At 71.5% G+C, this 224848-nt stretch carries 217 protein-coding genes and 1 pseudogene (2 of these 218 cut by a window edge); 126 read left to right on the top strand and 92 right to left on the bottom strand.

Features of this window, described 5'->3' with window-relative positions; genetic code table 11:
* The 4 genes in view from ACQPZX_RS27455 to ACQPZX_RS27440 are tightly spaced (at most 56 nt apart) and all read left to right on the top strand, a layout consistent with a single transcriptional unit that may run on beyond the window.
* A protein-coding gene (locus ACQPZX_RS27455; RefSeq protein WP_433360863.1) for a hypothetical protein crosses the window boundary here: on the top strand, positions 1-284 show its end. 898 nt of this gene lie to the left of the window's left edge; only the last 284 of its 1182 coding nucleotides appear in the window; its start codon lies off the left edge, out of view; its stop codon occupies positions 282-284.
* On the top strand, positions 268-1995 hold the full coding sequence (locus ACQPZX_RS27450) for a VWA domain-containing protein (protein WP_433360860.1): 1728 nt from the start codon (positions 268-270) through the stop codon (positions 1993-1995). The genes ACQPZX_RS27455 and ACQPZX_RS27450 overlap by 17 nt, the downstream gene beginning before the upstream one ends.
* Positions 1982-2476, top strand: coding sequence for a hypothetical protein (locus ACQPZX_RS27445; protein ID WP_433360858.1), 495 nt, complete (start codon positions 1982-1984; stop codon positions 2474-2476). The genes ACQPZX_RS27450 and ACQPZX_RS27445 overlap by 14 nt, the downstream gene beginning before the upstream one ends.
* A gap of 56 nt (positions 2477-2532) precedes the next feature.
* Positions 2533-3786 carry an endonuclease/exonuclease/phosphatase family protein gene (locus ACQPZX_RS27440; RefSeq protein ID WP_433360855.1) on the top strand — a complete coding sequence of 418 codons (1254 nt, stop codon included), beginning with the start codon at positions 2533-2535 and terminating at the stop codon, positions 3784-3786.
* 239 nt (positions 3787-4025) lie between these two features.
* Here the strand turns inward: ACQPZX_RS27440 and ACQPZX_RS27435 are convergent, their stop codons facing one another.
* Positions 4026-4358, bottom strand: a complete 333-nt coding sequence (locus ACQPZX_RS27435) for an ester cyclase (RefSeq protein ID WP_433360852.1) — start codon at positions 4356-4358, stop codon at positions 4026-4028.
* 76 nt (positions 4359-4434) lie between these two features.
* On the opposite strand from ACQPZX_RS27435, the gene ACQPZX_RS27430 reads away from it, so the two are divergent.
* Positions 4435-4956 carry a TetR/AcrR family transcriptional regulator gene (locus ACQPZX_RS27430; protein ID WP_433360849.1) on the top strand — a complete coding sequence of 174 codons (522 nt, stop codon included), beginning with the start codon at positions 4435-4437 and terminating at the stop codon, positions 4954-4956.
* Positions 4957-5083: 127 nt separating this feature from the next.
* On the opposite strand, the gene ACQPZX_RS27425 is transcribed toward ACQPZX_RS27430, so the two are convergent.
* Together ACQPZX_RS27425 and ACQPZX_RS27420 are read right to left on the bottom strand one after the other, a co-directional pair.
* The gene (locus ACQPZX_RS27425; protein WP_433360846.1) at positions 5084-6823 is read right to left on the bottom strand and encodes a serine/threonine-protein kinase; all 1740 of its coding nucleotides are present in this window, start codon (positions 6821-6823) and stop codon (positions 5084-5086) included.
* A 73-nt stretch (positions 6824-6896) separates the two neighbouring features.
* Positions 6897-7598, bottom strand: coding sequence for a laminin G domain-containing protein (locus ACQPZX_RS27420; protein ID WP_433360844.1), 702 nt, complete (start codon positions 7596-7598; stop codon positions 6897-6899).
* 173 nt (positions 7599-7771) lie between these two features.
* Between ACQPZX_RS27420 and ACQPZX_RS27415 the strand changes: the two genes are divergently transcribed.
* The gene (locus ACQPZX_RS27415; protein WP_433360841.1) at positions 7772-8191 is read left to right on the top strand and encodes an STAS domain-containing protein; all 420 of its coding nucleotides are present in this window, start codon (positions 7772-7774) and stop codon (positions 8189-8191) included.
* Between the two features lie 3 nt (positions 8192-8194).
* Positions 8195-8581 carry an ATP-binding protein gene (locus ACQPZX_RS27410; protein ID WP_433360838.1) on the top strand — a complete coding sequence of 129 codons (387 nt, stop codon included), beginning with the start codon at positions 8195-8197 and terminating at the stop codon, positions 8579-8581.
* On the opposite strand, the gene ACQPZX_RS27405 is transcribed toward ACQPZX_RS27410, so the two are convergent.
* On the bottom strand, positions 8578-10086 hold the full coding sequence (locus ACQPZX_RS27405) for a PP2C family protein-serine/threonine phosphatase (protein WP_433360835.1): 1509 nt from the start codon (positions 10084-10086) through the stop codon (positions 8578-8580). The two genes, ACQPZX_RS27410 and ACQPZX_RS27405, sit on opposite strands and share 4 nt — an antisense overlap.
* A 283-nt stretch (positions 10087-10369) precedes the next feature.
* Between ACQPZX_RS27405 and ACQPZX_RS27400 the strand changes: the two genes are divergently transcribed.
* Positions 10370-11098 carry a hypothetical protein gene (locus tag ACQPZX_RS27400; protein ID WP_433360832.1) on the top strand — a complete coding sequence of 243 codons (729 nt, stop codon included), beginning with the start codon at positions 10370-10372 and terminating at the stop codon, positions 11096-11098.
* Positions 11099-11119: 21 nt separating this feature from the next.
* Here ACQPZX_RS27400 and ACQPZX_RS27395 read toward each other — a convergent pair whose 3' ends face one another.
* Both ACQPZX_RS27395 and ACQPZX_RS27390 read right to left on the bottom strand, forming a co-directional pair.
* Positions 11120-11776: an aspartate/glutamate racemase family protein gene (locus ACQPZX_RS27395; protein WP_433360829.1), complete on the bottom strand. Its 657-nt coding sequence runs from the start codon at positions 11774-11776 to the stop codon at positions 11120-11122.
* A gap of 23 nt (positions 11777-11799) precedes the next feature.
* Positions 11800-13677 (bottom strand): hybrid sensor histidine kinase/response regulator, encoded by a 1878-nt coding sequence (locus ACQPZX_RS27390; protein ID WP_433360826.1) that lies wholly within the window; start codon positions 13675-13677, stop codon positions 11800-11802.
* Between the two features lie 166 nt (positions 13678-13843).
* On the opposite strand from ACQPZX_RS27390, the gene ACQPZX_RS27385 reads away from it, so the two are divergent.
* The 5 genes from ACQPZX_RS27385 (at position 13844) to ACQPZX_RS27365 (ending at position 16885) form a co-directional block, all read left to right on the top strand.
* The gene (locus tag ACQPZX_RS27385; RefSeq protein WP_433360823.1) at positions 13844-14644 is read left to right on the top strand and encodes an SAM-dependent methyltransferase; all 801 of its coding nucleotides are present in this window, start codon (positions 13844-13846) and stop codon (positions 14642-14644) included.
* 78 nt (positions 14645-14722) lie between these two features.
* Positions 14723-15145 carry a response regulator gene (locus ACQPZX_RS27380; RefSeq protein ID WP_433360820.1) on the top strand — a complete coding sequence of 141 codons (423 nt, stop codon included), beginning with the start codon at positions 14723-14725 and terminating at the stop codon, positions 15143-15145.
* Positions 15146-15189: 44 nt separating this feature from the next.
* Positions 15190-15615 carry an Rrf2 family transcriptional regulator gene (locus tag ACQPZX_RS27375; RefSeq protein ID WP_433360817.1) on the top strand — a complete coding sequence of 142 codons (426 nt, stop codon included), beginning with the start codon at positions 15190-15192 and terminating at the stop codon, positions 15613-15615.
* Complete coding sequence (locus ACQPZX_RS27370) at positions 15612-16214, top strand: NIPSNAP family protein (protein WP_433360814.1); 603 nt, start codon at positions 15612-15614, stop codon at positions 16212-16214. Before ACQPZX_RS27375 ends, ACQPZX_RS27370 begins: the two co-directional genes overlap by 4 nt.
* 20 nt (positions 16215-16234) lie before the next feature.
* Positions 16235-16885 carry a pyridoxamine 5'-phosphate oxidase family protein gene (locus ACQPZX_RS27365; RefSeq protein WP_433360811.1) on the top strand — a complete coding sequence of 217 codons (651 nt, stop codon included), beginning with the start codon at positions 16235-16237 and terminating at the stop codon, positions 16883-16885.
* Here ACQPZX_RS27365 and ACQPZX_RS27360 read toward each other — a convergent pair.
* Positions 16882-17259, bottom strand: coding sequence for an Hpt domain-containing protein (locus ACQPZX_RS27360; RefSeq protein ID WP_433360808.1), 378 nt, complete (start codon positions 17257-17259; stop codon positions 16882-16884). The two genes, ACQPZX_RS27365 and ACQPZX_RS27360, sit on opposite strands and share 4 nt — an antisense overlap.
* A gap of 97 nt (positions 17260-17356) precedes the next feature.
* Here ACQPZX_RS27360 and ACQPZX_RS27355 point away from each other — a divergent pair, with 97 nt between their 5' ends.
* The 4 genes from ACQPZX_RS27355 (at position 17357) to ACQPZX_RS27340 (ending at position 23385) form a co-directional block, all read left to right on the top strand.
* The gene (locus ACQPZX_RS27355) at positions 17357-19642 is read left to right on the top strand and encodes a putative bifunctional diguanylate cyclase/phosphodiesterase (RefSeq protein WP_433360805.1); all 2286 of its coding nucleotides are present in this window, start codon (positions 17357-17359) and stop codon (positions 19640-19642) included.
* A 41-nt stretch (positions 19643-19683) separates the two neighbouring features.
* Entirely contained in the window at positions 19684-21972 is a 2289-nt protein-coding gene (locus ACQPZX_RS27350; protein ID WP_433360802.1) for a putative bifunctional diguanylate cyclase/phosphodiesterase, read from the top strand.
* Positions 21973-21992: 20 nt separating this feature from the next.
* A complete protein-coding gene (locus ACQPZX_RS27345) occupies positions 21993-22484 on the top strand; it encodes a hypothetical protein (RefSeq protein ID WP_433360799.1) in 492 nt (163 codons plus the stop codon).
* Between the two features lie 121 nt (positions 22485-22605).
* Positions 22606-23385: a hypothetical protein gene (locus tag ACQPZX_RS27340; RefSeq protein ID WP_433360796.1), complete on the top strand. Its 780-nt coding sequence runs from the start codon at positions 22606-22608 to the stop codon at positions 23383-23385.
* A 34-nt stretch (positions 23386-23419) separates the two neighbouring features.
* On the opposite strand, the gene ACQPZX_RS27335 is transcribed toward ACQPZX_RS27340, so the two are convergent.
* The 7 genes from ACQPZX_RS27335 to ACQPZX_RS27305 are packed head-to-tail and all read right to left on the bottom strand — an operon-like array spanning position 23420 to position 30189.
* Complete coding sequence (locus ACQPZX_RS27335; RefSeq protein ID WP_433360793.1) at positions 23420-24556, bottom strand: ABC transporter substrate-binding protein; 1137 nt, start codon at positions 24554-24556, stop codon at positions 23420-23422.
* Between the two features lie 30 nt (positions 24557-24586).
* A complete protein-coding gene (locus ACQPZX_RS27330; protein ID WP_433360790.1) occupies positions 24587-25321 on the bottom strand; it encodes an ABC transporter permease in 735 nt (244 codons plus the stop codon).
* Positions 25322-25338: 17 nt separating this feature from the next.
* Positions 25339-26112, bottom strand: coding sequence for an ABC transporter ATP-binding protein (locus ACQPZX_RS27325; protein ID WP_433360787.1), 774 nt, complete (start codon positions 26110-26112; stop codon positions 25339-25341).
* Positions 26109-26951 (bottom strand): ABC transporter permease, encoded by an 843-nt coding sequence (locus ACQPZX_RS27320; RefSeq protein WP_433360784.1) that lies wholly within the window; start codon positions 26949-26951, stop codon positions 26109-26111. The genes ACQPZX_RS27325 and ACQPZX_RS27320 overlap by 4 nt, the downstream gene beginning before the upstream one ends.
* Positions 26948-27943, bottom strand: a complete 996-nt coding sequence (locus tag ACQPZX_RS27315) for a TIGR03842 family LLM class F420-dependent oxidoreductase (protein WP_433360781.1) — start codon at positions 27941-27943, stop codon at positions 26948-26950. Before ACQPZX_RS27315 ends, ACQPZX_RS27320 begins: the two co-directional genes overlap by 4 nt.
* 3 nt (positions 27944-27946) lie before the next feature.
* Positions 27947-29353, bottom strand: coding sequence for a dihydropyrimidinase (gene hydA / locus ACQPZX_RS27310; RefSeq protein WP_433360778.1), 1407 nt, complete (start codon positions 29351-29353; stop codon positions 27947-27949).
* Positions 29350-30189, bottom strand: coding sequence for a nitrilase-related carbon-nitrogen hydrolase (locus ACQPZX_RS27305; RefSeq protein ID WP_433360775.1), 840 nt, complete (start codon positions 30187-30189; stop codon positions 29350-29352). The genes hydA and ACQPZX_RS27305 overlap by 4 nt, the downstream gene beginning before the upstream one ends.
* Before the next feature lie 212 nt (positions 30190-30401).
* On the opposite strand from ACQPZX_RS27305, the gene ACQPZX_RS27300 reads away from it, so the two are divergent.
* Together ACQPZX_RS27300 and ACQPZX_RS27295 are read left to right on the top strand one after the other, a co-directional pair.
* Positions 30402-31751: a PLP-dependent aminotransferase family protein gene (locus ACQPZX_RS27300; protein ID WP_433360772.1), complete on the top strand. Its 1350-nt coding sequence runs from the start codon at positions 30402-30404 to the stop codon at positions 31749-31751.
* Between the two features lie 35 nt (positions 31752-31786).
* The gene (locus ACQPZX_RS27295; protein WP_433360769.1) at positions 31787-33088 is read left to right on the top strand and encodes an aspartate aminotransferase family protein; all 1302 of its coding nucleotides are present in this window, start codon (positions 31787-31789) and stop codon (positions 33086-33088) included.
* A 719-nt stretch (positions 33089-33807) separates the two neighbouring features.
* Here the strand turns inward: ACQPZX_RS27295 and ACQPZX_RS27290 are convergent.
* Positions 33808-34683, bottom strand: a complete 876-nt coding sequence (locus tag ACQPZX_RS27290; RefSeq protein WP_433360766.1) for a phytanoyl-CoA dioxygenase family protein — start codon at positions 34681-34683, stop codon at positions 33808-33810.
* 247 nt (positions 34684-34930) lie between these two features.
* Between ACQPZX_RS27290 and ACQPZX_RS27285 the strand changes: the two genes are divergently transcribed.
* The 3 genes from ACQPZX_RS27285 to ACQPZX_RS27275 are packed head-to-tail and all read left to right on the top strand — an operon-like array spanning position 34931 to position 38547.
* The gene (locus ACQPZX_RS27285; protein WP_433360763.1) at positions 34931-35836 is read left to right on the top strand and encodes a sugar phosphate isomerase/epimerase family protein; all 906 of its coding nucleotides are present in this window, start codon (positions 34931-34933) and stop codon (positions 35834-35836) included.
* Complete coding sequence (locus ACQPZX_RS27280) at positions 35836-37902, top strand: PQQ-dependent sugar dehydrogenase (RefSeq protein WP_433360760.1); 2067 nt, start codon at positions 35836-35838, stop codon at positions 37900-37902. Before ACQPZX_RS27285 ends, ACQPZX_RS27280 begins: the two co-directional genes overlap by 1 nt.
* Positions 37903-37959: 57 nt before the next feature.
* Positions 37960-38547 carry a VOC family protein gene (locus ACQPZX_RS27275; RefSeq protein WP_433360757.1) on the top strand — a complete coding sequence of 196 codons (588 nt, stop codon included), beginning with the start codon at positions 37960-37962 and terminating at the stop codon, positions 38545-38547.
* Here ACQPZX_RS27275 and ACQPZX_RS27270 read toward each other — a convergent pair.
* The gene (locus tag ACQPZX_RS27270) at positions 38544-40826 is read right to left on the bottom strand and encodes a putative bifunctional diguanylate cyclase/phosphodiesterase (RefSeq protein WP_433360754.1); all 2283 of its coding nucleotides are present in this window, start codon (positions 40824-40826) and stop codon (positions 38544-38546) included. The two genes, ACQPZX_RS27275 and ACQPZX_RS27270, sit on opposite strands and share 4 nt — an antisense overlap.
* A gap of 80 nt (positions 40827-40906) precedes the next feature.
* On the opposite strand from ACQPZX_RS27270, the gene ACQPZX_RS27265 reads away from it, so the two are divergent.
* The 4 genes from ACQPZX_RS27265 (at position 40907) to ACQPZX_RS27250 (ending at position 47038) form a co-directional block, all read left to right on the top strand.
* Positions 40907-44077 carry an NACHT domain-containing protein gene (locus ACQPZX_RS27265; RefSeq protein ID WP_433360751.1) on the top strand — a complete coding sequence of 1057 codons (3171 nt, stop codon included), beginning with the start codon at positions 40907-40909 and terminating at the stop codon, positions 44075-44077.
* Positions 44078-44102: 25 nt separating this feature from the next.
* Entirely contained in the window at positions 44103-45473 is a 1371-nt protein-coding gene (locus tag ACQPZX_RS27260; protein ID WP_433360748.1) for an FAD-binding oxidoreductase, read from the top strand.
* Positions 45474-45542: 69 nt separating this feature from the next.
* Positions 45543-45980, top strand: coding sequence for a phosphoglycerate mutase family protein (locus tag ACQPZX_RS27255; RefSeq protein WP_433360745.1), 438 nt, complete (start codon positions 45543-45545; stop codon positions 45978-45980).
* Positions 45959-47038, top strand: a complete 1080-nt coding sequence (locus tag ACQPZX_RS27250) for a M4 family metallopeptidase (protein WP_433360742.1) — start codon at positions 45959-45961, stop codon at positions 47036-47038. The genes ACQPZX_RS27255 and ACQPZX_RS27250 overlap by 22 nt, the downstream gene beginning before the upstream one ends.
* 21 nt (positions 47039-47059) lie before the next feature.
* Here the strand turns inward: ACQPZX_RS27250 and ACQPZX_RS27245 are convergent, their stop codons facing one another.
* The gene (locus tag ACQPZX_RS27245; RefSeq protein ID WP_433360739.1) at positions 47060-50416 is read right to left on the bottom strand and encodes a S8 family serine peptidase; all 3357 of its coding nucleotides are present in this window, start codon (positions 50414-50416) and stop codon (positions 47060-47062) included.
* Positions 50417-50545: 129 nt separating this feature from the next.
* Here ACQPZX_RS27245 and ACQPZX_RS27240 point away from each other — a divergent pair, with 129 nt between their 5' ends.
* Positions 50546-51121 carry an alpha/beta hydrolase gene (locus tag ACQPZX_RS27240; RefSeq protein ID WP_433360736.1) on the top strand — a complete coding sequence of 192 codons (576 nt, stop codon included), beginning with the start codon at positions 50546-50548 and terminating at the stop codon, positions 51119-51121.
* On the opposite strand, the gene ACQPZX_RS27235 is transcribed toward ACQPZX_RS27240, so the two are convergent.
* A complete protein-coding gene (locus ACQPZX_RS27235) occupies positions 51105-51581 on the bottom strand; it encodes a hypothetical protein (RefSeq protein ID WP_433360733.1) in 477 nt (158 codons plus the stop codon). The two genes, ACQPZX_RS27240 and ACQPZX_RS27235, sit on opposite strands and share 17 nt — an antisense overlap.
* Positions 51582-51838: 257 nt before the next feature.
* Here ACQPZX_RS27235 and ACQPZX_RS27230 point away from each other — a divergent pair, with 257 nt between their 5' ends.
* Complete coding sequence (locus ACQPZX_RS27230) at positions 51839-52168, top strand: hypothetical protein (RefSeq protein WP_433360730.1); 330 nt, start codon at positions 51839-51841, stop codon at positions 52166-52168.
* Between the two features lie 47 nt (positions 52169-52215).
* On the opposite strand, the gene ACQPZX_RS27225 is transcribed toward ACQPZX_RS27230, so the two are convergent.
* The 3 genes from ACQPZX_RS27225 to ACQPZX_RS27215 are packed head-to-tail and all read right to left on the bottom strand — an operon-like array spanning position 52216 to position 54596.
* Complete coding sequence (locus tag ACQPZX_RS27225) at positions 52216-52839, bottom strand: response regulator (RefSeq protein ID WP_433360727.1); 624 nt, start codon at positions 52837-52839, stop codon at positions 52216-52218.
* Positions 52836-54005: a sensor histidine kinase gene (locus tag ACQPZX_RS27220; protein WP_433360724.1), complete on the bottom strand. Its 1170-nt coding sequence runs from the start codon at positions 54003-54005 to the stop codon at positions 52836-52838. Before ACQPZX_RS27220 ends, ACQPZX_RS27225 begins: the two co-directional genes overlap by 4 nt.
* Positions 54006-54596: a hypothetical protein gene (locus ACQPZX_RS27215; RefSeq protein WP_433360721.1), complete on the bottom strand. Its 591-nt coding sequence runs from the start codon at positions 54594-54596 to the stop codon at positions 54006-54008.
* Between the two features lie 160 nt (positions 54597-54756).
* On the opposite strand from ACQPZX_RS27215, the gene ACQPZX_RS27210 reads away from it, so the two are divergent.
* The gene (locus ACQPZX_RS27210) at positions 54757-55845 is read left to right on the top strand and encodes a glycerophosphodiester phosphodiesterase (RefSeq protein ID WP_433360718.1); all 1089 of its coding nucleotides are present in this window, start codon (positions 54757-54759) and stop codon (positions 55843-55845) included.
* A 25-nt stretch (positions 55846-55870) separates the two neighbouring features.
* Here ACQPZX_RS27210 and ACQPZX_RS27205 read toward each other — a convergent pair whose 3' ends face one another.
* The 6 genes from ACQPZX_RS27205 to ACQPZX_RS27180 all read right to left on the bottom strand — a co-directional run bounded on the left by ACQPZX_RS27205 (position 55871) and on the right by ACQPZX_RS27180 (position 60192).
* On the bottom strand, positions 55871-56548 hold the full coding sequence (locus ACQPZX_RS27205) for a hypothetical protein (RefSeq protein ID WP_433360715.1): 678 nt from the start codon (positions 56546-56548) through the stop codon (positions 55871-55873).
* 56 nt (positions 56549-56604) lie between these two features.
* Positions 56605-56886, bottom strand: coding sequence for a hypothetical protein (locus tag ACQPZX_RS27200; protein WP_433360712.1), 282 nt, complete (start codon positions 56884-56886; stop codon positions 56605-56607).
* Positions 56887-56899: 13 nt separating this feature from the next.
* A complete protein-coding gene (locus ACQPZX_RS27195) occupies positions 56900-58135 on the bottom strand; it encodes an anion permease (protein WP_433360709.1) in 1236 nt (411 codons plus the stop codon).
* Positions 58136-58305: 170 nt separating this feature from the next.
* Positions 58306-58620, bottom strand: coding sequence for a DUF3349 domain-containing protein (locus ACQPZX_RS27190; protein ID WP_433360706.1), 315 nt, complete (start codon positions 58618-58620; stop codon positions 58306-58308).
* A gap of 13 nt (positions 58621-58633) precedes the next feature.
* The gene (locus ACQPZX_RS27185) at positions 58634-58951 is read right to left on the bottom strand and encodes a hypothetical protein (RefSeq protein ID WP_433360703.1); all 318 of its coding nucleotides are present in this window, start codon (positions 58949-58951) and stop codon (positions 58634-58636) included.
* Between the two features lie 14 nt (positions 58952-58965).
* On the bottom strand, positions 58966-60192 hold the full coding sequence (locus ACQPZX_RS27180; protein ID WP_433360700.1) for an anion permease: 1227 nt from the start codon (positions 60190-60192) through the stop codon (positions 58966-58968).
* 180 nt (positions 60193-60372) lie between these two features.
* Here ACQPZX_RS27180 and ACQPZX_RS27175 point away from each other — a divergent pair, with 180 nt between their 5' ends.
* The 8 genes from ACQPZX_RS27175 (at position 60373) to ACQPZX_RS27140 (ending at position 67768) form a co-directional block, all read left to right on the top strand.
* Positions 60373-60954 carry an RNA polymerase sigma factor gene (locus ACQPZX_RS27175; protein WP_433360697.1) on the top strand — a complete coding sequence of 194 codons (582 nt, stop codon included), beginning with the start codon at positions 60373-60375 and terminating at the stop codon, positions 60952-60954.
* A gap of 34 nt (positions 60955-60988) precedes the next feature.
* Positions 60989-61738, top strand: a complete 750-nt coding sequence (locus tag ACQPZX_RS27170; RefSeq protein WP_433360694.1) for a hypothetical protein — start codon at positions 60989-60991, stop codon at positions 61736-61738.
* Positions 61735-62118, top strand: a complete 384-nt coding sequence (locus ACQPZX_RS27165) for a hypothetical protein (RefSeq protein WP_433360691.1) — start codon at positions 61735-61737, stop codon at positions 62116-62118. Before ACQPZX_RS27170 ends, ACQPZX_RS27165 begins: the two co-directional genes overlap by 4 nt.
* 1 nt (position 62119) lies before the next feature.
* Positions 62120-64210: a bifunctional polysaccharide deacetylase/glycosyltransferase family 2 protein gene (locus tag ACQPZX_RS27160; RefSeq protein WP_433360688.1), complete on the top strand. Its 2091-nt coding sequence runs from the start codon at positions 62120-62122 to the stop codon at positions 64208-64210.
* Between the two features lie 48 nt (positions 64211-64258).
* Positions 64259-64552 (top strand): STAS domain-containing protein, encoded by a 294-nt coding sequence (locus tag ACQPZX_RS27155; RefSeq protein WP_433360685.1) that lies wholly within the window; start codon positions 64259-64261, stop codon positions 64550-64552.
* Positions 64553-64569: 17 nt separating this feature from the next.
* Positions 64570-65046, top strand: coding sequence for a DUF1877 family protein (locus ACQPZX_RS27150; RefSeq protein WP_433360682.1), 477 nt, complete (start codon positions 64570-64572; stop codon positions 65044-65046).
* A gap of 62 nt (positions 65047-65108) precedes the next feature.
* A complete protein-coding gene (gene fabV / locus ACQPZX_RS27145; protein WP_433360679.1) occupies positions 65109-66311 on the top strand; it encodes an enoyl-[acyl-carrier-protein] reductase FabV in 1203 nt (400 codons plus the stop codon).
* 395 nt (positions 66312-66706) lie between these two features.
* Complete coding sequence (locus ACQPZX_RS27140; RefSeq protein ID WP_433360676.1) at positions 66707-67768, top strand: hypothetical protein; 1062 nt, start codon at positions 66707-66709, stop codon at positions 67766-67768.
* Here ACQPZX_RS27140 and ACQPZX_RS27135 read toward each other — a convergent pair.
* The gene (locus ACQPZX_RS27135; RefSeq protein WP_433360673.1) at positions 67746-68510 is read right to left on the bottom strand and encodes an LLM class flavin-dependent oxidoreductase; all 765 of its coding nucleotides are present in this window, start codon (positions 68508-68510) and stop codon (positions 67746-67748) included. The two genes, ACQPZX_RS27140 and ACQPZX_RS27135, sit on opposite strands and share 23 nt — an antisense overlap.
* Positions 68511-68632: 122 nt before the next feature.
* Between ACQPZX_RS27135 and ACQPZX_RS27130 the strand changes: the two genes are divergently transcribed.
* Together ACQPZX_RS27130 and ACQPZX_RS27125 are read left to right on the top strand one after the other, a co-directional pair.
* Positions 68633-69298 (top strand): DUF2306 domain-containing protein, encoded by a 666-nt coding sequence (locus ACQPZX_RS27130; RefSeq protein ID WP_433360670.1) that lies wholly within the window; start codon positions 68633-68635, stop codon positions 69296-69298.
* Between the two features lie 30 nt (positions 69299-69328).
* Positions 69329-69688, top strand: a complete 360-nt coding sequence (locus ACQPZX_RS27125; protein WP_433360667.1) for an MmcQ/YjbR family DNA-binding protein — start codon at positions 69329-69331, stop codon at positions 69686-69688.
* On the opposite strand, the gene ACQPZX_RS27120 is transcribed toward ACQPZX_RS27125, so the two are convergent.
* On the bottom strand, positions 69685-72660 hold the full coding sequence (locus ACQPZX_RS27120) for a glycine--tRNA ligase (RefSeq protein ID WP_433360664.1): 2976 nt from the start codon (positions 72658-72660) through the stop codon (positions 69685-69687). The two genes, ACQPZX_RS27125 and ACQPZX_RS27120, sit on opposite strands and share 4 nt — an antisense overlap.
* A gap of 141 nt (positions 72661-72801) precedes the next feature.
* Here ACQPZX_RS27120 and ACQPZX_RS27115 point away from each other — a divergent pair, with 141 nt between their 5' ends.
* Positions 72802-73197, top strand: a complete 396-nt coding sequence (locus ACQPZX_RS27115; RefSeq protein WP_433360661.1) for an STAS domain-containing protein — start codon at positions 72802-72804, stop codon at positions 73195-73197.
* Positions 73172-74626, top strand: a complete 1455-nt coding sequence (locus tag ACQPZX_RS27110; RefSeq protein ID WP_433360658.1) for an ANTAR domain-containing protein — start codon at positions 73172-73174, stop codon at positions 74624-74626. Before ACQPZX_RS27115 ends, ACQPZX_RS27110 begins: the two co-directional genes overlap by 26 nt.
* On the opposite strand, the gene ACQPZX_RS27105 is transcribed toward ACQPZX_RS27110, so the two are convergent.
* Together ACQPZX_RS27105 and ACQPZX_RS27100 are read right to left on the bottom strand one after the other, a co-directional pair.
* Positions 74616-75479: an SGNH/GDSL hydrolase family protein gene (locus ACQPZX_RS27105; RefSeq protein ID WP_433360655.1), complete on the bottom strand. Its 864-nt coding sequence runs from the start codon at positions 75477-75479 to the stop codon at positions 74616-74618. The two genes, ACQPZX_RS27110 and ACQPZX_RS27105, sit on opposite strands and share 11 nt — an antisense overlap.
* A gap of 10 nt (positions 75480-75489) precedes the next feature.
* Positions 75490-76434, bottom strand: a complete 945-nt coding sequence (locus tag ACQPZX_RS27100; RefSeq protein WP_433360652.1) for a helix-turn-helix domain-containing protein — start codon at positions 76432-76434, stop codon at positions 75490-75492.
* Positions 76435-76489: 55 nt separating this feature from the next.
* On the opposite strand from ACQPZX_RS27100, the gene ACQPZX_RS27095 reads away from it, so the two are divergent.
* From ACQPZX_RS27095 to ACQPZX_RS27070, 6 genes are all read left to right on the top strand, one after another.
* Entirely contained in the window at positions 76490-77689 is a 1200-nt protein-coding gene (locus ACQPZX_RS27095; RefSeq protein ID WP_433360650.1) for an MFS transporter, read from the top strand.
* The gene (locus ACQPZX_RS27090) at positions 77686-79323 is read left to right on the top strand and encodes an FUSC family protein (RefSeq protein ID WP_433360647.1); all 1638 of its coding nucleotides are present in this window, start codon (positions 77686-77688) and stop codon (positions 79321-79323) included. The genes ACQPZX_RS27095 and ACQPZX_RS27090 overlap by 4 nt, the downstream gene beginning before the upstream one ends.
* A complete protein-coding gene (locus ACQPZX_RS27085; RefSeq protein WP_433360644.1) occupies positions 79227-79841 on the top strand; it encodes a hypothetical protein in 615 nt (204 codons plus the stop codon). Before ACQPZX_RS27090 ends, ACQPZX_RS27085 begins: the two co-directional genes overlap by 97 nt.
* A gap of 69 nt (positions 79842-79910) precedes the next feature.
* The gene (locus ACQPZX_RS27080; RefSeq protein ID WP_433360641.1) at positions 79911-80507 is read left to right on the top strand and encodes a hypothetical protein; all 597 of its coding nucleotides are present in this window, start codon (positions 79911-79913) and stop codon (positions 80505-80507) included.
* Between the two features lie 73 nt (positions 80508-80580).
* On the top strand, positions 80581-81381 hold the full coding sequence (locus ACQPZX_RS27075; protein ID WP_433360638.1) for an endonuclease/exonuclease/phosphatase family protein: 801 nt from the start codon (positions 80581-80583) through the stop codon (positions 81379-81381).
* 11 nt (positions 81382-81392) lie between these two features.
* On the top strand, positions 81393-82436 hold the full coding sequence (locus ACQPZX_RS27070; RefSeq protein ID WP_433360635.1) for a phosphotransferase family protein: 1044 nt from the start codon (positions 81393-81395) through the stop codon (positions 82434-82436).
* A gap of 1284 nt (positions 82437-83720) precedes the next feature.
* Here the strand turns inward: ACQPZX_RS27070 and ACQPZX_RS27065 are convergent.
* From ACQPZX_RS27065 to ACQPZX_RS27045, 5 genes are all read right to left on the bottom strand, one after another.
* Complete coding sequence (locus ACQPZX_RS27065; protein ID WP_433360632.1) at positions 83721-84845, bottom strand: branched-chain amino acid ABC transporter permease; 1125 nt, start codon at positions 84843-84845, stop codon at positions 83721-83723.
* Positions 84842-85699: a branched-chain amino acid ABC transporter permease gene (locus tag ACQPZX_RS27060; protein WP_433360629.1), complete on the bottom strand. Its 858-nt coding sequence runs from the start codon at positions 85697-85699 to the stop codon at positions 84842-84844. Before ACQPZX_RS27060 ends, ACQPZX_RS27065 begins: the two co-directional genes overlap by 4 nt.
* Before the next feature lie 67 nt (positions 85700-85766).
* Positions 85767-86423 (bottom strand): ABC transporter ATP-binding protein, encoded by a 657-nt coding sequence (locus ACQPZX_RS27055; protein ID WP_433360626.1) that lies wholly within the window; start codon positions 86421-86423, stop codon positions 85767-85769.
* A complete protein-coding gene (locus ACQPZX_RS27050) occupies positions 86420-87184 on the bottom strand; it encodes an ABC transporter ATP-binding protein (protein ID WP_433360623.1) in 765 nt (254 codons plus the stop codon). The genes ACQPZX_RS27055 and ACQPZX_RS27050 overlap by 4 nt, the downstream gene beginning before the upstream one ends.
* A complete protein-coding gene (locus ACQPZX_RS27045; protein WP_433360620.1) occupies positions 87181-88356 on the bottom strand; it encodes an ABC transporter substrate-binding protein in 1176 nt (391 codons plus the stop codon). Before ACQPZX_RS27045 ends, ACQPZX_RS27050 begins: the two co-directional genes overlap by 4 nt.
* A gap of 118 nt (positions 88357-88474) precedes the next feature.
* Here ACQPZX_RS27045 and ACQPZX_RS27040 point away from each other — a divergent pair, with 118 nt between their 5' ends.
* From ACQPZX_RS27040 to ACQPZX_RS27030, 3 genes are all read left to right on the top strand, one after another.
* Positions 88475-89263, top strand: coding sequence for a PaaX family transcriptional regulator (locus ACQPZX_RS27040; protein ID WP_433360617.1), 789 nt, complete (start codon positions 88475-88477; stop codon positions 89261-89263).
* Between the two features lie 48 nt (positions 89264-89311).
* On the top strand, positions 89312-90292 hold the full coding sequence (locus ACQPZX_RS27035) for an SEC-C domain-containing protein (RefSeq protein ID WP_433360614.1): 981 nt from the start codon (positions 89312-89314) through the stop codon (positions 90290-90292).
* Between the two features lie 101 nt (positions 90293-90393).
* The gene (locus tag ACQPZX_RS27030; protein ID WP_433360611.1) at positions 90394-91197 is read left to right on the top strand and encodes an alpha/beta fold hydrolase; all 804 of its coding nucleotides are present in this window, start codon (positions 90394-90396) and stop codon (positions 91195-91197) included.
* Here ACQPZX_RS27030 and ACQPZX_RS27025 read toward each other — a convergent pair.
* Together ACQPZX_RS27025 and ACQPZX_RS27020 are read right to left on the bottom strand one after the other, a co-directional pair.
* Positions 91151-92461: an MFS transporter gene (locus ACQPZX_RS27025; RefSeq protein ID WP_433360608.1), complete on the bottom strand. Its 1311-nt coding sequence runs from the start codon at positions 92459-92461 to the stop codon at positions 91151-91153. The genes ACQPZX_RS27030 and ACQPZX_RS27025 overlap by 47 nt on opposite strands.
* Positions 92462-92502: 41 nt before the next feature.
* A complete protein-coding gene (locus ACQPZX_RS27020) occupies positions 92503-94995 on the bottom strand; it encodes a LamG-like jellyroll fold domain-containing protein (RefSeq protein WP_433360605.1) in 2493 nt (830 codons plus the stop codon).
* Between the two features lie 214 nt (positions 94996-95209).
* On the opposite strand from ACQPZX_RS27020, the gene ACQPZX_RS27015 reads away from it, so the two are divergent.
* Both ACQPZX_RS27015 and ACQPZX_RS27010 read left to right on the top strand, forming a co-directional pair.
* Positions 95210-96766, top strand: a complete 1557-nt coding sequence (locus ACQPZX_RS27015; protein WP_433360602.1) for a diguanylate cyclase domain-containing protein — start codon at positions 95210-95212, stop codon at positions 96764-96766.
* A gap of 132 nt (positions 96767-96898) precedes the next feature.
* Positions 96899-97630, top strand: a complete 732-nt coding sequence (locus ACQPZX_RS27010; protein ID WP_433360599.1) for an AAA family ATPase — start codon at positions 96899-96901, stop codon at positions 97628-97630.
* 57 nt (positions 97631-97687) lie between these two features.
* Here the strand turns inward: ACQPZX_RS27010 and ACQPZX_RS27005 are convergent, their stop codons facing one another.
* Positions 97688-98596 carry an SDR family NAD(P)-dependent oxidoreductase gene (locus ACQPZX_RS27005; protein WP_433360596.1) on the bottom strand — a complete coding sequence of 303 codons (909 nt, stop codon included), beginning with the start codon at positions 98594-98596 and terminating at the stop codon, positions 97688-97690.
* A 126-nt stretch (positions 98597-98722) separates the two neighbouring features.
* Here ACQPZX_RS27005 and ACQPZX_RS27000 point away from each other — a divergent pair, with 126 nt between their 5' ends.
* The gene (locus tag ACQPZX_RS27000) at positions 98723-99541 is read left to right on the top strand and encodes a helix-turn-helix transcriptional regulator (protein ID WP_433385452.1); all 819 of its coding nucleotides are present in this window, start codon (positions 98723-98725) and stop codon (positions 99539-99541) included.
* Here the strand turns inward: ACQPZX_RS27000 and ACQPZX_RS26995 are convergent.
* Positions 99538-100035, bottom strand: a complete 498-nt coding sequence (locus tag ACQPZX_RS26995) for an LURP-one-related/scramblase family protein (RefSeq protein WP_433360593.1) — start codon at positions 100033-100035, stop codon at positions 99538-99540. The genes ACQPZX_RS27000 and ACQPZX_RS26995 overlap by 4 nt on opposite strands.
* A 98-nt stretch (positions 100036-100133) precedes the next feature.
* The gene (locus ACQPZX_RS26990; protein WP_433360590.1) at positions 100134-100736 is read right to left on the bottom strand and encodes a hypothetical protein; all 603 of its coding nucleotides are present in this window, start codon (positions 100734-100736) and stop codon (positions 100134-100136) included.
* Between the two features lie 199 nt (positions 100737-100935).
* On the opposite strand from ACQPZX_RS26990, the gene ACQPZX_RS26985 reads away from it, so the two are divergent.
* The 4 genes from ACQPZX_RS26985 to ACQPZX_RS26970 all read left to right on the top strand — a co-directional run bounded on the left by ACQPZX_RS26985 (position 100936) and on the right by ACQPZX_RS26970 (position 104639).
* Complete coding sequence (locus ACQPZX_RS26985; RefSeq protein ID WP_433360587.1) at positions 100936-102714, top strand: glycoside hydrolase family 6 protein; 1779 nt, start codon at positions 100936-100938, stop codon at positions 102712-102714.
* 96 nt (positions 102715-102810) lie between these two features.
* The gene (locus ACQPZX_RS26980; protein WP_433360584.1) at positions 102811-103281 is read left to right on the top strand and encodes a MarR family winged helix-turn-helix transcriptional regulator; all 471 of its coding nucleotides are present in this window, start codon (positions 102811-102813) and stop codon (positions 103279-103281) included.
* Complete coding sequence (locus ACQPZX_RS26975) at positions 103281-103880, top strand: PH domain-containing protein (protein ID WP_433360581.1); 600 nt, start codon at positions 103281-103283, stop codon at positions 103878-103880. Before ACQPZX_RS26980 ends, ACQPZX_RS26975 begins: the two co-directional genes overlap by 1 nt.
* A gap of 9 nt (positions 103881-103889) precedes the next feature.
* Entirely contained in the window at positions 103890-104639 is a 750-nt protein-coding gene (locus ACQPZX_RS26970; RefSeq protein ID WP_433360578.1) for a PP2C family protein-serine/threonine phosphatase, read from the top strand.
* On the opposite strand, the gene ACQPZX_RS26965 is transcribed toward ACQPZX_RS26970, so the two are convergent.
* The 5 genes from ACQPZX_RS26965 to ACQPZX_RS26945 all read right to left on the bottom strand — a co-directional run bounded on the left by ACQPZX_RS26965 (position 104617) and on the right by ACQPZX_RS26945 (position 108560).
* Complete coding sequence (locus tag ACQPZX_RS26965) at positions 104617-105333, bottom strand: sugar phosphate isomerase/epimerase family protein (RefSeq protein WP_433360575.1); 717 nt, start codon at positions 105331-105333, stop codon at positions 104617-104619. The two genes, ACQPZX_RS26970 and ACQPZX_RS26965, sit on opposite strands and share 23 nt — an antisense overlap.
* 48 nt (positions 105334-105381) lie before the next feature.
* Complete coding sequence (locus ACQPZX_RS26960) at positions 105382-106326, bottom strand: carboxypeptidase-like regulatory domain-containing protein (protein ID WP_433360572.1); 945 nt, start codon at positions 106324-106326, stop codon at positions 105382-105384.
* A gap of 104 nt (positions 106327-106430) precedes the next feature.
* The gene (locus ACQPZX_RS26955) at positions 106431-107240 is read right to left on the bottom strand and encodes a hypothetical protein (RefSeq protein WP_433360569.1); all 810 of its coding nucleotides are present in this window, start codon (positions 107238-107240) and stop codon (positions 106431-106433) included.
* Entirely contained in the window at positions 107237-107734 is a 498-nt protein-coding gene (locus tag ACQPZX_RS26950; RefSeq protein WP_433360566.1) for a SigE family RNA polymerase sigma factor, read from the bottom strand. Before ACQPZX_RS26950 ends, ACQPZX_RS26955 begins: the two co-directional genes overlap by 4 nt.
* 28 nt (positions 107735-107762) lie before the next feature.
* A complete protein-coding gene (locus ACQPZX_RS26945) occupies positions 107763-108560 on the bottom strand; it encodes a PaaX family transcriptional regulator (RefSeq protein WP_433360563.1) in 798 nt (265 codons plus the stop codon).
* Positions 108561-108617: 57 nt separating this feature from the next.
* On the opposite strand from ACQPZX_RS26945, the gene ACQPZX_RS26940 reads away from it, so the two are divergent.
* The 4 genes from ACQPZX_RS26940 to ACQPZX_RS26925 are packed head-to-tail and all read left to right on the top strand — an operon-like array spanning position 108618 to position 112360.
* Positions 108618-109529, top strand: coding sequence for an SDR family NAD(P)-dependent oxidoreductase (locus ACQPZX_RS26940; protein ID WP_433360560.1), 912 nt, complete (start codon positions 108618-108620; stop codon positions 109527-109529).
* A 1-nt stretch (position 109530) separates the two neighbouring features.
* Positions 109531-110397: an amidohydrolase family protein gene (locus tag ACQPZX_RS26935; RefSeq protein WP_433360557.1), complete on the top strand. Its 867-nt coding sequence runs from the start codon at positions 109531-109533 to the stop codon at positions 110395-110397.
* Between the two features lie 10 nt (positions 110398-110407).
* On the top strand, positions 110408-110860 hold the full coding sequence (locus ACQPZX_RS26930; RefSeq protein ID WP_433360554.1) for a MaoC family dehydratase: 453 nt from the start codon (positions 110408-110410) through the stop codon (positions 110858-110860).
* A 3-nt stretch (positions 110861-110863) separates the two neighbouring features.
* Complete coding sequence (locus ACQPZX_RS26925; RefSeq protein WP_433360551.1) at positions 110864-112360, top strand: acyl-CoA synthetase; 1497 nt, start codon at positions 110864-110866, stop codon at positions 112358-112360.
* A 41-nt stretch (positions 112361-112401) separates the two neighbouring features.
* Here ACQPZX_RS26925 and ACQPZX_RS26920 read toward each other — a convergent pair whose 3' ends face one another.
* Positions 112402-113166 carry an enoyl-CoA hydratase/isomerase family protein gene (locus ACQPZX_RS26920; protein WP_433360548.1) on the bottom strand — a complete coding sequence of 255 codons (765 nt, stop codon included), beginning with the start codon at positions 113164-113166 and terminating at the stop codon, positions 112402-112404.
* Positions 113167-113281: 115 nt separating this feature from the next.
* On the opposite strand from ACQPZX_RS26920, the gene ACQPZX_RS26915 reads away from it, so the two are divergent.
* Both ACQPZX_RS26915 and ACQPZX_RS26910 read left to right on the top strand, forming a co-directional pair.
* On the top strand, positions 113282-114160 hold the full coding sequence (locus ACQPZX_RS26915) for a fumarylacetoacetate hydrolase family protein (RefSeq protein WP_433360545.1): 879 nt from the start codon (positions 113282-113284) through the stop codon (positions 114158-114160).
* Positions 114161-114164: 4 nt separating this feature from the next.
* Positions 114165-114977, top strand: a complete 813-nt coding sequence (locus tag ACQPZX_RS26910) for a fumarylacetoacetate hydrolase family protein (RefSeq protein WP_433360542.1) — start codon at positions 114165-114167, stop codon at positions 114975-114977.
* A gap of 34 nt (positions 114978-115011) precedes the next feature.
* On the opposite strand, the gene ACQPZX_RS26905 is transcribed toward ACQPZX_RS26910, so the two are convergent.
* A complete protein-coding gene (locus tag ACQPZX_RS26905; protein ID WP_433360539.1) occupies positions 115012-115956 on the bottom strand; it encodes an RNA polymerase sigma-70 factor in 945 nt (314 codons plus the stop codon).
* Positions 115953-116855 (bottom strand): NAD-dependent epimerase/dehydratase family protein, encoded by a 903-nt coding sequence (locus ACQPZX_RS26900; RefSeq protein ID WP_433360537.1) that lies wholly within the window; start codon positions 116853-116855, stop codon positions 115953-115955. The genes ACQPZX_RS26905 and ACQPZX_RS26900 overlap by 4 nt, the downstream gene beginning before the upstream one ends.
* A 161-nt stretch (positions 116856-117016) precedes the next feature.
* Between ACQPZX_RS26900 and ACQPZX_RS26895 the strand changes: the two genes are divergently transcribed.
* Positions 117017-118180, top strand: coding sequence for a serine hydrolase domain-containing protein (locus ACQPZX_RS26895; protein ID WP_433360534.1), 1164 nt, complete (start codon positions 117017-117019; stop codon positions 118178-118180).
* A 40-nt stretch (positions 118181-118220) separates the two neighbouring features.
* On the opposite strand, the gene ACQPZX_RS26890 is transcribed toward ACQPZX_RS26895, so the two are convergent.
* Positions 118221-119615 carry a hypothetical protein gene (locus tag ACQPZX_RS26890; RefSeq protein ID WP_433360531.1) on the bottom strand — a complete coding sequence of 465 codons (1395 nt, stop codon included), beginning with the start codon at positions 119613-119615 and terminating at the stop codon, positions 118221-118223.
* Between the two features lie 158 nt (positions 119616-119773).
* Between ACQPZX_RS26890 and ACQPZX_RS26885 the strand changes: the two genes are divergently transcribed.
* Positions 119774-120031, top strand: a complete 258-nt coding sequence (locus ACQPZX_RS26885; protein ID WP_433360528.1) for a hypothetical protein — start codon at positions 119774-119776, stop codon at positions 120029-120031.
* A gap of 4 nt (positions 120032-120035) precedes the next feature.
* Entirely contained in the window at positions 120036-120653 is a 618-nt protein-coding gene (locus ACQPZX_RS26880; protein WP_433360525.1) for a class I SAM-dependent methyltransferase, read from the top strand.
* On the opposite strand, the gene ACQPZX_RS26875 is transcribed toward ACQPZX_RS26880, so the two are convergent.
* Entirely contained in the window at positions 120650-121507 is an 858-nt protein-coding gene (locus ACQPZX_RS26875; protein WP_433360522.1) for an oxidoreductase, read from the bottom strand. The two genes, ACQPZX_RS26880 and ACQPZX_RS26875, sit on opposite strands and share 4 nt — an antisense overlap.
* Positions 121508-121608: 101 nt before the next feature.
* Here ACQPZX_RS26875 and ACQPZX_RS26870 point away from each other — a divergent pair, with 101 nt between their 5' ends.
* A complete protein-coding gene (locus ACQPZX_RS26870) occupies positions 121609-122448 on the top strand; it encodes a helix-turn-helix domain-containing protein (protein WP_433360519.1) in 840 nt (279 codons plus the stop codon).
* 109 nt (positions 122449-122557) lie between these two features.
* Here the strand turns inward: ACQPZX_RS26870 and ACQPZX_RS26865 are convergent, their stop codons facing one another.
* Positions 122558-123136 (bottom strand): carboxymuconolactone decarboxylase family protein, encoded by a 579-nt coding sequence (locus tag ACQPZX_RS26865; protein ID WP_433360515.1) that lies wholly within the window; start codon positions 123134-123136, stop codon positions 122558-122560.
* The gene (locus ACQPZX_RS26860; protein WP_433360512.1) at positions 123133-123891 is read right to left on the bottom strand and encodes an IclR family transcriptional regulator; all 759 of its coding nucleotides are present in this window, start codon (positions 123889-123891) and stop codon (positions 123133-123135) included. The genes ACQPZX_RS26865 and ACQPZX_RS26860 overlap by 4 nt, the downstream gene beginning before the upstream one ends.
* A 115-nt stretch (positions 123892-124006) precedes the next feature.
* On the opposite strand from ACQPZX_RS26860, the gene ACQPZX_RS26855 reads away from it, so the two are divergent.
* Both ACQPZX_RS26855 and ACQPZX_RS26850 read left to right on the top strand, forming a co-directional pair.
* A complete protein-coding gene (locus ACQPZX_RS26855; RefSeq protein ID WP_433360509.1) occupies positions 124007-125284 on the top strand; it encodes an amidohydrolase family protein in 1278 nt (425 codons plus the stop codon).
* Positions 125281-126033, top strand: a complete 753-nt coding sequence (locus ACQPZX_RS26850; RefSeq protein WP_433360506.1) for an alpha/beta fold hydrolase — start codon at positions 125281-125283, stop codon at positions 126031-126033. Before ACQPZX_RS26855 ends, ACQPZX_RS26850 begins: the two co-directional genes overlap by 4 nt.
* On the opposite strand, the gene ACQPZX_RS26845 is transcribed toward ACQPZX_RS26850, so the two are convergent.
* Positions 126023-126925 carry a LacI family DNA-binding transcriptional regulator gene (locus ACQPZX_RS26845; protein ID WP_433360503.1) on the bottom strand — a complete coding sequence of 301 codons (903 nt, stop codon included), beginning with the start codon at positions 126923-126925 and terminating at the stop codon, positions 126023-126025. The genes ACQPZX_RS26850 and ACQPZX_RS26845 overlap by 11 nt on opposite strands.
* Before the next feature lie 62 nt (positions 126926-126987).
* Between ACQPZX_RS26845 and ACQPZX_RS26840 the strand changes: the two genes are divergently transcribed.
* Entirely contained in the window at positions 126988-128001 is a 1014-nt protein-coding gene (locus ACQPZX_RS26840; RefSeq protein ID WP_433360501.1) for a zinc-dependent alcohol dehydrogenase, read from the top strand.
* 63 nt (positions 128002-128064) lie between these two features.
* On the opposite strand, the gene ACQPZX_RS26835 is transcribed toward ACQPZX_RS26840, so the two are convergent.
* Both ACQPZX_RS26835 and ACQPZX_RS26830 read right to left on the bottom strand, forming a co-directional pair.
* On the bottom strand, positions 128065-129561 hold the full coding sequence (locus tag ACQPZX_RS26835; RefSeq protein ID WP_433360498.1) for a DHA2 family efflux MFS transporter permease subunit: 1497 nt from the start codon (positions 129559-129561) through the stop codon (positions 128065-128067).
* Between the two features lie 103 nt (positions 129562-129664).
* On the bottom strand, positions 129665-130495 hold the full coding sequence (locus tag ACQPZX_RS26830; protein ID WP_433360495.1) for a glycoside hydrolase family 3 C-terminal domain-containing protein: 831 nt from the start codon (positions 130493-130495) through the stop codon (positions 129665-129667).
* 57 nt (positions 130496-130552) lie between these two features.
* Between ACQPZX_RS26830 and ACQPZX_RS26825 the strand changes: the two genes are divergently transcribed.
* Positions 130553-131473 (top strand): ROK family protein, encoded by a 921-nt coding sequence (locus ACQPZX_RS26825; protein ID WP_433360492.1) that lies wholly within the window; start codon positions 130553-130555, stop codon positions 131471-131473.
* A 4-nt stretch (positions 131474-131477) separates the two neighbouring features.
* A complete protein-coding gene (locus tag ACQPZX_RS26820) occupies positions 131478-132269 on the top strand; it encodes a class I SAM-dependent methyltransferase (protein ID WP_433360489.1) in 792 nt (263 codons plus the stop codon).
* Here the strand turns inward: ACQPZX_RS26820 and ACQPZX_RS26815 are convergent.
* Positions 132232-133428: a hypothetical protein gene (locus ACQPZX_RS26815; protein ID WP_433360486.1), complete on the bottom strand. Its 1197-nt coding sequence runs from the start codon at positions 133426-133428 to the stop codon at positions 132232-132234. The two genes, ACQPZX_RS26820 and ACQPZX_RS26815, sit on opposite strands and share 38 nt — an antisense overlap.
* 21 nt (positions 133429-133449) lie before the next feature.
* The gene (locus tag ACQPZX_RS26810) at positions 133450-133998 is read right to left on the bottom strand and encodes a TetR/AcrR family transcriptional regulator (protein ID WP_433360483.1); all 549 of its coding nucleotides are present in this window, start codon (positions 133996-133998) and stop codon (positions 133450-133452) included.
* 103 nt (positions 133999-134101) lie between these two features.
* Here ACQPZX_RS26810 and ACQPZX_RS26805 point away from each other — a divergent pair, with 103 nt between their 5' ends.
* On the top strand, positions 134102-135739 hold the full coding sequence (locus ACQPZX_RS26805; protein WP_433360480.1) for an FAD-dependent oxidoreductase: 1638 nt from the start codon (positions 134102-134104) through the stop codon (positions 135737-135739).
* A 370-nt stretch (positions 135740-136109) separates the two neighbouring features.
* On the top strand, positions 136110-137120 hold the full coding sequence (locus ACQPZX_RS26800; protein ID WP_433360477.1) for an aldo/keto reductase: 1011 nt from the start codon (positions 136110-136112) through the stop codon (positions 137118-137120).
* Between the two features lie 172 nt (positions 137121-137292).
* On the opposite strand, the gene ACQPZX_RS26795 is transcribed toward ACQPZX_RS26800, so the two are convergent.
* A complete protein-coding gene (locus ACQPZX_RS26795) occupies positions 137293-137742 on the bottom strand; it encodes an AbfB domain-containing protein (protein WP_433360475.1) in 450 nt (149 codons plus the stop codon).
* Between ACQPZX_RS26795 and ACQPZX_RS26790 the strand changes: the two genes are divergently transcribed.
* Together ACQPZX_RS26790 and ACQPZX_RS26785 are read left to right on the top strand one after the other, a co-directional pair.
* Positions 137726-137953, top strand: coding sequence for a hypothetical protein (locus ACQPZX_RS26790; RefSeq protein ID WP_433360473.1), 228 nt, complete (start codon positions 137726-137728; stop codon positions 137951-137953). The genes ACQPZX_RS26795 and ACQPZX_RS26790 overlap by 17 nt on opposite strands.
* Before the next feature lie 392 nt (positions 137954-138345).
* Positions 138346-139464 (top strand): hypothetical protein, encoded by a 1119-nt coding sequence (locus tag ACQPZX_RS26785; protein ID WP_433360471.1) that lies wholly within the window; start codon positions 138346-138348, stop codon positions 139462-139464.
* Here the strand turns inward: ACQPZX_RS26785 and erm are convergent.
* Positions 139433-140212, bottom strand: coding sequence for a 23S ribosomal RNA methyltransferase Erm (gene erm / locus ACQPZX_RS26780; RefSeq protein WP_433360468.1), 780 nt, complete (start codon positions 140210-140212; stop codon positions 139433-139435). The genes ACQPZX_RS26785 and erm overlap by 32 nt on opposite strands.
* 350 nt (positions 140213-140562) lie before the next feature.
* On the opposite strand from erm, the gene ACQPZX_RS26775 reads away from it, so the two are divergent.
* Genes ACQPZX_RS26775 through ACQPZX_RS26750 form a run of 6 tightly spaced genes read left to right on the top strand, consistent with a single transcriptional unit; the run spans position 140563 to position 146027 of the window.
* Positions 140563-141489, top strand: a complete 927-nt coding sequence (locus ACQPZX_RS26775; RefSeq protein WP_433360465.1) for a DUF5995 family protein — start codon at positions 140563-140565, stop codon at positions 141487-141489.
* Entirely contained in the window at positions 141486-141980 is a 495-nt protein-coding gene (locus ACQPZX_RS26770) for a polyketide cyclase (protein WP_433360463.1), read from the top strand. The genes ACQPZX_RS26775 and ACQPZX_RS26770 overlap by 4 nt, the downstream gene beginning before the upstream one ends.
* Positions 141981-142035: 55 nt before the next feature.
* Positions 142036-143409, top strand: a complete 1374-nt coding sequence (locus ACQPZX_RS26765) for a ferredoxin reductase family protein (RefSeq protein WP_433360460.1) — start codon at positions 142036-142038, stop codon at positions 143407-143409.
* A 17-nt stretch (positions 143410-143426) separates the two neighbouring features.
* Positions 143427-143834, top strand: a complete 408-nt coding sequence (locus ACQPZX_RS26760) for an FMN-binding protein (protein ID WP_433360457.1) — start codon at positions 143427-143429, stop codon at positions 143832-143834.
* Positions 143835-143841: 7 nt separating this feature from the next.
* Positions 143842-144528 carry a response regulator transcription factor gene (locus ACQPZX_RS26755; RefSeq protein ID WP_433360454.1) on the top strand — a complete coding sequence of 229 codons (687 nt, stop codon included), beginning with the start codon at positions 143842-143844 and terminating at the stop codon, positions 144526-144528.
* A complete protein-coding gene (locus tag ACQPZX_RS26750; protein WP_433360451.1) occupies positions 144525-146027 on the top strand; it encodes a HAMP domain-containing sensor histidine kinase in 1503 nt (500 codons plus the stop codon). Before ACQPZX_RS26755 ends, ACQPZX_RS26750 begins: the two co-directional genes overlap by 4 nt.
* A 12-nt stretch (positions 146028-146039) precedes the next feature.
* On the opposite strand, the gene ACQPZX_RS26745 is transcribed toward ACQPZX_RS26750, so the two are convergent.
* Positions 146040-146699, bottom strand: coding sequence for a GntR family transcriptional regulator (locus tag ACQPZX_RS26745; protein WP_433360448.1), 660 nt, complete (start codon positions 146697-146699; stop codon positions 146040-146042).
* A gap of 336 nt (positions 146700-147035) precedes the next feature.
* On the opposite strand from ACQPZX_RS26745, the gene ACQPZX_RS26740 reads away from it, so the two are divergent.
* From ACQPZX_RS26740 to ACQPZX_RS26730, 3 genes are all read left to right on the top strand, one after another.
* Entirely contained in the window at positions 147036-147635 is a 600-nt protein-coding gene (locus ACQPZX_RS26740) for a GNAT family N-acetyltransferase (protein ID WP_433360445.1), read from the top strand.
* On the top strand, positions 147632-148261 hold the full coding sequence (locus ACQPZX_RS26735) for a 4'-phosphopantetheinyl transferase family protein (RefSeq protein WP_433360442.1): 630 nt from the start codon (positions 147632-147634) through the stop codon (positions 148259-148261). Before ACQPZX_RS26740 ends, ACQPZX_RS26735 begins: the two co-directional genes overlap by 4 nt.
* A gap of 1027 nt (positions 148262-149288) precedes the next feature.
* Positions 149289-151283 (top strand): ATP-binding protein, encoded by a 1995-nt coding sequence (locus ACQPZX_RS26730; RefSeq protein ID WP_433360439.1) that lies wholly within the window; start codon positions 149289-149291, stop codon positions 151281-151283.
* On the opposite strand, the gene ACQPZX_RS26725 is transcribed toward ACQPZX_RS26730, so the two are convergent.
* On the bottom strand, positions 151237-151647 hold the full coding sequence (locus tag ACQPZX_RS26725) for a cupin domain-containing protein (RefSeq protein WP_433360436.1): 411 nt from the start codon (positions 151645-151647) through the stop codon (positions 151237-151239). The two genes, ACQPZX_RS26730 and ACQPZX_RS26725, sit on opposite strands and share 47 nt — an antisense overlap.
* Positions 151648-151745: 98 nt before the next feature.
* Here ACQPZX_RS26725 and ACQPZX_RS26720 point away from each other — a divergent pair, with 98 nt between their 5' ends.
* From ACQPZX_RS26720 to ACQPZX_RS26685, 8 genes are all read left to right on the top strand, one after another.
* A complete protein-coding gene (locus tag ACQPZX_RS26720; protein WP_433360433.1) occupies positions 151746-152318 on the top strand; it encodes a carboxymuconolactone decarboxylase family protein in 573 nt (190 codons plus the stop codon).
* Between the two features lie 61 nt (positions 152319-152379).
* The gene (locus ACQPZX_RS26715; RefSeq protein WP_433360430.1) at positions 152380-153297 is read left to right on the top strand and encodes a LysR family transcriptional regulator; all 918 of its coding nucleotides are present in this window, start codon (positions 152380-152382) and stop codon (positions 153295-153297) included.
* Between the two features lie 84 nt (positions 153298-153381).
* Positions 153382-154302 carry a VOC family protein gene (locus ACQPZX_RS26710; protein WP_433360427.1) on the top strand — a complete coding sequence of 307 codons (921 nt, stop codon included), beginning with the start codon at positions 153382-153384 and terminating at the stop codon, positions 154300-154302.
* Positions 154303-154310: 8 nt separating this feature from the next.
* Entirely contained in the window at positions 154311-155744 is a 1434-nt protein-coding gene (locus ACQPZX_RS26705; protein WP_433360424.1) for an NAD-dependent succinate-semialdehyde dehydrogenase, read from the top strand.
* Positions 155744-156523 carry a fumarylacetoacetate hydrolase family protein gene (locus ACQPZX_RS26700; protein ID WP_433360421.1) on the top strand — a complete coding sequence of 260 codons (780 nt, stop codon included), beginning with the start codon at positions 155744-155746 and terminating at the stop codon, positions 156521-156523. Before ACQPZX_RS26705 ends, ACQPZX_RS26700 begins: the two co-directional genes overlap by 1 nt.
* A gap of 1 nt (position 156524) precedes the next feature.
* Positions 156525-156911 carry a VOC family protein gene (locus ACQPZX_RS26695; protein ID WP_433360418.1) on the top strand — a complete coding sequence of 129 codons (387 nt, stop codon included), beginning with the start codon at positions 156525-156527 and terminating at the stop codon, positions 156909-156911.
* 35 nt (positions 156912-156946) lie between these two features.
* Positions 156947-157714, top strand: coding sequence for an alpha/beta fold hydrolase (locus ACQPZX_RS26690; RefSeq protein ID WP_433360416.1), 768 nt, complete (start codon positions 156947-156949; stop codon positions 157712-157714).
* Positions 157711-158172: a GlcG/HbpS family heme-binding protein gene (locus ACQPZX_RS26685; RefSeq protein ID WP_433360414.1), complete on the top strand. Its 462-nt coding sequence runs from the start codon at positions 157711-157713 to the stop codon at positions 158170-158172. The genes ACQPZX_RS26690 and ACQPZX_RS26685 overlap by 4 nt, the downstream gene beginning before the upstream one ends.
* On the opposite strand, the gene ACQPZX_RS26680 is transcribed toward ACQPZX_RS26685, so the two are convergent.
* Entirely contained in the window at positions 158157-158441 is a 285-nt protein-coding gene (locus ACQPZX_RS26680) for a putative quinol monooxygenase (RefSeq protein WP_433360411.1), read from the bottom strand. The two genes, ACQPZX_RS26685 and ACQPZX_RS26680, sit on opposite strands and share 16 nt — an antisense overlap.
* A 168-nt stretch (positions 158442-158609) precedes the next feature.
* On the opposite strand from ACQPZX_RS26680, the gene ACQPZX_RS26675 reads away from it, so the two are divergent.
* From ACQPZX_RS26675 to ACQPZX_RS26625, 11 genes are all read left to right on the top strand, one after another.
* A complete protein-coding gene (locus tag ACQPZX_RS26675) occupies positions 158610-160061 on the top strand; it encodes an aldehyde dehydrogenase family protein (protein WP_433360408.1) in 1452 nt (483 codons plus the stop codon).
* Between the two features lie 5 nt (positions 160062-160066).
* Positions 160067-161272 (top strand): L-2-hydroxyglutarate oxidase, encoded by a 1206-nt coding sequence (lhgO, locus tag ACQPZX_RS26670; RefSeq protein ID WP_433360405.1) that lies wholly within the window; start codon positions 160067-160069, stop codon positions 161270-161272.
* A gap of 118 nt (positions 161273-161390) precedes the next feature.
* Positions 161391-162260 carry an amidohydrolase family protein gene (locus tag ACQPZX_RS26665; protein ID WP_433360402.1) on the top strand — a complete coding sequence of 290 codons (870 nt, stop codon included), beginning with the start codon at positions 161391-161393 and terminating at the stop codon, positions 162258-162260.
* Positions 162257-163900, top strand: coding sequence for a thiamine pyrophosphate-dependent enzyme (locus ACQPZX_RS26660; protein WP_433360399.1), 1644 nt, complete (start codon positions 162257-162259; stop codon positions 163898-163900). The genes ACQPZX_RS26665 and ACQPZX_RS26660 overlap by 4 nt, the downstream gene beginning before the upstream one ends.
* A gap of 17 nt (positions 163901-163917) precedes the next feature.
* Positions 163918-164958, top strand: a complete 1041-nt coding sequence (locus ACQPZX_RS26655; protein ID WP_433360396.1) for an Ldh family oxidoreductase — start codon at positions 163918-163920, stop codon at positions 164956-164958.
* A 34-nt stretch (positions 164959-164992) separates the two neighbouring features.
* The gene (locus ACQPZX_RS26650) at positions 164993-165523 is read left to right on the top strand and encodes a hypothetical protein (RefSeq protein ID WP_433360393.1); all 531 of its coding nucleotides are present in this window, start codon (positions 164993-164995) and stop codon (positions 165521-165523) included.
* Positions 165524-166570, top strand: coding sequence for a DUF4331 family protein (locus ACQPZX_RS26645; protein WP_433360390.1), 1047 nt, complete (start codon positions 165524-165526; stop codon positions 166568-166570).
* A gap of 8 nt (positions 166571-166578) precedes the next feature.
* A complete protein-coding gene (locus tag ACQPZX_RS26640) occupies positions 166579-167895 on the top strand; it encodes a Dyp-type peroxidase (protein WP_433360387.1) in 1317 nt (438 codons plus the stop codon).
* A 13-nt stretch (positions 167896-167908) separates the two neighbouring features.
* The gene (locus ACQPZX_RS26635; protein ID WP_433360384.1) at positions 167909-168757 is read left to right on the top strand and encodes an enoyl-CoA hydratase/isomerase family protein; all 849 of its coding nucleotides are present in this window, start codon (positions 167909-167911) and stop codon (positions 168755-168757) included.
* 14 nt (positions 168758-168771) lie between these two features.
* On the top strand, positions 168772-169845 hold the full coding sequence (locus ACQPZX_RS26630) for a sulfite oxidase (protein WP_433360381.1): 1074 nt from the start codon (positions 168772-168774) through the stop codon (positions 169843-169845).
* An 83-nt stretch (positions 169846-169928) separates the two neighbouring features.
* Positions 169929-170072, top strand: a complete 144-nt coding sequence (locus tag ACQPZX_RS26625; protein WP_433385449.1) for a VOC family protein — start codon at positions 169929-169931, stop codon at positions 170070-170072.
* On the opposite strand, the gene ACQPZX_RS26620 is transcribed toward ACQPZX_RS26625, so the two are convergent.
* Genes ACQPZX_RS26620 through ACQPZX_RS26610 form a run of 3 tightly spaced genes read right to left on the bottom strand, consistent with a single transcriptional unit; the run spans position 170069 to position 173342 of the window.
* Positions 170069-171133 carry a hypothetical protein gene (locus ACQPZX_RS26620; RefSeq protein ID WP_433360378.1) on the bottom strand — a complete coding sequence of 355 codons (1065 nt, stop codon included), beginning with the start codon at positions 171131-171133 and terminating at the stop codon, positions 170069-170071. The genes ACQPZX_RS26625 and ACQPZX_RS26620 overlap by 4 nt on opposite strands.
* A complete protein-coding gene (locus ACQPZX_RS26615; RefSeq protein ID WP_433360375.1) occupies positions 171130-171522 on the bottom strand; it encodes a PadR family transcriptional regulator in 393 nt (130 codons plus the stop codon). The genes ACQPZX_RS26620 and ACQPZX_RS26615 overlap by 4 nt, the downstream gene beginning before the upstream one ends.
* Positions 171523-171554: 32 nt before the next feature.
* Positions 171555-173342 carry a phosphatase PAP2 family protein gene (locus ACQPZX_RS26610; protein ID WP_433360372.1) on the bottom strand — a complete coding sequence of 596 codons (1788 nt, stop codon included), beginning with the start codon at positions 173340-173342 and terminating at the stop codon, positions 171555-171557.
* A gap of 147 nt (positions 173343-173489) precedes the next feature.
* Between ACQPZX_RS26610 and ACQPZX_RS26605 the strand changes: the two genes are divergently transcribed.
* Positions 173490-174434, top strand: a complete 945-nt coding sequence (locus tag ACQPZX_RS26605) for a neprosin family prolyl endopeptidase (RefSeq protein ID WP_433360369.1) — start codon at positions 173490-173492, stop codon at positions 174432-174434.
* Positions 174435-174444: 10 nt separating this feature from the next.
* Here ACQPZX_RS26605 and ACQPZX_RS26600 read toward each other — a convergent pair whose 3' ends face one another.
* Together ACQPZX_RS26600 and ACQPZX_RS26595 are read right to left on the bottom strand one after the other, a co-directional pair.
* The gene (locus tag ACQPZX_RS26600) at positions 174445-175317 is read right to left on the bottom strand and encodes a helix-turn-helix transcriptional regulator (protein ID WP_433360366.1); all 873 of its coding nucleotides are present in this window, start codon (positions 175315-175317) and stop codon (positions 174445-174447) included.
* A 53-nt stretch (positions 175318-175370) separates the two neighbouring features.
* Positions 175371-175901, bottom strand: coding sequence for an aldo/keto reductase (locus ACQPZX_RS26595; protein WP_433360363.1), 531 nt, complete (start codon positions 175899-175901; stop codon positions 175371-175373).
* A gap of 208 nt (positions 175902-176109) precedes the next feature.
* Here ACQPZX_RS26595 and ACQPZX_RS26590 point away from each other — a divergent pair, with 208 nt between their 5' ends.
* Positions 176110-177384 carry an MFS transporter gene (locus ACQPZX_RS26590; protein WP_433360360.1) on the top strand — a complete coding sequence of 425 codons (1275 nt, stop codon included), beginning with the start codon at positions 176110-176112 and terminating at the stop codon, positions 177382-177384.
* Here ACQPZX_RS26590 and ACQPZX_RS26585 read toward each other — a convergent pair.
* Positions 177350-178144, bottom strand: coding sequence for an alpha/beta fold hydrolase (locus ACQPZX_RS26585; RefSeq protein ID WP_433360358.1), 795 nt, complete (start codon positions 178142-178144; stop codon positions 177350-177352). The two genes, ACQPZX_RS26590 and ACQPZX_RS26585, sit on opposite strands and share 35 nt — an antisense overlap.
* 242 nt (positions 178145-178386) lie before the next feature.
* Positions 178387-179139 carry a TetR/AcrR family transcriptional regulator gene (locus tag ACQPZX_RS26580; protein ID WP_433360355.1) on the bottom strand — a complete coding sequence of 251 codons (753 nt, stop codon included), beginning with the start codon at positions 179137-179139 and terminating at the stop codon, positions 178387-178389.
* Positions 179140-179239: 100 nt separating this feature from the next.
* Here ACQPZX_RS26580 and ACQPZX_RS26575 point away from each other — a divergent pair, with 100 nt between their 5' ends.
* The 5 genes from ACQPZX_RS26575 to ACQPZX_RS26555 all read left to right on the top strand — a co-directional run bounded on the left by ACQPZX_RS26575 (position 179240) and on the right by ACQPZX_RS26555 (position 182017).
* The gene (locus tag ACQPZX_RS26575; protein ID WP_433360352.1) at positions 179240-180160 is read left to right on the top strand and encodes an NADP-dependent oxidoreductase; all 921 of its coding nucleotides are present in this window, start codon (positions 179240-179242) and stop codon (positions 180158-180160) included.
* 34 nt (positions 180161-180194) lie between these two features.
* Entirely contained in the window at positions 180195-180566 is a 372-nt protein-coding gene (locus tag ACQPZX_RS26570) for a DoxX family protein (protein ID WP_433360349.1), read from the top strand.
* Positions 180567-180669: 103 nt separating this feature from the next.
* Entirely contained in the window at positions 180670-181050 is a 381-nt protein-coding gene (locus ACQPZX_RS26565) for an NAD(P)H-binding protein (protein ID WP_433360346.1), read from the top strand.
* 41 nt (positions 181051-181091) lie between these two features.
* The gene (locus tag ACQPZX_RS26560) at positions 181092-181316 is read left to right on the top strand and encodes a hypothetical protein (RefSeq protein ID WP_433360344.1); all 225 of its coding nucleotides are present in this window, start codon (positions 181092-181094) and stop codon (positions 181314-181316) included.
* Between the two features lie 59 nt (positions 181317-181375).
* Positions 181376-182017 (top strand): NAD(P)-dependent oxidoreductase, encoded by a 642-nt coding sequence (locus tag ACQPZX_RS26555; protein ID WP_433360341.1) that lies wholly within the window; start codon positions 181376-181378, stop codon positions 182015-182017.
* Between the two features lie 23 nt (positions 182018-182040).
* Here the strand turns inward: ACQPZX_RS26555 and ACQPZX_RS26550 are convergent, their stop codons facing one another.
* Together ACQPZX_RS26550 and ACQPZX_RS26545 are read right to left on the bottom strand one after the other, a co-directional pair.
* The gene (locus ACQPZX_RS26550; RefSeq protein ID WP_433360338.1) at positions 182041-182178 is read right to left on the bottom strand and encodes a hypothetical protein; all 138 of its coding nucleotides are present in this window, start codon (positions 182176-182178) and stop codon (positions 182041-182043) included.
* Between the two features lie 199 nt (positions 182179-182377).
* Entirely contained in the window at positions 182378-182905 is a 528-nt protein-coding gene (locus ACQPZX_RS26545; protein WP_433360335.1) for a ricin-type beta-trefoil lectin domain protein, read from the bottom strand.
* 311 nt (positions 182906-183216) lie between these two features.
* On the opposite strand from ACQPZX_RS26545, the gene ACQPZX_RS26540 reads away from it, so the two are divergent.
* Both ACQPZX_RS26540 and ACQPZX_RS26535 read left to right on the top strand, forming a co-directional pair.
* Positions 183217-184545 carry a jacalin-like lectin gene (locus tag ACQPZX_RS26540; protein WP_433360332.1) on the top strand — a complete coding sequence of 443 codons (1329 nt, stop codon included), beginning with the start codon at positions 183217-183219 and terminating at the stop codon, positions 184543-184545.
* A gap of 35 nt (positions 184546-184580) precedes the next feature.
* On the top strand, positions 184581-188972 hold the full coding sequence (locus ACQPZX_RS26535) for a PAS domain S-box protein (RefSeq protein ID WP_433360329.1): 4392 nt from the start codon (positions 184581-184583) through the stop codon (positions 188970-188972).
* 14 nt (positions 188973-188986) lie between these two features.
* Here ACQPZX_RS26535 and ACQPZX_RS26530 read toward each other — a convergent pair whose 3' ends face one another.
* Positions 188987-189451 (bottom strand): sortase domain-containing protein, encoded by a 465-nt coding sequence (locus tag ACQPZX_RS26530; RefSeq protein WP_433360326.1) that lies wholly within the window; start codon positions 189449-189451, stop codon positions 188987-188989.
* A 124-nt stretch (positions 189452-189575) separates the two neighbouring features.
* Positions 189576-190310, bottom strand: coding sequence for a GNAT family N-acetyltransferase (locus ACQPZX_RS26525; protein WP_433360323.1), 735 nt, complete (start codon positions 190308-190310; stop codon positions 189576-189578).
* 91 nt (positions 190311-190401) lie between these two features.
* Here ACQPZX_RS26525 and ACQPZX_RS26520 point away from each other — a divergent pair, with 91 nt between their 5' ends.
* Positions 190402-191397: a serine hydrolase gene (locus tag ACQPZX_RS26520; protein ID WP_433360320.1), complete on the top strand. Its 996-nt coding sequence runs from the start codon at positions 190402-190404 to the stop codon at positions 191395-191397.
* Positions 191398-191530: 133 nt separating this feature from the next.
* On the opposite strand, the gene ACQPZX_RS26515 is transcribed toward ACQPZX_RS26520, so the two are convergent.
* Genes ACQPZX_RS26515 through ACQPZX_RS26495 form a run of 5 tightly spaced genes read right to left on the bottom strand, consistent with a single transcriptional unit; the run spans position 191531 to position 198140 of the window.
* A complete protein-coding gene (locus tag ACQPZX_RS26515) occupies positions 191531-193147 on the bottom strand; it encodes a diguanylate cyclase domain-containing protein (protein ID WP_433360317.1) in 1617 nt (538 codons plus the stop codon).
* A gap of 26 nt (positions 193148-193173) precedes the next feature.
* The gene (locus ACQPZX_RS26510) at positions 193174-194700 is read right to left on the bottom strand and encodes an AMP-binding protein (RefSeq protein ID WP_433360314.1); all 1527 of its coding nucleotides are present in this window, start codon (positions 194698-194700) and stop codon (positions 193174-193176) included.
* Positions 194701-194716: 16 nt separating this feature from the next.
* Positions 194717-195928, bottom strand: coding sequence for an acyl-CoA dehydrogenase family protein (locus tag ACQPZX_RS26505; protein WP_433360311.1), 1212 nt, complete (start codon positions 195926-195928; stop codon positions 194717-194719).
* A 48-nt stretch (positions 195929-195976) separates the two neighbouring features.
* Positions 195977-196813 (bottom strand): MaoC/PaaZ C-terminal domain-containing protein, encoded by an 837-nt coding sequence (locus ACQPZX_RS26500; RefSeq protein ID WP_433360308.1) that lies wholly within the window; start codon positions 196811-196813, stop codon positions 195977-195979.
* A gap of 1 nt (position 196814) precedes the next feature.
* Complete coding sequence (locus ACQPZX_RS26495) at positions 196815-198140, bottom strand: 3-oxoacyl-ACP reductase (protein ID WP_433360305.1); 1326 nt, start codon at positions 198138-198140, stop codon at positions 196815-196817.
* A gap of 47 nt (positions 198141-198187) precedes the next feature.
* Here ACQPZX_RS26495 and ACQPZX_RS26490 point away from each other — a divergent pair, with 47 nt between their 5' ends.
* Entirely contained in the window at positions 198188-199465 is a 1278-nt protein-coding gene (locus tag ACQPZX_RS26490; protein WP_433385446.1) for an acetyl-CoA C-acetyltransferase, read from the top strand.
* Here ACQPZX_RS26490 and ACQPZX_RS26485 read toward each other — a convergent pair.
* A complete protein-coding gene (locus ACQPZX_RS26485) occupies positions 199435-201657 on the bottom strand; it encodes a putative bifunctional diguanylate cyclase/phosphodiesterase (RefSeq protein ID WP_433360302.1) in 2223 nt (740 codons plus the stop codon). The genes ACQPZX_RS26490 and ACQPZX_RS26485 overlap by 31 nt on opposite strands.
* Before the next feature lie 177 nt (positions 201658-201834).
* On the opposite strand from ACQPZX_RS26485, the gene ACQPZX_RS26480 reads away from it, so the two are divergent.
* Together ACQPZX_RS26480 and ACQPZX_RS26475 are read left to right on the top strand one after the other, a co-directional pair.
* Positions 201835-203424, top strand: coding sequence for an MFS transporter (locus ACQPZX_RS26480; protein ID WP_433360299.1), 1590 nt, complete (start codon positions 201835-201837; stop codon positions 203422-203424).
* Positions 203425-203446: 22 nt separating this feature from the next.
* Positions 203447-204055, top strand: coding sequence for a TetR/AcrR family transcriptional regulator (locus ACQPZX_RS26475; RefSeq protein ID WP_433360296.1), 609 nt, complete (start codon positions 203447-203449; stop codon positions 204053-204055).
* A gap of 13 nt (positions 204056-204068) precedes the next feature.
* Here ACQPZX_RS26475 and ACQPZX_RS26470 read toward each other — a convergent pair whose 3' ends face one another.
* Positions 204069-205196 (bottom strand): FAD-dependent monooxygenase, encoded by a 1128-nt coding sequence (locus tag ACQPZX_RS26470; protein ID WP_433360293.1) that lies wholly within the window; start codon positions 205194-205196, stop codon positions 204069-204071.
* Between the two features lie 75 nt (positions 205197-205271).
* Between ACQPZX_RS26470 and ACQPZX_RS26465 the strand changes: the two genes are divergently transcribed.
* The 3 genes from ACQPZX_RS26465 (at position 205272) to ACQPZX_RS26455 (ending at position 207689) form a co-directional block, all read left to right on the top strand.
* Positions 205272-205886 (top strand): TetR/AcrR family transcriptional regulator, encoded by a 615-nt coding sequence (locus tag ACQPZX_RS26465; RefSeq protein ID WP_433360291.1) that lies wholly within the window; start codon positions 205272-205274, stop codon positions 205884-205886.
* Positions 205870-206277, top strand: coding sequence for a cupin domain-containing protein (locus tag ACQPZX_RS26460; protein WP_433360288.1), 408 nt, complete (start codon positions 205870-205872; stop codon positions 206275-206277). The genes ACQPZX_RS26465 and ACQPZX_RS26460 overlap by 17 nt, the downstream gene beginning before the upstream one ends.
* Positions 206278-206354: 77 nt before the next feature.
* Positions 206355-207689 (top strand): cellulose binding domain-containing protein, encoded by a 1335-nt coding sequence (locus ACQPZX_RS26455; RefSeq protein WP_433360285.1) that lies wholly within the window; start codon positions 206355-206357, stop codon positions 207687-207689.
* 176 nt (positions 207690-207865) lie between these two features.
* On the opposite strand, the gene ACQPZX_RS26450 is transcribed toward ACQPZX_RS26455, so the two are convergent.
* The 5 genes from ACQPZX_RS26450 to ACQPZX_RS26430 all read right to left on the bottom strand — a co-directional run bounded on the left by ACQPZX_RS26450 (position 207866) and on the right by ACQPZX_RS26430 (position 211238).
* Entirely contained in the window at positions 207866-208183 is a 318-nt protein-coding gene (locus ACQPZX_RS26450) for a DUF1048 domain-containing protein (RefSeq protein WP_433360282.1), read from the bottom strand.
* 1 nt (position 208184) lies between these two features.
* A complete protein-coding gene (locus tag ACQPZX_RS26445; protein ID WP_433360279.1) occupies positions 208185-208541 on the bottom strand; it encodes a DUF1048 domain-containing protein in 357 nt (118 codons plus the stop codon).
* Positions 208538-208864, bottom strand: a complete 327-nt coding sequence (locus ACQPZX_RS26440) for a PadR family transcriptional regulator (protein ID WP_433360276.1) — start codon at positions 208862-208864, stop codon at positions 208538-208540. Before ACQPZX_RS26440 ends, ACQPZX_RS26445 begins: the two co-directional genes overlap by 4 nt.
* 518 nt (positions 208865-209382) lie before the next feature.
* Positions 209383-210060, bottom strand: coding sequence for a response regulator (locus tag ACQPZX_RS26435; protein WP_433360273.1), 678 nt, complete (start codon positions 210058-210060; stop codon positions 209383-209385).
* Positions 210057-211238: a sensor histidine kinase gene (locus ACQPZX_RS26430; protein ID WP_433360270.1), complete on the bottom strand. Its 1182-nt coding sequence runs from the start codon at positions 211236-211238 to the stop codon at positions 210057-210059. The genes ACQPZX_RS26435 and ACQPZX_RS26430 overlap by 4 nt, the downstream gene beginning before the upstream one ends.
* 64 nt (positions 211239-211302) lie before the next feature.
* On the opposite strand from ACQPZX_RS26430, the pseudogene ACQPZX_RS26425 reads away from it, so the two are divergent.
* Positions 211303-211980: pseudogene (locus ACQPZX_RS26425) on the top strand (ABC transporter ATP-binding protein); the annotation flags it as partial.
* A gap of 89 nt (positions 211981-212069) precedes the next feature.
* Positions 212070-212852, top strand: a complete 783-nt coding sequence (locus ACQPZX_RS26420; RefSeq protein ID WP_433360268.1) for an ABC transporter permease subunit — start codon at positions 212070-212072, stop codon at positions 212850-212852.
* 320 nt (positions 212853-213172) lie between these two features.
* On the opposite strand, the gene ACQPZX_RS26415 is transcribed toward ACQPZX_RS26420, so the two are convergent.
* From ACQPZX_RS26415 to ACQPZX_RS26405, 3 genes are read right to left on the bottom strand one after another with little or no spacing between them, the layout of a single operon-like run.
* Positions 213173-215602, bottom strand: a complete 2430-nt coding sequence (locus ACQPZX_RS26415; RefSeq protein ID WP_433360265.1) for a glycogen/starch/alpha-glucan phosphorylase — start codon at positions 215600-215602, stop codon at positions 213173-213175.
* Positions 215603-215638: 36 nt separating this feature from the next.
* On the bottom strand, positions 215639-217027 hold the full coding sequence (locus ACQPZX_RS26410) for a diguanylate cyclase domain-containing protein (RefSeq protein WP_433360262.1): 1389 nt from the start codon (positions 217025-217027) through the stop codon (positions 215639-215641).
* Positions 217028-217075: 48 nt separating this feature from the next.
* Positions 217076-218620: a diguanylate cyclase gene (locus ACQPZX_RS26405; RefSeq protein WP_433360259.1), complete on the bottom strand. Its 1545-nt coding sequence runs from the start codon at positions 218618-218620 to the stop codon at positions 217076-217078.
* Between the two features lie 55 nt (positions 218621-218675).
* Between ACQPZX_RS26405 and ACQPZX_RS26400 the strand changes: the two genes are divergently transcribed.
* From ACQPZX_RS26400 to ACQPZX_RS26385, 4 genes are all read left to right on the top strand, one after another.
* Positions 218676-219431: an ABC transporter ATP-binding protein gene (locus ACQPZX_RS26400; RefSeq protein ID WP_433360256.1), complete on the top strand. Its 756-nt coding sequence runs from the start codon at positions 218676-218678 to the stop codon at positions 219429-219431.
* Positions 219432-220181 (top strand): ABC transporter permease, encoded by a 750-nt coding sequence (locus ACQPZX_RS26395; RefSeq protein WP_433360253.1) that lies wholly within the window; start codon positions 219432-219434, stop codon positions 220179-220181.
* Between the two features lie 116 nt (positions 220182-220297).
* The gene (locus tag ACQPZX_RS26390) at positions 220298-221116 is read left to right on the top strand and encodes an ABC transporter substrate-binding protein (RefSeq protein WP_433360250.1); all 819 of its coding nucleotides are present in this window, start codon (positions 220298-220300) and stop codon (positions 221114-221116) included.
* A 20-nt stretch (positions 221117-221136) separates the two neighbouring features.
* Positions 221137-221859, top strand: a complete 723-nt coding sequence (locus tag ACQPZX_RS26385) for an ABC transporter permease (RefSeq protein ID WP_433360247.1) — start codon at positions 221137-221139, stop codon at positions 221857-221859.
* Here ACQPZX_RS26385 and ACQPZX_RS26380 read toward each other — a convergent pair.
* From ACQPZX_RS26380 to ACQPZX_RS26370, 3 genes are all read right to left on the bottom strand, one after another.
* Positions 221825-222658 (bottom strand): alpha/beta fold hydrolase, encoded by an 834-nt coding sequence (locus ACQPZX_RS26380; RefSeq protein ID WP_433360245.1) that lies wholly within the window; start codon positions 222656-222658, stop codon positions 221825-221827. The two genes, ACQPZX_RS26385 and ACQPZX_RS26380, sit on opposite strands and share 35 nt — an antisense overlap.
* A 628-nt stretch (positions 222659-223286) precedes the next feature.
* Positions 223287-223916 (bottom strand): class I SAM-dependent methyltransferase, encoded by a 630-nt coding sequence (locus ACQPZX_RS26375; protein WP_433360242.1) that lies wholly within the window; start codon positions 223914-223916, stop codon positions 223287-223289.
* A 48-nt stretch (positions 223917-223964) separates the two neighbouring features.
* Positions 223965-224848, bottom strand: partial view of a helix-turn-helix domain-containing protein gene (locus tag ACQPZX_RS26370; RefSeq protein ID WP_433360239.1) — the final stretch only. It continues 1012 nt past the right edge of the window; the window shows 884 of its 1896 coding nt (coding positions 1013-1896); its start codon lies beyond the right edge, outside the window; it ends in the stop codon at positions 223965-223967.

Below are 224848 nucleotides of genomic sequence, written 5' to 3'. Positions count from 1 at the left end.
TCTCCAGCACACACGCGATCGCCCCGCTCGACAAGCGCGGCGCCGAGGTCGCGACGGCGCTGACCACCGATCCCGAGCTGCAGCGGCTGGCCGCCGTGCACGGTTTCCGCCCGGTGAACGCCCCGAAGTCCTTCGCCGCCGAGAACGGGGATCGTGGCTTGGCCGCGCTGAACCCGCCCGGGGAGAAAGTTTCGTTGCCGCCGTCGCAGTTGTGGGGCTCGTTCATGAACACGGTCATCACGGGCGTCTACGGAAAGGACCGGGCCGGTGCGACGTGCGCTTAGGGTGCTGCTCGCGGCCACATTGACGCTCGGCGCCGCCTCGTGCGGTTCCTCCGGCGAAACGAAGGAACCGCCGGTCCTGCGCATTCTCGGCGGCAGCGAGCTCGAGGACATGGCCCCGATCCTCCGGGACGCGGAAAACGACCTCGAAATCAAAATCGAGCTTTCGCGTACGGGTTCGGTGGAGGGCGCGAAACAACTGGCCGACCCGGCGACCGCGGCGAAATACGACGCCGTCTGGTTCGGCGCGGATCAGTTCTTCGGGATGTGGCCGGACAGCCGCCGGGCCTTGCTGCGCCAGTCCCCGCCGTTGATGCGCTCGCCCGTGGTCTTCGGGGTGCGCGCCTCCCTCGCCGATCAGCTCGGATGGAGCGGCGGGGCCTCGGCCAGCTGGTCGGCGATCGTCAACACGATCATCAAGGGCCGGTTCCGGTACGGCATGACCCGCCCCGACCACTCCAACTCCGGGCTCGCCGGGCTGGTCGCCGTGGCCACGGTGGCCGCCGACACCGGCCTGCCGGTCACCGCGGACGACATCCCGCGGGTCCAGCCCCAGCTGCGGCGCTTCTTCAACGGCCACCGGCTGGCCGCCGACACGTCCCGGGTGCTCTCCGACGCGTACGTGAAACAGGTCGACAGCGGCGGGAGCGAATGCGGACGCAAAGACAGCCCGGAGGGTGTCGACGGCCTGATCATCTACGAGTCCGAGGTGCGGCGGATGTCCGCGACACTGCCCGAGGACTGCCGCCTGACCGCCGTGTATCCGACCGAGGGGACGATCATCGCGGAGTACCGGCTGAGCCTGCTGCGCAACGCGACCGCCGAGAAGCAGCAGATCTTCGACCGGCTGTGGCGATGGATGTTCACCCCCGACACACAGCGGCGGATCGCGGAAGTGACCGGCCGCCGCCCCGGCAATCCGTCGGCCACCACCGACGTCGGCGCGCTCCCGGTGCCGCAGCTGCGCTATCCCACCGACCCGGAAGTCTTGCGAAAGCTCGTCGACGGTTATCGCGAGGAAGTGCGCCCGCCGTCGCGCATGGTTTTCGTGCTGGACGTCTCCGGCTCGATGGACACGAACATGCCGCTGCTGCGCCAGGCCCTCGTCGGGCTGACCGGCAGCAACCCCGACGACCCGACGACGTACTTCAGTTTCCTGCCCGGCGAGCGCGTGGATTTCGTGCCGTTCAACAGCCGCGCCCTGCCCGCGAAACAGTTCGTCCTGCCGGCCGACGAGAACATCACCCCGATGCTGCAGTCCATCCAGACCTACGCGCGGACCGGGCTGCGGGCGCAGGGCAACACCGCCATGTACGACGCGCTCGAACGTGCCCACGCGCTGGTGCGGCCGTGGGTCGCCCCGGTGACGGGCGACGAGGTGCAACCGAGCACCTCGATCGTGCTGTTCTCCGACGGGCAGAACAACTGCGGCGCCAACTACTCGGATTACGTGAAGTTTCGTACCGCGCTTTCGCCCGCCGAGCGCGCGGTGCCGATCTACACGATCGCCTTCAACTCGGGCGAGCAGGGCTCCAGCAACTGCGCCGGCTACGTCGCGGACGCCGGCCCGGCGCCGGACGGCAAGAACCACAACGACTCGCAATGGGAGCGCGAGCTGCGGTCGATCGCCGACCAGAGCCACGGCCAGCTCTTCGTCCCTGGCAAGGACACGCCCCTCTACCGCATCTTCTGGAGCATTCGTGGTTACCAGTGACCGCCCGGTCGTGAGCGCGCTCTGGCTGCGCTGGTTCGGGTCCCGCCCGCACCTGGTCGGCGCCGCCGTGGCCCTGCTGCTGGTCGTCGCCGCGCTGCTCGGCGTGCTCGAGACCCTGCTGCGCCCGCACTTCGGCGTCTGGTGGCTGGTCGTGATCGCCGGCTATGTCGTCGGCTGGTGGCTGACCAGCATCGCGATGTGGCTGCCCGGCCGCGTCCGCAAGAACGTGCCCCGCCGCTCGTGGGGCTCCACCGTCCTGCCCGTGCTCGACTCGTCCGCCACCGCGCGAAACTCGGTCGTGCGGGAGCGGAAAGTGGAGTTCACGATCGGCATGGTCGTTTTCGTGACCGGCGCGTCGTTCCTTTCGCTGTTGCTGCTCAGCGCCGAGCAGGCCGAGGCGGTCGGCGCCATCATGAGCGGCCTCGCGACCCTCATCGGCGCGTTGCTCGTCTGGTTCTCCAACACCCGCAACAACCCCTGAACTGTTGGTGACGGGCATTGCGTGTCCCGGCCGCGGACCGGTATCGAGGGGAGGTGATGAAGCGACTCCTCACCGCCGCCGTGCTCAGCACGGCGATCATCGGCGCCTCACCGGCGAGCGCCACGGGCCGGCACGACGACTCCGTGCGCTTCGCGACCTACAACCTTTCGCTCAACCGGCCCGCCCAGGGCCTCCTCCGTGAGCACCTCGCCAACCCCGGCGTCGACGACGTCTACCGGCGGCAGGCGCACAACGTCGCCGAGGTCATCCAGCGGGCCCACCCCGACGTCGTGCTCATCAACGAGTTCGACTACGACCCGGTGGCCGCGAAACTCTTCGCCGACAATTTCCTGGCGGTCTCGCAGAACGGCGCTCCCGCGCAGCGATACCCCTACCGGTTCGTCGCCCCGTCCAACACCGGCATCGCCTCCGGCTTCGACCTCAACAACAACGGCGTCGTCGACACGACGCCGGGAGACCAGGCTTACGGCGACGACTCGTACGGTTTCGGAATCTTCCCCGGCCAGTACGGCATGGTCGTCTACTCGAAGTACCCGATCGACTTCCGTGACGCCCGTACGTTCCAGCTCTTCAAGTGGAAGGACATGCCCGGCAACGCGATGCCGACGGACTTCTACTCGCCCGAGGAGCAGGCGGTCCTGCGGCTGTCCTCCAAGAGCCACTGGGACGTGCCGATCAAGGTGCGCGGCAAGGCGGTCCACTTCCTCGTCTCGCATCCCACGCCGCCCACTTTCGACGGCCCCGAGGACCGCAACGGCAGACGCAACCACGACGAGATCCGCTTCTGGGCCGACTACATCAACCCGGCCAAGTCCCGCTACATCTACGACGACAAGGGCCACCGCGGCGGCCTGGCCCGCGGAGAAACTTTCGTGATCGCCGGCGACCAGAACGCCGACCCGTACGACGGCGACTCCTACCAGAACGCCGTACGGCAGCTCACCGACAACCCGCTGATCAATGCCCGCACCTTCCCGGCCAGCGCCGGCGCCGTCGAGGCCGCGACCTTGCAGGGCGGCGCCAACCTGACCCACCAGGGCGACCCGCGCTACGACACAGCCGACTTCGCCGACACGGCCCCCGGCAACCTGCACGCCGACTACGTCCTGCCCCGCTACGACACGAGGATCGTCCGCTCCGGCGTCTTCTGGCCGCTGCAGAGCGACCCGCTGTTCCGCCTGACAGGCGTTTTCGACCCACAGTGGTCCGCGGTCAACGGCTTCCCGACTTCCGACCACCGCCTCGTCTGGGCCGACTTGTCCCTGCCCCGCAACGGCCACCACCACTAACACCCCGGCTGGGTGCGGGGCGACTTCGCCCCGCGCCCACCCGGGCCCGCGTCCACCCGGGCCCGCGTCCACCCGGGCCCGCGTCCACCCGGGCCCGCGTCCACCCGGGCCCGCGTCCACCCGGGCCCGCGTCCACCCGCGCCCGCGTCCACCCGGGCCCGCGCCCACTCGCGCCGACGCCCGCGCTTGTCCCGCAACATCTCTCGGCCGGCGCCGGCGAGTCCTTGGCCGCGAGCCGTTTACGGCCGCAAGCTCAGGCTGCTCAGCCCCCACAGCTCGGCGACTCGCCCGTCGGCGACGCGGATCAGCTCCATCAGCTCGGGCTCTCCCGGCACGTTCTCGATCGCCGACCAGACCGCGACCCGGTCGGCCGAGGCGATCATCCGGCGGGGCGTGACGCGTATGTCGGGGAAAGTTTCGAAGATGGCTTTCCACGCCGCACGGATCGGCTCCACACCCCGCTGTTGGAGCGGGTGGCTGTAGAAATCCGCCGCGAAAATTTCCGGCAACGCGTCGAGATCCCGCGCGTTGGCCGCCCTGTAGATCCGCTCCACCGTGTCCGTCGCATCCATGCCACGCCTCCTTACCGATCGGTCGGTAAGTAGCATGCGCGGCTTACCGAACGGTCGTCAAGTAGGATCTCCGTCCATGGCCGACACCCGCGAGCGCATCCTCGAGGTAGCGCTGGACCTCTTCGGCGACCGCGGCTACGCCGGCACCTCGATCGCCGACATCAGCGCGCAGCTGGGCATCAGCAAGGCCGCGCTCTACTACCACTTCGCCTCGAAGGGCGAAATTCTCCAGGCGCTGCTCTCCGCCCCGCTGGAGCGTTACCGCCACCTCGCCGACACCGCCGCCGACCGCGCCGCCCCCGACCTCCTGGGCGCGATCCTCGACGCCACTACCGAGATGCACGCCGTGAGCCGCCTTTTAGGGGACGACCCCTCGGTGCGGCGCGCCATGCGCGAGACGATCCGCCCGCAGTCCCACGAGATCAACGAAGCTCTCACCGCGGCCCTGGCCGGCGGCGACCCGACTCCCCGGGCGCGAGCCGCCTACGCCGCCATCAAGAACGGCGCCCTTGCCCACATCGAGGCCACCGGCGAACCGCCGTCCCCGGCCGTCCGAGCCGAGCTGATCGCCGCCGCCCGAGCCGCCCTCGGCCCGTGACGGCCCGGCGCCGCCACCCGCCGACCCCCGGCCTTTGACGGCCGGCGTTGCTACCCGCCGCCCCTTTGCTCTGCTTACCTGTGCGACTCATCGGGGCGTAGAGGTGAGCAAAGCAAAGCGCGGCGGGTCACATGCCGGCGGCGCGATCCAAATCGGACAGGCGGGCCTTGAGGATCGCTGCCTGCGCGGTGCTCAGGCTGCCTTCTCTGGTGCGGCCGGCGATCTTCTGGCGCAGCCGCGCCACCTGGCCGTCTATGTCGTTGGCGTCGGCGCCCTGGAGGGGGCGGATCAGGTTCAGGAGGTCGAGCGCGACGTCGTCGCGGATCTTGCCGTCCGCGGCGGCGTCCTCGACTGCCGACTGGAGGTTGCTCACGGCGTCGTCGAAGCTCAGCTTCGGCGACGGGGGAACCGAGGGCGACGCCGGCGCGGTGGCGGTGGGCGTCGTGGGCAGGCCGGTGCTCGGCTTCGGCGAGAAGAACCGGGTGGCCGGGTTGGACGGGGCGGGGGGAGTGGCGTCGGGCCGCTCCTTCGGGCGGTTGATCACCACGTAGATGCCGCCGGCGGTGACCAGCAGGGCCAGCAGGGCCAGGGCGAGTGCCAGGCGGCGCTTGGGCTGGGGTTCGGCCATCGGCACGGTGGCGGCCGAGACCCGGCCGGCGGTGAAGCCGTTGGGCGACGTCGGCCGGGCCGGTGACTGCGGTTGCGAGGGCCACAGCTCGGCCACGCGCGGCCGCCGGACCGGGGGCTGCTCCGCGCCGGGCCGGTAGGCAGCGGGCGCAGGGGAGGCAGCGGGCGCAGGGGAGGCAGCGGGCGCAGCGGGCGTTGGAGAGGTGGCTGGCCCCGACGCGGAGGCTGAGGCAGGCGAGGCCGGCCCCGAGATGGGCGCTGCGGCAGGCCCCGACGCGGAGGCTGAGGCAGGCGCCGAGGCCGGCCCTGAGATGGGCGCTGCGGCAGGCCCCGACGCGGAGGCTGCGGCAGGCGCCGCGGTGGGCGCGGCGGTGGCTGCCGGGGACGCGAGCGTCGGCTTCGACGCGGCCGGCTCGTCCTGCGGCTCGGGCTGGTCGGCCAGCCACAACGCGGTCAGGTCGAAGCGGATGGCGTCCGCCTTGGGGCGGTCGGCCGGATCCTCCGAGAGGCAGTGCTCGACCACCGCCCGGAAGTCGGCCGGCAGGGAGAGCGGCAGCGTGTCGGCGCCCTTCTCCCGGGCCTCGTCGAGTTCCTCCCACGTCTCCACGGGATACGGCGGCTGGCCGGTCACCATCTCGAACAGCAGCACCCCCAGGCCGTACACGTCGGTGGCCGGCTCGGCCGGCATGCCGTCGAGGCGCTCGGGGGCCACATAGGCCGGCGTTCCGAAGGTCGCCCCGGTGTCGTCGTCGTCGGGCTCGCCGGGGGCGGCGCTGATGCCGAAGTCCAGGATCTTCACGCCGGTCGGGGTGAGCATGACGTTTCCCGGCTTGATGTCGCGGTGCACCACCCCGCCCTTGTGCGCGGCGGCCAGCGCGTCCGCCACCGCCGCGCCGACCCGGGCGGCCTCCTGCCAGGTGAACGTCTCGCGGACCAGGCGGGCGGCGACGGTCTCGCCGGCCAGCAGCTCCATGACGACGAACGGCTGGACCGTGCCGTCGGCGCGGACGGCCTCGCGGAAGTCGTGCACCGCGGCGATGCCGGGATGCGACAGCTTCGCCGCCATGCGGGCCTCGCGCCAGGCCACCTGCGGGCCGGTGGGCAGCTTGATGGCGACCGGGCGGCCCAGCAGCTCGTCGCTGGCGTGCCAGATCTGCGCCATGCCGCCGGTCTCGAGGAGGGCGACCAGGCGGTAGCGCGTCGCCAGCAGGGTTCCCTCGCTGGGCCACTCATCGGTCATTGACGAACATTCACCCGGCTCGGGTCCGAGTGTCAACCGCGCGCGGCGCAACAATCGGAGCGTGGTGCGGGCGCTACCTGGCGTCGATGCGTACGTAGTCGAGGTCGCCCGCGAAGTAGTCGCAGCCTACCGTCTCCTGGTCGCACGTGGTCTTCCCGCCGATCGACAGCGGCCACGAGTTGTCGATCCGGCCGGTGGGGCCCCAGCGGCCGGCGACCTTGTTCCCGTCGATCACCAGGCCGACGCCGTCGGAGTAGCGGGTGCAGGTCACCACGTGCCAGCGACCGTCGTTGATCGGCCTGGGCGCGGTGACCAGGACCTGGCCGGCGGAGCCGCGGAACCAGCACTGCACCTTGCCGCTCGGGATCTGCAGCTTGTAGCTGCCGCCCGCGACGGTGGCCTGTCCCTTCTGGACGATGTTGCCGAAGTGGTGGAGCGTGCGCAGCCGCAGGGTGATCTCGAAGTCGCGGGTGCCGGGGTCGAGCGCGTTGTAGTCGGGCACGACGGCGAGGTGGCCGGGGTGGGCCGGCGGGGTGTCGGGCTCGAGGCGGCTGAAGCGGTAGAAGCCGCCGCCGGTGCCGACCTCCCGCCCGATCGACCCGTCGAAGCCGTTGCCGCTGCTGTCGTACATGACCCGGCTGCCGGCGCGCTCCTGCATGCCCCAGGCCGCCACGGTGTAGACCCCGAAAGCGGGGGCGGCCTGAGCGGGCATGACCCCGGCCGCCACCGCGGTCGACGCGGCCACCGTGACGATCCACCAACGTCGCAAACCCATGGCCGTCCCCCGATGCCGCGTCACTGTTGATAAGACAGACTGATCCTATTCGGTAAATAAGCCCCATATGCGAGGAAGTCGCCGAAGAGGGTCGCTCCGAGGTTGGAACCCGTTGGAACAGTTTGCGGTGGATGACATGATGGCTCCGACCGGGACGGGGGAGGGAGGCGCCGATGGCACGCTTCGCGGCCACGACGTCCGACGAGGGGACCGGGCTCCGCGTCTCGCTCGCGGGCGACTGCGACCTGGCCGTACGCGATGAGCTCGTCACCACGCTGCTGGCCGCCGTCGGCCGATCGGCGTGCGTGGTGGTCGATCTCGCCGACGTGGACTTCCTCGACTCGAGCGGCATCCACGGGCTGGTCGCCGCGCACCGCGCCGCCGTCGAGCGGGGCGGCCGCGTGGTGCTGGAGAACCCGAGCGGCTCGGTGGCCGCGGTGCTCGAGGTGACCGGCGTCCGCGACCTGCTGAGCGCCGCCGGCGGCCAGAACGGGCGCGACGGTGGCCAGAACGGCCGCGACGGCGGCGACGGTGGCGACAACGGCCGCGATGGCGGCCACGACGGCGCCGCCGGCCGCGACGGCGGGGAGTGATCGATGTCCACACGCGCCACCCGGCCCGCCGAGGCCGCCTACGCCGAGCCCACCGACCTGGCCTTCGTCCGTGACTTCGTCCGCGACGAGGCCATCGCGCTGGGCCTGTCCCGGCTGCGCGCCGACCTGCTCACCGTCGCGGTCAGCGAGCTGGCCACCAACACCCTGCAGCACACAGCGGGCGGCGGCATCGTGCGCATCTGGGCCGAGGCCGACAAGGTCCGCTGCGACGTCGTCGACGGCGGCGTCTCCCCGGGCTTCGGCCGCGCCATGCCGGCCGCCGATCAGCCTCGCGGCCGCGGCCTGGCGATCGTCGAGCGCATCTGCGACGAGGTCGGCATCCACCCCGACGGCGTCGGCACCACCGTCAGCCTGGGCATGCTCTTCTAAAGCACCCGCACCGCCACCGTGCAGGTGTCGTCGTCGGGACTCGGCCGGTTCAGGTACCCCGCCAGCGAGGCGAGCGCCGCGTCACCGGGCACGGCCGAGGCGTCGCCGAGCGACGCCATCAGGTCGGTGAGCAGGCTCGGCGTCCCCGGCACCCGCCGCTCGACCAGCCCGTCGGTGTAGAGCAGCAGCAGGTCGCCGGACGACAGGCACGGCGTCAGCACCTGATAGGACGAATCGTCGTCGGCGCCGAGCAGCAGCCCGGCCGGCGGCTCGAGCGGCATCGCGGTGCCGCCCCGCGCGAGCAGCGGCGGCGCGTGCCCGGCCCGCGCCCAGGTCAGGCCCCGCGTCCCCGGGTCGTACACGGCGATGACCGCGGTCCCGGTGACCTTCAGCCGCCCGCTCAGCCGGTTGAGGTGTTTCAGCAGCAGGGCCGGGTCGTCGATGCCGATCGCCAGCCACGCGATCAGAGCGAACCGCAGGTGCGCCATGCTGTTGGCCGCCGCGATGCCGTGCCCGGCCACGTCGCCCACCGCCAGGACCGTGCGCCCGTCGGCGAGCTCCTGAGCGTGGTACCAGTCGCCGCCGACCCGCACCGCGCTCTCGGCCGGCAGGTAGCCGACCATCACCTCCAGTCCCGGCAGGGTGAGCGGCGCCGCCGGCACCGGCTGGATCATGTGCTGCAGGCGCGCGGCGAGGCGATGCTCGGCGAGGGCCGTGAGCTCCCTCGTACGCAATTGGTCGCTGAGCCTTTCGATCGCCCCGCGGGTCTGCTCGCGGACCGTGACGTCCTGGACCACCGCGTTCACCTTGAGGGGCCGGCCGTCGGCGTCGGTGACCACGTCGGAGAGGATGCGGGTGTGCTTGACCGTCGAGCCGGCCCGGAAACGGACGGTCACGTCGGAGACGCCGCCGCTCTCCATCGCCTGCCACGCGGCCTCGGCCAGCCCCCGGTCGTCGGGGTCGATCGCGGCGGCCTGCTCGAGGCGGCTCATCGGCCCGAGGTCGGGGTCGCGCTCGAAGAGCCGGTACATCCCCGGTGACCACGTGCTCTCGCCGGTCATCAGGTCGTACTCGGCCCAGCCCAGGTTGCCGAGCTGCTCGGTGCGCTCGATGCGTCGGCGGTCCTCGTCGAGGCGCTGCCACCAGACCAGCAGGCCGCCGAGCACGGGGTGGACGGTCACGTCGAACACCGAGCGGGGCACGATCCCGGCGCGCTTCTCCTCGTACCGGAAATCGTTGATCTCGGCGGGCTCGCCGGTGCGCAGCACCGTGAGGTAGAGCAGCCAGAGCTGCCCGCCCACGATGCTCGGATAGATCTCGCTGAGCCGGGAGGCGACCCGGTCGGTGCCGCGCCGGTAGACGTCGTGCCCGCTGCCGCTGGCCGCGGCGATCTCGAAGTCGGCGACCTCGCCGTCGTGGTCCCTGATCGGAAGCAGCCACGAGCACCCCGCCGGAATCACGGAGAGCACCTCGCGTATGGCGTAGGTCACCGCATCGTCTGCCACGGTTTTCAGCGTAATGGCGGGGGCGCTGCCGATCCGACTACGACAGACGGGTGAACCCGATGGCGGCGACCCGGGCCTCTCAGGCAGACCCGGACAACTGTCGCTAGCTGGGCTCTATCCACAAAACGCCGCCGCAAAGATAACGGCCATATCACGCCCCTTCGGCCCTCGCGAAATCCCTGCTCACGTTGGTAACATCCCCGCCGGATCACGCCAGCGCCCAGGCATGGGGCTCACGGAGGTCAAACTCTTGTCCGACAACCGTATGAAGGATCGAGTCAAAGTGCTTCTCAATGGGACGTCAGCGGACAGCCAGACCTCCGAGCAGGCGGTGGTTCCGCCGCCGCAGGCTCACCCCAACCAGGCTCTTCAGGTGCTGACGCTCGCGCAGCGCACCGCCGAGGAGCACGTCGCCCGGGCCCACCACCAGGCTGACAAGATCCGCACCGACGCCCTCGCGGCCGCCGAGCAGATCGCCCGCGACGCCCAGGTGCACGCGCACAACGTCCGCCGCGAGGCGGAGAAGATCCTCACCGACGCCCGCGCCGCCGCCGAGCAGATCGCCCGCGACTCGCACGCCCGCACCGAGGAGGCGCGCCGCACCGCGGAGAAGATCGTCAACGACGCCCGCTCGGCCTCCGAGCAGATCGGCGTGGACGCGCAGGCCAACGCCGACCACCTCAACCTGCAGGCGCGCCAGCGCTACGACGACGTGGTGGGCAGCCTGGCCACCAAGCGCGAGGGCCTGCAGAACCAGATCGAGGCGCTCGAGCAATTCGACCGCGAGTACCGCCAGCGCCTGACCGCGTTCATGCAGGGTCAGCTGCGCGCGCTCTGGGTGGACCAGCCGCAGGTCGCCGGCGAGCTCCCGGAGCAGCAGCTGGTCGAGTCCCCGGTGTCGGGCGGCCCGCGGCACGGCGCCGAGGAGTCCGAGGACGCGGTTCCCGCGCAGCGCCAGTCCGCCGAGGACGCGGTCGTCGAGGGCGAAGAGGAAGAGGTCGGCGACCGCTGACTTGTCAGGCCGGCCCGGTGCTCAGAGCGTCGGGCCGGCTTCCGCTATCGCCCGGGTGACCGCGGTGCGCGGGCTGGCGAGGACCGGGATCGGCAGGTCGGCCAGCAGGGACGCCGCCGGCGCGGCGCTGGGCTGGGCGAGCACGATGACATCCACACCCGGTGCGGCCTCTCGCGCTTTCCGGGCGATCATTTCCGCGTACGCGTCGAGCTCGCCGGCCTCGAACAGCGCGAACGCCTCCGGGCAGCGCACCTCGACGATCGCGATCTCCCGCCCGGCCCGTGCCGCCGCGTCGCGCAGCAGGTTGCCGGTCGGCCCCAGCGTCGAGTCGACGGTCGCCACCACCGCGATCCTGCGGCCGGCCGCCACCGCCGCCTCGGCCATCGGGCGGTCCGCGCGCAGCACCGGCACCCCGATGTCGGCGGTGCGGCCCTCGGCGTGGTCGCCCAGCGACGAGCACGTGCAAACGATGATGTCGGCGCCGCCGTCGGCGAGCTCGTGCAGCCGAGCGTCGACCCGGGCCGCCACCGCCGGGGTGACGCCCTCGCGGCGGGCGTCGGCGAGCAGGCTCTCATCGACGATGTGCAGGTCCTGCCAGCCGGGGGCGAGCTCTTCGCGGAGGCGGCGGAACGTGGAGACGTGGACGTCGCCGGTGTGCAGGAAGCCGATCGTTGTCACGGCTCAAGATTGACACAGGGGCTTCAGTTGCGTTCGAGGCCCTGCTGGACGGCGGCCAGCAGCTGGGTCTTCGAGAACGGCTTCTCGACCAGCGTGACCTCGGGGTCGAGGGTGCCCTGGGAGGCCAGCGCGGGGCGGGCGTAGCCGGACATGAACAGCACGCTCGCGCCCGGTGAGATGATCAGGAAGCGCTCGGCCAGGTCGCGGCCGAGCATGTGCGGCATGACCACGTCGGTGAGCAGCACGTCGATGCGGCCCGGATGCTCGTGCGCCAGCGCGAGCGCGGCCGGGCCGTCCGCGGCGATCAGCACCTCGTGCCCGGCGCCGGCCAGGATGCGCACCAGCACGTCGCGCAGGGCCGGCTCGTCCTCGACCGCCAGCACGGTGCCGCGGCGGCCGTCGGTCCGGGGCGGTTCGGCGGGCTCTTCCCGCTCGGCGGGCTGCGCGTCGGTGGTGGGCAGCAGGAGCGTGAACGTGGTGCCCAGGCCCGGCTCGGAGTAGATGCTCAGGTCGCCGCCGGCCGCGGTGATGATGCCGTACACGGTGGCCAGGCCCAGGCCGGTGCCCTTGCCGGCCGGCTTGGTGGTGTAGAACGGCTCGAACGCCCGCTCGATCACCTCGGGCGGCATGCCGGTGCCGGTGTCGCTGACCCGCAGCCGCACGTAGCTGCCGATGCGCAGGTGGGGCCGGCCGGCCGCGTAGTCGCGATCCACGTCCAGGTCGCAGGTCTCGATGGTGAGCGTCCCGCCGCGCGGCATGGCGTCGCGGGCGTTCACCGCCAGGTTGACCAGCACCTGGTCGAGCTGGCCGGGGTCGGCGGTGATCGAGGAGATGCCGGGCTCCAGCCGTACGTCGAGGGTGATGTGCTCGCCGATCGAGCGGCGCAGCATCTGCTCGATGTCGGTGACCACCTCGTTGAGGTTGAGCGGCCGGGGGCGCACCACCTCGCGCCGGGCGAACGCGAGCAGCTGGTGGGTGAGGTCGGCGCCGCGCTGGGCGGCCTTGGTGATCTGGGCGGCGTCGCCGGCGATCTCGGTGAGCCCGTCCTCGGCGGCCGATTCGGCGATGAACGTGGCGTAGTTGCTGATCACCGCGATCAGGTTGTTGAAGTCGTGGGCGACGCCGCCGGCCAGCTGGCCCAGGCCCTCCAGGCGCTGGGTGCGTTGCAGCTGGGCCTCGACGTGTGCGCGCTCCGCCTCGGCCTGCAACTGCATGAACCTTTCCTGAGCGCGTACGCGTTCGGTGATGTCCCGGATGACGGCGCAGCTGATCCGCCCGTCGTCGGTCGGCAGGATGCTCACCGAGACCTCGACCGGCACCGTCGTCCCGTCGGCCCGGTGGGCCGACGCGGTGGGGCCGTGCGGGTCGTCCTCGGCCACGCCGACCGCCTCGCCGGACAGCGGCGGCGCGAGCAGCTTGTCGATCTCCTTGCCGATCAGCCCGTGCCGGGTGAGCCCGAACAGCGTCTCGGCCTGCGTGTTGGCCAGCACGACCCGGCCGTCCTCGCCGACGCCGAGGAACGCGTCGGGCGCCGCCTCGAGCAGCGCCTGGAAGCTGGACTCCAGGCGTTCCCGGGTGCTCACGGCGCGGGCGATCACCGTGTAGCCGATCAGGTCGTCCGCCGGGTCGCACAGCGGTGACATGGTGAGCGTGACCTGCAGCCAGTGGCCGTCGCGGTGCCGGCGGCGGCTGCGGAACCGCTCGAGCCGGGCGCCCGACTCCATCAGCAGCAGCATCTCGCGGTGGTCGGCGCGGCGGTCGGCGGGGGTGAGGATGTCGACGCTGTGCCCGACGATCTCCTCGGCGGGGTAGCCGAACAGGGCCTCGGCGGCGGGGTTCCAGGTCAGCACGGTGAAGGCACGGTCGACCGCGAAGATCGCGTCGTGGGAGGAATGGATCATCGCCCGCAGCAGGTCATCGGGCCGCGGCGACCCCGAGCGCCGCGGTGGCCCCGATGACGGTGGCCCAGATGAACCGCGCGTTTCCCCCATAACCGGACCTACACTATCGATTCCGCACGGCCGCGGCGGGGGTTTCCGTACGCTCGCAGCGGGGGAGGCGATGAGGTTGTCAGCCGAGACTGTGCCGGAGGTCGATCCGCAGCGGCCCAGCGGCGCCCGGGTGTACGACTACTACCTGGGCGGCACGCACAACTTCGCGGCCGACCGGCAGGCCGCCGCGGTCGCGCTCGCGGCCATGCCGGAACTGCCGGCCGTGCTCAGGATGGGTCGCGCCTTCATGCGCCGGGCGGTCGCGGCCGCGGCCGGGGCGGGCATCGAGCAGTTCCTCGACCTGGGGGCCGGGATCCCCGCGCCCGGCTCGGTGCCCGAGGTGGCCCGGGCGATACAACCGACGGCACGGATCGTGTCGGTCGATCTGGACCCCGTCGCCGTGGTGCACACGCGGCGGGTCGCGGCCGGTGAGCCCGGGTCGGCGGCGTTGCTGGCGGACCTGACCGACGCCGAAGCCGTGCTCGGTGCGGAGCCCGTACGCGAAATCCTGGATCTTGATCGTCCGGTCTGCCTGCTGGCGGTGGCGGTCGCGCATTTCATCCCGGACACCGAGCGGCTCGGCCGGGCCCTGGAGCGGTACCGGGAGGCGCTGGCGCCCGGCAGCCACCTCGTGCTGTCGCACGCGTGCGCGGAGGGCAGCCCGCCGCACGCCAAGCAGATCCTGCGCATCTACAACCACACGACGTCGCCGATGATCCTGCGGGAGAAAGAGGAGTTCCGGGCCTTCTTCGGCGACTGGCGGCTGCTGCCGCCGGGCGTGGTGGCCGCGGCGGACTGGCGGCCGGCCGGCGGCGATCCGGAGCCGGGACCGTCCGTCCGCGGCGAGATCATCGCGGGTGTCGCCGTGAAGGCATAACCCGCGAAATCAATGCATTACGGGCGTATCGAGCGCATGCTGAGGGGAACTGTCAGCCACCAGCGTGCCGGAGCGGACATGGCCGTAGTACTCGTCGCCGAGGACGACCAGGACATCGCGGCGATCCTCACCAGGTTGCTCACCCGGGCCGGTCACACCGTGCTGCACACGCCGGACGGCATGGCCGCCTTCGAGCGGGCGGTGGCGGATCGCCCCGACGTCGTGCTCACCGACCTCGGCATGCCCCGGATGGACGGGCTCGAGCTCACCCGCGCGATCCGCAGCCACCCCGAGCTCGCGGACACCCCGATCGTCATGCTCAGCGGGCACCTGCACCCCGGCGACGGCCAGCCGACCGCGGCCGGGGTGTGCGCGGTGCTGCTCAAGCCCTGCCCGAACGACAAGCTGCGCGCGGTCGTCCAGGACCTGCTCGACCGCGGCCCGCACGCCCACGACGAGGCGTCCAGCGGCTGCCCGGCGCACTGGCCGGTCACCGCCTGACGCGGGGTTGCGCCACGCCGGTAATTGTAATAAAAACAGTTACGATGGCTTCCAACAGCAGGGTGACGATCGCCGCGCACGCGCTGGCGTGGCTGGAGCTCGCCCGCCGCCGCGGGCGAGCGTCGCTGACCTCCGACGAGGTGGCCGCCAGCGTCAACACCAACCCGGTGATCCTGCGCCGCAGCCTCGGCGACCTGCGCCGGGCCGGGCTGGTCACCGCGCGGCGCGGCGCCGGGGCGGGCTTCGCGCTGGCCCGGCCGGCCGCCGAGATCACCATGTTCGACGTGTGGGCGGCCGTCGCCGACGAGCCGCTGCTCGCGCTGCACCACTCGCCGCCGAACCAGGAATGCCCGGTGGGCCGGGGCATCCGGCCGGTGCTGACCGACGTGTACGACGAGGCGACCGCCGCGTTCGGGGCGGCGCTCGCCCGGCGCAGCATCGCCGACGTGCTGGAAAGGATCCTCGCGTGATCGTGGAGTTGCGCCGGTACACGCTGCGGCCGGGCCGCCGCGACGAGCTGATCGAGCTGTTCGACCGGGAGTTCGTCGAGTCGCAGGAGGAGCTGGGCATGGCCGTGCTGGGCCAGTTCCGCGACCTCGACCGGCCCGACGCGTTCGTGTGGCTGCGCGGCTTCCCCGACATGGCGGTGCGCGGCCGGGGCCTGCGGGAGTTCTACGGCGGCCCGGTGTGGAAGGAGCACGGGCCGGCGGCGAACGCCACGATGATCGACTCCGATGACGTGCTGCTGCTGCGGGCGATCGTCCCGCCGCCGTCGGCGCCCCGCGACGATTCCGCCGCGGCATCCGGGGTGACCGCGACGATCTGGTACCGCGACCGGCCGTTCGACGACGCCTTCACACGTTGGTTCCGGAGCCCTGATTGCTTGGCGGTCTTTTCGACGGAGTACGCCGAGAACAACTTCCCGGCACTGCCGGTACGCGAGGGCGAGCACGCGTTCGTGTGGTTCACCCGAGCGACCGGGCCCGAGATCGAGGTGCCGGGGGAGTTCGGCGTGACCCGGACCGAACGGCTGCGCCTGACGCCGACCGCCCGATCCGCTTTCCGGTGACGGCCTCCTAGGCTGAGCGCGTGCTCTCCTCGACGCCCCGCACCCGCCACCGCCGCATCAAAGAGAACGGCCGCACCGACCCCGCCGACCTTCGGGCGGTGCTGGCCGCGGGCCTGGTCGCGCACCTGGGCGTGGTGATCGACGGCCATCCCATGGTGATCCCGACCGTCTTCGGCCACGACGACGAGCGGATCTTCCTGCACGGCTCGGTCGCCAGCCGCAGCCTGCTCGGCGCCGGAGAGGTCTGCGTGACCGTGACCGTTCTCGACGGGCTGGTCCTGGCCCGCTCGGTCTTCGAGCACGGCGTCAACTACCGCAGCGCCATGATCTACGGCGTGCCGCAGGCGGTCACCGACCCCGACGATCTTCTGTACGGCCTGCGCCTGCTGAGCGAGCACGCCGCCCCCGGCCAGTGGGATTACGCCCGCCGCCCCTCGAAGAAGGAGCTGGCCGCCACCCGCCTGCTCGCCCTGCCGCTCACCGAGGCGTCGGTGAAGATCAGCGACGGCTTCCCGGAGGACGGCGACGGCCCCGACGCCGCGCTCGGACTCTGGGCCGGGCGGCTGCCCGTGGTCGCCACCTGGGGCACGCCCGTGCCCGACCCGCTGCTGCCGGCCGGGATCGAGCCGCCGCCGCACATCGCCGGCCGCGCCGGGGAAACGCTCGGCTAGTCCTCGAACTCCTTCGCCAGATCGCCGAGCAGGCCCAGCACCAGGGCCTGCTCGGCGCATATCCGGCCCAGGGTGAGATCCGCGTCCGGGATGACGCCGCTTCCCGCCGAGTGCTCGATCTCGGCGAAGATCCCCGACAGCGTGTCCGCCCCGATGTTGGCGGCCGACCCCTTCAGGCCGTGCGCGTGATCGCGTACCGCCAGCGGGTCGCCGCCGCGCAGCAGCTCGCCCAGCTGGTCCACCCCGGCCGGCGTCTTGCCGGCGAACGACCTGATCAGCCGGGCCAGCAGGGCTCTCTCGCCCGGCCCGGGCTCGTTCCCGCCGATGTCGGCGAGCCGCGCCCGGATCGCCTCCCCGCGGGTTCTGGTATCCATGCGCCCATCCTGCGCCCCGTCCGGAGACCGTGCCGGAGGAACGCACGCGTTCCCGGCCAACTCCTACAGTGGCCGTGGTCACGGCCGATTTCCAGGCATGACCGAACCTCGGGTGTCCACGCCGCGCCGGTATGTGCTGGCCACGGCCGCTGTGGCGGGACTGTCGGCGCTCTGGTACCTGGGCTACCTGACATTCGGGGGACCATCGGTCCTCGCGTACGTGGGCGGGCCGCTCGCCTCGGCGCTCGGCGCCGTCGCGATCTTCGCGCTGCTGCGCACGGTGCCGATGGCGCCGGCGGCACGCCGCTTCTGGTGGCTGATCCTCGTCCTCGAGGTCAGCGTCGCCGTCGGCCGCGCCATCCAGGCCGGGTACGCGTTCGCCGCCTACCCGGCGGCGCCAGCCCCGCCCGCCTGGGTCGCGCTGTTCAGCACCGGTGGCCTCATCGCCGCGATAATCGCCATCTGCTTCGTGCCGCTGGGCGAGACCGCCCGCACCGAGCGCTGGAAGCGCACCCTCGACCGTACGATCGCCTTCTACGGCTGCTTCACGCTGCTCTGGTTCACCGCGCTGCAGCCGCTCATCGAGTCGGGCGACGCCTGGCCGGTGCGCAGCAAGGTCACCATCGCCCTCGCGGTCGTCATGATCGCGATCGGGATCGCCCGGGTCGCGTTCGTGCCGGGCGGGCCGGTCGACCGGGTCGCGGTGCGGCTGGTCGCCTGCAGCGGGCTCGCCGCCGCCGGGTACGCGATGATCGCCGGCCACGCCGGGCGCAGCGCCACCACCCCCGGCCAGGCCCTGCTGCTGCCCCTCGGCCCGCTGCTGGTCACGATGGCCGTCAGCCGCCAGTGGCGCTACCTGGGCGCCCGCCCGCAGCGCGAGGCCTGGCTGCCGTACCTGGCCGTGGTCGCCGTCGACGTACCGCTGGTCGCCACCGTCTTCGGCCCGATGACCTGGGCCGGCCGCGTGGTCGTGCTGCTCGCCGTCGGCGTCACCCTGCTCGCCTCGCTGCGCCAGTTCCTCGCCTACCGCGAGAACCAGCGCCTGATCCGGGCCCAGCGTGCCGCCCAGGCGCAGCTGAGCTACGACGCCACCCACGACGGGCTCACCGGCCTGGCCAACCGCTCGCTGTTCCGCGACCGCCTCGCCGCGGCGCTGGAGACGGGCCCGGCCACCGTGATCATCGTCGACCTCGACGACTTCAAGACCGTCAACGACTCGCTCGGCCACAACATCGGCGACGACCTGCTGGTCGCGGTGGCCGAGGCGCTGCGCGACGCGGTCGGCGACGACGGCCTGCCGGCCCGGCTCGGCGGCGACGAGTTCGCCGTCGTGGTCAGCGACCCCCGGGTCGACATCGACGACCTGATCCACCGGATCGGGACCGTGCTGGACGGCCCGCTCAGCGAGCACCGGCTGCTCATGCACGCCAGCGCCGGTCTCGCCACCGCCCCGGCCGGCACGCCGCTGGACAACGTCATGCGCGACGCCGACACCGCCCTGTACGCGGCCAAGCAGCGTGGCAAGGCCAACTGGGTGCGCTTCGCCCCCGGCATGGAACGCCCGGTGGTCGCCGACGCCCAGCTCGGCGCCGACCTGCGCCGTGGGCTCGAGGCCGGCGAGTTCCGCGTCGTCTACCAGCCCCTGGTCGACCTGCACCTCAACCGGGTGATCGGGGTGGAGGCCCTGGTCCGCTGGCAGCACCCGACCCGCGGCGTGATCTCCCCGGCCGAGTTCATCCCGGTCGCCGAGCGCACCGGCCTGATCGTGCCGCTGGGCCGGTTCGTGCTGCGCGAGACCTGCCGGCAGGCCGCCGCCTGGCTGAACGAGTTCGGCCCCGACGTGCTGCAGAAGGCCGGCCCGAACGTCTCGGCCCGCCAGCTGCACGACCCCGACTTCGTCGACGACGTCCGGGCCGCGCTGGCCGACAGCGGCCTGCCCGGCGAGCTGCTCGTCCTCGAGCTGACCGAGTCGGCGGTCCTGCGCGGCCAGCAGGTGTCGCGCACCCTGCACGAGCTGCACGGCATGGGCGTACGCCTGGCCCTCGACGACTTCGGCACCGGCGAGTCATCGCTGTCGCTGCTGCGCGCCTTCCCCGCCTCGATCGTGAAGCTGGACAAGTCGTTCGTCGACGGCATCGAGCTCGACGAGCCGGACACCCCGGAGGCGGCGGCCCGCCAGGCCGTGGCCCGCGCGGTGATCCAGATGGCCGGCGCGCTCGACCTCGACACGGTGGCCGAGGGCATCGAGAACGAGGAGCAGGCGGAGCGGCTGCGCCGGCTCGGCTACTCGCTCGGGCAGGGCTTCCACCTGGCCGAGCCGATGCACCCCGAGCAGGTCACCCTGATGCTGGCCGGCCAGCAGGACGACACGTCGGCGGCGTGAAAAGTCCTACGATCGTGGCCCGGCCCGCCGAAACCAGAGGGGTGACAACCGCACCCCGCCGCCACCTCGCGCTCATCACCGCGATCTGGGTGGCCTGGTCGGCCTGGTACGTCGCCTGGGTGGCCGGCGCGCCGGTCGGCCCGGCCGCGATCGCCTACCTGGCGCTGCCGCTGGGCGCCGCGGTCGGCGCGCACGGCGTGCTGACCATGATCCGGGCGGTGGCGCTGGACCCGGTCGCCCGCCGATTCTGGCGGCAGATGACGGTCTCGTTCGCGCTGCTCGCGGTCGGGTACGCGATGCTCGCCGTCGCCGCCTTCGCCGACACCGGCGTCCTGCCGACCATGCCGATCCCGGCCGCGGTCGCCGCGGCCGGCGCGTTCGGCGTGGCGATGTGGGCGGTCGGCCGGGTGCCGCTAGGCATCACCAACCGCGGCGAGCGCCTCAAGCAGTGGCTCGACCGGTCGATCGCGTTCCTCGGCTGCAGCACCGTGCTGTTCACCTTCGGCCTCGCCCCGATGATCGGCGCCCCCGACCCGTGGAGCACCCAGGCGCTCGTGCTGATCAGCCTGTCGATCCTGCTCGCGGTCGGCGGCATCACCAAGGTCTCCTACATCGGCAACGGCCCGGTCGACCGGGTCGCGATCCGGCTGATCGGCGTGACCAGCCTGGTCGGCGCGGCCGTGGCGGTGCTGTCGGTGGCCGGCGGCTACAACAGCGCCGTCCCGGCCCAGGCCGTCGTCATGCCGATCGCCCCGCTGCTCGCCGTGCTCGCCGCCCGCCGGCAGTGGGTCTCGACCGGGGTGCGGTCCCGCCGGGCCAACACCTGGCTGCCGTACCTGGCGATCGCCGCCGTCGACGGCCCGCTGCTCGCCCAGCTGGCCGGCCACGCCATGACGAACACGGGCCGGCTGGTGATCGTGGCGGCCGTGCTGGTCAACGCGCTGGTCGCGGTCCGCCAGTTCTTCGCCATGCGGGAGAACTCCCGGCTGCTGCGCGAGAAGCGCGCCTCCGAGGACCGGCTGCGCCACGAGGTCACCCACGACGGGCTCACCGGCCTGGCCAACCGCGGCCTGTTCCGGGAGCGCCTGGCCGGGGTCCTCGCCGACCGGGACGCCACGGTGCTGCTCGTCGACCTCGACGACTTCAAGACCGTCAACGACTCGCTCGGCCACGAGGTCGGCGACGACCTGCTGGTCGCGGTGGCCGGCACGCTGCGCGCGGCGACCGGGCCGGACGGCCTGGCGGTCCGGCTGGGCGGCGACGAGTTCGCCGTGCTCGTCGACGACCCGGCGGTCGACGGCGAGGCCCTCGCCCAGCGCGTCATCGACGCGTTCAGCGGCCCGATGAGCGGGCACCAGCTGCTCGTGCACGCCAGCATCGGGGTCGCCACCGCCGTCGCCGGCACCGCGCTCGACAGCGTGCTGCGCGACGCCGACATCGCCATGTACGCCGCCAAGCAGCGCGGCAAGGCCAACTGGGTGCGCTACCAGGGCGGCATGGAGTTGCCGCAGGCCGGCCACGCCCGCCTCGGCGGCGAGCTGCGCCGGGCTCTCGACAACGACGAGTTCTTCCTCGTGTACCAGCCGATCATCGCGTTGCGGACCGGCACCGTGGTCGGCGTGGAGGCCCTCGTCCGCTGGCAGCACCCGACCCGCGGCCTGGTCTCGCCGGCCGAGTTCATCCCGGCCGCCGAGGGCACCGGCCTGATCGTGCCGCTGGGCCGGTTCGTGCTGCGCGAGGCATGCCGGCAGGCCGCCGCCTGGCTGGCCGAGTTCGGCCCGGACGCGCTGCAGAAGATCGCGCCGAACGTGTCGGTGCGCCAGCTGCACGACCCGGACTTCCTCGCCGACGTGCGGCAGGCGCTCGCCGAGACCGGGCTGCCCAGCGAGCGGGTGGTCCTCGAGCTGACCGAGTCGGCGGTGCTGCGCGGGCCGCAGGTACTCGACACCCTGCGCCGGCTGCACGACATGGGCATCCGGCTCGCGCTCGACGACTTCGGCACCGGCGAGTCGTCGTTGTCGCTGCTGCAGGCCTTCCCGGCCTCGATCGTGAAGCTGGACAAGTCGTTCGTCGACGGCATCGAGGTCGGCGAGGATGGCACCGCGGAGGCGGCGGCCCGGCAGGCGGTCGCCCGCGCGGTCGTCCAGCTCGCCCTGGCGCTCGGCCTGGACACGGTCGCCGAGGGCATCGAGAACCAGGAGCAGGCCGACCGCCTGCTCGCCCTCGGCTACACGCTGGGCCAGGGCTACCACCTCGCCCGGCCGATGCCGGCCGAGGACTTCCGGCGGCTGCTCGCGGCCCAGCAGAGGGACCTGGCAGCCGCGGCATAAGGGCGGTTTATCGTACGGCGATGGACGACGGCACCCGCACGGCCGAGTCGCTCGCGGCCTGGCTCGGCGACCTGCACTTCAGCGATCTGACCGAGGATCGGGCGACCGCGCGCATCGTCGACGCCGTCGCCGGATGGGGTGAGTCGCGGGGCTGGCGCGTGTACCGGCGGGCGCCCAGCGTCTTCCCGCTGCCCCCGCCGCTGAAGGGCCACTCGGTCCTCGACGTGGCCTGCGCGCGCCCGTCCCCGGAACAGCCGATCGCGATCGAGGTCGACCGCCTCGACCGGCAGCGCACCGTCGACAAGCTCCTCGCCGAGGCCGCGGCCGGCCGCCTGGCCATCTGGGTGCGCTGGGGGATCGGCCCGTTCCGCCCGCCGCCGCTGCCCGTGCACCTGGTGACCCGGGAGGCGGCCCGCGCCAAGGGCCACTGGCACACCGTCGCCGACCTGCCCGCACCCCGGCATTCCTCTTTCGAGCAGGGGGAAGCAGCCGAGCTGCCCTGGGAGGGGTGACCGCCGTCTCCCTCATCTCTGCGATACGTCGGACGATATGACTCCTCGAATGCAACTGAGATGAGGAGTCACGATCGTGAATCCGGGCGCGACCGGCAGCAGGGTACGACAGGCTGTAGGGGTGGAGACGAAGCACGGGCGGCACCCCGCCTCCTGGTGGGCGCAGTTCCCCGAGGTCTCCGACCGGTTCGACGCGGCGGTGGTGACCGAGGGCCTCGCCGACTGCATCACGCCCAAGATCGCATCGCCGCTGCTGCGCCGCGAGGCCGAGATCGCCGCCGAGGTGGTGGTCCGGCACCTCAACAAGCTGTCCAGCCCCGAGCTGGCCGAGCGGGCCGAGAAGTCGATCGAGCGGCTGGTCGCCACCGTCGAGCGGCTCGCCGAGCGGCACACCGGCGAGGACTCGGGCACCACCGAGGTGTACGCCCTCTGCCACGCCCTGCAGGGCCGCTGGGCCGACGCCGCCGCCGAGGCCGAGCCGTTCGTCGGCACCCAGCCGCTGCTGAAGGTCTTCGTCGGCGCCCTGCACCTCGAGCGCTTCGACACCGGCCTGACCGTACGGCTGCTGCGCGCCGGACAGGACCCGGGCGCCGCCGTCCAGGCCGGCCTGGTGGTCGGCAAGTACGGCTGGTGGCCACAGTGGCTCCTGAAGATCGTCAGCGAGCGGGCCATCGCCGGCACGCTCGACAACGAGACCGTCGAGGCCCTCGACCGCTGCGCCTACGCCGAGCTGACGCCGGCCCAGTCGAAGGTGGCCCGGCGCCTGCTCAACGGCGAGGAGGCGCTGATCGACGCCTCCGCCTCCCGCCTGGAGACCCTGGGCGAACAGGAGGCCGCCGCGAAGCTGCGCGAGGGCGACCTCAACGCGGTCGCCCTCGCCGCCCGGCTGATCCCGGTCTGACGAAACCTGGTCTGGCGAACCTGGTCTGGCGAAACTAGGCGCCGCCCTCGGTGAGGGTGACGGTCTGCGGCTGGAACGACGCGCCGTTCACGTCGACGCCGGCCGCCTTGGCCTGGGTGATCGCCTGGTTGATGTAGTCGTTGGTGAAGGCCTCGCCCTCCGGGGCCTTCTTCAGCACGGTGTCGCCGGTCTGGTTCTTCGTGGTCTGCGAGATCTCGACGGTCTGCTTCCAGGCCGCGTCGTCGACCACGCCGATGCCGCCGGTGGACGGCCAGATCAGCTTGTTGACCTCGTTCATCTGCCACAGCTGGTGGCTCTTGCCGAGCTTCGAGCCCTTGGCCACCACCATGTCCCGGCACTTCTCCGGGTTGTCCCGGCAGAACGCCCAGCCCTTGATCGTGCCGACCAGGAACTTCACGGTCTGCGCCTGATAGTTCGCGTCACCCAGCTTGGACGTGTTGGCCCAGACCGCGTCCTGCAGCATGGCCGACTCGTTCTGCTTCCAATCGATGATCGAGAAGTCGTCGGCGGTGTAGAGCTGGCCGGTCTTCGGGTTCTTGGCCTCGAGCAGCTGGGCGTACTCGTTGTAGCTCATCGCCTGGGCCGCGTCGATCTCGTGCTTGAGCAGCGCCTGCATGTCGAACTGCTGCTGCACCAGCGTGACGTCCTTGCCGGGGTCGAGCCCGGCCTTGGTCATGCCGGCGAACAGCTCGAACTCGTTGCCGAAGCCCCAGTTGCCGATCTTCTTGCCCTTGAACTGGGCGGGCGAGGTGATCCCGGAGTCCTTCCAGGCGACCTGGTAGGTGCCGGAGCGGGCGAAGATCTGCCCGACGTCGGTGATGCCGGCGCCCTGCTCGCGGGAGGCGAGCGCCTTGGGCACCCAGGCGACGGCGTAGTCGGCCTTGCCCTGGGCGAGCACGGTCTGCGGGACGATGTCGATGCCACCTTCGAGCAGCTGCACGTCGAGGCCCTGCTCCTTGTAGAAGCCCTGGTCCACCGCGGCGATGTAGCCGGCGAACTGGGCCTGGTAGAACCACTGGAGCTGCAGCTTGATCGGGGTCAGCCCGCCGCTGGCGGCCGGCGTGGCGGAATCCTGGTCGGCCGTGCCGCAGCCGGCGATCAGCAGCGTGGATGCAGCGGCAATAGTAGTAAATATCCGGAATCGGCGCATCAAGAACCTCCTCGGGGGTTGTTCCATACGTCAGGCGATGAGCCGTGTCCGCCACGGCATCGCCAAGCGCTCCAGCAGGAGCGTGGTGAGGTAGAAGACGAGTCCCAGCAGGCAGGCCCCGACCACGAAGGCCCAGGCCCGGGGGTAGGCGGTGAACGCGGCCGCGGAGGTGATCCGCGAGCCTAGCCCGGTCTGCAGGCCGCCGAAGTACTCGGCGACGACCGCGGCGATCACGGCGAGCGACGACGCCTGCCGCAGTCCGGTGAAGACGTAGGGGAGCGCCCCGGGCAGCCGCACCTTCCGGGCGAAGGTCCAGCCACTGGCCGCGTACGTGTGCATCAGCTCCTGGTGGATCGGATCGACCTCGCGCAGGCCGCGCAGCGTGTTGAGGAAGACCGGGAAGAACACGATGATCGCGGCGACCAGCCGGCGCGGGATGCTGCTGGTCGACTCGAACATGTTGTTGAGGATCGGGGCGAGGGCGATGATCGGCAGCGCGCTGATCACCGCCGCGAACGGGATGGAGATCTCGGCGACCGGCCGGAACCGGCTGGCCACCATGGCCAGCAGCACCCCGGCGATCGCGCCGCCGATCAGCCCGATCAGCGCGTTCGCGCCGCTCGCGAGGGCCGCCTCCCAGACGTTGCGGCGCTGCTCGACCAGCTCGTCCCAGATCGCGCTGGGCGCCGGCAGGATGAACGGCGCGATCCGCCCGAGGGTGACGGTGAGCTGCCAGGCGACGATCGCGGCGATGCCGACGATCACCGGGGGAAGGATGCGCCTCATATCGAGGCCGGTATGCCACGCAGCGCCTGGCGCACCGCGGTGACGTGCTCGAAGTACTTGTCGGACTGGCGGGCCGCCTCGTCGCGGGCCGGCAGGTCCACCGTGACCGACGCGGTGATCCGACCCGGCCGGGCCGACATCACCACGACCCGGTGGGACAGGAACACCGCCTCGGAGATCGAGTGGGTCACGAAGACCGTGCTGGTGCCGGTCTTGGCGCAGATGCCGAGCAGCTCGGCCTGCAGGCGCTCGCGGGTCATCTCGTCGAGCGCGCCGAACGGCTCGTCCATGAGCAGCAGCGGCGGCTGCACCGCGAGGGCCCGGGCGATCGCGACCCGCTGCTGCATGCCGCCGGAGAGCTGGGCCGGGTAGTGCCCGGCGAAGTCGGCCAGCCCGACCAGCGCGAGCATCTCCTCGGCGCGGGCCTTGCGCTCGGCCTTGCCCATGCCGCGCAGTTCGAGCGGGAGCTCCACGTTGCGCCGCACCGTACGCCACTCGAAGAGCCCGGCCTGCTGGAAGGCGATGCCGTAGTCCTGGTCGCGGCGGGCCTTGCCGGCGTCCTTGCCGGCCACGCTCACCGTGCCCCGGGTGGGCTCGATCAGGTCGGCGACCAGGCGCAGCAGCGTGCTCTTGCCGCAGCCGGAGGGGCCGATCAGCGACACGAACTCGCCGTCGCCGACCGTAAGGGAGACCTCGGAGAGGGCCGTGACCTCGTCACCGCGCCCCTGGTTGAAGACCTTCGTCACGTTGTCCACGACGACAGCGCTCACAGCGTCACCACCTCCACGTGGCGCCGGTGCCGCATCAGCGGCACCTCCAACAGGCTGACGGCGCCCGCGACGAACAGCCCCAGCAGGGCGGCGCCGAGCATCGCGGTGTAGACCTTCGCGGGGTCGCTGGTCGCCTCGCGGGAGTACTCGATGATCAGGCGGCCGATGCCGCCCCGGGTTCCGGTGGAGATCTCGCCGACCACCGCGCCCACCACCGCCGCCGCGCCGGCCAGGCGCAGCGCCGGGAACAGGTAGGGGAGCGAGGCCGGGAACCGGAGCTTGACCAGCGTGCGCCACCAGCCGGCGGCGTAGCTGCGCATCAGCTCCACCCCGCTCGCCGACGGCGACTGCAGACCGCGCAGCATGCCCACGGCGACGGGGAAGAACGCCAGGTAGGACGCGATCACCGCGACCGTCGCCCAGGGCGGCATGATCGTGCCGCCCCAGCCGGCCACCAGCGGCGCGAGGGCCACCAGCGGCACGGTCTGACTGAGGATCACGTACGGGAGGAGCCCGCGCTCGACGATCCGGAACCTTTGCATGACCACCGCGAGGACCAGGCCGACCGTGGCGCCGATGAGGAACCCGACCGCCGTGATGCCGAACGTGAACGCGCACGCCTGCAACACCACGATCCACACCGGCCGGCCGCCCGTGAGCTCCGGGCGGCCGAGTCGCTGCAGCACCGTCCACAGGTGCGGCATGGACAGGTCGTCGGCGCGCGGCAGGACGCGCACCCCGAACAGCACCGTGCCGTCCGGGCTCCCGACGACCTTGTAGCCCTCCCAGAGCAGCACGAAGGCGGCGACCCCGGCGAGGACGAAAAACGCTCTCCTCACGTCATCGCCGGGATGATCTGCGTCCCGTACGCGTCAAGGGTCTGCTCCTTGGCATCGTGCTGCAGGTAGACGGCGAACTGGTCGACGCCCAGATCCCGCAGCTCGCCGAGGCGCTTGAGATGATGCTCGACCGGCCCGAGGATGCAGAACCGGTCGACCACTTCGTCGGGCACGAACGTGGTGTGCGTGTTGCCGGCCCGGCCGTGCTCGGCGTAGTCGTACCCCTCACGGCCCTTGATGTAGTCGGTCAGCACCTGAGGCACCGCGCCCTCGGAGCCGTAGCGCGCCACGATGTCGGCGACGTGGTTGCCGACCATGCCGCCGAACCAGCGCGTCTGCTCCCGCTGATGGTCCAGGTTGTCGCCGACGTAGGCGGGCGCCGCCACACAGAACTTGATCGCCATCGGGTCGCGGCCGGCCTTCACCGCCGCGCGGCGCACCGCCCCGATCATCCAGGCCGCGATGTCCGGGTCGGCGAGCTGCAGGATGTACCCGTCGCCCACCTCACCGGTCAGCGCGAGGGCCTTAGGCCCGTACGCCGCCACCCACACCTCGAGGCTGCTCTGCGGCGCCCATGCGAACTGCAGCTCCTTGCCGCGCAGCGTCACCTTCTCGCCGTTCGCCAACCCCTTGATCACCTGCACCGACTCGCGGAGCTGGCCGAGGGTCTGCGGCTGCGCGCCGAGCACCCGCAGCGCCGAGTCGCCCCGGCCGATGCCGCAGATCGTGCGGTTGCCGTACATCTCGTTGAGCGTGGCGAACAGCGACGCCGTGACCGTCCAGTCCCGCGTGCCCGGGTTGGTGACCATCGGCCCGACGATCACCCGTTCCGTCTCGTCGAGGATCTTCGAGTAGATGACGAACGGCTCCTGCCACAGCACGTGCGAATCGAACGTCCACACGTGGCTGAAGCCCGCCGCCTCGGCCTTCTTCGCGAGCTCGACCACCGTGCTCGCCGGCGGGTCGTTCTGGAGGACAACACCGATGTCCATGGGCTACACCAGATACTCGGAGAGCGCGCGCGGCACGTACTTGCCGCGGCCCTTCCGGCCCGTGTACTCGCCGCCCGACGCGATGACCTCGCCGCGGGACATGACCGTGTCGACCTTGCCGGCGATCTCCCAGCCCTCCCAGGCCGAGTGGTCCATGTTCATGTGGTGGGTCTCGACGCTGATCCGGGTGCGGCCGTTCGGGTCGTACAGGACGATGTCGGCGTCCGAGCCGGGCGCGATGATGCCCTTCTTCGGATACAGGCCGAACATCCGGGCCGGGGTGGTGGCGATCGTCTCGACCCAGCGCGCGAGCGACAGCTTCCCGTCGACCACGCCCTGGTACAGCAGGTCCACCCGGTGCTCGACGCTGCCGATCCCGTTCGGGATCTTGGAGAAGTCGCCGAGGCCCAGCTCCTTCTGGTCCTTCATGCAGAACGGGCAGTGGTCGGTCGAGACCACCGACAGGTCGTTGGTGCGCAGGCCCTGCCACAGGTCGGCGCGGTGGCTCTCGTGCTTGCTGCGCAGCGGCGTCGAGCAGACCCACTTGGCGCCCTCGAAACCGGGCGCGCCCAGCTGGTCCTCCAGCGTCAGGTAGAGGTACTGCGGGCAGGTCTCGGCGAACACGTTGCGCCCCAGGTCGCGGGCGGCCTTGACCTGCTCCAGGGCCTTGGAGGCGCTCAGGTGCACGATGTACAGCGGGCAGTCGGCGGCCACGCTGGCCAGCCAGATCGCCCGGCTGGTCGCCTCCGCCTCCAGCTCCTGCGGCCGGGTGAGGCCGTGGTAGATCGGGTCGGTCTCGCCGCGCTCCAGGGCCTGCTTGACCAGCACGTCGATCGCCGGGCCGTTCTCGGCGTGCATCATGATCATGGCGCCGTTCTCACGCGCCTTCTGCATGGCCCGCAGGATCTGGCCGTCGTCGGAGTAGAAGACCCCCGGGTACGCCATGAACAGCTTGAAACTCGTGATGCCCTCGCTCGCGACGAGCTGGTCCATCGCCTTGAGCGCGTCGTCGTCCACGCCGCCGAGGATCATGTGGAAGGCGTAGTCGATGTGGCAGTTGCCGCCCGCCTTGCCGTGCCACGCGGCCAGCCCGTCCTGCACCACCTCGCCGGTGCGCTGCACCGCGAAGTCGATGATCGTGGTGGTGCCGCCGATCGCCGCGGCCCGGGTGCCGGTGTCGAAGGTGTCGCTGGCGTGCGTGCCGCCGAACGGCAGCTCCATGTGCGTGTGCGCGTCGACCGCACCCGGGATCACGTACTTCCCGGTCGCGTCGATGACTTCGGGCCCGGGCCCTTCCGGGCCTTTCCCGGGCGCGAAGATCGCGACGATGGTCTCGCCGTCCACGAGGACGTCGGCGGGTTGCGCGCCGGTGGGGCCGATGACCGTCCCACCCTTGATCAAGATGCTCACAGCTCCACCGTCCGGGTGTAGGACTCCGGCCGGCGGTCGCGGTAGAACTGCCAGCGCTCGCGCACCGTCTTGATCAGGCTCAGGTCGAGGTCGCGGACGATCAGCTCGGGGTCGTGGGCGTCGCCGACCTCCCCGACGAACTTGCCCTCCGGGTCGACGAAGTAGGACGTGCCGTAGAAGTCGTTGTCGCCCAGCGGCTCGATGCCGACCCGGTTGATCGCGCCGATGAAGTACTCGTTGGCGACCGCGCTGGCCGGCTGCTCCAGCTTCCACAGGTAGCTGGACAGGCCCCGGTGGGTGGCCGACGGGTTGAACACGATCTGCGCCCCGCCCAGTCCCAGCTCCCGCCAGCCCTCCGGGAAGTGCCGGTCGTAGCAGATGTACACGCCGACCTTGCCGACCGCGGTGTCGAAGACCGGGTAGCCGAGGTTGCCGGGCCGGAAGTAGAACTTCTCCCAGAAGCCCTTCACCTGCGGGATGTGGTGCTTGCGGTACTTGCCGAGGTACCGGCCGTCGGCGTCCACCACCGCGGCAGTGTTGTACAGGACGCCCTCCTGCTCCTTCTCGTACATCGGCAGGACCATGACCATGCCGAGCTCGGCCGCGAGGGCCTGGAAGCGCTCGGTCGTCGGGCCGGGGATCGACTCGGCGTACTCGTAGTACTCCGCCTCCTGCACCTGGCAGAAGTACGGCCCGTAGAAGAGCTCCTGGAAGCAGATCACCTTCGCGCCCTGCGCGGCGGCGTCGCGGGCATAGTCCTCGTGCGCCTTGATCATCGATTCCTTGTCGCCCGTCCAGGTGGTCTGGACGAGGGCGGCGCGAACGACGTCGGTCATGACTGCTGCCCCTCTCTAGATCAGTGCTGCGTCCCGGGCACGGTGGCGCGCCCGTGATCGTGTGTCTACTCCGAGTTATACGGCCAGCGCTAGAGCTTGCGTGTGAGGTTCAGATGCCGTAGGACACTAACGACACACATTCAGGCGGACAATTGCTTGAACGTAACTAGTTGTTTCGGAGAGGTAATTTGCTCGCGCTCATCACCGGAGCTGTGGACGACCGCAGCGCCCGGGGGATAGCCGCGGCCGTCGGCCGTCTGGTCAGCGCCGGCGACCTGCCGGCCGGAGCCCGGCTGCCCACCGTGCGCGACGTCGCCCGGTCGCTGGGCGTCAGCCCCACCACGGTCAGCGAGGCCTGGCGCAGCCTCACCCGGGCCGGCGCCATCCAGACCCGGGGACGCTCCGGCTCGTTCGTCACCACCCCGGTCGCTCCCCGCCAGACCTGGCGGTTCACGCAGATGGGCGCCTCCCCGCCGGCCCGCCTCGACCTCTCCACCGGCATCCCCGACCACGACCTGCTGCCCGACCTCAGCGACGCGCTCAAACGCATCGGCGACGGCCGGCTCACCACCTCGTACCTCGACGAGCCGGTCCTGCCGATGCTCGAGACCGTGCTGCGCAACCGGTGGCCCTACCCCGCCGAGGGCCTCACCGTCGTCGACGGCGCGCTCGACGCCCTCGACCGGATCATCGGCGTCACGGTCCGCTTCGGCGACCACGTCATCGTCGAGAACCCGGCCTTCCCGCCCCTGCTCGACCTGCTGCAGACCGTCGGCGCCACCGTGATCGGCGTGCCCATGGACGACGCCGGCATGCTCCCCGACAAGCTCCACGGCGTGCTCGCCGAATACCCCGCCGTTGCCGTCTTCCTCCAGCCCCGCGCCCACAACCCCGCCGGGGTGAGCATGACGCCGGGCCGGGCCGCCGCGCTCGCCACCATCCTCGCCGAGTTCCCCGGCGTGGCCGTCGTCGAGGACGACCACGCCGGCGACATCGCCACCGCCGCGCCCGTCAGCCTCGGCCGGCACCTGCCCGGCCGCACCCTGCACGTCGCCAGCTTCTCCAAGAGCCACGGCCCCGACCTGCGCCTCGCCGCGATCGGCGGGCCCGCGCCCGTCGTCACCGCCGTCGCCGACCGGCGCCTGCTCGGCCCCGGCTGGTCCAGCCGCCTCCTGCAAGGCGTGCTGCTCGACCTGCTCACCGACCCCGCCGCCGTCGCGCAGGTGGCGGTCGCCCGCGAGGCGTACGCGTCAAGGCGCTCTGCTCTGCTCACCAAGCTGCACGACCGCGGCGTGACCGCCACCGCCGCCGACGGCATCAACCTGTGGATGGCCGTCGACGACCAGCAGATCGCCATGGTTTCCCTCGCCGCCCACGGCATCGCGGTCGCCCCCGGCACGCCGTTCTGTGTCACCCCGCTCGCCGGCGACCACGTCCGTGTCACAGCCGGACTCGTCGCCGGCGGCTACGACGACCTCGCCGACGCGCTCGCGTCGGCCGCCATCCTGGACAGCCGCGGCAGCGGCGCCCGGGCCCGGCCGCATCCGCGCGGCTTCCGCTGATTTTTCGCCGCTTTTCGCTGCAAGGAGAACCCGAGATGACCGATGACCTGCTCGCCCGCCACCGCGCCGTGCTGCCGGACTGGATGCCGATCTACTACGGCGACGACGCCATCGAGATCGTCTCCGGCGCCGGCCGCCGCGTCACCGACGGCGCCGGCCGCACCTACCTCGACTTCTTCGGCGGCGTCCTGACCAACATGATCGGGTATGACATCGCCGAGATCAACGAGGCGGTCCAGCGGCAACTCGCCACCGGCGTGGTCCACACCTCGACCCTGTACCTGATCCGCGAGCAGGTCACGCTGGCCGAGAAGATCGCCCGCCTCTCCGGCATCCCCGACGCCCGCGTCTTCCTCACCAACTCGGGCACCGAGGCCAACGAGACCGCACTGCTCATGGCCACCAACGTGCGCCGCTCCAACCAGATCCTCGCGATCAAGAACAGCTACCACGGCCGCACCTTCGCCACCATGGCGATCACCGGTCACCGCTCGTGGTCGTCCAGCTCGCTGAGCCCGCTCAACGTGTCGTGGCTCGCCTCCGGGGACCGGCTGCGCGGACGCATGGCGGGCATGTCGGCCGGCGACATCGCCGACGCGGCCGTCGACGATCTGCGGGAGGTGCTCGCCACCGTGACCGCGGGGGATGTGGCCGCGCTGATCGCCGAGCCCATCCAGGGCGTCGGCGGGTTCGTGGCCGCCCCGGACGGCGTGCTCGGCGCGTACCAGAAAGTCCTGAATGAATTCGGCATTCTGCTGATCGCGGACGAGGTCCAGACCGGGTGGGGGCGCACCGGCACGCACTTCTGGGGCTATGAGGCGCACGGGGTCACGCCCGACCTGATCACGTTCGCCAAAGGCATCGGGAACGGGTTCGCCCTCGGCGGCGTCGTCGGACGCGCGTCGGTGATGAACGCGGTGCCGGCCATCAGCTTCTCGACATTCGGCGGGAACCCGCTGTCGGCGGCGGCCGGGAACGCGGTGCTCGACTACGTGCTGTCGCACGACCTGCAGGCCAACGCGGCTCGGACGGGGGCGATCCTGCTCGACGGGCTGCGCGCGCTGGACGTGCCGATCCTGGCCGAGGTGCGCGGGAAGGGGCTGATGGTCGGCCTCGAATTCGTGCGGCCCGGGACGTCGGAGCCGGACGCGGCGGCGACCGTGCGCGTGTTCGACGAGTGCAAGGCCGGGGGATTGCTGGTGGGTAAGGGCGGGCTCTACGGCAACGTGATCCGGATCGGGCCGGCGCTGACGCTGACCGAGGAGGAGGCGCGCGAGGGCCTGGCCATCCTGGTCGACGCCATCACCCGGGTCGACGCCGAGTCGCGGATCGCGTAGCACGCGCAGCAGCCCACCCGCCGCTTGTCCACAACCAGCCGGTATCCACAGGCCACGGCCATACGCGCTTCTTCCCGGCACCGTCCTCCGCGATAATGGCTTCGGGGGCTTCCCCCTGGGAGGGTGGGGTTTTGCGTGGCTTGGGTGATTCGGGTGGTTCGCGACTCCCGGGCCACGCCCTCGCTCCTGGGCGTGGCCCGGCGTCGCGCCGGCCGCCTGTTCGTTCGGCCGGCCCCCGATGGGACCTTGGCGAGTTGATGCGCGCTGCGAACACCAACTCTTCAACGCTGAGCGGCAGCGAGCCCGCGCCGAGCTAGCGATGCCGAGTTCGCGTTCGGAGCGCGCGCCAACTCATCAAGATCGCAGCGCGGCGACCGCGGGGGCGACCCGCAGCTGCCTGACGCCGGCCTGCCGGGTGCCCACGGCGCGCAAGCGATGATGAGTCGGCGTCGGCAGCGTGCGCCAACTCATCAAGGCCGCCTTGCCACCCCGCTGACTCGTTGACGCCGGGCTTCCCGCGGCGGCCCCGACGATAATGAGCCGGCATGCGGAGCGCGTCCCAACTCATCAAGATCACGGCGGCGGTGGCAACTGATCAACATCGATCTGTGCCGGGTCGGAGCGGGCTTCGGGCGCCCGCCGGTCCCGCGGATCCGGGTGCTCTGGGGGAGGGCTGCCGGAGCCGGACGGGACCGGCGGTGACTACGCTCCGTGGATGATCAGCGGAGCCACGGAATGGATCTGTCGAGCAGGCCGCGGGTCGCCAATTCGTGGCGCAGCGGAATTTTCTCGTCGATGTAGCCGTCCCAGTTGACGCCCCAGTAATTGGCGGTGTGGGTTGCTTCACCGAGCAATTGTCGCTGCACCGGCGTGCGATTCCGCCACCATTCGCCATCGTGGTCGACGGGCATGTCGTCGAGCGGGCGGATCCACCGGTAGGTGTAGCCGACGAACAGCATCTTGCGGGTGACCGTGCTGCGGTTGACCGACCGGGAGTGCCACAGCCGCCGGTCGAAGACGAACGCGTCGCCCGCGTTGGCGGTGATCTCCATGGTGCCGCGCGGGTCGCGGCCGGCCTCGGTGCGCGCCAGCGTGTTGCTCAGGTGGCTGCCCGGGATGACCTTGGTGGCGCCGCGCCCGGTCCGGGACAGATCGGACAAAACGTACGCGACCTTGAGCGACAGCATCGGCCGGGTGTCGCCGCCGAGCGGCTCGGGGTCCGAGTTCTGCCGGTATCCGTCCTGGTGCCAGCCCCAGCCGGGCGGCTCCTCGAACGGCGACGGCGGCGTCACGTCGAGGTGGTTGTGGTGGCTGTAGATGTTCCAGCCGGCCAGGCCCCACACGTACGGGAACGTCGCGGGATGCGTCAGCAGCTCGCCGAACTGCTCGTCGCGGTCCAGGAACCCGAGCAGGTGCAGGGCGCCGTCGGGCTTGAGCCGGCCGGCCTCGCGCTCCTGCGCGTAGACGCGGTCGACGGCGTCCTCGAGGCGGGCGCGATGCTCCTCGGTGAGCGCGTTGCGAATGAGCAGAATGCCCTCCCGCTGGAACTCGTCACGTTGCTCCGGCGTGATCGCCTCGAAACCGGTCAATACCATTTGACGGTCCCCCTCAAATGTCCACTATTCGCTTTTCCCCCGGGGGATCCGGTGCTTCATGAGTAGAGACGCCACTGGGCCGCTATTTCGTTGCAAGGTTTTCTCCCGGGTTCGTGCCAACACTCTGTGTGACCATCCAGTTTCGTTCAAGAGCAGCGAACTTTTGCTTGATCTGAAGAAACTTGTCTTCACGGCGATCGAAACTTCTGGATAACCTGCCCGAGGACGCCGTTCAAAGGAGACCGCAATGCCGCCGTCACTGAACCGCCGCCAACTGCTCGGGGCCGCCGCCGCAGCCGGCGCCGCCACCACCCTCGCCGTTCCCGGAGCCGCCGCCGCGCACGGGGGCGGCCACCTGCACCGGGTCCCGCGCGATCAGATCAGCGTGCAGCTCTACACCCTGCGCGACCAGCTGAACATCGACCTCGAGGCGAGCTTCGCCGAGCTGGTGGAGATCGGTTACACCCGGGTCGAGCACGCCGGCTTCGTCGGCCGCACCGCCGCCCAGTTCCGCGCCGCGCTCGACAACGCCGGGCTGCGCGCCACCTCGGGCCACGTCGGCATCCCGCAGCCCTTCGACGCGACCGCGTGGCAGAAGGCTCTCGAGGACGCCAACATCGTCGGCAACAAGTACATCGTCCACCCGTTCTTCGGGCAGGGCCCGAGCGGCCCGATCCGCGACGCCGCCGTGTACCGGGCGTTCGCCGCCGACCTCAACAAGGCCGGCGCCCTCGCGCGAAGGGCCGGCCTCGACTTCGGCTACCACAACCACCAGGCCGAGTTCCTGCGTCAGAACGGCACGTCGAAGACCGGGTACGACATCCTCACCGGCGAGACCGACCCGCGCCTCGTGCACCTGGAAGTCGATCTGTTCTGGGCCTTCCGCGGGGCCCGCGACCCGGTCGACCTGATCGAGAAGCTGCGCGGACGCATCAAGCAGGTCCACGTCAAGGACCTGGATGTCAGCGGCAGCTTCGCCGACCCGGGCGCCGGGCTCATCGACTTCGGCCGCATCTTCGCGCGCTCGAAGGAGGCCGGGCTGATCGAGTACATCGTCGAGCGCGACGACGCCGGCACCCCGCCGCGCACCCCCGCCGACGCGCTCAAGACGGCCGAGGTCGGCTACGACTTCCTGGCCGGGATCAGGTTCTGATGAGGGGCCGCATCGTCGTCAGCGTCGTCGGGGCGCTCGTTCTTGCCGTCCCGACCGCGGCAGTGGCTCATCCCGGCCACGACCTGCCGCCCAGCAGCGACTTCCAGAAAGTGACCCTCGACGACTTCCCCGGCGAGCCGATCGCGCTGGCCGTCCTGCCCGACCGGCGCGTGCTGCACACGGCCCGCACCGGCGAGGTACGCATCCACGAGCCGGCGACCGGACGCAACGTGCTCGCCGCGAAGATCCCCGTCTATCAGCACGACGAGGAAGGCGTACAGGGAATCGCCCTTGACCCTGATTTTTCGCGAAACAAGTGGGTGTACGTCTACTATTCGCCGCCGCTGAACACGCCCTCGGACGACCCGGCGACGCCGACGGTCAACGAGGGTGACGCGCCCGCCGAGGGCACGGCCGCCGACTTCGCGCCGTTCAAGGGCGTCATGCGGCTGTCGCGCTTCAAGCTGACCGGCAACACGCTGCAGTTGGGCACCGAGCAGAAGATCCTCGAGGTCGGCACCGACCGCGGCCAGTGCTGCCACGTCGGCGGCAAGATCGACTTCGACAGCAGGGGCAACCTGTACCTGTCGACCGGCGACGACTCCAACCCGTTCTTCTCCGACGGGTACGCGCCGATCGACGAGCGGCCGAACCGCAACCCGGTCTTCGACGCGCAGCGCTCGGCCGGCAACACCAACGACTTGCGCGGAAAGTTGCTGCGCATCAAGCCCGGCCGAAGCGGCGGCTACACGATCCCGCGCGGCAACCTCTTCAAGCCCGGGACGCCGAAAACCCGTCCGGAAATTTTCGCGATGGGACTGCGAAACCCGTTCCGCTTCACCGTCGACCCGACGAACGACCTCGTCTACCTGGCCGACTACTCGCCGGACGCGCAGGCGGCGAACCCGGCGCGCGGTCCCGCCGGTCAGGGCCGCTGGATGGCGATCGACAAGCCCGCCAACTACGGGTGGCCCTACTGCGTCGCCCCCGACCAGCCGTACGTCGACTACGACTTCGCCACCGGCGTGGCCGGCGCGCCGTTCAACTGCGCCGCCCCCGTCAACGACTCGCCGCACAACACCGGTCTGCGCAACCTTCCGCCGGTGCAAAAGGCCGAGGTCATTTATTCGTACGCCCAGAGCACCGCGTTCCCGGAGCTGGGCACGGGCGGGATCGGACCCATGGGCGGACCGGCATACGACTACGACCCGCGCCTTCGGTCGGCCACGAAATGGCCGGCGTCCTACGACGGCCTGCCGCTGTTCGCCGAGTGGACCCGCGACTACGTCAAGGCGTTCCACCTCGACCGCCGCCACCAGGTGACCCAGATCGACGACGTCCTGCCGGAGCTGGTCTTCGACAACCCGATGGACCTCGAGTTCGGCCCCGACGGCGCGCTCTACGTCCTCGAGTACGGCGACGGCTACTTCGCCGAGAACCCGGACGCCCAGCTGTCCCGGTTCGACTTCGTCCGCGGCAACCGCACCCCGATCCCGGTCGCGAGCGCCACACCCACCTCGGGCCAGGCCCCGCTGACGGTGTCGTTCTCCAGCGCCGGCACCGCCGATCCCGACGGTGACGCCCTGCGCTACGCGTGGGACTTCAACGCCGACGGCAAGGTCGACTCGACCGCGCCCAACGCGTCGTACGCGTTCACCGCCAACGGCAACTACCGCCCGGTCCTCAAGGTGACCGACTCGACCGGCCGCTCGGCCGCCGCCGAGGTCATCCTGCCGGTCGGCACGCTCGCGCCCGAGGTGTCGTTCGTGACCCCGACCGAGGACCAGCCGTTCAGCTTCGGCGACACCGTCACCTACGAGGTCGCGGTGACCGACGACGCCCCCGTCGACTGCGCCCGGGTCACGGTCACCTACATCCTCGGCCACGACCAGCACGGCCACCCGCTGTCCACGTCGTCCGGCTGCACCGGCCAGATCACCACGTTCGTCGACGCCGGGCACGCGGGCGCCGACAACCTCACGGCGGTGTTCGTCGCCTCGTACACGGACACCGGCACCCCGCCCCAGACCGGAAGCGCGACGGTGGTCCTGACCCCCGCCGCCTGACCCCTTTGCAGTGGCCGGCCGGGCCGATCACGGCCCGGCCGGCCCGTTCATGCGACCATGCCCCGCGTGACCACACGCCGCGAGGCCTCCGAGGCAGTGTCCGACGCCGGCTGGCGCTTCCTGCTCGGCATGTTGCGCACGTCGATCCCGGTCGCGACCATGGCCGAGGCGGTGGCAACAGCCGGCCGCGCCGTGGCCGCCTGCGGCCCCGACGCCGATGCCCACCTGCGGGCCGAGCTGCGCCCCGACCGCGTCATCCTCACCCTGACCTCGGCCCGATCCCTCGGCATCGCCCTGGCGCACCGCATCACCGCCGCCGGCCTGCCCACGACCCCGCACGGCCTCGATGTCGTCGAGCTCGCCATCGACGCCCTCGACATCGAGGCGGTCCGCCCCTTCTGGGAGGCGGTTCTGCCGGGCGAGGAGCCGCCGATCTGGTTCCAGCAAATGGATTCGCCGCGCCCACAACGAAACCGCATCCACCTCGACATCTGCGTCCCGCACGACGAGGCCGCCGCCCGCATCGAGGCCGCGCTCGCCGCCGGCGGCCATCTGGTCTCCGACGCCCACGCGCCGGCCTTCTGGGTGCTGGCCGACCCCGAGGGCAACGAAGCCTGCGTCACCACCTGGCAGGGCCGCGACTAGACGGGCGCCCGCACCGCTTCGTAGGTCGCGACTTCCGCGGCCGGCAGCGGGCGCGCGAAATGGTAGCCCTGCGCGTACCGGTAGCCCAGCCGGTAAAGCTCCTCCGCCTGCGCCGCCGTCTCCACGCCCTCGGCGACCGCCCGCAGCCCCATACCGCGGCAGATGCCGATCAGCGCCGCCACCACCACGGCCGCGTGGCCGTTGTCGGTGACGTCGTCGACGAAGGACTTGTCGACCTTCAGGACGTCGGCGGGGCAGGTGCGCAGCAGGCCCAGCGACGAATGGCCGGTGCCGAAGTCGTCGAGCGCGATGTTCACGCCCAGCGCGGCGATCGCCTTCAGCTCGGCCAGGGCGGTGCCGCCGTCGAACACCGCCGTCTCGGTGACCTCGACGGTCAGCGCTTCCGGCGGCAGGCCCGTGCGGCGCAGCACCTGGCCGACCTCGCTGGCGAAGCCGGCCTCGCGCAGCTGCCGGGCCGACACGTTGACGCTGACGGTCCGGGGCGCGCGGTCGCCGAGTTGGATGCGCCAGGCCGCCGCCTGCCGGCAGGCCTCCTCGAGGATCCACGCGCCGAGCGGGACGATCAGTCCGGTGCGCTCGGCGGCGGGGATGAACTCGACGGGACTGGTCTTTCCCCAGCGGACCAGCGCCTCGACCCCGTACAGGGAACCGGACGGCAGCGTGACGATCGGCTGGTAGAGCAGGTGCAGCTCGCCCGCGTCCATGGCGGTGCGCAGGTCGGCGGCCAGCCGGGACTGCTCGGCGCTGCGCTGGTCCATCGACGGCTCGTACCGCACCACCCGGCCCTTGCCCTGGCCCTTCGCCTCGTACATGGCGACGTCGGCGCGGCGCAGGAGCTCGTCGGCGGTGTCGCCGGGTACGGCCGGCGCGAGGCCGATGCTCGACTCGACGACCAGGTCGTGGCCGCCGGCGCGCACGGGCAGCCGCAGCTCGGCGGCGACCGCCGTCAGCGGCGCGGTGTCGTGGCCGCACAGCAGCAGGGCGTACTCGTCGCCGCCGAGCCGGGCGACCATGCCGTCGCCGGGCAGCTGGGCGGCGATGCGCTCGCCGACCGCGATGATCAGGGCGTCGCCGACCGCGTGGCCGAGGTCGTCGTTGATCGCCTTGAAGTCGTCGAGGTCGATCAGCGCGACCGTGACCGGCTCGCCGGCGTCGAGGGCCGCGTTGATCTCGCGGGTGAGCACGTTGCGGTTGGGCAGGCCGGTGAGCACGTCGTGGGTGGCCTGGTGGGCCAGCTCGCGGCCGCGGGCGTCGAGGTCGTCGAGCAGCCGTACGTTGTCGCGCAGGGCGACCAGCTGCCGCACGGCGACCAGCACCGTGACCGTGACCGAGCCGATCGCCACGGCCACCAGGTCGCGGGCGTGGGTGATCGCCCCGGACAGCAGGAGACCGCCGGTGGCGAGCACCGCGGCGTACGGCATGACGCTCAGCCGCCGGGAGGCGGGCCGCGGCGCCGGGTGCCCGGCCCGGGTGGCGCGGGCCTGCCGGTCGGCCGCGAGGCAGACCAGCAGGCAGGTGGTGGGCAGCACGACGGCGCCCGAGCTCAGGTACGGGCGGGACTCGAGCAGCGGCGCCAGCGCCCCGCCGATCGCGCCGGCCCCGCCGGTCAGCGCCAGGAGGTGCAGGGAGCGCCGGTCGATCGGCCCGGTGCCGGTGAAGGCGACCTTGACGAAGGCGAAGACGCACACGCACCCGGCGCCCATCACGACCAGGAACGCCGAAGCGCCGGAGGCGCTGTCGCCCACCCACTCGTGCCAGCGCGGATAGACCAGGTACGCGCAGAAGGTGAGCACCGTGACGATCACCGCGGCGATGTCCAGCCCGAAACGGATCCACTCGATCCGCGCCCGCTCGGCGCCGGGGATCCGCAGCAGCCCCAGCAGCATCGCCAGCAGGCCGGCGACGTAGATGGCCGCGGTGAGCGCGCCGATCTGCTGGCCGGGCTCGTCGCCGGTGAAGTAGTCGCGGGCGTTGCCGGCCGCGCCCAGCCCCATCAGCACCATGCCGGCCGACATGTACCGCCAGAAGGCGCGACCCTGCCCGCCGGCGTGCCAGGTGCCGATCACGGCGGCCGGCACCGAGCCGAGCAGCGGGAGCCAGCTGACCACCGCGGGCACCGGCCGGGTCAGCCCGATCGCGAGCCACGCGTACGCCGCGGCGACGAGAAGACCGGCGACGGCGACCGGGCGGGTCAGCCGCCAGGGCGGAACGGTCTCCACGTGGTTCCCATCGGCCGGGACCTGCCGAGGTCTGAGCATTCCGAAGACGGTTGTCCGAAAACGTGCATCCGAGGGCTACCGTGAGGCGATCGCCCGGTTCCCTTCTCCTAGGAGATCAAGTGGACGCGATCATCCCGGCGGTTCTGAAGGCGGCGCTCACCCACGTCGTGAAGCGCGCGGTCGAGCAGCCGCAGGGCGCCGCGCTGGTGCGCGACCCGATGCGGGTCGAGACCGTCGTGCTGCCCGGGCAGCGCCCGTCGTCCGACCTCGGCGAGAATCTGGCCGACAAGATCGTGGAGAAGACCGAAGCCCGCCTGCGCCACCTGCGCGACGGCGAGTTCCGCAAGGTCCCCGACGGCGAGTGGGCCGCCGCGGTCGAGGCGGCGAGCTGCACGGTCCGCGCGGTCGCGCCGATCACGATCGCCGACGCCATCGGGATGGACCTGCTGCCGGACGCCATCGCCGGCAAGGCGATCGCGGCCGACCCGTACCGGGTGCAGGCGGCCGGGCTGGGCGAGAACGGCGCGGCGGTCTACCGCCGGGTCGTGGCCGAGTCGTGCGCGCACATCGTCGAGTTCCTCACCACCCGGCCCGGGTTCGAGAAACAACTTCAGATCGACCTGGTCCGCAGCACCCGGGCCGTGCACACCAAGCTCGACGCCTTGGCGGAGCAGCCGTCGCGGGAGGACGCCGCGTTCGAGCGGCGGTACGCCGATGCCGTGCGCCGGCGGCTCGACAGCATCCAGATGTTCGGGGTGACCCTGCGCCACGACCGGCCGTACTCGCTCGCCACCGCATACCTTGGCCTGGGGGTGATGGCGGAGTCCGCCGACGTCACCGGTGTCCGATTACGCGTCGAGGAGGCCCTCGCCGGGCAGCGGCGCGTCCTGATCCGCGGCGAGGCGGGCTGCGGCAAGACGACCCTCCTGCAGTGGCTGGCCGTCACCTCGCTGGGCGAGGACGCGACGGTTCCGTTCCTGATTCCCCTCCGCCGGTTCGCCGGCCCCGACCTGCCGCTGCCCGACCAGTTCTGCGACGAGATCAGCCCGGCGCTCGCGCGGGAGGCCCCGCCCGGCTGGGTGCGGCGGGTCCTCGACGACGGCCGGGCCCTGGTCCTGATCGACGGGGTGGACGAGCTTCCGGCGCGGCGCCGCCAGGAGGTCTGGCGGTGGCTGCGCGACCTGGTCGGGGTCTACGACAAGGCGCGATTCGTGATCACATCGCGGCCGCCCGCGGCGGACTGCGCCTTCCTCGCTCCCGAGGGATTTCAGGCGCTGATGATGCTGCCGATGAACCAGGCGGACGTGCATGCGTTCGTCCGGCAATGGCACGCGGCCATGAGCGAGGCGGTGGCCGGCGACGAGCACCGCGCCGCCCTGGTGGCGCTCGAGGACGACCTGCTGGCGAAACTCGCGCAGCGCCGCGACCTGCGCCGGCTCGCGACGAACCCGCTGCTGTGCGCGGTGATCTGCGCGCTGCATCTCGACCGGTACCGTCAGCTGCCCCGGGACCGGATGGGCCTCTACCACGCCGCGCTGGAGATGCTCCTGGTGCGGCGGGACGAGGCGCGCGCCATCGTCGCGGACGAGCCGCAACTGTCGCAGTCCGACCAGGAGGCGCTGCTGGCCCAGCTGGCGTACTGGCTGGTCCGCAACGACCGGTCGGAGGCGCCGCAGGAGGAGGCGCAGAAGAGGCTGGAGAAGTATCTCGCCTCGCTGCCGCACATCCAGTCGGCGCCCGAGGAGGTCCTGGATCAGCTGGCGCTGCGCTCCGGCGTCCTGCGGCGGCCGGTGTCCGACCGGGTGGATTTCCTGCACAAGACCTTCCAGGAGTACCTCGCGGCCAAGGCGCTGCTGGACGAGGGCGATCTCGACGCGCTGATCCAGAACGCTCACCAGGACCAGTGGCGCGAGGTGACCGTCATGGCGGTGGGGCACGCCCGGCGCAAGGAGCGCGAGTACATCCTGCGCGGGCTTCTGCACCGTGCCGACAGCACGCCCGAGGTCGCCCGCGTCCTGTACCTGCTGGCCGCCTCCTGCCTCACCCACGCGGTGACGGTCGACCGCGACCTCGTCGAGCTCGTGAAGGCGCGGGTCGCCGCCCTGATCCCGCCGCAGTCGCTGGCCGAGGTCGATCAGCTTGCGTCGGCGGGCGAGATGGTCCTGGACCTGATCCCCGACCCCGGCGAGCTGTCCGAGACCGAGGGCATCCACGTTCTCCAGGTCCTGCACCGGTTCCCGATCGAGGACACCGTCGCCGTCTTCGCCCGCCTCGCCACCAGCGGCGAGCGCGGCGTCCGCGCCTACATCTCGACGCAGTGGCCCACCGGCGCCTGCGACGAGTACGCCGACGTCGTGCTCTCCGGCATGCCGCTGGACGACCTCGTGGTGAAGGTGTCGTCGGACCGGCAGCTCCGGGCCGCCGCGCGGCTGCCGGGGATGACCCGGCTGATCGCGCACGAGTGCGCCGGCGGCGTGGACAGCCTCGCCGGCCACCAGGAGCTGGCCGAGCTGGTCCTGTCGCACGGGCGGGCGGACGGCCTCGCCGGCCTCGGCGGGTGCCCGAAGCTCGAACGCCTGCTGCTGCACGAGTGCCGGCTCGACGCCCCGCTCGACGGGCTCGCCGATTCGGCCCTGCGGGAGCTGGCGCTGTTCGGTCCGGCCGCGACCGCCGGCCTTCCCGCGCTGGACCGGCTCACCCTCGGACCCAAGGCCGCCACCGTGCTCGACGGCGGCGACGGCGCGGTCCGCCATCTCAGCCTCGTCTCCTCGCCGTGGATGCTGGCGGCCTCGTCCGCGGGCGCCGAGTGGCTGCCGCACCTCGTGCAGCCCTCGACCGCGCTGGTCAGCTGGCGCCGCCCCGCCCTGCTGCCGCTGCGGAACTGGACGTGGTGCCGGGAGCTGACGATCGCCGGCTGGCCCACCCCCGAGGAGCTCGCGGCGCTGGCCGGTCTGACCGAGCTCGCGACGCTGCGGGTGATCATCGCGACCGATCCGATGCGCCGCAGCCTGATCGCCGAGGGCGCGAAGTACCCGTATCCGCCGTTTCGCGCCGGCTACCGGCAGACCGCGAGGGCGCTGCCCCAGCTGCGGCGCATCGAGATCCTCGCCTTCGACCGCGACCGCCTGGCCGGGCTCTTCGCCGGTCAGGACCCCTCGCCCGGATCGGGGCCGGACGGCGCCGGTCTGGTCCTGGACCCGCGCAAGACACACTTCTGGGCCGATCCCGCGTCGTCGGCGACGGTGGTTGTGAACGGCGCACCGGTCGCCAAGCCGGCCGTGCGCAGGTGAGCCGAGCACGCGTAGGGTCGCTGAGGTGAGGGATCTGCTCAACGGCTTCGACCTGATCGACGACGCCGACGTTCTCGCGAGTCTGAGCCACGACGAGGCGGAGTGGGCGCCCTTCGGGAAGGCGGTCGCGGCCGTCCGGCCGAGAACAACCGATGACGTACGGCGAATCGTCGCCGCCTGCGCGCGGCAGCACACGCCGATCGTCCCCCGTGGCGCCGGGACCGGCCTGTCCGGCGGCGCGAACGCGGTCGACGGCGCGCTGATCCTCGACCTGTCCCGGATGAACGAGATCGTCGAGATCGACGCCGAGAACATGACCGCCACCGTGCAGCCGGGCGTGGTCAACGACGATCTGAAGGCGGCGGTCGCCGAGCACGGCCTGTGGTACCCGCCCGACCCGGCCAGCGCGCCCTGGTCGACGATCGGCGGCAACGTCGCCACCAACGCCGGCGGGCTGTGCTGTCTCAAGTACGGCGTCACCCGCGACTACGTGCTGGGCCTGGAGGCCGTGGTCGGCGGGCCGGCCGGCGACTACGGCACGGTCGTGCGGCTGGGCCGGCGCACCACCAAGGGCGTCAGCGGCTACGACCTGGCCGGCCTGTTCACCGGGTCGGAGGGCACCTTCGGCGTGATCACCGAGATCACCGTACGGCTGCGCCCGGCCCGCCGCGAGGCGCCGCGCACGGTCGTCGGCGCGTTCCCGAGCGTCGTCGCGGCGGGGGAGGCGGTCGCCGCGACCACCCGGGCGGGCCTGCTCCCGGCCGCGCTCGAGTTGCTCGACCGCGCCTGCCTGCGCGCCGTCGAGGAGTGGAAGCACCTGGGGCTGGAGTCCGACGCGGCCGCGCTGTTGCTGGCCCAGCTGGACACGCCCGGCCTCGCCGGCGACGAGGAAGCGGCCGCCGTCGCCGGGGTGTTCCGCGCGGCCGGGGCGCTGTGGGCCGAGCAGTCCACCGACGAGGTCGAGGCCGAGGCCCTGTTCGCGGCGCGCCGGCTGGCGTACCCGGCGTTCGAGCGGCTCGGTCCGGTGCTCACCGAGGATGTCTGTGTGCCGCGCTCACGCGTACCCGAGATGTTGTCCTTGATCGAAGCGATCGCCGCCCGCCATGGCGCGACCATCGCGACGATCGCGCACGCCGGAGACGGCAACCTGCACCCCATGATCCTCGCCCCCGCGGGTGACGACGAGGCGCGCCGCTCGGCCCAGGCGGCCTTCGAGGACATGCTGACCGCGGCGATCGGGATGGGCGGCACGGTGACCGGCGAGCACGGCGTCGGCCTGCTGAAACGCGGCGGCATGCGGCAAGAGCTGTCGCCCGCGGTGCTCGCCATGCAGGTGGCCGTGAAGCAGACGCTGGACCCGCTGAACCTCTTCAACCCCGGCAAAGTTGTCGGCTGACCGACCGACCTCTCGACCCCGCATCTGATCACTGAGAGTATCGACGGCCTCACCACTGCTGGGGGCCTCGTGATCACGGTTCTCTTGGTGCGGCACGCGGACATCGACCTGCCGCCCACCTCTGCCGACCCGCCGCTGAACGCGACGGGGCGCGCGCGGGCCGAGGCGCTGGCGCGCATGGTCGGCCCGGCCGGCGTGACCGCGGTGTTCACCTCCACGCTGACGCGTACGAAGCAGACCGTGGCATCGGTGGGCGTCGCGTCGCGGGTCATGCCCGGCGACGTCGCGCCCCGCATCATCGCCGGTGAGTTCGGCGACGTCGTGCTGATCGCCGGTCACAGCAACACCGTTCCCGAGATCATCGCCGAGCTGGGCGTGGCGACGCCACCGGTCATCGGCGAGACCGAGTTCGACAATCTCTTCCTGGTGATTCCCGGCGCCGCCTACCTGCCGTTGAAATACGCGACCGAGATCCGAGGTGCGCCATGTCCGCCAGTCGCCGACTGAACTGCATCACCCCGCCCTACATCCTGAACAGGCTTCTCGACAGCGACAACGCCGAGATCCGCGACGCCGCGCTCGGCACCCTGCTCGCCACGGCGCGGCTGCGTGGCCAGCGCGAGGTGCGCGGGCTGATCGCCGGCGCCTTAGCCTCGCCCGGCGACGGCCGCCGCACCATCTTCGACTGCGAGCACGGCACCTTCCTGCCGCTCGCCACGCTCGCCCGCTCCGAGGACGACGGGCCGGTCGCCGACGAGTCGGTCAACCGGGCCTTCGACGGCTTCGGCGTGACCCGCGACTTCTACCGCCAGATCTTCGAGCGCAACTCGATCGACGGCCGTGGCATGCGGCTGCAGGGCTACGTGCACCGCGGCGACCGCTACAACAACGCGTTCTGGGACGGGCAGGAGATGGTGTTCGGGGACGGCGACGGCCAGATCTTCTCGGACTTCACCGGCTCGCTCGACGTGATCGCGCACGAGCTCGCGCACGGCGTCACCGAGCACACCGCCAACCTCGAGTACCGCACCCAGTCCGGCGCGCTCAACGAGTCGTGCTCCGACGTGGCCGGCTCGATCGTGAAGCAGTGGCACCTGGGGCAGAGCGCCGACCAGGCCGACTGGCTGATCGGGCCGGAGGTGTTCACGCCCACCATCGACGCCGACGCGCTGCGGTCGATGAAGGCGCCGGGCACCGCGTTCGACAACAAGCTCTTCGGCAAGGACCCGCAGCCCGACCACATGGACCGCTACATGGACCTGCCCGACACCGAGGACGGCGACTACGGCGGCGTGCACATCAACTCGGGCATCCCCAACAAGGCGTTCTACCTGGTGGCCAGCGGCATCGGCGGCAACTCGTGGGAGGCGCCGGGGAAGATCTGGTACGAGTCGCTGAAGGCGTCCACGTCGACCACCCAGTTCCAGGAGTTCGCCGACACGACACACGCCAAGGCCGGCGAGCTGTACGGCGCGGGCAGCGCCGAGCAGCAGGCGGTCGCCACGGCATGGGACGAGGTCGGCCTCGGGATCACGCCGCCGCCGTCGGGCCCGAGGCGCCGCTGAGGACACCCCGGGCCGACCGTCCTAGTACTTGTAGGCGCGGATGATCGTCTGCCGCACGGTGTTGCCGCCGGTGTCGGCCGCCGCGGCGCGCAGCGAGACGAAACCGCTGCCGCGCGGGTGCTGCACCAGCGCGACGGCCTTCTCGCCGAACCGCACGACGACCAGGCGCTTGAACGTCTTGCCGTCGTCGAACGAAGCCTCGACGCTCAGGCTCCGGGTTGCCGCCCGGGTGGCCCCGGCCTGCCGGTCCAAGGAGATCGGCAGGGTCAGGGGCCGCCCGGCCCGGGCCGTGCCGGTGAGGTCGAGCTCCGGCGAGAACCGGATCGCGGTCATCGGCAGATGCACCAGCTTGCCGTCCGGCACGTGCGCCGAGCGGAACGTCCACTCCGCGTCGACGACGGTGGAGAGCGTGAACGCGGGATCGCTGGTGAAGACCGCGTGCACCCGATAGTCGCCGGCCGCGGCCGGGACCTGCGCGGCCTGCGGTGTCTCCGACGACCGCGCGACCTGGGCGCCGTCGCGATAGATCCGGACGTCGGCGTTGCCGCCGCGCACGAACCGGAAACCCTCGTGGCCGCTGCCGTCGCCGTGCAGCGGTCCCGGCCCGCCCATCGTGTCGCCCCAGTAGCGGGCGGCGTACTGCTGGGCGAACTCGGGCTCCGGGAAGACCGGGCCCTCCACGCCGTTCGCCCACTTCACCGTGTAGGCGCGGCCCGGCCGCCAGGAGGTCCAGTCGGACTCGTAGTGGGTGTAGCCCGGCTGTCCGCTGCTGATCAGCCACTCGGCCTGCTGATCACGGTTGAAGTACTCGGTGACCGTGCCGGGCACGTCGTACTGGAAACTCAGCGGGCTCTGGCGTGCGTCGGAGCTGCGATAGACGGCCGAGTTCCCGGGCGCGCGCGGCACGGCAAGGCGATTGACGCGTACGCCCGGCACGTCCGCCCCGATCGGCGACCGCACCTGGGCGAAGTCGCCGTCGCGTAGCGCCTTCGTCTTGCCGGCCATCATCCGGCCGCGCTCGTAGAAGTAGACCCGGTAGACGGCTGGGCTGTTGACTGGCGAGCCGTCGACGAGGCGCGCCCACGAGCCGGACAGGTAGGACACGAAACTTTCCGTCTTGGCGCTTCCCCGGGCCGGGCCGGTGCTCAGCCGGGCAAAATTCAAGTTCATCAGCACGCCGTACGGGTCGTTGCTGCCCCAAATTTCCGGCGCTCGGGTGCGGATCGTCCAGCCCGCCTCGTGATACGCAGGGACGGCCTGCCTGTCGGCCACCGTGATCGCCACCGGCTTGGCGGCCCGGGCGTCCATGGTGATCGTGCGGTCCCGGTCGAGCACCAGACCCGGGTCGACCAGCGAGGTGATCGCCGGGTCTTCCTCGCTGCCGGTGAGCAGGTAGGACTGCGCGACGTAGCGGCCCGGATTCATCGGCACCTGGAGGCGGTCGCCGGTGTGCGCGAACGCGGAGACCGACTGCTCGTCGAGGTCGGTGAGCATGGTGACCCAGCGGGGGTTGTCGCCGGTCACGCCCGGAGTGTCGATGGTGAGGAGGCGACGCTCGAGATACATGGCGATCGGCGTCTGCACGCGCAAGTTTCCGGCGGTTGCCGTCAGCTCGCCGCCGTAGGGCTGGTTCGGCAGGTCGGCGGCCGGCTGCGCGGTCACGGTCACCGTCGCGGTTCCGTTCGCCGGCACCGTCACGGATTTCGCGCTCAGCCGGAAGGTTTCCGCCGGCGCGTTCGTGCGCAGCTCCAGGGTCAGTGTCACGGGTGTCGCGCTGCCGTTCGCGTACGTGATGGTCTGCCCTTGAATCTGGGTGTTGCGCACGAAGCCGACGCTGACCGGGTCGGCCGTGACCGGCTGGTCGAGGGCGCGCGCCACGTCGACCAGGCCCGCGCCCTGCTCGTAGGGGCCGAGATCGGCGCTCGGGTCGGCGGCGGCGGTCAGGGTCGCCTTGAGCCGCTCGGCACGCCATTCCGGGTGCTGCTGCGCGAGCAGAGCGGCGGCGCCGGCCACGTGCGGCGTGGCCATCGACGTGCCGGAGAGCGACGCGTAGGCGTCATTTTCGTCGATCGGCGGAAACTCTCCGTCCGCGGATCGCGCCGCCACGATCGAGACGCCCGGCCCGGTGATGTCCGGCTTGACGCCGGCGTCCTCGGCCCGCGGCCCCTTGCTGGAAAACGCGGCGAGAAGTTTCGTCTTCGTCACCGCGCCCACGGTCAGCGCGTCGTCGGCGCTGCCCGGCGACCCGATCGTGCTGTCGCCGTACTCGCCGTCGTTGCCGGCCGCGATCACGAAAAGCGTGCCGTATCTCGTGGAAAGCTCGTTGACCGCCGCCTCGAGCGGGTCGATCTCCGGGGTGTCCGGGCCGCCCAGGCTCAGGTTGGCGACCGCCGCGCCCTGCTCGGCCGCCCACGCCATGCCGGCCAGGATCGCCGACTCCGGACAGCCCTCGAGCCCGCAGACCTTGGCGCTGAGAAGTTTCGCGCCGGGCGCGACGCCCTTGTACTTGCCACCCGACGCCGCACCGGTTCCGGCGATCGTCGACGCGACGTGCGTGCCGTGGCCGACGTGGTCCAGCAGATCGCCCGAGCCGGTGAAGTCGACCGCCTGCGACACCTGGCCGGCCAGATCGGGGTGGTGGGGGTCGACGCCGCTGTCGATGACCGCGACCTTCACGCCGGCGCCGGTCAGGCCCGCCTGCCACGCGGCCGGCGCCCCGATCAGCGGAACGCTCACATCGAGCGTGGGCTTGCGCAGACCGTCCAGCCAGACTTTCGTTCCGGCTCTCTGCCGGGCGTTCTGGCCGAGCAGGCTCTTCCACAGATCGGCCGGCCTGCCGCGATCCTGCTCGTAGGCGGTCACGCCGACCTCGGGCAGATCCTTGGTCTTGCGGGCGCCGGCCGGAGTGGCCGCGCCCTCGATGAGCAGCGGAAGCGTGCGGCGCCTGTCGTCATAGCCGAATCTCAGCAACGCCGACACGTCGAAGAGCCGCTCGTCGAGGCGTCCGCCCGCCAGCAGCCCCGCCGCGTCGGCCGGGACGACCCGCACGTCGTCACCCGCGCTCGACGTCAGGAACGCGACGTTCTCCCGCCCCGGCCCCGGATCGACGTCGACGGCGCTCTGCCCGCCGACGCTGCGCACCCGCACGGTGTCCCCGGTGATGAGGGTGACATTCCGTTCTGTCGCGCCGAACGCCGGCCCGCCGGCCTCGGCTGCGGTGTTGTTCCCGCCGGTCGCGGTCGTGGCGCCGGTTGCGGCGGCCGCGGTCGCGACGCCGTTCCTGGCGGTCTGCGCGGCGGCGAGCCCTCCGCCGGGCAGCGCGGACCAGGCCGCGACGCCCGCCAGGGCCAGCACCGCCGTGGTGCGGACCAATCGCATGTTTCACCTCTGTTTCCCCGCGCCGATCGGCGCTTGGCGTGGAAACCTACGTCAGCGGATCCACAGAGGAGAATGTCGTCTCGCCGCCGTGACGCTTACTGGACGGCGTTCGTGGGTAGGGTCGGCAGCATGCCCGACGCCGTGGTGATCCCGGGCGGACAGCTCGGCCCCGCCGCCGGGCTGCTGATGTATGCCGCGGCCGTCCCCGAGCGCCGCGGCGCCACGGTGCACCGGCATTCGTGGTCGCGGCAGCCGGTGGATCTGCTCGAGCGGCAGATCGAAAGCTGGGTCGGCAACGAGATCGCCCCGCTGCTCGGTTCCCTGGGCGGCAAGCCGCTGCTGATCGGCAAGTCGCTCGGGACGAACGCCGCCGCCCTGGCCGCCGAGCAGTCCCTGCCCGCGGTCTGGCTGACGCCGGTCCTCACCGTGCCGTGGATCGTCGACGCCCTGCGGCGCGCCACCGCCCCGTTCCTGCTCGTCGGCGGCACCGCCGACCCACTGTGGGACGGCCCGCTGGCCCGCCGGTTGTCGCCGCACGTGTTCGAGATCGAAGAAGCCGACCACGGCATGCAGGTGCCCGGCCCACTGCTCGACTCGATCGCGGCACTAGGACGGACCGTGACCGCGATCGATCAGTTCCTCGACACGATCCACTGGCCGCCCCGTCAGCCGTGCACGCCTCGGCGGCTCACGCCTGGACGGTAGTGGTCCTGACGACCTGCATCCGGTCACGCCGGGCGAAACCCCGCGCGACCCGAGCGGTCACGGCCCGCGACCGGGTGGTTTCCTCGCCGGTCGCGGAGCCCGGCCTGGTGCGGTTCACCGTGCGGCGCAGGCTCGGATGCCTGGTCTCCCACGCCTCGCGCACCCGGGAGGGCAGGTGGAGGTCCCGCCAGACCCGGCGCAACATCGCCGGGTTGATCAGGTCGTTCACCTCGCCGCAGCCGGCCGCCTCGCACAGCACCTGCTCGTAGGCGTGCCGCAACTGCACCGGATCCTCGAGGTCGTACCGGCGGCGGCTGGCGTGCCCGCAGGCCATGTGGTGCGGCACCTCGAGGACGCCGAGGCTGTTTCCGTGCAGGTCGTCGATCCGGTCGGGAACGGCTGGCGCCCGACTTCCGGCGCTGCGGTTCCGGCGACCGTCACGGGTGGCGACGTACGACATGCTCCCAGGTTAGGACGACCGGGGGCCGCCGTTGCCGGTCTCGCGGGCACCGGTGACGCGGGTCCGCCGGAGTGTTCAATGGGAAGGAAGATGCCTGCGATCGCCGGTTGGGGCGAGGGCACGATCCCGCAGCGCGTCGTGGCCGGGCTGCAACCCGGAGTCGGCGAGCCTTGGAAGCCGCGGGGCCGGACGGGACAGTACCTGATCTCCAGGTTTGTTACCGTCCGACGAAACGTCGTTGAAACGGGGGTTCCACGATGTCCACATTGGTCAAGAATGCCCTGGCCGGCTCCGTCATCGCCGCGGCGGTGGCGCTCGTTCCCGCCGTGCCGGCCGCAGCCGCGCCGACCGTGCCCTGCTTGAAGGGGTACGTCTGCGTGCAGGATCCCAAGGGAGTCATCACCGCGGTGCCGGAGGGGCAGTCCTACGCCTTCCCGACCGGCACGGAGATGAGCGGCATCAGCAACCAGACCGCGATCTCGTACTGCGTCGGCGGCAGCCCGAACTTCCAGCTGCGCTCCGGCGAAGAGGTCGTCCGCTCGCAGCCGATCACCGGGTTCCAGCCGGGCCGGATCTGCCTGACCTGACCGCCTGACGGCCCCGGTGGACACCCGTGCGCGAGTGGCCGCCGGGGTCAGGCGAAGCCGTTGTCATAGGCCCACATGGCGATCTCCACCCGGTTCCGGGCGGGTAGCTTCATCATCAGGCTCGCGATGTGGGTCTTGACGGTGCTGAGGCTGATGAACAGCTCGTCGGCGATCTCGTTGTTGGTACGCCCTCGCGCCACCACCCGCAGCACCTCCTCCTCGCGGTCGGTCAGAGGCTCGAGGGGCTTGCTTCGGGCGCGCCCGGTGGCGAAGGTGCCGAGCAGCCGGGCGGTGACACTGGGCGCGATCAGCGCGTCGCCCGACGCGGCCGCGTGGACCGCCTGGTCGAGCAGGGCGGCGCCGGACTCCTTGAGGAGGAAGCCACGGGCGCCGGCGCGCAGGGCGGCGTAGACGTGCTCGTCGAGGTCGAAGGTGGTGATGACGACTACCGGGATGGGGTGGAGCTGGCGCGTCGCCTCGATGCCGTCGAGGACCGGCATGCGGATGTCCAGCAGGCACACGTCGGGCTGGAGGGCGCGGGCCATGGTCACGGCCTCGCGACCGTCGGAGGCCACGCCGACGACCTCGATGCCGGGGCGGGAGTTCAGCAGCATGGCCAGGCCGGTGCGGACGATCTCCTGGTCGTCGGCGACCAGCACCCGCAGGGTCACGACGCCGTCCCGGTGCGGGGCAGGGTGGCGGTGACGCTCCAGCCGCGGCCCGGAATGGGCCCGGCCGAGCAGACCCCGCCGAGGAGAGCGGCACGCTCCCGCATGCCGGCCAAACCGAAGCCACCCGAAGCTGCAACGGCCGGCCCACCTGAAGCCGCATCGGCCGGCCCACCCGAAGCCGCAACGGCCGGGGCTTGGCCGGAGACGTGCGGGGCGGCGGAGGCCGAGGGGAGACCGTCGTCCGTCACTCGCAAGTGGACGGACGTGTCATCGGCGGCGACGCGCACCGAGATCTGAGTGGCGTGGCGGGCGTGGCGCCGCGCGTTGGTGACGGCTTCCTGCGCCAGGCGGAAGATGGCGGCGCCGACGGCGGGGGCGATGGCGCCGAGATCGCCGGAGACATCCAGCTTCACCCGATCGTCCGAGGCCGAGAGAGTCTCGAGGTCCGCAAGGGTGGGGGAGGCGCGCAACGCCTTCACGACCGTGCGCATCTCGGCCAGGGCCGCGGTGGCCTCGGCCTCGATCACCCGCAGGGCGTCGAGGGCCGCCTCCGGCGACGAAGGGCCCAGCGCGAGCCCGGCCTGGGCGCGGATGGCCATCGCGCTGACGTGGTGGGCGACGGTGTCGTGCAGGTCGCGGGCCAGCCGTTCCCGCTCGACGAGGCGCACCTGCTCGAACTCGCGCAGCCGCACGACGGCCCGGAAGCGCATGGCCAGGCCGAGGGTGGCGACGGCGAAGGTAACGGCCGCGGCGGCCAGGGCGTTGGGGACCGTCATCTGGTCGGCGACGATGGCGACGACGATCCGGGCGGCGATGACAGCGACGCCGATCACTATGTCGCGGCCCGAGGCCCAGCGCAGCAGCGAGTAGGGCAGCAGCGCCACGAAGACCAGCGAGGCCGCCTCGGGCGGGACGCCGTGGGTGAAGGCGGGCGCGACGGCGGTGGCGGTGAAGGCGATCGTCACCATCAGCAGCGGATGGCTGCGCCGCCACAGCAGCGTGGGTGCGAGCAGGAAGACCAGGACGACGGCGACGAAGCCGCCGGGCAGCGCCGGGCGTGCCAGGCCCTCGATGACGGCGAGCAGGCAGAAGGCGGCGGCCAGCGCCCAGTCGCGCCACCCGCGGGGAGGCGCGCCGGGCGCGGCCGGCTCCGCCCACAAGCTCATTCAGTGCCTCAGTGTCAGCCTCAGCAGGTTCTCGTTGTCGCGAGCGTACAGCGCGTGCATGGTGAAGGTCGGGAACCGCCACTGGTCGGACGGGCCGTACTCGTCGACGCCGGCACGGTCGCGGTTGGGGTCGGTGCTCTGGTCGGGGCGGCCGAGCGCCACCCACAGGCTGCTGCGCTTGGGAATGGTCCCGCCGCGGCCGGGGATCGTGCCGGCGTACGGCTCGAAGCCGGCGTCGCCGTGGAAGTGCAGGAAGATCATGGCGACCGTGCCCTGGTCGTCGGCGAGCAGCGAGACGCCCATGCCGGTCGACTGGTAGGAGCGGGCCGGACCGGCGCCCAGCGCGGGCAGCAGGGCGTACTCGCGGCAGACTTCCTGCACGAAAGTTTCCACGATGTTGCGCCCGAGCAGCTGCGTCAGGTCGGTGCGCGCGGCCGGTCGCAGCGGCGGTGGCGGCATCGGGGGAAGGCGGACCTCGATCGGGTCCTGCCTCTCCAGATGGGAGCTGCGGGGCTGTTCGTCGACGGGAAGGGCGTGGCGGGGTGCGGGCGAGGCGCGCCGTCCCGGAATCACTCGCTCCAGAAAACCCACGAAAGTACGGTACGGAATCGCGAATGCCTTCGATAGATGCTTCCCACGCCGTTTCCTTGATCGCCATGTCGCGGTCGCCACCAGGTCGATCAGGTCGCCTGGACTTCTCGGCGGGACCCCGCGGCGAGAGACGCCGCCGGCGAGTCCCGTGGAGGATCTCGTGGCAGACCGACGTCAGGTGCTGCGCATGGGCGCCGTCGCCGCCGCAGCACCCGCCCTGACCGCGGCCGTCGCGACCCCGGCGCTCGCGCACGGGCACGACCGCGCGACCTCGGAGGTGTTCGGCCACCGCGGCGCCTCGGGCTACCGTCCCGAGCACACGCTCGCCTCGTACGAGCTCGCCGCCCGCCTGGGCGCCGACTACCTGGAGCCCGACCTGGTCTCCACCAAGGACCACGTGCTGGTCTGCCGGCACGAGCCCGAGATCGGCGGCACCACCGACGTGGCGAGCCGGCCCGAGTTCGCGGGCCGCCGCAAGACCGTGCTGCTCGACGGCGTCAGCGTGACCGGCTGGTGGACCGAGGACTTCACGCTGGCCGAGCTCAAGACGCTGCGCGCGGTCGAGCGCCTCCCCGCCGTCCGGCAGCGCAACACGCTGTACAACGGCCTGTTCCAGGTGCCGACTTTCGCGGAAATGCTGGAGCTGCGCGCGAGACTTTCCAAGGAACTCGGCCGCGATCTGGGCGTCATCCCGGAGACCAAGCACCCCACCTACCACCGCCGGCTCGGCCTGGAGCTGGAGACGCCGCTGCTGCGCACGCTGGAGCGCTTCGGCCTCAACAAGCGCGGCGCGAAGGTCTGGATCCAGTCGTTCGAAGCGGCCAACCTCAAGGACATCCGCCCCAAGGCCAAGGTCAACCTGGTGTTCCTGACCAGCGCGGCGGGCAGCCCGTTCAACGACACCAAGACCTACGCGCAGTACCTCACGCCGGCCGGCCTGAAGGAGCTCTCGCGCTACGTCGACGGCATCGGACCGGACAAGGCGCAGGTCATCCCGCGCAAGGCCGATAACACCCTGGGCACGCCGACCACGCTGGTGAAGGACGCGCACGCGGCCGGGCTCAAGGTCATCCCGTACACCTTCCGCGCGGAGAACCAGTTCCTGCCGGCCGACTACCAGGTGGGCACCGACCCCAACGCCTACGGCAAGGCGCTCGACGAGCAGATCACCTTCCTCAACACCGGGATCGACGGCCTGTTCACCGACCAGGCCGACATCGGCGTCCTCGCCCGCAAGTTGCGCGGCTGACTTTCGCGACGACCGCGCCACGCCGTCACGAAAGGCGTGGCGCGGTTTCGAGAATCTTTCGGGCCTCCCCGGCCACCGCGAGCTGCCACCCGTCGGGATTTTCCAGAGCATCAAGCCGATTTCGTACGGCCAGAGCAAGGCCGGCCGCCTCGGTGGCGGGAGTCGCGTACCCATCGAGACGAACGCGCTCCCGCGCCGCCAGCAGGAGCAGCTCCGCGGCCCGTACACCGTGGTCGCAGTTGGCGAGCGGCGCGGCCAGATAGGTGCTGCGGTACCAGCGGATCGCCTCGGCCAGGTCCGCCGGCCGCCGGGCGGCGAGGTAACGCGCGTGATGCACCCGCGCCATCGCGCCGCGCGCCAGGGCGTCGTCACGCACGAACGCCGACGGGAGGCGCAGCAGCACCGCCTCGGCCGCCGCGATCAGACCCCCGTCGAGGAGCGCCAGCGCATACCGGCAGCGCACCCGGGGGTGGTCGAGCCCGTGCTGGAGCAACGTCTCGGCGAGGCGGCGCGCGGTCTCCCCGTACCCGTGGAAATGAATTCGATGGAGAAGCTCGAGGCCCTGAGCCAGCAGCACCGGGCCGCCCGCGCCGCCGGCGACCACCCGCGCGAACCGGTCGGCCGACGCGGTCACCCGCCGCCGGTCGCCGCGCGCGAGGGCCTCGTCGAGCCGCGCCTGATCCGTCCCCGTCCAGATCCCCATCGGTCGACCAGCGTCGTGCCGGGGGACCGGCCGGGTCAATCGCCCCGCCGGGTGACTCAGTGCTTGGCGACGATCGTGGGGTAGACGTGCTCGAAGCTCAGCGCCTTGCCGAAGCCGGTCGCCACGATGAACGTGATGCCGAGGACTACCCCGAGGATCACGACGGCGAACAACCCGTACCCGATGGCCTTGCCCGCCGGGCGCGGCGCCGGGCCCGCAGCCGCCCAGGACAGCGAACGGATGCCAAGGGTGAACAGGATCGGCAGGCCGGCGCCGAGGACCAGGCCGGCGAGCAGGACGCGCCAGGCGCCGTCGAGGGCGAAACCCAGATTGTGCATCGGTGTCTGCCTCTCAGCTCGCGGCCGTGGCGGGAAGACGGTCGGCGGTCTCGGCCGACGGCGGGACCACCGCGTCCCAGTCGTCGTTGACGTTGCTGTGGTCGACCCGGATGCGGCGCGAGCGCAGCCACATCGCGGTCGCGGACGCGATCAGCAGCCCGACCACGACCAGGGCGCCGGCCAGGCCGCCCACCAGGTCGCCGATCCACCACATCAGCGCGCCGACCAGGCCGGCCGCCGGCAGCGTGATCAGCCAGGCGAGCACCATGCGCCCGGCCACCCGCCAGCGGACCTCGGCGCCGGGGCGGCCGACGCCGGAGCCGAGCACCGAGCCGGTCGCGACGTGCGTGGTGGACAGCGCGAAGCCCAGGTGGCTCGAGGCGAGGATGACCGCGGCCGACGAGGACTGCGCGGCCATGCCCTGCGCGGGGGCGATGTCCACCAGGCCCTTGCCGAGCGTGCGGATGATCCGCCAGCCGCCGAGGTAGGTGCCCAGCGCGATGGCCACGGCGCAGGCGACCTTCACCCAGAACGGGATGCTCTTGGTGTCGGTCCAGTCGCCGGAGGCGATGAGCGCGAGCGTGATGACGCCCATGGTCTTCTGCGCGTCGTTGGTGCCGTGGGCCAGCGAGACCAGCGAGGCGCTGCCGATCTGGCCCCACTTGAAGCCGCGCTCGGCGTAGCGCAGCGCGATCCCGGCGGTCATCTTGAAGATGATCCAGGTGCCGGCGGCGGCGACCAGGCCGGCGATGACCGGCGACATGACGGCGGGCAGCAGCACCTTGCCGACGACGCCGTCGAGCTTCGAGCCGTCGCCGTTCCAGTTGACCCCGGCCCAGCCGAGGCCCGCGACGGTGGCGCCGATCAGCCCGCCGAACAGGGCGTGCGACGAGCTCGACGGCAGGCCCAGCAGCCAGGTCGCCAGGTTCCAGATGATGCCGCCGACCAGGCCCGCGAGAACGATCATCAGCAGGGCCTCGCCGCCGTGCGCGGTGAGCGACTCCTTGGGCGTGCCGTTGGAGTTCTGGATCTTCACGACCGCGTTCGTGACCGTCAGCGCCACCTGGACCGACAGGAACGCCCCGACCAGGTTGAGCAGACCGGACAGCGCCACGGCGGTCTTCGGCTTGAGCGCCTTGGTCGCGATGGACGTGGCCATCGCGTTCGCCGTGTCGTGGAATCCGTTGGTGAAATCGAAGGCCAGCGCCGTCACGACAACCAGGGCGAGGATCACCGAAGCTTGGGTCACGAAGGGATGGTCACCCGGATGACGTATCCCTTGCCAGAGGATGAACGTCACCTTTTCGATGTTCGATCCGTGTTAACCGGATGTTTTCCAAACCTGCACGGAAAGTAGTCAATGCAATACAAAAAGTGAACGGCCGAGGTCACCGACCCCGGCCGTTCATGTGAGGTTCATCATTCGGTGGGCGGATCGACCAGCGGCCAGCCGCCCGCCGCGAGGTGCGCCGAGACCCGCGCGACGTCGGCCGGCGTGGCCTCCTGCAGCATCGAGTCGCTGATCATCTGCTCGATGTCGTCGCCGCTGATCGGGTCGTCGGAGAGCAGCGACTGATCGGCGAGGTCCTTGGCGATCTGCCGGATCTCGTCCTCGGTGAGCTTGCGGCGCAGCACCCCGAGCAGCGCGATGTAGTCCTGCCGGGGCACGCCCGTCGGGTATCCGGCGCGCAGCCACTCCACGCTGCGCGTCAGGAAGTTGGAACGTTCGCTCAAGGCGGGCTCCCTGTCAGTGCTTGTCCACGATCGTCGGGAAGATGTGCTCGAAGCTCAGCTGCTTGCCGAAGCCGCTGGCCACGATGAACGTTATGCCGAGCGCGATGCCCGCCAGCACCACCGCGAACAGGATCCAGCCGATCACCGTGCCGATCGGCTGCGCCTTGGGCCCGGCGGCACCCTCCGCGTGCGTCTCGGCGTCGCCGCCGGCGCCCCATGCCAGCGAGCGGATTCCGAGGGCGAACAGTATCGGAAGGCCGGCGCCGAGCACCAGGCCGGCGAGCAGGACCTTCCAGGCCCCCTCGAGGGCGAAACCCAGATTGTCTCCCATTGGTCCTCCCCCTCTCAGCCGGCCGCGGTGCCGGCCGGAACCTTCTCGTCGGTGGTGGTGGTCTCGTCCCACTCGTCGTTGACGTTGTGGTGGCCGACCGGCGTGCGGCGCGAGCGCAGGTACATGTAGACGGCCGCGGCCAGCAGCAGGACGAAGATGACGATCGCGCCGGCGGTGCCGCCGATCGTGTCGCCGATGTACCACATCAGCGCGCCCACGATGCCCGCCGCCGGGAGCGTGATCAGCCACGCCGAGACCATGCGGCCGGCGACCCGCCAGCGCACCTGCGCGCCCGGCTTGCCGACGCCCGAGCCGAGGATCGAGCCGGTCGCCACGTGCGTGGTGGACAGCGCGAACCCGAGATGGCTGGAGGCCAGGATGACCGCGGCCGATGCCGACTCGGCGGCCATGCCCTGCGGCGACGTGATCTCGACCAGGCCCTTGCCGAGCGTACGGATGATCCGCCACCCGCCGAGGTAGGTGCCGGCCGCGATCGCGACCGCGCAACACACCTTGACCCAGAAAGGGATGTTCGAGGTGTCGGTCCAATGCCCGGAAGCGATCAGCGCCAGCGTGATCACGCCCATGGTCTTCTGCGCGTCGTTGGTGCCGTGCGCCAGCGAGACCAGCGAGGCGCTGCCGATCTGGCCCCAGCGGAACCCGTTCTCGGTGAACCGCGTCGCCACCCCGACGACCACCCGGTAGATCAGCCAGGTGCCGACCGCGGCGACGACGCCGGCGATCACGGGTGACAGCACCGCGGGCAGGATCACCTTGCCGACCACGCCGTCGAGCTTGGTGCCGTTGCCGTTCCAATTGACGCCGGCCCAGCCCAGGCCCGCGATGGTCGCCCCGATCAGCCCGCCGAACAGCGCGTGCGACGAGGACGACGGGAGGCCGAGCAGCCAGGTCAGCAGGTTCCAGATGATCCCGCCGACCAGGCCGGCCAGGATGATCAGCAGAAGTGCCACGCCGCCGTCCGCGGTGAGCGACTCCTTGGGCGTGCCGTTGGACTCCTGGAGCTTGACGACGGCGTTGGTGACGGTCAGCGCGACCTCGACGGAGAGGAACGCGCCGATGAGATTGAGCAGCCCCGAGAGGGCGACGGCCACCTTTGGCCGCAGCGCGCCCGTGGCGATGGACGTGGCCATCGCGTTGGCCGTGTCGTGGAAGCCGTTGGTGAAATCGAAACCGAGAGCGGTGACGATCACCAGAACGAGAATGACCGTTGACTCTGTCACGACGCCAGCCTCGCGCCGCAAAGGTCAGACCAGAAGACCTTGGCGGCGGGGTACTGAATGTTCCGCCCACGTTGGGCAGATCCATCCGCATCGTTTGCCGAATCGTCAGCCGCGCCGATGTTTGCCGCGCGCTCGTGATAGAACACGTGGTCGATCGATGTGCTGTCCCGGGGAGCGTACTTGCCGACGGATGACGAGCTCGCCGCGGCCCTGAGCGCCGCGCGGGCCGGCCACGAGCACGGCTTCGCCGTCCTCTGGCGCGAGCTGCACCCCGCGGTGCTGCGGTACCTGCGGGTGGTGGCCGGCGACGCCGCCGAGGACGCGGCCTCCGAGACGTGGCTGCAGGTCGCGCGCGACCTCGACCGGTTCACCGGCGACCCGGCGGCGTTCCGCGGCTGGCTGTTCCGCATCGCCCGGCACCGCGGCATCGACGAGCTGCGCCGGGCCCGGCGCCGGCGGGAGGAGCCGGCCGAGACCCTGGAGAACGGCACGCCCGCCCCCGACGCCGCCACCGAGGCGATCGTGGGCGTGGAGACCGCGTGGGCCCTCGATCGGGTGATGGCGCTGCCCGCCGACCAGGCCGAGGCCGTGATGCTGCGGATCGTGGCCGGGCTCGACGTCGCCGCGACGGCCCGGGTGCTGGGCAAGCGGCGCGGCGCGGTGCGGATCGCCACCATGCGCGGCCTGCGCCGGCTGGGCGCCGACCCGGAGGTCCGCGACCGCGCCGCCGGAAATTTCCACGAGACCCACGAGGAGGTGTAACGGGATGCGGCCACTGAGCGCTCTCCTGCGTGCGATGCGTACATGGCGAGCTGACCGGCACGGCCTCGACGAGGCCGACCGGCTGGCTGCGGGCGGTCGGGCCGGACCGGGAAGCCCTGGCCTCGATCACCTGCTCGCCGCTCTGCGCGCCCCCGCCGCCTCGGGGGAGCGCGGCGGCGAGCAGGCCGCGGCCGCGGCACTCGCCGCGGAGCGTCGCCGTGCTGCGGAGACCACGCGACGGAGGGAACGGATGCCGGCGTCCACGAGGACGATCGTCGTGAGCATCGCGACGGCCCTCGCCGTTCTCGGCCTCGCCGGCACCGCTGTGGCGGCAGGTACCGGGCACCTCCCCGCCGGTGTCCAGCAGCGCGCGCACCGCCTGTTCTCGGCGCTGGGCGTACCAGCGCCGAGAACAGTTCCGGCGTCGCCGTCGCCGTCGGCGGGCAAGGCCACGACGGCCCCGGTCAAGCCCACCTCCAGGCCGTCGCCGTCGCCGGCGGCCACCGCCACCATCGCCGTGCCGGCGGAGCAACTGGCCTGGTGCGCGGACTGGCAGGAGGCCGCCGCCGGCGGCCACCCGATGAACGGCCGGGACCGGCGCGACCTGACAGCGGCCGCCGGCGGGGAGGACAACGTCGAGCAGTACTGCGCCGGCTTGACCTCCGCCGCGCCGTCGCCCACGCCGACCGCCACGACGACCGCGCCCGGAAAGTCCGGCTCGCACCGCGCGACGCCCTCCCATCCGAACCCGCACGCCACCAGTCACCCCGGCGGAAAGAAATGATCGTCGATCCCGTTTTCGTCGACCGTTCCGGCCGGCGACGCCGTCTCCTGGTCGGCGCCGGCCTCGCCGGCGGCGTCCTGCTGGTGACGGCCGTCGTCGCGTTGCTGGCCGGCTTCACCGGGCCGGGAGAGGCGGGCCTGCCGGGCTGGCCGGCGGCGACCGGCCGTGCCGCGGTGCCGAAGAGCCGTGCCGCGGTGCCCGCGACCACCAGGGCACGACCGGCGGCCACGGTCACCAGGCCCGCCGCGCCTCCGCCGACCAGCGCCTCGCCGAGCACATCCGCCACGCCGAGCGTGTCGGCAACGCCGAGCGCGTCCGCCTCCGCCCATCCCCGCAACCACGCCCACTCCCCGGGCGCGCGTCCGTCGAAGAAGAAGTGACGTGGGCAAACGGGTCCTCCGGCGCGAGCCGCGTGCGCACTGGGCGCTGCTCGCGCTGGCGATGCTCGTCCTGCTGGCTGAGCTGAGCCTCGACGGATACGTCACGCACGCCGGCGCCGAGAGCGGCGACCAGCCGGCGGCGGACACCTCGCCGGCGCCCGCCGCCACCGCGGGCGCCGCCGTCCAGCGGTTGGAGAGCGACGGGAAGGTGAGCAGCCGCGCGCTGCCCGCCCGGACCATCGCGCTCACCTTCGACGACGGCCCCGACCCGGTGTGGACCCCGCGCATCCTCGCGGTCCTCGCCAAGCACCGGGCCCGGGCCACGTTCTTCGAGGTGGGCTCCCGGGTCAACGAGCACCCGGAGATCGCCCGCCAGGTCCTGGCCGGCGGCAACGAGATCGGCTCGCACACGTTCACCCACGTCCCGGCCGGGACACCGGCCTGGCGGATGCGCCTCGAGCTCACGCTCACCGGCAACGCCGTCGCCGCCGCGGTCGGACGCCGGCCGGTTCTGCTGCGCCTGCCGTACTCGTCGTCACCCGAGGCGCTCACCGGAGCCGAGTACGACGCCTGGCGCGAGTCGGCGCCCGGCTACCTGCTCGTCATGACCGACCACGACACCGAGGACTGGCGGCGGCCCGGCGCCGACGCGATCGCGCGGGCCGTCCGGCCGGGAATCGTCATGCTGCACGACAGCGGCGGCGACCGCGCGCAGACCGTCGCCGCCCTCGATCGCGCCATACCCCGGCTGCAGGCCCAGGGCTACCGGTTCGTCACGGTCTCGGAGGCGCTCGGACTGCCGCCGGCGCCGGCCGCGCTCGGCGCCCAGCGGTGGCGCGGCCAGGCCCTGCGCGCAGCTCAGCGCACCGCGTCCTGGCTCGCGCGGGTCCTGACCGCGCTGATGATCGTCGCGGTGGCGCTCGGCCTGCTGCGCCTCGCCGTCCAGCTCGTCACCGCGGCCGTGCACGCCCGGCGGGTGCGCCGACGGCACCGCCGGCCGCTCGAGTACCTCGGGCCGGTCAGCGTCATCGTGCCGGCGTACAACGAGGCCGCCAATATCGCCGCGACGGTCCGCTCGCTGATCGGCAACGACTACCCGGCGATCGAGGTCATCGTCGTCGACGACGGCTCGACCGACGACACCGCGGGCATCGTGGAGCGCCTCGGCCTGCCCGGTGTGCACGTCGTCCGGCAGGACAACGCGGGCAAACCCGCCGCCCTCAACACCGGCATCCGGCACGCCCGCGGCGACCTCCTGGTGCTGGTGGACGGCGACACGGTCTTCGAGCCCGGCGCCGTCGGCCGCCTCGTGCAGCCGCTGGCCGACGTCCGCGTCGGCGCGGTGTCCGGCAACACCAAGGTCGCCAACCGCGGCGGCCTGCTCGGCCGGTGGCAGCACCTCGAGTACATCATCGGCTTCAACCTGGACCGCCGGATGTTCGAGATCGCCCGCTGCATGCCGACCGTGCCGGGCGCGATCGGCGCGTTCCGCCGGGCCGCCGTCCGGGACGCGGGCGGGGTGCCGGCCGACACCCTCGCGGAGGACACCGACTTCACCATGGCCGTCCTGCGCGCCGGGTGGCTGGTCGTCTACGAGCCCCGCGCCGTCGCCTGGACCGAGGCGCCCGCCACCGTCCGTCAGCTCTGGCGGCAGCGGCACCGCTGGTGCTACGGCACCATGCAGGCGATGTGGAAGCACCGCGGCACCGTGCTCCAGCGCGGCGCGCCGGGCCGCCTCGGCCGGCGCGGGCTGGGCTACCTGCTGCTGTTCCAGGTCCTGTTGCCGCTGACCGCACCCATGATCGACATCTACGGGCTCTACAGCGTGCTCTTCCTGCCGTGGGGCAGGGCCGCCGCGGTCTGGGCCGGCTTCACCGCCGTCCAGGTCGCCACCGCCGCGGTGGCCCTGCGGCTGGACGGGGAGCGGTACGGCCCGCTGTGGAGCCTGCCCCTGCAACAGGTCGTCTACCGCCAACTGATGTACCTGGTGGTCATCCAGTCCACCGTGGCGGCGCTGCTCGGCGGCCGGCTGCGCTGGCACCGCATGGTCCGTACCGGCGCGGCCGCGGTGCACGCCGGCCGGCCCGGATGATTCCCGGCGCGGTGTAACGAAGCGACCACCCCGCGCGCTCTTCTCGCCATGACGACGGCGCGACTGCGAGAGGCCGGCATGGCGACGGTGCGGCTCAGGGGAGAGGTCGACATGGCGACGGCGGCCGCCCTGGAGTGGGCGCTGATGCGCACCATCGATCCGTCCTCCGACCTGGTCGTCGACGTCGGCGAGCTGACCTTCATCGACGCCGCCGGGCTGCGCGCGCTCGGCCGGGTCGACGAGCGGATGCGCGAGCACGGCCGCCGGCTGCGCCTGGCCCGGGCAAGCCCGCCGCTGCGCCGGATGCTCGGCGTGCTCGGCCTGGACCATCTGGCGCAGTAGTGGCCATCGGACTGGTCATGAGACGGGTCTGGCCGGAGGAGGTCACCCGCGGCGCGGAGCACCTGGAGACCGGGTTCGCGGCGACCATGGACGACGAGGTGTTCGCGGCCGAGGCCGCGGCGGGCACGCTGTGCAGCCTCGGCCGGGAGTGGGCCTTCGTACAGCTCGCGCTCACCGGGCGCCGGCACGGGCCGGGCGACGCGGCGGGCCTGGTGGTGCTGGGCGGCAAGCCCCTGGGCGTGATCGGCCCGTCCGGCCGCGACATGATCATCGTGCTGCCGCCGGACCAGGTGGCGCGGGCCGCCGAGTACTTGCGGGGCGTCGACCCGGCGACCCTGGTCGGCCGCCACCGCGCCGCGCTGGCCGAACGCGCCGGCGGCGAGCTGCCGGCGGCCTTCGCCGCCGAGATCGAGCGGCACGCGGCGAACCTGCGCCACTTCTACGCCGCCGCGGCCGGCGTCGGGCAGGCGGTAGCGAAACGCACCTACCGGTAACGGCCGCCAAAATGACGGCGCGGACAACGCCATCGGGGTGATCCACCGCTACGCTACGGACCATGTCCGAGCGCATCGTGAGTCCGACCGGCCGCGGGTTTCTCCTGCTCGACTCGCACCCGGCCGGGTGCGTGGAGAGCGTCGCGCGGATGCGCGCCGAGGCCGGGGCGCCGCGCGACGCGGCCACGCCCGGGCCGACGGCGCTGGTGATCGGCTCCAGCGCCGGGTACGGCCTGGCCGCGACCATCGCCGGGCTGGTCCGCCACGGGATCCGGGGGCTCGGCATCGGCTTCGAGCGGCCGGCCGGGCGCCGCAGCGCCACCGCCGGGTGGTACCGCACCATCGCCACCGATGCGATCGCGCGCGAGCTGGGCTGCGACTTCTCGTTCCTCAACGCCGACGCGTTCGCCGACACCACCAAGGCGGAGGCGCTCGACCTGATCGCCGAGCGGTTCGGCGGCGTGGACTATCTGATCTACAGCGTGGCGGCGCCGCGGCGCACCGATCCGCGCAACGGCGAGACCTACCAGTCGGTGATCAAGCCGCTCGGCCGCACCTACGTCACCAAGACGCTCGAGTTCGACATCGAGGGGACGCCGTCGCTGCGCGAGGTCACCCTGGAGCCGGCGGGCGAGGCCGAGGCCGACGCGACCGTACGGGTGATGGGCGGCGAGGACTGGTCGCGCTGGGTCGACGCGCTGGCCGAGCGGGGTCTGCTGCGCGACGGGTTCCGCACGGTCGCCCTGACGTACATCGGCTCGGAGCTGAACGCGCCGATCTACCGCAACGGCACCATCGGCGCGGCGAAGGCCAACCTGGAGGCGACCGCCCGGGAGCTCGACGCGCGGCTCGCCCCGCACGGCGGCAAGGCCCTGACGGTGGTGAACGGCGCCGCGGTCACCCAGGCGTCGACGGCGATCCCGAGCATCGCGCTCTACGTCAGCATGCTGCGCGGCGAGCTGGGCGACCGGCTGCAGTCCCCGATCGAGCAGTCGGTGCAGTTGTGGGAGCAGTTGACCGGGGCGCGGCCGTTCGATGTGGACGAGGAGGGCCGCGCGCGGCTCGACCGGTGGGAGCTCGACCCGGCGGTGCAGGCCGGGGTCACCAAGCGGTGGCAGGCGATCGCCCCGGAGACGGTGGTCGAGCTCGCCGACATCGACTGGTTCCGCACCCAGTTCCGGGCGCTGTACGGCTTCGACGTCCCGGGCGTCGACTACACCCAGCCGGTCGAGACCGACCAGCCCTGGCCCGCCCGACACGAGTGACGTGTGGCGTAATTCACAGGTGTTACCTGTTGTAGTGCGACCGTAGCCGCGCCGCTAACCGACCTAGCGGTCGGGCGGTGGTTGCTGGAATTGTCCGCCTTTTGGTCACGCGGCGTATCGACCGGTGTGATCAGGCCAAAGGGTCGAGACGTGAAGATCACTCACGTTCACGTCCAAAGTGCCACGTGCATCTTGCACGGTCGCCCGTGGGCCGACGCCTGCGCTGGACGGCGACGCCGGGCGACACGCTACGCACAGCTACCCGCGAATCTGGCACGGCGTGAGTAGCATGCGCCTAGCACTTGACGATGCAACGCCATCTGCACGTGCATCTGCATGATCGGACCCGCCGCCCCTGGGTGCCGCCCGCAGCTCCGGAAGAGAGGAATCCGACCGTGTCGAGCGGTGAACTCGCATGGGTGGGCCACCGGTCGCCCGCTGCTTCCTATGCGACTACCTTACATGCGACTAGGGGCGGTCTGTCAAGCACCGGGGTCGACGTCCTGATCGTCACGGCCCTGCAGGGGGAGTTCGAGGCGGCCCGGGAGGCCGGGCTGGCCCAGGGGGTGGCGAGCTGGCAGGGGTGTGACCTGGCCACCTCGGCGCCGTATCTCCTGGGGCGGTGCACGACGGCGGACGGCGCCTGCTTCGTGGTCGCGCTCGCGCGCCCGACGAGGATGGGCAGCATCGGGACCGCGCCGCTCGTCTCGATGCTCGTGGAACGGCTCAAGCCGCAGTGCGTGGCCATGTCGGGGGTGTGCGCCGGCAACCCGGAGAACGTCGCGCTCGGGGACGTGATCGTCGCCGAGCTGACCTACGCCTACGACCAGGAACGGGACCATCGCCAGTTCCCGCTGGCCGACCGGTGGGTGCGGGAGGCGCAGGAGCTGTCCGCTTCCGATCTGGCGAGCTACGGCGAGGTCAGCCCGGCCGACGCCCGGCTCTGGCTGCTCGAACGACTCCTCGCGCGCGAGGATCCGACGAAGCACCCGGCCCGGCGGCGGTACTTTCCCGGCGAGACCTGGGCCGACTGCGTCCGGTCCCTGGTGGACGATGGCCTGGTGGTGCGGGACGGGGCGCGGCTGTCGCTGACCGGGCACGGCCGGCAGCACATCGAGCAGGTCGTCTGCGACGACGTGCACGGGCCGAGCCGGCTGCCGTTCCAGATCGCCGTCGGCCCGATGGCCAGCGGCAACGTCGTGGTGAAGGATGGCGTCACCTGGGAGCAGCTGAAGCAGCGGGGCGTACGTACCGTGCTCGGGCTCGAGATGGAGGCGGCGACCGTCGCGTGTGCCGCGTTCTGCGCCGAGGTGCCGTACTGGGTGGTGGTGAAGGGCGTCATGGACCACGCGGATCCCCGCAAGGACGACCGGTACAAGTCGTTCGCGGCCCGGGCCTCCGCCGAGGTCCTCTTCAAGCTCCTCGAGCGGGGGCTCAGGCGACCGGTCCCCGCGTGACGCGAGCGGCCGCGTCGGCGCGGTCGCCCCGCCACCAGCCGAGGGCCTCCACCCACCAGGTGAGGCCGGCCGCGGCGTACGGCTCGACCTGCGCGGCCGCCGTCGCGGCGTCGGTCGCGCCCTCCAGGACCAGGTCGGGCTCGCCGGTGGCCCGCTCCCGCACGAAGGACGCCGCCGCGGCGAAGTCGTCGACGCTGACGTTGCGCAGCCGCTGATCCTCGAAGATGGGCATCGCGCCGTCGTAGCGCGCCGCCCGGCGCAGGCCGGCCCGGTTGGGCCACAGCCCGCCGCACCAGATCGGCGGGCGGGGGACGTTCCACTGCGACCAGAGCTCGCCCATCCGCTCGAGGCGCTCGTCGAGGGCCCGGCCCCGCGAGCGCATCGAGGGGTCGAGGCCGAACTCCGAATACTCCTCGTCCATCGACCCGAGGATGGTCAGCAGGGTCAGCCGCCCGCCGGAGAGCTCATTGACCGCGGCGGCGTCCTGCGCCACGTCCTGCGCCTGCCGGCGGGGGAGCGTCACGGTCTGGATGATGCGCACCCGGCTGGTCCGCGCCGCGATCGCCGCGGCCGCCACGGTGGCGCTGGTGACCGGCCAGTCGCGATCGTGGAACAGCACGTGGTCCCACAGGTGGACCGCGTCCCAGCCCTGCCGCTCGGCCTCCACGGCGAGGTCGGTGAGGAAGCGGACGTCGCCGAACTGACCGACCGTGGGCAGGCCGACGGCATAGCGGATGACCATGGGAGGACCCTACCGGCCGGCGCATCGGCCGGAAGTACGGTCTTGCCGCCGTCATAAAGACCGGCGCGATCCCGGCCCGCGTGCCGATGATCCGCGGCGCCGGTCCCGGGAGCATCAAGGCCATGAATTCGCGCAGGAGCTGGCTCATCCCGACCGGCCTGATCGCCCTCACCCTCATCCCGGCCGCGGGCGGCGCCATCCGCCTCGGCAGCCTCGCGTCCGGCGGGCCGGTGACCTCCGACAACGAGCGCTTCTTCGCCATGCCGGTGCCGGTCGTGCTGCACATCGTCGCGGCCCTGGTCTACTGCGTGCTCGGCGCGTTCCAGTTCGCGCCGCGGTTCCGGCGCCGCCACCTGCGGTGGCATCGCGTCGCCGGCTGGGTGCTGATCCCGGCCGGCCTGATGGTCGCGCTCACCGGCGTGTGGATGACTTTGGCGTACGAGTTCCCGGCGGTCGACGGCGTGGTGGTGAAGGTCGAGCGCTTGATCGTCGGCGGAGTCATGACGCTGGCGATCGTGCTGGCGGTCCTCGCCGTGCGCAAACGCGACATCGCGCACCACCGGGCCTGGATGATCCGCGCCTACGCCCTCGCCCAGGGCGCCGGCACCCAGGCGTTCACCCAGCTCCCGTGGATCCTGGCGGTCGGCGAGCTGAACGCGACCGGCCGGGCGGTCGCGCTCGGCGCCGGCTGGCTGATCAACGCCGTGATCGCCGAATGGATCATCCGCCGGAACCGGCGCGCCACCCGGGTCCCGGCCCGTCCCCGCTTCGAGGTGTCGACGCCGTAATCTCACCCCGGAGGGCGAAGGGGGACGACGGTGGCTGACGCGGACGACGTGCGCCGGCTGGCGCTGTCGCTGCCGCACGTGGTGGAGATCGACAGCGACGGCTTCGACTTCCGGGTCGGCAACAAGGGCTTCGTCTGGTCCTATCCGGAGCGCCTGCCGGGCAAGCCCCGCGTCCTCCGCACCGACATCGCCGTCCTCTACGTGGGGGACGAGGCCGAGAAGCAGGCGCTGCTTCTCGGCGAACCCGTCCTGTTCTTCACCACGCTCGGCTACGACGGCCTGCCGCTGGTGATGCTGCGCCTGGGCGAGGTGACCGTCGACCGCCTCACCGAGCTGGTCACCGACGCCTGGCGGATGCGCGCCCCGGAGGACATCGCCGGCGCCGTCTAGCGCAGCTGCAGCTCCGGCCAGTCGAGGACCCCGGCGCCGAGGTCCCGCACGGTGGCGAGCAGCCCCAGCCGGGCGGCCCGGACGTCGGCGTCCTCGGCCATCACGAAGACCTCGTCGAAGAACGTGGCGAGGGGCGCGGCCAGCCGGGACACGATGCCGGTGAAGTGGAACAGATCCGGCTCCGGCGAGGGGCCGAGCTCGGCGGCGACCGCGACGACGGCGGAGTGCAGCGCGACCTCGGCCGGCTCCTTGAGGATCCCGGAGTCGTACCCGGCCGGCGTGCCCGGCGGGACGATCCGGCGGGCCCGCTGCACGGCCTCCGCCACCGCCACGAAATCGGGGTTGGCCGTCACGGACGCGAGCTGGGTCAGCAGGTTCGAGGCGACCGACGGGCGGTCGGCGTGGGGCAGCACCGCCCGTACGCGATCGACGGGGTTGCCCTCCTCGGTGAGGGTCTGCTCGAGCCGCTTGGCCAGGAAGTCGGCGCACGCCGCGACGACCTCGCCGGAGACCGGGACCGGCTGCTGCGCGGCCGCCCGCCGGAGACCGTCGGTGAGGCTGAGCGCCGCCAGCGCCGGATGCGCCCGGTGCACCGCCAGCAGGCCCAGCACGGCCCGCCGCACCGCGAACGGGTCGCTGCTGCCGGTGGGCAGCCCGACGGTCGCGGCCAGGCCGGCCACCAGGTCGAGCCGGTCGGCCAGCGACAGCAACGCGCCCGGCACCGAGGACGGCAGGCTGTCACCGGTGTTGCGGGGCAGCTCCGCCTCGTAGATCGCCTGCGCGACGTCGCGCGGCTCGCCGGCGTGCAGCGCGTAGTCGCGGGCCATCACGCCGGCCAGGCTGGTCATCTCGGTGACCAGCTGCGAGCCCTGGTCGAACTTCACCAGCGCCGCCGCCCGCTTCAGGGTGGCCGACGAGAGCTCCAGATCGGCGGCGAGGGCGAGCGCGAGCGACGAGATCCGCGCGGCCCGGTCGGCCATCGAGCCCAGCTTGTCGGTGAAGGTGAGCCGCTCCAAACGACTCCGCAGCTCGGCCAGATCAGATGAACGGTCGGCCCGGTAGAAGAACGCCGCGTCCTCGTAGCGGGCGCGCAGCACCGCCTCGTTGCCGGCCCGCACCAGCTCGACGTCGACCGGGCCGTTCGCCACGGTCACGAACATCGGCAGCAGCGCGCCGTCCGCGTCGCGGACCGGGAGGTACCGCTGGTGCTTGCGCATGACCGTGGTCAGCACCGCGTCGGGCAGCGTCAGGTAGCTCTCGTCGAACGTGCCGAGCAGGGGAGTGGGCGCCTCGACGAGGTAGGTGATCTGGTCGATCAGCGCCGCCTCGCCGGGCACGTCGACGCGGCCCTCCGGGTACACGTGGTCCTGCGCGCCGGTCACGATCAGCTCGCGCCGGTCCTCGGGGTCGGCCACGATCCCGTTGAACGCGAGGGTCTCCATGAACGTCTCGGCCGACGCGATCTCCAGCACCGGCTCGGCGGCCGTGCGCAGCACGCGGGTCGTGCGGCCGGCCGCGAGCAGGCCCACCGCCACCGGCACCACGTCGTCGCCCCACAGCGCGGTCAGCCAGCGGATCGGCCGGCTGTAGGAGAGCTGCGGGTCGCGCCACCGCATGTTCTTGGCCGCCCGCAGGCCGGTCACGACCTTCGCGAGCACGGGGGCGAGGACCTCGGCTGCCGCGCCGCCGGCTTCCGGCCGGTTCAGCACCACATGACGTACGCCGTTGAAGTCCTGCTCGGTCGCTTCGGCGGGAGTGGCGCCCTGCCCGCGCAGGAACCCCTCGAGGGCCTTCGTCGGCGCGCCGTCCGCCCCGTACGCCTGGGCGAGCTTGGGACCGCGCACCGTCCGTACGAAATCGTCCTCACGGGCGGCGACGTCGGTGACCACCGCGACCACCCGCCGGGGTGTCGCGAACACGCGCACCTCGCCGTGGACGAGCCGGGTGCCGGCCAGGCCGGCGGTGATCTCCCGCTCGACCGCTTCCTTGGCGGCGCGGCACTCCGACGGCGGCAGCTCCTCGGTGCCGATCTCGAAGACGAGCAGCCTGCTGCCATCGCGGGAAGCCGGCGCGGCGACGGGGTGAGCGAGCGCGGGAGGCTCCACCCGGCCGAGCGGGTGGCCCAGCTCCTCGCGGCGCGCCACCCACAGCCTGGCGACCTCGCCCGCGAGCCGCCGCATCCGGCCGAACTCCGCCGCCCGGTCGGCGGTCGACACCGCGCCGCGCGCGTCGAGCACGTTGAACGCCTGCGAGCACTTGAGCACGTAGGTGTGCGCCGGCACCGGCAGTCCGGCGTCGATCAGCCGCTGCGCCTCCGCCGCGTAGAGCTCCAGCAGCTGCCGGTTGGCCGCCACGTCGGCATCGTCCAGGTAGTACCGCGACATCTCGTACTCGGGCTGGCCGAAGACCTCGCCGTAGGAGATTCCCGGCCCGTACTCGATGTCCTTGAAGTGATTTTTGTCCTGCAGCGCCATGATGATGCGCTCGATGCCGTAGGTGATCTCCACCGAGACCGGGTCGAGGTTGAGGCCGCCGGCCTGCTGGAAGTACGTGAACTGGGTGATCTCCAGGCCGTCGAGCCAGACCTCCCAGCCCAGCCCCCACGCGCCCAGCGCCGGCGAGGCCCAGTTGTCCTCGACGAACCGCACGTCGTGCGCCGCCACGTCGATGCCGAGCGCGGCGAGACTGCCCAGGTAGAGCTCCTGCGGGTTGCCCGGGTCGGGCTTGAGGATCACCTGGAGCTGGGTGTGCGTCTGCAGGCGGTTCGGGTTCTCCCCGTAGCGCGAGTCGTCGGGCCGCACCGAGGGCTCGACGTAGACGACCCGCCAGGGCTCCGGCCCCAGCACCCGCAGGAACGTCGCGGGGTTGAGCGTCCCCGCCCCGACCTCGGTGTTCATCGGCTGCACGACCAGGCATCCCTGATCGGTCCAGTAGGAGGTCAGCCGGGCGAGCGCGTCCTGCATGGTGAGCATGGCCGACAAGTCTAGGGTGGTCACCGGTACGTCACGCACCGGATATCCGATCGTGGCGTGTTCCGGTTGCGGACGATCTTCGGCAGGACCAGAATGAGGCGAGGTTGATGACCCAGCCGACGCTCCGTGAGGAGATGGCTGGTGTCCAGGTTTGCTGATGACAGCGTGCATTCCGCTGTGCAATGGTCGAGGCGGCACGTCGACGGCGCCGAGGTGATCTTCGTGTCCGGCGAGCTCGATCTGGTGGCCGCCGCCGAGTTGCGCTCCCACCTGATGACCGTCGCCGAGTCGACCGCGGCCCCCCTCATCGTGCTGGACTTCTCGGGCGTTACCTTCATCGATGCCAAGTGCGCCGGCGTGATCATGGGCGCGTGGGAAGCCGCGGCGGGCCGCGGCCGGCGATTGCGCGTCGACGGGCTGCGCGGCCTGCCCAAGACGGTCTTCGACCTGCTGGGGCTGACGCCGATGCTGACCGCCCGGGAGGCGGCGAGCGTCGGCGGGAGGGATCGCGATGACCGGGAACAGCGTCTCGCCTGAGGAACGCCGGCGGCGGGCCGACCTGTGGGAGGCCGGGTCCGATGAGCGGGAGCGGCTGGCCGATGAGCGGGAGCGGCTGGCCGACGAGCGGGAGTCGCTCGCCGACGAGCGGGAGCGGCTGGCCGATCGCCAGGAGCACGCGCAGGACGCGCGGGACGCCGACCGGGCGAGCGGCGACGACGACGCGGCGGAGGCGGCCGCGACCCAGGCGGCGGTGCACCGGGCCGAGGCCGCGGTGCGGCGGGCCGAAGCGGAACTGGAGCGGACGCGGCAGGCCGCCGCCCGGATCCGGGCCCGCGCGGAGCTTCGCACCGCCCGCGGCGAGCGGCTCGCGACCGCCCGGCTGGCGCAGCAGGCCGTGGACGCCGAGGAGTCCGCCTGGCTGGCCGAACGGCGCGACTTCGTCGCCGCGGAACGTGACGGTCAGGCCGGCGAGCGCGACGCGCTCGCGGACCGGCGCGACGAGGTCGCCGGGCGGCGCGAGCGGCAGGCCGACGAGCGCGAGCGGGAGTTGCTCGACCGGGAACGGCGCTTCGAGCAGGCAACGCCGGCCCGCCGCCGGGACCGGGCGGCGCGGCTGACCGCCGGAGCGGACCCGGCGGCGGACGCCGAGGCGCGCGCGGACGGCGAACGCCAGCGGGAGCGGGCCGCGGCCGGCCGGCACGCGGCGGCGCGCGATCGGGCGCTCGCCGCCGAGGCGTGGGGTCCGCAGCCGTACGGCCCGATGCTGCTGGCCGCCTTCGCCCCGCTGGCGCGGCAGCTGTTCGGCAGCGACGAGCTGAACGACGTCCTCGCCCGGGTGCTGAAGTTCACCGTCGGCGCCGTGGCCGGATGCGATCACGCCGGCCTCACGCTGTACCAGCACGGGCGCGTCGTCGGCACGGTGACCAGCGACGCGGTCGCCGCCGAACTCGACGACCTCCAGTTCGCCACCGGCATCGGGCCGGCGCCGGCGGCGCTGAACGGCGACCAGCCGGTCCATGCCGCCGACCTGACCGCGGCGCCGGGCTGGCCGGTCCTGGCCGCCACCGCCGGCGAGCTGGGCGTCGCCAGTGCCCTGTGTTTCGGCCTGTCCGTGCAACGGCCGGCGCAATGGTCGGCACTCGGCACCCTGACCCTCTACAGTGCGACGCCCGACGCGTTCAGCGACGACGACCAGGAGTTCGGCTCGATCCTGGCCGCGTACGTGGGGATCGCGGTGGCCATGGCGCAGCGCCACGACGAGGTGGACCGGCGGGAGGCGGCCCTGCACCGGGGACTGAGCACCCGCGACGTCATCGGGCAGGCGAAAGGCATCCTGATGGAACGGCAGCGCCTGTCGGCGGGGGAGGCCTTCGACGTGCTGCGCCGCGTGTCGCAGCGGCTGAACCGCAAGCTCTCCGATGTCGCCGAGCAGCTGGCCGAGACGGGCGAGCTGCCTACCACGTGAAGCGGCCGGGGTAGGTCGCCGCGGCGATCTCGTGCTGGCCCTCGGCGTTGGGGTGGAAGTAGTCGACCTGGTTGACCAGGTCGAGGGTGACCCGGGACTCGTGGACGCTGCCGTTGTCCCAGCGGCAGCGCTTCCCGTACGCCTTGCAGGACTGTCGCAACTGGTCGTTGTAGTCGTCGATGCGGGCGCGTACCGCGCGGCGACGTTCCTCGTCGGGTTTCGCCTTCGACGTCGGGTCGGCCAGCATCGTGGGGCAGATGTGGGCGCGCGACCACACCCGTACGGCGTCGGGATTTGCCTGTCCTGCCTGCCACAACCGGTAGATGTCGGGAATGCTGGCCACCAGCACCCGGGACTTGGGAAGGCCCTTCTTCAGACGCCCGAGGGCCTGGTCGACGTCGGCGCGGAAGCCTTTCACCGAGGTCATCCCGGCCGGGGTCGAGGCGCACGCGTCGTTGGCGCCGATCAGGACCGTCACGTACTCGGCCTTCATGTCGACCGCGCGGGACGCCTGGCCGGGCAGGTCCTCCGCCTGGGCGCCGGGCTGGGCGAAGCTGCGGGCGTGGTCCTCGATCCGCGGGTTCTTGGCGAGGATGCGGAGGTAGTGGCTGTCGACGGCGTCGGCGGTGCCGGTCGACCAGGAGTTGCGGCCGCAGATCAGGAACGTGCCGCAGCTGCCGAAGCCGGCGGTGATCGAGTCGCCGAGGGCGGCCATCGAGGACGGGTAGCCCTTCACGCTGCCGGTCGGCCGCGGCTCCGCACCGCCCGCGCCCTGTTCGCAGGCGAGTGCCATGGCACCGAGCAGGACGAAGGCGACAAGGTGCCAGCGACGTAACAGAACGCGACGATCCACGCACGGTATGTTATCCGGCGTGCGCGAGGAGCCGGTCGGCCACCTCGGAGCGGCGGTACAGAACCGAGCGGCCGTGCCGGGCGCTGACCAGCAGGCCGCCGGCGCGCAGGGCGCGCAGATGCTGGTTGACGGCGGTCGTGGTGACGCCGAGGCGGGCGGCCAGCTCGGTCGAGGACGCGGGCGTGTCGAGCGTGGCGAGCAAGCCGGCGCGGTGGGCGCCGAGCAGGGCCGCGAGCGCGCCGGGCGCCGGGAGCGGCTGGGCCTCCCACAACGTGCCGACACCCCGGGTCAGGTAGATGATCATCGGTGGCTCGTCGGGCGAGATCGGCACCGAGGCGCTGCTGGTCCACATCGACGGGACGAGGGTGAGGCCGCCCGTGGTGGGCCGTTCGTAGTCGATGTTCGCGGAGGTCAGCTTCACCTCGACGACGTCGTCCAGCATGCGTACGCGTCCGGCCAGCCCGGCGAACATGGCGGCCAGCCCCCGCTGGACGATCTCCAGCCCGCGGTAGGTCACGTCGCCCTCCAGGAGAGCGCGCATCCGCGGCCAATGCGGCGCGAAACAGAGCTCCCAGTAGCCGGCGAGCGCGTCGATGATCCGGGCGAGCGGCGGCGGATCGTAGTCAGGCCCGTGCAGCATCCGCAGGTCGCGCGCGACGACCTCGGCCGGGGTGGCGGCCACCTGCGCGAACTCGTCCTCGAGGCGGGTCAGCGGGGTGCGCGGCCGCGGGTTGAGGAAGTCGGGCGTCCACAACGCGTCGTTGACCAGCGAAAACAGCATCTCGGCGTCGAGCCGGTCGCGAAGTCGCTCGAGCTCGCGGATCCACGGCAGGTGCAGCGGATAGCGGCCCGGATCGCGCCAGGCGTGCAGCGACAGGACCAGCTCGTTGAGCGGCGAGATGGCGAACCGCACATCCGCCAGGTCCTGGCCGACGAGACGGTAGCGCACGGGCATGAAGCAATATGCTACATCGTTCGCCCGCCGGCGGCCCGCCTGCGAGAAAGACCGGGTGACTCTCGAACGAGCCCTGCTCTGGGGCACCACCACCTCCTCGCTGGCCAAGGGCCTGCTGTTCGGCATCAGCGCGCTGTTCTTCACCCGGGTGATCGGGCTGAGCGCGGCGACCGTCGGGCTCGGCCTCACCATCGCCGGGGCGGTGGGGCTGGCGGCGTCGTTCGGGGCCGGCCACCTCTCCGATCGGCTCGGCGCGGGGCGGGTGCTGGTGACGATGACGCTGTGTCAGGGTGTGGCGCTCGGGGCGTACTGCATGGCCCGCACCGCCGTCGCCTTCGTCCTCACCGCCTGTGTCGCGGTGGGCGCCGAGGCCGCGCAGCGCACGGCCCGCACCACCCTGCTGGCCCGCGAGTTCACCGGCCCCGACCGGGTTGCGGTCCGGGCCCGCCTGCGGGTGGCGACCAATGTGTTCATCGGCGTGGGATCGGTCGCGGCAGCCGGTGCGCTCACGCTCAATTCGAGTTCCGGGTACGCGCTGACGATGGTCGTCGCCGCGCTGCTCGTGTTGTCGTCGGCGATTCCGCTGCGTCACCTGCCCGCGGCGCCGGCCCGGCCGGTCGCCGCGCACGAGGGCCGGGTCTCGCCGCTGCGCGACCGTCGGTACGTCGCGATCGCCGGGCTCAACGGCCTGCTCACCATTCAGTTCGGCGTGCTGACCGTCGGCATGCCGCTGTGGGTCACCGGCCACACCCACGCCCCCGCCGCGACCGTCGCGCTCCTCCTGGTGATCAACACGGCCTTCGTGGCCCTGTTCCAGGTGCGTGCGGCACGGCTCGCGCGCGACATCCGCACGGCGGGACGGGTGGTTCTCGTGGCGGCGGCCTTCCTGACCGTCGCCTGCGCGCTCTATGCGTCGGCCGCCCACGGGCCGTCGCTGATCGCCGCCCTGCTGCTGGTGGTGGGATTGGTGGCGCACAGCGCGGGCGAGGTCCTGGCCGAGTCGGGCGGGTGGGAGCTGGCGTTCGAGCTGGCCGACCCCCGGTTCGCCGGCGCCTACCAGGGGATCAGCCAGACCGGGCCGGCGATCGGGACGATGCTCGCCCCGGCCGTCGTCACCACCACCGCGATCGACCACGGCGGGCCGGGCTGGCTGTCGCTGGGCGTGCTGTTCCTGGCCGCCGGCGCCGGGACGTGCGCGATCGCGGCGCGCGCCCGTGCCCGCGTCCCCGCCGAGGTGGCAAGATCTGGCACGTGAGCTGGCTGCGGCGGCACGACCCGCAACTGCTGGCGGTCCGCCGGGCCGTCCGGGTCACGCTGGTCGCCTGCCTGGGGTTCTACTTCTGCCGCTACGTCCTGGGCGCGCCCGCCATGGCGCCGTACGCGTTGTTCGGCGCGGTCGCGCTCGGCGCCCTCTCCCAGATCCCCGGAAGCCCGCGCCGCCGCGCCCGTACGCTGATCATGGTCTTGCCCGTCGCCTGGGCCCTGATCTCGGTGGGCACGCTGCTGTCGTTCAGCACGGTCGCGGCCACCGCCGGGATGTTCCTGCTCGGCTTCGCCGTCAGCTACGTCGGCGTCGGCGGCCCCCGGCTGGCCGGCCTGGCCGCGGGCATGCAGCTGCTCTACATCCTGCCGTGCTTCCCGCCCTTCGACCCCGGGTCGCTGCCGGCCCGGCTGATCGGTGTGACCATGGCGATCGTGCTGCTCGCGATCGCCGAGGTGACGCTCTGGCCCGACCCGTCGCCGGTGTCGTACCGGGAGAAGCTGGGCGCGGCGATCGGCGCGCTGGCCGGCTGCCTGGAGGCGGTCGCCGACACGTGGAGCGGCGACCCCAAGGGCCGCGACCGGCTGGCCGCGCTGCTGCCCGAGGCCACCGACGCGGCCGACGGGCTGCGGCCGTCCCGGCTACCGCCGCTGCAGCGGCCCGCGTCGGCCGGCCGGCACGACCGCGCGCTGAGCTCGGCGGCCGGCACCGCGCGGCTGCTGCTGGGCCGGGCGGTCGACCTGTTCTTCACCGACGAGCGCGACTCGGTCACGCTGCCGGCGGCCACCCATCTCGTACGGCAGACGGCCGGCTGCACCGCGGCGGCGGCCTCGTGGCTGCGCGGCGACGGGCCGCTGCCCGACACGAGCCGGGTCGTTTCGGCGCTCACCGAGTTCCGGGTCGCCCGGATGAACACCGATCCCGACGGGATCACCCCCGAGCGGCTGCGGCTGGGCGCGCTGGCGCTGGCCCTGGGGGAGTGGACCAAGTCGCTGATCTTCGCGGTCCGGATCGCCGCCGGGGAACGCCCGTCGCACCCCGACCCCACGCCGCCGTCGGCCCGGCCGGGGCCGTTCTGGTACGCGTATCGGCGAACGCCGGCTCTCTACTGGCATCGCTTGCGGGAAAATCTGACGCCTCGATCGGTCGCCTTCCAAGGTGCCCTGCGGCTGGCGGCGGCGCTCGCGGTGGCTCGGCTCCTGGCGGGCGAGTTCGACCTGTCGCACGGCTTCTGGGTGCTGCTGACGATCCTCACCGTGCTGCGGACGTCGGCGGCCGAGACCCGCTCGGCGCTGCGCCCGGCGCTGGTGGGGACCGTCGCGGGGTCGCTGGTGGCGGCGCTGCTGCTGATCGGCGGGATCCACCCCACGGCGTACGCGATCGCCCTGCCCTTTGTCATGATCGTCGGCTTCGCGGCCGGTCCGCTGCTGGGCCTGGGGTGGTCGCAGGCGTTGTTCAGCTGGTCATCACGTTCGTGTTCGCGCAGGTCACGCCCGTCGATTGGCGGCTGGCCGAGGCTCGGGTCCTGGACGTGCTGGTGGGGGCGGCGATCGGGGTGCTGGCCGGGGTCTTTGCGTGGCCGCGCGGCGGGGGAGGCGAGCTGCACCGGGCCACCAGCACGTTCCTGACCGGGGCGGCGGGGGTGATCCGGGAGACGGTGGCGGTGATGGCGCGGGGGCAGCAGCCGGGCGCGGCGATGCCGTCGGCCCGCCTGGCCGGGCAGTTGGCGGATGCCTCGTTCGCGCTCTATCAGAGCGAGCGCCACCCGGCCGCCACCGTGGATTGGCAGGCCACGTTGCTGGCGGGGCATCACGCGGTACGGGGGGCGGAGGCCCTGCTGCGCTCCTGCCCGGCCGGTGGGTTGCTGCCTTGTGTCGAGCCGCTGACTGCGTTGTCCGAGGACGTTGCCGGGCGTTATGACGAGGCTGCGGAGGCGCTTGCCCGGCATGGGGGTATGCCTTCGTCTGCGGGGGCGCCGGTGGGGCTCTCCTGGCCGACGGACCTTGGGCAGGATCTCTACATCATCGCCGACCTGCGGGTGTGGCTGGACGGGCTGCGCGAGGACATCGGGGCGATCGGCGGGCGGCCCGAGGGGGTGGGCGGGTTGCGGGCTCGGGTTGCTCAGCTCGCTGATGGCGCTACCTGAGGTTCGCTCACTTCCGCCGTTCGGGCGGCGACGGCCCCACATTTGCGACATTCTGCGCAAGTGGCGCAGATGAGCAGGTCCGAGGCGACGCGCGGGGTGGAGCAGCGCCTGACCGCCACCGTGCATGCCTACCCGGGCCTGCGCGTCGAGGCTGTGCCGGCCCAGTTCCTGCGGATGCCCCTGGCGCACAGCGGAGGGCGGCGGGTGCTGCGCGGCGGGCGGCTTCCCGAGGCCGACGACGAGGTCTTCGAGGTGATCGCCGAGCTGTGGCGCGACGCCGGGTGCCAGGTCACCGACGGTCCCGGCGAGGACGGGCGGCTCCTGCAGGTGGAGGACGCCGACGGGTACGTCATCTCGCTCGCCCGGCACGGCCTGGACGACCCGATCCTGACGGTGGCGTCGCCGGCGTTCCCGGCGCCGTTCCTGGACCGGGGGCTGGCGGCGGGACTGATGGCGGGCGGCGCCGTCGGCTGTCTCGGGCCGTGCGTGGCCAAGGTCGGGCCGTCGGCGATCATTCCGGGGCTGTCGTCCTACTGGGGATGGGTGCCGATCTTCGTGCTGGTGCTGGCCGGGAGCCTGTGGTTCCCGGAGACGCGGCGCTTCGGCATCGGGCTGGCGATCACCGGCACGCTGATCGGCGTCACGATCTCCGCCGTCTTCTCCTGAAACTTTCTCGAAGCAACCATGCTGCGACCGGCATTGCCTGAGCCGGCCGCCGGGGCGCGCCGAACGTGTCGGCATGCGAATCCGGCTTGTCGTGGCCCTTGTTGCCGCCGTGTTGTCCGTGATGGTGGGCGCGCCCGCGCAAGCGGCCCGGCCCGCGGCGGTCAAGGCGGTGACCTTCAACGTGTGCGGAAACGTGTGCCGCTACGGCGAGGTCAGCAACACGGCCGGAAACATCGCGTACAAGATCCGGGCGCTGGGCGCGTCGGTGACGATGCTGCAGGAGCTCTGCTACTCGCAGTTCCTCGGGATCAAAGGGCGGCTCGCCCGCTACGGCTACACCGCGGAGTTCGCTCGCGCGTCGAGCGGCGGCCGATGCGACGACTACGACCGCAAGCACGGCAAGGGGTTCGGGATCGCGATCGTGGCGCGCGGGACGGTCACGGGCAAGGTCCTCTACAAGCTGCCCAGCCCGTACGGTACCCACCAGGAGGGGCGGGCCGTCCTCGGCGTGACCGTGCGGCTGCCCGGCCGGACCCTGTTCGCGGTCACGACGCACACCGCGCTGGGCCCCAACCTCTCGGTTCAGCTGGGCGCGCTGCGCCGGTGGCTCGTGCCGATCGCCTCGAACCGGCCGGTGCTCTTCGGCGGCGACTTCAACGTGGCGCCGGACAGCCCCGACCTGGACGCTTTCTACGCCGCCTTCGACGAGGCCAACGTCGACCGCGAGCACGCCCTGCCGACCTTCCTCCCGCGTCCCACCCGCAAGATCGACTATTTGTTCGGCAGCCGCGGATTCCTCGCGCCGGCCGGCTTGGTGGCCAGCGCGAACACCGGCTACTCGGACCACAGCATGTACCTCGGAACGTTCCGGTAGATCATGGCGGCATGGAGCCAACTCTGCGGGACTGGATCGAGGCGGATGCGCTACCGGGCCGGCGGGTGGCTCTTGAACGCACCCTGACCGGCGGCTACAGCAACCACAACGTGCTGGTCACGATGGACGACGGGCGCCGTTTCGTGCTCCGCCGCTACCTGGGCGCCAACCGGTGCGCGGTCGAGGCGGCCCTCGCGCGGCGCCTGGCCGGGGTGATCCCCGTGCCCGAGGTGGTGGCGGCCGACGAGACCGGCAAGCAGGCCGGCGAGCCGGCGATGCTGTCAACTTTCGTCGAGGGCGCCCCGGTGGGCGGCGATGATCCCGGCAGCTCGGCGGGAGCGGTGGGCGGCGATCGCGGTCGCTCGGCGGGTGCGGTGGGCGGGGATCGCGGTCGCTCGGCGGGTGCGGTGGGCGGGGATCGCGGTCGCTCGGCGGGTGCGGTGGGCGGGGATCGCGGTCGCTCGGCGGGTGCGATAGGCGACGACCTCGGGCGCGAGGTGGGCTTCGTGCTGGCGCGCCTCGGTTCGGTGACTTTCGACGCGCCCGGCTTCTTCGCGAACGGCGGTCTCACGCCCGACGGCTCCGAGCCGACCCTCGGGCTGGACGCCTTTGTGGACCGCTGCCTGCGCGAAGGCAACGCGCAAGGCCATCTCACCGCCGCCGAGCAGAATTCGCTGCGGCGCTACGCCTCGGAGGCAGCCCCGGCGGTGGCAGCGCTGGCCGGCAGCCGCCAGCTCGTGCACGCCGACTACAACCCCAAGAACATTCTCGCGGTCGGCTCGCGGGTCACGGCCGTCCTTGATTTCGAGTACGCCTTCAGCAGCTCGCCGTTGTTCGACGTGGGCAACATGTTGCGCTTCCCCCGCCGCCCCGGTTTCGAGGAAAGTTTCGTGGCCGGCTTTCGCGACGGTGGCGGCGAGCTCCCGCCGCATTGGCGGGAGCTCAGCCAGGCCCTCGACCTCTATTCGCTGGCCGACTTTCTCACCCGGCCGGTCGAGCACCGCTACTTCGGCCGCTCGCTGGAAAGAATCCGCGCGCTGCTGGCCGGCGGCTGAGTCATCGCCGCCGGCCGGGCCGCGCCGCCGGCCGGGCCGCGCCGCCGGCCGGGCCGCGCCGCCGGCCGGGCCGCGCCGCTGGATGGGTCGTGGCGGGCGCCCGGGCGTGGCGCGCTGCTCAGTGGAGCGATCGGTGGCTGACCAGCGGACCCGGGCGGAATTCGACGAAAGCCGGCGCGTCGCCGAGTCCCAGTTCGAGCGCCGCCTCCTGCAGGCCCTCTGTCGTGGCGCGGTCGTCCCAGCGGCCGGTGACCGCGCGGTGCTCGGCGGCCTGAACGGCGGCGATCAGCTCCGATGGGGTGAAGGAGCAATGTCCACGCCGGGCGACATACGACTGCCGGAGCAGCGGTCCGCGAGCCTGGCGCGCGTACAGGTTCTCGTATTCGACCGGCGCGAGCTGGTCGTAGAGGGTGTGCATGGTCAGCATCGGCACGTCCAGGCGGCCGGTCACCGTCGACGTGCGGGTCAGCGACGCCACGGCGGCCCGGTCGGCGCGCACGGAAGCGTCGCGGGTCAACGTGTGCAGGTCGGCCGGCAGCGAGAGGCCGGCGCTGCGATACAGGGACTCGACCGTGGAACGGTAGGGCGACCGCGAAAGTAGCGACGCGTAATTCACGCCGGCATTCCACGAAGCATTCCCGCCGGCGCTGAGCTCGATGTAGTAGCGCGACGGCATGATGAACGGCAACGTGGCGACGAGCCAGTCGTACTGGGCCTGCGCGATCCCCTCGGCGTCGGCGGGCGGCGCAACCTGGGCGGGCGACCAGGTCGGCATGTTGAGCAGGGCGGTGCCCAGGGCGACCCGGGCGCGCCCGGCGGCCGTGTCCCGGGCGGCGGTGGCCGCGGCGGCGAGTTGCGACGCGGCGGCTGCGCCGTCGGCGGGACTCGAGTACCGGACCAGCGCGACGGAAACCCCGAGCAGCCGGGACAGGGCATATTCGCCGTCGAGCTGATAGTTGTTCAGGTCGATACCGCCGCCGAGCAGGCCGCACGTGGAGACCGCGGCGTCCAGCCGGCGCCCGGAGCGCTCCGCCTCCTGGGTGCTGATCAGGCCGCCCATCGAGGTGCCGAGCGCGATGGTGGTCCGCGGCTTCCCGATGATCTTCTCGATGGCGGCCAGCGAGGCGAACTGGTCGCGGGTGGCGCTTTCGAGGGCCCACAGCGAGCCGTTCGGGTCGTAGGAGGAACCGACGAGCGCGTAGCCGCGGTCCAGCATGGCCTGTTTCGCGGCCGGCGAGGGCGCGTCGGCGGGGGTGAGTGTGCCGAACCCGTGGCTGTAAAGAATCAGGGTGCCGCCCCAGGAGCCGGGGACGTCGGCGATCCAGGTGGCGCCGTCGGCGAGGGTCCCGGTGTACTGCTGGACTTCGCCGACGCGCTGGGCGAGGGCGCCGGGGCGCTGGGCTGCGGTGCCGGCGCGGATGCCACTGTGCTGGGCGAGGGTGCCGGTTTGCCGGGCGACTCCGGCGTGGGCTGGGGTGGCGGCTGTGAGGGTGAGGGCGAGCGGAACGGCCGCCACGAGGGCAGCGAGTCGGGCCATGGTGTCCTCCTGCGCAGAGTGGGGACGATGCCGCCGGGCACGAAGAGCACCACGGCGATCAGCAGCAGCGCGTAGACGGCGTACGAGAGCACGCTCGGCGCGTAGCTGGGCATTCCCGGTTGCGTGGCGAGCGTCGTGAGCAGCTGCACCACGAGCGTGATGAGCGTGGCGCCGACCAGGGCGCCGGCGATGCTGCCGATGCCGCCGACGACCGCCATCACGACGTACTCGATGGAGAGCAGCACCGGGAACGAACCCGGCGCCAGATATCCCAGAAAGAACGCGTAGATGCCGCCCGCGAGGCCGGCGAAAGCCGCCGAGACGGCGAAGACCAGCAGCCGGTACGCCCCGACGGGCACCCCGCTGGCCTCGGCCGCCATCTCGCCGGTGGCGAGCGCGCGCAGGCCCCGCCCGACGCGCGAGCGCACCAGGTTCAGCGCGACGACGCTCACCAGCACGACGCCGGCCAGGACGAGAAACAGGTAGTGGAAATTCTCGTCGAGCTCGAAACCGCCGACCGACAGGTACGGAAGGCCTTGCAAGCCGATCGCGCCGCCGGCCCAGTCGGCGTCGCCGAGCACCGACAGCAGGATCAGTTGCAGCGCAAGTGTCGCGAAAGCCAGCTGATGCCCGCGCAATCGCAGGATCGGGATGCCCACGATCACGGCCGCGAAAGCGGCGGCCACGGGGGCGAGAAACAATCCGGCGAGGGTCGGGACGCCGTGCAGCGAAAGCAGACCGGCGGTGTACGCCCCGATCGCGTAGAACGACGCCTGGCCGAGCGAAACCTGCCCGGCGTAACCCATCAGCAGCGAGAGCCCGACGACCGACATGGCGGAAAGTCCGAGCAGGATCACGACAGTCTGGTTCACGCCGCCGCCTCCACCACGTCGCGGCGGCCGGCCCGCACGATCAGCACGGCCAGCATGAAGATCAGGGCGACCTCCGTCTGGTACGAGGTGCTCAGGTAACCGCCGACCAGCGCCTGCACCACGCCGAGCAGCAGCCCGCCGACGAGCGTGAGCCCCGGCCGGGTCAGGTTGCCGAGGATCGCCGCCGAGAAACCGTTGACGACGAGCGCCACGTCGCTGTCGAAGGAAACTTGCTGTACCGGCGTGACCAGCACCCCGGCCAGCCCGCCCAGCGCGCCGCCGACCGCGAAGGCGAGCAGCCCCATCCGCAGCACGCTGATCCCGACGACCCGCGCCGCGTAGGGATCGGCGGCCGTCGCGGTGAGCGCCTTGCCCAGATCGGTGCGCGCGAACAGCAGCGCCGTCGCTGCCAGCACGACCGCCGTCACCCCGATGATCAGCAGATAGTGCGTCTGGATCCGGCCGCCGAGCACGGTCACCGACCCCGGCAGACCCGCGAACGACCGCGGCTGATCACCCCAGAGCAAGATCTCGATCGCGTACGCGAAAACGCCGAGCCCCAGCGTGACGATCAACGCGGCCTGCGGTGTCGTGCCGGGTTTCCCGGTAGCGACCAGCCCCACGAACAGCCCGATGACGCCCGCGACCAGCACCGCGAGGCCCTCGGCGAGCCCGTGCGGCGGCCCGGTCGCGAGCAACGTGGTGACGGTAAGCGCCGCAAGAACCGCGAAACTTCCCTGTGCGAAGTTGACGACCCGCGTGACGCGATAGATGACCACGAGGCCGCTGCCGGTCAGCGCGTACGCGCACCCGATGCCCACTCCCGTGATGAGGTATTGCGCAAGCTCGCCCATCACGCCTCCAGCCCTCTCACGCGTCCAACCCCTTTGCGCGGCAAGGCTTCGTCGTGTGTCCGGCCCATCACGCCTCCAGGCCCAGGTAGGCGGCGGCCACCTCGGCGCTGCCGGCGAGTTCGGCGGACGGTCCTTCGGCGACGATGCGGCCGGCCTCCAGCACGTAGGCCTTGTCGCAGAGGTCGAGGGCGAGCCGCGCGTTCTGTTCGATCAGCAGCACGGCGAGGCCGTCGGCGGCGTTGCGCTCCCGCAAGTGCGCGGCGAGCCCGGCGACGACCTTCGGCGCCAGCCCCAGCGACATCTCGTCGATGACCAGGACGTCGGGCCGGCTCATCAGCGCGCGCCCGAGGGCGACCATCTGCTGCTCGCCGCCGGAAAGGTTTCCGGCCTGGCGCTTGCGAAGTTTCGCGAGCTCGGGCAACAGCGAGTAGATGTGCGCGGTGTCCCGCGAGCCGGCCCGCCACGCGCCGAGCCGCAGGTTGTCGTCGACCGTCAGCGGCGCGAAGAGATGCCGGCCTTCCGGCACCAGCGCAAGTTTCCCGTCGACCGCGAACGTCCCGGCGGCCGGTTTCCGCAGCCCGCACAGGGTGTTGACCAGCGTGGACTTTCCGGCGCCGTTCGGCCCGATCAGCGCGACCATCTCGCCGGCCGCCACGGAAAGGCTGACACCGTCGAGGGCGGTGGCCGCGCCATACCGAACCGTCAGGTTGTCGACCCGGATCATTCGGTGCCGCCCAGGTAGGCCGCTATGACTCGCTCGTCGGCGCGGATTTCCTGGAAAGTTCCCGAGGCGATGACGCGGCCCAGGTCGAGGACGGTCACCCGGTCGGCGAGGCGGGCCACGAAAGCCACGTCGTGCTCGACCAGCAGGATGGACAGGCCCTCGCCGCGCAGCTGCTCGATGAGGCCGGCGAGCGCGGACCGCTCGGGGCCGCGCAGCCCCGACGCCGGCTCATCGAGCAGCAGCAGCCGCGGGCCGCCGCACAGAGCGCGGGCCACCTGCAACGCCCGCTGCTGCCCGAGCGGAAGCCCGTCGGCGGGCCGGCGCGCCTGGTCGGCCAGGCCGACCCGCTCGAGCGCCGCGAAGGCCAGGGCCCGGATCGACCTCTCCTCGCGGCGGTGCCGGGGCAGCCGCAGCACCGCCGAAAGAGGGCCGGCCCGGGTGACGGCGTGCGCGCCGACCATCACGTTCTCGGCGACGGTCATGCCGTGGAAGACCGGCGCGTCCTGGAAAGCGATCGCGATGCCGCGCCGCGCCCGGCGGTGCGGGGCGAGCCGGTCGATGCGCTCGCCGTCGTAGCGAAAAGTGCCGGCGGTCGGCACCAGCTGGCCGCCGATCAGCTTGAACAGGGTGGACTTCCCCGCGCCGTTCGGGCCGATCACCGCGTGCGTCTCGCCGGCCCGGACCGCCAGGCCGACGTCGCGCAGCGCGAAGACCCCGCCGAAGCGCCGGGTCGCGCCCTCCACCTCGAGCAGCACGCTCACGCGGGCAGCTTTCCCTTGGCCCAGTCGGTCGGGACGAACTTCGCGTCCTTCACCTGGTTGATGGAGATGTAGTCGGAGGTCAGTCCGGCGTGGTCGGTGGCCGTGTACTTGTAGACGCCGTTCGGGGTGGTCAGCGTCAGCCCCTCGAAGGCCGCCTGGACTTTCGCGGGATCGTCGCTGTTCGCCTTGGTGACGGCCGCGGCGAGCAGTTTCATTCCGGTGTAGCCGTCGGCGGCGAACTGCGGAGGCGGGTAGCCGTACTGGGTCGTGAAGGGTTTCGAGAGCTCCTCGATGGCCTTCTTCTGCTCGCCGTCCGGCAGGGAGTCGCCGACGACCGCGATCGAGCTGGCCACGAAGACGCCCTCGGCGGCCGGGCCGGCCGGCTTGAGCCACAGCGAGCTGGCCTGCGAGCCGGTGAACATCAGCGGAATGTCGACGCCGGCACTTGCGTACTGTTTCGCGAAAGCAACGCCGGGCGCCCCGGTCGCCCACACCGTCAGCGCCTGCGCGCCGGACGACTTGACGTGGTTGATGATCGCGCCGAACTCGGTGGTGGAGGTCTGGAATTCCTCGTCGGCGACGAGGGTGACGCCGTACTGCGCGGCTTTGGCTTTCATTCCGGCGGTGCCGGCGTTCGCGTACGAGGAACGGCTGTCGTGCGCGACGGCAACTTTCGTTAATCCCTGTGCCTGGTAGTACTGCAGGATCCGGTCGGCGTAGGTGGCCGACGTCGCGGGCACCACGAAGACGTACGGATGGATGGGTTTGACCTGCTCGTCGGCGGGCGTGAGCGAGACGTACGGAATCTTCGCCCGGTCCACCTGCGGGATGGTCGCCAGCGCCGAGTTGGAGAACGGCGAACCGATCACCGCGGCGACCCCGGCGCTCTTGAGGTCGTTGAAGCTGAGCACGGACTGCTCGGGCTGGCTCTTGTCGTCGCGGACGGTCAGCTGGATCTGCCGGCCGAGCAGGCCGCCGGCGTCGTTGATCTGCTGGACGGCGAGCTTGACGGACTTCTCGTCCTCGCTGCCCAGCGGTGCGTAGTTGCCGGTGAGGGAAACGATCAGGCCGATCTTCAGCGGTTCGCTGGAACCGCCAGTGTCATCGTTGTCGCCGCAAGCGGCGGGCAGTAGCAGGAGAAACGCGGCCATCGCGGCCAGAGGGCGTCGCATGAGTACCTCCGTGTACTCAGGAACGGGTGCCGCCAAGTTAGGCGCAATTTTGACGCTGGTCAATAATCTGCCCGACGTCACCGCACATGCCGCCAACATCGCCGGTACTGTGCGCGGCGTGGCCCCACCATCCGCCTCGGCGATCATGCTGACGTTCCTCGGCGAGCACCTGTTCGACCACGGCGTCTGCGTCTACTCCGGAAGCGTCATCGAGGTGCTGGCCCGCGCGGGCGTCTCCGAGGAGGCCACCCGCTCGACCCTCACCCGGATGACCGCCCGGGGACTGTTGCGCCGGCAGCGCAACGGGCGCCGCATGTATTTCGGGCTCACCCCGCACAGCACCCGGGTCCTGCGGGACGGCTCGGTGCGGCTGTGGCAGACCGGCGCCGTCAACCGGGACTGGGACGGGACCTGGACGCTGCTGGCCTTCTCGATCCCGGGCGAGCGCCAGCGCGAACGGCACGACCTGCGCGCGGCCCTGGCCTGGGCGGGTTTCGGTCCCGTGCAGGGCGGGCTCTGGATCGCCCCCGGCGCCCCCGACGTGTCCCACCTGCTGGCCGGCCACATCCGCGTCTTCCGGGGCACGGCCGACCCCTCCACCGACGTCGCCGAGATGATCGCCGGCGCCTACGACCTGCCCGCGCTGGCCGCCCGCTACGAAGATTTCCTGGCCCGCTGGTCGCCGGTCTCCGCGGTCGACGACCCTCTTGCCACGAAACTTTTGCTGGTCACCGACTGGCTGCAGATCATCCGCCGGGACCCACGCCTGCCGGTGACGCACCTGCCGTCGTCGTGGCCCGCCGTGCGGGCGCAGGAATTGTTCTTCCGCCTCAACGAAACCTTCGCCGCCCCGGCGACGGAGATCGCCGCGACACTTCTCGAGACCATCCCCGACACCGGCGAGTGAGACTCAGATCAACAGCCATCCGCGTACGTGTGGTTGTAGCGTGGCGGCGTGTCACTCAAAGCCGATCTGACCAGCGCAGACCTTACTGAGATCCGGCAGTCCGCCCTCGGCGCCGCCGACCCGCTCGGCGTGGCCGCCGACCTGGCCGAAGCCGCCGACGCGGGGAACCTCGCGGACAAGGACGATGCCGGGTACGCCCTGGCGCTCGCCGCCGAGATCGCCGAAAGCCGGAGCAAGCTCGACGCCGCCCTGCGGTACGCGGAACGGGCCGTCGAGGCGTACGGGACGCGGGACGACCCGCAAGCCGGAGCCGCCCGCGCGCTGCGGGCCCGCATCCTGTTCCGCACCGGCCGCGGCGACGACGCCATGGCCGACCTCGAGGCGGTGCGCCCGCTGCTCACCCAGCATCCCGACGCCGCCGCGTACGTCAGCGCCGCGCTCGCCGCCGGCGGCCGCACCCGGGTCGCCGAGGAGTGGCTGACCGACGCGGTGCAGGCCGTGCTGGCCGACCGCGACCAGCCGTCCGAGCCGGCCAGCGCCGAGGACGCCGGGCTGCTGTTCTTCCTCCTGCAGCAGCGGCACCGCACCCGCCATGCGCTGGGCCTGCCGCACGACCACCACGACAACCTGGCCGACCGGCTGGAGACCCGGCTCGCCAACGCCGCCGCCCGCCCGGCCGAGGACCTGGTCTTCTTCCCGCAGGCCGAGTTCGGCAAGCTGCTGGAGAAGTGGCCGGCGCTGTCCGGGGCGTACGGCGCCGACTGGGACGAGCACCGCGCCCACCTGGAGACCGAGCTGGTCCGGCAGACGGCGGCGGGGGCCACCGGGCTCGCCCTGCTCCCGGCGACCGTCGCCGGTCTGACCAGCTTCGCCGGCGCGGATGGTGACCCGGCATCGGCGCAGACCCGCACCGGGTTCGCGCGTCAGCTGGCCGGCCGGATCCCGTGGCCGCCGGAGCGCAACGAGGCCTGCTGGTGCGGGTCCGGCCTCAAGTACAAGAAATGCTGCCTGCCGCGGTCACGGGGCTGAGGCTCGGAAACGCCGGCCGCGCGAGTGCGGCCGGCGCTCAGCGGCGCCGGGGCTGACATTCGTCCAAGACGGCGCGGTGGTGGCGCGCGGATGCTGCGTTCATGCACATCGTTCATGACGGGGCGCGTGACGCGCCGCCACTGCTGCTGATTCACGGGTCGGGGGCTTCCGGGGCGTCCTGGGAGCTGATGGTGCCGGCGCTGGCCGAGCGCCACCACGTCATCCGGGTCGACCTGCCGGGCTGCGGGAAGTCGCCGGAGGCGCCGTCGTATGCGGTGGCCGCCCAGGCATCGGCGGTTGCCGCGGTGCTCGACGAGGGCGGGCTGAGCCGGGTGGCGGTGGCGGGGCATTCCAGCGGGGGCTATGTCGCCACCGCGCTCGCCGAGCAGCGGCCCGATCTGGTGGGATCGCTGGCGCTGGTGAGCACCGGGCCCAGCCCGGCGGCCCTGCTGCCGCAGCCGCTCATCCTGAAGGTGCTGCTGGGGCCGCCGCTCGGCCGGCTGGTCTGGGCGGTGCGGTCGGACGCCCGGATCCGCAAGGGCGCCGCGGCCACGGCCGCCCGGCCGATCGAGGTGCCGGACGAGATGGTGGCCGACATCCGGGCCATCAACTATCGGACCATGCGGGCGGTGCTGCGGTGCAACCTGGAGTACCTCACCGCGCGCGACGTGCCCGCACGTCTCGGGGCGCTCGACGTTCCGGTGCTGGCGATCTGCGGCGGGGCCGACCGCCGGTGGGATCCGGCGTCGGCGCGCGAATATCTCGCGGTGCCGGGCGCGCGGGTCGAGGTGCTGCCCGGGGTGGGGCACGTGCCGTTGCTGGAGGCGCCCGAGGACACCAGCCGGTTGTTGCAGAGCTTCATCGCGCAGCCGGAGTACCGGCCAGAGTCCGGACCGCGGGCGTGAGCAGGAAACCCGTCGCGGCGGCGGAGACCAGGGCGGCGGTCACGATCACCGTTGGCGGCCCGGAGGCGGCCGCGGCCAGGCCGCCGAGGACGGCGCCGACGGTGGTCGCGCCGTAGGAGACGGTCTTGACGGTGGCGTTGACGCGGCCCAGGAGGCCGGGCGGGGTGATCGCCTGGCGTATCGCGATCGAGTGGAGGTTGAACAGGCCCGAGCCGATGCCGGAGAGCGCCGATCCGGCCAGCACGAAAGCGAGCGTGGGGCCGGCGGCGGTGGCGATCCCGGTCGCGCCGATCATCGATGCCGCGATGAGCAGGCGACCGGTCCCGAATCGCCGGGCCATCGCGGGACTCGCCAGCGCGCCGCCGAGGAAGCCGCCGCCGATCGCGGCGACGGCGAGGCCGACCGCTCCCGCGCCGAGGCCGAGCGTGCGCGTGACGAAGAGCAGCAGCGCGGTCTGGAACGCTTGCGCCGCAAGGTTGTTGGCCGCCAGGTAGAGCGTGAGAGGCCGCACATAAGGGTCGCGCCGCAGCCATTGCCAGCCGGCCGCGAGGCCGCGCGGGGGATTGGACGCCGGGCCCGCGGCGTGATGCGTCGCGGAGCCCTGCGTCTCCGCGTCGACCGGGTCAGTAGGTGGCCGGGCCGGGGCGAGGGCGGTTGAAGCCGGGGCGGGCGGCGGCGCCGGGCGTGGGCGTTCCCAGCGGTTTATCGCGGTCAGGGCGGCGCCGACGGCGAAGGACACGGCGTCCAGGGCGATGACCGCAGGCGCCGACATAGCCGCGACCAGAGCGCCGCCCGCCGCGGGGCCCAGGAGGGCGGCGGTGGCGTGCGAGGACTCCACGGCACGGTTGGCCGCCGGCAACGAGGCGGGGGAGTCGACCAGGTCGGGGAGGGCGGAAAGGTAGGCGACCTCGTACGCGACGGTGGCGATGCCGGTCACGAAGACCAGGGTGACCAATGCGCTCACCGGAAGTGACGCGCCCGTGAGGGCGATCGCCCCGACCAGCGGGACGCGGACGGCGTCGGCGGCCAGCAGCAGGCGACGGCGGGAGACGCGGTCGGCGAGCAGGCCGATGGGGACGGCCAGCAGGAGGAACGGGAGGGTCTGGGCGGCGCGGAGGACGCCTACCTGGGTGTCGGAGGCGTGCAGGGTCTCGATCGCCAGGAGGGGCAGGGCCACCGCGGAGAGGGCGCCGCCGGCGGAGCTGATGGTGTCGCCGGTCCAGAACAGGCGGAAACGGCGAAGCTGCCAGGCCCCCGCTGCCACCCGCCCAGCAAAGCAGGTGGCAGCGGAGGCCGCATCTTGGCCTACTGACCCGACGTGTAGAGCTGGCCGATCTCGTCGGCCGAGAGGGCGCGGTCGTACAGGTGGACCTGGTCGACCGTGCCGTCGAGGTAATCGACCTGGTTGCCGCCGTACTTGCCGCGGCCGATCACCGTGTTGCCGGTGGGGGCGGCCTGCGGCATGCAGGCGCTCGCGGTGCCGGCCAGGGCGCCGTCGACGTACAGCCGCAGCTCGCCCTTGACGGTGTCGCGGACGCCGACCAGATGGTACCAGCGGCCCACCTCGGGCTTGACCGACGCCAGCGCGCGCACCCCGGCGAAACTCATCGCGAAACGTTGGTCGGCGCCGGAGTACTGCAGGTAGAAGTCGCTGTTGCTGGCGCCGTCCTGGCTGACGACCGTCTGGAAGGCGCCGTCGGCCTTGTCGAGCTTGACCCAGGCGGCGGCCGAGTAGTCCGATGCCGTGTTCAGCACCGGCTTGCCGGCGTCGAGGAAGCTGCCGTTCAGGTCGACGCCCTGTCCGGTGTGTCCCTCGACGAACGGGGCGTTCCCGACCGGGGTCAGGGACCCGTAGGAGCCGTCCAGCGGCCAGAACGCTATCCCGGTCAGGCCGGGTGTCCCGGCGGGCGGCTGCGGGACGTTCGCCCCGGAACCGTCGGCCTGCTTGATGATCTTCTGGTTGATGGCGCGCACCTGCCGCAGGTCCATCTTGGCCACCTGGCGGTCATAGGTGAAGAAGCCGTTGAGCTCCGCCTCCACGTCGGTGATCTGGGTGTAGATCGCCGCGCTGATGCCGCAGTACTTGGCCGAGGTGATGACGGCCTCCTGGTTCGCGACGTATTTCGCGGTCAGGGTGGGGGAGTCGGGCTCCATCTCGTACGCCTGACCGTCGCCGAACCACATGTGGTTGGAGGTCTTGAGCCCGAATCCGCCGTGCTCGCCGTCGATCGCGACCCGGTTGCCGGACGGCGCGGGGGTGGCCGGCCCGAGGTACTGGTGGAAGTCGATCACGTCGCCCTGACCGGAGTCGCCGTGCGAGTTGCAGCAGTTGACGCCGCTGTGCGCGTTGACGAGCCGGGACGGGTCCTGGGCCTTGACCTCGCCGGCGATGCGACCGGTGTCGTCGCGGCTCCACTCGCCCCAGCCCTCGTTGAACGGGACCCAGGCGACGATCGACGTCCACGACTGGTGCTCGCGGACCATCTCGTGCAGCTCGGCCTCGAACTGGGCTCGCCAGTCGGCCGGGATCGGCCCGGTGTTGGCGGCCGGCATGTCCTGCCAGACGAGCAGGCCCAGCTTGTCGGCCCAGTAGTACCAGCGGTCGGGCTCGACCTTGATGTGCTTGCGCACCGCGTTGAAGCCGAGCGCCTTGTCCTGCTGGAGGTCCCACTTGAGCGCGTCGTCGGTGGGCGCCGTGTACAGGCCGTCCGGCCAGAAACCCTGGTCGAGGTTGGCCATGTTGAACAGAATCTTTCCGTTCAAGGTGATGCGAAGTTTCCCGTCGGCGCCCTTGGCCGTGCCGATCTCGCGCATGCCGAAGTAGGAGCCGGCCAGGTCGACTGTCTTGTTCCCGCTCAGCAGCTCGACCGACAGGTCGTACAGATACGGGTTGTCCGGCGACCAGAGTTTCGCGTGCGGCATGGGCAGCGTCAGCTCGGCGTCGGCGGCGCCGGTGACCGACCCGCCGCCCCGGGCAGCGGCGCGCACGCGCAAACCCGTACCCGCGGAAGTGTTGACCTTGATCTTGAGGTTCTGGGCCGCGACATTCGGCGTGAGCGTGAGCGACGTGATGCTCGCGGCCGGGACCGGCTCCATCCAGACCGTACGCCAGATGCCGGAGCTGCCCTGGTAGAAGATGCCGTGGTCGCTGGTGCGGCGCTGCTTGCCGATCGGCTGGCCGGTCGCGTCGGTGAGGTCCTCGGCCCAGACGATCAGCTCCTGCTCGCCGCTCGCCTTGAGCGCGTCGGTGACGTCCACGTCGAAACCGTCGTAACCGCCGCGGTGGGTGGTCACCTGCGTGCCGTTCACGAAAACTTTCGCGTCGTAGTCGACGGCTCCGAAGTGCAACTGCAGCCGGTTACCGCTGCCGACTTTCCACCCGGCCGGCACCGTGAAGGTGCGGCGGTACCACATCCGGTCCTCGTGCCGCTGGATGCCGGAAAGAGCAGATTCGATCGGGTACGGGACGAGCACGCGCTCGCCGAGCGTCTTTCCGGCCGGCACCGCCTCGCCGACGGCGGCCTTGCCGAACTCCCAGACGCCGTTGAGGTTCTGCCACTTCTGCCGGGTGAGCTGCGGGCGGGGGTATTCGGGCAGCGCGTTGTCCGGGTTGACCTTGCCGGTCCAGGGGGTGGCGATCGGCGGGATGCCGGCGTGCCAGCCGTCGGCGGCCTGGATCGCGGGGGCGGGCTGCGGAATGAAGGTCGAATCGTGGAAGCCGGAGGCGGTGGCCGAGGAGGAAACCGTGAGAACCAGGGCGGAAGCGGTGCCGGCGGCTAACAGCCAGTGTTTTTTCACGCGCGAAAATCCCTTCGGAGCGGAAGAGTGCGCTCGTGTTTCGCCATGAGCCAACACAGTTCAACAAGGTTGCTCAGGTTACGTCAAGGTTTCATAAGGATCTATGTACATGCGGGCAATCCGTGTGACGCGCTGGGTGTGACGGGTGCAACCCAACTGCGACCGTGCCTCGATAAAGCCGCCTCCCCGGTTGCCGACCTTTACAGCCGTGAGCATGAGCAGCGGACCCACCGCCGTCCTCGGCTCGCCGGCAGAGCCCGAGGGCGCCGGCGACCCCCAGGACGCGCTGCTCGCTGAGCTCGTCACGTTCATGACCAAGGACACTCCGTCGGTGCAGCACGTCCTCGACGTCTCCGCGCCGTACCTGAAGGCCGCCGCCGGGCTCACCGCCGCGACAGTTTTCGAGCTCGACTCGGAAACCGGACTGCTCAACCCGACCGCGCGCCTCGGCGAGGCGGGCGGCCGGGACATGATCACCGCGGGCAAGGTGTTCCGGATGGCCGCCGGCGCGCGACCCCTGGTCGACGGCGATCGGATGGCCGTGCGGCTGCGCATCGGCGGGCAGACCGTCGGCGTGCTGCTGCTCACCGGCGCCCACCTGGACCTGCTGCGCCTCGCCACCCTCTCCCCGCTCGCCCTGCACTTCGCCACCACCCTGCAGGGACTGGCCGCCGAGAAACAGCGACAGTTCATGGCGCATGTTTCGCACATCGTGCGGCGACTGTTCGAGCAGGGCATGGAGGCCACCAGCGTCGAGGAGGCCGGCCGGATCCTGCTCGCCTCGGCCGCCGACGCCTTCCGCACCGACTACGGCGCGTTGTGCCTGCTCGACGCGGAGAAGCGCGTCCGGTACGTGCACACCGTCGGCCTTCCGGACGGCGACGAGAAGTTCGCCCACCTGATCGGCGAGCGGCTCACCGCATCCCCGGTGTGGCGCAGCATCGCCGAGGGCAAGCCGGCCCTGGTCGGCGACAAGGCGACCGCGCACGGGCTGACCGGCGGCTTCATCGACATGATGGGCCTGACCTCGTACGTCGCGTTCCCGATGCTTTCCGCCCAGGGCGCGGTCGGCATGATCATGTGCGGGGACGCCGGCGCCACCCGCGAGTGGAGCAGCCGCGACCGGATCCTGGCCGAGCAGCTCTCCGTCGAGGGCGCGCTGATCGTCGACAGCGCCGGGATGCGCCAGGCCGCCCAGGCGCACGTCGCGCAGCTGAGCCACCAGGCGTTCCACGACTCGCTGACCGGGCTGCCCAACCGGTCGTACCTGCTCGAGCGGGCCGAGCAGGCCGTCGAGCAGGCCGCCGCGACCGGCACCCGGGTCGCGCTGATGCTGCTCGACCTCAACGGCTTCAAGGAGGTCAACGACACCGCGGGCCACCAGGCCGGCGACGCGCTGCTGCAGCAGGTCGCCAAGCGGCTGCTCGGCGCGGTCCGCGACAACGACGTGGTGTCCCGCCTCGGCGGCGACGAGTTCGCCATCCTGCTCACCCGCGACCCCGACGACCAGGTCGCCACCGCCGTGGCCGGCCGGATCGTGGACCGCCTGCGCGAGCCGTTCACCATCGAGGGCAGCGCGGTGCAGATCGGCGGCAGCGTCGGCATCGCCCTGTTCCCGGACGACGCCAACGAGTACGAGGCGCTCATGCGCGGCGCCGACGCCGCCATGTACGAGGCGAAGCGGGACACGAAGCGGTTCGGCGGCGGCGCACGCCGTTTCATCGCTGGCGAAGACTCCGGCGGCGGGTGGGACCAGCCACGCTCTGCTTGACGCGTACCCCTCAGGGCCGTCTGAAACCCGGTGCTCCCGCTCTTCTCTCGCGACTCGGCCGGAACCCTTGCCATTTCTCAGACCGCACAGCGGCTCCGTTCGTGACTGGATACCCCGGATTATCGTGGGTCAATGACCCGGGCTCGGACGATTGTGCTCAACGGTGATCTCGGCGGCGGCAAGACGACGGTGTCGGTGATGCTGGCCGAGCGGCTCGGCGTGCGCCGGGTCAGCGTCGGCGACCTCTATCGGCAGATGGCGGCCGAGCACGGCATGACCGCGCTCGAGTTCAACCTGCACGCCGAGCTCGACGACAAGATCGACCACTACATCGACCAGCTGCAGCACGACATCGCCGCCTCCGGCGAGCGGCTCGTGGTGGACAGCCGGCTGGCCTGGTTCTTCTTCACCGACGCGTTCAAGGTGCACCTGGTCACCGACCCGGTGGTGGCGGCCCGGCGGGTGCTCGGCCGCCCGGCCGACGCGGTCGAGAGCTACGACGATCTCGACGAGGCCGTGCGGCAGTTGACGGCTCGCAGCGAGAGCGAGCGGCAGAGATTCCTGTCCCGGTACGGCGCCGACAAGACCCAGCTGCGCAACTACGACCTGGTCTGCGACACCACCCGCGCGACACCGCCGGAGATAGTCGCGCGGATACTTTCCATGCTAGACGGGCCCGCCGGTGCGCGGCCGGTGTGCTGTCTGGACCCGTGCCGGGTGCTCCGGACGCCGGAGACCGAGGACGACGGCGACATTGTCGTGCGATACGCGGCGCCGCACTTTCTCGCCGTACGCGGAAACTTGCGCCTGAAAGCGGCGATGCGCGACGGCGAAACGTTGACGCCGATGTTTCTGGCCGGCTAAGGCCGGTTTCATGACTGGGGTGGGAGCCGCAGCCCCGCCTCAGTCATGAAACCGGCCTTAGCGGCGGGCCACGTCGAGCAGCTCCGCGGTGGCCTCCCACAGGCGGCGCTCGCGGGCCGGGTCGTGGGCGATCGGGTGCACCTCGGTCACCTTGCCGCGCACGACGAAGGCGCCGTCGCGCAGGGACGCCCATTTCGGGTCGAGGGCCATCGACGCCAGGATCGGGCCGGAGTTGGCGGGGGTGGCCACGCCGGGGATGCGGGAAATGCCGCGCATGATCGCCTGAAGTGGGGCGGGGGCGTCGCGGCCGAGGGCGGTGCCGGGCATCCAGCCGGGCTCGTAGACCGAGACGTTGACGCCGGCGGGAGCACGGCGCTGCAGCTCGTGGGCGTAGTAGAGGATGGCCAGCTTGGCGTTGGAGTAGGCGACGCCGGAAGCGGTCATGCCGGGGGCCTCGTCGCCGCTCGCGGGGCGGGCCAGGTCGATGGGGTCGCGCCACTGGGCCTCGGGGACGTGGAGGAGGCGGCGCCAGAAGTTGGCCTGGTAGGTGTTCGAGCCGAGCAGGACGACGCGGGCGGGGGCGGTGAGCGACGGCAGCAGGGCGGCGATGAGCTGGGCGTGGGCCAGGTAGTTGACGGCGAAGGTCAGCTCGTGGCCGTCGGCGGAGGCGCGGCGGGTGTCGGAGGACATGGCGCCGGCGTTGGCTACCAGGGCGGCGAGCGGGCCGGATTTCAGTAGCTCCCGGACGGTGGCGGCGGCGTCGCGCACGTCGGCGAGGCGGGACAGGTCGGCGGGGATGGTATGGACCCGGGCGCCGCGGGCGCGGGCCTCGCCGGCTACCTGGGTGAGGGCCTCGCCGCCGCGGCCGATCAGCAGGAGGTCGGGGTGGGTGGGGTGGGCGGCCATGGCCAGGGTGGCGGCGCGGCCGAGGCCGCGGGTCGGGCCGGTGATCAGCACGGATGTCATGGAACGAGCTTGGGCCGGTCGCGCGGGGACAGGCAGACGTCCGGTTTTCGTAGGACTGGCAGGGCCAGGACAACCGGTGCGGGGGCGCGGAGACTGGGAGCCGTGGAGACGTGGGAGTTCGGGCGGATGCTGCGGCGGTGGCGGGACCGGGTCGCGCCCGAGGCTGTCGGGGTGCCGGTCGGGCGTCGCCGCCGGGCCAGTGGGCTGCGGCGTGAGGAGCTGGCGGGGCTCGCGGGGATCTCGGCCGACTATCTGACCCGGCTCGAGCAGGGGCGGGCCACCGCGCCGTCGGCGCAGGTCGTGGAGGCGCTGGCGCGGGCGCTGCGGCTGCCGGACAGCGAGCGCGACCTGCTCTACCGGCTGGCGGGGCACGTCGCGCCGGGGCTCGACGTGGTGCCGTCGCGGGTGACGCCCAGCGTGCAGCGGCTGCTCGACCGGCTGGCCCACACGCCGGTCGTGGTCTACGACGCGTCGTGGACGCTGGTCATGGCCAACGCGCCCTACGACGCTCTGATGGGCGAGACGACCGCGTGGCGCGGGATCGAGCGGAACGCGATCTGGCGCAACCTCGCCGGGCCGGGCGGGCGGGTCGTGCACAGCACGCGGGAGCAGGCCGAGCACGAGGCGCGGCTGGTCGCGGACCTGCGGCTGACGGCCTCGCGGTACCCGGCCGACCGCGAGCTGAAGAAACTGATCGGCGAGCTGGCGGCGGCGTGCCCGCGGTTCACCGAGCTGTGGGAGGCCGACGCGCCGCCGCCGCTGCCGGAACCGTCCAAGCGGAAAGTTGTCGACCATCCGGCGACCGGGCGGATCACCCTGGACTGCGACACGCTGATCGTGGCGCTCGACGACCTGCGCATCACGGTTTACACGGCCGAGCCGGGCACCGAGGACGCCGAGCGGCTCGCGCTGGCGATCGTCCTCGGCACCCAGAGCCTCGTCTAATCGGACGGGTTGGCGTCCTTCTCGCGATCCAGGGCAAGATCAAGAGCCAGGACACCGGCGATGATGAGCAGCGGGTTGATCCCTTCGGCGATTTTGACCGCGTACGTGTCGCGCACTGTCAGCCAGCGCTTCGAGACCGCGGCCACCTCGTCGCCGTCCTGCTCGATGACGTACTCGTGGTCGAGCAGGTCGCCCTTCATCTCCAGATCGTCGGGGCCGGGAACGTCGATGGTGAACTTGTCGCGGAACGGGGTGAAAAGTTTCTTGCGGACCTCGGCCGCCTTCTCGCCCCCGATGCGGATCTCGTAGGTCGCGCGCAGGGCGATCAGCTGGCGGTGCACCGAGGCGACCTCCTCGCCGGACGGGTCCTCGATCACGACCCGGCCGCGGACGCTGAAGACCTTGCCGTCGACGCGGTAGAGCTTGTTGCCGTGCTCGTCGAGCACGTCGAAGTCGTCGCCGATCGCGAAAAAACGCTCCCTGATCAAGTACATGGGGAGGATTGTCCACCCGCCGGCCCGGCGGCCGGGTGCGGCCTCGCGCCGCGCCTGGCCGGTCCGGCACGGCGGTGAAGCCGCCTCTGCGGTGGTGATCAGGCGAAACCTCGTACGTTATCGTCCTGGTTTTGATTTCTTGCCTCGGCCACATCGGCGAGCAAGCGGTCCCACTCGGCGTCCTCGCGCAGCGGAATCCGGTGGGTGACCTGGGAGTTCGTGTATTCCCACCAGGCTGCCACGCGGACCGGCCACAGGCCCATGCGGATCGCGCCGCGCAGGAAGCAGCGGTGGGCCAGCAGCGTGGCGGCGAGCATGTCGGGCTCCAGAGCCTCGGTGTCGATCGCCTTGCCGAGGGCGCGCACGTCGCGGTGCATCTCGGAGTAGGCGATCAGCGACGGCATCGCCGGCACGACCAGGTCGGCGTCCTCGGCGATCAGGTCGTCGGCGTAGGACGGGGTGAAGACCAGGTCGTCGACGGTCACGATCAGCGGGAGAATTTCGCGGCCGCGGCGGACGTCGAGCTGCACGGCGGGCGCCTGGGTGGGCACGAAGACGTCGGCGGCGTCGACCACGTCGTCGGGATCGAGCGACGCGGTGTCGCCCAGCGCCGGAACGTGGATGTGCAGAGCACCCCGCCGTATCGTGACGTCAAGGCCGGGGACCTCGGACAACGCCTCGGTCAGTTCGTAGCTCCGCATGCAGCCGTTATACGTCACGAGCGCGAGCCGCTCGCGGGCGGTGGAAAGAATGTTTCTGCGGGGTGTCGTAATCATTGCGGTGGGAGCGCTCCCATGTAATGCTGTGCACACAGCCGGGAGCGATGCCCCTCGATACGCGAACGGCTGATCCCCCTGGCGCGAAGGGTGCGCCACTTCGCATGTCTCGAGGAGCCACCACATGAGACCTGTCCTCATCCGCGGACTGACCGCGGCTGCCGCGGCCTCACTCGTCACCGGTCTGGGCATCTTCGCCGCGACCAGCGCGAGTGCGGCCGCCGGCTGCCGGGTCGACTACACGGCGAACTCCTGGAACACCGGGTTCACCGCGAATCTGAACGTCACCAACCTGGGCGACCCGATCTCGGGCGGCTGGAACGTCACCTGGACGTTCCCGGGCAACCAGCAGGTCACCCAGGGCTGGAGCGCGACGATCACGCAGTCCGGCGCGAACGTCACGGCGACCAACCCCTCCTGGTCGTCCGGGATCGCCACCAACGCCAGCGTGAGTTTCGGCTTCAACGCCAACTACTCGGGCACCAACACCGCGCCGTCGTCCTTCAAGCTCAACGGCGTGGCCTGCACGGGCGGCACCGGGCCGACGACGGGGCCGACCACCCCGCCGACGACGCCTCCGACCACCCCACCGACCACCCCGCCGACCACGCCCCCGACGACGCCGCCGACCACCGGCAACCCGGGCACCAAGGTCGACAACCCCTACGCGGGGGCGAAGGGCTACGTCAACCCGGAGTGGAAGGCCAAGGCCGAGTCGGTCTCCGGCGGCAGCCGCGTCTCCAACAACCCGACCGCGGTGTGGCTCGACCGGATCGCCGCGATCGAGGGCACGAGCGGCTCGAGCTCCAACGGCTCGATGGGCCTGCGCGCCCACTTGGACGCCGCTGTCTCCCAGGGCGCCGGCTACATCCAGCTGGTGATCTACAACCTGCCCGGACGGGACTGCGCCGCGCTCGCCTCCAACGGTGAGCTCGGGCCGACAGACCTGCCGCGGTACAAGGCGGAGTACATCGACCCGATCGCCGCGATCGAGGCCGACGCGAAGTACAAGAACCTGCGGATCATCAACATCGTCGAGATCGACTCGCTGCCGAACCTCGTCACCAACACGTCCGGTCAGGCCGGCGCCACGGCGATGTGCGACACGATGAAGGCCAACGGCGGATACGTGCAGGGCATCGGCTACGCGCTGAACAAGCTCGGCGCGATCGGCAACGCCTACAACTACGTGGACGCCGCTCACCACGGCTGGATCGGCTGGGACTCGAACTTCGGCCCGACCGCGGACATCATGCTGCAGGCCGCGCAGGCCTCCGGCAGCGTCAACAACGTCACCGGCTTCATCACCAACACGGCGAACTACTCCGCCCTGCAGGAGCCGTACTTCACCATCGGCAGCTCGGTGAACGGCACCAGCGTCCGGCAGAGCAAGTGGGTCGACTGGAACCAGTACGTCGACGAGCTCTCGTTCGCCCAGGCGTTCCGCACCAAGCTGGTGTCGGTCGGCTTCCCGTCCAACATCGGCATGCTGATCGACACGTCCCGCAACGGCTGGGGCGGCTCGGCCCGCCCGACCAAGGCGAGCACGTCGACCAACGTGGACACCTTCGTCAACGAGTCGCGCATCGACCGCCGGATCCACGCCGGCAACTGGTGCAACCAGTCCGGCGCCGGCCTCGGTGAGCGCCCGAAGGCCGCCCCGGCCTCCGGCATCGACGCCTACGTCTGGGTCAAGCCCCCGGGCGAGTCGGACGGCTCGAGCTCCCTCATCCCCAACAACGAGGGCAAGGGCTTCGACCAGATGTGCGACCCGACCTACACCGGTAACGCCCGCAACGGCAACAGCATGAGCGGTGCGCTTCCGAACGCACCGATCTCGGGCGCGTGGTTCCCCGCTCAGTTCACGCAGCTGATGCAGAACGCGTACCCGCCGCTCTCGTAACCCGCCCCCATAACCGCCGGGCCCCGCTCTCTTCCCACGAGGAGCGGGGCCCGGTGTTTTGCGGCCCGGGGTCGTTGGTGAGCTATGCTCACTATGATGAACGCTCACTTACCCGCCGGCGAGGACGCCCGCTTCGCCGCCGCGCTCGATCGGCTCCTGTTGCTGACGGCGATGCTCAACGACGACATGCACCGCGGCCTCGCCGCCGATGGGCTGACGCCGTCGCGCACGTCGTTGCTGTGGACCCTGCGCAGGCTTGGGCCGTCGCCGCAGAAAGACATCGCCGCCGCTATGAAGGTGAGCGCCCGCACGGTCACCGGGCTGGTGGACGGGCTGGTCGCGACGGGGTTTGTCACGCGGGAGGAGCACCCTTCCGACCGCCGGGCGTTTCTGGTCTCTTTCACGGCGCTGGGGACCGCCGCCGTCGACAAGCTGGAGGCCGAGCAGCGCGACTTCTCGCGGCGGCTTTTCGCTCACATGCCGGCCTCGCGGCTCGACGGGTTGGTTGCGGGGCTGGACGACGTGCTGGCAACGCTGTACGCGCTGGGGTTGAGGAGTCCGTTCTGATGAAGCTCGTCAAGTTCGTCGTCATGTACGAGGTACGGCTGTGGATCGCCCTGTATCGGTGGCTGTTCCGGCGACCGGCGCCCGTTCCGCCCGGGAGCGAAAGTTTCCAGTACTCGGGCGCCGTCATGACGATCCTCGTCGCGTTCATCGTGGTGTCGGCGCTGGAGATCCCGATCCTGCATCTCATGCTGCCGTGGGAGCTCGTCCGCGTTCTTTCGCTGGCCGTGGGGTTCTACGGGCTGTTCTGGATGTTCGGCCTCCTCGCCACGATGCGCGTCTACCCGCACCTGGTGGGGCCGGACGGGTTGCGGATCCGGAACTCGCTGACGCTCGACCTGCCGATCCCGTGGGAAGACGTCCGGGAGATCCGGTCGAGGGGCCGTTCGCTGCCGCCCGGCGGAAAGACCCAGTTCGAAGGCGGCGTCCTGTCGTTCGGGTTGGCGAGCGGCACCACGGTCGACGTCGTTCTCGCGCGTCCGCTCGTCCTGCCCGTCAAGCAGACCCTTGGCGAGCCGGTCACCGAGATCCGGTTCCACGCCGACACGCCCGACGCCCTCGTCGCCGCGGCCCGGGCCCACATGCGCACGGAAGTGGGCTAAGAAAGGCACGTGGATATTTCCAAGGTCGCCTGGGCCGCGGCGGGCCGGCGGCTGACCGCGGCGGCCGGGTCGGTGACCGGCAATCGTTACCGGGACAACTACGACGTGCTGCATCTGGACCCGGGACGGGTGCTGGCGGTGGTGGCCGACGGGATGGGCGAGGGTCCCGGCAGCGCCGCCGCCGGCCGGACGGCCGTCGACGTCTTCGTGCGCGATGTGCCGGTGACTTGCGGTCCTGCCGCGCTGCGGGTCGCGGTCGATCAGGCCCAGCAGGAGGTACGCCGGGCGGCGCGCACCCTCGACGAGCTGACCGGCTGCACGATGACGGCTTTCGTGGCCGACGCGCACGCGGCCGCGTGGATCGTGCAGATCGGCGACTCCCGGGCGTACCGGCTGCGCGACGGCCTGCTGGAGCTGCTGACCGCCGATCACACGGTCGCCTGGGTGGGGTTGCTGCACGGCTGGTTCGCGCACGACTCGGACGACGCGCGGATGGCGCGCTACCGCCTGACCCGGTACGTCGGTCACCCGGAAGGCCCCGAGCCGGACGTCCTGAACGTCTCGCTCCGGCCGGGGGACGTCTATCTGCTCTGCTCCGACGGGGTGAGCGACCAGCTCTCCTTCGAGCGGCTGATCCAGCTGCTGGGGACCAACCCGGATCCGGCGGCCGCGGTCCACTTCATGCTGGAGGACACCCTCGAGGCCGGCGGAGCCGACAACGCCACCGCCGTGGTGATCAAAGTCGAGCCGACGATCTGAGCAGTTCGATGGCGCCGGCTATCGCCTCGTCGATGGGGGCGGCGTCTTCGTGCCAGCGGGCCTCGTGTTCCAGGACGACCGGCACGTCTCTGGCGAGCGCGAGCACCTCGGCCAGGGGGACGGCGCCCGTGCCGGGCACCAGGGGCGTGAGGTCGGTGCGTGAGGCGACGTCCTTGATCTGGATCTCCGCCAGCCAGGGGCCGAGGGCGGCGGCGGTCTCGGCCGGGGTTTCGCCGGCGCGCCAAGGGTGCAGGGCGTCCCAGATCGCGCCGACGCCGGGCACTTGCGCGAGCACTTGGGCCAGGTCGGCGCCGCGCAGGTAGGCGTCGTGGGTCTCGACCAGGAGCCGGACGCCGTTCGCCCTTGCGGCTGCCTCCGCGAGCGCGGGACTCAGGTCGCCGTTGCCGGGCATGAGCCGCAGGGCCGGCGCGCCGAGGTCGAGCGCGAGGTCGAGGTGGGCGTCCAGGCCGGCCGCGCCGTCGGAGAGGTTGACGTAGGTGGCGAGGCCGGTCAGCGTCAGCCCCTCGAGATCCCGCCGGGCCTGCCGGCGTTCCCGCCCGCTCAGCCCGACGTGCACGGGCTCGTCGTCGGCGCAGCGCAGCTGAACCGCGCCGATCCCGTGCCGGCGCAACAGGGTGCGCACCTCGGGGAGGGGCAGTCCGGGGCAGCCGAGCGTGGAAACGGCGAAGACCATGAACGCAATGATCCCCGGGCCGCCGCGGCGACCCGGGGATCCGTTGACCTACAGCGGAAGGAGCTGGTCGTCGACCGTGGTGACGGCGCCGAGGCTCAGGGTGAAGGTGGCGGCCTCGTCGTAGGAGAGGGCCTGGTGCGCCCACTGCTCCTGGCCGTCGGCGGTGCGGAACCAGACTTTGATCTCGGCCGGGCTGAGCTTCTCGAAACGGTAGCGGCCGTCCGCGTCCGTGGTGCTCACGAGCTCGTACGCGGTGGTGGTGTCGATGAAGTGGACCTGCGCCCCCGCTGCAGGTGCACCGGTCGCGTCGGTGAGACGGCCGGTCAGCGACGCGGCCGCGAGCAGCTGATCGTCGACGCGCAGCGTGCGGCCGGAACGGACGGTGTAGTGCCGGGCCTGGGTGCGGTCCAGCGTGCGCGGTGAGTACTGCCGCAGGTTGCCGTCCTGGAACCCGATGACGTACGCGTCGCCCGGCGGAACCTTCAGCGAGTAGGTGCCGTCGGCCGCCGTGGTGGTGTTCCAGGTGCGGGCCTGGTTGTCGTCGTCGGCGCTGACCGCGATACCGGCGGCGGGGCGGCCCGCCGGGGTGGTGACCCGGCCGGTGACGACGCCGGCGGCCGTCACGACGCTGGTGGCCCGGGTGGTGCGGCCGGCCGCGACGGTGTAGGTGCGGGCGTCGGCCGGGTTGCCGACGCGGCCGGGCGCCCACTCGGTCCAGCCCCCGAGGCCGATCTGGATCTGGTAGCTGCCCTCGTCGAGACCGGTGACGCGAAACTTTCCGGCGGCGTCGGTGTGCGTGACGGCGACCGGGCCGCTGGGCTGGGTGGGCGGGTAGACGGTGATCTCCGAGTTCGCCACGACGGCGCCCTTGGTGTCGCGGACCGAGCCGGAGATGCTGCCCGTGCCGGTGTCGGCCAGCGCGGGCGTAGCGACTCCGGTGGCCGCGATCGCAGCCGCGAGAGTGACGGTGGTGATCATCCTGATGGGTCGCACTTGACCTTGTTCCTTCCCCCGTAGGTGGTGTGCACAGGACGCTAATGGGGGACGGGGCGCGGTCACGCGATCGCGCGGAGTGATGGCACGGATCCGGGAGTGTCCTAATGGGAGGCGAAGTTGCCGTACACGTGGATCCGCTTGTGTTCCACCGAGGTCACATAGGACTCGTACGTGTCGTCGGCGGCGTCGCGCCGGCCGGCGCTGTACTTCGCGGCGAAGACGTAGGTGCCGGACTTGAGCGTGGCGCCTTCGCGCATGACGAAGTGGTAGAGCAGCGCGCCCGGTTCTTTCGTGACCGTGGCGGTGATGGTTTCGTCCGGAGCCACGAAGCCTGCGGACGAAGGATTCGCGGAGGTCAGGGTCACCCGGATCGTCAGGTCGAGCTCGGTGAGGTCGGCGCCGGGCTTGAGGGTCACCTCGCTGCGGCCCGGCGCGGGGATCGAGCCGTCCGACCACAGGCTGCCCTTCTCGGCCTGGGTGTCGCCGGGGTGGCCGCGCACGGGACTGGCCGACGGGGTCACCGCCGACGTTCCGGCCTTTGACCCGCCTTGCGGGCCGCCCGGCGTGCTGGGCGTCGTGGCGCCGGCCGTCACGCGCGGGCCGGTCGTGGCGGGCCTGGCGGGAGCCGAAGTGGCGGTGGCGACCTCGCTCGGGGACGCGGCGGCCAGTGGGGGCGGGGGCGCCGGGTCTCGGTCGCCGGCCAGGACCCACTTGGCGACGCCGCCGAGGCCGAGCACCAGCAGCACGCCGAGGGCCGAGCCGGCCAGGCGCAGGAGACGGCCGCGCGCGGCGGCGGGGCCGTTTGCTGCGCCGGCGCGGTTGGCGGCGACGCGGTTGAGCATCGCGGTGCGGTCCGGCGTGTGGGAGTCGCGCTCCTCGCGCAGCGCGTCGCGCAGGAAGTCGTCGCTCACCGGGCCACCTCCGTCTTGAGGTCCTTGAGCAGGTCGGCCAGCTGCTTCGCGCCGCGGGAGGTCTGCGACTTCACCGCGCCGACCGAGATGCCGAGGACGTCGGCGACCTCCCGCTCGGACAGGTCGAAGGCGTACCGCAGCACCACGCACGCGCGCCGCCGGTAGGGCAGCCGATTGAGCGCGGTGCGCACATCAAGCACGGCCGGGACGTCGGGGCTGGGGGCGCGGTCGCCGCCGAGGCCGATCAGCGTCAGGCCGCGCCGGGCGCGGCCCTGCCGCCGGATCCAGTTGCGGGTGAGGTTGGCGACGATGCCTTTCGCGTACGCGGCGGGGTCGCCGCTCGCCACGACCCGGTCCCAGTGTTTCCACACCTCGGTGAGCGCGTCGGCGGCCAGGTCGTCGGCCACGGTCCGGTCGCCGCTGAGCAGGAAGGCCAGGCCGGAAAGGGCGGCGTGGTGCTTCTCGAAGAAGGCGTGGAAGGCCTGGTCGCGCACCGCACCTCCCTGGCTCCTCCGCGAAAGATCAGCCCGGTGACGATAGCGGAAGCGGGTCGAGCAGGTCATCGGCGACCGCTCGGGCCGGTGCGCGAAAGGCCTGCTCTCTTTCGCGGAAAACTTTCTGGGCGCGGGCGGCGGGCCAGTCGCCGGGGAGATGCTCCAGCGGCAGTCTCGGATCGCGCCTGATGGCGTCGAGCCACTCCGCGATCAGGCAAAGTCGCTCGGCGAGGGGGTCGCCGCCGGGCACGGCTCTTTCCCAGCGGGCGAGAAACTCGTGATAGCGGCCGGCCAGCTCCGGCAGGTCGTAGGCGTCTCCGATCAGATCGGAGATGTCGGTCTTGGTGTCGGCCTCGGCGAAGAAGACGCGGGCGTGCCCTTTCAGGCCGAGCGACGAAACTATCCCGGCCGCGTCGACCCGGCCGGGCGCGATCCACAGGCCGCCCTGCACCGGGCCGAAGCCGGACCAGGCGAGACGCGAGCGCAGGTCGTGCCGCTCGCGCTGCATCGACTCGGGCAGCGAGAAACTCAGCAGCGTCCACCTGCCGTCCCACCGGTCGTTGACCGCGCCGTCGTGCCAGATGCGGGCGCGGCCGTCGCGCAGGATCGCCGACGACCGCCCGGTGAGGCCGAAATACATCTTCCGGCCGACCGGCCGCCGGTGCAGCAGGTCGCGCCCGACCATGCGGCTCAGCGTCGAGCGGGTGGCGTGGGTGGAGACGCCGGCCCGGCCGAGCGCGTCGATGATGCCGCCGGCGCCCAGGCAGACGTCCTGGTCGAGCGCGTAGGTGCCGAAGAGCATGAGCATCAGGTCCTGCGGTTGCATGCCGCAATGTTAGGCACATTGTTGACGGCCGTGAAGCTGGCGCCTAACTTCGGAGGCGTGGACGACATCAATCTCACCGGCAAGGTGGCCATCGTGACCGGCAGCGGCCGCGGGCTCGGTCTGGCGTACGCGAAAGCACTCTCCGCCGCGGGCGCGTCCGTGGTGGTCAACGACATGGACAAGACGGCGGTCGACGAGGCGGTCTCGGCGCTGCCGGGCGCTGCCGTCGGCGTGACCGCGGCGGTCGGCGACAGCGAAAGCGCCGACCGGCTTGTCGCGGCCGCGGTGGAAAGTTTCGGGCGGCTGGACATCCTGGTCACCAACGCCGGGATCCTGCGCGACCGGGTGCTGTGGAAGATGAGCGACGACGACTTCGACGAGGTCGTCCGCGTCCATCTGCGCGGCACGTTCACCTGCGCGCGGGCCGCCGCGGTGCGGATGCGCGAGCAGGGCGAGGGCGGCCGGATCATCCTGATCTCGTCGCCGGCCGGCCAGCGCGGCAACTTCGGGCAGACCAATTACGCCGCCGCGAAGGCCGGGATCGCCGCGATGGCCCGCACCTGGGCGATGGAGCTGGCGCGCAACGAGATCTCCGTGAACGCTGTCGTGCCGGTCGCCGCGACCGCGATGACGCGCACGATTCCCGCTTTCGCGAAACTCATCGAGGAGTCCGAGAACACGGGTGAGCCGCTGCCCGCGTGGGTGCGCCGCGACGAGGGCCTCGGCAGCGTCGACGACGTGACCGGCCTGGTGGTCTTCCTCGCCTCCGACGCGGCGAAGGGCATCACCGGGCAGGCGATCGGGGTCGGCGGGGACCGGCTCGCGCTGTGGGCCCATCCGCAGGAGAAGAGCGTCGCCTTCAGCGACGGAGGGTGGAGCGCCGCTGCCATCGCCGCCGGCTGGTCGTCGGGTGTCGGTGCTTCGCCGGAGACGTACGGGATCCCAGCCCCGAAGCCGCCGGCGGGTTGACGTGGATCTCGAGTCATTGGTCGCCATTGACGTCCACGCCCACGCCGAAGTCGGGCGGGACGGGCACACGTCGCTGAGCTCCACGCTGCTGGCGGCCTCGGAGGCTTACTTCAAGGCGCACGGGCACCGGCAGCCGACGGTCGACGAGATGGCGGCCTACTACCGCGAAAGGCGGATGGCGGCCGTGGTGTTCACGGTCGACGCGGCGTTCGCGACCGGGCATCCGCCGATCCGGAACGAGGAGGTCGCGGAAAGCTGCGCCGAGCATCCCGACGTGCTGATCCCGTTCGCGAGCATCGACCCGCACCGGGGCCGGGCCGGCGCCCGCGAGGCGCGCCGCCTGGTCGAGGAGCACGGCGTGCGCGGGTTCAAGTTCCACCCGAGCCTGCAAGGTTTCTCGCCGGACGACCGGATGGCGTACCCGCTCTACGAGACGATCGAGGACCTCGGGGTGCCGGCGCTGTTCCACACCGGACAGACCGGGATCGGGGCGGGCGTGCCTGGCGGCGGCGGGATCCGGCTGCGGTACTCGAACCCGATGCTGGTGGACGACGTGGCCGTGGACTTCCCCGAGCTGCGGATCATCCTCGCCCACCCGTCCTTTCCCTGGCAGGACGAAGCCCTTGCGGTCGCGACCCACAAGCCGTACGTGTATATCGACCTCTCCGGATGGTCGCCCAAGTACTTCCCCCCGCAGCTCGTGCGCTACGCCAATACGTTGTTGCAGGACAAGGTCCTGTTCGGCTCCGACTACCCGGTACTCACCCCCGACCGCTGGCTCGCCGACTTCGACCAGCTCGACATCAAGCCCGCGGTCCGCCCCAAGATCCTCAAGCTCAACGCCGCCCGTCTTCTGAACCTCGCCTGAAGGAGATCCCATGGTCACTGTGAACGGACTCGACGAGCTGAAGGCCCTGGCCGGCAAGGACCTCGGGCACAGCTCCTGGCTCGAGATCACCCAGGAGCGGGTGAACACGTTCGCCGACGCCACCGACGACCACCAGTGGATCCACGTCGACGTCGACCGCGCCGCGTCCGGCCCCTTCGGCGGTCCCATCGCCCACGGGTACCTCACCTTGTCGCTGGTCATCCCGCTGTTCGGCGAGATCCTCAAGGTCGAGGGCGTCAAGATGGGCGTCAACTACGGCCTCGAGAAGGTGCGCTTCCCGCACCCGGTGCCGGTCGGCTCGAAGATCCGGCTCAACGCCAAGGTCGTGTCGGTGGAGGACGTCGCCGGGGGCACCCAGAGCACGTTCGACTTCACGGTGGAGATCGACGGCGTGGCCAAGCCGGCCTGCGTGGCCCGCACGGTCTACCGGCAATACGTCTGAGCCATGCGCAACCTAGGGCTCGGCTCCTGGCCCGCGCGGCGGGCCGCGATCTCGCCGGACCGGGTGGCGCTGCTCTTCGGCGATCGGCCGACGACGTACGCGTCCCTGCACGATCGGGTGTCCCGCCTCGCCTCCCAGCTCGTGGAGGCGGGCGTCGAGGCGGGGGACCGGGTCGCTTATCTCGGGCCGAACCATCCCGCTTTCGTGGAAACCATGTTTGCCACGTACGCGATCGGCGGGATTTTCGTGCCCTTGAATTTCCGGCTGACCGCGCCGGAGATCGACTACCAGCTGGGGGACAGTGGGGCCCGCGTCCTGGTGTACGGGCCGGAGTGCGCCGCGACAGTTTCCGCCTCGGCTCGCTTTCTCGATCTCGCGGTGCCGCTCCCGGCGTACGAGAAAATGATCTCCGACGGAAAGCCGGCGGCGCACGACGTCGCGGTGACCCTCGACCAGCCCGCGTGCATTCTCTATACGTCCGGGACCACCGGGCGGCCCAAGGGGGCCGTGCTCACCCACGGGAACGTGATCTGGAACAGCTACAACGTGCTGGTCTGCGTCGACGTCGCGGGCGACACGGTGACGCTGACGAGCGCGCCGCTCTTTCACGTGGCGGCGCTCAACCAGTGCCTGCTGCCGACGTTCCTCAAGGGCGGCTGTTCGGTGCTCATGCCGTCGTGGGACGTGGACGCATGCTTCGACCTCATCGAGCGCCACCGCGTGACGTGGATGTTCGGCGTGACGACGATGTTCGCGGGGCTCGCGCAGTCGCCACGTTTCCACGAAAGCGACCTGAGCTCGGTGCGAAACATGATGGTGGGCGGGTCGGCGGTGCCGAGCGCGCTGATCCGCGCCTACCAGGAGCGCGGGCTCACCTTCTGCCAGGGCTACGGGATGACCGAGACCGCGCCGGGGGCAACTTTCCTGGAGGCGACGGAAAGTTCCGCGCATGCCGGCTCGGCCGGGGTACCGGTGATGTTCGCGGACGTGCGCTGCGTGCGGCCCGATCTCACGGACGCGGCGGTGGGTGAGCCGGGGGAGGTGCAGGTGCGCGGGCCGAACGTGTCGCCCGGGTACTGGCGGGATCCGCGGGCGACGGCGCAGGCGTTCACCGAGGACGGGTGGCTGCGGACCGGTGACATCGCGGTGGTCGACGAGGACGGGCACTACCGGATCGTCGACCGGCTCAAGGACATGTTCGTTTCCGGCGGCGAGAACGTCTACCCGGCCGAGGTGGAGGCGGCGATCTTCGAGCACCCGGCGGTGCTGGAGGCCGCGGTGGTCGGGGTGCCGGACGAGAAGTGGGGTGAGGTGGGGCGCGCTTTCGTGGTGCTGGCGCCCCGCGCGTCACTTTCGCTGGCGGAGTTGACGGAGTTTCTCGGCTCGCGGCTCGGCCGGTACAAGATCCCGAAATACCTCGACGTGATGGAGTCGCTGCCGCGCACGGGGTCGAACAAGGTGCGGAAGGCGCCGTTGCGGGAGTTGCCGCTGCCGAACTGACGCGCTCACGGTTGCCGGCCGCCGCGGCTTCTGCGCGGTGGTCAGGGCCAGTTCGGTTTGCGGCGCTCGACGAAGGCTCGTACTCCCTCGCGGCGGTCGTCGGAGAAGACTGTGGCACGCCAGGCGGAGTCCTCGATGTCGAGGCCGGCGGCGAGGTCGACGTCGAGGCCGCGGCGGATCGCGTTGCGGGCGTTGGCGACCGCGACCGGGGAGTTGGCGGCGATCTGGGTCGCCAGCTCGATGGCGGACTCGATGTCCTTGCCGGCCGGGACGAGGCGGTCGACCAGGCCCAGGCGGGCAGCCTCGGCGGCGGGGACGTGCCGGCCGGTGAGGATGAGGTCGGCGGCTACGCCGTAGCCGACCCGCCGCGGCAGCAGCTGCGTGCCGCCGCCGCCCGGGACGATGCCGACCCGCACCTCGGGCAGGCCCACGACGGCGGTCTCGTCGGCGACGATGAGGTCGCAGCAGAGGGCCAGCTCGTAGCCGCCGCCGAGCGCATGGCCGTGGACGGCCGCGACCACCGGCACGGGCATTTCGCGAAGCCTTCCGAAAGCGCGCCGGAAAACGAGACGCTGAGCCATGAAATCGGCGTCGCTGAGCCGGTCACGCTCCTTGAGATCGGCGCCCACGCAGAAGGCCGTCGGCGCCGCCGAGCTGAGCACGACGGCGCGGGCCTTCTGGGCCGCCGCTGCCGCCGCTTTCGCAAGTTCCTCGGCAAGTTGCGTGGAAAGCGCGTTGCGGGCGGCGACCCGGTTGAGCCGGATCTCGGCGACGTTCCCGTGGTGATGCAGCTCGACGTCCGTCACGGGCTTGATTCTCCATCGGCCGCGCGCTCGCGTCGTGCCTTGACACAGGGACGGGCTCGGGCGGAGGATTTCCGAGGAAGAAAGTGACTTTCGGAGAGCGAAAACAGGGGATGCCATGCGGCTGGTGACTTTTGACGCGGGGCGGGTCGGGCGGCTCGACGGGGAGACCGTCGTGGAGCTCGACTGCGGGTCTACGCGGGAGTTCTTCGAGCGTGGCGGGGCCGTGGGGGAGACGGGGGAGCGGCCGGCGCTCGGGGCGGTGACGCTGCGTGCGCCGATCCAGCCGAAGAAGTTCTTTCACACCGCGGGCAACTTTTCGGTGCATCACGAGGAGTTGCAGAAGGTCAACTGGTCGCACCCGGTGCACAAAGGGATCGTGTTCTTCCAGAACGTGGACTCGATCATCGGGCCCGACGACGCGATCGTGTATCCGGAGGGGCTGACCAAGGAGCTCGACTACGAGCTCGAGCTGGCGGTGATCATCGGCAAGACCGGCAAGTGGTTCGGGCCCGAGGAGGCCACCGATTACATCGCCGGTTACACGGTGTTCAACGACATCACGGCGCGGGACATCCAGCGGGTCGAGATGAAGTCGGGCGTGTTCTCGTTCTCGAAGGGGATCGACACGTTCTGCCCGATCGGGCCGTGGATCGTCACCGCCGACGAGGTGCCCGACGCGCAGAAGCTGGCCATGGAGCTGCGGGTCAACGGCGAGGTGCGGCAGAGCGGCAACACCGACCAGATGGTGCTGTCGATCCCGCACCTGGTGGCGCACCACTCGCCGCAGGGCTACTCGGCCGGCGACATCATCACCACCGGCACGATCTCGGGCGTGGCGGCCGTGCAGCCCAACCCGTTCGACTTCTACCTCAAGCCCGGCGACGTGGTCGAGGCCGAGATCGCGGGCATCGGAACGCTGCGTAACCACGTAGTCCCGTGGAGCGCCGCGCACGACACTCCCCCTTACTCCGGGTCGCTCTACAACGAGGGCTGAGCAGATGCGCTTCGGCACGCAGAACGGCCGCCTGGTACTCGTACGGGATGATCTTGCTCTTGATGTCGCCGAGCACAGCGATCTGCCGAGCGATGTGAACGCGGCCCTCGAGCGCTTCGACGAGCTGGCGGGCTGGACCGATTTCTCGCGGGCGAAACCCGTCGGGAGGCTCGGTCCGCCGGTTCCGCACCCGCGGCAAGTTTTCGCGGTCGCGCTCAACTATCGCCCGCACGCGGCCGAGGCCGGTTTCCAGCCGCCCGAGGAGCCGCTGATCTTCACGAAGTTCCCCTCGTGCATCGCCGGGCCGGACACCGAGGTCAAGCTGCCGCCCGGCAAGCCCGACTGGGAGATCGAGGTGGTCGCGGTGATCGGCCGCGGCGGCTACCGGATCCCGCGCGAACGGGCCTGGGACGCCGTCGCCGGGCTCACTGTCGGCCAGGATCTTTCGGAGCGCGCCTCCCAATTGCGCGGCACACCCGCGCAATTTTCGCTGGGCAAGTCGTTCCCCGGGTTCGGGCCGATCGGGCCGGTCGCGGTGACCCCCGACGAGTTCCCCGACCGCGACGACATCGGCTTCGCGTGCCACCTGGGCGATGACCTGGTCCAGCACGGCCGGACCAGCCAGATGATCTTCCCGATCGACGACCTGGTCGCCCGGATCTCGGCGGTCTGCCCCCTGCTGCCCGGCGACCTGATCTTCACGGGTACGCCGGCCGGAGTCGGCAACCGGCGGAACCCGCCGCGCTACCTCCAGCCCGGCGAGACCCTGGTCAGCCGGGTCGACGGCATCGGCGAGATCCGCCAGACCTTCGTCTGACGCCGGGCCGTCTCCGGAAGACGGCGTTGCCGCTTCAACCGGCGGCGTCCGGGCCGGACGGCTCGGCTCGGCGGGCCTGGTTGGTCTCGCGGATGACCGTCCAGGCGTCGGCGACGGGGCCCAGGTGGCGCAGCTTGTCGGGGTTGAGGACGGCGCGGATGGTCTGGACCCGGCCGCCGAGGATGTCGAGCGTCAGGGTGTTCACGATGCGGCCCTCGCGGTCGCGGAAGAGCGCGCCCGGCTGGCCGTTCAGCTCGTGCGGCTCCATCGAGCCACCGACCTGGGTGAAGGGTTCGATCAGCGCGGCCAGGATGCGGGCAACGTTCGCGGACCCGAAGACACCGTCACCCCACAGGGGCGCCTTGCCGCCGCTGTCGCCGACCAGGCTGACGTCGGCGGCCAGCAACTCCTTGAGGCCGTCGACGTCGCCGGCGCGGAAAGCGGCGAAGAAACTTTCCGCCAGCTGCGCGCGCGAGCGCCGGTCCGCGGCGAAACGGGCGCGGCCGTCGTCCATGTGGCGACGGGCGCGCACCGCGAGCTGGCGGCAGGCCGCCTCGGAACGGCCGACCGCGACCGCCACCTCGTCGAAGCCGAAACCGAACACCTCGCGCAGCACGAAAACCGCGCGTTCCAGAGGGCTGAGCCGTTCCAGCAGCAACAGCGCCGCCGTCGACACCGAGTCGGCCAGCTCGGCGGCGCGCGCCGGATCCTCGTACGGGTCGTCCAGCAGCGGCTCGGGGAACCACCGGCCGACGTACTCCTCGCGCCGGACCCGCGCCGAGCGCAGCACGTCGATCGCGATCCGGGACACCGTGGTGGAAAGAAAGTTGCGCGCCGAATCGGGCTCTGTCTCGATGCGTGAGTAGCGCAGCCAGGTCTCCTGGACGGCGTCCTCGGCCTCGCTGACGCTGCCGAGGATCCGGTACGCGATCGAGAACAGCAGCGGCCGCAACCGCTCGAACTCGTCGGCCCGCGTCATGCCAGCTCCTCCTTGAATCCCTGCCGCCATGAGGGGTAGCGCAGCTCCCAGCCGAGCTCCCGCTTCGCCTTGGCGTTCGAGAAACCACGCCCCTCGGTCATCATCGCCACCGCCGTCCTGCCGGCGAGGGGCCGGGCCAGCCAGACCGGGATCCGCATCGGTCGCTTGGCGCCCGCGCACTTGGCCAGGTATGTCAGCCACTCCCGGGCCGGCGCGGGCTCGTCGTCGACGATGTTGAACACGCCGTGCGCCTTCTGCTCCACGGCCAGCACGGTGGCGCTCGCCGCGTCGTCGAGATGCACCCACGAGCTGTACCCGCCGCCGTCGCCGACGATCGGGTACTGCCGCTTGCGGATCAGCGCGACCTGGTCGTCGGTGGCGCCGGGGCCGTAGAACGAGCCGTACCGCAGCACCGCGCCGCCGGCCCGCACCACCACCTCCTCGAGGTGGCGGATCGCCGCGGCGCCCGCACCGGTGCTGGCCGGGTCGAGCGGGTCGTCCTCGGTCTTCACCCAGCCGCCCGACCGGAGCCCGTTCCACGAGCCGTAGCTCTGCGCGACCACGTGGGCGTCGCCGGCCGCGGCCAGCAGGTTGTCGGTGCCCTCGGTGCGCAGCCGGTTGGTGGTGGCGAACCAGCGGTCGAAGTGCCGGATGTCGGGCTTGCCGGAGATCGCGGTCATCTGGTGCACGATCACCTCCGGCCCCGCCTTCCCGACGGCCTCCCGCACCGATCCGGCGTCCAGGCCGTCCATCATCGCCGCCGAGGCGCCCATCCGCTCCAGCACGCCGAGCTTGGCCGCGCTCGTCGTCGTGGCCGTCACCTCGTGTCCGCGCGCCACCAGCTGCGGCACCAGCCGCCGGCCGAGCACCCCGGCTCCACCCGCCACGAAAACCCGCATGTCGCACCTTCCTTTCGTCTTCATCACTCGGGACGAGTCAGGGGCGCCGGGTGTGACATGCCACGGGGGTTAACCCCACCGGCTTTCCGGGGGCTCGCCGGATGTCGTACGCATCGAAGGTCTTCATAGGGTCGAAATCTCCGGCCAGGAAGGCATCCGACATGCGAAGACATCATCTCGGCCGATGGGGAGTGGTCGTCGCGACGACGGCCACCCTGATCGCCGGCGTCGCGGGACCAGCCGTCGCCGCGGGGCCCGACCGGCGGCTCCAGGCCGCGGTCACGGATCTGCACGAGTTGGGCATCACCGGAGTCCAGGGACTGACCCGGGCCGGCGGGGACACCGCCCAGGCCCGCGCCGGGGTCGGCGACCTGCGACGGGGGACGCCGGTGCCGCGCGACGGCTACTTCCGGATGGGCAGCAACACGAAAACTTTCGTTTCCGTCGTCGTGCTGCAGCTGGCCGGCGAAGGAAAGTTGTCGCTGGACGACAGCGTCGACCGGTGGCTGCCGGGCGTCGTCACGGGCAACGGCAACGACGGCCGCCGGATCACCGTCCGGCAGCTTCTCCAGCACACCAGCGGAATCTGGAACTACACCAACGACATCGAGGCATTGGGATCGTACGAGGCGTATCTGGCGCATCGTTTCGACCACTACGACGCCCGCGACCTCGTCATGCTGGCGATGAAACATTCGCCGGAGTTCGCGCCCGGGACGGCGTGGGACTACTCCAACACCAACTACGTCCTCGCCGGGATGATCGTCGAACGGGTCACCGGGCGAACCTGGGCCGCCGAGGTGCGGGACCGGATCCTGCGGCCGCTCGGGCTGCGGCACACCTCGGCGCCCGGCGACCGGCCGTCTGTCCCGGATCCCCACGCCCACGGCTACCAGCAGTGGGCGCCGGGCGGCGAGTTGACCGACACCACCGTGTTCAACCCGTCGGTGGCGGACGCGGCCGGCAGCCTCATCACCACGCCGACCGACCTGGCCCGCTTCTGGCAGGCGCTACAGCGCGGGCAGTTGCTGCGCCCGCGCGAAATGGCGCAGCTGCACCAGACCGTTCTGGCCGAAACTTTCCAGGACTGGATTCCGGGCGCCCGCTACGGCCTCGGCATCATGTTCATCCCGAACCGGTGCGGCGGGTACTGGGGGCACGGCGGCGACGTGCCCGGCATGAGCACCGCCAACGCGGTGAGCGCGGACGGCGATCGGGTGGCCGTGCTCTCCCTGACCACGCAACTCGCCGGCGAGGGGGCGGCGAGCGCGGTGCAGCGGCGGACGTTCCAGCTGATGGACGACGTCATCTGCGGCCGGGCGTAAGGATCGGAAAGGGGGTGCCGGGCCCGGCACCCCCTTCCGGTCAGCGGGTCCAGACGACGGCCGAGGGGGACGCCGTGGTCAGCTCGGCGTCGCCGGACCAGTCGAGCAGGGGCGATCCGGGCAGGTAGTCCGGGCCGAGCAGGAAACCGCGAGCCAGCCGGGTCACGTGCACCGGCGCGCCGGTGTCCGTGCCGACCACGATGCGGTGGACGCTCACCTCGGCGATGTCGTCGAGGGTGGTGCCGGCCGGGAGCTCGACCGTCGTGGCCGCGGGGATGTCGCGCTGGATCGACCAGGTCGGGTCCACGTGATGTGAGAGGTACACGGTGTCGCCGCCGTCGAGGCGCACACCGAGCGCCACGCCGACCCACGAGCTGCCGGAGTTGGCGCCTTGCGTGGACTTCTGCACCATCGCGTACAGATAGTTTCGCTGATCACTTACCTCGGGCGTGCCCACGGCGCCGGGACACGGGGCCTCGATCTTGCCCTCGCGGATCATCTCCTTCGCCATGATCTGGTACGTCCAGGCGTTGGTGTCCATCAGGTATTCGCGCGGCTGGCCCGCGGGAAGGGTCGGCAACGTGGAGAGAAAGAATCGCATCGGGTTGTCGACCACGTCGCACATGTTGTTGTTCGAGGTGCACGTCTCCAGCCGCGGGTGGTCGTTCTCGTAGACGCCCGCGAAGTGCAGGGTCTCGTGGTTGGCGGCCTGGAAAGTGTCGCTGCCCGGCACCCGGTCGCCGTTCTCGTCGATCTCGACCGCGTAGGTCCACTCGATGTCGGTCGTGCGACCCCAGCGGGCCATCAGCGCCGGCGTGTTGGTCCCGCCGTCCTCATTGCTCCAGATCAGCGAGTACGTCAGCACCTTGTGCCCCGGGGTCGCGGCGGGCGTGCTCTCGTGCCACGCGATCAACGGCACGTCGGTGGTGGCGCTCTGGAACGGGCTGCCCAGCTCGGCGAGACCGCGGCCGTACATGATCGGCGCGAAGCGCAGCACCTGGTAGCGAGGGTCGCGCTTGTCGAAGGTGGTCACGCGAAGCCGGTCGATCCGGACGGTCGCGCCGGCGGCGGGGGAGCGATCGGCCGCGAAACGCAGACGCAAGATGTGGACGCCGGGCGTGACCCGGCCGAGCGCAAGTTGTCGTGGTAGTGGGGCGGCCCCGGACACGACCAGGTCGCTGGCGTACCGGCCGTCCACGAACAGGGAGACGACCGACGACTCGGCGCCGCGGGTCGCCCAGTCGGTGCCGGCGGCCGCGGCGCGCAGGTCGATCACGGCTTCGCCGCCGCGGCGGGCCACGAACGGGACGCGTACGTCGGCTCGGTGTCTGCTGACGAGGTAGGTGCCTTTCGCATGGGCTGCGGCCGGACCGCCGGCGGCCACCAGGGCGCCGGACGCTAGGACGATCGCGGCCAGGATTCGACCGATTCTCATGACTGGACCCCTCCCGTACGGAAATCGGATCGAAAGTTATCGCTACACGCTGGCCGACAGCGGTCGCGCGGGCAACGGTCCGATGAAAGTCGGGAACGCGGGGCTTGTTCTAAGGTTGATGGGGTATCCGTGATCGCGGCTGGGGAGGTGGCTGTACGTTGATCTATATCGTGGGACCGGCCGTCGCGGCGCTGCTGATGGCGATTTTCGTGGTGGTGATGCGCCGGCGCCGTGCTCGCTTGCCGGAAACTTTCGTGGTGTCCCCGGCTGTCCCGGACGCCGGTGAGAGCGAGGCGGAGCGGCGCGAACGGCTGTTGTGGGCCGCGTTCCGTTCCGGTGACATACCCGCTTGCTGGTACCGGCAGCAGATGGCGGCGATCGCGGCCGACACCGCCGATCAGGGACCGCGGGTCTAGCGGCATGACCGGACATCCGGTGGTCACGGGCGAATACGACGACGCCTACCGGGCGGGGCGGCAGCCCTGGGAGATCGGCGGGCCGCAGCCCGCGCTGGCAGCGGTGGTCGAGCACGAGGTGACGGGACCCAAGGTGCTCGACGCCGGCTGCGGAAGCGGGGATCTCGCGATCGCCCTGGCCCGCCGGGGCCACGACGTCACGGCGGTCGACGTCTCGGGCGTGGCGATCGAGGCGGCCCGGGTCAAGGCGGCCGCGGCCGGGCTGACGATTCGGTTCGAGGTGCAGGACGCTACGCGGCTGTCGCCGGCGGAGGCGCCGTTCGACTCGGTCGTCGACTCGGGGCTGCTGCACAGCCTGCCCCGGCTCGCCGACGTCGAGGTGGGTGACTACATCGCGCTGCTGCCGGGGCTGGTCGCGCCGGGCGGTCAGCTGTTCGTGCTGGCGGTGTCGGCCGCGGGTGGGCAGGGTTTCGGCGTCACCGAGGAATTCCTGCGCGAAAGTTTCCCGGCCCCGGCCTGGGCGTCGACGCGGATCGAGGAGACCACTGTCGCGGCGGAGCCGGGCGACGAGAAACTCTCGTTCCCGGCGTTCCTGCTCCGCGCCGTCCGGGCTGCTTCCTAGGCCGCGATCCCGTCGAGGTCGGCCAGGGCGTCCGGCGGGAGTTCCAGGGACGCGGCCGCGATGTTCTCGCGCAGGTGCGCGACCGAGGACGTGCCGGGGATCAGCAGGATGTTGGGGGACTGCCGCAGCAGCCAGGCCAGGGCCACGGCCTGCGGGGTCGACTCCAGGCGCTTGGCGACGTCGGTAAGTACTGCCGACTGCAGTGGGTTGAAGCCGCCGAGCGGCCAGAACGGCACGTAGGAGACGCCCTGGTCGCGCAGGCTCGCGATCAGCGACTCGTCGCCACGGTGGGCGACGTTGTACCAGTTCTGGACGGTCACCACCGGCGCGATCGCCTGGGCCTCGGCCAGCTGCCCGGCGTCCACGACGCTGAGCCCGAGGTGCTTGATCAGGCCTTCCCGGCGCATCCCGGCCAGCGCGCCGAACGGCTCGGCCAGCGAGCCCGGGACGACCGAGTGACCGTCCGGCCCGCCGCCGACCCGCAGGTTGACCACGTCGAGGGCCTCGACCCCGAGGTTTCGCAGATTTTCGTGAACTTGCGAACGCAGTTGCTCGGGCGAGCGGGCGTGCAGCCAGGCGCCGTCGTCGCCCCGGACCGAGCCGACCTTCGTGACGATCATCAGGTCCTCGGCGTACGGGTGAAGCGCCTCGCGAATGATCTCGTTGGTGACGTGCGGGCCGTAGAAATCCGCCGTGTCGATGTGGTTCACGCCCAGCTCGACGGCCGTGCGCAGGACCGCGACCGCCTCGGCGCGATCCTTGGGCGGGCCGAAGACGCGCGGGCCGGCCAGCTGCATCGCGCCGTAGCCCATCCGGGCGACGGTCGTGCCGGCGAGAGGGTAGGTGTTTGTCATGGGAACAGCGTCGCTCGCGGGCGTACGCGCAGGCAGTGCCCTGTCGATACTGGGAGTGGCAGGGACAGGATGACGACGGCGGCCGCGATTACCGTGGTCTCATGAGCGACAACCTGATCGGCGACTTCCTGCGAGCGAGGCGCGCCCTCGTGCGGCCGGAGGACGCCGGCGTACGGGTCACCGGCACCCGCCGCGTCGCCGGGCTGCGCCGCGAGGAGGTCGCCATGCTCGCGGGCATCAGCAGCGAGTACTACCTGCGGCTCGAGCAGGGACGCGACCGCAACCCGTCGGTCCAGGTGCTGGAAAGTCTCGCCCGCGTCCTGCGGCTCGACGAGGACGCCGCCGACTACCTGATCTCCATCTCCGCGCCGAAACCCAAGCGCGCCCCGCGGCCCCGGCGGGAAACCGTGCCGGCCGGGATCCGCCAGCTGCTCCAGGTGATCGGCCTGCCCGCGTTCGTCGAGGGCCGCTACTTCGACGTGCTCGCGGCGAACGATCTCGCGGCGGCGCTGTCTCCCAACTTGCGGGTGGGCGAGAACCGGATGCGCGCGGTTTTCCTCGACCCGGCCGAACACGCCCTCTACCCCGAGTGGGAGCAGGACACGATGACGCTCGTCGCCGGCTTTCGCGAATCGGTCGGCAACGACACCGACGACCCGCGCTTCGTCCAGCTGGTCGGGGAGCTTTCGCTGGCGAGCGAACGGTTCCGCCAGCTGTGGGCGCGCCACGACGTGCAGGGCCGCGAGGGCCGCCCGACGAGGATTCAGCACCCGCAGGTCGGCGAGCTCACGGTCCGCCGCGAGAAACTTGTCGTCGGCGGCGCGAAAGACCAGATCCTGGTCGTCTACCACGCCGAGCCGGGCACGAGCAGCGCCGACAAGCTGGCCCTGCTGGCGTCCCTCGACCGCCCGCCGGTCCGGCCTGCCGCACGGCGGGCGTGACGAGATCTCGCCGCTGCTTTACAGGCCGTACTGGGCCTCGCGGCACGTGTGCGATTTGGTTGCCGATCGGATCACCGTGGTGCAATGGGAGACGGGCCGGCCGCCGACGCTAGCCGCCTTCAGTGACACCGGGCACCTGGACGCGGAAGACGCGTAGCTGCAGGGCCAGCGTCGCGTAGTAGCCGACCAGCGTGGTCAGCTCGAAGACGGCCGGCTGGCCGAGGACGCCGACGGCCGCGGCGTACTCGTCGTCGGTGAGATCCTGGCGGGCGGCCAGGGCCGTGCTGAGGTCGAAGATCAGGCGCTCGCGCGGGTCGGTGAAGACTGAAGCCTCGCCGGTGCGCAGGGCGGTCACCTCGGCCTCCGACATGCCGATCGAGCGGGCCACGGCCTCGTGGGCGTGCCGCTCGAAGGCGCTGTCCCAGGCGCGGGCCACGGTCAGCGTGGCGATCTCGCGGGCGCGCGCGTCCAGCGCCGTACGGTAGCGAATCGCGCCTCCGAGAGCCTGTAGCGCCGCACCCAGCTCGGGTTGCAGAAGCATCGCGTTGAACGGGCCGTGCAGGGCGCCGTTCTCGTCGACGAGCGCGAAAGGACCGTTGGCGCGAGGGCCGCCGGCGATCGCCTCGTAGACGGAAAGTTGCGCGGGCGACAGGTCGCCGGGCCGAAGGCCGGGCAGGCGCGCGGTCATGCGGCGAAACCCAGGATCGCGGAGATGTCGGCGCAGGCCTCGGTGACCAGCGGGCGCAGCTCGCGGACTATTCGCTGGCTGGACCAGTCGCGGGACTGCACGGCCAGGTTCGCGCCGGCCACGACCGTGCCGTCCGCGTCGCGCACGGGGGCGGCGACCGACCGCAGCCCGTGCGCCAGTTCTTCGTCCTGCATCGCCCACCCGTCGTTGCGAATTTTCGTGAGCTCGTCGCGCAACTCGTCGAGGGAAAGTTTCGCGTTCGGGCCGTGGTTGAATTCAAACGACTTGTCGGAAATAACAGTCAAGTCGGTGTCGTAGGCCAGCAACAGCTTGCCGATCGACGTGTGCACGGCGGGCAGCGTGGAGCCGACCTGAATGTTCGCGGTCACCAGGTCGGAGTTGCGCAGCCGCACGAGATAGAGGACGCGATCCCCGGTCAGGACCGCGAGGTTCACGGTTTCGCCGGTGGCCGCGGCCAGCTGCTGAAGACGCGGTGTAGCCGCGGAAACCAGGTCGAGACCGCGCAGCGCGGCCGTCCCGAGGGTGAGCACGCGGACGGCCGGCCGGTAGTCGCCGTTCGGCAAGTGATCGAGATAGCCCTCGGCGGTCAGCGTCATGACCACGCGATACACGGTCGGCAGCGGCATGCCCACCGCCGGCGCGATGTCGCTGACCCGCCAGGCCGGCCGCTGCTCGGTGAAGAGCGACAGGATCCGCAGGCCCTTGGCCAGCGCCTCCACTCGATACTCGACCATAGGAATGGAAGTTACTTTCGCAGAGTGAGAAGCGCAAGCGCTGGTGTGACCATTGACACCGGCGTCCGGAGCGGAAACACTCGGGTGACACGCACTGGAAAGTCATTCTCGGCTGGTGAAAGTGAGAACCCCGATGACGCGCACGGTCTTCACCAAAGGACTGGTCTTCGACGGCAGCGGCGCCGCCCCCGCGCCGGGCGAGGTGGTCGTCGACGGTGACCGCGTGGTCGAGGTGCGTGCCGGATGGCAGGACGATCATGGCGAGGACCAGGTGTTCGACGCCAGTGGCTGCACGGTCATGCCCGGCATGATCGAGTCGCACGCGCACCTGACCTTCCCGTCGGCGGTCGGGCACATCGACCCGTCGTTCAACCCGCCGCTCGATGTTTCGTTCTTCCACCACATCGAGGGCATGGAAAGTGAGCTCGCCCGCGCGGAAAGAAACGCCGCGATCCTTCTCGACGCCGGCTTCACCTCGGCCTATTCGGCTGGCTCGCTGCTGCCCATGCCGGTCGAGATCATCCTGCGCGACAAGATCAAGGCAGGTGCGGTGCCGGGCCCGCGCATGCGCGCGGCCAGCATGGAAAGAGACAACCATCCCGTACGCCCCGACGGGCACGTCGAGCCGGACTGGCAGGGCCCCGAGGCGTGCGCGAAATGGGTGCACGCCATGGCGGCCCAGGGCTACGACAGCGTCAAGTTCCTGCTCAGCAACGACGACGTGTTCATCGAGGGCGGCTCGCAGATCACGCAGTACACCCTCGAGGAGGCGATGGCGGCCGGCGCCGCCGCCCGCGAGGCGGGAGTCTGGCTGAACTGCCACGCCCAGTCGGCCGAGTCGGTGAAGATCGCGGTGAAGGCCGGGTTCCGCTCGATCTACCACTGCACCTACGCCGACGAGGAAGCGCTCGACCTCCTCGAGTCGGTGAAGGACACGGTCTTTGTCTCGCCCGCGCCCGGCATCATTTTCGCGAATGTCTACGAGGGTGCCGACTTCGGCATCACGCGCGAGGTGGCCGAGAAGATGGGCTCGGTGGCGGCGCTCGACGGCATGCGGGCGGTCTACCCCGAGATCCGGCGGCGGGGCATCCGCGCCCTGCCCGGCGGCGACTACGGCTTCCCCAACAACCCGATCGGCCGCAACGCGCGCGACCTGCAGCTGTTCGTCGACGAGCTCGGCTACTCCCCACTGGAGGCCCTGACGGCGGTGACCCAGCTCGGCGGGCAGCTCCTGGACATGGGCGACATCGGGATGCTCAAGCCCGGATGGGTCGCCGACGTGCTCGTGGTCAAGGGCAACCCCGCCGACGACGTACGGATTCTGCAGGATTCCGGAAACTTGCGCGTCATCATGCAGGCGGGCCGGTTCCACAAGGCGCCCGCAGTCGCATGAGCGAGTTCGTCTACGCGCGGGTGCCGGGTTTCCGCCCCCTTTCGCTCGACCTTTCCGTGCCGGCGGGCGCGACCACGCTGTGCGTGTATCTGCACGGCGGCGGCTGGCGGGTCGGCAGCCGGCGGGAGGAGCCGGCGGCCGGCTTCTTCGACCTGCTGGCGTCGATGGGGATCGCGGTGGCGGCCGTCGACTACCGATTGAGCGGCGAGGCCGTGTATCCGGCGCAGTCGTCGGACGTGGCGGTGGCGCTGGAGTTTCTCGCCACCGCCGGCCACGGATGCTCGCGGACCGTCGTGTGGGGCGCCTCGGCCGGCGGTCAGCTCGCGGCCATCGCGGCGCTCACCCAGCCGGTGCCGATCGCGGCGGCGGTGTGCTGGTATCCGCCTACCGACTTCGACGCGCTCTCCAAGGACATCGCGGCCGTCGGCGGCGCGGGCGATCGCAGCGCCACCTCGCGGGAGGGGCAGCTGATCGGCGCGGCCCTCGACGAGCGGCCGGAGCTGGCGCTCGCGGCGAGCCCGGTCAGCCATGTCCGGCCCGGGGCGCCGCCGTTCCTGCTGGTGCACGGGACGGCGGACGTGGCGGTGCCGGCACGGCAGAGCGAGCGTCTCGCGGAGGCGTTGCGGGCGGCCGGCGGCTCGGTCGAGGTCGACCTGATCCCGGGTGCGAGCCACATGTTCCCGGAGCTCGACACTCAGGCGATCCGGCCGGTCGTGCGGCGCTCGGCCGAGTTCCTGCTTACGTCGTAGCGCGGCGGATCACCCGGGTCGCGGCCGGCTTCGTGTCGTCGGCGGGCAGGTCGAGGGCCTGGCGGGCCAGCCGTCGTCCGTACGCGGCGGCGTCGATCCGCACCGACGTCAACGCCGGGCGCCAGCGGGCCGCCTCGGCGCTGTCGCCCCAGCCGATCACGGCCAGGTCGCCGGGAACGGACGCTCCGACGTCGTGCAGGGCCGCCAGCACCGCCAGAGCCAGCCCGTCGGTGAGGGCGGCCACCGCCGTCGACCCGCCGAGGAGGTCGCGCACCGCTGCCAGGGTGGCCGCCTCGCCGGCTACGGGCAGCATCCGCGGCGCGGGCATGTCCAGGGCCTCGGTGGCGCGCACGACATACGACGTCATGAGGCGCATGAAGCGGTCGGGCCGGGCGGGAACCGCCACCGCGAGCTCCCGATGGCCCAGGCCGTGCAGGAACTCGATCTGCGTCAGGTAGTGCGACGCCATGCCGTCCACCCAGCCGCCGTCGGCGATGGCGCCGGGCCGGGCGTACAGGGACGGCAGGTCGATGACGGCGCGCGGGTTGACCGCCTCGATCTGGGCTCGGCGGGACCGGCGCGAATACGAGACCAGCAGCGCGTAGCCGGCGGCGGACAGCTCCGATTCCATGCCGTCGGCGAAACTTTCCAGGACCCGGTCGCGGGGCAGGCCGCCGACGTCGAGCACGACCACCCGTGACGTGCCCTCGCGCAGGGCGCGGGCGATCGGGTGGGCCCGATAGCCCAGCTCGGCAGCGGCCCGGCGCACCCGCTCGCGCGTCGCCTCGGAGATGGTCTGGTCGGGGGCGTCGTTCATCACGAAGCTCACCGTGGCGGGGGAGACGCCGCTCGCCCTCGCCACGTCGCGCATCGTTGTGCGGCGCGCACTCATCCTGGACATCCTTCCTGCTCACGAGCTAGCTTAGCCACTAATCCGAATTAGTGGGAGGACCCATGAAGAGCCTGGTGATCACGGCGCCGGGGAAGACCGAGATGCTGGACGTGCCGGCCCCCGACGCGGGTCCGCGTGACCTCGTCGTACGCGTCAAGGCTTGTGGCATTTGCGGTTCGGACGTGTTCTACACGCAGATCGGTGGCATCCCGCCACGGCAGGGCGCGACGCCGCTGGGGCACGAGCCGGCGGGCGAGGTCGCCTCGGTCGGCGCGGAGGTGACCGGGGCGGCCGTGGGCGACCACGTGGTGATCAATCCGATGGCGGCGGCCGACGGGATCATCGGCAGCGGCGGGGCGCAGGGCGGACTTTCGGAAACTGTCGTGCTCAAGGACGCGGTGGCGGGCGTGCACTTTCGCGTCATCCCGGCCGAGGTGCCGTGGGAGGTGGCCGCGCTCAACGAGCCGATGGCGGTGGCGTTCCACGGGGTCAACCGCTCGGGCGCGGGCAAGGGAACGAAAGCCGTCGTCTTCGGCGCGGGCCCGGTCGGGCTGGGCGCGGCGATCGGGCTGAAGGCGAAGGGCGCCGAGCACGTCGTGGTTATCGACATCGTGGCCAACCGGCTGGAGAAGGCGCTGCTGGTCGGGGCGGACGCGGTGATCAACTCGGCCGAGGAGGACGTGGTCGCGCGGCTGCGGGAGCTGCACGGCTCGGAGCCCGGTTTCCAGCACGGCCCGGATCGGCCGCAGACCGACGTCGCGATCGACGCCGCGGGCGCGCCGGCGGTGATCACGACGGCGCTCGACTCGCTGCGGCGCGGCGGCGTGCTGTCGGTGGTCGGCGTGCACAAGAAGCCGGTTCCGCTGGACTTCCAGGCGATGCTGGTCAACGAGCCGGACATCCGGCTGTCGATGGGGTATCCGACCGAGATCTTCGAGGTGACCGACTCGATCGTCGCGGACTGGCGGCTGTATCAGCACATCATCAGCGACCGGCTGCCGTTCGAGGAGGCCGCGCGGGCGATCGAGCTCGCGGCCACGCCGGGCGCGACCGACAAGGTAGTCGTCGTCTTCTGAGCGGCGACACGCAAAAGCCCCGGCCGTGCCGGAGGGCACGACCGGGGCGGAGCGACGGGAGACTCAGTGGGCCATCGCCTTCGGGGCGTCCGGGTCCACGTCCAGCGGGCCGCTGCGGAACAGCAGGGCCGCGACGGCGGCCGCCAGCACGAAGAAGCCGCACGACCACCAGAACACCGTGTGGTAGCTGGACAGCTGCGCCTGCGCCTGCAGCATCGCCGACGGCGCGTGGCTCTCCGCGTAGTTCGTGGCCGCCGAAGCGGCGAACGAGCTGAGCAGCGCGGTGCCGATCGAGCCGCCGATCTGCTGCACGGTGTTGATCATCGCCGAGGCGACGCCGGCGTCGCGGTGCTCGACGCCGCTGGTGGCGGCGTTCTGCGTGGGCGCGAAGACCAGGCCGAGGCCGAGGCCGATGATCAGCAGGCCGGGCAGGACGCCCGACGCGTAGTGCGAGTCGAGATCGAGGCGGGTCATGAAGGCCATGCCGCCGGCCGCGATCAGCGCGCCCACGGGCACGAGCGGGCGGGGCCCGACGCGCGGCGTGAGGATCGAGCCGGCCAGCGTCGCCGAGGTCATGATGGCGGCGAGCATCGGCAGGAACGCGAGGCCGGTCTGGATCGGCGTGAACTTCAGGAAGACGGTCAGGTAGTAGGTCAGGAACAGGAAGATGCCGAACATGCCCGCGCCGGCGATCGCGATCGAGGCGTACGAGCCGCCCCGGTTGCGGTCGAGGACGACGCGCAGCGGCAGCAGCGGGTGCGCGACCCGGGTCTCGATCACGACGAAGGCGATCAGGATGACGACGCCCGCGATCATCGGGACCAGCGCGGAGGCGGAGTGCCAGCCGTCGGTCTCGACCTTGCCGAGCCCGAAGACCAGGCCGACCAGACCGAGCACGGCGGTGATGACGCCCGGGATGTCGAGCTTGTTGCGGACACCCACCGGCTCGTCGGCCAGCTTCAGCATGGCGCCGGCCACCGCGATCGCGGCGATCAGCAGGTTGACGTAGAGGCACCAGCGCCACGACGCGTACTCGGTCAGCACGCCGCCCAGCAGCAGGCCGACCGCACCGCCGGCGCCGGAGATGGCGCCGAAGATGCCGAACGCCTTGCCGCGGTCCTTGGGGTCGGTGAAGGTGGTCGACAGCAGCGACAGCGCGGCCGGGGCCAGCACCGCGCCGAACGCACCCTGCAGGCAGCGGGCGACGATCAGCATCTCGAGGCCGTTCGCGGCGCCGCCGAGGGCGGAGGCGAGCGCGAAACCGATCAGGCCGATGATGAACATCCGCTTGCGGCCGAAGAAGTCGGAGAGCCGTCCGCCGAGCAGCAGGAGGCTGCCGAACGCGAGGGCGTACCCGGTGACGACCCACTGCCGCGAGGCGTCGGAGAAGCCGAGGTCGTGCTGCGCCGTGGGCAGGGCGATGTTCACGATCGTGGCGTCCAGGACCACCATGAGCTGGGCCATCGCCAGGACGACCAGGGCCCACCAGCGACCGGAGCCGCCGGCGCCGGCAGTGGCCGTGGGCGCGGCCTTGGTGGGCAGTTCGGTAGCGGTACTCATCAAGCGCCTTTCGCGAGCAAGCGGACGGAAGGGGTCTCCGTTGGCTTCGGTCGCGGCCGGGGCCAGCTGAAGGGGGGCGCTCTCCGCGCCCCCCAAAAACAACCTAAATGCTCAGACCATGGGCGTACGGGTAGAGCGGCGTCGCCGTGTCGTTGGGCACGTCCTCCCGTGCCGCCTCGACCTCGGCCATCGACGACGGCAGCTCGAAAGGCAGCGTCCCCGACGACGGAAACTTGCCGAAGAGAATGTCGAGCAACGCCTCGTCACCCGCGCCGAAACTTCCCGTCAGCGCCGCCACCCGCTCGGCCAGCGGCGTCAGCACGGCGGGCCGGTCGAGCAGCACGTCCACCACGGTCGGCAGCTTGCCGCTCAGCGCAAGCGGCGAAAGCTCGTCGGCCGGGAAATCCAGCCGGCCCGCGTGGAAGAACGACTCGAAGCCGTGCGTGCGCTTCTCGTAGGGCGCGGACCGCCGCACGATCGCCGCCTCCGCCTCGTCGGGTGTCGCGACAACTTTCGCGTACCGCGCGGCAACTGCCGGGTCGACGCCGTCGAGATAGACCGCGATTCCCTCGGCCAGGGGCAGGGTCGGGGTGTCGGCGCCGGACGGCCGGTCGGCGAGCACGACGATCGACTTGCGCTGCGCGGAGAGCCCGGCCGCCACGAAACTCGGTGAGCCCGCGATCGTGGCGGCGGCCGCCGGGTCGACGTAGCGCCGGGTGTCGAACAGGCCGAGCCGGAACTTGTCCCGCAAGATGCGCCGGGCCGAGACGTCGATGCGCTCCTCGCTCACCCGCCCCTCGGTGACCAGCTGCACCACCAGCTCGGGCAGAACTCGCCGCCGAGCTGGTCGGCGCCGGCCGAGGCCCTGCGGATCCGGGCCGGGGCGCTGGGCGGCCGGGCCACGCTGCTCGGCGCGGTCACTTCGGCCCTGCACGCCACCGCGATCGGGCGCGGGATCCCGCGCGACACCCGGCGCGAAACCGTCACCTCGTTGCTGCGAAACCGGGGCGTGCTCGCCCGCAGCGACATCGCCCGCCTCACCAAGCTGCCGCGGGCCGCCGTCACGGAGCTGCTCGCCGGCCTGGCCCGCGACAACGTGGTCGAGGAGTGCCCGCCGCCGGCCGGCGAGAACCGGTCGGGACGGCCCTCCCCGCACTTCCGGCTGGCCGTCGGCGACGGGCTGCTCGCCGGCCTGGCGATCGGCGCCGACGGGATCCGGGCGATCGTCACCGACCTCGCCGGGGTGGAGAAGTACCGCGCGTTCCGCCCGGTCGAGCTGACGCTGAGCGCGCGACCGGATGTGCGGGCCGGGGGCGAGCTGGTGCGCGATCTGCTCGCCGAGAACGGCCACGCCCTCTCGTCGCTGAAGGCCGCGGCGATCAGCGTGCCCGCGCCCGTGCACCCGGTGACGGGACGGTTCGGGCCGCGCGGGGTGCTCCCGATGTTCGCGGACTTCTCGCCGGCCGAAGAGGTGGCCGCCGTCCTCGGCGTACCCGTCAATGCCGGGAACAACCTCAACGTGCGCGAGGTCGGGCCGCTCTGCATCTGCGGCAGCCGCGGCTGCCTGGCGACCTACCTGTCGCCGCGCTACTTCCTGCCGCTGGGCGGCGGCCCGCCCGACGAGGAGCAGCTGCTCGATCTGGTGACCGGCGGCGACCGGCCGGCCCAGCGCGCTCTGCTCGACGCCGGGCGGCTCATCGGCCGTACGATCGCACCGCTCTGCAATGCTCTTAATCCGTCGATCGTCGTGGTGGGCGGGCGCTTCATCGAGGCCGGGTCCTATGTGGTCGATGGCATCCGCGAGTCGGTGCAGCGGCACTGCGCTCCGGCCGCGGCGGCCGCGATCACCGTGCGCCCGGCCGCCCTCGGCGCGGATGTCGAGTTACTCGGCGCGGTGGAGTCGTTACTCTGACCCGGTGGAACGATCTCAACTCGGGCTCGTGTTCAACGAGGTCCCCGAGCTCTACGACCGGGTCCGGCCCGGATATCCCGACGATCTGTTCACCGATCTGGCCGGCCTGAGCGGCATCGGCCCCGGCTCGCCGGTGCTCGAGGTGGGCGCCGGCACCGGCCAGGCGACGCGCTCGCTGGCGGCGCTCGGCTGCGAGGTGACCGCACTCGAGCCCGGGCCCGAGATGGCGGCGCTCGCCCGTGACCGCCTCGCCGCGCTCGGCAGCGTCCACATCGAACAGTCGTCCTTCGAGGCTTGGGACGACCATGGCGTACGGTTCGACGCGATCGTCGCCGCCTCGTCGTGGCACTGGGTCGACCCCGCAGTCGGGTGGCTGCGCGCGCACGAGCTGCTGCTCCCGGGAGGCTGGCTGGCGCTGCTCGGGCACATGGTGGTGCGCCGCGCCGACGAGCCGGAGATGTACGCCGAGACCGCCGACCTGCACGAGAAATTTTCGCCCGGCAACCCCGGCTGGGGTCACCCGCCCCTGGAGGAGGAGGCACGTGCCATCGAGCAGGTCTGGGACGCAAGTTTCTTCGAAGAGCCCGTCGTCCACTGGTATCCGACCGTCCAGTGGTTCGACGGCCGGGGTTTCGCCGACCATCTGAGCTCGACGTCGCTGTACCGCAAGCTCGACCCTTCGGTTCGCGAGCCGCTGCTGGACGCGATCGCTGAGCGCATCCGCACCCGCATGGGCGACCGGGCCGCCCGCCGCTACCTCACGGTGCTGCGGGCCGGGCGGCGCCGGGAGAGGTAGCGGCCAGGATCTCGGCGAAGACCGGCGGCAGCAGGTCTTCGCCGGACGCGTCCTGCGCGTTGTGGGCCCGGCGGAGCGCGTCGATCGTCCGGTCGGCCTCGGCGTGGTTGCCCAGCATGGATTCGGCGACGGCGCGCAGGATCAGGGCCCACGCGACGTCCGTCCCGGCCGACGGCGCCACCTCCGCCAGCGCGCTGCGGGCCTCGGCCGGGCGGTCTTCGAGGAGGTCGCCGATGGCCCCGACGAGCCGCCGCTGCAGGGTGACGGGGCGGGTCGAGATGGCCCGCCGCACCTGGGCGACCCGGGCCAGGGCCGCCGGATCGGGGGTCGTGCCGCCGGCCGTGACGCGGTGCAGCTCGCCCAGCCCGGGGATGAGCGCGAGCATCGGGGCGATGCCGTCGAGCATCGCGGGCGTGGCGCCGGGACCGAGGACGTGGACGCGCAGGAACTCGTAGTCGGCGGCCGCGGCCTGCCCGATCGTGAAATTGTCCACTGTGGGCGGCGGGTCGCCGGCGGTCAGGCCGAGCGTGCGCCGCAGCCGGAGGTAGACGCCGGCCACGCGGTAGGACACGTTCGGGGCGGCTTCGATGAAGGCGTCGAGGTCCGCGTCGCCGATGGTCTCGTCCTTGACGCCGGCGGTCCTTTCGTCCGGCTTGGTCGTGGGCTGGGCGATCCAGCGCCAGATCTGGGCGCCGTCGCTGTGCAGGCCGGATCTGTCGCGGTGGGGCAGCAGGTTGCCGATGCCCATCACGATGCTGAGGAACGCGACGGTCAGCGCGCAGCTCCGAGTCAGGTCGGAGATGTCGTCCCGCACGGCGTAGCGGTAGAGGCCGTACGCCAGGGCGATGTTCACCAACGGGCCGGCGAGGTGCAGGAGCACGAACCGCAACCGCGGAGCGCGCGCGGCCGGCGGAAGGCTGACCCGTACGAAAGAGGCGTCGGGGAACCGGATCCGGACGCCGGCCACCGGCATCCGCAGCAGGAGCGCGGCGAGGAGGTGGCCGCCCTCGTGCGCGACGATAAGCGGCACGATGCACAGCACCGCGGTGAGGACCGGGAGCGCCCAGCCCTGCCAGCCGTTGTCGATGTCGGCGAGCCCGAGCGGGGCCAGCAGGCCGTAGAAGGCGATGGCGATCAGCCACGGGGCTATGCGGCGCACCGCGCGAGCTTAATGCTTTCGTCAACCCCGGAGAATGCGTCGCGCCGCGGCCAGCAGGTGGTCGCGGAAGTCCTCGTCGTCGAGGCCGGCCACCGCCGGGTCGGCGCCCGCCATGATCAGCCCGCCGCTCAGCACCGCCATGCGCACCCGGCTGCCGGGGTCGGGCGCGGTGCCGCCGAGCAGCCGCCGGATCCGTTGCAGCGACCGCAGCGCGTGATGCGAGCGCACCAGGCGCACCACCACCGGGTCGAAGCTCAGCGTCGATGACACCCGCCGGTACTCCACCACCAGGTCGACGACGCCGGCCAGCACCGTGTCGCGCCGGGCCGTGTGGCCGCGCTGCGCCTCGGCGTGCTCGGCGATCGGCTCGAGCCGCTCCAGCGCCGGGTCGATGACGGCGAGCACGATCTCGTCCTTGGTCGGGAACTGGTGGTAGACGGCCGCCTTCGTCACGCCGAGCCGGTCGGCGATCATCTGCAGCGACGTGCCGCTCACCCCGTGCTCGGCGAACAGGTCGAGCGCCGCCGCGAGGAGTCGCTCGCGCGCCGTGCCGGGCCGGTTCTCGTGCATTCCGGGATGTTATCGGGTCTTGCCGGTACCTAGCCGCTCGGCTATCTTCCTTGCACCGCTGGGGGTAGCCGATCGGCTACCTTGCTCGGCTAGGAGGCGTTTCGTGGACCGTGAAGTCGACGTTCTGGTGGCCGGCTCGGGCGCGGCGGGTCTTTCCGCCGCGATCGTCGCCGCCCACGCCGGGTTGCGCGTGCTCGTCGTGGAAAGCACCGCGAAATGGGGCGGCACGACCGCGCTCAGCGGCGGGGGGCTGTGGATGCCGACGAACCCGCTGATCAGGGGCGAGGACTCGGTCGAGAAGGCGCTGACCTACATGGAGGCGGCGATCGGCGAGGCCGGGCCGGCAAGCTCACCGCAACGGCGCCGGGCTTTCGTGGAAACTATCCCCGAGGTGTACGCGTTCCTCGAGCGGCTCGGCGTGCGCTGGATCCCGGCGAAGGACTACCCCGACTACTACCCGGACCGGCCCGGCGGCATGATCGGGCGCGGCATCGAGGTGCGTGCCTTCGACACGCGCAAGCTCGGCGACTGGTTCGCCACCTTCCGCGGGCGCGAAAGCATCCCGGCGCCGTTGCGCACCGACGACGTCTGGCTGCTGGCCCGGGCCTGGTCGACGCCGTCCGGCTTCGTGCGCGGGGCACGCTTCGTCTTCCGTACGATCGGGGGGCTGGTCACCGGGAAGCGGCTCTACGGCATCGGCGGCGCCCTGTCGGCGAATTTGATGGACGTGGCGCTGCGCGCCGGGGTCGAGGTGTTGCTGTCCACGCCGCTGACCGGCCTGATCCGCGACGACTCGGGCACGGTCGTGGGGGCGACGGTTGGCGACGGCACGAAAGTTCGCGCGCTCGGCGGCGTGATCCTGGGCGCCGGCGGTTTCGCGCGCAACAGCGAATGGCGCTCCTCGCACCAGGGCGTTCCCGGCTACACGTCGGCGGCGGAAGGTGACCTCGGCGAGCCGATCCGCATCGCGCGCGACGAGGCGGGCGCGCAACTTTCCCTGATGGACGACGCGTGGTGGGGCGCGTCGGTGCCGCTCGCCGACGGGAGCAACCAGTTCGTGCTCTCCGAGCGGTCCATGCCGTTCGGCATCGTGGTCGACTCGTCCGGCGAGCGCTACGTCAACGAGTCGGTCAGCTACATCGACTTCGGCCACGCCATGCTCGAGCGCGACAAGACGGTCCCCGCGATCCCGAGCTGGCTCATCCTCGACGTCCGCCACCGGCGGCGCTACCTGTTCAACGCTTTCCTGCAGGGCACGAAGAAGTTGCGCGAATCCGGCATCGTCCGCTCCGCCGAGACGCTCGACGACCTCGCCGTCCAGTTGGGCATGGAGCCGGCCAAGCTCCGCGCCACGGTCTCGAGATTCAACGGCTTCTCCCGTACGGGTGTGGACGAGGACTTCGGCCGGGGGCGCACCGCGTACGACAACTACTACGGCGACCCCCGGGTGAAGCCGAACCCCAACCTGGGCCCGCTCGAGAAGGGACCGTTCACCGCGGTGCAGCTGGTGCCCGGCGACCTGGGCACCAAGGGCGGCTTGCTCACCGACGAGGACGGCCGGGTGCTCGACACTTCGGGCTCGGTCGTCCCGGGCCTGTACGCGGCCGGCAACACCACCGCGTCGGTGATGGGCCGCACGTACCCCGGGCCGGGCGCGACAATCGCGCCGGCGGTGGTCTTCGGCTACCGAGCCGGCCGCCACGCGGCCGAGCGGGTGAAGGCGACCGCGACCGCCTCCTGAACCCGACGAGGCCGGCCGCGGGTGGTTGCCTCCGGGCGCTGCCTCGCCCGGTCCGCGCGGCCTCGCCCGGTCCGCGCGGCCCCGCCCGGCCGTGGCTGAGCTGGAGGGCGGCAGCCATGATCCGTTGGCGGTCGCCGTGATGCCGCCGATCCGCCTCGCCGGCGGTCTGCCTGCCGCGTTCCCGGGGCATGGGCGGCGGCGTGGTCGCGACCTTGATGAGTTGGCGTGCGGAGCGGGCGCGTAGTCACCACAGCTTGGTGGGTGGGCGGAGCGCGGCGGCGAGCTTGATGAGTTGGCGTGCGGGGCGGGCGGGAAGTCTTCACAGCTTGGCGTTGACCTGGAGCGCGCTCCAGCAATTAGCGTCGGATTCATGCAGACGATCGAACTCGGCCGCACCGGCCAGCAGGTCAGCCAGCTCGCGCTCGGCGCGATGCAGATGGGAAACGCCACAAGCGAAGCCGACTCCGTCCGGATCCTCGACCGGTATCTCGAGGTGGGCGGGTCGTTCGTCGACACCGCCGACTGCTACGAGTGGTGGGCCCGCCGGGGCAGCCGCGGCGGGGAGAGCGAAGAGCTCCTCGGGCGCTGGATGCGTGACGGCAACAAGCGCGACCGGGTCTTCCTGGCCACCAAGGCCAGCGCCGTGCCGGCGTACTCGCCCGAGCTGTGGGCCGAGGACGGCACGGCGAACTGGGAGCTCGCCCGGCGCACGTTCGCGGGGGCCGGCGCCAAGACGCTGCGGGACGCGCTCGACGGCAGCCTGCGGCGGCTCGGCACCGATCACGTCGACCTCTACTACATCCATGTGGACGACCGGGCCACGCCGCTGGAGGAAACCCTCGAGGCGCTGGCCGGGATGGTCTCGTCGGGGAAGGTGCGCTACCTCGGCTGGTCCAACGTGCGGACCTGGCGGCTCGAGCGGATCCGCGGGCTGTGCGAGCGCAACGGGTGGCCGCTGCCGGTCGCGGTGCAGCAGCAGCACAGCTACCTGCGGCCGAAGGCGGGCTTCGCATCGGCGTCCATCGTGGACGTGGAGCAGCTGGACTACCTGCGCGAGAACGACGACCAGACGCGGGTGGCGTACTCGCCGATCCTGAAGGGCGTCTACGACAGCGCGCAGAAGCGTGACAGCCACTGGGCGATGGAGAGCTACACCGGCCCGGACGCGGACGCCCGGCTCGCCGCGGTGTCCGAGGTGGCCGCCGAGGTGGGTGTGACGCCGAACCAGCTGGTGCTCGCCTGGCTGATGCACCAGACGGCGCCGCGGGTGCTGCCGCTGATCGGGCCGCGCACGCCGCAGCAGTTCGAGGACGCGCTGCCCGCCCTCGACGTGAAGCTCAGCGACGACCAGCTCACCCGGCTCGACGAGGCCGGCGCCTGAAACAGCCGGCCCGCACGGCCAGGTCGACCGCATCGAGACGCGGCGTCGGCGTCGGCGTCGGGGCGACATGTTGACGGCGTCAGGTTGACATGTTGATTCCGTCAACATTGACGAGTCAATGCAGTCCACTCAATGCAGTCAACATGTGCGCGTCAACGTCGTCGAGCTGGGGTCAGAGGGGCGAGCGCACCACGAAGGCGGTCGGGTCGTTCTCGTCGAGGCCGACCACGCCGTCGTCGTGAAGGGACAGGGCGCGGTTCGGATAATTGATCGATTCCAGAATGAAGGCGGAGCCGTCGCTCGTCGGGGACGTGCAGAAGGTGGCGTCGCGCTCGAACAATTCCGAACCGCCCCGGCGGTCCCAGCGGCCGGGCTGCTCGAGCCGCAGGATGAAGTTGCGGTGACGCAGGAAATAGCCCGGATAGTTAACCGATTCCAGGGAAACGCAGCCGTCGCGGCCGAGGCCTTTTCGGACCACGAATCGGGAATCGGCGCGTTCCAGAGCGGAGCTGCCCGATCCGATTCGGTCGATCCGGCCGACGAAGTCGCGATGCCGCAAGCGGAGCTCGGCGCGGCCCGCCGGCGACAGGCCGACGGTCGCGCCGATGTCGAGGTCGACCACCGGGGCCGGGCTGACCGTGCGGCTCGTCCCGGTGGGCGCGGGCCGGTGCGTGGTCACCGGCACGGTCGGCCGCGTCGTGGCCGGCGTCGACGTAAAACTGCTGGTCGGGGCCGGTAGCAGCGAGACCGCCGGGGACGGCTCCCAGTCGAACGGCGACGGCTCGATGATGGTCTGCGCCACGGGGGCGGGACCGTCGTCACCGGACGGATAGATCAGTACCAGGATGCCGGCGACCCCGACGGTGATGATCACCGCGGAGGCCACCAATATCCGGCGCGCCCTCGCGGCCTGCGCGGCGGCCGGCCCGGGTGGCAAAGCCCGGTATGCCGGCCCGGGCGGCAAAGCCCGGCTCGGGTAAGGCGGCCAGCCTTTCCGATCATCGTCGTGGGGCATGTAACATCCGCTCCTGCGGCCGGCGGCCTAAGACACTCTTAAACTCTCGAAAAGGCATTCTTGCGGCGAAGGCCGTGAATCGCAAGAGTGAGATTTAAGCCCATCTTTGGCCGCCTTCGCGATCCGCCGCCGCGGAAATCGAACCTTCGGGCGGGTGCGCTGCGTATTGCCAGTCGAAGCCATACGTAGCCGCACCGAGGGGACTTTCGCGTGGACGGCTCTCACGACACCAACCCGGCCGCCTCCCCATCGGCCACCACGACCGGCCCGACGGGGGAGTGGCCCCGCATCGCCGACTACTGGCCCGACGCTCCACATCGGATGGGCCCCCAAGCCGACTACTACCCCGGCGACGGCCCGGCCGAGGCGACCGCCCCCGAGCCGCACGGAAACGCGCCGTACGCGAACGAGCCGTACACGACGGAAACGCAACCCTCGCGCCTGATCAGCCCACCGCCCCCGCCGGCCCGCAAGGGCCTGCGGTTCCTGCTCGGCGTCCTCGCCGTCACCGTCTTCCTGGGCGGCAGCGTGATCGTTCTCGGCCGGATGGTGCTGCGCAACGACGAGACCTCGGTCGCGGTGAACACCCCGCCCGCCGCCGGGACCACGCCACCCGCCACCGCCGGGACCAACCCGCCCGTCTCGGTCGAGCCGCAGGCGCCGCCGACGGCGAGCGCCGAGCCGAGTTCGCCGGCCACGACGAAACCCGCCACCGCCGCGGCCGATCCGCCGTTCAGCTCCGGGACGTTCGAGCTGGGCAGCGACGTCGCCGTGCTCAACGTGAGCGTCGCCGCGATCGGCGCGGACCCCGTGCGGGTCTCCGCCCCGGACGGCAGCGGGATCAAGCCGGAGCTCGATCGCGACGGCAGCACCGTGCGGCTGACCGCGACCGTCGCCGAGGGCAGCGAGGGCACCGAACCGATCACCGTACGGCTCAACAGCAAGATCACCTGGTCGGTGAGGATGACCGGTGGCGTTCGGAACGCGAAATTTTCCCTCGCGAACGGGTGGGTCCGGCGGATCGACCTGAACGGCGGCGCGGCGCGCATCGACATGTCGCTGCCCACGTCCGGCGAGACCCTGCCGATCCGGATGACCGGCGGCGTGAACACGTGGAACATCACCACCGCGAAGGAGGTCCCGGTCAAGGTGCTGCTGCGCGACGGCGGCGGCCAGGTCACCCTCAACGGCGACCGGACCCGGGGAATCGATCGCGACACGCGGTTGCGCGCGGACGGCGCCGACGACGTCGAATCGGGCGGGCTCGACATCGACGCGGTCGCCGGGCTGGGCACCCTCATCGTGGCCCCAGCAGGCGGAACAGGGTGAGCCACTGCTCCGGCCAGACCTCGCCGACCGGGGTGTCGAAGCCGATACGGGCCGCCCGCACGACCCCGGCCGCGCGACGGTTTCCGTAGCGCCGCGCGACAGTTGCGTAAAGAGAGCCGCCAGCGCCCGAGAAACCTTCCTCGACCAGCCGCTCCCAGGCCGGCAGGTGGCGCGGGCCGACCAGCGGGACCGGGCGGCGTTCGAGCTGGAGGATCCCGCCGTCCACACGCGGCACCGGCCGGAAAGCGTCGCGCGGCACCCGGCCGGCCAGCCGCCACGAGAATTCCGGCCAGGTAAGCACGGTCAGCTTGCTCCAGCGGCCGTAGTCGCCGGTGCGCTTGCGCGCGTACTCCCACTGGGTCAGCAGGGTGGCGTGGTGCAACGCCGGCGCGTCCAGGCACCAGCGCACGACGGCCGCGGTCAGCGCGTAGGGAATGTTCCCCACGACGGCGAAACTTTCCGCCGGCGGCCGCGCCGCCAGAAAATCCTCGGTGCGAACGCTGAGGCGGGAATGTCTCGGCAGGCGGCCGGCCATCTCCGGGTCGATCTCGTACGCGACGACGCGCGCCGGCAACGCGAGAAGTTCCCGGGTGATGCGGCCGCGGCCGGCGCCCACCTCGTACACGACAAGGTCTTGATCTTGAACGGCGAGTGATGCCAGGCGCCGGGCCCAGGCCGGGTCGGCGAGAAAGTTTTGTCCCAGGGTGCGACGGGCGCGGGAATGCTCGCGCCGGGTGGGTGCTGCCATGGCCTCGGAAGTCCCGTCTGCCGCGACGAAGGCGGCGAACGTGGACAGGCCTCAATGAGGGCCCGTCCGAATCTCAAGTGGACTCGTCTGGCCCTGGCGGGGAAGCAAAGCGGCTTTACGCCAGGGCGAGGCCCTGCGCGCGCAAGCGAATCGAGTGCAGCGGTCCCCGCGAGGGCGCGAAGACCAGGTAAGTCACCGACATGCGGGCTACCGTATCCGTCGTTTTCGCGGCCGTCAGCCGAATTTTCGTGCGTAACTACCCCGTCACGCTCCGGAATGTGGCGGATCTCGCCGGACAGGTACACGACAGGGTGCTGGTGGCGGGGCCCCGGGGTGAGCAGGCTATTGGCATGACGACAACGTTCGACCGGGAGCGCGTGCGCGGCAGCGCCGAGACGCTCAAGGAGAAGCGTCTCGAGCTCTCGGCGCTCGAGATCCCGCCGGGCCGCGGGTGGGATCCCTTGCGCGACCGGATGGCCGAGGTGCTGTCCACCCAGCCCGGCAGCATCGCCGCCGTGATCGCCAAACTGGACACCGTGCAGGTCATCATGGACGAGCTGCCGCCGAGCCCGACGAAGAACCGGGTTTCCGCGTTCAACTCGCTCTACAACCGGATCACCCGCCGGGTGGACACCGCGCTCGTCACCGGCGTCAACCAGCCGGAGTTCCTCGAGCTGCTCGACGTGCAGTTCGCGAAGCGCTATTTCTCGGCGCTGAGCCTGTGGAACGACGACAACGCGGACACCCCCGACGTCTGGGAAGTCCTCTTCAAGCGCGGCCACGACCTGAAGATGAGCCGCCTGACCGCCGCGATGCTCGGCGTCAACGCGCACATCAACCACGATCTTTCGCTGGCGCTCATCGGCACCTGGAACGAAACCGGCGCGCCGGTCGACGACGAGATCCACCCCGACTACCTGCTGGTCAACCAGATCTTCTACGAGGAGATCCCGCCGCTGCGCCGCGGCTTCTCGACCCGCTGGCAGATGGAGATCGACGAGTTCGTCGGCCCGCTCGACGACTGGAGCCAGCGGATGCTGGTCACGGTCACCCGCGCGCACGCCTGGGATCAGGGTCGCCGCCTGTGGGACCTGCGCAACGACGCGGAGGATTTCGAGGAGGCCCGCCAGGCGATGGACCGGGCGGCGTCGCTGGTGGCCGAGTTCGCCATCGTCGGCGACCGGCTGCTCACCACGGCCGGCTGGGGCATCACCGGCACGTGGCACGCCCTGCGCCGCGTCTTCGGCCGGCGGAAGCGGCCTACGATCAACGCGTGATCGGCGACCGGTGGGGCGTCAGAGACAGCGAGATTTCGCGCCAATACGCGTGCGACAGTTTCGTGGAATCGCCGTCGCTGGTGGCGTGGCGCGGCGTGCACGTCGACGCGCCACCGCCGGTCGTCTGGCCGTGGGTGGCGCAGGTCCGGCTGGCGCCGTACTCGTACGACTGGATCGACAACCTCGGCCGCCGCTCCCCGCGTGAGCCGGCCGGCCTGCCCGAGCCGGTGGTGGGCGAGCCCTTCACCACCGTGGGCGGCCGCCGGCGCGGCCGGATCGTCGCGGTCGACCCCGGCGAGCAGCTGACGGCCACCATCATGGGCGCCTACCTGTCGTACGCGCTGGTGCCCGAGGGCAGCGCCGCGACCCGCCTGATCCTCAAGGTGGTGATGCGGACCAACCGCGTCGCCGCGTTCTGCCTCAACCTGGGCGACCTGGTGATGGCCCGGCGGCAGCTCCTCAACTTCAAGCGCCTCGCCGAAGCTTCTTAGACAACTCTTAGCCAGCACTGCGGCGGCCTTAACCGGCGCGACCGATCGTGGGAGGGTGACCACGACCGCGGCGCCGCCCCATCTCTCTGCGCACACCCCTCGGGCGACGCCGCGGTGGTGGTCCGGCCTCGGCGGCCTGGCGGCCGGCACATCGCTGCTGGTGGTGACGGCCTTGTGGGTCGGTGACGGCGGGGTGCGTGATCTTTCCGGCGACTTCCTGACGAGTACGGGACGGCTCAGCGGACTCTGGGCGGCGGACCTGCTGCTGCTCCAAGTGCTGCTGATGGCCCGCATCCCGGTGGTCGAGCGGGCCTTCGGCCAGGACAAGCTGGCCCGCTGGCACCGCTGGGTGGGGTTCACCTCGTTCTGGCTGATGGTCGCCCACATCGTGCTCATCACCTTCGGCTACGGAAATTTCCTGCCGACTTTCTGGGACTTCACCGTCAACTATCCGGGAATGTTGCTCGCGATCGCCGGGACGGCGCTGATCCTCGCGGTGGTGGCGACCTCGTTGCGCGCCGCGCGGCGAAAGTTGCGCTACGAGTCGTGGCATCTGCTGCACCTGTACGCCTACCTCGGCGTGGGCCTGGCACTGCCGCACCAGCTGTGGACCGGCGCCGACTTTCTGTCCTCCCCGGTCGCCACCGCCTACTGGTGGACCCTGTACGCGGTATCGGCGGGTGCGGTCATCGCGTACCGGATAGGAATGCCGGCCTGGCGCACCTGGCGTCACCACCTGGTGGTCTCGCGCGTGGTCCCGGAGGGACCCGGGCTCACCTCGGTCTTCCTCGACGGGCGCCACCTCGACCGGCTGCCGGTGCGGGCCGGGCAGTTCTTCCAATGGCGCTTCCTGAACGGCCCGGGATGGACGCGGGCGCATCCTTATTCGCTGTCGGCGACGCCGCACGGGCGCGGGCTGCGCATCACGGTGAAGGACCTCGGCGACGGCAGCAGCCGCGCCGCCGGGCTGAAGCCCGGCACTCGCGCGATCATCGAGGGTCCCTACGGGCGGCTGACCGGAGACACGTACGGCGGGGGAGCGGTCACCCTGCTCGCGTGCGGGATCGGGGTGACACCGCTGCTGGCGCTGCTCGGGGAACTGCCCTACCCGCCCGGCTCGGCGACGCTGGTCTACCGGGCCCGCAACGATGCCGAGATCGCATTTCGCGGGGAGCTGGAATGGTTCGCGCGGCACCGCGGGGTGCGAGTGGTCTACCTGCTCGGGCCACGCGCGTCCCGGCCGTCGTGGCTGCCGGCGCAACATTCCCAGTACCGGGATGCGGACGCACTGCGGCTGATGGCGCCGGAGGTGGCGCGCTCGGACGTGTACGTCTGCGGTCCCGATGAATGGACGGCGGCGGCCCGGGCCGCGGCTCTCGAGGCCGGGGTGCCCGCCGAGCGGGTGCACACCGAGCAGTTCTCCTGGTGAAACCGGAAAGGAAATCGATGCGACGGATAACGCTGTGGCTGTTCTCGACGGTCGCCGCGATGGTCCTGCTGTTCAGCTATCGCACAAGCACAGGCGGGGCGACGCCGGCCGCGCCGCAAGCGCAAGCGCAAGAAGGCGCCGGCGCCGGGAAGACCTATGCCGGGTCGACCGCGCAGACCCGCTGGGGTCCCGTCCAGGTCACCATCACCGTCGACGGCGGCAAGATCACCGGCGTCGCCGTCCCGACCTATCCGAACGAGAACCGGCGAGACCAGGAGATCAACGCCCGGGCGCTGCCCACCCTGCGCCAGGAGACCCTCGACAAGCAGAGCGCCGACATCGACGCGGTCTCCGGAGCTACCGTCACCAGCGACGGCTACAAGGAGTCGCTGCAAGCGGCGCTGGACGCCGCGCACCTGAACTGAGGAGACCATGCGGATCTTGGTGGTGGAGGACGACGTCGCGGTCCGCGACTCCCTCGCGCGCACCCTCCGCTTCGAAGGACACCAGGTCGACACCGCCGCCGACGGCGCGGAGGCGCTCGACGCCGTGCGCGGCGCCGAGCCGGACGCCATGATCCTCGACGTCATGATGCCCCGCCTCGACGGCCTGCAGACCTGCCGCCGCCTGCGCGCCGAGGGCGTGGTCCTGCCCGTGCTCATGCTCACCGCCCGCGACAGCGTCGGCGACCGGGTCGCGGGCCTCGACGCCGGCGCCGACGACTACCTGGTCAAGCCGTTCGCATTGCAGGAGCTCCTGGCCCGGCTGCGGGCGCTGCTGCGGCGCTCGGCCATCACCACGGTCGCGGCGGGCGACTGGCTGACCTTCGCCGACGTACGCCTCAACCCGACCACCCGCGAGGTGTGGCGCGCCGACCGTCCCCTCCGCCTGACCCGCACCGAGTTCGCGATCCTCGAGGCGTTCCTGCGCCACCCCCGGCAGGTGCTGAGCCGGGCCGCGCTGTTCGAGCAGGTGTGGGGCTACGACTTCGGCGAGCAGTCCAACAGCATCCACGTGTACCTGGGGTATCTGCGGCGCAAGCTGGAGGCCGAAGGCGAGCCGCGGCTGCTGCACACGATCCGCGGGGTGGGTTTCGTGCTGCGCGAGGAGCCGCTGTGACCGGCGCCGAGTCGCCGCCGCCCGGCCGCGCGCGGAGCCGGTGGCATGCCGGCCGCTCCGGCTGGTGGCGCCGGCGGTCGCTGCATGCCCGGCTCTCGCTGCTGGTGGCCGGGGCCGTGGCCGTCGCGCTGGTCGCGTTCGCGGCGGTGGCCTTCATCGCGGCCCGGGAGATCCAGAAGCACCGCATCGCCGAGCAGCTCAGCGCCGACGCCGTGTCGATCGCCCAGGCGCCCGCGCAGTGGGCGGCCGGCCGGAACTACCCGCCCGGCGGCCAGGGCTACCCGGGCGGCAACCACCCCGGGCGCGGCGACCACCGCCGCGAGCTCGGCCCGCGCTGGCAGATCATCAACTCCTCCGGCCAGGTCGTCAGTGCCCCCGACAGCCCGCTGCCGGTGACCGGCACCGCCCGGAAGGTCGCGGCCGGCGCGGACCACCGCCGCCCGGCGCAGGCGCTGGAACAGGTGACGATCGGCGACGACAGCTACCAGATGCTGACCACCCCGATCGCCGGCGGCGGCGCCGTCCAGGTCGCCATCAACGAGGACGAATCCCAGCGGACGCTGACGGTCCTCGCCCTGCTCCTGGCCACCGGCTGCGTGATCGGCATCGCCGGCGCGGCCTTCGCCGGCCGGGCGGTGGCGCGGGCCGGGCTGGTCCCCGTCGAGCGGCTGACCGAGGCGGTCGAGGACGTCGCGGCCACCACCGACCTGACCCGGCCCATCGAGGTGACCGGCGACGACGAGATCGCCCGGCTGGGCCGCTCGGTCAACACGATGCTCGCGGCCATCGACACGTCCCGGCGCGCCCAGCGGGCCCTGGTCGAGGACGCCGGTCACGAGCTGCGGACGCCGCTGACGAGCATCCGCACCAATGTGGAGCTGCTGCTCACGGTGGAGCGGCACCCGGATCTCGCGCACCGGCTGCCGACCGAGGAGCGGGCCAAGCTCCTGGAGGACCTCGACGCCCAGGTGCGCGAGCTGGCCACGCTGACGACCGAGCTGGTCGAGCTGGCCCGCGAGGACACGACCCGCGAGGCCCCGGAGCCGGTCGAGCTGGGCGATGTCGTCACGGCCGCGATCAATCGCGTACGGATCAGAGCACCCGGCCTCGTCTTCACCTCCGAACTGTCCCCGATGACGGTGACCGGCCGCCCCGGCGAGCTGGAGCGCATGGTGGTCAACGTCCTGGACAACGCCGCGAAGTGGAGCCCGCCAGGTGGCGAGGTGACCACGACCCTGACCGCCGGCGGCACGCTCACGGTTTCCGACACCGGCCCGGGCATCGCCGCCGAGGACCTGCCGCACGTCTTCGACCGCTTCTACCGCGCGGCGGCGGCCCGCTCGATGCCCGGCTCCGGGCTGGGCCTGGCGATCGTCGCGCTGACCGCGGCCCAGCACGGCGGCACGGTGACCGCCGGCCCGAACACCCCGCACGGCACGACGGTGACCATCACGCTCCCACCGGCATCGTGGACGGCCGAGGACGAGCCGCACGACTGAGCGCGCCGTCGGTCAGGCCGGGCCGCCGAGCTGATCGATCGAGCGGAGCGCCTCGATGACGCTGGCGATGTGCTCGCGCATCGCGGCCTCGGCGACCTTGGCGTCCCCGTCGCGGATCGCCGTGATGATGCGCTCGTGCTGCGGCAGCGACGTCTGCGGCCGGCCCGGCAGCAGCGACAGCACGAACTGGTGTCGCACCAGCTGGCCGCGCAGCATGCCGACGATGCGGTCGGCCGTGCGGTGGCCGGCGATCTCCCGGATCAGCGCGTGCAGGCGCTGGTTGAGGTCGCTGTACCGCCGGTACTCGCCCGCCTCGACGGCCCGGCGCATCAGCAGGCCGATCTCGTCGAGCTCGGAGGCCCGCTCGGCGTCGACCCGCTCGGCGGCGCGCGCCGCGATCAGGCCCTCGACCACCATGCGTACCTCGGTGATCTCGACGGCCTCCTCGAGCGACACCTTGCGCACCTGGGCGCCGCGGTTGCGCTGCGCCTCGACCAGCCCCTCGGACGCCAGGTCTTGCAGCGCCGCGCGCACGTTGAACCGGCTCGCCCCGAACCGGGTCATCAGCTGGGCCTCCACCAGCCGCTCCCCGGGCAGGAACTCGCCCTTGAGAATCGCGTCGCGCAGGGCGTCGCTCACGTGCCGCCGGTCACCGTCGCGCTCTGCCGCCATCGATATTCGTCGTCCCTGTGCTCGCCCTCCGGCGCATGCCCCCGCGCCGGTGCGCGCAAGGATACCGCCCACCTGCGACGACACCAGCCGCAGGCGGACGGCGTGCCGGCGAGCAGCTCAGGGGCCGGTCACCGCCGTTCACGCGGACCGGGCCGCCCGCCCTCGCCGTCGGATCCGGCTCAGCGCCACAGTGGACGATCGGCCTCGGGCGTGGGGCGGCGCTGTCTCCCGTATAGAGTGTCGATTAGCTTAGGCTGACCTAACTTGCGAGCGTGGAGTTCCCGATGTCCTCAGGATGCGAAGTGCCGGCCTGGTCAGGATCACCAAGGCGTCGTGGTGTCCACGCGTGAGGTGACGGCCGGTCTCGCCACGGCCGTGCTCGCGGCGGGGCCACCGCCCGCCCCCATCCTGACGGCGCCCTGGTCGATCCGCCCGCTGTCCGCGGCCGGGGAGGACCCCGAACTGGTCAGCCGGTGGATGAACGAGCCGCACGTCGCCCAGTTCTGGGGGCAGGCCTGGCCGCCCGACCGGTGGGCCGCGACCATCGCGGACCAGCTCTCCGGCGATTGCTCACGGCCGTTTCTGGTCACGCATGAGGACAAGCCCTTCGCGTACGTCGAGGTCTACCGCACCCCGCGGGACGTGGTGGGTCTGCGGTACGACGCCGATCCGTACGATCTCGGCATCCACCTCGCGATCGGCGAGCTCGGCGACACCGGGCGCGGCCTCGGGCGCAAGATGGTGCGGGCGGTCGCTCTCGGTCTCAAGGCGGCCGATCCACGCGTACGGAAAGTGTTTGCCGACCCCGACGAGCGGCACCTGATCGCCCGGCGGATGTTCGACGGCGCCGGTTTCGAGCTGCTCGGCGTGCACGATCTTGGGCACAAGCGCGCCGCGCTAGTCTTCTACGACCTGCGCGACGAGGAGAGCCGGTGATCGGAGAGCTGCTGCCGCCCGGCGTGGCCTGGGCGGAACGGTTCGACGACGACGTGGCGGAGGAGGAGCTCTTCCCCGAGGAGCAGGCGGCGATCGCCCGCGCCGTCCCGAAACGGCGGCGCGAGTTCGCCACCGGCCGCTGGTGCGCCCGCCAAGCCCTGCGCGACCTCGGCCTGCCGCCCACCCCCATCGTCCACGGCGAGCGCGGCGCACCCGGCTGGCCACCGGGCGTCGTCGGCACGATCACGCACTGCCCCGGCTATCGAGGCGCCGCGGTCGCACACGCCGGCGAGTTCCTGACGATCGGAGTCGACGCCGAGATCGACGAGCCCCTCCCGCCCGGCGTGCTCGACGCCATCTCGCTGCCGGCCGAGCACGCCCAGCTCGACCGGCCGGGCCCGTCGTGGGACCGGCTGCTGTTCAGCGCCAAAGAGTCGATCTACAAGGCCTGGTTTCCGGTGGCGCGGCGCTGGCTCGACTTCACCGAGGCCCGGGTGACCCTGCGCGACGACGGTTCGTTCGCGGCCGACGTGCTCGTGGACGGGCCGCTGTGCTCGATCGAGGGCCGATGGATGCGGGCCGGCGGCTTGCTTCTTTCCGCCGTCGTCATCCCGGCCTCGACGTAGTTTCCGCAGCTCGGCCGTCCTCCCTCACCCGGACCCCGATTTCCACAGAAGCGGGTTATCCACAGGCTCCCCGCCCGCCCCGCACGATCACCCCTAGTCCTACACGACAATGACCAGCGGGGGAGCCCCCGGTGGAGGGCGGGCTTTTGTGTTGGTTCGTTGCGTTTTGGTGGCTGTGCTGCTGCGGGTGCCGCCGGTGGCGGTTGCGGGTGGCCGGAGGCTTCCTGCGAACCCTTCGCCGGCCGACCTTGATGAGCTGCCGTTAGGGGCGGACGGTAATTCCCCATCCTTCGTCGGCGGTTAACGGCGCTGGCAAATATAACGGGATATTTCCGGCGAGCGGGTCGCCGAGATCTCACACGATGGTCCGCGCGACCGGCTGTCAGGACACGTGGCCAGCATGCGGGACGGTGGCCGCTCTCCGGGACGTTGCTGCCACATTGCGGGATCCGCACCGGGGCGTGACGGGCCTCGCCCACCTCGGCCATGCAGCTTCCGGGCCATGGCGACCCTGCCGCGCTGACGAGAACCGCGACCGGCTGAACTTGCCGCGATCATGCGCCCGGGCACGGCGGGGCGCGGAGGTGAGGGTGCGGCGAGCGACGCGGCGGCGGGTCACGGAGGTGGGGCGGGCGCGGGGTGCGTCGGGCACGAAGCTGGGGCGGGGCACGAAGCTGGGGCGGGGCACGAAGCTGGGGCGGTCACGGAGGTGGGGCGGGGCACGAAGGTGGGGCGGGTCACGGAGGCGGGGCGGGGCACGGAGGTGGGGGGACACGGGGGTTGGGGCGCGGCGGGACGCGCAAGTTGGGGCGCGGCGGCGAATGCAGGTTGGGGCGGGGGCGCGCAGGTTGGGGCACGGCGGCGCGGGCGGAGGGGCAGGCCGGCGGCGGGGCACGGAGCTTGGGCGAAGGAGGCGGCGCGGAGCTGGGCGCCAACGGAGCGCATCGCCGGTGGCCGCGCCAACTGCGGCCTGCGGGCGGAGGGGGCGCGCCGCGCGCTGGCAGCTCAGTAACGACGCCTCGCTATCGTGCCGGAACAGCTCTTCCTGCTCGGCAACCTGGTGATCATGGTGGCCTACGCGGCGATCATGGCGGGCATCGTCGTGCCTGTTCACCGGGCCGGGCAGCTCCGGACCAACAAGCTCGCGGTCGCCACCGCTCTGATCTTCTTCAGCTGTGCGGTGGGGCATGGTTTGCACGCGGTCGCCACCTACCGCAGCATCGTCGCGGCCGATGGCAGCATCACCCACCTGCACGGGGTGGGCTGGTCGTGGCCGTCGGCGGTCTGGGATCTGATCACGGCGACGATCGGCGTCTACTACTGGACGCTGCGCCGCGGGTATGGCGTGCTGCTGGGACCGGGCTCGATCTACCAGTCGCCGGGGGAGAAGCACCGCCTCGAGGAGGCCGACGCCCGGGAGCGGGCCGCCCGCGACGTCGCCGAGGCGCAGCGGGCCACCCTCGCGGCGGTCGCCGAGCACACCGACGCCGCGATCATCGGGGTGGATTTGGAGGGGCTGGTGACGGCCTGGAACGGGGGCGCCGAGGTGATGTTCGGGTGGCACCCGGACGAGATCATCGGCCGGCCGGTATCGATGATCGCCGACGAGTCCGCGGCCGAGCAGCAGCGGGGCATCCTGGCCCGGATCAACAAGGGCGAGCGCAACATCGTGTACGAGGCGCGGCGGCTGCGCCGGGACGGGTCGTCGGTCGAGCTGGCGGTCAACCTGGCCGCGATCCGCGACACCAGCGGCGCGATCATCGGCACCTCGGTGGTGGCGCGCGACATCGGCGCGGCGAAGGAGGCCGCGGACCGGCAGCGGGCGCTCGAGGAGCGTACGCATCAGGCGCAGCGGATGGAGAGCCTCGGCAAGCTGGCCGGCGGGATCGCGCACGACTTCAACAACATCCTCGCGATCATCGTGAACTACACCGAGTTCGCGACCGAGTCGTGCGCCGGCAACGACGACGTGCGATCGGATCTCGCGCACGTGCGGACCGCCGCCGACCGGGCCATGAACCTCACCCGGCAACTGCTCACCTTCACCCGCGGCGACACCATCCAGCCGCAGGACGTCGACCTCAACGCCGGGATCGGCGAGGTGCGGGCGATGCTGGACCGCACGATCGGCGAGGACATCGCGCTGTTCGCCCGGCCCTGCGAGCGGCCGCTGGTCGTGCACGGCGATCCGGGCCAGCTCCAGCAGGTGCTGCTCAACCTGGCGATCAACGCCCGCGACGCGATGCCCGACGGCGGCACGCTGGTGATCGAGGCGGACGAGGCGGAGCTCGACGGGGAGCAGATCAACATGCAGCCCGCGGTGCCGCCCGGACGGTATGCCCGGCTCCAGGTCAGCGACACGGGGGAGGGGATGTCGCCGGAGGTCGCGGCGCACATCTTCGAGCCGTTCTACACCACCAAACCCCGCGGCAAGGGTACGGGTCTGGGCCTGGCCACCGTCTACGGGATCGTCACCGAGGCCGGCGGCAGCATCAACGTCTTCTCCGAGCTCGGTGTCGGCACCACGTTCCGGGTCTACCTGCCGCTCGCCACCACCGAGGCGGGCGCCACCGTCCCGGCCGCGCGCGCGGCCCCGCCGCCGGGCGGGAACGGCCGGACCGTCCTGGTCGTGGAGGACGAGACCGCCCTGGCCCGGGTGGTGACCCGGATCCTGACCGGGGCCGGCTACCGGGTGCTGACCGCGGGGACGGGCGCCGAGGCGTACGCGATCTTCTCGGAGAAGGGCTGCGACGCGCTGCTGACCGACGTGATCATGCCGGAGATGTCCGGCCCGCGGCTGGCCGAGCTGGTCCACGAGCGGGCGCCGGGGCTGCCGGTGCTCTACATGTCGGGCTACAGCAACGGGCTGCTCGGCACCACGCGGGTCCTCGGCGAGGAGTTCCCGCTGCTGGAGAAGCCGTTCACGGCCGGCGACCTGTTGCACAAGATGCACGAGGCGCTGGCCGCGACCACCTTCAGTCCTGCCCCATCTGGTCCGCGGGAGACAGGTGCTCCACGGTGATCCCGGTGTCGGTGAACGTCCTCGTCACCACGCCCGAGGTGTAGACCCAGAGGATCCGCAGCGGCACGTCCCCGACGTTTCTGAACAGGTGCGGGATGGGCGACGGGATGTACGTGGTGTCGTACTGCGAAAGCCGCGTCACGGTGCCCTCGACCAGCACCTCGGCGTGACCGTCCAGGATCGTCACGTGCTCGTCGCAGTTGTGCGAGTGCATCGGCGCGCCGGTGCCGGGCGGGTACACGCTGATCCCGCTGGTGATCTTGTTTTCGCCGCCGGCCGCCGTCGTGGTGACCAGCGGGGTGGTCGCGATGGCGCCGCCGCGGTCGAGCACCTTCACGTCGGCGGCCTTGATGATCACGGTCATGGCGTCGAGCCTAGGTGCGGGAGCGCTGCGCGGACTGCAGCCTTACGTTGCGCCCTCAGGCATGTGATGGCGTACCGCCGGATGGTTACGTTCTGGCGATGAGACTTCCCGTTATCAAGCCGGACGAGATGACCGAACGGCAGCAGGAGATCGCCGCCCGGATCGCGGGCCGGCGCGGCGCCGTCCGGGGCCCTTTCCAGGTCTGGCTGAACAGCCCGGAACTGTGCGAGCGGGTCGAGGCGCTCGGCGCGTTCCTGCGGTGGGAGTCCTCCCTGCCGTTGCGGCTGCGCGAGTTGTCGCTGCTCATCGCCGCCCGGCACTTCGACGCGCAGTACTCCTGGAACGCGCACGTGGCCAAGTGCGTCGAGGAGGGAATTCCCCAGGCGGCGGTCGACGCGATCGCCCGCAAGGAGACGCCGGAATTCGACAAGGACGAGGACCGGGCCTTCTATCAGTTCTGCCGGGAACTCCTCGAGGACCATTTCGTCACCGACGAGACCTTCGCCAACGCGCTGCAGCACTTCGGCCCGCAGGGATTGGTCGACACCGTCGGCTCGCTCGGCAATTTCTCGATGCTGGGAATGTGCCTGAACGCGTTCCAGGTCGACCTGCAGGCCGGCAAGGAGCCGCCGTTCCCGGACATCGAGGGGTATGCCCGCCGGAACGCCTGATCGTTGACAATCAGGTTAACGACGTAACATCCGAGCTCACGCGAGTTCGGCAGGAGGATCCATGGACCGCATTCTCGTCATGCGCAGCTTCGTCACGGTCGCCAAGGTGGGCAGCTTCTCGGGCGCCGCCAAGCAGCTGGGCACGTCGGGCTCGCTCATCTCCCGGCACGTCGCGGACCTGGAAAAGCAGTTGGGCGTACGCCTCGTGAACCGCACCGCCCGCTCGGTGAGCCTGACCGAGCCCGGGATGCGCTACAGCGAGTTCGCGAACCGGATCCTCGACGAGATCGACGACGAGGACGCCAAGATCGCGCAGCTGCACGACCGGCCCGAGGGCCCGCTGTCGATCATCTGCCCCAAATGGATCGGCAGCCTCGACCTCGGCGACGCGATCGCCGCCTTCTCGGTGGCCCACCCCAAGATCGCCGTACGGTTCGAGCTGGGCGGCATGTCCGACCGCACGTACGACTTCCTCGACTCCGGCTTCGACATCGCCTTCCATACCCGCGACCTGCGCGACTCCAGCGTGCGGCTCAAGCGGGTCGCGTCGCTGCCGTTCGTGCTCTGCGCCTCGGGCAGCTACATCGAGCGTCGCGGGCTGCTCACCGACCCCAACGACCTCTCCGAGCACGACTGCCTCGTGCACTCCAACGACCCGGTCTGGCGGATCGGCCACGGGCACGAGAGCACCCTGCACAAGATCCGGAACGTGGCGTTCAGCTCGAACTCGTACATCGCGCTGCAGAAGGCCGCCGTGCACGGGCGCGGGATAGCGCTGCTGCCCAGCCGGCCCGCCTACGACGACCTGATGAACGGGACGCTCAAGGTGCTGCTGCCCGAGCTGCCGATCCCGAGCCGCTCGCTGTACGCGATCTACGGCCCCGCCCAGCAGGCCCCGCGCAAGGTCGAGGTCTTCCTGAGCTTCCTCACCGAATGGTTCTCGGCCAACCCGATCCCCGCATTCGATCGTGCATCTTAGGTTGCGCCATCGGAACGCTTTGAGGGCCGGATGCGCCCATAGGATCGGTAAGGCTTTCGGCGGAAATAAGAGGTGGCGGCGGAAATGGGAATCCAGCGCATCGAGTCGGTGATCTACAGCGTAGATGACCTGGACACCTGCGTGCGCTTCTTCACCGACCTGGGCCTGGCCCTGGCCGGGAAGGGCGAGGACCACGCGGTCTTCGAGACGCTGATCGGCCAGACGCTGCACCTGCGCACGGGCGCGGCGACCGAGGGCCTCCCGCCGTCGGTCGAGCCCGGCAACAACACCATCCGCGAGGTGGTCTGGGGCGCCGACACCGAGCAGGACGTCGAGGCCTTCGTCGCGGCGCTGAGCAAGGACCGCGAGGTCACCCAGGACGCCGACGGGGTGTTCCACACGGTCGACGAGACCGGCTTCGGTGTCGGCCTCACCGTCGCGGGCATGTCGCGCCACGAAAACAAGGCGCCGAGGCCGGCGAACGTGAGCGGCAGCGTCAATCGCCTGAACCAGGCGCTGAGCAGCGTCGGCGACGTCAAGCCGCTGCGGATGTGCCACGTCGCGCTCAACATCCCCAAGGCCGGCCGGGAGGAGGCGGTCGCGTTCTACGTCGACCGGCTCGGCTTCATCCCGACCGACGTCGTCAAGCCGATGGGCGTGTTCATGCGCGTGCCCGGCGACGCCGATCAGCACAACTTCCTGCTCTGCCACCGGCCCGACCGGGCGAGCGTCAACCACGTCTCGTTCGAGGTCCCCGGCTTCGACGACGTGATCGAGGGCGGCAACGCCATGATCGAGAAGGGCTGGCAGGAGGCGCGCAAGCTCGGCCGGCACACGGTCGGCTCCAACGTCTTCCGCTTCGTCCACGCGCCGTCCGGCGGCCGGGTCGAGCTCGCCGCCGACATGGACCGGGTCGACGACACGTACGGCCCGAACGTGCACGAGACCGCCCCGCCCCACCACATCTGGACGCTGCGCACCTCCCGCGACGCGTCGGAAGCCTAGGAGGCATCGTGTATCCGGATCTCGGTCTCTACATCGCCGGCGAGTGGCGCCCGGGCGGCAGCGGCCTGACCGCGCCCGTGCTGAACCCCGCCACCGAGGAGATCCTCGGCCAGGTCCCCCTGGCCACGCGGGAGGACCTCGACGACGCCATCGCGGCTGCGCAGGCCGGCTTCCAGGTGTGGCGGGCCATCCCGATCGCCGAGCGGGTCGCGACCCTGCACAAGGCCGCCGACCTGCTCACGAGCCGCGCCGACCGGGTCGGCCGGATCATGACGCTCGAGCAGGGCAAGCCGTTCAAGGAGGCGCGCGGCGAGGCGCTGCGCGTCGCCGGCGCGCTGCGCTGGGACGCCGACGACGCCCGCCGTGCCTACGGCCGGATCATCCCGAGCGCCGGCGACACCGTTCTTTCCGTACGCCATGAGCCGGTCGGCGTCGTCGCCGCCTTCACCCCCTGGAACTTCCCGGCCGGCTCCCCGATGCGCAAGATCGCGGCGGCGCTGTCGGCCGGCTGCTCGATCGTCATCAAGGCCTCCGAGGAGACCCCCGGCACCGCCACCGAGCTGGTCCGGTGCTTCGCCGAGGCCGGTGTGCCGGCGGGCGTGCTCAACCTGGTCTTCGGCGAGCCCGCCGAGGTCTCCCAGCATCTGATCGCCTCCCCGGTCACTCGGCTGGTCGCGTTCACCGGCTCGATCCCGGTCGGCAAGCTCCTCGCCGCGCAGGCCGGCGCCGAGATGAAGCCCTGCCTCATGGAGCTCGGCGGCCACGCCCCCGTGATCGTCTGCGCCGACGCCGACCCGGTCGCCGCCGCCCGCAAGGCCGCGTTCGCCAAGTTCGTCAACGCCGGCCAGGTCTGCACCTCCCCCAGCCGTTTCCTGGTGCACGAGGACGTCTACGACGAGTTCGTCACCGAGTTCGTCGCCGCCGCCGACCGGGTGGTCGTGGGCGACGGCCTCGAGGACGGCGTGACGATGGGCCCGCTCGCCAACCCGCGCCGGCTCAAGGCGATGGAGGAGCTCGTCGCCGACGCGGTCGCCAAGGGCGCGACGCTGATCCGCGGCGGCGAGCGGCTGGACCGGGCCGGCTTCTTCTTCGCCCCGACGGTCCTGACCGACGTCCCCGCCGACGCCCAGGTCATGCGGGACGAGCCGTTCGGCCCGATCGCCCCGATCGTCCCGTTCGGCGACCTCGACGAGGCGCTCGCGACGGCCAATTCGCTGCCGTACGGCCTCGCGGCGTACGGCTTCACCCGGTCCTCGAAGACGGCCGAGAAGCTGATCGCGGGCTTCGAGGCCGGCATCCTCTCGATCAACCACTGCGGCGGCTCGGTGCACGAGGCGCCCTCCGGCGGCGTCAAGCAGTCCGGGTACGGCAAGGAGGGCGGCCCCGAGGGCCTCGAGGGCTACCTGATCACCAAGCGCGTCTCGCACCTGCTGGTGGACTGATGAGGTACTGCCGCGTCGAGGTCGGCGGCCGCCCCGAGTGGGGCCTGGTCGAGGGCGACATGATCCGCCTGCTCACCGGCTCGCCGCTGGAGGGCGGCGTGCCGGGCAAAACGGAAATCGGCGTGGACAAGGCGATATTTCTCCCGCCGATCGTGCCGCCGGTCTTCTATGCCGTCGGGCTCAACTACCGCGGCCACATCGAGCACGCCAAGGAGACCGGCTACCAGGCCGCCAAACTGCCCGACCGCCCCGAGGTCGGCTACCGCGCCAACAACGCGCTGACCGGCCACCGGCAGCTCATCGTCAAGCCGGCCGGGGTGACGGGACGCTTCGAGGCGGAGCCCGAGGTGGTGGCCGTCATCGGGCGCACGCTGCGCCGGGCAAGTAAGCAGGAGGCGCGGGAGTCGATCTTCGGCTGGACCATCGGCAACGATGTGAGCGCCCGCGAATGGCAGCACGCCGACCGCACCTTCTGGCGCAGCAAGAACGCCGACACCTTCAAGCCGATGGGCCCGTGGATCGAGACCGATGTCGATCCCCTCGCGCAGACCACCACCGTGCGCGTCGACGGCGAGGTCCGGGCGAAGTTCGCCACCGGCGCGATGATCTTCGACCCGTTCGACTACATCGCCGAGACCACGAAGTACATCACCATGCGCCCCGGCGACGTGCTCTGGATGGGCGCCGACGCGACCGTGCAGCTGGAGCCCGGCAACGTCGTCGACATCGAGATCAGCGGGATAGGCGTGCTGTCCAACCCGGTACGAGCAGAGGACTGACATGACGGACACCGAAGCCAGCAACAAGCCGAAGTACATCCACCACGTGAACTTCCCGACCACCGACCCGGAACGTACCAAGGAGTGGTACACGAAGGTCTTCGGTCTGAAAGCGATCACCCCGAAGAGCAACACCAAGGTCGTGCTGATGACGCGCGGCAACTTCGACCTGCACTTCACCCCGGTCGAGGAGATGGACCGGATGGCGCCCTACCACTTCGCCATCGAGGTGGAGGACTGGGACGGCTTCCTCGCCCACCTCAAGGAGCTGGGCATCCGGCACACCCGCCCGGTCGAGCGCCCCGAGAACCAGTCGAAGTTCTGCTACATCCACGACCCCGACCACACGATGATCGAGCTCGTCTACCACGGCAAGCGCCTGGCTTAGTCGTCCGTCTGTCGTCTGTCTAAGGAGAAACATTCATGGCGGTCGCCAACTCCGACGGCGTTTCCATCTACTACGAGCGGCACGGATCCGGCCCGGCCGTGCTGTTCGTGCACGGCTCCGGCGGCCATCACGCCGCGTGGTGGCAGCAGGTCGCCGAGCTGCGCGAGCGGTACACGGTGCTCACCGTCGACCTGCGCGGCTTCGGCAAGTCCGACTCGTCGATGCCGGAGTTCGACGGGCAGGACTTCCCCGGCGACATCCTCGCCGTGCTCGACCGGGAGGACGTCACCGGCGTGGTGCTGGTCGGCCAGTCGATCGGCGCGGTCGCCGCGCTGCGCGCCGGCCTGGCCCGCCCCGACCGGGTCAGCGGCGTCGTCCTCGCGCACTCGCTCGGCGGCATCGCCGACCCGGAGCTGTCCGACCTGGTCGCCGCCGACCGCGCCGAGGCCGTGAAGCTGCCGGTGCTCGACCGCCTGCTCACCAAGGGCTTCCAGGAGAACGAGCCGGCCAAGACGTTCCTGTTCCAGCAGATGGGCACCTTCAACGTCGCCAAGATGGCCGACCTGAAGAACCTGTCCAGCGGCGGGCCGAGCGTCGAGGAGGTCGTCGCCTCGGGCCTGGACATCACGTTCCTGGCCGGCGAGAACGACGCGGTGCTCAGCTCCGCCACCGTCCGCCGCGCGCACGTGCTGGTCAAGGGCTCGCGGCTGGAGCTGATCCCGGACGCGCCGCACTCCATGTACTGGGAGCGGCCGGACCTGTTCAACGCCGCCATCGTGCGGGTGCGGGAGGCGGTCAAGTGAAGCTCAAGCTGGCCGAGGCCGAGGAGATCGCCGATGCGGTCCAGAAGGCGGCCGAGAAGATCGGGAAGGCGACGAGCGTCGCGGTGGTCGACGACGGCGGCTTCCTGCTTGTCGTCAAGCGGCCCGACGGGGCGCGCCCGCTCACCCCGAACATCGCGATCGTGAAGGCGTACAGCGCGGCGGTGATGCAGCGGCCGACCAAGATGCTCAAGAACTGGGCCGAGGGCAACCCGGGCTTCTTCGCCTCGCTCTCCAGCATGGCGACCCACCCGATCGTGGCCACCGAGGGCGGCGTGACGATCAAGCGGGACGGCGAGATCCTCGGCGGCCTGGGCGTCGCCGGCGGCACCGGCGACGAGGACCAGGAGATCGCCGACGAGGTGCTCGCCGCGCTCGGCTACCAGCTCGAGTTCCAGGCGTGGGGCGTGCCCGGAAAACGGGATCAGCCGACCACCTGACCGAAGAGAACGTCACGCTGGGTCAGCCGGGGCCGGACCGTCCCGAGAATGTATTCCGCGAAGTGCTCCGACGCCGCGTGGGCGTCGAATGCGGCGCGGTCGGTGTACTGCTCGTACAGAATGAATCCGGGGTCCTCGGCGGCGTGGACCACGTAGGCGAGGGCCCCCGGTTCCTTCAGCGTGTGCTCGCGCATGGTGAGCAGGGCTTCCTGGATGAGGGCGACGTCCTCGGCGGCGCACCGGTAGTGCGCGATCACCGCATAGGCCACGAGATCCTCCGTAAGGCTGTCAGTCGTATCGGGCCCGGGAATTCCATCAGATTTCCGGCGTCCGGCGGCACGCGCGAAGCGCAACCAATGCATGCCGGGAAGCCCATGGTTCGGGCCCCTTTAGGGTTTCTACTATTCGGCCTTGAATGCGCGACCCGAGGAGTGGTGATGTTCGTACGAACCATGGAAACCCTGGCCGGAGGGGAGTGGACCGGCGCGGACACCTGGGTCGACGTGTTCGACCCGGTGGACGTGCGGCACCCGGTGGTCCGGGTTCCGGCGCTCACGGCCGCGCAGGTCACCGCCATCTACGACGCGGCCGCGAGCGGCTTCGCGGTCTGGCGGCGCACCCCGGCCCTGGAGCGCGCGAAGATCCTGGCCAAGGCCGCGTCGCTGCTGCGGGTCCGGGCCGCCGAGATCGCCCTCGGCGTGACCAGCGAGAACGGCAAGACCCTCAAGGAGGCGCGCGGCGAGGTCGAGAAGGCGGCCGACTTCCTCGACTACTACGCAGGTCAAGCCCGCGACGCGTACGGGTCGCTGGTGCACGACGTGCGCCCGGACACCCGTACGTCGTTCCACCGGGAGCCGATCGGCGTGGTCCTGGCCATCACGCCGTGGAACGACCCGCTGCTCACCCCGGCCCGCAAGCTCGCCCCGGCGCTCGCCTCGGGCAACGCCGTCGTGCTCAAGCCCGCCTCCGAGACGCCGGCGAGCGGGCTCTACCTGGCTCGCGCCCTGCATGACGCGGGCCTGCCCGCCGGCGTGCTGAGCGTCGTCACCGGCCGTACGTCGGAGATCTCCGACGCGTTGCTGGACGACCCGCGGATCGCCGCGGTCACCTTCACCGGCAGCAACGAGGTCGGCGAGACCCTGCGTGCCCGGATCGCCCCGCGCAACGTGCGCTTCCAGGCCGAGCTCGGCGGCAAGAACGCGTCGGTCGTGCTGGCCGGCGCCGACCTGGACGCCGCCGCGACCGCCGTGGTCGCCGCGTCGTTCGGGCAGGCCGGCCAGCGCTGCACCGCCACCAGCCGGGTGCTGGTCGAGCGGGCCGTGCACGACGAGTTCCTCGCGGTGCTGCGCGACAAGGTGGCCGCGCTGCGGCTCGGCCCCGGCCAGGACGCCGACACCGTGGTCGGCCCGCTGGTCAGCCGCGGGCACCAGGACAGCGTGCTCGGCGACATCGCCACCGCGGTCGAGCAGGGCGCCCGGGTCGAGCTGGGCGGCGACGCCCCGGCCGGCGACCTCGCGCACGGCTGCTACGTGAACCCGACGATCCTCGCCGGCATCACCACCGAGATGGACATCTGGCGGCACGAGGTCTTCGGCCCGGTCGTCGTGGTCCGCCCGGTCGACGGCCTCGACGACGCGATCGCCGCGGTCAACGACTCGAAGTACGGCCTGTCCGCCGCCGTGTTCAGCGACAGCCTGGCGGCCGCCTACCGCTTCGCCGAACAGGTGGAGTGCGGCCAGATCGCCGTGAACACCACGACCTCGGGCTGGGACGTGCACCACCCGTTCGGCGGCTTCCGCGACTCGGGGTCGGCGTTCAAGGAGCAGGGCGTCGAGGCGCTGCACTTCTACACCCGGGTCAAGACCGTCGCGATCCACTTCGGGCGGTGAGCGGGATGGCGGACGAGACCATCGGCATCATCGGCGCCGGCATCGTGGGGCTGGCCATCGGCCGGGAGCTCACCAAGCGCCGGCCGGGCGCGCGGGTCGTGCTGCTCGAGAAGGAGAATCGGGTCGCGGTCCACCAGACCGGCCACAACTCCGGCGTCGTGCACGCGGGCATCTACTACAAGCCGGGCAGCCTCAAGGCGCTGCTCTGCACCCGCGGCGGCGCCATGCTCCGCGAGTACTGCGCGGACCGGCATCTTCCGTACGACGAGTGCGGGAAGCTGGTCGTGGCGGTGACGCCCGACGACGTGACCCGGCTCGACGCGCTCGCCGCCCGGGCCGGGGTCAACCTCGTGCCCGGGCTTCGTCGCGTCGGGCCCGAGGAGATCCGCGAGATCGAGCCGCACGGGGCCGGCCTCGCCGCGCTGTACTCGCCGAAGACCGCGATCACCGACTACGTGCAGATCGCCGAGTCGTTCGCCGAGGACATCGTGGCGGCCGGGGGAGAGGTGCGCTTCAACTTCCCGGTCACGTCGGTGCGGCAGGACCTCGGCGGGCTGACCGTGTCCTCGCCGGCCGGGGAGCTCGCCGTCGACCAGCTGATCGTCTGCGCGGGCATCCAGAGCGACCTGGTCGCCGGGCTGGCCGGCGACACCGCCGCGCCGCGGATCATCCCGTTCCGCGGCGAGTACATGCGGGTCAAGCCGGAAAAATCCGACATGGTGCGGGGGCTCATCTATCCGGTGCCCGATCCGCGCTACCCGTTCCTGGGCGTGCACTACACGCGGCGGGTGGACGGAACCCTCGAAGTCGGACCGAACGCGGTTCTCGCGACCAAGCGGGAGGGCTATCGCCGGGGCGACTTCTCGGCAAAGGATCTCTGGGGCATCGCCACCTGGCCGGGGGCCTGGAAGATGGCCGGGCAGCATTGGCGGACGGGCATCAAGGAGATGTACGGGTCGTTCTCGAAGCGCGCGTACATGAAGGCGGCCCGGCTCTACGTGCCCGAGATCGGCGTCCACGATGTCGTCCGCGCGGGCGCCGGCGTGCGGGCGCAGGCGCTCGACCGCGACGGCAGCCTGGTCGACGACTTCCGCATCCACCGGCTCGGCGCGGTCACCGCCGTACGGAATGCGCCGTCTCCCGCCGCGACGTCCAGCATGGCCATCGCCGAGCACGTCCTGGATGTCATCGAGGGCAAGAGCGCGGAGTAGACCCCTGCGTTTCGTGCAACAACCGGTTGCGCGCCAGGGACTCCGCACAGCGCTTTCCCAGCCCTAGCGTCGTAGGCCACACCCCGGCAACTCCGGCCGGCGAAGGAAGGAAGAGCCCATGTTCGTCGTCGACTCCCAGGTGCACATCTGGAAGGAGGAGACCCCGGACCGCCCGTGGGTCCCCGGCGCCCGCGAGCGCATCCGCCTCAACGGCCACCGGGAAGACCCGTTCAGCTACGAGGAGTGCCTCGCGCTGATGGACGAGGCCGGCGTCAACCGGGCTCTCATCCTCCCGCCGTCCTGGGAGGGCGACCGCATCGACTACGCCCTGGAGGCCTGCGAGGCGTACCCGGAGCGGTTCGGGATCATGGCGCGGATCCCGCAGAACAAGCCTGAAGAGGGCAAGGCCATGCTCAAGGACTTCGCGCAGAACCCGTACGTGAAGGGCACCCGGCTCACCTTCCACCGGCCGATCGACCGCAACTGGATGATCGACGGCACCAACGACTGGTACTGGCCGATCGCCGAGGAGCTGAACATCCCGACGATGGTGCACGCCCCGATCTGGAAGGCCGAGCTCGGCCAGATCGCGGCCCGCCACCCCGGGCTGAAGATCATCATCGACCACATGGGCATCATGGCCCGGTGCGTGGACGACGCCATCGGCTACTGGGTGCAGGAGACCGCCGACCTGTACAAGCACCCGAACATCTACGTGAAGGTGTCGGCGATCCCTGGCTACTCGACGCAGCCCTTCCCGAACCTCAACATCGAGAAGTACGTCCGCGAGATGGTCGACAAGATGGGGCCGCAGCGCTGCTTCTGGGGCACCGACATCACCCGCCTGCTCGGTCACGGCCTCAGCTACGTGGAGACCATCGAGCAGTTCACCAAGCACTTCGACTTCACCCCGGAGGAGCTTGAGTGGATCATGGGCCGGGGCATCAGCGAGTGCCTGAACTGGCCCATCACGGAGCCCGCCAAATGAGTGACGGCGGCGACGCGGTCATCAGCGCCTTCCTGGCGGCGGGCGCGGACTACGTCTTCTCCTCGCCGGGCTCCGAGTGGGCCCCGGTGTGGGAGTCGATCGCCCGCCGCCACCGGGACGGCGTGCCCTGCCCGCACTACCTCGACCTCACCCACGAGACGGTCGCGGTGGGCATGGCCACCGGGTACGGCCTGGTGACCCGCCGCGGCCAGGGTGTGCTGCTGCACGCCGGGCCCGGCCTGCTGCAGGGGTCGGTCGCGATCCACGGCGCGCTGCTGGCCGGGGTGCCGATGGTGGTGGCCTCCTCGGAGTCGACCACCTACGGCGACGGGCCCGGCCCCGACCCGGGCGGCCAGTGGTACCGCAACCTGTCGGTGGTCGGCGGCCCGCACGTGATGGCGGCGCCGTTCACCAAGTGGAGCAACCAGGCGGCCAGCGTCCACACCCTGCCGACCATGATCACCCGCGCGGCGGAGCTGGCGGCGCAGGCCCCGGCCGGCCCGGTCTACCTGAACATCCCGCTCGAGGTCCTGCTCGAACCGTGGGAGGAGCAGCCGGTCCACCCCGTGGCGCCGCGCGGCACGACGGTCAGTTCCCCGGACGACGTCACGGCCGTCGCCGGCCTGCTCAGAACGGCCGCGAACCCGGTGATCGTCACCGAGACCGCCGGCCGCGAGGAAGACGGCATGGCGGCGCTCGTGGCGTTCGCCGAGGCCTGGACCATCCCGGTGGTCGAGCCCAACTCGGCGGTGTGCGCGAACTTCCCGCGCGACCACGAGCTGCACGCCGGCGGGGATCTGGAGCCGTGGGTCGACACCGCCGACCTGATCGTCCTGGTGAACTGCCGGGCGCCGTTCTATCCGCCGAGCCGTGAGCCGGCCCACGCGAAGATCGTGGTCATCGACGACGTTCCGCAGCGGCCGCACATCGTCTATCAGGTGCTGCGCGCCGACGCGTACGTGTCAGGGGGTGTCGCCGCGACGTTGCGCCAGCTGGCCGCCCAGGCCGGCCATGCACCCAGCCGGTCCTGGCAGACCGCGGAGCCTTCCGCCGTCCAGGCGGCCGAAGCGAAGGCGAACGGGCTCGACCCGATCGCCGTGACGGCCACGCTGCGTGACCTGATCGGCGAGGAGTCGATCGTGGTCGACGAGACCATCACGCACAGCCGGGTCGTTCAGCGTCACCTGCGGCGCACCCGCGCGGACTCCTACTTCTACGTGCAGGGCGGGCTCGGGCAGGGGATCGGCGTCGCGCTCGGCGTCAAGCTGGCGGCGCGGGACCGGACCGTCGTGCTCACCATCGGTGACGGCGCGTTCCTCTACAACCCGGTCATCCCGTCGCTCGAGGCGGCCAAGGCCAACGGGCTGCCGCTGCTGATCCTGGTCTACAACAACCACGAGTACCGCTCGATGAAGATGAACCACCTGCGCTTCTACCCGAAGGGCGCGGCCGTCGAGACCGGCGAGTTCCTCGGCAACGACCTGAGCGATCAGCCCTCGCTCGCGGCCTTCGCCGAACCGTTCGGCATGCACGGCGAGACCGTCACCCAGGCCGGCGAGCTGCGGCCGGCCCTCGAACGGGCGCTCAAGTCCGTGCGCAACGGCACCACCGCGATCGTCAACGTCCGCGTCTCGCGCTGAGTCTTGGAGAACCACCTATGCCCGTCGTGATCCCGGCCGCCGAGCTGGGCGAGTTCGTCACCGCACTTCTCAATACCAAAATCCCCGACCCCGACCACGCGCGTACGGTCAGCGACGTGCTGCTCTGGGCCGCCCGGCGCGGCGTCGACTCGCACGGCGTCGCCCGGGTCCCCCGCTACCTGGAGCTGCTCGACTCCGGCGAGGCCAACGCCACGCCCGAGTTGAGCTTCTCCGGCGGCCCGTCCGGCGTCACCGTCCTCGACGCCGACCGCGCGCCCGGGCCGATCGCGCTCACCGCCGCGGCCGACGAGGCGGTGCGGCGCGCGCAGGCCGTCGGCATCGGTGCGGTGGGGGTGCGCCGCACGGTCCACACCGGCGCGATCGGCTACTACACGTCCCGGATCGCCTCGCAGGGCCTGGTCGGGATCGCGTTCGTGGCCGGCATGCCGAACATGAGCTACCCCGGCGTCACCGGCGCGGCGGTCGCCACGAGCCCGCTGTCGATCGCCGTCCCCACGGCCGGTTCTTCCCCGGTGCTGCTCGACATGGCGACGGCCGGCATCGCGCTGGGAAAGATCGCGCAGTACCGAAACGCCGGCAAGACGCTGCCCGAGGGCGTCGCGGCGACCGCCGACGGCACCCCGACCACCGACCCGGCGCTCGCCAAGATGCCGCTGCCGCTGGGCGGGGCGAAGGGCGCCGGCATGTCGCTGGTCTTCGAGCTGATCACCAGCGTGCTGGTGGGCGCCCCGATCGTGTCGTCGTTCCACTCGGACGACCCGCAGGGCCGCGTGCACCGGCAGAACGCGCTGATCCTCGCCCTCGACCCGGCGGCCTTCGGCGACCCGGCGGCGTTCACCGAGCACGTGTCGGAGACCCTCGCCGCGCTGCAGGGGCTGCCGTCGACGGGCGAGATCCGCTACCCGGGCCAGAACAGCGCGGCGATCGCCTCGAAGCGGGCGGCCGAGGGCATCCCGGTCGGGCCGAAGGTGTGGGGCGAGCTCGAGGTAGCTGCGGAGAAGCTCGGGGTTGCGGTCCCGGTCACCCCTGGCGGGTGAGGCGTCGGCTTCCGCATGACCCGACGATGGGCGCATGACTGCGGAAGCCAGGCCCGGGATCCAGGTAGGCCCGACGAGCGAATTCACCCTCTTCTTCCACGTGCGGCCGGGGCACGGCCCGGCCCTGCACGAGGCGCTGCGGAACCTGCAGGAGTCGCCCGGCTACCGGCCGGGCGACTACGACCTGCCGATCGCGGTCATCCACGAGGCGCGGTTCGTGCCGTTCGACAACGACACCCGGCTGCTGTTCGCGACCAGCTTCGACGGGCCGTGGGACTCGTACATGGACGACTTCGCGTCGAAGCCGCTCAAGCTGTTCGACGCGATCTTCCAGCACGTCGAGGGCTACGAGGGCCTGCCCGACCTGGAGTCGGTCAAGAAGTTCGTGCTCAGCGCCCAGGTCTCCGCCGGCGGTTACGCCCGCAACTACGGCGGCACGGTGAAGGAGATCCGCAAGGCCGAGCGGGTCAACCGGGCGTTCCAGGAGGTCCTCGACGACCCGGCCGCGGCCGGGCTGCTGGAGGCGCCGGCGCTCGCGCCGCTGCTCGCCGAGGCTGCCGACTAGATGTCCGATCACATATCCGGGCCCCGGGCGCTGGCCGAGCCGATCGCCGACATCACCGACGTGTACGCGTTCCCGAGCCCCGAAACGCCGGGACACCTGGTCCTCGTCGTCAACACGCTGCCGTTCGCCCCGCCGGACGCCCGCCACTCCGACGGCCTGATCTACCGGTTCCGGCTGCGGCCGCTGACCCCGGAGACGATCCTGTCCGGCGCGGGCGATCAGGAGCACGTCCTCGACTGCGTGTTCGACGAGCGGGGCGTGCCCGCCGCCACGAGCGAGGGCGACGGCGTACGCGTCTTCGCCGGCCCCCGCTGGGACCCGTTCATCCTCGACGCCCCCGCGGCCCTCAAGACCATCGCGAGCGGGCAGCTGGCCTTCATCGACCCCGCCACGATCTACCTCGACGGCAAGAACGTGCTGAGCATCGTCCTCGACGTGGACAGCGCGCGGGTCCTCGGCGGCGACGGCATGTTCGCGGTGGTGGCCGAGACGCTGACCCGCGGCCGGCTCAACGTCCGCATCGAGCGCACCGGGCGGCCCGAGGTCAAGAACCTGCTGCTCGGACCCAAGCAGTTCGACCGGGTCAACCGCGACTTGGAGATCCGCGACCTCTACAACATGGAGGACGCATACCACCTCGCCGACGGTTACCTCGGCGCCTACCGGGCCCGGCTGAACGCCAACCTCGCGTTCTGGGACGGGCTCGACGGGCGCGTCGACTGGCCCGCCGACGCTGATGGCGAGCACCCGCTGACCCGGCTGATCCTCAACGACCGGCTTGTCGTCGACACCCGCAAGCCGTACGCGGAAACCGGGTCTTTCCTGGAGATCGAGAGGGCCGCGCTGGCCGGCGAGGAGCACCGCACCTGCGGCGGCCGGGCGCTCAACGACGACGCGATGGACACCCTGTTCACCTTCCTGATCAACGCGGGCCACGGCCCGGTGATCCGCGACGGCGTCGACCGTTCCAGCCGCCCGGCCTCGCGAAAGTTTCCCTACCTCGCGGAGCCCAACCCGGACCCGCCGCAGCCGCCCGCACACCTGTAGGGGACGACATGGCCCTCGACCTCGACGACATCCAGGCCGGCGCGTTGCACGAGCGGCCCTCGCCGTACGTCGGCACCTATGTGCTGTTGCACGTGCGTGACCGCAACGACGGCCGCAACCTTCTCCGGCGGCTGATCCCGCTGCTCTCGCCGGCGCGTGCGGTCGTCGACCGCACGCCCTCGGCGTGGCTGACGGTCGCCCTGAGCTACCAGGGATTAAAGGCGCTAGGCGTGCCGGAGGACTCGCTGGAAAGTTTCGCGCCGGAGTTTCGCGAGGGGATGGCGGCCCGCGCGGCGCTGCTCGGCGACGTCGGCGAGAGCGGCCCCGAGCACTGGGAGGCGCCGCTCGGCCGCCCGGAGGTGCACATCGCGCTCGCCACCCTCGCGCCCGACCGGGCCGGACTCGACGAGGCGGTGGCGAAGGCGCGCGCGGCCCAGGACGAGTTCCCCGGCGTCGAGGTGATCTGGCGGCAGGACTGCTACCAGCTGCCGACCGGGCGCACCTCGTTCGGCTTCAAGGACGGCATCGGGCAGCCGGCCGTGGAGGGCCTGCCGGGGCGGCGGCCGGGGGAGGAGCCGATCAAGGCCGGCGAGTTCATCCTCGGCTACCCCGACGAGACCGGCGGGACCGCACCGATGCCCACGCCCGACGTCCTCGGCCGCAACGGCACCTACGTCGTGTTCCGCAAGCTGCACACCAAGGTCGCGGCCTACCGGCAGTACCTGCGCGACCGGGCCGCCGACCGGCACGAGGAGGAGCTGCTCGGGGCGAAGATGGTCGGCCGCTGGCAGAGCGGCGCGCCGCTCGCCGTCACGCCGGACAAGGACGACCCGGAGCTCGGCGCGGACCCGCAGCGCAACAACGACTTCCGGTACGGCGACGACCTGCGCGGCCTGAAATGCCCGGCCGGAGCGCACGCCCGCCGGGCCAACCCGCGCGACGCCCTCGACCACGAGGGAACCGTCGACGTCCGGCTGCACCGCATGATCCGCCGGGGCACCAGCTACGGCCCGATGCTGCCCGAGGGCGTGCTCGAGGACGACGGCGCCGACCGGGGCATCATCTTCGTCTTCGCGGGCGCGCACCCCAAGCGGCAGTTCGAGTTCGTCAAGACCCAGTGGCTCAACGACGGGATCTTCATCGGGGCCCCGAGCGAGAGCGACCCCCTCGTCGGGCCGCGCGACGGCGCCGGCACCTTCACCGTCCCCCGCAAGCCGATCCGCCGCCGCCTGCGCGACCTGCCGCCGTTCGTCGTGACGCGCGGCGGCGAATACCTGTTCGCACCGGGCCTGAGCGGGCTGCGGTGGCTGGCCGAGCTGAAGTGACCCTGGAGACGCCATGACCGATCGCTGGAAGCCCCTGGACTTCGGCCCGCCCGCCCCCGACGACGCCGACCCCGGCAAGTCGGTGCTGCTCGACTACGCCGCCGGTGGGGCCGTCGCCGTCATCACGCTGAACCGGCCCCAGGCCGACAACGCGATCAGCACCGCGATGGGCGCCCGGCTCACCGAGGTCCTCGAGACCATCGCCGTCGAGCCCTCGGTCCGCGTCGCCGTCCTCACCGGCGCGGGCGTGCGCGCCTTCTCGGTCGGCAGCGACCTGCGGCAGCGCAAGAGCATGACCAAACAGCAATGGCTGCGCCAGCGCCAGGACTTCGACCGGACCCTGTACACGCTGCGGCAGCTGCGGAAGCCGATCTTCGCGGCGGTCAACGGCATCGCGTACGGCGGCGGCTCCGAGATTGCCCAGAGCACCGACTTCATCATCGCCTCCGACAACGCCACCTTCGGCCAGCCGGAGGCGATGATCGGCCTGTCGGCCGGGGGCGGCTCGCCGGTCCTGCTGCCCCGCGCCCTGCCGCCCGGCAAGGCCCTGCAGATGCTGATGACCGGCGACCCGATCACCGCCCAGGAGGCTTTCCGGCTGGGCATGGTGAACGAGATCCATCCGCCGGACGAGCTGATGCCGGCCGCGCACCGCATCGCCGAGAAGATCGCGAGCAACTCCCCTACCGCGGTGCAGGCGGTCAAGCGGGCCGTCCGCATGGGCCAGGGCCAGCCGATCGAGCAGGCCATCGCGATCATGATGGAGGCGCACTGGCGCTCGGCCGTCCACCCGGACCGCGTCGAGGGCATCGGCGCCTTCAACGACAACCGTGACCCGCACTTCCAGGACGCCGACTACTGATCGGGGGCCTTCCCATGACCATCACCGACGACATCGCCCGCAACCGTGCCGCCCTCGCGATGATCAAGGAAGAGCCGTTCAACGCCGAGGCGCCGCACTCCGCGCTGGCCCTCGACGTGACGCCGACCGAGCTGCACTACGTCCGCAGCAACTTCGCCCTGCCCGACCACGAGGGCACCCTCCAGATCGGCGGCGCGGTCGGCAACCCGCTCACGCTCACCGTCGACGACCTGCGCGCCCTGCCCGCCGTGGACCACGTCGTCACCCTGGAATGCGCCGGCAACGGCCGCCTCGACATGCGGCCGCTGCCCACCGGCGAGCCGTGGGGCGGATACGCGGTGTCCACCGCCCGCTGGCGGGGCGCCCGGCTGGCCGACGTGCTGCGCCGGGCCCAGCCCGCCCCGGACGGCGTCGAGCTCCGCTGCCAGGGCGCCGACCGCGGCAAGTACCACCTCGCCTCGGTCCTCGAACCGGCCGACGCCGACCTGACGTTCGTCCGCTCGCTGGGCCTCGCGCACGCGGCCGACCCGGCGTCCGAGATCCTCATCGCGTACGAGATGAACGGCGAGCCGCTCGTGCCCGACCACGGCGCCCCGTTCCGCCTGATCGTGCCGCACTGGTACGCGGTGGCGTCGGTCAAATGGCTGGCGCGGCTCGACGTCATCACGTCGCCGTTCGAGGGCGAGTTCCAGACCGGCCACTACATCTACCAGTGGGCCGACCGTCCCTTCGAGCCGGTCACGCTGATGCGGGTCCGGGCCCGCATCACCGACCCCGCGCCCGGCACGACGATCCCGGAGGGCCGATACACGATCCGCGGCAAGGCGTGGTCCGGCTCGGGGCCGATCACCGAGGTGGGCCTGAGCTTCACCGGCGCGAGCGAGTGGAGTCCCGCCGTGGTGTCGCCGCCGGCGGAGCCGTACGCGTGGCAGGACTGGAGCTTCGAGTGGGAGGCCACGGTCGGGCGGCACAGTCTGCGGGCGCGGGCGCGGGACGCCTCCGGCGACGTCCAGCCCGAGGTGCCGCCGTGGAACCGGCTCGGGTACGGCAACAACGCGGTCGAGCTGTCGTACGTCGACGTGCGCTGACACCTGCCTAAGATCGTCGGCATGGGGACGCGGCTCGTTCAGATCAACATGAACGCCGGCGACGACGCCGCGCTGGGCGGCTTCTGGGCGGAGGCGATCAGGCGGAGCTGGTCGCGCGCCTAGAAGGAGCCGGGCGCGACCCCCGCCGACGTGGGGCAGGGCGACGTCCCGGGGTCGTCATGGCCGACCCCGAGGGCAACGAGTTCTGCCTGCTCGCGCTGGGCTAGCCGATCGCGCCCAAGCTGTCCGAACCGGGCCGCGCGACGGCGGCCGACGCCAGGGCCACGGCGAAGAGCAGCACGCCGAGGAAGCCGCAGCCGTACCCGTAGGTCAGCGACAGGGACCAGAACGGCTGGACCGGGGGACCGGCGGCGAACGTGGCGGTGCCGAGCAGCAGCACGCCGAACAGCGCCTGCGGCAGCAACAGCACGAGGGCGACGATGGTCGAGAGGCGGGCCAGCGCGCGGATCGACGGGGCCGCGTGCTCGGTGCGGCGGCTCGCCCAGCCGGTGAGCAGCCAGCCGACGAGCGCGCCCGAGAGCAGCCCGAGCACGGCTGCGGCGGTGACGTAGCCGGGGGTGAGCCGGTCGAGCCGGGCGGTGACGTCGAACGAGCCGGCGGGGGTGTCGACGACGTCGGTGGTGGTCTCGACCTTCAGGGCGCGGCCGTCGCGGGTCGCGGTGAAGGTGCGGCCGGTGTCGTCGACCTCGCCGGTGGCGATGGACGTCGGCCCGGTGACCTCGGCGTCGCTGACCTGCCAGCCGGCCGCGACCAGGCGGTCCTGCGCGGCGGCGGTCCAGGACCGGTAGCTGCCGGAGATGAAGCGACCGGTCGGGAACAGGATCAGGGTGGAGAACTCGAAGTCCTCGCTGTGGCCGTAGAGCGCGACGCCGGCGTAGGAGCGCTCGGACGGGTCGAAGAACAGGCCGTCCCCGTTGCGCGCGGCCTCGGCGGGAAGACCGGGGAAGACGGTGGCCTTGATCTCGGCGAGGGCGGCGCCGGACGGGTGGTCGGGTGCGAACTCCCAGGCCACCCTGGCGGCGACGGAAGCGCCGAGGAAACCGGCGATCAGGGCGACGAAGGCGGCGACCACGACGATGCCGCGGCCGGCGGGACGGCCGAGGCGGGCGCGCAGGCCGTGCCGCAGCAGGTTGGCCGCCTCCCGCAACGTCGGGATGTGGCGGCTCGCGGGGGCGGCCTCCATGAGGGTGTCGAGGAGTTCGGCGCGGCGGCGGCCGGGCGGGTAGGCGCGCAGCAGCAGGCGGTAGCGCGCGTCCAGGCGGCTCACGCGGTCGCCGGGCCGAAGCCGGGGCGGGCCGGCGAAGGGCGCGCCGCCGGAGGATCGGCCGCCGATGGGCCGGTGCGGATTGCGAGCTGGGCGCCGGCCGTGCGGGCGTTGTGGCCGAGCCGCTCGACCTCGGCGCTCAGGGCGCTGACGCCGCCCTGGGTGAGCCGGTAGTAGCGGCGGTCGCGGCCGTCGACCTTCTCGACGCGGTCGACCTCGACGAGGCCTTCCGCGGCGAGCCGGTCGAGGGCCGCGTACAGCGTCCCGGCCTGCAGGGTCACCTGGCCCTCGGACAGGCGGGACACCTCCTGGATGATCCCGTAGCCGTGCCGGGCCGCCTGCGCCAGCGCGGTGAGTGTCCAGAAGGTGGGTTCCCGCATCGCCTTCGCCATGGAGGGCAATATAAAGATGATCTGAGTATGGGTCAACCGCGGTGGAGGCGGACCGTGACGGCCGTACGTGTGTAGCCGACCGTCGCCCGATAACCGGCCGGCGCGACCACCCGGGCGAACTTGCCGTGCACGCGCCGGGCGCTGAGGACGGTCCCATCGCGGGAGACGGTGAGGGTGCCGCCGAGCACCGCGTCCCCGTCGACCTCGATTTCGGCGCCGCGGGAGACCACGAGGTCGCCGAGGCGGAGAGAACCGGCGACGCGCAACGCGCGGGAAACGACGAGGGTGCCGCCCGAGACCACCACATCGCCGCAGCCCAGAGCCCGTGACGACGCCGCGACCAGGGTGCCGCCCGCGATCGTCGTGCCGCCGCGATAGGAGTTGTCGCCGGTCAGCGTCAGGGTCCCGGTGCCGGTCTTGACCAGCCCGCCGCGCCCGGAGATGTCGTTGCGCCACGAGTCGGCGGCGCCGAACCCGCCGGCCGCCGCGTCCAGCGTCACCACCACGTCGCGGTCGAACGCGCCGTACCCGTCGGCGGCGGCGAAGAGGTTGAGGCGGCCCCAGCTCTCCGGCCCGTCGAGCAGTGTCCAACCCGCGCCCAGGGCCGTCGTCCGCAGCACTTCCCGGCGCTGCGCGGCGGTCAGATACGGCTGCCGGGTCTCGAGCAGCACCTCGGCCCCGGCCGGCACGACCATCGCCGCGTTCGAGCGGGCGCGCGGCAACCCGTACGTGAGCTTGGGGTTGATTGTGTTGGCATTGGCCTTCCGGTCGCCGTAGGCGTCCGCGCCCCGGTGCGCGAAGCCGAACACATCGTCACCGACCTGAGCGGTGAAGTAAGCCAGGGCCTGCTCGCGAGCCGCCGTCTTGAGAGAAAGATTGGCCGGGTCGTTGAGGATCGCGGCGGTGAGCGCCGTCGCCAGGATCCGCCCGCCGATCACGTCGACGGGGGAGTGCATGCCCGAGACGATGCGCGTCTCGGCCAGGTCGAAGGCGGCCGTCACGAGCTCCTGGAAGCGCTCCGGCACGGCGTACGCGAAAGCCAGCGCGGCCAGGTGGAAAGCGTTGGTGTGCCCGCTCGGGAAGCCGCCGTCGCTCGACGGCGTCGCGCTGCGCTGGCGCAGCAGCTGCGGCACCACGGTGACCGGCGAGTCGTAGACCGGGAAACCGAGCGCGTCGACAGCGCCGGTGTCCACGACGACGCTGTCCGCGTTCATCCGCCACGGCCGCGGGTACTGGTAGGCGGCCTTGCTCGGGTTGCCCGACGAGAAAGATCCGCGGATGGTGTTGACCAGGCTGACCACCTGGCCGAGCGCCGAGGTGGGCGACCCCGCGCCGAGGGCCGATCCGGCGGGCGCGCCGGCCGGCACCGCGTCGTCGATGGTGGTGGCGGGCGTGCCGGCCGGGGCCGAGGTGATCGAGGTGACGGCGAGCGCGCCCGCCTTGTAGATCGGCGCGAGCGGGCCGAGGCCGGAGATGGCGGCGTAGCTCTGGTGCTGCCGGTCCTGGACGAAAGCCCGTGCCTCCATCGCCGGGGTGCGGGTGCGGGACACGTGGGCGACGTACCGCATGCTCGCCCGCAGCGCGGGGGCGTCGAGCACGGTGCCGGTGTTCCAGGCCGCGCCGGTCTGCCAGAGCCGCTGCATGCCGGAGAGGATCCGGACCGCCGCGTTGGTGTCGGCCGTCGTGTTGGCGGCGATATTCGTCCGGTAACTGTCGACAAAGGAGGCCGCCGCCGGCAGCTTTTTGAGGAAGGCCGTCCCCAGGGTGCCGGCGGCCGTGGCGCGCAGCAGCGTGCGGCGGCTGAGGAAGGATTCGATCACGATTCCGGATGCTCGGGCACCGCGGAGGCCGCCCGGAGAACCACCGATGAACGCAAACTTTTTTCACCTATGAGTTTTACGTGAGCCGTCGACAGGCGCCGATGCGGTCCCCTTTAGAATCCTCGCCAAGGCTCGATGGAGGACAACGTGGCAACCACCCTTTACGGGCGCGCCCGCACGGCGCTGCTCGCCCTGCTCGCCGCGACCGCGGTCATCACCGGCCTCTCCGCCGCCGCGCCCGCCCACGCCGACGGCGGCCTCGGCACGCCGCCCGGGGTCAGCGCGGCCGACTGGGCGCCGGTCGGGGTCGACGGCGACAAGGGCGCTCCGCCCCAGGCCACCGTGGCCACGAGGCGAGCGGCCGGGGCGGCCGCGACCGCCGCCACCTGCCCCGACAAAGCCTGCTACTTCTACAACGCGGGCCGCCAGGAGGTCGCCAACACCGGCGCCGTCGGCTACATGTCCATCGCGAAGCCGGCCGTCACGTACGGCGACCATTCGCTGGGCGAGCTTTCCGTGCAGAGCTCCCTCAACGGCATCCGGCAGATCGTCGAGGTCGGCTGGAACGTCGACCCGGTCGTCAACGGCGACTACGAGCCGCACCTGTTCGTCTACCACTGGGTCAACAGCCAGGAGTCCTGCTACAACGGCTGCGGCTTCGTCGTCGCCGCCGACACCACGGTGAAGCCGGGCGCGATCCTGCCCGTCGGCGAGAGCAAGCGGTTCGCCATCCAGTTCTTCAAGAGTTCCTGGTGGGTCTCGTACGACAACCAGTGGATCGGCTACTTCCCGTCGACGCTGTGGTCGGACGAGGACGTGACTTTCACGTCGGCGGGCGCCTACCAGGTGTTCGGCGAGGTGGCGTCGCCGGCCGACCAGCCGTGCACCGACATGGGCACCGGCGTGCAGGGCTCAGCCGGAGCGGGCGCCAAGCCACAGCCGGCGTACTTCCTCAGCTGGTCGGTCTTCGACCTCGAAGGTGTCTCGTCGTCCTCGTCGCTGCTGACCCCGAAGGCGCCGGACGTGGCGGCCTACACGATCGGCGCGCTGAACGCACGCTCGTTCCTCTACGGCGGCCCCGGCTTCTGCTGATCGCCGCCGCTTATCGCTGCTCCTTAGCTGTCGTCGGTGACGCGGCCCAGCTGGCGATCAGGTCGAGGGCGTCCTGATCCGGTGACCCGGGCTGGGCGCTGTAGGCGTTGAGCTGCAAGCCCTGGTCGGTGACGAGGGTCATGGACTCGTAGGCGAGGCTGAGGTCGCCGACCAGCGGGTGGTGCAGGCGTTTGACGCCGGAGCGGTGCAGCCGTACGTCGTGCGCGGCCCACCAGGTGCGGAACCGGTCGCTGCGGGTGGAGAGCTCGCCGACCAGGTCGGTGAGGTCCTTGTCGTACGGGTTGCGTCCGGCCTCGCCGCGCAGCAGCGCGACGACATCTTCGGCGAGTTGTTCCCAGTCGCGGTAGAAGTCCTGCGAGGCCGGGTCGAGGAAGACGAACCGGGCGAGGTTGGGCCGGCCGGTAGCTTTCTCGAAGGCGGGGGCGAAGACGGCGCGGCCAAGGTGGTTGGCGCCGAGGATGTCGAGGCGGCCGTTGCGCACGTAGGCCGGGGCGCCGGTCATCGCGTCGAGCAGTTGCTGGACGGCCGGCCGGAGGTCAGCGGTGGTGCGGCGCCGGGTGGCGCGGGCGCGCGGGCCGGCGTTGGCCTGCCGGGCGAGGTCGTAGAGGTGGTCGCGCTCGGCCTCGTTGAGTTGCAGAGCCCGGACCAGGGCGTCGAGGACGCTGTCGGAGACGCCGCTCAGGTTGCCACGTTCCAGCCGGGTGTAGTAGTCGACGCTGACCCCGGCGAGCATGGCTGTTTCCTCGCGGCGCAGCCCCGGCACGCGGCGGCTGGTGCCGTAGGCGGGCAGTCCGGCCTGTGCGGGGGTGATGCGGGCGCGGCGGGTGGTGAGGAAGTCGCGGGTCTCGGCGCGGTGGTCCATGCCGTCGACGCTACGTCCGGCTCCGTCGGCCCGGGAGGTTCTGTTGTTGCCGGTCATCGGTTGGTCATGCGTTCGGCCTGCTCGGAGTAGCGGCCGCCCTGAATGTCGACCTGCCCGACGGCGCCGTCGATCTCGGCGAGGTCGGCCGCGGTCAGCGACACGTCGGCGGCGCCGATGTTCTCCTGCAGCCGCTCGGGCCGGCGGGTGCCGGGGATCGGGACTATCCACGGCTTCTGGGCCAGCAGCCAGGCCAGCGCGATCTGCGCGAGGGTTGCGTTCTTGCGCGCGGCGATCTCGCCGAGCCGGTCGACGAGGGCCTGGTTGGCCTTGCGGGCGTCGGCCTCGAACCGCGGGATCGTGGTCCGGATGTCGCCGGGGGTGAACGCGGTGTCGGTGCTGATCGTGCCGGTGAGGAAGCCCTTGCCGAGCGGGCTGTACGGGACCAGGCCGATGCCGAGCTCCTCGCACATCGGGATGATCTCCGCCTCGGGCCGCTTCCACCACAGTGAGTACTCGTTCTGCAGCGCGGTGACCGGCTGCACGGCGTGCGCCCGGCGGACGGTCGCGGCTGCGGCTTCGGACATGCCGAAGTGCTTGACCTTGCCGGCCTCGATGAGCTCCTTCTCAGGGAGGTAACACCAGAACCTCCCGCCGCCGCCGGGGGCATGCCTACCTTCGTTCGTGGCCGGTACCCGGCGCGGCGGAACGCCCCGGGATCGCGCCGCTCACGAGAGGATTCGACATGGCGCCACGCAGGTCGCTGATCACCGGCGTGAGCAGGGCGGACAGGCGGTGCTGATCGGTGCGTCGGCCCTGTTCTGGGGGCTGCAGTTCGCCTTCCTGAACCCGGCGCTGGCGCTGTTGCTGGCCACGGTATTCCACGCGAGCGCGGGGGAGATCGGCTGGGCGCTGGCGATCTACAACACCGGCGGGTTCATCGCCTCGCTGCTGCTTCCCGCCTACGCCGACCGGGCTCGGGACTACGTGCGGCCGATGCTTGCGTGCGGGGTGCTGACACTCGCGCTGGCCGGTGTGCTCGCCGTGACCAGGTCGCTGCCGGTGGCGGTGCTCGGCCTGGTCGTGCTGGGCGGGCCGGCCGGTGTCGGCAGTTCGCTGCTGTTCGCTCACCTCAAGCACACCGGCGCGGCGCCCGGCGACGTGGTGCGCACGCGGGCCCTCGTCTCGTTTGCCTGGGTCGCCGGTCCGCCGCTGGCCACCTTCCTCATCGGCGGCCTCGGTCCGCGGGCGATTCTGGTGGCCATCGCGGCGGTGGCGGTGCTCAACCTGGCCACGACCGCGGCGATGCGCCGGGCCGCGGTCGGCCGCGACGGCGACCCGGTTGCCGAAGCAGGCCGGATGCCGCGCGGACGCGTCGTCGCGGTGCTCGTGGTGTTCGTCGCGCTGCAGGCCACCAACAGCGCCACCGTCTCGATCATGAGCCTGTTCGTCACCGAGCGGCTCGGCCTCGCAGTGGCGTGGGCGGGCATCGCCCTCGGCGTCGCCGCCGGTCTGGAGGTACCGGCGCTGCTGCTGATCGGCAAGCTGACCGGCCGCGTGTCCGGGCCGATGCTGCTGCTGTCCGGGTGCGTGGCCGGCATCGTCTACTACGCCGTCATGGCCTTCGCCCGGGGACCGGTGCTGCTACTGGGCCTGCAGGCGCTCAACGCCTGGTTCTTCGCCACCGTCGCCGGCGTAGGGCTGACGCTGTTCCAGCAGATCATCCCGCGCCCCGGCCTGGCCGCCGGGCTCTACACCAACACCCGCCGGCTGGGCGCCATCGCCGCCGGCCCGCTGATCGGCCTCGGCTCGGCCACCCGGCTCGGCTACGGCGCGGTGTTCGCGGCCGGCGCCGCCGTCACCGTCGTCGCCGTGCTCGGCCTGCGGCTCGCGACCACTGACAGCCGTCCTGCTCGCCGTCCTGCATGGCCAAGAGGTCCTCGGCGCGGGCGCCCGCTGGACCGCCCGGGTCCTGAAGCCAGTCTCCCGTCGGCTGAGTTCTCCGCCCTGGTTGCGCCCGTGGCGGTGTCGGCCGTCAAGCGTGGACCGTCCGCTCGGTGGTGGCGATGATGAGCGCGGCGACGGCGCCGGGATTGTCGGCCATCGGGACGTGTCCGCCTCCGGGTAGTTCGCCGAGGTGGGTTTCCGGTGGCAGCTCATCCAGGTGGCGGGACTGTCGGGGGAGCAGGAGGCGGTCACGCGACCCGAAGGCGACGGTGACCGGCGCGTCGATGGGTGGCCCGGCGCGGTAGCAGCGCGGCTCGGTGGCCTTCATGGTCGCGTCGAAACCGGTGGCGCCGGCCATCGCCCGGACGGCGTTGCGGGCGTACGCCGCGGAGATCCGGGACGGGTGCCCGTGGGTTTGGCCGAGGATGAGGATCCGCCCGGCGCGGTAGCGGACGAGGTGGCACGCCGATGCGGTGAGATGCTTGGCGAGCCATCGGGTGGCGCGCAGGCTGATCCGGTTGTATAGCGGGGTTCGGCCGTGCCACAGGCCGGCCGGGGAGAGCAGGGTCAGCGACCGGACCGGGCGGACGGCGGCGAGTTCGAGGGCGACCCAGCCGCCCAGTGAGTTGCCGGCCACGTGCGGTGTCGCCACGCCCTGGGAGTCGAGGAAGGCGGCCACGGCGGCCGCGATGGCGTCCGGCCGTGGTTCGACGCCCGAGGGCAGCGGCGCAGACTCGCCGTGGCCGGGCAGGTCGACGGCGATGACGTCAAATCGCTCGGCGAGCCGGTCGAGGACGGGGTCCCACGCCTGGCGAGCGGACCCGATGCCGTGCAGCAGGATCAGCGGCGCCCCGGCGCCGCGGCGGGTGTATGCGAGTGCCATGGACGGAGGACGACTGGGCCCGCCACATTGTGACGTGCGGGACTTCTTCATCGACAGCCACGCCAGGAATGTGCTCGAGGCGGCGCCCGAGCAGCGGCACGCCGTCGTCGAGTATCTGCTGTGCGACAAGGCCGGCTTGTTCGGCGACGTGCACGGCCGCGAGCACGTCGCGGATGGCTTGCGCGGTGTTGGGAGCGCCGTCGGCGCCGCGTGGGGTGTTGCCGAACGAATAGACGCCGATTTCAAGCGTCATCGGACACTCCTTGATGAGGGGTGTCGGTGCCGGTACCTGCCCCAGCCCGCCTTTTGCTGGACGAGGTGCGCAGATCCCATTGCTGGCGGGTGGCGCGCAGCATGGCCTTGTACATCTGGCGGGGCGCGGGCGGGTCGGGTAGCGGCTGCGCTGCTTGGGCGGCGCACGCTTGCAGGAGGTAGCCGACGAACCGGCGCCACGTATCGGGGGCGGCGTCCGCGGTGGCGGTCAGGACGCCGGCGTTGGCCATGAGGAACATCGGCAGGTCCTCGGTGACGAAGTCAGCGCGCAGTTTCCCCGCGTCCTTGGCTCTTTCCACCAGGGTGCTGTAGTCGGCGAAGGCGCGGGCACGGTCGGCCTCGAACTGCTTCGCTGTGGGAAACGTCATGGTCAGCACGGTCGTGAACCCACGGTCGCCAGCTTGCATGGCGCAGATCTGTTCGACGTAGCCGCAGAAGCCGGCCCACGGGTCCGGGTTCGCCAACGCTTCGCGGGCGGCCCCGGCGTACGCGGTCATCTTGGTCTCGAAGGCTGCGGCGATCAGGTCCGCCCGGGTCGGGTAGCGGCGGTAGAGGGTGCCGACGCCGACGCCGGCGCGTTTGGCGATGTCTTCCATCGGTACGTCCAGGCCGAGCTCGGCGAAGACCTCGCGGGCGGCGTCGACGATGCGCTGCCGGTTGCGCTCGGCGTCGACGCGCAAGCCGGCGCCGGCCGGGGTCCGGGGTGCTGGAGGCGAGGTCATACAGATCACCCTACCTTCAAGTGGAGGATATCGTCCACTTCCGTGTTACGCTCGGTAGGTGTAGTGGAGGAAACCTTCCACTTCTTTCGAGGAGATCATCATGAAGGCAGTTGTGACGGCCGAGCAGGGTGCGACGCCTGAGGTCACCGAGGTGCCGAAGCCGCAGCCGGGCGCCGGTGAGGTGCTGGTCAAGGTGCAGGCGTCGTCGGTCAACGGGTTCGACCTGTCGGTCGCCGGTGGGTACGTCGTCGGGATGATGGAGCACCGTTTCCCGGTCGTGCTGGGTAAGGACTTCGCCGGCACCGTGGAGGCGGTCGGTGAGGGTGTCACTCGGTTCGCCGCCGGCGACAAGGTGTTCGGCGTTGTGACCAAGGCGTTCCTCGGCGACGGCGGCTTCGGCGAGTACGTCACGGTGCCGGAGGCGATCGGCATCGCAAAGCTTCCTGAGGGTGTCGAGCCGGCGGCTGCTGGTGCGGTCGGTCTGGCCGGTACGGCGGCCGTCGACTCGCTGGACGCGGTCGCCCCGCAGGCCGGTGAGACGGTGCTGATCAGCGGCGCCACCGGTGGCGTCGGTTCGATCGCCATTCAGCTCGCCGCCGCGGCCGGCGCGACGGTCATCGCCACCGCGAAGCCTGGTGAGGAGGCCGAGTTCGTCCGCGGCCTGGGCGCGCAGAAGGTCGTCGACCACACCGGGGATGTTGCGGCGCAGGTCCGCGAGATCAGCCCGACTGGCGTCGACGTGATCGTGCACCTGGCCGGCGACCCGGCCACGCTGGCCGGCCTGCTAACCGAGAAGGGCCGCATCGCCAGCACCATGGGCTTCGGCGCCGACCAGCACCCGGCGGCCACGTTCATCGTGGCCAACCCGGCCCCGGCCACCCTCGAGAAGCTCGCCGCCGACCTCGCCGCCGGCCGCGTCACCGTGCCGGTCAAGCGCACCTACACCCTCACCGAGGTGCCGGTCGCGTTCGGTGACTTCGCCGGCGGCACCCTCGGCAAGATCGCCATCACGGTCGCCTGACCACGATCCCCCTGGTTCTGGAGACCCCTCACCCATGAACATCGCCCTCTGGATCATCCAGGCGATCCTGGCCGCCGCATTCATCCTCGCGGGCGTGATGAAAGCGACGCAGCCCAAAGAAAAGCTCCAGCCCAACCTGCCCTGGGTGGAGGACTTCTCCCTCGGCACGGTCCGGCTGATCGGCGCGTCCGAACTGCTGGGCGGCCTCGGGCTGATCCTGCCCGCGGCCACCGGCATCGCGCCGATCCTGACCCCGATCGCCGCGTCCTGCCTGGCGCTGGTCATGGTCCTGGCCGCGATCACGCACCTGCGCCGCAAGGAGCCGTCCGGGGTCATGGTCAACGCGGTGCTGCTCGTGCTCTGCCTCGTCTTGGCCTGGGGCCGGTTCGGCCCCTACAGCTTCTGAAAACGCCCCGCCGCGCCGTCCCCGTCAATGGCACGCGGACGGCGCGCAGCCACCGACCGCGCCGCGCAGCGCCACCTCTCACGACACGATCAGGAGTTCCGCCATGTCCGTCCTTGTCATCGGTGCCACCGGCGCCCTCGGCCGTCTGCTGCTGCCCGAACTGCTCAAGACCGGCCTGCCCGCCGCCGACATCACCGCCGCCGGCCGCAACCAGGACGTCCTCGACGCCCTAGCCGCCGACGGCTATCGCACCGCCCGCGTCGACCTCGACGACCCCGGCCAGATCAGCGCTGCCGTCGCCGGACACGAGCAGGTGGTGCTGATCTCCGGCCAGGACCCACACCGGTTGCAGCAGCACAAAGCCGTCGTCGACGCGGCCAAGGCCGCCGGTGCGCGGCACCTCTACTACACCAGCGGGGTACGTTGCGATGACCCGAGCTTCGCGCTCGGCGCCGACCACAAGGCCACCGCACTTACAGCCTGACCGGCGACACCGACCACACGTACGTCGACCTCGCCGACGCCATGAGCGAGGTTACCGGCAAACCGATCCTCTACCAGCTGGTCACCCCCGAGCAGTACCAGGGCATCCTGACCGGCGCCGGGCTCGACGAAGGCACCGCCGGCTTCCTCGCCGCCCTCGACCAGAACATGGGCGCAGGCATCATGTCCGTCACCGGCGACGACCTCGTCCGCCTCATCGGGCACCCCACCACACCCCTGGCCGAAGGACTCCGCCAGGACGGCTGACCCCACCCCCGCATTCAACTCCCCGCCCCGACCTTCGCAGAAAGACTCGGGAACCCCCTATGAACGTCACTGTCTTCGGCGCTACCGGCGCCATCGGCCAGTTCGTCGTCAGCGAGTTGCTCGCCGCCGGTCACACCGTCACCGCGTACGCCCGTAACCCGGCGAAAGTGCCGGCCTCGTGGCCCGACGACGTACGGGTGGTCATCGGCGCGATCACCGACCCCGGCGCGATCGACAACGCGGTCATCGACGCGGAGGCGGTCATCTCCGCGCTCGGTCCCAGCATGGACCGCAAAGAGACCGGCCTGCCCCTGATCGGCGGCACCCGCCTGATCATCGACGCGATGAAACGCCACGGCGTGACCCGCTACATCGGCAACGGCACCCCCAGCATCATCGACAAACGCGACAAGCCCAACACCCTGCAGAAGATGATCGGGTTCATGGGCCGCACCATGCTGCCCCGCGCCTATCGAGAGTTGCTGGGCATGACCGACCTCATCACCAGCAGCGGCCTCGACTGGACCATCGTGCGGTTCAGCGCCCCCAAGGACGGCCCGAAGAAGGGCGTCAACCGGTACGGCTTCTTCGGCACCGACAAGATCGGCATGGCCGTCACCCGCGCCGACATCGCCGCCTTCACCGCGGCACAGCTGACCGACGACCGGTTCCACCACGCCGCACCAGCGATCAGCAACTAACCCACGGACGGGCGCTTCCTCGCTCACATTTCAATGGCGCCGAGCAGGGCCACGCCGACCTCATCTGGCAGGGCGACGTCGCTCGCCCGCTCGCGGCCGTAGCGGTATGCGCCCGGGCCGATTTGCCTTCGGCCGGCGGGGCCGGTGAAGAGGTGACTCATCATCGCCCGGCAGGGTCCTTCGCGGACAGGTAAGCCGCCCAGTCGGTGTTTCCCAGTCGAGCCCAACGGGCCGCCGTCTGCGGGTTCATCCCGACCAGTTCGGCCAGCACCGCAGACGGCAACTCGGCCTAGTGAAACGTGGCTCGGAGGTCGCCCGACGGACTACCTGAAGCAGTGGCGGACGCGGCGACGGCTCGCGTCAGAAGAACCAGCGCCAGGCGACGATGTTCGGGACGTTGCCGTTGACGTCCAACGGGTTGGCGCTGTGATTGTTCGGGTCGCACCAGTCCACAATCAGTGGGTAGGTGGTACGCGGCTCCTCCCACGTTCGGTCAGGCCGGAGGCACTTGGCGGGGGAAGTGTTGCTGACGAACTTCACCCAGCCGTTCTTGCCCACCGCAGTCCAGCTGACTCCCTGCTCGTTGCAGAAACCCAGCGTCACCTTTCCCGTCGTCAACACGACCTGGAGGCATTGGCCGGACACCTTGTGCTTCACCTGCATTGCGCCCGAGTCCTGGACGGTCCACTGCTGGTAGTCGATGTTTCCATGGCCACATTCGTGGAGGTAGGCGGAGTTCCCGTCGCCGTCCAGGCACCAGCCCGGATTTCCCACGTTCTCGTAGTGCACGTCCCCGGCAGCAGACGCGGGCGTGGCGCCCAGCATGAGACTGGAAACCGCGATGATCATCGCGACGGCGAGTGTGCCGAACCTTCTAAGTGCCTTCATGAGATCCCCCGTGAAACGCGCCGCGCGGCGGGTGCCGCGCGATCCTGCGTCGCAATGGACCGAGACTGGCAGAGGTCAACATCGATGGAATCCGGTGAGTCCATGATTTGACTGGACGGCTTGGCCAGGCAGCCCTCAGCTCGGTAAGGCACACGACCCCTTCCTGGGGGCCGCCTCCAAGGTCCGGGAGACGACTGGGGCCGCCACATGGTGACGTGCGGGCCGAACCGCCGGTGAACGCAAACTTTCTTCACCTATGAGTTTTACGGGAACGGTTCTATCGACGCCCGTCGAAACCTACTGTCCGGTACATGTCTCGGATCACGGCCGCTCTGGCCGCAGTCGCCGTCGTCAGCGGCGCCGTCCTTGTCACCGCCACCGGGCCCGCGAGCGCCGCCAGCGGGAGCTTCACCGCGCTCACCTACAACATCGCCGGCCTTCCCGAGGGCCTGTCCAGCGCGCCGACCCCGCGCGACACGGCGACCACCGCGATCGGACAGCGGCTCGCGCCGTTCGATCTCGTGCATGTCCAGGAGGACTTCAACTACCACGCCAACCTGTACGCGTCCGACACCCACCCCTACCGGACGCCGACCAGCGGCGGGGCCGGCATCGGCAGCGGGCTCAACACGCTGAGCGACTACGCCTACGACACCGACGACTTCGAGCGGGTGCGGTGGAGCTCGTGCCAGCTCGACTCGGGCGACTGCCTCACGCCCAAGGGCTTCACCTTCATGCGGGAGCGGCTCGCCGAGGGCGTCTACGTCGACCTCTACAACATCCACACGAACGCCGGCACGAGCAGCGGCGACCTCACCTCCCGCGCCGACAACCTCAGCCAGCTGTCGAGCTTCATCGCCGCCCACTCGGCCGGCAACGCCGTGATCGTGATGGGCGATTCGAACGCCCGCTACACCCGTACGGGAGACACGATCGCCTCCTTCGCCCAGCGCAACGGCCTCACCGACGCCTGGGTGCAGCTGGAGCGCGGCGGCGTCGCGCCGCCGATCGGCACCGATGCGCTGGTCTGCGACGAGAACGCCGTCACCGACACGTGCGAAGTCGTCGACAAGATCCTCTACCGGGGCAGCCGCCTCGTCACGCTCGCCGCCACCGCTTACCACAACGAGCACGCCGGCTTCCTCACCGGCGGCCTGATGCTCAGCGACCACGACCCGATCAGCGTCAAGTTCTCCTGGTCGACCAGCGCCAACTATCAGCTGAGCGAGCAGTTCGGCGGCCCGCACGGCAACTACTTCACCGACCTCGACGCCGTGCCCGCCGCCGCCCGGGCCAGCGTGATCAGCGTGCGCGCCGGCAGCCGGGTCGACCAGGTGGGTCTCACCCTCAGCACCGGCACGGTGCTCGCGCACGGCGGGACCGGCGGCACCGCGAAGTCGCTCACGCTAGGCAGCAACGAGTACGTCACTGCGGTGAGGCTCTGCCGTGGCAAATACAGCAACACCACCCGCATCTTCTACGCCCAGTTCACCACCAGCACCGGCAACACCCTGGCCGGCGGCACCACGACGTCGGACTGCGTCACCCGGACCGCGCCCAGCGGCTGGCAGGTCGCCGGCTTCCACGGCCGCGCGGGTGACGAGGTGGACAAGCTCGGCGTCATCTACACCAGGCGCTGATTAACGAAACACGAGGCGCGGCCGAACGGACCGATGTGAGCGTCGGCTACCTGGATCGGCCGGCGGACAGTGACGCGCTGTTCGATTCGTCGCCGATCGGCATGGCCGTGTTCGACGCGGACGGCACCCTCGTCCGGGTCAACGCGGCCGTGTCGGTGCTGCTCGGCTACCCGGCGCAGGAGCTTGTGGGCCGGACCCTGCGGTCGCTGACGCCCGATTCCGCCGATCAGGGACCCCTGCGGCTGGTGCGCAAGGACGGGCGGGAGGTGCCCTGCCTGGTCGGGGTGACTCCGCTCGGCGACGACCACCGGCTCGCCCAGATCGTCGACCGCACGGGCGCGGTCGCCACCGAGGAGGCGTTGCGCCGCAGCGAGGAGCAGTTCCGCGCGGCCTTCGACGCCAGCTCGCTCGCCTCGGCCATCGCGGGCGAGGACGGCCGGATCAAGCGGGTGAACCCGGCCTTCGAGGCGCTGCTCGGCCGGTCCGCCGACGACCTGCTCGGCCGCCACTTCACCGAGCTGACCCACCCCGACGACCGGTCCGCGAGCGAGCGGGAGGACCAGGTGGTTGCCGCGGATCCGGCGGCGGCGTCGGGTTTCGACAAGCGTTACGTACGACCGGACAGCACGGTCATCTGGGCCCGGGTCGGGCTCACCACCATTCCCGGCCCGGACGGCACCCGCGACCGCTACGTGCAGTGCGAGGACATCACCGCGCGCAAGCTCGCCGAGGAGCAGGCCGACCGGGAGGCGCAGCGCCTGCGGGTGACGATCGCCGTGCAGCGCGAGGTGACCGCCGCCGCCCACGACAAGGACGCCGTCCTGCGGCTGATGGCCGACCGGGCCCTGCAGGTGCTGCCGGCCGGCGACTCGGCCAACGTGCAACTGCTCGACGAGACCGGCACGAAGCTCCAGCTGGCCGCCGGCACCGGCGCGCTCGCCGGCCGGGACATCCCGCCGAAGCCGTTCGAAGGGTCCCTGGCCGGGCTGGCGATGGCGACCGGCGCGGCCGTGCGCTCCGGCGACACCTGGCACGACCCGCGCGCCAACCACGACTTCAGCCGCGCCGTCGGGATCCGCTCGCTGGTCATGGCGCCGCTGCGCACCCCGGACGGGCCGGCCGGCGTGCTCGTGGTGGCCTCCCGGCACGCCGGCGCGTTCGGTGACGCCGACGAGCAGCAGCTCACCCTGCTCGCCGACGCCCTGTCCGGCGCGCTGCGGCACGCCGCCGACACCGCACACAAGCAGGACCTGCTGCGCCAGGCCACCGACGCCGTCGAGGCCCTCGAACAGGAGCGCACCGCCGCGCTGGCCGCGCTGGACCGGCTCGCCCGCAGCGAGCGCCGCTTCGCCGAGGTCTTCGAGCACAGCCCGGTGCCGAAGATCGTCGTCGGGCTGCGCGGCGCCGACCGCGGGCGGGTCCTGCTGGCCAACCCGGCCTTCCACGAGCTGCTCGGGAGTCCGGCCGAGATCGACGGGATCGACCTGCCGGCGCTCGCGCTCGCCGCCGGCCCGGCCCGCGAGGCGCAGCTTCGCCGGGCCGACGGCTCGCTGGTCACGGTCTCGGTGCACGTCCTGACGATCACCGACGACCTGGGCCCGCTGTCGGCGGTGGTGCAGCTGCTCGACGTCACCGCCGAGCGCTCGGCCCGCGCCGACCTGGCCCGCAGCGAGGAGCAGTTCCGGACGGCGTTCGACGGCTGCCCGATCGGCCTGCTCATCGCCGACGAGCATGGCCGCTTCCAGCGCGCCAACCCGGCGGCGGCCGCGCTCACCGGCCGTACGCGAGAGGAGCTGGCCGGTCTCACCCACCGCGACATCACCGACCCGGCCGACATCGAGGCCACCGCCCAGGCCCGGCTGGCGCTGCTGCGCGGCGCCGGCGAGGTCACCTATCCCAACCGGGTCCGGCGTCCCGACGGCGGCACCGCCTGGACCCGGGTCACCCTGTCGCTGATCCCGGGACCGTCCGGCCGCAGCTGGCGGCTGGTGCAGCTGCAGGACATCACCGCCGAGCGCGCCGCCGCCGCGGCCCGCGAGCGCGAGGTGTCCCGGCTGCGTGCCACCCTCGCCGTGCAGCGCGAGGTCACCGCCGCGGCCGGTGTGCGCGACGACGCGCTGCGGGTGGTCGCCGACCGGGCCGTGGACCTGTTCGACGAGGCCGACGGGTCGGCCGTCGAACTGGTCGACGACGACGTGCTCTACTACCAGGCCACCGCGGGCGTCCTCGCGCCGGCGGCCGGCACCCGCATCAAGATCGCCGGCTCGCTGAGCGGCCAGGTGCTGACCACCGACGCGCCCGCGCACTGCCCCGACACGAGCGCCGACCCGCGGGTCAACCGGCAGGCCTGCGAGCGCCTCGGCATCGGCTCGATGCTGATCGCCCCGCTGCACGCCGAGAACCGGGTGATCGGCTGCCTCAAGATCTCGGCGGCCCGGCCGTACGTCTTCGACGAGACCGACGAGCAGCAGCTGGCCCTGCTCGCCGACAGCCTCTCCTCGGCGCTGCGGCACGCCGACGACGCCGAGCGCAACGCCGAGCTGCTCGCCGAGCGGACCCGGGCCCTGGCGGCGCTCGAGGCCAGCGAGACCCGCTTCCGGCTGACCTTCGAGAACTCGCCGCTCGGCCTGACGCTGATCAGCATGTCGGCCGGCGACCGCGGGCGCTATCTGCAGGTGAACCCGGCGATGACGGCGATCACGGGGTATTCGGCCGACGAGCTGACCGCGATGACGTACAAGGATCTGATCGTCCCGGAGGACATCCCGAGCGACGAGGCGGTGCGGGCGGCCGTCGGCGCCGGCATGGGCGCGTACCGGACCGAGCTGCGCTACCGCCACAAGGACGGGCACGCCGTGTGGGTCTCGCTGTGCGGCGCGCCGGTGAACGACGGGCGCGGGACCCCGCTCTACCTGGTCAGCCAGGTCGAGGACATCACCGAGAAGCGGGCCGCCGACGCCGAGCTGCGCCGGCACGCCCGGCTGCTCGCGCTGATCCCGGCCGCGGTGATCGTGCGCGACCCGGACGGGACGATCCGCTGGTGGAACGCCGGCGCCGAGACCCTGTACGGCTGGCCGCAGCACGTGGTCGTCGGCAAGAACGTGCACCGGCTTCTCGGCACCTGTTTCCCGGACGGCGAGCGCGCGGCCGACGTGGAGCGGAGCCTCGAACGGGACGGACACTGGGACGGCCCGATCGAGCACCGCACCGCCGGCGGCGCCACGGTCACCGTGCTCAGCCGCCAGGTGCTGCACCGCCCGCGGGCCGGCGCCGACCCGCAGGTGCTGGAGATCAACACGGACGTGACCGCGGCCCGCGCCGCCGAGAAGGCCCTCGCCGAGAGCGAGCAGCGGTTCCGGGCCCAGTTCGCGAACTCGGCCGCCGGGCAGTACATCCGCAGCCTCGACGGCGCGGAGGTGCAGGTCAATCCCGCGTACGCGGAGATGCTCGGCTACACGCCGGAGGAGCTGGCGGCCCTCCCCGACGCGGACCTCGTGCACCCCGAGGACTTCACGTCGGCGCCGCAGAAGATCGCGGGCCTGCACGCCGGGGACGCGAGCGCCTTCACACAAGAGGGACGGCTGCGCCACCGCGACGGGCACTGGGTCGATGTGGCGGCGACGATCTCCCTCGTACGGGATGAGACCGGACGCCCGAAGAACCTGATCGCCGTTGTCACCGACATCTCGGCCCGCAGGGCCGCCGAGAAGGCCCGCGATCAGGCCGCCGCCGCGCTCGCCGACCGCAACCACGAGCTCGAGGCCGCGAACCAGCTCAAGCTCGACCTCATCGGCATGCTCGGCCACGAGATCGGCAACCCGCTGTCGTCGATCCGCGGCTACGCCGAGGTGCTGGCGGAGGGCCCAGGAGAGGGCCTTGACGGCCCGCGCCGGGACCGGGCCGTCGCGGCGATCGGGCGGCAGGCGGGACGGCTCGACGAGATCGTGCGCGAGGTGCTCGCCATGGTCAGCCTCGACGCCGGCACGATCACGGCGTCCCGGCAGGAGCTGTGGCTTCGGGCCGAGGTGTCCCGGGCCCTGGCGGCGATGGACCTCGACCACCTGCCGGTGGCCGGACCCGACGCGCGGGTGCTCTTCAACGCCGGCCACCTGCAGCAGATCATGGTGAACCTGCTGCCCAACGCCGCGAAATACGGCGGCGGCGCCACCGCGATCAAAATCGACAGCCACGGTACGGGCGCCGCGCACGTCACCGTGGAGGACCGCGGCCCAGGGGTGCCCGAGGAGTTCCAGCCCCACTTGTTCGAGCGGATGTCCCGCGCCGACCGGGACGCGGCGAGCGTGCGCGGGACGGGGCTGGGCCTGTACATCGTGCGGGGCCTGGCCCAGGCCAACCACGGCGACATCCGCCACGAGCCCAATCCGGCCGGCGGCTCGCGCTTCGTCCTCACCCTCGAGGCCAGCTGATCGGCACCGGTCCGTCACGCGGTCCGCGCGAAGACCACCAGGTTGGCGCCGTGCGGGCCGCCGATGGTGACCAGGGTCAGCACCGGGTAGTCGCGCGGGCCGTAGACCCGCTCGTTGGGGAAGGCCTTCTTCGGGTAGATGCCGACGCCGATGACCACGAACCGCGGTTCGGCGCCGTCGGCGCGGCGCACCACGATCTCGTCGCCCGGACGCAGCAGCCGCAGCCGGTGGAAGACCGACCCGCCGTCCACGTGCCCGGCGATCACCGACGAGCCCTTCTCACCCGGCGCGGGCGAATGCTGGTACCACCCGGCCGGCTCGCCCGGCCCCGGCGGTGGCACGTCGAGCGATCGATCCGGCCGCAGGCCGATCGGCACCACGTCGGCCCGGAGCTCGATGGCCGCTATCTCCAGCGCCACCGGCGCCGACGGCCCCGCCGCCCTGGTCTGCTCCGGTTTCCCTCCGGCATCAGTGAGCACGCTGTCCTCCCGCTTGTCACGTGGGATAGCGCCGGTGGGCGGATTGGGCGCAGCGGGCGACACCGCCCGCAGGCGCACCCTAACCCCGCCGGGCGGGCCCGGGAACCGACCTGTCACTGATCGGTCAGTCCCGGGCGTAGGTGACCGTGCGTCCCGCGTCACGGAAACCCAGCCGGTGATACAGCTGCCGGGGGACGGGATAGGCGTCGTCGCCGCGCGGGCAGACCACGGCCAGCCGGGCGCCGGCGTCGCGCATGGCGCGCAAGCAGGCCAGGCTGACCGCCGCGCCCAGCCCCCGCCGGGCGTGCTCGGCGTCGGTGCCGACCGGCTCGAGGAGAGCGGTGCGGTTGACGTCGTCGTACCAGCCGAGCGCCGAGGCCACCAGCGTGCCGTCGGGCGCCCCGGGGCGCCAAGCGGCCCGGTGGACCGCGGCGCGCTCGGCGTCCTCGCCGGGCCGGGTCGCGCGAACCCGGTAGCCGGGCGGCAGCTCGGGCGCCGGGAGAGTGTCGTCGAGCTCCCGCAGGCAGTGCCGGAAGAACGGCTCGTCGACCGGCTTGTATCCGGCCGCCGTCAGCGCGGCGAGGAGCGCCGTGTCGGTCTCCATCGCCGTGCACTTCTGCTCTCCGGTCGCCACCTCGTCGAACCACGCCAGCGCGTCGCCGATCAGCGCGGGCGTCACGTGCAGGCCGAGACGGTTCTCCCGGTCGGCCCAGGCCCAGCCATCCGCCCAGATCGCGACCCGGCGGTCGTCCAGGGACGGGCTCTGCCACGCGAGGTCGCCCACGTGCCAGTGGCTGCCGGGAGTCCAGTCCCGTCGGACGAGGTGCTGCATCCGTCGCAGGGACCGGGCGTCCGTCATGGGTGCCGATTCAACCAGTTCCGGCGTACGGCGGGTGACGGGATCTAGTACGTTGACGGCCGCCGATGTCCGTTCCGTCTCGGGGAGTTCCATGTCCACTCAGTTCACCCGCCGTACCGCGCTGGGTCTCGGCGCCGCCACCGCCGCCGTGCTGGCCGCCTCGCCGGCGTCGGCCGCCGCGAGCGGGCCGGCCTGCATCCGCTCGGTCTACCAGCGGGAGAAGACGAAGGCGGGCGGCACGTGGCACAGCCACATCGCGGGAGTGGACGCCGGCGGCGTGCCGGTCCCGATCGTCGAGGACGACGCCGACCACGTGACGCAGGGCTACAGCGTGCAGAAGCTGGCCGTGGCCACCGCCGTCATGGACAAGGTCGACCGCGGCGAGCTGACCCTGGGCCAGAAGCTGGACCTGCCGGCCGACATCATCCTGGGCGGCAGCGGCATCTACTTCCTGCACACCGTGTGGGGCGACCAGATCACGATCGCCAACTTCCTGACCGCGATGCTGCTGGTCTCCGACAACACCGCCGTCCGCATGTGCGGCCGGGTCGTCCCCGCCGCCGAGATCAACGAGATCCTGGCCGCGAAGGGGTTCGTCCACACCCGGGTGGAGCCGGTCGCCAACCCGAACCGCTTCTACCTCGGGACCACCACGCCGCGGGAGATGCACGACCTGCTGTGGCGCCTGGCCACCAAGACGCTGCTGTCGCCGTCGTCGTGCACGTTCCTGCTGAGCATCACCCGCTGGATCAACGGCTACATGGACGGGGTCCGCCGGGTGATGTCGTCGGAGGAGCGCAGCCGGGTCGCCACCAAGTACGGCGCCGATTTCAACACGCTCGGGGCGTCCCGGCACGAGGCCGGCATCATGTTCGGCCCGGACGGGCTGCCGAAGCTGACCTACGCCATGTTCGCCGAGGGCTTGGGCGACCTGGACAACTACGGCTCGACCCACCCGGCCGTGCAGGCCCACTCGGTGATCGGCCGCACGATGCTGGACAACCTGCCGGCCGGGGGCGCGGCGACGCTCGCCCGCACGGCGCGGGCCGAGCGCATCGAGCCCTTCCGCCCGGTGAACGGCGGCTGACGCCGGTCGCGCCCGCGCTCGGGGTGAAGGCCGGACGTGCCGCGAGGGCCCAGCGCGCGAGGGAGGGCCCAGCGGGCGGGGGGAGGGCCCAGCGCGCGGGGGGAGGACCCGGCGCGCGGAAAGGGCGGCGCGGTCAGCGGTGGCCGGGCTCGACCAGGGTCTCGTGGTGGATGAGGTGGCGGCCGGTCTCGCGGTGGGGTGACCGGATCGCGTCGCCGCCGGCTCGTTTGGCCTCGTACATCGCCTGGTCGGCGCGGAGCAGCGCGTCGCCCAGGGCGATGGCGGGCGCGGTCGCGATGCCGATGCTCACCGTCGCGGGGCAGTCCGGCAGGGCCCGCACGGCGGCCAGCATGCGGGCGGCCGTCGCGGCGGCCGTGGACGGGGTCGCGTCGGGCAGCAGGGCGCCGAACTCGTCGCCGCCCAGGCGGGCGATCAGGTCCTGGTCCCGCAGCTGGGCCGACAGGGCCCGGGCGATCGCCCGCAGCGCGGTGTCGCCGGCCGGATGGCCGAAGGTGTCGTTGATCTGTTTGAACTTGTCGGTGTCGATGATCAGGACGGTGACCGTGGCGTTGGGGGCCGTGGGCAGCGTCTGGGCGCGGCGGACGGCGCGGTCGAAGGCGCGGCGGTTGGCTATCCCGGTCAGCGGGTCCAGGTCGGCGGCGCGGGTGGCCTGCTCGTGCTGGGCGCGCAGGGCTTCGAGGGACTTGAGCGTCGCGGCGGTGTGCAGGGTGTGCTGGCGCTGCCGCCAGAGCGCCGCGGCCAGCGTGTCGCCGTAGGAGAGGCCCACCGTGGCGCCGGCCGAGCCCCGCGCGGCCAGCAGGACCGCGTGGGTGCGGTGGGTCGCGGCGGTGATCAGCCACCCGGAGTCGGCGGGCAGGGTGGCGATGGCCTCCTCGATGACGCGGACGGCCTCGTCAAGTTTGCCCGATCTCTTGAGGGCCACTGCCCGGAAGGACCAGCTGAAGGCCAGCATCGACGGCGCGACGCCACGCGAGCGTAAGGCCGCGAAATGATGCTCGATGTCGATCGACGCGCCGGCCGGGTCGTCGCGGTCGGCACGGGCGCACGCGGCCATCAGCAGAGCCAGCTCGCGCCACGTGTCGGCCGACGAGCCGGACGCCTCGGCGACGGCCCGCAGGGCGAACCGCTCGGCGTCGGCGGTGTGGTCCTCGGCCTCGGTGACCTGGCCGACCTGGTACAGCTCCAGCGCCCAGTGCAGGTGCATCTCGGCCAGGTTGAACAGCCACATCGCGCGGTTGCCGTTCTGTTCCGCGTCGGCGGCGCTGATCGCGTACGCGGCCTCGTACTGCGGGCCGGCCAGCTCGTACAGCCGCAGCTGGAGATAGCCGACGGCGATGCCGACCCGGGCGTTCACGGCCGCGACGGGGTCGAAACCGCCGCGCAGGGCCGCCTCGGCCGCGGACAGGTCACGCAGCGCGGAGTCGACGTCGTACTCGGCGATGTCCTCCTCGCCCAGGCGCAGCCGCTCGGAGGCCCGGGTCGCGAGCGCGCACGCCACCCAGCCGTTGCTGCCCTCGCGCTCGGCGGCCCGCAGCATGATCTCGACGGCGGCGAGCGCGGCCCGCAGGTCGCCCTGGACGATCAGCGCCACCACCCGGACGAAGTGCAGGCAGGCGAGATCACCGCCCGGCGCGCCCAGCCCTGCGGTGACCTCGGTCAGCACCGCGTCGGCCTCGCCGGCCTGCGCCCGTTCCAGCAGCCGTGCGGCATGCCGCGAGGGGTCCTGCATGGGCGACAATCCTCAGTAGCGACAGATCATGAATGGGGAAGCTCGCGTTTCAGGACCTTACCGGTGGCGTTGCGGGGGAGCGAGGCCAGGAACACGATGTCGCGCGGCACGCAGAACCGCGCGCGGTGTTCCCGAACATATGTGCGAATGGTCTCGGGCTCGAGCGCGGCTGATTCCCGCAGCACCACGTAGGCGGCCAGCCGTTGCCCGTATTCCTCGTCGGGGACGCCGATCACCGCGCATTCCAGCACCTCCGGAAGGCCGGCCAGCAGACCCTCCACCTCGGACGGGAAGACGTTCTCCCCGCCCGAGACGATCATGTCGTCCTGGCGGCCGTCGACATAGACGCGACCGAATTGGTCGACGTGTCCGAGATCGCCGGTGGCGAGCATTCCGTCGCGGAGCTCGCGGGCGTTGCCGTTGGTGTAGCCCTCGAAGAGCATCTCGTTGCCGACGAAAAGCCGGCCGGTCTCTCCAGGCGGAACCGGCATTCCGGATTCGTCGAGCACGGCCACCGCTGTTCCGTGCGGCGGGCGCCCGGCCGTGTCGGGCGCGGCCCGCAGATCGGCCGGGGTGGCGATGGACGCCCACGACGCCTCGGTGGAGCCGTACAGGTTGTAGAGAATGTCGCCGTACCGGTCCATGAACCGCGTCGCCAGCCCGCCGGGCAGGGCCGAGCCGCTGACCGCGGCGATTTCCAGCGCCGGGCGCGGCAGTTCCGCCGGCAGTTCCATCAGGCTCTGGAGCATCACGGGTACGGCGATGAGCGCCGTGCATTCGTGCTCGCGCATGAAAGCGAGCGCTGCCGCCGGCTCGAATCGCCGCCGCAGCACGATCGTCGCTCGCAACGCGAGGGCGATCTGCATTCCGGCGAACGCCCACGTGTGGAAGAGCGGCGCCGCGATCATCATCCGCGCCCCGGCGCGCAGTGGGATCCGGTCGATGATCGAGCAGAGCGGCCCGAAGCCGCCCGGCGTGGGCCGCTGCGCCCCCTTCGGCATCCCGGTGGTCCCCGAGGTCAGCACGATGGTCCGCCCGGCCCGGGCCGGCGGCGACAGCGTCACCGGCGGCACCGCCGCGATCATCTCCGCCGTCCGTTCGATCGCCAAGGCGCCGACAAACCCGGACAAGAGCCCGGCGAACTCGGCGTCGTGCACGACGACCTTGAGTTCCTGAGCTCCGATGACCGCCGAAAGCTGAGCGCCCGACAGGCCGGTATTGATGAGGACCGGATCGGCGCCGACCGAGGCCGCCCCGATCAGCACCGTGATCATCGCCGCGGAATTGCGGCACAGGATGCCGACCCGATCGCCGGCCGCGATCGGCAGCGCGCCGGCCAGCCGGGACGACTGGTCGAGCAGGTCGGCATAGGTCAGCGAGGCGCCGGAATCGTCGATCACCGCCACCCGGGAAGGCGACCGTGCGGCGGCCTGCCGCAATTCGCCGGCAAGCCCGTATCCCCATTTCCCGAGAGCGGCGAACTGGCGCACGATCCGATGGGGTGGCCCCGGATTGAGCAGGCCCCGCTTGCCCATGGTGGTGAGGACGAACATCAGCGGCTGTGCTCCTTCACCGGATGGGCATCCCGGAGATCGCTCGCGAGATGACCAGACGCTGGATCTCGCTGGTCCCCTCGAAGATCGTGTAGATCTTCGCGTCCCGGTACATCCGCTCGACCGGATGCTCCCGCAGGTATCCGGCCCCGCCGAGGATCTGCACCGCCTTCTCGGTGACCGCCACGGCCACCTCACCGGCCTTGAGCTTGGACATCGACCCCTCGCCGGAGTCGAACGGCTTGTCGTTGCGGCCCATCCACGCCGCCCGCCACACCAGCAGCCGCGCCGCGTCGATCTCCGTCTTCATGTCGGCGAGGGCGAACGCGATCGCCTGGTTCTCGATGATCGGCCGGCCGAACTGCACCCGGTTCTTCGCGTATTCGAGTGCGTACTCGTAAGCCCCGCGCGCGATGCCGATGGCCTGCGCGCCGACGGCCGGCCGGGAGAGCTCGAACGTCCGCATCGCCGCCTGCCGCGACGCGCGCTGCCCCGACCGGGCCCGCGCGAGCCTTTCGTCCAGGGCTTCCTTGCCGCCGAGCAAGCAGCTGCCGGGCACCCGCACGTCGTCGAGGAACACGTCGGCGGTGTGCGAGGCCCGCAGGCCCAGCTTTTTGAGCTTGCGGGTGCCGGCCAGTCCGGGCGTTCCCGGCGGCACGATGAAAGCCGCCTGGCCGCGCGATCCGAGCGAGGGATCGACCGACGCGGTCACCACGTGCACACTGGCGATCCCGCCGTTCGTGGCGTACGCCTTCTGCCCGTTGAGAACCCACGCGTCCTTGGCCTCGTCGTAAATCGCCCGGGTGCGCATCGAACCCACGTCGGAACCGGCCTCGGGCTCGGTCGAGCAGAACGCGCCGACCTTGGGCTCGGCCGCGTCGCCGAAGCACTGCGGCACCCATTCGACGAGCTGATCCGGCGTTCCCGACCCATAGATGGCCGCCACTGCCAAGGAGGTCCCCGAAATCGCCATCGCGATCCCGCCGTCGCCCCAGAACAGCTCCTCGTTGGAGATGGGCATGCTCAGCCCGGTCGAGTCGGCCCAGGTGTTGACGAGAAACTCGAAGCCGTAGAGCCCGATCTTCGCCGCCTCCTGGAGGATCGGCCAGGGTGTCTGTTCGCGCTCGTCCCACTCGGCCGCGGCCGGCCGGATCACGCCCTCGGCGAATCCGTGCACCCACTCCCGCAGGTCGTTTTGTTCTTCGTTGAGGTCGAGCCAGAACTCCATGCGCGCGGACACCCCTCGGGACGGGCCGGACTGTACTCGCCGGTAACGTTACGGTGGCGTAACCAGCCCCGCAAGATGCGGCCGCTTCGAGTCGAGCCGGAATTCCCAGCCGTCCGTGCGGGCGGCGGCCGAGAATCCGACCCGCGCCGGCAGCAGAATGGGCTGCTTGAATGCAACGTCCACGGTGTACGCCGCGGGCAGCCGTCCTTCGAGGGCGGCCAGGGCGCGGGCCTTGCTCCACATGCCGTGCGCGATCGGCCGGGGGAATCCGAATAGACGTGCCCCGATGCGTGAGGTGTGAATGGGATTGTGGTCCCCGGACACCTCGGCGTAGTCGCTCCCGACCCGGGCCGGCATTTTCCAGAGGGCCGTCGGCGCCGGCATCGGCGGGTGGTCGCGCTTGGCGCTCGCGTCGCCCTTCGGTGCGTTTTTCGACAGGTACGTCGAGACGCCCGTCCACACGTTCTCGTCGTCCGCGAACGCCGTCGCCACGACATCGAACACCCGGCCGCGGTCGTGGGAGCGGAGGTTCTCGGCCCGTACGAGAAGATCGATTCTCTGGGTGGCGTCGACCGGGCGCCGGACGGTGATCCGGTTGGCCACGTGCACGAGGCCCACGACCGGGAAGGGGAAGTCCGACGCGGACATCAGCGTCATCGCGAGGGGGAACGCGAGCACATGGACGTAGGTGGCCGGCAGCGTGTCGCTCAGCCGGAAGCCGCACACGCGGTCGTAACGGGCCAGGTGATCGCGGTCGATGATCAGGCCGCGGCGCGCGATCTCGCGGTCCGGCAGCGCCTCCGGCCGGCGCGGGACCGGCAGCAGGCCCAGCGCGGCCTTCAGGTAGAGGCCGGTCGGATCCGAGGTGAGCTCGACGACCGCCATCTCAGGCCCCCAGCAGGCTCTGTCCGCAGACCCGGACGACGTTGCCGGTGACGCGGGCCGAGCCCGGCGAGGCGAACCAGGAGATCGTCTCGGCCACGTCGACCGGCAGCCCGCCCTGGGACATGCTGTTCATCCGCCGCCCGGCCTCGCGCAGGAACATCGGCATCTTCGCGGTCATCGCGGTCTCGATGAAGCCGGGCGCGACCGCGTTGATCGTGATGTCCTTCTCCGCGAGCACCGGCGCCATCGACTGGACCAGGCCGATCACGCCGGCCTTGCTGGTGGCGTAGTTGGTCTGGCCGCGGTTGCCGGCGATGCCCGCGATCGACGCGACCCCGATCAGCCGCCCGCCCGCGTTGATGACGCCGCGCTCGAGGAGCAGGTCGTTGATGCGCTCCTGGCTGGACAGGTTGACGTCGAGCACCGAGTCCCAGCGGCTCTCGTCCATCCGGGCGATCGTCTTGTCCCGGGTGATCCCGGCGTTGTGCACGAGGATGTCCAGGCCGATCAGGTGCCCGGCGAGCCGGGTGGGCGCGTCGGGGGCGGTGAGGTCGAGCTGGATGGCCCGGCCGCGCACGTCGTTGGCGACCCCGGCGAGCGCGTCGCCGGCGGCCGGCACGTCGAGCGCGATCACCTCGGCGCCGTCGCGGGCGAGGACCCGGGCGATGGCCGCGCCGATGCCCCGGGCCGCGCCGGTGACCAGCGCGGTCTTGCCGGCCAGGGGGCGGTCCCAATCGGCGGGGGTGGGCGCGCTGCCGGCGCCGACGTGGACGACCTGGCCCGACACGTACGCGGACCGGCCGCTGAGCAGGAAGCGCAACGTCGACTCGACGGCGGTCTCGCCGCCGGGCGCCACGCAGACGAGCTGGCTGGTGATGCCGCGCCCGAACTCCTTGCCGATGCTGCGGGTCAGCCCTTCGAGCGCGCGCTGGGCGGTCGCCTCGCGCGGGTTCGCGGCCGCGGCGGGCGGCGTGCCCAGCACGATCACCCGGCCTGAGCTCGTCAGCGACCGCGCGACGGGGTGGAAGAAGTCGTAGAGGGCGCGCAGGCCGGTCGAGTCGGCGATGCCGGTCGCGTCGAACACCAGCGCGCCGTATTTCTGCTGGTCGTCGGCGACGTCGGCGGTCTCGGTCCCGGCGGCCTCGAGCAGCTTCGCGAGCGTGCCGGAAAGGCGGCCGCCGGGGGCCGCGCCGATCAGGACCGGGCCGTTGGTGAGGGACCCGCCGGGCTGGTAGCGCCGCAGCCGGGGCGGGTCGGGCAGGCCGAGCCGCTTGACCACGCCACGGCCCATCCCGGAGTTCGCGAAGTTCGCGTACCTGTCTCCCATGCGCGTAGCCTACTCGTCAGTAGGGTTCTGTCGTGAAGGAGATTGCCGTGCAGACCGTCCGACGCGTCGCCGTCCTCGGTGGAAACCGGATTCCGTTCGCCCGGTCCAACGCGAAATACGCCGAGGCCTCGAACCAGGACATGCTGACCGCCGCTATCGACGGCCTGGTCGCCCGGTTCGGCCTGGCGGGGGAGCGGCTCGGCGAGGTGGTCGCCGGCGCGGTGCTCAAGCACTCCCGCGACTTCAACCTGACCCGCGAGACCGTGCTCGGCTCCCGGCTCGACCCGCGCACCCCGGCCTACGACATCCAGCAGGCCTGCGGCACCGGCCTGGAGGCGGCGATCCTGGTCGCCAACAAGATCGCGCTGGGCCAGATCGAGGCCGGCGTGGCCGGCGGCGTCGACACCACGTCGGACGCGCCGCTGCAGGTCAACGAGGAGATGCGGCGCGCGCTGCTGGCGCTGAACCGGGCGCGGACGCTGCCCGACCGGCTCAAGGCGGCGGCCCGGCTGCGCCCGCAGCACGCGTTCATGCCGGCGATCCCGCAGAACGCCGAGCCGCGCACCGGCCTTTCGATGGGCGAGCACGCCGCGATCACCGCGCTCAAGTGGGGCATTCCCCGCGAGGCCCAGGACGAGCTGGCGCTCGCTTCTCATCAGCGCCTGACGGAGGCGTACGCGAAAGGCTTCTTTGATGATCTTGTGACGCCCTATCTCGGGCTCACGAGGGATCAGAACCTCCGCCCGGACACCACCCTCGAGAAGCTCGCGAAGCTCAAGCCGGTCTTCGGCAAGGAAGACGCCACGATGACGGCGGGCAACTCGTCGCCGCTGACCGACGGCGCGTCGAGCGTGCTGCTGGCGAGCGAGGAGTGGGCGAAACAGCGCGGGCTGCCGGTGCAGGCGTGGTTCGTCGACGCCGAGGACGCCGCTGTCGACTTCGTGCACGGCGAGGAAGGGCTGCTCATGGCGCCGGCGTACGCGGTGCCGCGGCTGCTCGCGCGCAACGGCCTCACCCTGCAGGACTTCGACTTCTACGAGATCCACGAGGCGTTCGCGTCGCAGGTCCTCGCCACCCTGGCCGCCTGGGAGTCGCCGTCGTTCTGCAAGGAGAAGCTCGGCCTCGACGCGCCGCTCGGCTCCATCGACCGCGCCAAGCTCAACGTCAACGGCTCGTCCCTCGCCGCCGGGCACCCGTTCGCGGCCACCGGCGGCCGGATCGTCGCCACGCTCGCCAAGCTGCTCGCCGAGAAGGGCTCCGGCCGCGGCCTGATCTCCATCTGCGCGGCCGGCGGTCAGGGCGTGGTGGCCATCCTGGAGCGCTGAAGGGTCGCGGCGAACTCCTCCGGCGGCATCGGCTTGCCGAAGAAGTAGCCCTGCAGCAGCGGGCAGCCGACCTCGCGCAGCGCCTGCACGTCGGCGGCCTCCTCGACCCCCTCGGCCACCGCCGACATGCCCATCGACTGGGCCAGCCACAGCACGGCCCGGATGATCGACGACTTCTTCGCGTCGGTGGCCAGGCCGGCCACGAACGAGCGGTCGAGCTTGACGATGTCGGCCGGGACCTGCTGCAGCCAGGTGAGCGAGCTGTAGCCGGTGCCGAAGTCGTCGAGCGCGATCCGCACGCCCAGGCTCTTGATCGTCTCGAGGCGCTCGGTGATGTCGACGGTCGACGCCAGCAGCGCGGTCTCGGTGATCTCCAGGACGAGCCGGCTCGGGTTGAGCCCGGGCATCGCCGCCAGCAGGTCCGCGAGCAGCGGAACGAAGTCCGGCTCGGCCAGCTGGCGCGGGCTCACGTTGACCGAGACGTAGCGCAGCTCGTCGCGCCACGCCACCAGGTGCCGCAGCGCCTCGATCAGCACGTGCTCGCCGAGCGGCACGATCAGGCCGGTCTCCTCGGCGGCCGGCACGAACAGGCCCGGCCCGAGGATGCTGCCGTCGGCCGTGCGCATCCGCACCAGCGTCTCGGCGCCGAGGATCTCGCCGGTCTGCGCCGACACGATCGGCTGGAACCACACCGGCAGCGTCCGCCGCCGGTCCCCGTCGAGGGCCTCGCGCAGCAGCTTCTCCGACGCGATGCGATCCTGCACGGCGACCCGCATCTGGTCGTTGAACACCTTCATCCGGTTGCCGCCGTTGCGCTTGGCGACGTACATCGCGGTGTCGGCGGCGAGCACGGCATTCTCGGCGTGTGCGGCGCTGGTGGCCACGGCGAGGCCGACGCTGGCCGACAGGGCCAGCACGTTCCCGCCCACCGGCAGCGGCTCGGCGAACTCGCGGACCACCGCGTGCCCGACCGCCGCGCCGGCCTCGAGACCGCCGGGCAGGGCCACCACGAACTCGTCGCCGCCGAAGCGGGCCAGCAGCGCGCCGGGCGGCGCGATCGCGGTCAGCCGGGCCGCCAGCGAGCGCAGCACCAGGTCGCCGGCCGAGTGGCCGGAGCCGTCGTTGATCGACTTGAACCGGTCGACGTCCAGGTAGAGGACCGACGCCGGGCCGGGCCGCGCGGTCATCATCGCGGCCAGGTCCTGGTCGAAGCCCTCCCGGGAGAGCAGCCCGGTCAGCGAGTCGTGCCGCACCTGGTGGCGCAGCTCCTCCTCGTGCCGGCGGGACCGGGTGACGTCCATGCAATGCACGAAGATGAGGCGCAGCCGGCCCGACCGGTCGTGCAGGGCGGTGCTGTGCACCTCGATCCACATGATCGAGCCGTCGTCGCGCCGGCGATAGGCGCGGGTGTCGGTGGCCGAGCCCTGGGTGATCAGGTGGCCGAACAGCGACGGCCGGTCCTCGACCTGGGTGATCGGCAGGTCGGCGACGCCGAAGCCGGGCGGCAGCGTCTCGGGCAGGCCCAGCCAGGCCCGGTACGCCGCGTTGGTGCGCAGCAGCCGGCCGTCCGGCGCGATCATCGCCATCGGCACCGGCGTCTCGTCGAACGCGATGCTCAGCTGGGCCTGGCTCTCGTCCAGGTTCTCCTGCGCGCGGCGCTCCTCGGCCGCGGTCAGGTGCCAGCCGACGACCTGGAAGGTGGCGGCGAGCAGCACCGCGACGCCGTGCAGCACGGCCCAGAGCAGCGGGTGCAGCAGGGCGCCGTGGTGGTCGAAGGTGCGGTCGTTGACGATCGAGCCGAAGACGCCGTGGTGCAGGGTGGTGGCGACCAGGAACATGCCGAACGGCGCCCAGTCCCGGTACAGGGCGAGTGCGGCGACGGCGATGAAGAAACTGAAGTGGGCCTCGGTGAGCCCGTGGCACATGGCGACGAAGCCGCCGCAGAACGCGGTGAAGCCGAGCGCCACCGCGACCGACGGGAGCCGCCTTCCGGGCAGGCGGGCCGCGGCCACCACGCAGGGCAGCACGATCAGCACCGTGTACAGCCACGACTTGGTGAGGCCCTCGTCGCTGAAGACGCCGAAGACGGTCAGGCCGACGACGGTCGCGGCGAGCAGCGTGGTCAGCAGCCGGTGGCGGCGCTGCCAGTCCTCTTCGCGAAGTCGTCCCGCTTCGGGGATCCAGCTCTTCACGTGTGGTTGATCGGCACGTCTGGGTCCCGGCGCAGGATCGTTCGGTAGCGGATGAGTTGCCGCTTTTGGCGTGATGATCGGCACATTCCGATACGGAGACGTTCCGTTTCATCGGGTCCGGGGTCTAGATTCGCTGAGGAATACGGAACCGTCTCGTTTCGAAACGCGGGGAAACACATGGACACTCCAGCCGCAACCCAAGCCGGCCACCCCCGGCGCTGGACCATTCTCGGGGTCCTGGTCATCAGCCTGCTCGTGGTCGTGCTCGACAACACGGTGCTCAACGTGGCATTGCGTACGATCGCCGACCCGGTGCACGGCCTCGGCGCCACCCAGAGCCAGCTCGAGTGGGCCATCAACTCGTACACCCTGGTCTTCGCCGGCCTGCTGTTCACCGCCGGCATCCTGGCCGACCGGCTCGGCCGCCGGATCACCCTGATCACCGGCCTGGCCCTGTTCGGCATCGCGTCGCTCGTGTCCGCCTACGCGGACACCGCCGGCCAGCTGATCGCCGCCCGTGCCCTGATGGGCCTCGGCGCCGCGGCCGTCATGCCGGCCACCCTGTCGATCATCGCGAACGTCTTCGCGCCGCAGGAGCGCGGCCGCGCCATCGGCGTCTGGGCCGGCGCGGTCGGCCTCGGCGTCGCGATCGGCCCGATCGTCGGCGGCCTGCTCCTCGAGCACTTCTGGTGGGGCTCGGTCTTCCTGATCAACGTGCCCATCGTGGTCGCCGGCATCGTCCTCGGCCTGGTCATCATCCCGGAGTCGCGCGACCCCAAGCCGGGCCGCATCGACGTGGTCGGCGTGCTGCTGTCGATCGTCGGCATCGGCCTGCTCACCTACGGCGTGATCAAGGGCGGCGAGGACGGCTTCGGCGACACCCTCGCCTGGACCACGCTGGCCGCCTCGGTCCTGGTGATCGCGGCCTTCGTCGCCTGGGAGCGCCGGGTGGCCTTCCCGTCGCTGGACGTGCGGCTGTTCAAGAACAAGACCTTCGCGGCCTCGACCGGCATGATCGGCCTGGTCTTCTTCGCGGCCATGGGCGCGATGTTCTTCGGCGCCTTCTACCTGCAGCTGGTCCGCGGTTACGGCCCGCTCGCCTCCGGCGCGCTGTTCGTCCCGTTCGCGGTCGCCCAGATGGTCTTCGCCCCGCGCAGCGCCGCGATGGTCAAGCGGTTCGGCCCCAAGGCGGTCAGCGCCGTCGGCCTGCTGCTGGTGGCGATCGGCCTGGTGTCCTGGCTGTTCATCGGCGAGACCACCCCGATCTGGATCGTCGGCGCGGCGTTCTTCATCATGGGCGTCGGCATGGCCAACGTGATGCCCTCGGCCACCGAATCGATCATGGCGGCGCTGCCGCGGGAGAAGGCCGGCGTCGGCTCGGCGGTCAGCAACACCATCCGCCAGCTGGGTGGCGCGCTCGGCGTCGCCGCGCTCGGCGCGATCCTCTCCTCGGTCTACCGCGACCACCTCGGCAGCGCCACCGACGGCCTGCCGGCCGCCGCGTCCGACGCCGCTCAGGAGTCGATCTCCGGGGCGTACGCGGTCGCCGAGCGGCTGGGACAGGGCGGCCCGGCCCTGATCAGCAGCGCGAACGACTCGTTCCTCACCGCCATGCACTACGCCTCGGTCGGCAGCGTGATCGTCGCCCTGCTGGGCGCGGTCGTCGCCCTGATCTGGCTGCCCGGCAAGCGCCCGGCGACCGCTCCCGCCCCCACCTCGGCCGAGGGTCTGGCCGAGGAGCAGGGCGTGGAACTGGTCGAGGCGTGACGCTTAAGTAACAATGAACGCCATGACCACGGCTGTTAACGAGACCGGCCAGGACCGCAAGGCTCCTGGCCGGCCCCGCAGCGCGCAGGCCGACGAGGCCATCCTCGACGCGGTGCTCGAGCTGCTCGGCGCCGGCCACAGCGTGGCCGCCATCTCCATCGAGGCGGTGGCGGCCAAGGCGGGGGTCGGCAAGGCGACCATCTATCGTCGCTGGCCCAACAAGGAAGCCCTGATCGTCGACGCGGTCGCCTCGATGAAGGGCCCGCTGCCCGAGCCGACCGGCCAGTCGGTCCGCGACGACCTGGTGATGCTGGTCAAGGCCAACCGGACGGGTCGCGCGCGGCGCTACGGCCAGGTGACGGTGTGCCTGATGCCGGAGTTCGTGAAGGACGAGAACTTGCACAGCATGTACCAGGCGGTCATCGAGCCGCGCCGGGACGTGATGCGGCAGGTGCTGCGCCGCGGCGTCGAGGGCGGCGAGCTGCGGGCCGACCTGAACATCGAGCTCACGCTACTGATGATCTCGGGCCCGTCGATGATGCAGAGCCTGCTGCATTGGAACCCGGCGGTCCAGGAGGAGGGCTTCGCCGAGTCGCTCGTCGACTCGGTGCTGCGAGGCGCCGCCGCCTGACGTGTTGTCGCGCTCATGCGGCCTTTCCGCCGCGGAGCGCGACTCGGGCGGCGGCGTTGCGGAACGCGATGCCGGGCCTCGTGCTCGGCACGACCAGCGCGGCGGCGAAGCGGGCGGCGCGGCCCTTCGCGTCGGTGCGGCGGCGGTGTTCCGCCTCGTAGCGCTTGAGGGCCGTCCCGGCGTCGGCGCCGGCGTCGCGCAGGGCTTCGGCGAGGGTCTGCGCGCCGGCCATCGCCATGCTCGAGCCGTCGCCGAACAGCGACACCGAAGCGGCCGCGTCGCCGAGCAGCGTGATGCGGCCGTGCGACCAGCTCGGCAGGACGACCCGGCTGACGGCGTCGAAATAGAGATCGTCGGACTCGCGCGCGCGATCCAGGAACTCCGGGACCCGCCAAGAGCGATCATCGCCGTACGCGTCGAGCAGCACCTTCTTGTGCGCGGCCGTGTCGCGGTAGTCGAAGCCGGGGATGAGCGCGCCGCGGAAGATGAACGCCAGCAAGGCGTGGTCGCGGGACGGATGCACCGAGACCAGGCGGCCGGGCGTGTTGTACATGAGGGCCTCGTCAGGATGGTCGACCCGCTCGCCGAGGGGCGTGGTCGCGACGTAGACGCCCAGGTGGCGTACGAAATCCTGCTCTTGACCGAAGGCCAGGCGGCGCACCGTGGAGTGCAGGCCGTCCGCGCCGACCACCAGATCGAAACGCCGGGGGTCGGCCCGCTCGAAGGTGACGTCGACGCCGTCCGGGTCCTGGCTCATCGCGGTGATCGTGTCGTCGAAGACGAACTCGGCGTGGTCGCGCGCCGCGCCGTACAGGATGGTGGCGAGATCGGCCCTCGGCACCTCGATCTCCATGGTCCCGGCCGCGCTGCGGCCGGACGGCATCGGCAGCCGCACGCCGCGACGGCCGCGTGAGTCGATCAATCGCATCGCCTTGACGGTGGTGGCGGCCTCGCGCAGCGCCGGGATGACGCCCATCTGCTCGGCGACGGGAAGGGCGGGACCACGCACGTCGACGGGGTTGCCGCTCGAGCGCTGACCCTGCGCGCGCTCGACGACCGTGGGCTGGAAACCGGCGCGGGCCAGCCAGAACGCCAGGGTGGGACCGGCCACGCCGGCTCCCGAGATCAGTACGGTTCGCATGCCATCACCGTAGCTGCACTCAGTGCAGAATTGCAACGAGTGCGGGTTTGCGTTGGATGCATTATCGTGTTCCGTGTGTCACTGCGTGAACGGAAACGAGAGCGGACCCGGCAGGCCATCGTGGCGGCGGCCGCCGACCTGATCGAGCGGAACGGGTACGAGCGGACCACGGTCGCCGACATCGCGGCCGCGGCCGAGATCGGGACGCGGACGTTCTTCAGCTACTTCCCGACCAAGGAGGACGTGCTCTTCCCGGAGTCCGACGACCGGGTGCGGGTCACCGTGGCGGCCATCGAGAACCGGTCGGCGACCGAGGGGCCGGCGGCGGTGCTGGTGCGGGCGTTGCACGAGGTGGCGGCGTCCAGTGAGGACCTGACCGGGCGGATGGCCCGGCTGCGCCTGCGGCTGATGCACGAGGTGCCGGCCGTGCGGGGCCGGGGTCTGCAGATCCAGATGGACGTTCAGCGCGAGATCGCCCGGCATCTGGCGGCGGCGTATCCGTCGACGCTGGACCCGGTGTCGGCGGGGGCCCTCGCCGGAGCGCTGGCCGGGGCGGTGACGGGGGCGTTGCTGGCGCTGTTCGACGATCCGAAGCAGTGGGAGGATCCTGACGTGCTGCGCTCCGCGGTCGAGCGGGCGACGGCGATCGCGCTCGCACCATGGGGGGAGTCCGTTGACGGAGCCGTTTGAGACGCTGTCGCTGGAGGGGGCGCCGGTGGTCGCCGCGCCGGACGGGTCGGCGGTGCGGCCGTTGTGCGTCGTGCCCGGGGCGGGGAGCTTTGCGCATTTCAGCCTCGCGGCCGGACAGGTCGCGCGGGCCGTGGTGCATGCGACGGTCCAGGAGATCTGGTACGTCGTGGCGGGCGGCGGGTCGATGTGGCGGCGCTCGACTTCCGGTTCCATCTCGTCGGAAGACGCACTGCGGCCGGGGGTGTGCCTGACGATTCCGGTCGGGACGTCCTTTCAGTTCCGGGCCGGTGACGCGGGCCTCGAAGTCGTGGCCGTGACCATGCCGCCGTGGCCGGTCGGCAGCGCGACCGAGGCGACGCCGGTCTCCGGGCCCTGGGAAGCGAGCGTCTAGACCTTCCGATCGAGAGGGGTCTATCATTCTCTTCGCGGATGGGAGCGCTCCCATTCGGTCGTCGAAGGGGTGGAGTCATGGCCCGTCGTGGTTTCCGCTGGCTCGCGGTGGCGGCCGCGGCTGCCCTCGCGCTCGTCGTGCTGTCGTTCCAGGCGCCGGCCGGCGCCGACCCCGTCACCGGCAACGCGACGTATTTCGACGCGCTCGGCTCGCCGTACGGTGGCTGTGGTCTGCCCCAGTCCCAGCTGGACTCGCCGGACTTCGTGGCGTTGAACGTCTACAACACGCCGGGCGACTACAACTTCTATCCGCGGCCGGTGACCGACCCGGCGAAGACCGGCCTGTGGAACAACGGCCTCAACTTTGGGCGCTTCGTGCAGGTCTCGGTCGGCGACTACTGCACCGGCGTGAACGACGGCGCGACCAACCAGCCGTTCTGCCGCAACGGCTCCTGGGTGGCCGACCAGTACAACAACGCCACCCTCACGATGATCGTCGCCGACAGCTGCGGCGACTCGAACGCCTGGTGCCGCGACGACCCCAACCACCTGGACCTGGCGAAGGACTCGCTGAACCGTTTCGCGCGCGCCGGCACGCCGGTCGGTGACATGTACCCGAATCACTGGAACAACCGCCACGTCAGCTGGCAGTTCGTCCCCGCCCCGGGTTACAGCGGCGACATCAAGATCGGCTTCCTGCAGGGCGCCCAGGCGTACTGGCCGGCGATCGCGGTCTCGCACCTGGCCAACGGCATCCACGGCGTCGAGTACAACCAGGGCGGCGCCTGGCAGCAGGCCAAGATGAACAGCGACATGGGCCAGTCCTACATCGTCGGCGGTCTCACTTCAGGGGCGACAAACTTCCAGATTCGCGTACGCGACGCCGCGGACCAGCTGATCAACGGCGGCCGCGTCTACAGCTTCGCCCTGCCGGCGGCTTGCGGATCGACGTGCTCCCAGCCGTACACGGCAACGACTTACACCACGAGCGACGGCTCGACCGGTCCGACTACCCCGCCGACCTCGCCGCCCACCTCGCCCCCGACCTCTCCGCCCACTTCGCCCCCGACCTCTCCGCCCACCTCGCCGCCCACTTCGCCGCCCACTTCCTCGCCCACGTCCGCGTGCACCGCGGCCTCCACTGTGGCCAGTTCCTGGAACGGTGGCTTCCAGGCCACCGTCACGGTGAAGGCGGGCAATACGGCGATCTCCGGGTGGACCGCCCGCTGGACGTTCACCAACGGTGAGCAGATCACCCAGCTCTGGAACGGCACGTACTCGGCCTCGGGCGCCACGGTGACCGCCCGCAACGCGTCCTACAACGGTTCGCTGGCGGCCAACGCCTCCACCGCGTTCGGCTACACCGCCACGGGCACCCCCGCCGCCGTGACGGTGACCTGCACCAGCCCGTAATCGTCCAGCCCGGCGGCGCCCACCCGCCGTCGGGCTGGCTCACCACCCTCTTGGCTGGCTCACCACCTTTTTGGCTGGCTCACCACCTTCTTGGCCGGCTCACCACGTTCTTGGCCGGCTCACAAGCGCGGGCGCCCGCCTGCCCGCCGCTGGGGTGCGGGCCGGCGGGCGCTTCGTCATCGGTCGTCTTTCCCGCTGATCGACTTCTGATAGGCGTCCGCGTAGGTGGGCGAATCCTTGATCAGGCCGTCGGTGAAGGCGGCGACGTCGTTGCCGATGAGTTCGAGAACTCCCTTGCCACCGGCCGCGCCTTCTTCGAAGAAGTCGACGATCCCGGGGAGCAGGCGCCCGTCGGCCAGGTCGACCGGCCCAACCTTGAACAGGTACTTCTGCATCTCCTTGTAGACGATCTGGTAGTCCGGCGGGAGCGCCTTGACCCGGGCCACGTGCGCCCGCCATTGCCGCTTGCCCTGGATGATGTCCTGAATGCCCACGTCAGCCTCCCAGCCGGCCCAGTTTCCGCGCGACGTTCTTGTTCAGTTGCTCGCGCCACTTGTCGCGATACGTGCGGGCGCCCTCGCCGCCGGCCAGTGCCGCGCAGAAGCCTGGGATGTCGTCGCCGAGCACGTCGCGGACGGTCTGGCCGTCCGCCGACGCCTCTTCGAGCAACCCGAGGGCGGCATCGAGGATCGGCAGCAGATTGCGGCCGGTGAAATCGCCGTACGGGAAGAGGTTGCCCTTGATCTGTTCCCAAGCGACCCGGTAGTCGTCCGGCAATGCTGCCGCGCGGGCTTCGAACGCCTTGAATTCCCTGGTGAGATCGCTGCCTGTGATCGTTTCCCAGAAGCTCATCTCCCGCCCTCCCTGAGCTTGTCGATGCGCGATGAGACGTATTGCCATTTCGCCCAGAACGCCGCGAGCTCTTTCCGCCCGGCATCGTTGAGCGCATAGAACTTGCGCGGCGGACCCACCTCGGACGGCCGTTTCGTCACGTGGACGAGCCCGTTCCGCTCCAGCCGCAGCAGAATCGTGTAGACCGTCCCCTCGACGACATCGGCAAAGCCCAACTCATTGAGCCGACGAGTGATGGCATACCCGTAGGTCTCCTCGCCGCCGATGATCTCGAGTACGCAGCCTTCGAGCGTCCCCTTCAGCATCTCCGTCAGGTCGTCCACGGCGACTCCTCTCCGGCCCGCGTACGTCGCTGCGGCGCGGTACCACGTACCACTAGGTACCGCTACACGGTATCACTGAGTACCGCGGCATGGCGAGCAGCAGACCGCGGGTGAAAAGGGGCGAAGGCGGGCGCGCACCGGAGACGTGCGCGGCACCCCGCGCTGGGCACGGCACGCGCGCTGGGCACGGCACGCGCGCTGGGCACGGCACGCGCGCTGGGCACGGCACCCCGCGCTGGGCACGGCACGCGCGCTGGGCACGGCACCCCGCGCTGGGCACGGCACGCGCGCTGGGCACGGCACGCGCGCTGGGGCGGCACCGTCGTCGTCGTCGCCGGCCGGCTGAGCGTCGCCGATCTAACAAGCCGCCTGGGCGGACTGTCGCGGTGCGCCTCGGGCCGTTCGGCTGGAGCAGGCCGGGGACCGCCCGCCTGCCTGCCGCTCGGTGTCGGCGCCCGCCCGCCGCTGGGGTGCGGGCGGGCGGGGCGCTCGGCCGGGTGCCGGGGTGTGGGGTGGGGTCAGCTCGGGGCCGGGGTTACCAGTCCTGACTCGTAGGCGGCAATGACCAGCTGGGCTCGGTCTCGGGCGTTCAGCTTGGCCAGGAGGTGGCCTATGTGGGTTTTGACTGTGGCGGGGCGCATGGTCAGGCGTTCTCCTATCTCGGCGTTGCTGCGCCCGCGGGCTATCAGCTTCAGGACCTCCCGCTCGCGGTCGGTCAGCTCGTCCATCGCCTCGCCCAGCGGGCCCAGTGGCGGGAGGCTCCGCGTGTACTCGGCGATCAGGCGGCTCGTCACGGTGGGGGCCAGGAGGCTCTCGCCCGCGGCGATGACGCGGATGGCGTTGATCAATTCGGTGGGTGGGGCGTCCTTGAGCATGAAGCCGCTCGCTCCGGCGGAGAGCGCGCCGTACACGTACTCGTCGAGGTCGAAGGTTGTCAGGATCAGGACGCGGGGACGCCGGCCCGACGCGCGGGCGGCGCAGATGCGGCGGGTGGCCTCGACGCCGTCCATCTCCGGCATCCGGACGTCCATCAGCACGACATCGGGAGCGGTGCTCGCCGCGAGCTCCACCGCCTCCACGCCGTTTGCCGCCTCGCCGACCGCCTCCATGCCGGGCGTCGCGTCGACCAGCAGGCGGAAGCTGCCCCGCACGAGGACGGTGTCGTCGACGATCAGCACCCGGATCGGCGCGGTCACGGCGCCAGGGGCAGGCGTGCGGACACGGCGAACCCGCCCTCCGGTCGCGGCCCGGCCCGGAACGACCCGCCGTACATCAGCACCCGCTCGCGCATCCCGATCAGGCCGTGACCGGTCCGGGCGCGATCGGGTGGCATCCTCGGGCGCGTTTGTTCGCCGGTATCGGCCCCGGCGTACCCGGCGGGAGAACGTCCCGCGCGCCGGCCGTCGTCGGTCACGTCGATGGTCACCTCGCCTCCCTTCACGATCACAGTGATCTCGCAGCGTGCGGGAGCGGCATGGCGGACAACATTGGTCAAGGCCTCCTGAACTATGCGGTACACGGAAAGGGCTGGTCCTGCGGGCAGGCTTTCGGTGCCGCGCAGGTCGAGCTCGACTTGGACACCGGCCTCCTCGGCCCGCCGCACGAGAGTCGGCAGGCCGGATGGGCCCGGAAGCGGGGCGAACTCTACGCCGTCGCCCCCGGAACGGAGCACCCCGAGCAGCTGTCGCATCTCGGTCAGCGCGGTGCGACTCGTCGACTCGATCACCCGCAGCGCCTTCTGGGCCTCGGTGGGGTGGGTTGCGATGACGTGGTTGGCCGTTCCGGCCTGCACGGTGATCACGCTCATGCTGTGGGCGACCACGTCGTGCAGCTCGCGCGCGATGCGCAGCCTCTCCTCGGTGACTGCCTGCGCTGCCTGCTCCGCCGCCGTGCGGGTGGCCTCGGCCCGCCGGGCCCGCACGACCTGGCCGGCGGTCCACGCACCCGCCAGGAACCCGGCGCCCAGGACGGCGGTGCCGAGCCGCGGCCAGATGCCGTGCGGTGTGCCGACCACCGACGCGACGACCAGGATGGCGACAGCGATCGCGCCGGTGACCTTGATCGGCAGCCGGGGGTGGCGCGTGCCGAGCGCGACCGGATAGAGCGCGAAGGCGGCGGCCACGAACGGATCGGTCAGCACGCCGAGGGCCAGTGCCGCGACGGAGGCGGCGAGAACGACGACGAAGACGCCCACGGGCCAGAGTCGGCGGGCGGCCACGGGCGCCCCGACCGCCACCACGAGCGGCACCGCGACCCCGGCCGGCACATCGGTGGCGAGGACGGCGGCGGGCGCGAACACCAGGAGATACGCGATCGCGGCCAGGCCGTCGAGCGCTATCCACTGGTGGCGGCTCAGCCGCGGGGTGCGGTCCACGCGGCCACGTTAGCGGGGGTGGGCGCGGGGCGCCTCAGACCTGGGTCTGTCATACCGTGGTCCGATGTGCCGGTCGCCGGTTGCGGGCATCGTGGCCGTCGTGATTGAGGTCAACGAGCTGACCAAGCGGTACCGGGACACGGTCGCCGTCAACGAGCTCTCCTTCACCGTCGAGCCGGGCGAGGTCACCGGCTTCCTGGGCCCGAACGGCGCGGGCAAGACAACGACTATGCGCGTGCTGCTCGGCCTGGTCGCACCGACGGCCGGCGAGGCCCTGGTCGGCGGGCGGGCCTACGCGTCGCTCGACCATCCGCTGCGTGAGGTCGGCGCCCTGCTCGACGCCGACGCGGTGCATCCGGGCCGATCGGCGGCGGAGCACCTGCGCTGGCTCGCGCGCACCAACGGCATCGGGGCGAGCGGCGTCAAGGCGGCCCTCGACCGGGTCGGGCTCGCGGAGGCGGCCCGCATCCGCGTCGGGCGGTACTCGCTCGGCATGCGCCAGCGGCTCGGCATCGCGGCCGCCCTGCTCGGCGACCCCGGCATCCTGATCTTCGACGAGCCGGTGAACGGCCTCGACCCGCAGGGCGTCCGCTGGATCCGCGAGCTGATGCGCTCGCTGGCGGCCGAGGGCCGCACGGTCCTGATCTCCAGCCACTTGATGAGCGAGATGGAGCTGACCGCCGACCGGCTCATCATCATCGGCCGGGGCCGCCTGCTGATGGACACCACGGTCGGCGAGCTCATCACCGCCGACGGTTTCACCTCGCTTGAGGATGCCTATCTATCCGTGACCGACGAGTCGACCGTGCACCGAGCTGGTGGTGACTTCCGATGACGGCCCTGCTCGCCGCCGAGTGGATCAAGATCCGCTCCCTCCGGTCGACGATCTGGACACTGGCGTTGACGGTCGCCTTGAGCGTGGGGCTGGCCTTCCTGATCGGTTCGAGCTTCCGCGCCGGCTTCGACAGCATGGATGCCGAGCGCCAGGCCCAGTTCGATCCGCTCTTCGCGTCGTTCTACAGCCTCACCATCGGCCAGCTGGCCCTGGTCGTCCTGGCCGCATTGGTGGTCACCGGCGAGTACTCGACCAAAACGATCACCGTCTCGCTGACGGCCGTGCCGAGGCGAGGAAGCTTCTATGCGGGCAAGGTTCTGGCCGGTGGCCTGATCGCGGCCGCGGTGGCCGTGGTGACCGTCCCGTTGACCTTCGCCGCCGCGCAGGCCGGGCTGGGGCCACATGGCACCACGTTCACCGCCGGGGAGACCCTCGAGGCGGCGGTGGGCGCATGTCTCTACCTGACGCTGATCTACCTGCTGGCGACCGGAGTCGCCATGATGCTGCGCGGCTCGATTCCGACCCTGGCCGTGCTGCTCCCGCTGCTGTTCCTGGGCTCCCAGGGCTTGGGCAACGTGCCGAAGGTGAAGGCGGTGGCCCAGTTTCTCCCCGACCAGGCGGGCATGCTCGTCATGCACATCGCCGGTCCGGCCGGCGACCCGCGTTTCGGCCGGCCCTACGGCCCGTGGACCGGCCTCGCCATCTTGGCCCTCTGGGCCGGCGTGGCCCTGGCCTGCGGGTATGTAGCCCTGCGGCGGCGGGACGTCAGCCCTCCGTGACCCGCGGGTAAGCGGACGAGGCCGGCGGCGGGCCGCCGCCGGTCGGGTCAGGACGGGGGAAGGGCGGCGGGCGGCCGGGCGGCGCGGGGCAGAGCACGGAAGGCTGCGGGCGGCCGGCGGCGCAGGCAGTGCGGCAGGCGGCCGGCGGCGCAGGCAGTGCGGGAGGTGGCGGGCGGCCGGCGGCGCAGGCTGTGCGGGGGAGGCGACGGCGGCCGGCGGCGCGGGCAAGGGAAAGGGGTGGTGACCGCGGACGGGGGACGGACGCTGCTGGAGCGGTATGCGGCCGGGCGTTGAATTCGCCGGCCGCATACCGGGGCTGGTCAGTCTCGGGCTACTCGTACGGGCTCTACGTGCCAGATGGTTGAGGCGTAGTCGCTTACGGTTCGGTCGGAGGAGAAGAAGCCTGAGCGGGCCGTGTTGAGCAGGGACGACCTGGTCCAGGCGGTTTGGTCCTGCCACGCCCGGTCTACGGCCTCCTGGCATTCGACGTAGGCGCGGAAGTCGGCGAGGGTCAAGTACTCGTCCCAGTGCAGCAGGGATTCGGCTACCTCTTTGCCTACGCCGTTGAAGGCGCCGGAAAGGATGGCGTCCAGGGCCGCTCGCAGCTCATCGTCCTGCTCGTAGTAGGAGCGTGGGTTGTAGCCCGAAGACTTCAAGGCGATGGCTGCGGGGGTGTCCAGGCCGAACAGGAAGAAGTTCTCGGCTCCCACGCGGTCGCGGATCTCGATGTTGGCGCCGTCGAGGGTGCCGATCGTGAGGGCGCCGTTGAGGGCCAGCTTCATGTTGCCGGTGCCGGAAGCCTCCTTGCCCGCCAGGGAGATCTGCTCGCTCAGGTCGGCGGCGGGGATGATGAGCTCACCCAAGGTGACGTTGTAGTTCGGCGGGAAAACCACCTTCAAGTACCGCGCTACGGCGGGGTCGGCGTCTATGGCGGCCGCAACCGCATTGATGAGCTTGATGATGGATTTCGCGGCGTGATAGGCGGGCGCGGCCTTGCCGGCAAACAAAATGGTGCGGGGCACGTGGTTGCCGTTGGGGTTGTCCTTGATGCGGTGGTACTGGGTGATCACGTGCAGGAGCTTCAGCTGCTGGCGCTTGTACTCGTGGAAACGCTTGACCATCACGTCCATCAGGGCATCGGGGTCGCCCAGGCCCAGGCGCACCTTGTTGGCCCGTTTGATGTCGCGCCAGCTCCGCAGGAACAGCGGGTCGTCGGCGAACCGTTCCAGGCCGCGGAGGCGGTCCAGGTCGCTGACCCAGCGGGAATCGCCCAGCGCCGTGGTGATGAGCTCGGAAAGGGCGGGATTGGCGATCCGCACGAAACGCCGTGGCGAGACGCCGTTGGTGACGTTGCGGAACTTGCCGGGCCACATTTCGGCGAAATCGTGCAGCGTGGTCTCCGCCAGCAGCTTGGAATGCAACTCGGCGACGCCGTTGACCGCGCTCGTGCCGACGACTGCCAGATTGGCCATGCGCACGCGGCGCTCCGGCTCTTCCTGGATCAGCGACATTCGCCGTACGCGATCGGTGTCACCCGGATAGCGGGAGCGGACCTCCTCCAGAAGCCGCTGGTTGATCTCGTAAATGATTTCCAGGTGCCGGGGGAGAAGGCGCTCGAACATCGCGACCGGCCACGTCTCCAAGGCTTCCGGGAGAAGGGTGTGGCAGGTGTACGCGAACGTGCGCTGGGTGAGCAGCCACGCCTCGTCCCAGCCCAGCCCCTCCTCGTCGACCAGCAGCCGCATCAGCTCGGGAATGGCGAGCGAGGGGTGCGTGTCGTTGAGCTGGATGACCGCCTTGGACGGGAAATCGGTCCACGGGCCACCCCACAGGCGGAACCGGCGGATGATGTCGCGCAGCGAGCACGACACGAGGAAGTACTGCTGCTTGAGCCGCAATTCCCGGCCGAGCTCGGTGCTGTCGTCCGGGTAGAGCACCTTGCTGATGTTCTCGGCGCGCACCGCCTCCTGCACGGCCTCGGCGTATTGGCCGGCCGAGAAGCGTTCCAGGTCGAAGGACGACTCGCTGCCGCGGGCGCGCCACAGCCGTACGATATTGACGGTTTCCGTGCCGAAGCCGGGCACCAGCATGTGGCTGGGCTCGCCGAGCACGATCTCGCCGGGAATCCATTTGGTGCGGCCCGATTCGTCGCGGCTCGTGTAGCCGTAGAAGAAGACCGTCTGCCGGTCGTCGGGCGCCGGGAACTCCCACGGATTGCCCTGGAACGTCCAGTCGTCGGGCTTCTCCACCTGGGCGCCGTCGACGAAGGTCTGCTTGAAGATGCCGAAGTCGTAGCGGATGCCGTACCCGATCGCGGGAATGTCGAGGGTGGCCATCGCGTCGACGAGGCAGGCCGCGAGCCGTCCCAGGCCGCCGTTGCCGAGACCGGGCTCGATGTCGAGCTCGTCCATCTCCTCGGGCGACACCCCGAGCGCCTTCAGCGCGGCGGTCGCGATCTCGCCGGTGCCCGAATACAGGATGTTCTGCTCGAGCTGGCGCCCCAGCAGGTATTCGGCGGACAGGTAGTAGACCCAGCGCGGATTCGCCGCGTAATGGGCGGCGGTGGTCTTCGCGCGGCGGGCCGCCAGCCGGTCACGCACGGTGAGGACCAGCGACTCGTACGCGTCCTGCGCGCTCGCCGACTCCACGGTCGTGCCGCGCCGGTAGTAGAGGTTGCTGAGCAGGTCCTGTTCGAACTCGGCCGCGGAGCTACCCAGCGGCCGCAGCCCGATTCCGTTCCTGAAGTCCATGAACGCACACTCTCGCAGACAGGTTGCCGGAAGTTGTCAGCTTCGTGCCACTTGCAGGGACTCCTCGACGACGTCCGGATCGTACAGTTGCGCGTCGTGCGTCCCCCGCCGCTTCGCGGCGTACATCGCCAGGTCGGCGCGGTGCAGGAGATCGGCGACGCTGGCTTCATTATCCGGTACGGCGATGCCGACGCTGGCCCTGATCTCCAGCAGCCTGCCGTCCACGGTGATCGGTGCGCGCAGCGCCGCCAGGATCGCGTCCGCCACCTCGAGCGCGTGCGACGGCGAGGCCAGCGCGATCGCGAACTCGTCGCCACCGAGCCGCCCGGCCAGGTCCGCGCCCGAAATGCAGCGGCGCAGGATCCCGGCCACGGCGATGAGGACGGCGTCGCCGTACCGGTGGCCGTGCGTGTCGTTGATCGGCTTGAACCCGTCGAGGTCGATGAAGAGCACGGCCGGCGCGGCCGGCATGTGCTCCACCGAGTCCAGGAAGGCGGCCCGGTTGATCAGCCCCGTGAGCTGGTCGTGCCGGGCCTCGTACGCGAGCTGGTCCTGGATCGCGCGCCGCTCGGTGACGTCACGGAAGGTCGTGACCACCCCGCCGACGGCCGGCTTGTCCCGGAAGTCTCGTAAGGTCGCCTCCATCCATCGCCAGTCGCCCGACGCGTGCCGGATGCGCACTTGGACGGTCTGCTGACTGCCCGGATCAGCATAAATCACCCCAAGGGCGGACGTGAGCGCATCCAGATCGTCGGGGTGGACGTGCGCGCCGTACCCGCCGTCGTCGTAGTACTCGACGGGGAAGCCGGTGACCTGGCGGATCGCGGGGCTGAGATACGTCGGGCGGCCCAGCTCGTCGAGCACGCTGAGCACGTCGAGCGAGTCCTGCACGAGGATCCGGAACCGCTCCTCGCGGTCGCGCAGCGTCGCCTCGGCCGTCTCCCGCTGCTCGGCCGACTGGCCCAGCGCCCGGATGAACATGCCGGTCAGGAGCAGGCCGAGGAACCCGGCGATCTGCGCCTGCGTGGCCGGCAGGTAGCTGTGCACCCAGCCGAGCGCGATGCCGGCCTGCCCGGCCACGATGCACGCGAACATCCAGCACACCGCGGGACGCCAGACGGCCGCGCCGGCCCGCCGGAGGTGATGGGTGACGACCAGCGCGAACGCCAGCGGTAGCACCGGGCCCCAGCCGAGCACGTAGATGATCCAGCCGACCGCCAGCACGTGCAGGCAGGCCGCCAGGACGGGGGAGAGCAGGCGCAGCACGCGGGGCTGCTGGAAGGCACCGAAGAGGAACAGCGGCAGCAGGGTGAACCAGAGCGGCGCGACCCCGACGTACCCGTACGGATGCAGGACCGCGACCACCGGGATCGCGATCAGCGGCTCGAAGGTCCGCGTGACGAAGGCCTTCAGCACGCTCGGCACGGGGTCCTGATCGGCGGCCGGAGGGCCGAATCAAGGAGAATCGGCACGTCAGGCCGCCCAGGCGACGCGGTCGCGGCCGTGGTCCTTGGCGTCGTAGAGCGCCCGGTCGGCGGCCAGCACCACGGCCGCGCCGTCGCTGCTGCCGGCGGGCAGGGCGGCCACGCCCACCGAGATGGTGACCCGGTGGCTGCGGCCGGGGCCGACCACGATCGGCCGGGCCGCGACGCACTGGCGTACCCGCTCGGCGATCTCCCGGGCCCGGTCCGGGCCGGTGTTGGGCAGCAGCACGGCGAACTCCTCGCCGCCGTAGCGGGCCACCAGGTCGCCGGGGCGCACCTGGTCGCGCAGCCGGTGGGCCACGTCGATCAGCACCCGGTCGCCGCCGCCGTGCCCGTACGTGTCGTTGACCTGCTTGAAGCGGTCGATGTCGAGCAGCAGCACGCTCAGGTGGCCGCGGTGCCGGACGGCCCGGTCGGCCTCGGTGCGCAGCGCGTCCTCGAGGTAGCGGCGGTTGCGCAGGCCGGTGAGCCCGTCGGTGGTGGCCACGTGCCGCTGCGCCCGCACGAGGCCGGCCATCCGGGCCAGCACCAGCAGGAACAGCAGGTTGCAGACCACGCCGGCGACCAGCGCGTGCGCGGAGGCGTCGCGCAGGCTCTGCACGATCAGGGTGGTCGGGGCGATCACCGCGGCGACGGCGAGCACGGCGAGGCGGCGCGGGCTCGCGTCCGGCGCGCCGGAGGTGCTGCGATCGGCCATGTTCCGGGTGGCCGGGTGCAGGACCGCGGCGGCGAGCAGGAACGACGCTCCCATCCAGAACGCGTCGAGGAAGTTGCCGGCGTAGTAGGTGCCGTCGAGCGTCTGGATGCTGTACATCGTGTCGGTGAACAGCACCAGCAGCAGGTAGCCGCCGATCATCCGCAGCGGCGTGCCGCCGCCGCCGGCGCCGAACAGCAGCCGCGCGCCCACCACCGCCAGCATGAGGTCGCCGACGGGGTAGGCGACCGAGACCAGCATGGTCACGTTGCCGGTGGTCACCGAGACGGTCGGCGCGATGACGAACTCGAAGATCAGGTACGCGGCGCTGACCGCCACGATGGCCGCGTCGATGCCGCTCGCCGTGTCCCAGCCCGGGGCGCGCCGCCGGACGACGGCCAGCAGCCCGCCGGCGAGCAGCGGGTACGCCGCCAGGTAGGTGATGTCGGCGACGCTCGGGTACTCGACCTCGCCGCCGACCAGCGCCAGGCAGTAGAAGATCACATCGCCGGAGACCCCGGCCAGCGCGGACGCCGCGACCAGCAGCAGGGGCAGCCGCATCCGGCGGTGCCGCCAGGCCGCGCCCAGGGCCGCCACCGCGACCGCGCCGTTGGCGCTGCAGTAGAGCGCGACCTGCAGGCCGGCCCAGTCGCTGCCGAGATGGACGAACCAGAAATAGACAACGACCACGAGCGCCCCGAGCGCGAGCAGCAGTTGCCACCCGGCCGGGCGTCGCTGGGCGCGCACGAGGTCGGTCACAGGTAGAAGAGTCGGCCCCCGCAGGAGCGTGGCGGTTGCCGCGCCGGTGCGGTTGGGCGTGACCTTTACATCGATCACCATCAGTTCTAGGCTCGCTTGCGAAACCGACTTTCAATAAGTGAGAGTGGGAGGCCGCGTGGAGCCGTCGCCGCGGATCGTCGTCGAGGATCTCGACCTGCGCTACAGCGACGTCGAGGCGGCGCGGGGGCTGTCGTTCGACGTGCGGGCGGGGGAGCTGGTCAGCCTCATCGGGCCGTCCGGCTGCGGCAAGAGCAGTGCGCTGCGGGCGATCGGCGGGCTGCTGCGACCGGCCGCCGGCTCGGTGCGCGTCGACGGGGCCGAGGTCCGGGGGCCGCTGCCGGCCTCCATCGCGTACGTATTCCAGGACCTCGCCCTGTTTCCCTGGCGTTCCGCCCGGCGCAACGTGGAGGCGCCGCTCGAAGTGCGCGGGGTCGGCCGCCAAGAGCGCCGGGCCCGGGCACTCGAACTGCTCGACCTGGTCGGGCTGGCCGACGCCGCCGACCGGGTGCCGGCCGAGCTGTCGGGCGGGATGCGGCAGCGGGTGGCGATCGCGCGGGCCCTGGCCTGCGACGCCGGGATCCTGCTGCTGGACGAGCCGTTCGCGGCGCTGGACGAGCAGACCCGGCTCAAGCTCGGGGCCGAGCTGCTGCGGCTGCTCGCCGACCAGGGCAAGACCGTGGTGTTCGTGACGCACAGCCTGCCCGAGGCGGCCTACCTCGCCGACCGGATCGTGGTGCTCACCGGGCGGCCGGCCATGGTCAAGGACGTCATCGAGGTGCCGCTCGAGCGTCCCCGGGTGGCCGCGATGGTGCGGACCCCGTCGTTCCACGCGTTGCAGGACCGGCTCGCGGCGCTCCTGCTGGAGTCGTAAATGCGCCGGCTCATCGCGTACGGAATCGTGCTGTTGATCCTGATTGTGCCCTGGTGGGCACTCAGCGCGAGCGGGACGGTGGCGCCGCTGACCCTCCCGCCGCTGCCCTCGGTGGGCTCGGCGCTGCGCTCGCTGCTGGCGTCGGCCGGCGACTGGCTGCCCGACGTGGCGCTGACAGTTTGGCGGGCCCTCGCCGGATTCGGGATCGCCGCGATCGCAGGGGTGCCGCTGGGGGTGGCGCTGGGACGGTCGCGGCTGCTCGGGCGGGCCTACGAGCCGCTGCTGGGGACCCTCGCCGCGGTGCCGCTGGTGGTGCTCTACCCGGTGCTCGCGGCGACGCTCGGGATCGGGACGTGGTCGAAGGTCGTTCTCGGCGGGCTGTACGCCTTCTTCCCGATCGTGATCGGCACCACGCGGGCCGTCGCGCAGACCGACCCGGGGCTGGTCACGGCGATGCGGGCGATGGGTGCGGGGCGTGGCCGCCTCGCCTGGACGGTGGTGGTGCCGTCGGCGCTGCCCGGAATGGTGTCCGGCCTGCGGGCCGGGCTGGGTCTTGCCCTGGTCACGGTGATCGCGGCGGAGTTCATCGCCGGCGACGCGGGGGTCGGCTACCGGCTGGCCGCGGCGGGGCAGGGCTATCGGAGCGCCGACCTGTTCGCGTGGGTGGCGCTCGCGGTCGTGCTGACGGTGCTGGTCAACGCGGCCTTCACGGTGTTCGCCTCCCTCTTGGAAAGGTCGGTGCGTCGATGAAACGGTGTCTTGGTCTTGCTCTTCTGCTCTTGGTGGCCGCTTGCGGGTCTTCATCCACCTCGGATAAGTCGGATATTTCGCTTGGTTTGGTGCAAGGGCAGGATTTCACTCATGCGATGCCGGCTCAGGTGGCCGCGGCGAAAGGGATCTTCGCAGCGCACGGGCTCACCGTGAAGATCGTCGAGTTCTCGGCCGGCTCCGACCTGGTCAAGGCCGTCGCGGGCGGGACTGTCGACGTGGCCGAGGCGACCGGCCTCGACGTGGTGGCCGCGGCGGCCGCCGGGGTCGACCTCAAGGCGTTCTACGGCACCGCGGCCGCCACGCCGATGTCCGTGATCGTCAAGGACGCGTCGCCCGTCAAGGCGCTGCCCGATCTCGCCGGCAAGAAGGTGGGCATCTCCAAGTTCGGCTCGCTCACCGACTTCACCGCCAAGCTGATCGCCCAGCAGGCGCCCGGCGTCAAGCCCGTGCCGCTGGGGGCGCCCTCCGCCAACACCGCCGCGCTCACCAAGGGCGACGTCGACGCGATCATCCTGCCGGTCGAGTTCGCCTACACGATGCAGGCGGCCGGCACCCCCGCCCGCGCGATCCGGGTCGCCGGCCTGACGCCGGACAGCCAGTTCGCGGTGCTCGCCGCGCCGGCCGCCTTCCTCTCGAAGAAAAAGGACGCCGCGACCAAGCTGACCCAGTCCTATACCGACGCCATCAAACAACTCCAGGGAGACGAGGCGGGCACGGTGGCGCTGTCGGTGGCGAAGCTGGGCATGAACCAGGACGTGGCCACCAAGACCTTCAAGGAGCTGGCCGGCGACTTCACCCCGTCCGGCGAGGTCAGCACGGCCGGGCTCAAGGCGTACGCCGATCAGCTGCCCACCCTGGGGATCGCCAAGACAGTGCCGGCGGAGTCCTCGTACTACGACTCGTCGTTCGCCTAAAGCTCAAGTAGAGGTCGAGGTTGAGGGTTTTCGTGCTTCGCGCGGCGGCGGTTGGACTTCTGCTGGTGGTGTGGCAGGTCTTCGCGGGTGGCTATCTCGCGCCGCCGTCCGAGGTCTTCACCACCGGTGTCGCGTACTTGTTCGAGGCCGACACGCTCTCGGGGCTCGGCGTCACCACCGTGCGCTTCCTCGCCGCGTTCGCCCTCACGGCGGTGCTCGGCGTCGGGGTGGGGCTGGTGCTCGGGCGCTCGGGACGGTTCGTGCCGCCGGCCCGGGACGTGTTCAGCGTGCTCTACACGCTGCCGCTGGTGCCGTTCTATCCGCTGTTCGTGCTGTGGCTCGGGCTGGGATTCCGGTCCGAGGTGGCCTTCGGGGCCGTCCACGGTGTCGTGCCGGTGGTGCTCGGGACCATGGCCGCGGCGTCCCGGGTGGACGCCACCCTCATCACCGCGGCGCGCGCGATGGGGGCGGGACGGGCGCGGGCGCTGACCATGGTGGTGCTGCCGGCGATCGTGCCCGACGTGGTGGGGGCGCTGCGGATCGGCGCGGCGCTGAGCCTGCTGGGCGTGCTGCTCGCCGAGCTGATGGTCTCGGTCGACGGGGTGGGACGCGTGATCTCGGCGTTGATCGCCAACCTGCGCGGGGCCGAGGCCGACGCGGTGATCCTGGCGGTCTGCGCCGGGGCGGTCGTCGTCAACGTGCTGCTGCTCAGCGGGGAGCGGCGCCTGTCCCGGTGGCGTTGAACAGCCGACTCATGCGGTCGGCCACGTGGGTGGCGCCGTCGCCCAGCAGGATCGTGTAGTGGTTCACGCCCGGAACCATCTCGGCGCCGGCCGCCGCCAGGGCCGCGGCCGGGTACATGCCGGTCTCCTCGTCCTGCAGGCCGCGCGGGGCGCCCAGCATCGGGAACTCGGCCGGCGCCGGGGCGGTCAGCATGTCGCGGGCGTCCGCGCGGATGGCGTCGATGTTGCAGGACGAGCCGCTCCCCGTGTAGTCCCGCAGGACGTAGTCGGAAATATCCTGATTCCAGGAGCGGCCCAGGGCGGGGTTGCTCTTGAAGAAGGCCAGATAGTCGCCGGCGGTCGGGAACGTCATCGACAGCCGGCGCATGGCGGGCCCGATCGTCGCTGTCAGGGCGGTGTCGACGTCGATCCCCGGCGGCGTGGGCAGGGGCAGGCCGCCGTCGATCAGCAGCACGCCGCGGACCCTGGTGGGGTAGCGGGCGGCGGTCTCGGTCACGACGAAGCCGCCCATCGAGTGGCCGGCCAGGCCCACCCGGGAGGCGCCGAAATGATCGGCGATCGCGACGAGGTCGGCCGCATGCGCGGCCATTCCGAAGGGCCCGGGGAGACTCGCGCTTCGTGCACGGCCGCGCAGATCAGGAGCAATCAGCCGTACGCGTCCCGCAAGCGCCCGCGCGACAGCGGCCCACGAGAGGGCGTTGGCGGTGATCCCATGCGCGGCGATGACCAAGGGGCCGTCGCCGGGCCAGGCCAGCACGCGTAGTTGCCCACCCCGGACCGGGACGTCGATCTCCTCCACGGTCGCAGCCTAGGGAAGATCGGGGCGCGGACACATGTCTGCCGGGCACATCCCAACCGGGCCGGGCATGTGGATCGCCGCCGGGGCGCCACGGTGATCTCACCGGTGGGGTCGTCCCACCCGCGCCGGGGTCAGGCCAGCGCGCAGTCCGGTCGGCGGGCACGCTTCCGGCCGCTTTGCTCTGCTCACCTATACGCACGACGGGCCAGGTGGTGAGTCACCGCGCCGTATCGCCGGGGCGGGCGCGTATGGGTGCGCAGAGCAAAGCCTCAGGGAACGACGTGGCCGGCTGCGGAGCAAGGCCCGATGCCAGCCATGGCGCAGACCGGGCGCGGCTGGGGGTGGCTTGGCTGGAGGTGGCTTGGCTGGGGTGGGCGCGGCATTGCGCGGGCGCGGCATTGCGCGGGCGCGGCGCGGCACAGCGCAGGCGTGGCTGAGGTGGGACGGTGCTCGTCGCGGTCATCCTGGGGCGGCCGCCTCGGCGGCCGGCCTGGGTCTTGGCTCATCTCGAGCCCTCAGCTCCCGCGCCGCGACGTCTCGCGGGATCGCGAAGCCGCCCCGCCCGTTCTGGGTGGGGCCGATTGGAGCACGTGGGTCTGACAACTTCTGGCGGTTGTCCACAGGGCTGTCATGCGGGCTTGGTGGCGAGGACGCGCTCGATGGTGCCGGCCTTGAGGCGCTCGGTCTCGATCACGCGGAAGCCGGCCGCCTCGACGAGGGGGAGCTGGCGGCGGGTGAAGTGTTCGCCGGCGGTGCGGATGGTTATGCGCTCGGCCAGCCGCTGGGCGGCGCGCAGCGGTGGCCAGGTGCTGCGGACGTGATCGACGAGCACCAGGCGGCCGCCGGGGGCCAGGACGCGGTGCATCTCGGCGATCGCGGCGGGCGGGGACGGGATGGCGCAGAGGGACAGCGCGCAGGTGACGGTGTCGAAGGAGGCGTCGGCGTACGGGAGGTGCTCGGCGTTGCCCTCGCGGAGGTCGGCGAGGCGGCCCTCGTCGGCGGCGCGCTTGTGGGCGATGGCGAGCATCGACGGGCTGAGCTCGATGCCGCTGAGCTCGACATCTCTCGGGTAGAAGGGCAGGTTGCGGCCGGTGCCCACGGCTACCTCGAGGACGCGGCCGCGGGCGCGGCTGCCCAGCCACTCGCGGGTGCCGGTGAACCAGATGCGCTCCATGAAGCGGATCTGCCGGTCGTAGGTCGGTGCCGCCTTGTCCCAGACTCGCCGGGCCTTGGCCTCCGGCGTCTCGGAAGCGCTCATCATCCGATAGTGGCCGAGGAGATCACGGATCGACAGGGGTGAACAGCATCATGCGGAGAGCGGCCCCTGCAGGCGGTGCAGGCGCAGGGCCAGTTGCAGGTCGAGGGCGCGGGACGGGGTCTGCCAGTCGGGGCCGAGCAGGTGGCCGATGCGGTCGAGGCGCTGGGTGACGGTGTTGACGTGGACGTGCAGGGACTCGGCGGCGCGGGCCAGGCTGCCGCCGGCGGCGAAGTAGGCCTCCAGGGTCTTGAGCAGCGCGGTGCCGCGGCGGGCGTCGTAGTCGATGACCGGGCCCGCGGCGGCGTGGACGAAGGCGGGGACGTCGCGGCGGTCGCCGAGCAGGAGGCCGACGTAGCCGAGCTCGGTGTGGCTGGCGCCGTCGCCGACGCGGCCCAGGGCCAGCAGCGCGGTGGCGCAGGAGTCGGCCTCGTGGAAGGCGCCGGCGACCGCGGCGGGGGAGGAGGCGGGGCCGGCGCCGCCGGCGGTGACCGGGCGGGAGAGGGCGCGGCCGAGCTCCTTGGCGACGGTGCGGGCGGCGGCCGCGGGGTCGGCGCCGGGCAGGAGCAGGGCGATGCGGCCGTCGCGGCCGGCGGCCAGGCCGCCGCGGGTGGCGGCGAACGTACGGGCCCAGGACAGGGCCCGCTGGCGCAGGCCGCCGGAGGCCTGGTCGGCGGCCGCGACCACCACGTGCGGCTGGTCGAGGGTCACGCCGAGGCGGGCGGCGCGGGAGCGCAGCGCCTCCTCGTCGCGCAGCGGGCCGGCGATCAGGTCGTCGAGGAGCTCGCCGCGCACCTGGCCCTCAGCCTCGGCGACCGTGCGGCGGAACAGCAGCAGCAGCGCGGTGATCTGGGCGGCGCGTTCGAGGATGCGCTGGTCGGCGCCTTCGAGGGGCTTGGTGGGGTGGAACACGAGGGCGCCCAGGTTGTCGGCGC

Origin of the sequence: Actinoplanes sp. CA-142083 (assembly GCF_050942195.1) — a bacterium.
GTDB lineage: Bacteria > Actinomycetota > Actinomycetes > Mycobacteriales > Micromonosporaceae > Actinoplanes.
Note: the sequence above shows the minus strand (reverse complement) of the source record. Positions and strands in the feature narration are given on the sequence as shown.

Bases quoted from the DNA above. Each gene is read 5' to 3' on its own strand.
- ACQPZX_RS27440 (WP_433360855.1), top strand. From the start codon at position 2,533: ATGAAGCGACTCCTCACCGCCGCCGTGCTCAGCACGGCGATCATCGGC.
- ACQPZX_RS27435 (WP_433360852.1), bottom strand. From the start codon at position 4,358: ATGGATGCGACGGACACGGTGGAGCGGATCTACAGGGCGGCCAACGCG.
- ACQPZX_RS27430 (WP_433360849.1), top strand. From the start codon at position 4,435: ATGGCCGACACCCGCGAGCGCATCCTCGAGGTAGCGCTGGACCTCTTC.
- ACQPZX_RS27425 (WP_433360846.1), bottom strand. From the start codon at position 6,823: ATGACCGATGAGTGGCCCAGCGAGGGAACCCTGCTGGCGACGCGCTAC.
- ACQPZX_RS27420 (WP_433360844.1), bottom strand. From the start codon at position 7,598: ATGGGTTTGCGACGTTGGTGGATCGTCACGGTGGCCGCGTCGACCGCG.
- ACQPZX_RS27415 (WP_433360841.1), top strand. From the start codon at position 7,772: ATGGCACGCTTCGCGGCCACGACGTCCGACGAGGGGACCGGGCTCCGC.
- ACQPZX_RS27410 (WP_433360838.1), top strand. From the start codon at position 8,195: ATGTCCACACGCGCCACCCGGCCCGCCGAGGCCGCCTACGCCGAGCCC.
- ACQPZX_RS27390 (WP_433360826.1), bottom strand. From the start codon at position 13,677: ATGATCCATTCCTCCCACGACGCGATCTTCGCGGTCGACCGTGCCTTC.
- ACQPZX_RS27380 (WP_433360820.1), top strand. From the start codon at position 14,723: ATGGCCGTAGTACTCGTCGCCGAGGACGACCAGGACATCGCGGCGATC.
- ACQPZX_RS27375 (WP_433360817.1), top strand. From the start codon at position 15,190: ATGGCTTCCAACAGCAGGGTGACGATCGCCGCGCACGCGCTGGCGTGG.
- ACQPZX_RS27360 (WP_433360808.1), bottom strand. From the start codon at position 17,259: ATGGATACCAGAACCCGCGGGGAGGCGATCCGGGCGCGGCTCGCCGAC.
- ACQPZX_RS27355 (WP_433360805.1), top strand. From the start codon at position 17,357: ATGACCGAACCTCGGGTGTCCACGCCGCGCCGGTATGTGCTGGCCACG.
- ACQPZX_RS27345 (WP_433360799.1), top strand. From the start codon at position 21,993: ATGGACGACGGCACCCGCACGGCCGAGTCGCTCGCGGCCTGGCTCGGC.
- ACQPZX_RS27335 (WP_433360793.1), bottom strand. From the start codon at position 24,556: ATGCGCCGATTCCGGATATTTACTACTATTGCCGCTGCATCCACGCTG.
- ACQPZX_RS27315 (WP_433360781.1), bottom strand. From the start codon at position 27,943: ATGGACATCGGTGTTGTCCTCCAGAACGACCCGCCGGCGAGCACGGTG.
- ACQPZX_RS27305 (WP_433360775.1), bottom strand. From the start codon at position 30,189: ATGACCGACGTCGTTCGCGCCGCCCTCGTCCAGACCACCTGGACGGGC.
- ACQPZX_RS27295 (WP_433360769.1), top strand. From the start codon at position 31,787: ATGACCGATGACCTGCTCGCCCGCCACCGCGCCGTGCTGCCGGACTGG.
- ACQPZX_RS27290 (WP_433360766.1), bottom strand. From the start codon at position 34,683: ATGGTATTGACCGGTTTCGAGGCGATCACGCCGGAGCAACGTGACGAG.
- ACQPZX_RS27285 (WP_433360763.1), top strand. From the start codon at position 34,931: ATGCCGCCGTCACTGAACCGCCGCCAACTGCTCGGGGCCGCCGCCGCA.
- ACQPZX_RS27280 (WP_433360760.1), top strand. From the start codon at position 35,836: ATGAGGGGCCGCATCGTCGTCAGCGTCGTCGGGGCGCTCGTTCTTGCC.
- ACQPZX_RS27275 (WP_433360757.1), top strand. From the start codon at position 37,960: ATGCCCCGCGTGACCACACGCCGCGAGGCCTCCGAGGCAGTGTCCGAC.
- ACQPZX_RS27270 (WP_433360754.1), bottom strand. From the start codon at position 40,826: ATGCTCAGACCTCGGCAGGTCCCGGCCGATGGGAACCACGTGGAGACC.
- ACQPZX_RS27250 (WP_433360742.1), top strand. From the start codon at position 45,959: ATGTCCGCCAGTCGCCGACTGAACTGCATCACCCCGCCCTACATCCTG.
- ACQPZX_RS27245 (WP_433360739.1), bottom strand. From the start codon at position 50,416: ATGCGATTGGTCCGCACCACGGCGGTGCTGGCCCTGGCGGGCGTCGCG.
- ACQPZX_RS27240 (WP_433360736.1), top strand. From the start codon at position 50,546: ATGCCCGACGCCGTGGTGATCCCGGGCGGACAGCTCGGCCCCGCCGCC.
- ACQPZX_RS27235 (WP_433360733.1), bottom strand. From the start codon at position 51,581: ATGTCGTACGTCGCCACCCGTGACGGTCGCCGGAACCGCAGCGCCGGA.
- ACQPZX_RS27230 (WP_433360730.1), top strand. From the start codon at position 51,839: ATGTCCACATTGGTCAAGAATGCCCTGGCCGGCTCCGTCATCGCCGCG.
- ACQPZX_RS27220 (WP_433360724.1), bottom strand. From the start codon at position 54,005: ATGAGCTTGTGGGCGGAGCCGGCCGCGCCCGGCGCGCCTCCCCGCGGG.
- ACQPZX_RS27205 (WP_433360715.1), bottom strand. From the start codon at position 56,548: ATGGGGATCTGGACGGGGACGGATCAGGCGCGGCTCGACGAGGCCCTC.
- ACQPZX_RS27200 (WP_433360712.1), bottom strand. From the start codon at position 56,886: ATGCACAATCTGGGTTTCGCCCTCGACGGCGCCTGGCGCGTCCTGCTC.
- ACQPZX_RS27185 (WP_433360703.1), bottom strand. From the start codon at position 58,951: ATGGGAGACAATCTGGGTTTCGCCCTCGAGGGGGCCTGGAAGGTCCTG.
- ACQPZX_RS27170 (WP_433360694.1), top strand. From the start codon at position 60,989: ATGCGTACATGGCGAGCTGACCGGCACGGCCTCGACGAGGCCGACCGG.
- ACQPZX_RS27165 (WP_433360691.1), top strand. From the start codon at position 61,735: ATGATCGTCGATCCCGTTTTCGTCGACCGTTCCGGCCGGCGACGCCGT.
- ACQPZX_RS27155 (WP_433360685.1), top strand. From the start codon at position 64,259: ATGACGACGGCGCGACTGCGAGAGGCCGGCATGGCGACGGTGCGGCTC.
- ACQPZX_RS27150 (WP_433360682.1), top strand. From the start codon at position 64,570: ATGAGACGGGTCTGGCCGGAGGAGGTCACCCGCGGCGCGGAGCACCTG.
- fabV (WP_433360679.1), top strand. From the start codon at position 65,109: ATGTCCGAGCGCATCGTGAGTCCGACCGGCCGCGGGTTTCTCCTGCTC.
- ACQPZX_RS27135 (WP_433360673.1), bottom strand. From the start codon at position 68,510: ATGGTCATCCGCTATGCCGTCGGCCTGCCCACGGTCGGTCAGTTCGGC.
- ACQPZX_RS27130 (WP_433360670.1), top strand. From the start codon at position 68,633: ATGAATTCGCGCAGGAGCTGGCTCATCCCGACCGGCCTGATCGCCCTC.
- ACQPZX_RS27120 (WP_433360664.1), bottom strand. From the start codon at position 72,660: ATGCTCACCATGCAGGACGCGCTCGCCCGGCTGACCTCCTACTGGACC.
- ACQPZX_RS27110 (WP_433360658.1), top strand. From the start codon at position 73,172: ATGACCGGGAACAGCGTCTCGCCTGAGGAACGCCGGCGGCGGGCCGAC.
- ACQPZX_RS27100 (WP_433360652.1), bottom strand. From the start codon at position 76,434: ATGCCCGTGCGCTACCGTCTCGTCGGCCAGGACCTGGCGGATGTGCGG.
- ACQPZX_RS27080 (WP_433360641.1), top strand. From the start codon at position 79,911: ATGAGCAGGTCCGAGGCGACGCGCGGGGTGGAGCAGCGCCTGACCGCC.
- ACQPZX_RS27075 (WP_433360638.1), top strand. From the start codon at position 80,581: ATGCGAATCCGGCTTGTCGTGGCCCTTGTTGCCGCCGTGTTGTCCGTG.
- ACQPZX_RS27070 (WP_433360635.1), top strand. From the start codon at position 81,393: ATGGAGCCAACTCTGCGGGACTGGATCGAGGCGGATGCGCTACCGGGC.
- ACQPZX_RS27060 (WP_433360629.1), bottom strand. From the start codon at position 85,699: ATGGGCGAGCTTGCGCAATACCTCATCACGGGAGTGGGCATCGGGTGC.
- ACQPZX_RS27055 (WP_433360626.1), bottom strand. From the start codon at position 86,423: ATGATCCGGGTCGACAACCTGACGGTTCGGTATGGCGCGGCCACCGCC.
- ACQPZX_RS27045 (WP_433360620.1), bottom strand. From the start codon at position 88,356: ATGCGACGCCCTCTGGCCGCGATGGCCGCGTTTCTCCTGCTACTGCCC.
- ACQPZX_RS27030 (WP_433360611.1), top strand. From the start codon at position 90,394: ATGCACATCGTTCATGACGGGGCGCGTGACGCGCCGCCACTGCTGCTG.
- ACQPZX_RS27015 (WP_433360602.1), top strand. From the start codon at position 95,210: ATGAGCAGCGGACCCACCGCCGTCCTCGGCTCGCCGGCAGAGCCCGAG.
- ACQPZX_RS27010 (WP_433360599.1), top strand. From the start codon at position 96,899: ATGACCCGGGCTCGGACGATTGTGCTCAACGGTGATCTCGGCGGCGGC.
- ACQPZX_RS27005 (WP_433360596.1), bottom strand. From the start codon at position 98,596: ATGACATCCGTGCTGATCACCGGCCCGACCCGCGGCCTCGGCCGCGCC.
- ACQPZX_RS27000 (WP_433385452.1), top strand. From the start codon at position 98,723: ATGCTGCGGCGGTGGCGGGACCGGGTCGCGCCCGAGGCTGTCGGGGTG.
- ACQPZX_RS26995 (WP_433360593.1), bottom strand. From the start codon at position 100,035: ATGTACTTGATCAGGGAGCGTTTTTTCGCGATCGGCGACGACTTCGAC.
- ACQPZX_RS26990 (WP_433360590.1), bottom strand. From the start codon at position 100,736: ATGCGGAGCTACGAACTGACCGAGGCGTTGTCCGAGGTCCCCGGCCTT.
- ACQPZX_RS26985 (WP_433360587.1), top strand. From the start codon at position 100,936: ATGAGACCTGTCCTCATCCGCGGACTGACCGCGGCTGCCGCGGCCTCA.
- ACQPZX_RS26980 (WP_433360584.1), top strand. From the start codon at position 102,811: ATGAACGCTCACTTACCCGCCGGCGAGGACGCCCGCTTCGCCGCCGCG.
- ACQPZX_RS26975 (WP_433360581.1), top strand. From the start codon at position 103,281: ATGAAGCTCGTCAAGTTCGTCGTCATGTACGAGGTACGGCTGTGGATC.
- ACQPZX_RS26965 (WP_433360575.1), bottom strand. From the start codon at position 105,333: ATGGTCTTCGCCGTTTCCACGCTCGGCTGCCCCGGACTGCCCCTCCCC.
- ACQPZX_RS26945 (WP_433360563.1), bottom strand. From the start codon at position 108,560: ATGCAACCGCAGGACCTGATGCTCATGCTCTTCGGCACCTACGCGCTC.
- ACQPZX_RS26930 (WP_433360554.1), top strand. From the start codon at position 110,408: ATGGTCACTGTGAACGGACTCGACGAGCTGAAGGCCCTGGCCGGCAAG.
- ACQPZX_RS26925 (WP_433360551.1), top strand. From the start codon at position 110,864: ATGCGCAACCTAGGGCTCGGCTCCTGGCCCGCGCGGCGGGCCGCGATC.
- ACQPZX_RS26915 (WP_433360545.1), top strand. From the start codon at position 113,282: ATGCGGCTGGTGACTTTTGACGCGGGGCGGGTCGGGCGGCTCGACGGG.
- ACQPZX_RS26910 (WP_433360542.1), top strand. From the start codon at position 114,165: ATGCGCTTCGGCACGCAGAACGGCCGCCTGGTACTCGTACGGGATGAT.
- ACQPZX_RS26905 (WP_433360539.1), bottom strand. From the start codon at position 115,956: ATGACGCGGGCCGACGAGTTCGAGCGGTTGCGGCCGCTGCTGTTCTCG.
- ACQPZX_RS26900 (WP_433360537.1), bottom strand. From the start codon at position 116,855: ATGCGGGTTTTCGTGGCGGGTGGAGCCGGGGTGCTCGGCCGGCGGCTG.
- ACQPZX_RS26895 (WP_433360534.1), top strand. From the start codon at position 117,017: ATGCGAAGACATCATCTCGGCCGATGGGGAGTGGTCGTCGCGACGACG.
- ACQPZX_RS26890 (WP_433360531.1), bottom strand. From the start codon at position 119,615: ATGAGAATCGGTCGAATCCTGGCCGCGATCGTCCTAGCGTCCGGCGCC.
- ACQPZX_RS26880 (WP_433360525.1), top strand. From the start codon at position 120,036: ATGACCGGACATCCGGTGGTCACGGGCGAATACGACGACGCCTACCGG.
- ACQPZX_RS26875 (WP_433360522.1), bottom strand. From the start codon at position 121,507: ATGACAAACACCTACCCTCTCGCCGGCACGACCGTCGCCCGGATGGGC.
- ACQPZX_RS26870 (WP_433360519.1), top strand. From the start codon at position 121,609: ATGAGCGACAACCTGATCGGCGACTTCCTGCGAGCGAGGCGCGCCCTC.
- ACQPZX_RS26865 (WP_433360515.1), bottom strand. From the start codon at position 123,136: ATGACCGCGCGCCTGCCCGGCCTTCGGCCCGGCGACCTGTCGCCCGCG.
- ACQPZX_RS26860 (WP_433360512.1), bottom strand. From the start codon at position 123,891: ATGGTCGAGTATCGAGTGGAGGCGCTGGCCAAGGGCCTGCGGATCCTG.
- ACQPZX_RS26850 (WP_433360506.1), top strand. From the start codon at position 125,281: ATGAGCGAGTTCGTCTACGCGCGGGTGCCGGGTTTCCGCCCCCTTTCG.
- ACQPZX_RS26845 (WP_433360503.1), bottom strand. From the start codon at position 126,925: ATGAGTGCGCGCCGCACAACGATGCGCGACGTGGCGAGGGCGAGCGGC.
- ACQPZX_RS26840 (WP_433360501.1), top strand. From the start codon at position 126,988: ATGAAGAGCCTGGTGATCACGGCGCCGGGGAAGACCGAGATGCTGGAC.
- ACQPZX_RS26835 (WP_433360498.1), bottom strand. From the start codon at position 129,561: ATGAGTACCGCTACCGAACTGCCCACCAAGGCCGCGCCCACGGCCACT.
- ACQPZX_RS26810 (WP_433360483.1), bottom strand. From the start codon at position 133,998: ATGCACGAGAACCGGCCCGGCACGGCGCGCGAGCGACTCCTCGCGGCG.
- ACQPZX_RS26800 (WP_433360477.1), top strand. From the start codon at position 136,110: ATGCAGACGATCGAACTCGGCCGCACCGGCCAGCAGGTCAGCCAGCTC.
- ACQPZX_RS26790 (WP_433360473.1), top strand. From the start codon at position 137,726: ATGTCGAGGTCGACCACCGGGGCCGGGCTGACCGTGCGGCTCGTCCCG.
- erm (WP_433360468.1), bottom strand. From the start codon at position 140,212: ATGGCAGCACCCACCCGGCGCGAGCATTCCCGCGCCCGTCGCACCCTG.
- ACQPZX_RS26775 (WP_433360465.1), top strand. From the start codon at position 140,563: ATGACGACAACGTTCGACCGGGAGCGCGTGCGCGGCAGCGCCGAGACG.
- ACQPZX_RS26760 (WP_433360457.1), top strand. From the start codon at position 143,427: ATGCGACGGATAACGCTGTGGCTGTTCTCGACGGTCGCCGCGATGGTC.
- ACQPZX_RS26755 (WP_433360454.1), top strand. From the start codon at position 143,842: ATGCGGATCTTGGTGGTGGAGGACGACGTCGCGGTCCGCGACTCCCTC.
- ACQPZX_RS26745 (WP_433360448.1), bottom strand. From the start codon at position 146,699: ATGGCGGCAGAGCGCGACGGTGACCGGCGGCACGTGAGCGACGCCCTG.
- ACQPZX_RS26725 (WP_433360436.1), bottom strand. From the start codon at position 151,647: ATGACCGTGATCATCAAGGCCGCCGACGTGAAGGTGCTCGACCGCGGC.
- ACQPZX_RS26720 (WP_433360433.1), top strand. From the start codon at position 151,746: ATGAGACTTCCCGTTATCAAGCCGGACGAGATGACCGAACGGCAGCAG.
- ACQPZX_RS26715 (WP_433360430.1), top strand. From the start codon at position 152,380: ATGGACCGCATTCTCGTCATGCGCAGCTTCGTCACGGTCGCCAAGGTG.
- ACQPZX_RS26710 (WP_433360427.1), top strand. From the start codon at position 153,382: ATGGGAATCCAGCGCATCGAGTCGGTGATCTACAGCGTAGATGACCTG.
- ACQPZX_RS26700 (WP_433360421.1), top strand. From the start codon at position 155,744: ATGAGGTACTGCCGCGTCGAGGTCGGCGGCCGCCCCGAGTGGGGCCTG.
- ACQPZX_RS26695 (WP_433360418.1), top strand. From the start codon at position 156,525: ATGACGGACACCGAAGCCAGCAACAAGCCGAAGTACATCCACCACGTG.
- ACQPZX_RS26690 (WP_433360416.1), top strand. From the start codon at position 156,947: ATGGCGGTCGCCAACTCCGACGGCGTTTCCATCTACTACGAGCGGCAC.
- ACQPZX_RS26675 (WP_433360408.1), top strand. From the start codon at position 158,610: ATGTTCGTACGAACCATGGAAACCCTGGCCGGAGGGGAGTGGACCGGC.
- lhgO (WP_433360405.1), top strand. From the start codon at position 160,067: ATGGCGGACGAGACCATCGGCATCATCGGCGCCGGCATCGTGGGGCTG.
- ACQPZX_RS26665 (WP_433360402.1), top strand. From the start codon at position 161,391: ATGTTCGTCGTCGACTCCCAGGTGCACATCTGGAAGGAGGAGACCCCG.
- ACQPZX_RS26660 (WP_433360399.1), top strand. From the start codon at position 162,257: ATGAGTGACGGCGGCGACGCGGTCATCAGCGCCTTCCTGGCGGCGGGC.
- ACQPZX_RS26655 (WP_433360396.1), top strand. From the start codon at position 163,918: ATGCCCGTCGTGATCCCGGCCGCCGAGCTGGGCGAGTTCGTCACCGCA.
- ACQPZX_RS26650 (WP_433360393.1), top strand. From the start codon at position 164,993: ATGACTGCGGAAGCCAGGCCCGGGATCCAGGTAGGCCCGACGAGCGAA.
- ACQPZX_RS26645 (WP_433360390.1), top strand. From the start codon at position 165,524: ATGTCCGATCACATATCCGGGCCCCGGGCGCTGGCCGAGCCGATCGCC.
- ACQPZX_RS26640 (WP_433360387.1), top strand. From the start codon at position 166,579: ATGGCCCTCGACCTCGACGACATCCAGGCCGGCGCGTTGCACGAGCGG.
- ACQPZX_RS26635 (WP_433360384.1), top strand. From the start codon at position 167,909: ATGACCGATCGCTGGAAGCCCCTGGACTTCGGCCCGCCCGCCCCCGAC.
- ACQPZX_RS26630 (WP_433360381.1), top strand. From the start codon at position 168,772: ATGACCATCACCGACGACATCGCCCGCAACCGTGCCGCCCTCGCGATG.
- ACQPZX_RS26615 (WP_433360375.1), bottom strand. From the start codon at position 171,522: ATGGCGAAGGCGATGCGGGAACCCACCTTCTGGACACTCACCGCGCTG.
- ACQPZX_RS26600 (WP_433360366.1), bottom strand. From the start codon at position 175,317: ATGGACCACCGCGCCGAGACCCGCGACTTCCTCACCACCCGCCGCGCC.
- ACQPZX_RS26595 (WP_433360363.1), bottom strand. From the start codon at position 175,901: ATGTCCGAAGCCGCAGCCGCGACCGTCCGCCGGGCGCACGCCGTGCAG.
- ACQPZX_RS26585 (WP_433360358.1), bottom strand. From the start codon at position 178,144: ATGGCACTCGCATACACCCGCCGCGGCGCCGGGGCGCCGCTGATCCTG.
- ACQPZX_RS26580 (WP_433360355.1), bottom strand. From the start codon at position 179,139: ATGACCTCGCCTCCAGCACCCCGGACCCCGGCCGGCGCCGGCTTGCGC.
- ACQPZX_RS26575 (WP_433360352.1), top strand. From the start codon at position 179,240: ATGAAGGCAGTTGTGACGGCCGAGCAGGGTGCGACGCCTGAGGTCACC.
- ACQPZX_RS26570 (WP_433360349.1), top strand. From the start codon at position 180,195: ATGAACATCGCCCTCTGGATCATCCAGGCGATCCTGGCCGCCGCATTC.
- ACQPZX_RS26565 (WP_433360346.1), top strand. From the start codon at position 180,670: ATGTCCGTCCTTGTCATCGGTGCCACCGGCGCCCTCGGCCGTCTGCTG.
- ACQPZX_RS26560 (WP_433360344.1), top strand. From the start codon at position 181,092: ATGAGCGAGGTTACCGGCAAACCGATCCTCTACCAGCTGGTCACCCCC.
- ACQPZX_RS26555 (WP_433360341.1), top strand. From the start codon at position 181,376: ATGAACGTCACTGTCTTCGGCGCTACCGGCGCCATCGGCCAGTTCGTC.
- ACQPZX_RS26550 (WP_433360338.1), bottom strand. From the start codon at position 182,178: ATGAGTCACCTCTTCACCGGCCCCGCCGGCCGAAGGCAAATCGGCCCG.
- ACQPZX_RS26545 (WP_433360335.1), bottom strand. From the start codon at position 182,905: ATGAAGGCACTTAGAAGGTTCGGCACACTCGCCGTCGCGATGATCATC.
- ACQPZX_RS26540 (WP_433360332.1), top strand. From the start codon at position 183,217: ATGTCTCGGATCACGGCCGCTCTGGCCGCAGTCGCCGTCGTCAGCGGC.
- ACQPZX_RS26525 (WP_433360323.1), bottom strand. From the start codon at position 190,310: ATGACGGACGCCCGGTCCCTGCGACGGATGCAGCACCTCGTCCGACGG.
- ACQPZX_RS26520 (WP_433360320.1), top strand. From the start codon at position 190,402: ATGTCCACTCAGTTCACCCGCCGTACCGCGCTGGGTCTCGGCGCCGCC.
- ACQPZX_RS26515 (WP_433360317.1), bottom strand. From the start codon at position 193,147: ATGCAGGACCCCTCGCGGCATGCCGCACGGCTGCTGGAACGGGCGCAG.
- ACQPZX_RS26510 (WP_433360314.1), bottom strand. From the start codon at position 194,700: ATGTTCGTCCTCACCACCATGGGCAAGCGGGGCCTGCTCAATCCGGGG.
- ACQPZX_RS26505 (WP_433360311.1), bottom strand. From the start codon at position 195,928: ATGGAGTTCTGGCTCGACCTCAACGAAGAACAAAACGACCTGCGGGAG.
- ACQPZX_RS26500 (WP_433360308.1), bottom strand. From the start codon at position 196,813: ATGGCGGTCGTCGAGCTCACCTCGGATCCGACCGGCCTCTACCTGAAG.
- ACQPZX_RS26495 (WP_433360305.1), bottom strand. From the start codon at position 198,140: ATGGGAGACAGGTACGCGAACTTCGCGAACTCCGGGATGGGCCGTGGC.
- ACQPZX_RS26480 (WP_433360299.1), top strand. From the start codon at position 201,835: ATGGACACTCCAGCCGCAACCCAAGCCGGCCACCCCCGGCGCTGGACC.
- ACQPZX_RS26475 (WP_433360296.1), top strand. From the start codon at position 203,447: ATGACCACGGCTGTTAACGAGACCGGCCAGGACCGCAAGGCTCCTGGC.
- ACQPZX_RS26470 (WP_433360293.1), bottom strand. From the start codon at position 205,196: ATGCGAACCGTACTGATCTCGGGAGCCGGCGTGGCCGGTCCCACCCTG.
- ACQPZX_RS26455 (WP_433360285.1), top strand. From the start codon at position 206,355: ATGGCCCGTCGTGGTTTCCGCTGGCTCGCGGTGGCGGCCGCGGCTGCC.
- ACQPZX_RS26445 (WP_433360279.1), bottom strand. From the start codon at position 208,541: ATGAGCTTCTGGGAAACGATCACAGGCAGCGATCTCACCAGGGAATTC.
- ACQPZX_RS26420 (WP_433360268.1), top strand. From the start codon at position 212,070: ATGACGGCCCTGCTCGCCGCCGAGTGGATCAAGATCCGCTCCCTCCGG.
- ACQPZX_RS26415 (WP_433360265.1), bottom strand. From the start codon at position 215,602: ATGGACTTCAGGAACGGAATCGGGCTGCGGCCGCTGGGTAGCTCCGCG.
- ACQPZX_RS26405 (WP_433360259.1), bottom strand. From the start codon at position 218,620: ATGGTGATCGATGTAAAGGTCACGCCCAACCGCACCGGCGCGGCAACC.
- ACQPZX_RS26395 (WP_433360253.1), top strand. From the start codon at position 219,432: ATGCGCCGGCTCATCGCGTACGGAATCGTGCTGTTGATCCTGATTGTG.
- ACQPZX_RS26390 (WP_433360250.1), top strand. From the start codon at position 220,298: ATGCCGGCTCAGGTGGCCGCGGCGAAAGGGATCTTCGCAGCGCACGGG.
- ACQPZX_RS26375 (WP_433360242.1), bottom strand. From the start codon at position 223,916: ATGAGCGCTTCCGAGACGCCGGAGGCCAAGGCCCGGCGAGTCTGGGAC.